The following is a 230,686-nucleotide window of genomic DNA, read 5'->3' as shown; positions in this document are numbered from 1 at the left end:
GGCATCCTGGGGCAGGGCGCTGGTGGGCAGGTCGACACGGGGCAGCCAGTGGGCGCCGAGCAGGATCTGGTTGGTCGCGATGAGCACGGCCTGCCAGTCGGCGCGAACGGGCACGCCGCCCGCCGGTTCGCTGCGGAACTGGGCGTAGGCGGACTCGGCGAGGCGCAGCCGGTGCAGGGCGGGGAACGTCGGCGGGGGAGCGGTCGAGCCCGGTGGTACGGCCGTCAGCGCTGCGACGGTGCCCTGGATCAGGGGGCCGCACTCCCGCAGCAGCCCCGCCATGGTTCTGCGCATCTCCCGCCGCGCGCCGGCCGGCCAAGCGAGCATCGCGCACAGCAGACCGATGGCGCTGCCGGTCACCACATCCACGATCCGCTCCTCGGCCAGTCGCCAGGACACCGGGGCGATCTGGGCGAACGCGGAGGCCACGACGAGGGTGAACAGTCCCTGCGCCCAGGCGATGCCGAGCAGCGGCCCGAGCGCGAAGGCGATCAGCATGGCCGGTGCCAGGATCGCGGCGTACGCCTCGGCGTGCCGGCCGAGGCCGATGAGCAGGGTGCCCGCCATGACGGCGCCCACGAGAGTGCCGGCGACGGCCTGGCGGATGGCCGCCCAGGTCGCACCCACGGTGGTCCGGCTCAGCGTCAGCACCGCCAGCAGCACCCAGAAGCCGTGGGCCAGATCGAGCGAACCGGCGACCAGCCGGGCGGCGGAGAGCGCCAGAGCGATCCGCAGGGCGTTCTGGAACTGGACCGAGCGGAGCGTCATGTTGCCGATGATCCGCCGCAGCCACAGGTGCGGCGTGGAAGCCTCCGTGTACCAGAACAGCTCCCGCGGCTCGATCGGCGGGGTGCGCCGCCCGTCGAGACCGACCCGCACGGAGATCTCCACGATCCGCACCGACTCGGCGACGGCCAGCAGCGCCGCCTGCCGACGCAGCACCGACACCGGCGGAACCTCGGCGGCGGGTCCCGTCGCCTGCCGCACGCGCATCTGCTGAAAGCCGTCGATCACCTGGTCCATCCGCTGCGGGCCGGGGGTGGGCCGGCCCTCCCGCAGGGCCGCGGCGGTCTCGTGGCACAAGGACGCGACGCGCGGCAGCAGCGACCGGGAGGCTGTGTCGGGAGGGGCCCCGCCGCGTTCGCCACCGCGTCCGCCGTTGCGGTCGCTGCCGCGGTCGCTGCCGTGGACGTCGTCCTGGAGGAGTTCGCGGAGTTCGCCGGTCTCGGTCAGATGGGCCAGCTGTTCGAGCAGTCGGCGGGTGGCGGACCCCGCCTGGGAGAGACCGCGGACCGCACGGCCCGGTCCGGCCGGGCGTTCGGCGGGCGGCGTCTCGGACAGCCGCAGCCGCGCGCCGGCGGCCCGCAGGGCCTCGGGGGAAAGGCGGGTACGTCCCGCGACGGTGTCGCCAGCCGTCACCAGGGCCTCCGCGAGCGTCGTCCGGTACGCCGGGCCCGGCGGCTGCGGCAGCAGGAACAGCTCGCACAGCGCCAGCGCCACCACGCCGAAGGCGAGCCCGGCCAGCCGTAGCCACAGGGTCTGGGGTTCGTACGGCGGGAAGCAGGCCAGGATGTAGAAGAGCTGCAGTCCCGGCGCGGCCCCGGCCGGCCGCGGCCCCGCGATCGCCGCGAAGGCGAGGAGAAAGCCCACGACGAGCATCCCGAGCACCGCCGCCCAGGTCGCCACCGCCAGCACGGTCCCCAGCGCCACCAGCACCAGGCCCACCGGCAGCGCCTTCAGCATCACCTCCGCCCGCTGCCGCCCGGACCCGGGGATCGAGGACAGCAGACCGAGGGCGATCGGCGCGAACAGCGCGTACAGCGCGGGCACCGGCGCCTGGAGGCCGTACAGGAAGGGATAGAAGCCCGCGGACGCGGCAAGCGTCACCCGCACCGACCGGTGCAGGATCTCGGTCCGCTGCGCCGCGCCCTTCACGGCACACGCTCGCCACGTGGCACGCGGGAGCCGAGCGGCGGCACCCTGCCGAGGGCCCGGTGGGGTACCGGCATGACGACGTGCCGGTGGCGTACCGCCAAGACGACGAAAGAAGCCGTCAGGATCACCGCCCCGCCGGAACGCAGGATCGCGTCGTACGCCGACTCCGGCACCGGCACCGGTTCCGACTCCGGCTCCGGCGTCATCGTCGTCATCGCGGCCGCGGCACCCGCCGGCGCGACACCGCCCAGAGTGACCGGGAAGGCCCCCCTCCGCGCGGCCGGCGGAGACTCAGCGCGCATGGGCACGTTCCTCTCGGGCGGCGTCGCGGTGTCGTGGGCGCGGCGGACAGGCGACCCACTGCCCATTGTCGGCCGACCCCGAACGGCCCGCAGCCCGGCCGTCCCCGACCGGCGGCGACCCTGGCCTGTTCCGCTTCCGCCTCGCTGGGGACCAGCTGGGCCTCGTTCCGCACAGCTGCGCGCCAGAGGACGAAAGGGCGGTATGCCGTGCACCTGTTCTGCCCTCAGGGCCCTGGCCCAGTCGGCCACGGCGCCGTAGATGTGGCTGGAGCGCTCCCCGGACGTCAAGGAGATTCATGCACGCCCAGCGTCGAGACGACATGCCGAAAAAGCAGCCGATGGAGCCGCGACGTACCCCTCAGTCGTCCAGCACCTCGTCGTCCGCGCGGGCGCTCAGTGCGACCCCGGCAGGGCTTCTCGCCCAGCAGCCCAGAGCCGGGAACGCCGCCGTCGTCCAGATGCTCCGCAGAGCCGGGCACGGGCACGGACACGGGAGCGATGAGGAGCAGCATCAGCACGGTCCGGACCGCAGGCATCAGCCGACCGAGCAGCAGGCCGTGCAGCGGTCCGCCGTACATGACGTACTGCGCAGATCCGGCCGCCCGCTCGACGACACCCTCCGCGGCGAGATGGAGGCCCGCCTCGGCGCCGACTTCTCCGACGTGCGCATCCACAACGACCACGCGGCCCGTGCCTCCGCGAAGGACATCGGGGCCCGCGCGTACACCTCCGGCAGCCACATCGTCGTCGGCCACGGCGGCACGGACAAGCACACCCTCGCCCACGAACTCACGCACGTCATCCAGCAGCGGCAGGGGCCCGTCTCCGGCACCGACAACGGCAACGGGCTCGCCGTCAGCGACCCGGCGGACCAGTTCGAGCGGGCGGCCGAGGCGAACGCGTCCCGGGTGATGGCAGGACCATTACCGGACGTCCAACGGGCACACTCCGAGGGGCCGTTGGCACGTGGCGGAACCGCCGGGCTCCCGGCCGTGCAGCGGTACGCGCCCGGCGCCCTCACCGGTGTGGTGGGCGAGCGCCGGGACGTCGAGGGCGGAGGGCAGGGAGTCGACCACTTCGTGACGCAGGCGCCCGACGCCGTGCTGCGTCCGGGGAAGTCGCCCAACAAGCTGATCGGCCACGAGATCGACCACATGGACGTCCGCCGGCACCATCCCGGTGACGTCTCCCTGATGATCTCGGACGACGGCACGCTCGCCGTCCACGACACCGAGCGCGAGCCCAAGGAGTTCTACGCGTCCTCGGAGGTGTTCACGCAGTCGGTCGCGGACCTGGCGGCCCGCAACAGCGCCTACACCCTGGTGCGTTCCGGGGGAGCGATCCGCACCGCGGGCGGGCCGTTGGAGCGCATCACGCCCGTGCTCAGCGGCGAGGAGGAGCGGGCCAGGGCCGCGGGGTTCGCCGATCTGATCAAGGTGCAGTGCATCGACGTCGCGCGCAAGGTCATCGGCAGTCACGCGATGGAGATCGTGCTGCAGGGCAGCTCCACCACCGAGACCGTGCCCTGGAGCGAACGCCAGGGCGCCGAAATCGCCGAGCGGGTGGCGAAGTCGGTTCGCGAGATGACCGGGGGCGGGGCGGACGGGTCCGGCACCTCCGTGGCCCAGCAGTACGGGACCGCGCTGCGCGAGCATCCCGACGAAGCCGACCGTGCCGCACAGGAGTTGGGCGTCAACAATCACGTACAGCCGGACGTCGGCGAGGCGTTCGCCACCCTGTCGATCGGCAGCGACGCGAAAGTCGACTACGCGACCGCCGCAGCGGGCGAGGCGTCCACGGACCGGGGAGCCGTGGACGTCTGGAACTACCACTTCGCCGGAGTCGTCGCCCGCAGCCGCGACGGCAACGACTGGGTGACGTTGGAGAACTACACGCGCGACCAGCAGGCGCAGAAGGCACTGCACGAGCTGGAGGGCAAACTGCTGGCCGAGTACCGGAAGAAGACCACGGGATGGATCTTCAACCGCGAGGGCAAGACGCCCAAGGGCACGTTCGAGAGCGACCGGATCGTGACGATGATCCAGGAACTCGCGAACGTCACGCGCGCGAAGGCACAGGCGGAGTACATGGCGCTGGGCATGGCCAAGGAGGCCTGGAAGAGCAAGTGGTTCTTCCGGATGTACGGCTCAGGCGCCGGCCAGCGCTTCCACGAGAAGCAGTACAACGCCGGTCAGGGCGACTTCGTCAACCCACTGACGGTACGCACGAGAACGCCGCGCCCCGAGTCCGGCGGCTCCGGCTGACCGGAGCCCTGCCGACTGCTGTCGGCTTCCGCCAACGGACCGGCGGGGCCCGTCACCGTAGGGCAGCCGCGCGCTGTCTCGATCGCCGCATGGAGAGTCATGTGCTGATGGAGAGTCATGTACTGAGCGAAGGCGCCCGGTCCCGTGCCGACGATGCGACGCCCCACCGTTTGACGGGGAGCAGGCCGCCGCCGGATCACGCCGACCGCGTGCCGGTCCGGGCCCGGCCCGGGGCGTGCGGCTCGTCGTCCGGTCGGCGCCCTTCGAGCAGAGCCCGGCCGAGCGGGGACAGGGTGTGCCACACGGTGTTCGTCACCCGCCGGCTGATGATCAGGTTCGCGTCCCGCATGGTCGCGGCGTGTTCGCTCGCCGAGGCGGCCGAGATGCCCAGCCGCCGGGCGAGCTCCCCGCCGGTCGTGCCGTTGGACGACGCGATCTCCTCCAGGACCGCCGCGCGGGTGCGGCCCAGCAGGCGGGCGAGCGCGGTCAGTTGGGGGGTGCCGCGGTCCTCGGTGAGGAGCTGGAGGCCGCGGTTGGCGGGATAGACCAGCACCGGGTCCAGTTCTCCGTCGCGCAGCGTGATGGGGCGGCGCCAGCAGAAGTACGAGGGGATCAGCAGCAGTCCGCGGCCGTTGAGGAAGAGGTCCTGGCGCACCGGGTAGTCCACCCTGAGCACCGGCGGCTCCCAGCGGGCCAGCGGATGGATGTTGCCCAGCAGCCGCTCGACGCCGCCGTCCAGCAGGTCGCGCGCACGCAGGGCCCGTTCGCCGTCGATCACCGCGCGGATGCGGGGCCACGGGCCTGCGAGCACCCGCTGGTGGTAGCGGCGCATGGCCCCGCCGAGCCGGCGCATCGTCTCCGGCTCGCCCAGGGCCAGCCCGCGCATCCACGGATCGGCATGGCGCCGGGCGGGCAGCAGGGCGAGTTCGGCGCGCAGGCGGGCGCGGCCGACGCTCATGACGGCGTCCAGGGCGGACTCGAGGCCGGTGCCCACGCCCGGCGTCAGGAAGTCGGGCGAGTAGCCGCGCGGTGGTGCGAGCCGGCGCAGCAGGGAGATCGACGGATCGAGCGGGTTCAGGGCCGTGGCGCGCCAGGGCCCGAAGACGATGTGGTCCGGTGAGCCGCCGAGCGCGTGCAGGCTCAGCAGCATCTCCCAGGACGGGTCCGGTGCGGTGGCGAGACGGACCCGGCCCAGGTCATCGGAAGAGAAATGAATGTTCAGCACAGGCGAAAACCCCCCGAGGCGACTGGCTGTGAAGTAAGAGGGCCGCACGGGCGCGGCAGTTGCGTCGCTTCTTTCACAACGGCTTTGTGCGCCGGGGCTTTTCGGGTGAGACCGAAAGTGCGTGCGGTGCGTTCGGGCTCCCGGACACCCTGAAGGCGACCGAAGACGTACGGGTGTGGGGGAGACCTGGTGCGCAGATTCGCCGTGTTGTCACTGCTGCTGATCGCAACGCTCGCCGCCTGCGGACCGGGCGACCCGGGAGCGCGCGCCGCGCGCGCCGAGCCGGACGCGGCGCTCCCGCGCCAGGCCACCGCTGAGGAGCTCGCGACCCTGCGCCGGGCCGAGGAGATCCTGGAGCGGCGCTGCATGAACCGCGCCGGGTTCGACCTGCCGGCGGCACCCGAGCCGGTCCGCACCGGCCCCGAGCCGCCACCGATGGCGCTCGTCCTGGCCGACCTGGTCTGGGCCCGCGAGCACGGCTACGGCGCCCGCGTGCGCACCCCGGAGGAGACCGCGCGTCTGCGCGCGGACGACCCGGTAGGTGACCACCTACGGGCATTGACGCCCGAGCGGCGCGCCGAGGCGCTGCGCGCCTGGCAGGGCGGCGGCGTCGACACCGTCGAGGTCACCCTCCCCGGCGGGATGACGACCGGGCGGAGCACCCGCGGCTGCACCAGCGAGGCGCGCGGCGAGCTGTACGGCGACTTCCGCACCTGGTTCGGCGCGGACGCCGTGGACCGCGGGGTCACGGCGCTGGCCATGAGCCGGGCCCAGGCGGACCCCGCGTTCACGAAGGCGCTGCGGGGCTGGTCGGACTGCATGGCCGGGCGCGGACTGCCGCATGAGTCCCCGCAGTGGCTGCGGGCCGCGCTGGGCGACTCGGCGCCCGAGGCCAAGGAGATCGAGTACGCCGTCGCGGAGGCGGCCTGCGCCGTCGGCTCCGGCCTCGCGGAGGTCGCCACGGACGTCGAGGAGCGGCACCTCGCGCAGGTGCGCGAGCAGTACCTCGCCGACGTGATCAACGCCCGCCGGATGCGGCTCGCCGCGCTGCCGAAGGCGGACCGGATCGTCCGCGACGAAGAACCGTCGCGGCTCAACACCCACAAGAAGGGCACGAGATGAAGCAGTACGTACGGAGCATCCTGGCCACGGCGGCCGTGATCGGGCTGGTCGCCACCGCGGGTCCCGCGATGGCCGCCTCGGACGCCGCACCGTCCGCCGCACCGGCGGCGGCCGGTGCCGCGCCCGGCGCGCCGACCCCGGTACGGCCCGGCGCCGACCTCAGCAAACTGGCCGCGGCCGACGGGGCGGACGGCTACCTCTACGCCTACGACCTGCCCAACTTCAGGGGGGACTGGTGCCGGTGGGACCGCGACGACGAGTGGTGGGGCAACGACTGCGGCAACTTCAACGACCGCGCCACCTCGCTGTGGAACAACGGGTTCCCCGGCCTCTTCAGCGAGGTCTCGCTGCGCCGTGACGTGAACCCGAGCACGAACCAGTCGGTGTTCTGCATCGAGGCGGGCAACTACTACGCCGACCTGTCCCTCGGCTACGAGAGGTTCCTCGACGGCGGCTGGGCGGACAACGCGATCAGCGGCCACCGCTGGTTCACCGACGACGCGGACTACATCCACGACCCGCACTACGCCTGCTGACCGGAGCGAGGAAACCGTGGCCATCACCATCAACCGGCGTGCCACCTGGGGGCAGTACGCCCCCTGGTACTTGCAGGCGCACGCCTGCAGCGATCCAGAGGCCAGCAGCAATGACAAGTGGTCCGGAAGCAAAGGGGTGTTCCTGCACCACCTGGGCCCCGGGAGCACCAGCGACCTGCAGACGGAAGAGGACTGCCGCAGGGCGATCGCCGAGGTCTACCTGGACCACAAGACCGGTGGTCAATTCGAAGGAGACATCGCCTACAACTACCTCGTCTGCCCGCACGGCCACGTCTACGAGGGGCGCGGAGAAGAACGCGGCGAGGGGAACGCCGCCGGCTACATCGAGGGCGTGGGGCGCAACGAGGGCTTCTACTCGATCGTGGGCATGATCCGTTCCCAGGACGTCGCGAGCGAGGCCATGCTGCGCGGGATCAGGGGCCTCATCGACCACCTGCGCCACACCGCCACACGCAAGACCGGGAACAAGATCCTCCCGCACTCCTTCGGCTACGACACCGACTGCCCCGGCAACCTGCACATGTACGCGCGGCCGGGATCGACGATCGACCCGTCCGTGCCGTGGCGGGCGCCCGCCGACATCTACGTGTACCGGACGCAGAAATGGGTGAACGAGACCTACGACACGGCACCCGGATACGTGATCTGCTCCGAGACCGGCTACACCGGCTGGAACACCGTGCTCGCGCTCACCCAGGGGCTTCAGCACGAACTCGGCATATCTCCCACCGTCCAGAACTTCGGCCCCGGCACGTTCAACGCGGTGAAGAACCACGAGATCGTGCCGGAGTTCGAGCGGAACGCGAATCTGCTGCGCCTGTACAACGGGGCGCTGTGGTGCAAGGGCTACTGGGCCTCCCAGTCCCTCGGTGGATGGGGCGAGGAGTCCGAGGCCTCCCTCCGGCAGCTCTACGCCGACATGGGCCTGGACCATGCCAACGCCGGGCAGCGTCTGGCCATGTGGCCGCATGTGCTGAAGTCGCTGCTGCGCATGGACCAGTTCCGGCTCGTGCCCGGTGGCGATCCCCACGTCCGGGCGATCCAGCAGCGGCTGAACTCCCGCTACGTCGCGGGCATCGGGATTCCCGCGATGAGTCTGGTGCCCTGCGACGGGATCTACTCCCGCGATGTCCAGCAGGGGCTCATGATGGCCATCCAGTACGAGCTCGGGATCGCCCTGGGTTCGATCAACGGGTACTTCGGACCGGGAACGCAGGCAGCCCTCAAGGGACGGGGCTCGGCGACCCTCACGGGCGATCTGCGCTACCTGTTCCGTGCCGCGTGCTACTTCAACTCACCGACATACACGGCGAACGGGCAGGCGCACTACCTTCCGGCGGACATCGGCACCGACGCCCGGACGGGTACGCACGTGGGGTGGCTCCAGGCCTTCCAGAGGTTCTCCCAGCTCCCCGTCACGGGCCACAACGACTACGCGACCTGGGCGCAGCTCCTCGTGTCGTCCGGTGACACCTCACGGGACGCCACCGGCTGCGACTGCATCACGGAGATCACCCCGCAGCGCGGTCAGTTGCTCAAGGCCAACGGCTACCACATCGTCGGCCGCTATCTGGACGAGCATCTCGCCCCGGGCGACGACGGCTATCTCGGCAAGGCGCTGAAGCCCGGCGAGCCGCAGGCCATTGTGAACGCCGGGCTGAGGTTCTTCCCCATCTTCCAGTACAACGGCACGGAACTCGGCAACTTCACCTACGCCAAGGGCTACGACCAGGGGAAGAAGGCCCACGGTAAGGCCGCCGAACACGGGATCGGCGCCGGTACGTGCATCTACTTCGGGGTCGACTACGACGCGACGGACGAGGAGATCACCAGCCATGTCGTGCCGTACTTCAACGGCGTCAAGGCCGCTCTCGCCGAACTCGGGAGCCGCTACACCTTCGGCGTCTACGGCTCCCGCAACGTGTGCATCCGGGTGTCGAAGGACGCCGGCGCCCGCTGGTCGTTCGTCTCCGGAATGTCCTGGGGGTTCTCGGGGAACCTCGGTTTCCCGCTGCCGGAGAACTGGTCGTTCAACCAGATCCACGAGTACGAGTTCCAGCCGGGCTGGGGCCTGGACCACAACATCTGGCGGGACGGCGGCGATCCCGGTGTCTCCGCCGTCGGCCGAGGGTGAGGGAGGAAGCCGATGATCTCCAGACGCAGTCTCCTGGGGGCCGCCGCCGGCACCGGCGTACTGGCCGTGGCGTCGGGTGCCCTGGCCACCCCCGCACCGGCGGCCGCGCCGCGCACGGGGCCGTGGGCGGGTGACGTGTCCGCCAACGGCTGGCGGATCGATCCCGCCGCCGTCACCGTCCACCACGTCGAGGGGTCCGCCGCGTCGCTCGGCCTGCGGCGTGGTGAAGTCGCGGCGGTGCTTCTGCACGTCGCGCGGCGCTGGCACTACGAGATCGCCGCGCTCGACACGGGTGAGGGCGGCGGCGTCGCCGGTCACACCACGCGGCGTACGGTCGGCGCCGACTTCGAGTCCAACCACCTGTCGGGCACCGCGATCGCGCTCCACCCCACCGCTTATCCGCTGAAGGGGAGCGAGGGGCTGTGGCCTCACCAGGAGGCGATCCTGCGGGACATCCTCGCGGACTGTGACGGGACGGTCGTGTGGGGCGGCGACCTGACCCCGGTGAAGGTCTCGCACTTCCACATCGCCGCCCGTCCCGGGGACAGGGCCCTGGCGCGGGTCGCGGCCCGGCTGGACACCGGCCGGGCCACCGCGTCCCGTACGCAGACGGCCGGCACGGTCGCCGACCCGGCGGCCCCCTCCCGCCGGGCCAAGGCCCGGCGCCTACGCCGGGCTCAGGGCACCTGAGCCCGGGCAGACACCGAGCGGCGGGTCGTTGAGGGCTTCGAGGGCTCTCAGCGCCCCGCCGTCGGGGCGGGGCCCCGGCTCCAGCGAAGGTGCCGAGCCCGGCCAGCGGCCGGCCGATTCGTTCATCAGCCAGACCGCCACGCCCACCCGGCCGCGCCGATCAGTGCCGCCGCCACCGGCAGGGTCGTGCCGCCGAAAAGGAACCGAACGTGTGTGTTCCTTGGTCGGAGCACATGCGCGTCGGCCCCCGCTGGCCCAGCTCCCGGGGAGGGTACGCGAGGCACCTCAGCATTGGCTTTGTGGCGGCGCGACCTTGCTGGAACTCCCGCTGGACCGGGGCTGGTTCATCATCCGGATGCGGGCAGTCAATACACGTCTTTCGCGTTCACCACGCACCTCCTCGAGGCCGGCATCGACGCCTACAGAACGGAGCTGATCAAGCCCCGTCGGCCCTGGCACGGCCTCGCCGACGTCGAACTCGGCACCGCGGAATGGGTCGACTGGTTCAAAAGCCACCGGCTCCACAGCGCGATCGGAGACATCCCGCCCCACGAATACGAGACCAACCACTACGCTCACCACCAGCCCCAACCGGCGGCTGGAGCCAACGCATAGAGCCTCCACCGATCCCGGCGCGGTTCCGTGTCCACGATCGGGCCCACCCGGGCGCGGATCGCGGCACCGGCCGTCTGGCAGCGCTGGAGGAGTCCGCCGACCAGGCGCTGGCCGAGCCCGTGGCGGGCGCGCTCGCCGGGCAGCCGCCCGTGGTCCTTCACGTACTGGTCGGTGATGCCCTCCAGGACGTCCTCGACCCGCTGGCGGCGGGTGGACGACCAGTCGATCAGCTCCTGGTCCACCCCCGCATTCCCCACCACCGGGCGCAGCCCCGGCGTCACCTCCCGCGGCACCGTCGCCAAGCCCAGCTCCTCACACACCTCCGCCGTCACGGTGAGCGTGTACAGCGTCCCGGCCGCGACGGCGCACTGCCGTGGCGTCCGTGCCTACGTTGCGGCGCGGTGAAGTACCGCGCGGTAGCCGCTTGCCGGATGGCCGGAATGTGTTCATCCGGCGGGACCTGATCGACCGGGCGTGACGCTTCTACTCTCCTCCGTGACCAGTCGGCGGTGCTCAACCACACCGGATTTACTCGCCTTTTGACGGAGGAGTAGCAGTGGATCGCCGTACCCTTCTTCGCAGTGCTGTCGTCGGCGCCGGCTCGGTCGCCTTCGGCTTCACCATGACCCGGGAGTCCCTCGCCTATCCCGCCCAGACCGGTCCCAGCCCTTACGGGGCCCTCCAGGCGGCCGACGCCAACGGCATCATGCTTCCGACGGGCTTCACCAGCAGGGTGATCGCCCGCTCCACCCAGACCGTGCCCGGCACCAGCCACATCTGGCACAGCGCCCCGGACGGCGGCGCCTGCTTCGCCGACGGAACGGGCTGGATCTACGTCTCCAACGCCGAACTGGGCAGCGGGGCTGGCGGGGTGAGCGCGATCAAGTTCTCCAGCACCGGCGCGATCACTGCCGCCTACCCCATCCTGTCCGGCACCAACCGCAACTGCGCGGGCGGCGCCACTCCCTGGAACACCTGGCTGTCCTGCGAGGAGACCAGCCGCGGCTTCGTATACGAGACCGACCCGTACGGGGTCAACGCGGCCGTCCGGCGGGACGCGATGGGGCGGTTCAAGCACGAGGCCGCCGCGTGCGACCCGGACCGGCAGGTCATCTACCTGACCGAGGACGAGGGCGACGGCGCCTTCTACCGGTTCATCCCTACGACCTGGGGCGATCTGTCCTCCGGCACCCTGCAGGTGCTGACGGAGAGCAACGGCGTACTGTCCTGGGCGGATGTGCCCGACCCGGACGGACAGCCCAAGGCGACCCGCCAGCAGGTCCCGGGAACCAAGAGGTTCGACGGCGGCGAGGGCTGCCACTACAAGTCCGGCACGTGCTTTTTCACCACCAAGGGCGACAACCGCGTCTGGGCCTACAACGCGGTGAACAACACCCTCGCCATCGCCTACGACGATGACCTCACCTCCAACGCCCCGCTCACCGGCGTGGACAACATCACCGGCGCCACGGTCGGCGACCTCTATGTGGCCGAGGACGGCGGCAACATGGAGATCTGCATCATCACCCCGGACGACATCGTGGCCCCCTTCCTGCGGATCACCGGCCAGAGCTCCTCGGAGATCTGCGGCCCGGCGTTCAACCCGGCCGGGAACCGGCTGTACTTCTCCTCCCAGCGCGGCACCAGCGGTTCCAGCAGCGGCGGCATCACCTACGAGGTGACCGGCCCCTTCCGCACCGCCCTCTGACCAACCCACTGTTGCCGGTGGGGCGCCGGCCGCCGGTGCCCCACCGGCCCCTGCGCGATATTCCCTCACCAGGAAGGTGGACGGACTCCCTTGTACCCTGCCCAGCCCGACCCCTGCTCCGTCGCATGCGCCCCCTGGCCACCGGCAGCGCCCTCATGCTGACCGCCGCATGCCTGAGCCTCTTCTCCGCGCCCCCTACGCAGGCGGCGGACACCTGCGGCTACACGTCGACCCGGATCCGGCAGGTCCAGGGCGCGTCGCACATCTCCCCGCTGGACGGCTCCACCGTCCAGGATGTCCGTGGTGTGGTTACCGCGGTCGGCTGCAACGGCTTCTGGTACCAGGACCCGTGCCCGGACGCCGACCCCGCAACCTCCGAGGGCCTGTTCGTCTACACCTCCCGGACGCCGACCGTGCAGGCCGGTGACGAGGTCGCGGTCAACGGCAAGGTGGCCGAGTACCGGCCCGGCGGCTCCTCCACAGCCAACCTGACCATCAGCGAGCTGACCTCCCCGTCCATCACAGAACTCGGTACCAAGGCGCTGCCCGCTCCGGTGGTGATCGGCACCGGCGGGCGCATCCCGCCGACCACGTTGATCGACGATGACGCCACCGGCAGCGTGGAGTCCTCCGGCACCTTCGACGCGGCCACCGACGGCATCGACTTCTACGAGTCCATGGAGGTTATGCGCGTACAGGTCAACACCCCGGTCGCGGCCGGCCCACCAACAAGTTCGGCGAGATCCCGGTCCTCGGTGACGACGGCGCGAACGCCTCGGCGCGCACCACCCGGGGCGGCATCGTGCTGCGATCCGCCGACCCCAACCCGGAGCGGATCCTCCTCGACGACTGGGTCCTGGCCGGCTCCACCCCGGCTGTCAACACCGGCGACCACTTCTCCGCGGCCGCCGTCGGCGTACTCGACTACTCCTTCGGCAACTTCAAGCTCCAGCTCACCCAGCCGCTGTCCCGCCTCGACAGCGGTCTGGGCAAGGAGACCACCACCCCGCCCGTCTCGGGGTAGCTCGCGGTGGCCACGCTCAACGTGGAGAACCTGGATGCCAAGGACCCGCAAAGCAAGTTCGACGCCCTGGCCCGCCAGATCGTCTCCAACCTCGCCTCGCCCGGCATCGTCGCTCTGCAGGAGATCCAGGACAACAACGGGCCCGAGGGCGGCCAGCCGACGGCCGACCAGACCTGGGCCAAGCTGATCAACGCGATCACCGCCGCCGGCGGCCCCACCTACGCCTACCGGCAGATCGATCCCGTCAACGGCACCGACGGCGGTGAACCGAACGGCAATATCCGCGTCGGCTTCCTCTTCCGCACCGGCACAGTGACCTTCGCCCCCGGCACCCACGGCGACGCCACCACCGCCGTACAGGTCTCCGACAGCGGCACCACCGGCGACCGCGTGGCCCTCTCCCTCAACCCCGGCAACTCCCCCTTCACAGGTAGCCGCAAGCCGCTGGTCGGCAAGTTCTACTTCGCCGGCAAGCCGGTCTTCGTCATCGCCAACCACTTCAACTCCAAGGGCGGCGACGACCCGCTCTTCGGCCGCTACCAGCCGCCGACCCGCTCCAGCGAAACCCAGCGGGGCGCCCAGGCCCAGATCGTGGCCGACTTCTACAAGAAGATCACCGCGATCGACCCGAACGCCCGGGTGATCGTCGCCGGAGACCTCAACGACTTCGAGTTCTCCACCGCCGTCGGCAAACTCACCGCCGCCGGGCTCACCGACCTGCCGGCCACCCTGCCCGACTCCGACCGCTACAGCTACATCTACGAGGGCAACTCCCAAGTCCTCGACCACCTGCTCATCTCACCGGCCCTGGTCACCGCCGGCTACGCCTACGACGCCGTGCACACCAACAGCGAGTTCACCGTCCGGCCCACCGACCACGACCCTCAGATCGCACGCCTGAACATCCCCTGAGCCGCGCTTTGACAGCGGCTTCCGGCGGCCCCGGCCCATGCGCCGGGGCCGCCACAGGCTCCAACCATCCCTGTTCCAGGAGGATCCGGGTCTCGTTCCCGTGCTGCCCTGTCCGGCCGCCGCTGGTTCGGCCTGACGTCGCGGCACTGACCGCCGTCGCACTGCCGATGACGTGACATCGTCGGCCTATGCGACCCCGCCCAACATCCGCAGCAAATCCACCGCACAGTCCGAGCTCAACGCGCTGACGGTGGCGGCCGAAGGGAGCATGACCAGCTACTCGCGGGACAAGTCCCCGCACTGGATCACCATCTCCGGAACCTGCAACACCCGCGAGACGGTGCTCAAGCGGGACGGGGACAACGTGCTGATCGGCAGCGACTGCGACCCGGACTCGGGCAGCTGGTACAGCCCGTATGACAACGACCTCGGCTACCCCCAGCTGATCGCGGTCACCGACAACGTCATCTCCTCCAAGGGCGACAAGGACCCCTCCGCCTGGAAGCCCCAGTCCAACGAGAAGTCCGCGCTGCAGAGCATGATCAACGCCTGCTCATCATGACCGAGCTCAGCTCCACGCTCACCGCTTCGCCGGATGGAGTGTGGACCGAGGAAGTCGGCACGATCACCGGCGAGCTGGAACTGCCGCACCCTGTGCACCGACGACGGCTCGCTCACCGTGCAAGTGCGCTACGCCGGCGCGCTGGAGTGGTACACCGTCCGCGGCGGCCACACCCGGCTGCACGACCCACGCGATCACTCCCCAGTGCACGAGCTGCTGGTGAATGTGCTCCACTACCCAGGTAGCTGAGCAACACCACCGAAGACCCGCCCGCCTGGCCCCATGACCAGCCGGGCGGGTCTTCGCCACGTGCAAGCAACCTCAGGTCCCAGCCATGGGTGATGGCTCTGACAGCGGCCGTGAGATCCACCTGATCACGGACCGGAACGGTCTACCTCTGTCGCTGGGCATCTCCGGCGCCGACATGCACGACAGCCTCGGCCTGAAGCCACTGGTAGGCGGGATCGCGCCCATCCGCTCCCGGCGCGGCCCGCGTCGCCGGCGACCGGCCAAGCTCCATACCGACAAGGGCTACGACTACAACCACCTGCGCCGCTGGCTCCCCAAGAGAGGCATCCGCCACCGCATCGCCCGCAAAGGCATCGAGTCCTCGCAGCGGCTGGGCCGCCACCGCTGGGTCGTGGAGAGGACGGTGCGTCCTGGCTCGCCGGCTGTCGGCGCCTGCACCGCCGCTACGAGCGCAAGGCCGAACATTTCCTGGCCTTCGTCGGCATCGCTGCAGCCCTGATCAGCTACCGCCGACTCACCAACTGAAACGACCTCTGAGAGGTCGTTTTCACCTGTGATATGCGTTTTGCCCTGAGGTTTTCGGTCAGAGGTTGTGTCTCGGTGGGGCTGGTGGAGTGGTTGCGGCAAATGCGCCGGATGGGGTGGCGGCTGGGGCGGGGTGCGGCTTGCGCCTGTCTCATCCCAGGACGTCCGTCGCGCGGTGGTGCTCCCGCTGTTCCCGGTTCACGCCTGGGCGCACGCCCTCGGTCGGCGGTATGTCCAGGTCATGGCCGAACGTCGTGCGTATCCGAGTGATCTGTCCGATGCCCGCTGGGAGTTGATCGAGCCGGTGCTGAGTGCATGGCGGGCCGAGCGGCGCCGGCATGCGCTCAGCATCGGACGCCCACCCCGAGCACGACCTGCGCGAGATCATGAATGCGATCCTGTACGTGGATCGCACCGGGGTGCAGTGGCGCTACCTGCCCCATGACTTCCCGCCCTGGGAAACCGTGTGCGGCTACTTCGCCAAGTGGCAGAAGGACGGCGTGTTCGCGCAGCTCACCGGCGTTTTGCGGCGGCTGTTACGGCAGAGGGAGGGCAAGCGCGCCGAGCCGTCCGCGTGCGTGATCGATGCCCAGAGCGTGAAGACCTCCACCAGCGTCCCGGCCGCCGGCCAGGGCACGGATGCGGCGAAGAAGATCGTGGGCCGCAAGCGGAGCATCGTCACCGACACCCTCGGCCTGCTGCTCGCGGTGCTGGTCACGGCCGCGAGCGTGCAGGACTCCGTCGCCGGAACCCACCTGATCGACCAGGTCGCCGCCGCACATCCCTCGATCCGCAAAGTCTGGGTGGACGGCGGCTACCGCCAGCACCTCGTCGAGCACGCAGCTCGCCTCGGCATCGACATGGAAATCGTCCTACGCACTCCTGGGGCCAGGGGATTCACCCCGCTGCCGAAGCGGTGGACGGTGGAGCGAACGTACGGATGGCTGATGTTCCACCGCCGCCTCACGCGTGACTACGAAACCCTCCCAGCCCGCTCCGAAGCCATGATCCACCTCGCCATGACCGACCTGATGGCCCGCCGCCTCACCGGCGAAGCCACCATCTCCTGGCGCGACCCGGCACCACGGGATCGAACACCAATTCCGGGATGAAACGCCGGGACAAAACGACCTCTTAAGGGCGTGAGTGAGCTCGGAGACTTCCTCAAGGACAAGCGGGCGCAGATCGCCCCCGAGCAGGTCGGGCTACCCGCCGTGGGCAACCCTCTCCGCGTTGATGGGACTTCCTGGATTTGTCCAGAGCTGCTCTTTCTCCTCAGTTGATCCGGTTTTGAGGGGTGTGGGGAGGTTGGGGAGCATGAGTGTGTGAGGGGCGCGGCGTGGGCAGCTTGTGTGTCAGGCGGGAGGGTTCGATCATGTGGCCCAGCCGGTGCGGGTAGCGGATTCTGAGTGCTGCGGCCACCACGGTCGCGGCTGCCAGGATGACGCTTGCCAGCAGCAGGGGTGCCGAGTAGCCGGTTGTCAGCAGGGGCCGGGAGATCACAGGGCCGATGATCTGCCCGATGCCATACCCGGCCGTCAACAGTGCGACGGCTCGCGGGACTTGGAGGTGCTCGCCGAGGGCCAGTGCCAGGGAGGCGATCCCCACGAACGTGCCGCCGAAGGCGGCCGCTGCGACGAGCGCGCTGACGCTGCCGGGAACCAGCCCGGTGAGGGCGATACCGGCGGCCTGGAGCATCAGGGCCGACGCCAGGAGGGTGGGGCGGCTGAACCGCCGGGCCAGGGCCGTCCACAGTGCTGAACCGGGGATCGCGGCCAGTCCGACGACGACCCATGCCCCTGCGCCGACCCAGCCGGGGGCGTCCTGGGTGATCGAGGCGACGAGGAAGGTGCCGGCGATGATGTAGCCGATGCCTTCGAGGGTGTAGCTGAGCGCCAGTGCGGTGAACCAACGGTGTGTACGGGTGCGGGTCTTCGCCGTGCTTGCCGCCTGCGGGGCCGGCGGGTCGAGTTTCCATGAGGCTGCGGTCAGCAGCAGCGTCAGGACGGTCGCGATCCACCACGCCGTACGCCAGGTCGCAACCTCGCCGACGGTCAGGACCAGCACTCCCGAGAGCACGATGCCCGCGCCGATACCGCCGAATCCCCAGCCGATCAGGTGCGGGGCCGGCCGGCGCAGTCCGGACAGAAGGGCCCCGACCGCGTAGACGAAGGCGAGCGCGCTGGTGAACCCGGCGAGGAGGCGCAACCCCGACCAGAGCGTGACGTCCGTCGTGAGCGGCATCAGGGCGAGAGAAGCAGCCATCACGATCATCGAGGCACGCATCACCAGGCGAGAGCGGACCAGCTGGGGCGCGAAACTGCCGGCCAGGGCGCCGGCCAGGTAGCCGACATAGTTGGCTGTCGCCAGGTTCGCCCCGCTCGTGGCCGAGAGGCCGGCCTGGTCGTGCATCAGCGGCAGGATCGGGGTGTAGACGAAGCGGCCGACCCCGGTGCTGGCGGCCAGTGCGGCGGCTGCCTGGGCCGCTGTGACCCAGGGTGCGGTTGCGATAGGTCGGCGTTGAAGCGGGCGTTCGGCCGAAGCTCGTTCGACGGTGAGAGTCACGGAGGGTCCTGCCTTTCTGGAAGTCCTGGCACGGTGCGGCCTAATCGGGCGGCGGCGTCTTCGGCGCCAGGTCCGTGGCGGCATCGCCACGAAGACCCTTCGGGCCCATGGGTGGCCTCAGCGAGGGGGGTGAAAGCTGGATGTCTGACGTTCGGGTCACGGCGTCGCCTGTGCGGTGACGGCTCCGGCGATGAGGTGTCGCCGTCGGTGAGCTTCGACCAACAGGCGGTTGCGGGAGGGCTGGTGCGGCACGGCGGTGATGAACGCGTGCGACGTCGTCACCGGGCACGTCGCCGTACTCGACCGCCGACCCAGCGGTGATGAGGCCGGGTCGGGCGTGTTGAGAAGAGTGCTGTGCCCCACGATCAGCGGGGTGCGGCCGGTGCGGGAGTCGGCGATCAGGTCGCCGCTGACCGGCGTGGCGTCTGCGGCTCGACGGTGCCGGTCTGCGCCGCACTGCGGTGCAGACCGGTCACCTTGTCGCCGCGGGCCCTTGTCGCTGCGGGCAGCGGGGTGCTGGGCGAGCCGGCGACCGACCGCTTCGCCGGCTCCGACCTGGCATACCTTCGGGTGGCCGTCGGCCGAGCAGTTTCAGCGGTCGTGGGTGTGGTCGACTCCTTCGACGATGAAGACGCGGTAGTCGGCACCGGCTTGGCGGTGGGGCAGTGCTGCCTGGTAGGCCGGGCTCTCGTACCAGGCCCGCGCGTCCTCGACGCTCGGGAAGCGGTGGATGAGCACACCGTCGAACGCGGTGCCTTCCAGGGTGTCGATCGCCCCGTATCCGACGACCGGTGTGATCTCGTGGCCTGCCCGGGCCGCCCGGGCCGAGCTGGCGTAGAGGGCCAGCTCGGCCGGGTCGGTCACACGCTCGCGGAGCATGACGACGTAGGCGCTCATCAGCCGGCCTTGGTGACCAGCTCGATCAGGGCGTCGGCTGCGGGAGCCGAGGAGGCCGGGTTCTGCCCGGTGATCAGCAGACCGTCCTTGAGGACGTAGGGCTGCCAGTCGCCGCCCTTGGAGTAGACGCCGCCGAGCTTGATGAGTTCATCCTCGACCAGGAAGGGGACGACCTCGGTGAGGTGGACGGCCTCCTCCTCGGAGTTGGCGAACCCGGTGACCTGCTTGCCCGCGACCAGCGGAGTGCCGTCCTCGTTGACGACGTGCCGCAGCACACCGGGAGCGTGGCACACCAGCCCCACCGGCTTGCCCGAGCGCAGCGTCGTTTCGATCAGCCGCGCGGAGTCGGCGTCCTCGGCCAGGTCCCACAGCGGTCCGTGCCCGCCGGGGTAGAAGACCGTGTCGAAGTCACCGGCCGAGACCGAGTCGAGGCGCACGGTGTTCGCCAGTGCCCCGGTCGCCTCCGCGTCGGCCTCGAAGCGCCGGGTGTCGTCGGTCTGGAAGCCGGGCTCGTTGCTCTTGGGGTCCAGCGGCGGCTGACCACCCTTCGGCGAGGCCAGCGTGATCTCCCAGCCGGCCTCCTTGAAGCGGTAGTACGGCGCCGCCAGCTCCTCCAGCCAGAACCCGGTCTTTCGGCCGGTGTCCCCCAGCTTGTCGTGCGAGGTGAGAACGATCAGAACCTTCATGACACACTCCTTGCGTGCTCAGTAGACCAGTCTACTATTAGTGGGTGAACCAGTCCCCATGACCCGGATCTGGGCCATGGGGCGCCGGTCTTCTACAGGTGCAGAAGCCTGCGGGTTGCCGCTGTGACGGTGTCGAGCGGGGTCAGACTGCGGTGGATCTTGGCCATGACGCTGGCGCCGAGCCACATGTCGTACAGGGCCTGTGCGACGTCGCGGGGCTCACCGTCGACCGAGAGGGAACCGTCCTTAAGGCCGTCGGCGATCGTGCGCTCGATGCGGTCGACGATGGCACTCGTCCCTTCCTTCAGGGCAAGGCGCATCGACTCGGACAGGTCCGCGACCTCGGCGCCGAGTTTCACGGCCAGGCACTTGCCCTGGCACTCCTCGAGGCTCTGCGTGTCCCGCCACTGCTGCCAGTAGGCCATCAGCCGCTCGGCCGCCGTCTGACCGGAGTGGGCGAGAACGCGGTCCATGTCCGTGAGGTAGTCCGCGAAGTAGCTCTTCAGGATCGCTTCACCGAAGGCGTCCTTCGAGGCGAAGTAGTGATAGAAGGACCCCTTCGGCACACCGGCCTCCGCGAGCACCTCATTGATGCCGACAGCTGAGTAACCCTTGCGGGCCATGATCCGCTGGGCAGTGTCGAGGATGACCCGACGAGTGTCTGTGGTGCGCGTGGTTACCGACATGCATGAACCATAGCACCCGAGTAGACCAGTCGTCTAGGAGGTGTGCGGTAGAAGGCGACATGGGCTGGTGACCCTTCACGACGGCTACCGGCTCTACAGCGTCGGCACGATGATCCCGACCGAGCGCGCCTACCGGCTCATCCGCACCGTGATCCACCGCAGCTACCTGCCCGGCGAGCGGTTCATGAACCGCGACGAGATCGCCCGCACGTTCCAGATCGGCACCAAGGAAGCCGCGGCCGCGGTGCGCCAGCTGGTGGCCGAAGGGCTGCTTGTGGGGCCGCGCGGGCAGTACGTCAACGAGTACAGCCCCGAGCAGCAGCGTCGGCGCGTGAAGCAGCTGCGCGAGCGCGCCAAGGATCTGCGCCGCGAGGCCCTCGAGCTGATGAAGACCGCCCGGGAGATTGAGCAGCAGATGGACGCCGACGACGGCCCGAAGGACACGTAGCGCTCCACTCGTGCCGCGGGTGGTTGATTTGCTGATCGGTGCGAGTCAGTCGTGCCCGGGCGGGGGCGGGGAAGCATCGAAGGCGCGGAACATCTCCCGTGTCCACCTGAGTCCTTCGAGGTTTTGGGCAAGCACGGCTTCCTGCGCCTCCAACAAGGCGATCTCGGCGTCCAGTTTGTCGGCCGACAAGCGGTCCGCCCACGCGAGGAACGCCGCCGCCTCTCCTCATCCATGGCGTCAGTGTGTCGCAGCGTGAAGCCCGTGGCAGTCCCTCGATTGGCTGCAGATCGCTGCTGAAACACGGCATTGGCATGCACCCTTGAGCAGCAGATTCTCAGGCCGGCGGCGCGGCGGTGGGCGGGGCCTGCTCGGTGGGCTGGTCCGGGTCTGTCCAGCCAACGGTGTAACTCGGGTTGGTGTGAGTTAGCGGCGGCCGACGGAGAGTCGGCCGTCGAAGGTGATGTCGAAGGCCTGCAGGGCGGGCTTCCAGCGCATGGTCCAGCGTTTGCGTCCCTGGCCGGTGGGGTCCAGGCTCATGACGGCCATGTAGACGCATTTGAGGGCTGCGGCCTCGTTCGGGAAGTGCCCGCGGGCCCGGACGGCTTTTCGTATGCGAGCGTTGACTGACTCGATCGCATTGGTAGTGCAGACGACACGGCGGATCTCGGTGTCGAACTGGAGGAAGGGCACGAACTCGGCCCAGGCGTTCTCCCAAAGCCGCACGATCGCGGATACTTGGCGCCCCACTCCTCCTGGAACTCCAGGAACCGGTCTTCTGCCGCGCTTGCCGTCGGAGCCGTGTAGACAGGCTTGAGCGCGCGGGAGATTTTGTCCCAGTCCTGGCGGCCCGCGTAGCGGAACGACGCCCGGATCAGGTGAACGACGCAGGTCTGGGTGACCGCCTGCGGCCAGACCGCCGAGATGGAGTCGGGCAGGCCCTTGAGCCCGTCACAGACGACCATGCACACGTCCTCGACACCGCGGTTCTTGATCTCGGTCAGGACCTGGAGCCAGTACTTGGCGCCTTCGCCGCCGTCGCCAGCCCACAGGCCGAGGATCTCGCGCGTGCCGTCCACAGTGACCGCGAGTGCGACGTAGATGGGCCGGTTCGCCACCTGTCCGTCGCGGACCTTCATGTGCACGCAGTCGATGAAGATCACCGGATAGACCGAGTCCAGCGGCCGGTTCTGCCACTCGGCCATCCCGTCCACGACCTTGTCGGTGATGGTCGAGATGGTCTGCTTGGACACGCTCGCGCCATAGACCTCGGCCAGGTGGGCAGAGATGTCACCGTGCGTCAAACCGCGCGCGGACAGCGACAGGACCATCTCGTCGACACCGGTCAGCCGCCGCTGCCGCTTCTTGACGATCTGCGGCTCAAAGCTGCCGTCGCGGTCGCGCGGCACCGTGATCTCCACCGGACCCACGTCGGTCAGCACGGTCTTGGACCGGGCCCCATTACGGCTGTTGCCGCTGCCGACACCGGCCGGGTCGTGCTTCTCGTAGCCGAGGTGGTCGGTGATTTCGCCTTCGAGAGCGGACTCCAGCACGCGCTTGGCCAGCTGCTGCAGCAGCCCGCCCTCACCGGTCAGCTGCAGGCCGCTCGCGCGGGCCTGGTCGACCAACTGCCCGATCAACTGCTCGTCCAGCGCGTCCGCCGGCAACTCGGCCGGCCGGACCTCTTCAACCGCCTCGGCAGAGACAGTCACGTCGCTCATCAGGTGCTACTTCCATGATCGGGAGTTACACCGAAGACCGTACAGACCCGGCGGTGGCGCTCTCCAGGTTGGCGTGGACGACGTCGAGACGGTCTGCGAGGCGACCGGGTCGCTCTTGCCAGGGTTGCCGCAGTCGGCAGATCCGCGGCGCTGATGCGGATGCGTGACGAGCCGTCGACTGTGGTCAGTGACGATTGCTGCGGTCAGCCGGCCGACGGCGCTGACAGTTGTCGCACGCCGACCGGCGAGGGTGCAGTGCTGCCCTCGCCGGTCGTGTGTCACGTTCCCGTGACGGGTGTCAGTTCAGGGTCCACTTCTGGTTGTTCTGGCCGTTGCAGGTCCACAGGAGCAGCTTCGTGCCGTTGGCGGTCGCCGCGCCCGATGCGTCCAGGCAGAGGCCGGAGAGGTTGTTGGTGATGGTTCCGTTGGAGTTGACGGTCCACTTCTGGTTGGTGCCGCCTGTGCAGTCCCAGATGATGACCTTGGTGCCGTTGACGGTTCCGTTGTTGTCGGCGTCCAGGCACTTGTTGCCGTAGACGACCAGCTCACCGCGCGATGTCCGGGTGAAGGTCTGGTTGCGCCCCCCGGAGCAGTCCCATATCTGCGCCTGGGTGAGGTTGGTGATGGTGTTCTTGTCGATGTCGACGCAGCGGTTCGAGGCGGAGCCGACGAGGGCGACGCCGTCCGTGCCGGCGATGCTCTGGACCCGGATGGCGTCGACATCGGGGGCTGTGCTGCCGGAGACGGGTGCGAAGCGCACGGTGTTGCTGCCCTTGCCCAGGTGGGCGAGTACGGACACGGTCCGGTACGTGGTCGCCGAGCCGGTCGGCGGGAAGGCGACGACGTGTTTGTACTGCCCGTTGACCTGGACGGTGGCCTTGCGGGCGGTGCCGGCGCCGTTGGCGTACGTGATGTCGACCAGCTTGGTGCCCGCGGCGGCGGTGGTGACGCCGGTGAAGGCCGGTGTGGTGGCGGTGGTGGTGTCCTCGTACGTCGAGCCGGACGCCTCGGTGCCGGAGACCGTCAGCAGCACGGCGTCGTTCGCCGGGACGGTGGTGGTGTAACCGGTGGCGAAGGAACCGGCGTCGGTGCCCGTCCATGCGTTGCGCACGGACGCGGAGGCGGCGGTCAGGCCCAGGTCGGCCCAGCGGACCGTCATGGATGCCGAGGAGCCGGTGCGGTTGAGCAGGAGCACCGCGCGCTTGCCGGTGCCGGAGAGCACCTTGCCGTACACCTGGAGGTTGCGGGTGTCCTCGGCGACCTTGACGCCCTGAAGGCCGCGGGGGTCCTGATTGACGGCGATGACCTCGGAGTTGGTGAGGATGTCACGGGTGGTCGTGCTCATCGTGGCCAGGTTGTTGCCCGCCAGCAAAGGGGCACCGGAGATCGCCCACAGGCTCATGTGCAGCCGGTTCTGCGCGGCGTTGAGACCGTTCATGCCGACCATCAGCATGTCGGGGTCGTTGTAGTACCCGGTGTGCTGGGCCGCGGGGTGCAGCCCCTTGTCGAAGTTGGCGAGCATCTTGCCGGTGTTGGCGGTCTGGCCCCAGAAGATGATGTCGGTGCTCGTGCGCCACAGGTCGCCGTACCCGGTGGCCCAGTTCCACGGAAGTCCGGTGCCCCACTCGCAGAAGGAGAGGACGAGATTGCGGCCGGTGACCGCGGTGGCGGCCTCGTTGGCGGCGGCGATCGCCTTGTAGGTGGCCTCCGGATCGAGGCCCTCCTCCTTTCCGCCGCACCAGTCGATCTTGACGTAGTCGAAGCCCCAGCGCTGGAAGGTCTCCAGGTCCTGCTGGTAGTGGCCTTCCATACCGGTGTTGGGCGCCGCGGGCCGGGTGGTGGGGAAGTAGTAGCCGCAGCCCTGCTTGCCCGCGTCGGTGTAGATGCCTGCCTTCAGGCCCCTGCTGTGGAGGTAGTCGGCGACGGCCTTCATGCCGCTGGGCCACAGGTTCTCGTCGACGACGATGTTGCCGTCCCCGTCCCGTGCCCCCTGCCACCAGCCGTCGTCCAGGTTGACGTACCGGTATCCGGCGGCGGCCATACCGGAGGAGACGAGGGCGTCGGCCTGCCGCTTGATGACGTCGAAGTCGATGCTGCTGGCGAAGCTGTTCCAGGACGCCCAGCCCATCGGCGGCGGGGTCACGTTGATCTGGTTGGTGCTGACGGCGGTCGGCCCGGCGGACAGGGGCGCTGACTGCTTCTGGGTGTCCAGTGCGGCCAGGCCGGTCATGGCGAGCGCCAGGGTGAGGAGTTGGAGGGCGACTCTACGGGTCCATCTTCGTGCGATGGTGTTCGGCATGCGACTCTCCCGGCAGTGGAAAGGAACACTTTCCAACGAAAGGGATCACATGACAGCGTTCCTGTGGGGAGCAAGTCAATAGCTCGCGCAAGGGGGATGGCTTCCGGGAACAGCTTCTGGCCTCGCTCCTGGCGCCGCGTACATCGCGGCGCCTCCGGCCGGCCGGGAGGTTGACCCGGACGTGACCCGCCGCCCGTACGTCGACCGCGGAACTCCCGGGCGGGCACACGGAGCGGTGCGATCAAGGCCTCAAGATATCGTCAACAATTTAGTCGACGCTCTTGTGGCCGGTGAGGCCCAGGACTACGTTCCATGGCTGTATCGCCCCGCGAAGAGGCTGGAGTTGTGGAACGAAGGCCAGCGCCCTTGGAGGCCGCATCGCCATCTCCATCCAGCCACTCGGCTCCCGCCCGACAATCGAACGGAGACTGAGCATGTCCATGCTCTTGAGATGGCGCCGGTGGAAAATCGCGCCTCTCACGGCGGTCCTCGCTGCCTGCCTCGCGGTCGCGACCGGCGCGAGCGTGACGCTCGCCAACGCCGCGACGGACCGCGTGCAGACCTCCACGCCCGCCTCCGCCGCCGCGAGCAGCACATCCTCCGGCATTGCGCCGGCCATGTCCTGTTCCGGCGTCAGTTCCCTGGATCTGGCCGCCGCGGTGCCCGGTGTGCCGTTCCAGATCACCTCGGCCGCAGAGATGGCCGCCGACAAGAACACGCTCGGCGACTGGGCGTACTGCGACGTACGGGGCGTGATCGCTCCGCAGATCCACTTCCAGCTCCGGCTGCCGCAGTCGACCTGGCAGGCGAGCTATCTCCAGCTCGGCTGCGGGGGCCTGTGCGGCAATGTGAACACGGACCGCGTCTCCGCCTCCTACGGTTGCGTGCCGCTGACCGACGGCGCCTTCGCCGTCGCCTCCAGCGACGAAGGTCACTACCAGGGCGGTGGTCTGTTCTCCACCGACCCCACCCTGCGCGCCGACTTCGGCTACCAGGCCGACCACTCACTCGCGCTGGCGGCCAAGGCCCTCATCAAGAAGTACTACGGCCAGGCCCCGACCCACTCCTACTTCGACGGCTGTTCCCAGGGCGGCCACCAGGCCCTGACCGAGGCCCAGCGCTACCCGAAGGACTTCGACGGCATCATCGCCGGTGCCCCGGCCAACAACTTCACCGCCCTGAACACCTTCTCGCACGCCTGGACCGCGCAGTCGGTGTTCCTCAACGGCGGCCCCGCGACCATCACCACGGCCGACCTCGCCCCCATCCACCAGGCCGTGCTCAAGGGCTGCGGCGCGCCCGCCGACGGCATCATCGGCGACCCGCTGGCCTGCGACTGGGACCCGGCGAGCATCCAGTGCGAGGCCGGGCAGACCTCCACTGCCTCGGACTACTGCCTGACCGCGGACCAGGTCACCACCCTGCGGCGCATCTACGCCGGCCCGACCGACGAGCACGGCAAGCTGCTCTACCCGGGCTACCAGCTGCGCGGCTCCGAGCTGAACTGGGCGAACGTCATCGTGCCGACCACGCCCACCGGAACCACCGGTGACATGAACTTCGTCCGCGAGACCATCCGCTACCAGATCTTCGACAGCCCGCAGCCGACGCTGACCTACAAGGACATCAAGTTCACCGCGGCCTACTACAAGAAGATCATGCGGCTGGGCGAGGGCATTTACGACGCCACCAACCCCGACCTGGGGGCGTTCAAGAAGGCCGGCGGCAAGCTGATCCTCTGGCACGGCCTGGGCGACCAGCACATCCCGGCGGTCGGCACCATGGCCTACTACAAGGCCGTGCAGAAGGTCATGGGGGGCGAGAAGGCGACCAACGACTTCGCCCGGCTCTTCCTCCTCCCGGGCGTAGCCCACTGCGGCGGCGGCCAGGGCCCCAACACCCTCGACGCGCTGACCGCCATCGTCGACTGGGTCACCAAGGGCCAAGCCCCGGGCAGCTTGTTGACCAAGTCGGTCGACAGTAGCGGCACGGTCACCTCCTCGCGCCCGGCTTACCCCTTCCCCTACATCGCCAAGAACACGACGGGCGGATCGGCCGACGACCCTTCCAGCTACACCCCCGTCAGGTCCGCGGCGGAGGCGGGTCTGTCCCTGAACTGGCTCGGCTCCTTCCGCCCCGGTTACGAGACCGTCGGCAACTGGGTCGGTGGCAAGTGGGTGGTGACCAGGAGCAAGGCCTGACGGTCTGAGCCGACCGGCAGGAACTGCCCACAGATGCGCGGCGTCGTGGCCCGGGCTCTGCGGGTCACGACGCCGCGCACCGGAGCCTCGGTCCGTCCAGGTACAGCGAGAAGTCGCCGGCTCGGTGCGCGGCACGTCGGCCGTAACTCCTCGGACCTCATCGGCCGTTCGGCCGGCTCGGGCCGCCCTTGAACGCGGACACAGTGATGCGATGGCCTCCGTAAGGGTGAACGCTGTCCGGTCATGGGTGAATGGTTCAAATCACCTGTGCATTTCCTTTGCCCAAGTATGAGTTGACAATGAAGGCGACATAATTGTTGACGATAAATTCCCGAGGGACCTACGTTCGCATGGCAGCCGAAAGAGGCGCCGCGTGGGCGGGCAACTGGTTCGACCAACCATTGGCCGGCCACCGTGAGGTCGTCCCGCGCAGGTGACGTCGGGCGTCCCGCGCAGGCGACATCGCAGAGCAGCGGTTCGAAGCCGCCGCGAACAGGAGTGAACTGAGTGAAGCACAGGGCAGTCAAGCGCAGGAGCGTCGTCATGGGGCTCGGTGTCACCGCCGGCGCCGCGACAGTCGGGGGCGTCGCCCTGACCGCGCAGGCATCGCAGGGCACGGCCGCCTCGAAATCCGCGAAGGCCTCGAATTCCCTGGTCTTCGACAAGGACGCCTACACGGAACTGACGACGACCATCACCGCGGTCGACGGCAGCGAGAAGGAGGTCACATACCACTTCTGGAAGGCCATCACCTACGTGGCCGACCCGGTGGACGTCGAGCACCAGAGCCTGGTCGTCAGCGTCCCGGTGAAAATCGACGGCAAGGCCGTCGACGCCACCGACGCTCCCATCCTCTTCACCAACTCGGTGGGCGGCTACATGCCGGCGAACGTGTCGAGCGCCACCGGGGTGGGCGAGGCCGTGATGGAGATGGGCAACGTCGGCGCGCCCAGCGGTTCGTCCAGTCCCTCGGCTTCCGGCGGTACCGGGCCGGGCGGAGGCGGCGGCACGGGTGGCGGCCCAGGTGGCGGGGTTCCCAATCTCGCCAAGATCGCCCTGGCGGCGGGCTACGTCGTCGTGGAGCCGGGTGCGCGCGGCCGCAGCCTCGTCGATGCGAACGGCGTGTACTACGGCACCGCGCCGGCCGTCATCGTGGACCTGAAGGCCGCCATCCGGTACCTGCGTGCCAACAAGGGCCGCATTCCCGGCAACACCGACCGGATCATCTCCGCCGGAGGCAGCGCGGGCGGCGCGTTGTCCGCTCTGCTCGGCGCGTCCGGCGACAGCCCGCTGTACGCCAAGTACCTCAAGGAACTGGGTGCGGCCGACGCGAGCGACGCCGTCTTCGCCTCCGCGGAGTGGTGCCCCATCACCGACCTCGAACACGCCGACGGGGCGTACGAGTACTGCTGGGGCACCAGCGTCACGCAGAAGACCGGCAGCCAGGTCGACCAGACGGTGTCCAAGGACCTCACGGCCCAGTTCGCCACCTACCAGGCGTCCCTCAAGCTCAAGGGGATCAACGGCTTCGGCCGCCTCACGGCGGGAAACTACGACGAGTACCTGGTGGAGACCTACCTCCAGCCGGCCGCCACCACTTACCTCAAGTCCCTGTCGGACTCCGACCGTTCCGCCTACCTGGCCAAGAACACCTTCATCACCTGGGACGGCGACAGGGCGACCTTCACCTGGGCCGGCTTCGTCGACCACGTGGGGACACGAAAGAAGTCCACCCCGGCATTCGACGCCTTCGACCTGTCCGCCGGCGAGAACAACCTGTTCGGCACGGGCACCACCGCCGCCCGGCACTTCACGCTGTACAGCCTGCGTCATGAGGTCAGCGGCAGCGCACGGCTCGACAGCGACATCCCCGAGCTGCTGAATCTGATGAACCCCATGTACTTCATCAGGAAGCGCAACCCCGGCCGGTCGAAGCACTGGTGGATCCGCGTCGGCACCAAGGACACCGACTCCTCGCCCGTCATCGTCGGCAACCTCGCCGCCGCCCTCGACGGCATCGGCGACAACGTCAACTCCCTGATGTACTGGGACGCCGGGCACGGAGCCAATGACGACCCGGTCGACTTCCTGGAGTGGATCGCCGATGTGTCGGGTCACAAGAAGTAGGAGGGTCGGTCAGGTCGGTACCGTGCAGGCCGACACCAGTTCCTCGGTGACCGGATGTCGCGTCCGGCGATCCTGAGCCGGGGCGGCGACCGTCGTAGGGCAGGGTATGTGGCCTACGACGAAGAGCCTCCTGCCCGCAAAGAACTCGCGGGCAGGAGGCTCGAAGCGTCGAGGTTTGTTCTTCGTGCCCTGGGACAGCAGGTTGTCGCAGGCGTCCTCGCGCGGTGCGGTGACGGTCGCGGTGACGCCCGCCAGCCGCAGGAGCGTGCTGACCATGGTGCTGGACGTTTCACCGCCGGCTCGCAGGATATCTGTGCTACTGGACCACCGCCGCACCGTCGGGGTCGGTGAGACCTGCCGTTCCGAACGCGCTGCTCCAGTACTGCGCCGCCGCATGCGGCCGGGGTTGCCGAAGTAGCTGCTTGAAGCCGTGGAGCCGATCGCCCCGGCCACGGCGTGCCCGTTCTCCGAGGGCAGCTGTCCTGAGAGCGGAGTCACTACCCGGCTTTACGAAATTCCCAGGTTGTTCCCAGGGAACGGTGAAGTAGCACCCATATCGTCCTGGGCATGCACAACGACCATCTTCCCCGCCGTGGCTTCCTTGTCGGAACTCTCGGCCTTGCCCTGTTCGGTGCCACCGCCTGTGGCGGCTCGTCGGACTCGTCGACGAGTTCCGCCAGTAGCGCGTCCGCTTCCGCGTCCGCGTCCGCTTCCGCCGCGAGCGGCAGCGAGGAGACCCCCAGTCTGGAGAGCCTGACGGCGGAGGTCCCGGACAAGTTCAAGCAGTACACGTACAAGGACTCGCAGACCGGCAAGTCGGTGCCGTACAACCTGTACGTCCCCGCGGACTACGACAAGTCCAAGGCGTACCCCCTGGTGCTCTACATCGCCGACTCCAGTCTCGCCGGCAAGGAGGTGACGGCGCCGCTGTCGCAGTACGGCGCGCTGATCTGGGCCAGTGAGAGCGAGCAGACCAAGCACGAGAGCATCGTCCTCGTTCCCACGTACCCGGAAGTGATCATCGACGATCACGACAGCTTCACCACGACCGACTACGTCGAGTTGACGACCCGCCTGCTCGATTCGGTCACCAAGAAGTACAGCGTGGACCCCAGGCGGATCTACGGCACCGGCCAGTCGATGGGGTGCATGACGGTGATGTACCTCGCGGCCGAGCACCCCGACCTGTTCGCGGCCGAGCTGTTCGTCTCCGGTCAGTGGGACATCAACGAGCTCGACAACCTGGCCAAGGAGAAGTTCTTCTACATCGCCGCCGGCGGTGACGAGAAGGCGTCGGGTGGTCAGGCCGAGGTCAAGAAGATGCTCAAGAGTGCCGGTGTCTCCTACCAGGAGGCGACCTGGGACGCGACTTGGTCCGAGGCGCAGTACGCGAGCGCCGCGAAGAAGCTGTTCGCCGCCGGCGACAGCATCAACTTCGCCACGTTCAAGACGGGAACCGTGCTGGAGACGTCCGGGGCGTCGTCCGCTCCGGTGGGCGGGGAGCACATGGCCTCCTTCGAGCCGGCGTACAAGATCACCGCACTGCGCGACTGGTTGTTCGAGCAGAGCGCCTGACATCCCTGGCACGGACGCGGCCGAGGGCCTGGGCCCTCGGCTGCTCGGAGGAGAACACCCCATGAGCAAGAGGATCACGCGATCCGGTCTGGTGAGCACCGCGCTGTGCGCCGCCCTCGCCCTGACCGGCTGTGCCTCGACGGACAGCACGGCGAGCACGGGCACCGGGACGGCCGCCGCCTCGGCGAGTACGAGCGCGTCGCCGTCGACGAGCGCCACGACGTGCGGCACCGCTTCGGCCGTGGACACCGGCGGCGCCTCCGCCGCCGACGCGGGCATGCGTGCCGAGGGGGCCTGGGGCAGCGGCGACTACGCCACCGCCCTGGCGTGGGCCAAGGTGGCCGCGGACGGCGGTGATTCCCGCGGCCAGAGGATCCTCGGCATCCTCTACCTCGAGGGACAGTGCACCGGCAAGGACTACGACCAGGCGCTGACCCTGCTGAAGAAGGCAACTTCCGCCGGTGACATGAAGGCGCCCCGCTATCTCGGGCAGATCTACACCGAGGGCCTGGGTGTGTCGAAGGACGCGGCCGAGGGCGCCGAGTACTACCAGACCGGCGTGGACCGCGGCGACATCAGCAGCATGGTCGCCCTGGGAGACCTCTATGTGGCCGGCTCCGGTGTCACTCAGGACTACGCCAGGGCCCTCAAGCTGTACACCAAGGCCGCGGAGCGTGCCGACCACGTCGGAGCACCCGCGATGACGGCCATCGGCCGCCTGTACGAGAAGGGCCTCGGCGTCACCAAGAACCTCGCCACCGCCGAGGAGTGGTACCGCAAGGCCATCGCGGCCGGAGACACCAGCGCCCAGGCCGACCTCGACCGGGTCCTCGCCGCCGAGCAGTGATGGTCACCCAGGCCGGGGGAGCGGCGGCCCCGGCCGCGGTGCGCCGGGCGGGTGAGTCAGCCGGTGAACGAGGGGCAAGGGGTCTTGCCGCGCACATGCACGGTGACGCCGGCGCCGTGGACGCTGGTGGTGCCGCACATGTGGAAGTAGTGGTCGAGCGTCCGGCGTTTCCAGCGTCCCTCGGGGCTCATGTCCAGCGGCTCGCCCTCGCGGTCGTGTACCACGACGATCCGCGCGAAGGCACGCATCCGGGCGGGGATGTCACGGGCGGGGAGTTCGGTGCCCGACAGGGTGTCGGAGACGACGGGGTCCTGCGCCAGCGCGAGGTCGGTCAGGTTCCGGGTGTCCTGGGGACGGGCCTGGGTCCACACCCGGCGGCGTGCGGGGAGGTACAGCAGTCCGTCGCCGGGCTTGGCCGCTTCCCGTACCGCGCGACCGATGGCGAGGACGTCGTCACCGCGGCTCTCCGGGGTCCGCAGGTGGACGCTCACCGGAACCAGCGCGGCCACCACCGCCGTCACCGCCAGCCATGCCGGCCAGGTGGGTGTCTTCGGGTGCCGGGCTCGGTCGAGCCCGGCGCCCAGCAGCAAGGCGAACCCGATCGTGCTGTACAGGATGTACCGGTCGACGAACAGCGGCTTGACCGGCGAGAACAGGAGCAGCAGCAGGCCGGGCAGGAGCAGCATCGGCAGCGCGAGGGCGGGTAGCGGGAACGCTCCTCGCCCGCCCAGGGGAAGACGCCGGGCACACCACACGCCCACCAGGGCCAGGGCGGCCAGGCCGAGCAACTGCATCGGGTCGGGAAAGCCGATCCAGGCCACCTGCCCCGACTGCCCGGCGCTGAGCGCCACCAGCGGCAGCGTCCCGGCCACGACGCAGCCGGCGGCCCTCGTCCACCCAAGCATCACTTGGCGATCGACGCCGGACACGACCAGAGTGACGCCATGGGCCGGCAGGACCAGGACAGCGAACTCATGGAGCAGGCACGCGGTCAGCGTCACCACGGCATAACCGGCCCACCACCGCCGGGTACGGCGGGAGGCGGCCGCGAGCAGCAGGACCGTGGACCAGGTGACCAGGGCGCAGACCATGGCGTAGGAACGGCCCTCCTGGGTGTACCGCTGCACCTGGGGAATCAGCGGGAAGACCAGCCCGGCCAGCAGGCCCGCCCGGGGGCCCGCCAGGCGGAGCCCCAGCAGACCGACGCCCGCTGCCGCCAGGGACATCGCGAGTACGGACGGCAGCCGCAGGGTGAGCAGTCCGTCGCCGAACACGGCGAAGACCCCCTGCATCAGGGTGTAGTACAGGGCGTGCACCAGGTCTATGTGCTGCGCGGTGCGCCAGATGTGCGGCACGCTGCGCTGCGCGAGTTGCCAGGTGACCGCCTCGTCGCCCCACATGCTGTTCTGCCGGCGTATGCCCCACAGGCCCAGGGCCGTCGTCAGTGCCATCGGCGGCAAGACGGCCGTCAGCACCGGACGGGCGGCGTGCCGGCGGAGTACGGACGAAGGACGGGTGGGCTGCAGGCGTCGGCGCACCTGCGGTTTTGCGGTGGAGATCGCGGCCTCCGGGAGGGAAGAGCCGACGCACGGACGGCCGGACGGACTCGGGGACGGCGGCCGACTTGGTGCCGGCCGCCGTCCCCGACTCTCTCGCCCGAAGGGCGATGACCGCCTCGGACGAATGGCCACTCCTCCCCGGCGAGGGGCGCGTCCGCATCGGCCAATCGGCCATTTCCGTCAGCGGGATCCGCGGACACCCGGTCGGACGAGATCCGCGACAGTCGCGGTGTGCGCCGCGGCCGCGTCACGCCACGGTCGGCAGCACCGCCGTGACCTCCCAGCCCCGGCCGGGGCGGGGGCCGGTACGAAGGTCGCCGCCGAGGGCGGTGACGCGTTCGGTGAGGCCGACGAGGCCGAAGCCGCCGCCCCGGGCGGCGTGGGGTATCCGGGTGCCGCCGCGTCCGTCGTCGCGCACGGTCACCCGCAGAGCGTGGTCCTCGTACGTCAGGTCGACGGCCACCTCGGTGGCGTCGGCGGCGTGACGGCGGACGTTGGTGAGGGCCTCCTGGACCACGCGGTACGCGGCTGCCTGCACCTCGTGCGGCAGGTCGTCGGGCACGGCGGGCTCACGGTGCAGGACGACCTTGGGCCCGGCGGGTCCGCCGAAGCCCTCCACCAGTCCGGCGAGCGCCGACAGATCACCGCTCGGCCGGCGCTCGGCGGGCGCCGGTCCGGTGGTGTCGTCGTTCGGCGTGTCGCGCAGGAGGCCGACGGTGCGGCGCATGGAGGAGAGGGCCTCGGTGGAGGCGCGTTCGATGTCCTTCATGATCGGGGCCAGGCGGTCCGGCTCGGTGGTCGCCAGCATTTGGCCGAGCTGGGCCTGCACCAGGATCCCGGTGACGTGGTGGGCGACGAAGTCGTGCAGGTCGGCGGCCATGGCGAGGCGTTCGGCACGGCGGGTCTCGGCGACCGCGACGGTGCGGCGGTGGTCCAGGGTGCGCAGGTAGCCACCGAGGCCGGCGGCGGCACCGACCAGCACGGCGAATGTCAGGACGAGGTCATCGCTGGTGTCTCGGCCGGGCAGGGCGAGAACCGCCACGCCGTTCAGCACGCCGCACACCGCCGCCCACGGTGCGGGGCAGGTGCGTACGGCGACCAGCAGCAGGCACAGCAGGATGACGACCTCGCCGATGCCGTACGTGACCGTCCAGCCGGACAGGACACCGACCATCGTCAGAGCCAGGGAAAGAACCGCGGGCACGGTGGCGCGCACGGTCGTTCCGAGCCACGCGGGCTCCCCCCGCTGCCTCCAGGACAGGGGAGGGGCGCCGCGCCTCGCGGGCCAGAGGAGCGCCGCCAGACCGGCCGGCAGCACCACGACGGTCTGGAGCCAAGGCGGCCTGCCGTCCAAGCTCGCCACCAGCACGTCCGTGGCGGTCGCCAGGAACAGCAGGACGACGCCGAGCCACCGCAGGCAGCCTTGCCTGCGGTGGCTCGGCGGTGCGGCCGGCTTTTCGATCAAAGGAGCGGGATGCACGGCGTCAGTCTAAGAATGGGGACGGCACGACCGGATCGGCCGGAAGGACGGTCCGGTCGAGAAGATGTCAGGACACCTCGCCCCGCTGACGCGGGGCGAGGTGAGCGGTCGTCGGTGAGCGGTACGGCCGACGGATGGCAGATGGAACGTGGCGGGGAGTGCGTCCGCGTCCCCGGCGGGGTCAGCTCGTCACGCGGAAGGTGGCGTCACTGCGCCCTGTCGCGGTGGTGATGGGGTCGAGCTTCAGTTGGTACGCGTAGTGCCGGATGTACCGGTCCGGGTAGTTGTACGACTGGAACGACGACCATGCCGAGTCGGCGAGCCCGGCGACCTGGCGGAAGCTGGCGTCCTCGGCGAACCGGGTGGTGCCGTCGTTGGAGGCCAGCTGGAAGTCGAAGTTGGCGTGGCGCAGGAAGTGGCCGGGGAAGTTCACCGACTCGAAGGAGACGGTCCCGGAGCCGGCCAGGCCGGGCCTGATCCGGAACTGGGCGTCCTGGGCGGGGCTGACGTTCGGGTCGATGCGCACGTCGTAGTTGGCGTGCCGTACGTACCGGTCCTGGAAGTTGAAGGACTGGAGCCGGTTGACCGCGGTGCTGGGCCAGCGGGCGAGCACGCGGCTCTCCTCGGCGGCCGTGAGGGTCAGGATCGAGCCGTGGCGCTTCTTGGTGCCGCCCAGGTCGTAGCTGCCCGACGCCGGAAGCTTGTAGGTGCCGGAGGCGGACGGGTCGGTCGTCGTGACCGGCATGTAACCGCGGCCCGCGGCGTACTGGTCGAGGTAGAGCGTCCACTCGTTACGGTCTCTGAACTTCATCCACATCGGACCCTCGACCTGGGAGCCGGTCAGGCCGATGCCGGAGAGGTTGCCGAGGTTGGTCCAGGTGCCGAGGATCGAGTTGCTGCCTTCGAGCGTGATCTGGCCGTCACCGGAGGCCCGTACGTAGCGGTAGTCGCCGACGCCGGACGGCAGCTCGACGATCTGGGTGTCGATGATTTCCTGGGTGCCGGGGCGCTCGATGTAGGTCTGCGGGGTGGTGATGGAGCGGAAGTCGCTGGTGCGGGCGTAGTAGATGCGGTGCTTCGTCGCGCCGTTGAGGGGCTTGTTCGTCGCCCAGTACAGGACGTAGTCGTTGGTGGCCGGGTTCCAGATCGCCTCCGGCGCCCACGCGTTGCGCCCGTCGGGGATAGCGCCGGCGACGTTGAGCAGCCACGGCTGCGACCAGGTGACCAGGTCCGTCGACTCCCATACGACGAGGTTGCGGCTGCCGTTGTTGATGGCGGTGTTCCAGTCCTGCCCGCAGCCGATGCACAGGTCGGTCGCGATGATCCAGTACTTGTCGTCGTTCGGGGAACGCACCAGGGCGGGGTCACGCACCCCGCGCGTGCCGACCGTGGAGCGCAGGGCTGCCCCGCCACCATTGAGGTCGGTCCAGTGCAGGCCGTCGGTGCTGTGCGAGAAGTAGATCTGCTGGCCGGTCGACCCCTCGCCGATGAAATGTGTCATCAGGTAGCCCGGGTCGGCGGCGGCGGCCCGCTGAGGCGTAGTCAGGACTTGGGACGTGAAGAGTAGGCAGGCGGCGACCAATACTGCCGCCAGCCGGGCTAGAAGCGCGGACAAGTGCGTCTCCTGTCTTTCTGCGGGTGCCACGTCGGGCCACAGCGGGAGTCCAGCGGGGCTGGAGGGAGGAGGAGGTATGGCGGAGCGCTACTCCAGACCCGCCTGAGGTTCGACATTTCGAACATTGTGCGTAACTTCGACCAGAAGATAGGATGTTGGACATGGGCGCGTCAATGGATCCGGCGATACTGGCTCCGGATCCTGTGATGTCGTCAGTTCCGTGCGCGAGGCCGGCGATCCGCCGTCATGGCGGAGGGCCGCGCGAACCCTTCCGGGGTCGCGCGGCCCTCTGGGCCGGTGCCGGGTGACCGAGGCGCCGGCCCTTCAGATGCCTGATCGGCTGCCTGTCTCGGTCACTTGTGCTGCTTGAAGATCCATTCGCGGATGCCTTCGATGTTGTAGGCGATCTTCCAGGTGTAGAGGTGGTTGTTGAGGGAGTTGTCCGTGACGCCGCTGGGGACGACCGTGCCCTTCTCGAAGGCGACGTAGTTGATGGAGGTCCTCTTGGCGACCATCTTCCTGACCCCGGCGGCGAATTCCTTCTGAGTGGAGGTGCCGTCCCAGACCGCGCGGGTGACCGTGGCTCCCTTCTCCTCCAGGGCGGCGGTGATGGCGTTCTGGCCGGGGTAGGCGCTCTCGTCGCCCTGGGAGACGGTGATCCACAGCTTGTCGTTCGCCATCGGGGCGACCAGGCTGGTGTCCCACTGGCCTGCGACGATGTAGGAGGCGGCGAACAGGTCGGGGTACTCGATGTCCATGACGATCGACATGATGGCGCCCATCGACTGACCGGTGGTGTAGAGGCGATCGGTGTCGATGCTGTAGGTCTCGGTGACGTTGTTGAGCAGGTTGACGGTGGTCTCGAGCCAACTGGTCACGGTGTAGCCGCCGTGGTCGTCGACGACCGCACTGGAGTACTGCGGTGCGAGGACGAAGGCCGGGCGCCTGGCCTGGTCCTGGGGGCTGGCCCAGCAGGTGGCGCCGTTGCCCTGGACGAGCGTGGTCAGGGGGTCGCTGCTGAGCACGGCGGCGTCGTGCATGAACAGCACCAGCGGGTACGACTTCCTCTCGTCGTAGCCCTTGGGCTTGTACAGGTTGTACTTCAGGGTGTTGCCGGTCGCGGGGTCCGTGAAGGACAGCTGCTCGAAGTCGTCGACGATCAGGTTCTTCACGGCGGTCGTAGTGACGCCGGTGGAGCTCGCCGGGTAGACGGTGCCCCGGGCGGTGGTGACGGCGCCCGCCTGAACCACGGTGGCCACCGCCTCCTTGATCTTCGGGCCCTGCTGCCCGCCGCCGGGGCCTCCGCCGCTCGGGGGTCCGCTGGGCGCGCCGCTCGGGGGGCCGCTCGGCGGGGTGCCGCCGCCGCTGGGGCCGCTGCTCTCCAACAGGGAGGCGGCCTCGTCGTCGGGGGACATCTCGACGATGACGTACCGGCCGCCGCGGCCCTTTCTGCTCGGGGTGGGCGAGGTGGTGGCGTACACCTTCGTGATGGTGCGGTCCGCGACCGTGAACGTCGTCGTGGACAACTTCGCGCTCCTGATGGGCGCGTCGTACTCCAGCGCGACGGCGGTGAGCTTCAGGCCGTCGCCGAAGACCTCGGTGATCGCGGTGGCACTCTTGATGTGCCCGCTGTCCGTCGACACCTCGTCGGCCGAGGCGGTCCCGTACGCCGCCACGCCTCCGACGACGGCCAGCGCGGCCCCTGCCGAGGTCGCTATGAATGCCCGCCTGTCCATTGTCCTTTGTCCTCCTGAGTCGATCAGTGATTTCGGTACACAGCCGAGGGAAACGGGCTGTGAGCTTGTTGGGGTGACGCCTTTACCCGCGGCCGCTCTCAGCCGCCGGGCAGGAGGCATTTCGCGGTTCCAGTGGCCACGGGCGCTCGGAGGCACGGCCATGACCTCATACCAGGTCGCCCTCGGTGCGCTCTGCCGCCACCTGTGGTGTCCGTGGTACGACCCGGTGGGCGACGACGGCCGACGCGGCGACCGTGGCGGCGACGAGCAGCGGATGCCCCACCAGCCAGCTCTGCACGCCCTCGAAGGGGTCGAGGGACGTGAGCGTGGCCCGTTCGAGCATCCAGGACACCGAGAACACCAGCCCGACGAGTGCCACGCCGACGCGGAACGCGGGATAGACGGCCGTGCGGGCCAGCGCGACCAGCGACGGCATCATCAGCGCCACGACGAGCAGTTGCGTCAGCTCGATGCCGAGGTTGAAGCCCAGCAGCGTGGTCACCAATGCCCCCCGGGTGAGGCCGAGTTCGCCGATGAGCGAGGCGAACGCCAGCCCGTGGACGAGTCCGAACCCGGCGGCGATGAGCACCTCGCCGCGGGCCACCAGCGGCCGGACGGCATGCACCGCGGACACCGCGATCGAGAAGGCGATCAGCGTTTCGACCGGTCTGGTCGGCAGGCTGATCACTCCGGTTGCCGCGAGTGCGAGCGTGAGCGAGTGGCCGACGGCGAACGCCGTGACGACGTGCACCACGCGGACGACGCTGTGTCGTGCCGACGGGGCCGCGCGCCATCGGCCGCCGACGGCCACCAAGGGGGCGGGGATGAGCAGCATCAGCAGGAACAACAGATGGTCCGCACCCTCGCCGACGTGCTCGACGCCCAGGCCGGCGGTGGTGGCGAAACCGCGCAGCCATGAGCCCTCTCCGCGGGAACCTCAAGGCTCTTGGTCGAGAAGTCGAAGACCCCGAGGGTCTCGGCGTCGTCGGTCCTGAGGATGCCGCGGCCGAAGTCGTACCGGACGGTGGCGATGACCTTGTGGGTGAGGAGTTCCTCGACGATGACGTCGTAGCGCAGGTCGAAGTCGGTGACGGTCCCGTCGGGCGGTCGGATCGTGAGCGGGTAGACGAGGTGTGCCGTCCCGTCGATCGTCCGCACCGTACCCGTACCGAGCGTGACCTGCCAGGGACGGGCGTCCTCGCCCACGGCACCGATGTGCCCGGCCGTGTAGCGCGCGAGAAACGTCCGGTCGGTGCCGAGGACGCTGTCGCGGGTGAGGTCGCGGTGGACGGCGACGGCGAGCCGGTCGACGGGCAGCTGAACCTCCCCTTCGACCCGGTCGTCGCGGATGTCGAGGAGGACGGCCGAGGTGCTCATCGGATGGGCGCCGGCTAAGGGCACGGGACCGCAGACCAGCACGAGTGCCGCGAGAACGAGGGGGAGCAGGAGACGGCGCACCGGAGCAGTTCCCGCCCTGTCATTTCCAGCCGTAGTCGGCGGTCTCGTCGCGGAAGATGGTGTGCTGGTGGACGCCGTCGAGCACAATGCCGCCCTGGTTGGAGAACTCGATCCAGACAGCCGGGCCGTCGACTCGGACGTACGTCTCCTCGTTGTCGATGTCCGTCGCGCCGCTCCAGCCGAGATACGTCTCGTCGTACGCGGAGACGTACTCGGCGACGAGCGCCTCGGCGGCCTCCTCGTCCAGGTCGTCCACCCAGGTGCGGATCATCGCGGTGACCTTGTCCTGCTGCTCCTGACTGAGGTCGCCGACGACGACGCCCTCGGGGTCCGGGAAGGGACCGTCGTTGCCGGGACCGAGCAGCAGGTCGTCGAAGCTGCCGCTGATCTCGGCCTTCGCCAGCTCGCTTTCGCTCAGCGAGGCGATGGCCGCCATGGTGGTGTCCCGCTTGTCGTTCAGCGGGGCGTACGACGTGCCGTTCAGCTCGAACGTCTGCGGCTCGATGGCGGTCAGGGTGGGGGAGAGGCTGACGTCGTCCTTGTAATAGGTGATGTTGTACGCCGCGTGGTGGCCGCCGAACTCGACCATGAACTGCTCGGTCTCGCTGGGCTCGCCGAAGAACGCCAGGTAGTACTTGTCCGAGCTGTACTCGTCGCCGCCACCGGGCCCCCTTCCGCCGCCGGACGCCTGCGCCTGGGCGAGGTAGTCGTCCGCGGCGCGGATGTCCTGGAGCTCCTTGTAGCCCTGGTCGCTGAGGGCGGCCTCCATGACCTTCAGCGCGGCGGCCTTCTGGTCGTCGTCGAGGGCGGCGAACTCGATGCCGTTGCGCTTGACGCCGCCGGTCGGGAAGTTCGACCAGCCCGTCGTCTTGGCGTCGTCGTCGAAGTCGTAGAGCGCGGTGTCCTTCTCGTCGTCGGAGAGTGTCTTCAGGAAGGCGTCGGCGGCGGCCACGACCTCGACGGTGTTCGCCTTTCCGGCGCCGGTGCTCGTGGTCGCGCCCTGGCTGGAGGCAGTCGTCTCCGACGACGAGGACCCGGAGTCGCCGGAGCCGCAGCCGGCGAGGCCGAGGCCCAGGCCGAGGCACGCGACCAGGGCGACGGACCGGCGCGCGCGTGACCGCTCTCCGCCCTCCCGGCGTGCCGGCGATACCGGGGTGGTGGAAGCGGCCGGGAAAGGACGACGGTGGACATGGATCTCCTGGAGCGGTTCAGATGGGAGCCCTCATCGTGGGTGAGGCGCCTGTGACGTCCATAGGAGGACCATGGGAGTTCGGTAAAGTCCGGGCGTCTGTGCTGGCGGGAGCCGAGAGACACAGGGCCCGGTCAAGCCGAACTGATAATCGTTACTCGCAGGTTCGTCTGAGATCACCGCGAGCGGTGGGTCATCATGAGGGCGTGCTGAACCGCGTCCTCATCGCCGACGACGACCGTGCGATCCGTGAATCCCTTGCCCGGGCACTGGAGCTGGAGGGATACGACGTCGTCACCGCCGCCGACGGGGTGGAGGCGCTGAGTCAAGCCCGTCGGGGCTCCTTCAGCGCACTGGTGGTCGACGTCGTGATGCCGCATGTCGACGGCATGGCCGTGTGCCGTGTGCTGCGAGCCGACGGTGACCGCACCCCCGTGTTGCTCCTCACCGCGCGGACCAGGATTCCGGATCGGGTCGCCGGCCTGGACGCGGGCGCCGACGACTATCTGCCCAAGCCCTTCCGGGTTCCGGAGCTGCTGGCCCGGCTGCGGGCCTTGCAGCGCCGGGCCGCGCTGGCACCGGCGGATCAAGAGGCCGAGCCGGCCGGAGCCGCTCTGTGGATCGCGTCCCTGCGCATCGAGCCGGGCGCTCGGCGCGTCTGGTGGGCCGGCAAGGAGGTGGAGCTGTCCAAGACCGAGTTCGACCTGCTGGAGCTGTTGGTGCGCAACGAGGGCATCGTGCTGGACCACTTGACGATCTACCACCGCATATGGGGCTACGACTGCGGGCCGCACGCGAACAATCTGGCCTGCTACGTCAGCTATCTGCGGCGCAAACTCACCGCCGTCGGCGCGCCCGAACTCATCCACACGGTGCGTGGTGTGGGATACGCGGTGCGGTTGCCATGAGTCTGCGCGCGCGGTTCACGCTGTCGTTCGCCGTGGCCGGCACCCTGGTGGCGGCGTTCGTCGGTGTGCTCAACTACTGGGCCGCCTCCGAGCAGGTCATCGCGCAGGCCAATCGGACGCTGAGGCTGGTCACGATGGCGGTGGCCGACGAGCAGAACAGGTCGCACCACCTCAGCGATACGGACACGGGGGGACAGGTGCCCGCCCCCGGCCGTGATCGGCTCGGCGCGGTCGACGACGGGGCGGAACAGGCGATCGTGCAGGTCGTGGCCCAGGACGGCAAGGTCACTCATCTGGGCGGCCCGGACGTGGCACTACCGGTGTCCGACTCCGTACGCGCTCTCGCCGCCTCCGGCGCGCCCGGGCAGGGGGAACAGATCACCGAGATCGTCGTGAACGGCGACACCTACTGTCAGCGGACCGTCGCGCTGGGGGAGGGCCGCGGAGCCCTGCAGGCGGCCGTCCCGATCGGCCCGACACGCGACGTGCTGGAGAGCATGGCCAAGGAGATCGCGGGGGGCGCACTCGCGGTCGTGCTCGCCGCGTCCGTCGTGGGCTGGCTGCTCGCACGATGCATCACGCGGCGCCTGGTGCGGCTGGCGAGGGCTGCGGAGGAAGTCAGCGATGACTGGCGCGTCGCCCGGGATGTCTCGGTGGAGGGTAGGGACGAAGTCGGGCGGCTCGCGGTGTCGTTCAACAAGATGATCGGCCGCCTCGCAGCCTCCCGCGAGGCACAGGAGAGGCTGGTGGAGGATGCCGCCCACGAGCTTCGCACTCCGCTGACCAGTCTGAGTACCAACGCGAGTGTGCTGCGCCGCGTCGACGAGCTCGCCCCGCACGCCCGTGCACGGCTTCTGGACGATGTCGAGGGCGAGATGTGCGAGTTGAGCCACCTGGTCGACGAGCTCGTCGAACTCGCCCTCTCCCGGAACCGCGACGAAGCCGCAGAGCCCGTCGAATTGGCCTCGGTGGCCCGCCGCGCCGCACGCCGTGTGTACCGGCGCACGGGCCGACTGGTGCAGATCGACGCCGACGGCTCGGTCGTCCTCGGGCGCGGCCAAGGTCTCGAACGCGCCGTCGGCAACCTGCTGGAGAACGCCGCCAAGTTCGACAGTGACGGCGCGGAGCCCATCACGGTGCGCATCCACAAGGGCAGGACCACCGTCTCCGATCGCGGCCCGGGTATCGCCGCCGCCGACGCGGCCCGTGTGTTCGACCGCTTCTACCGCGCCGACACCGCTCGCGGCCTGCCCGGGTCCGGACTCGGCCTGGCCATCGTCCGCGACGTCGCCGAGACCCACGGCGGCACCGTCTTCGCTGAGACCCGACCCGGCGGCGGGGCCTCGGTCGGGTTCACCGTGAGCAGCTCCCTGCTGCTGCCGGGCGGTGCTCCGGATGCCGCCGAGGCGCTCCATGCCGTCCCGTCCGGTGGGCCGGCGGCGCCTGCTGTCGTCGAGGTCGGGCAGCAGGAACAGAGCTCCGCGCGTCACGGGCCAGCACTCCTGCCCAGCCCGGTCGGAGGCACGGAACGGTCAGACAACCGTCAGGGAGCAGGCGAAGCCCGCAGCCGGCACGGCGGCCGCCGTGCCGGCTGCTCGACCGATGTCGGGCCAGGCCGCCTTGAACCGGTGGGTCAGGCGGCCGATGCCGGGCAGGGTGACAGCGATGAACGGCAGCTAGGCGATCCGGGCGAGGCGCCGGACGGCGGTGTCCGGGGGTGTGGTGAGCCCGGGGACGCTGAGGAGCGAGCCGGGAACGGCCGGCGTGAGCAGGGCCGTCCGGTGCCAGCAGAAGATCGTCATCGCGGATAGGCTGACGGCCACGACCCGCGCGGTGACCCGCGCCAGGTGTCCGTTCGCACGCGGGCCGCGCAGCCTGGCTCTCTGATCTCGCCCACCTTGCATGGCTGTTTGGTGCCGCGGTGGTGGGCCCCACAGGTTGACGGCCGCGCCGTTGGTGGTAGAGGCAGCCGGCCAGGGTGGTCCAGTTCCAGTTCCAGTTCCAGGTCTGCGGCGCGTTCGCAGCGGCAACGCCGGCCTTCAGCAGCGACCAGGAGCGGTGTCGGACAAGCACAGGTGGTAGGCCCTCAGGCCGATGTTGAAGTCAGGAGGGTCGGGGACTGGGAACGGAGCGTCAGCAACCGCGCCGGTCCCCGACCCTATTCAGCCTCGGCCGGGTTCAGGTGAAGCGAATACGGCCCCTGTTGCTGCGACAGGTCGGTGGACCACACGTGCAGGCTGCCGCCGGGCAAGCGGTTGCGCGCAGATACGGGTGATTGGGGTCACCGGCCGAACAGGAGTACGCCTGCCACCCTGGGTCAAGTGATGTCCAGTGGGGCCTATCAGGCGATCTGCCACTTCTGGTTGGTGCCGCCCCAGCAGGACCAGAGCTGCACCTTGGACGTGGACTGGTTCACGTCCAGGCAGAGGCCGGACTCGACGCCGCGGACCGTGCCGTCGGAGTAGAAGGTCCACTTCTGGTTGTCCTGGCCGTTGCAGTCGTAGATGACGACCTTGGTGCCGTTGGCCGTGCCGTTGCCCAGGGCGTCCAGGCACTTGGCTCCGCCGAAGACGGTGATCTGTCCGGTGGCGGTTCTGGTCCACTGCTGGTGTGTCGCGCCGGTGCAGTTCCAGATCTGGACCTGGGTGGTGTTCTGCTGGGTGCCTCCGGGGATGTCGAGGCAGCCCGGGACGCCGACGCTCTTCAGCGTGGTGAGCGGTGTGCGAGGGGCGAGACCCCAGAGGTACTTGAGCCGGTCCATCTGGGTGGGGTTGCGCACGCTCAGCGTCAGGTCGGTGCCGCTGCCGTGCAGGGCGTAGAGGGAGTACCAGTCGTAGTCGGGCCGCATGGTGTGCTTGCCGCCGAGGGCCGGCCAGTAGGTCGAGCCCATGCCGAGATCGTGGGCCGTGTCGATGACCGCGCGCATGTAGAGGACGAAGTTGTCCGAGCTGCCCGCCTGGTTGTAGTCGCGGCCGTCGTCCATCGGGCCGCCGAACTCGTCCAGGATGGTGCGCGAACCGCAGGAGCCGATCTTGCTCTTGAACAGGGACACCCACTCGGCGTAGGACCTGGGGGTGTGGCTGAACGCGTAGAAGTGGAGCGACACGTAGGTCCCGTCCAGACGGCTGTCGCCGCACACCGTGGTGACGTCCTCGTTGAAGCCGCTGCCGCTGACGACTATCCGGTTCCTGGGGACCGACGGGTAGCGCGCGATCCAGGCGGCGGCGACGTCGGCCCACTGGGCGGCGGTGTAGCCGCGGGGCTCGTTGAACGACTCGAAGAGGACCAGGGGATTGGACGCGTACTTGGCGACGACCGGGTCCCACATCGCGTTGAAGGCGGCGGTGTCGTCGACCTTGCCGTTGGGGGACTCCTCCCAGTAGCCCAGGATCACCTTCATGCCCTTGGCCGTCGCGGCGTCGATGGCTCCGGTGTAGGCGTCGCCCCATGTAGTACCGGGCACGGAGTACTTGTTGATCGGCAGCCGGACGGTGTTGGCGCCGCTGTGCTGGAAGCCGGTGAGGATGGCGTCGGCCTTCGCCCTGACGGTCGCGTAGCTGTCGGACACGCTCAGGCCCTCGGGGACTACGGGGGCGTTGACGAAGCTGTCTCCGGGGCGGGCCCAGTTGACGCCGCCGAACTGGGCGGCGTTCAACGGGTCCGCCGCGCCGGCCGGCGACGCGCCGGACAGCACGCCGGCGGGTATGGCGACCAGCGTGGTCAGTGCGGCCGCCAACACCCGGCGCAGCACACGCCTTTGCCCGGGACGTCTTTCGGAGCGGGCGTCGCGGGCGGTGCGGGTGGGACAGGAGCGGAACATGGTCTTCCTCTCGGGACGGGCTGCCGTGGCAGCCGTTGTTCAGACGGCTCGCTGTGGCCCTCGCCGATGTGGCGAAGGTGGCTGTCGGGCTGTCTGCGGCTCGTGAACGGAGGTGGCCTCAGAGGGGTGCGACGTGGGGGCCGACGCCGCACGGCAGTTGCGTCGGACGAGGCACGGATCGGCGCCGGGTGAGAGCGACGTAGGGCGAACCGCGCAGCGTCGGGGCCGGGGCGGCGGATCGGCGGTCGCCGTCACGAGGGCGGCCGCCAGAACCGAGTGGTCGTGGACCCGACGAGGTCCCACGGCCGGTGGCCGACGTTCGTCGATGTGTGTGCTCGTCGGCGAGCGGTCCGCCGCCCGTCAGCTCTTGCCGAGCAGGCGCCAGATCTGGTTTGCGCTTGTTGGTCGGTTCGCTCACGCTGTCGCGTGTCCACCGGTAGATCTTGGCGCCGGGCGCGGTCGAGATCTCGCCGGCGTCGACGCGCTTGCCGCTGTGGACGGTGGCCGGCCGGCAGTCTTTGACGAAGGCGACCCTGTGGTGGCCCAGGTCCGCGCTGGTGGACACATGCCTCCACCAGCGCGGTGTGGTCCAGGCCGACCGACCGGGTACCTTCCGGCCGCGCGGTGCGTCCGGTGGCGACGAAGGTGAATCCCACCGCGCTCAAAGTTCCACCCGGTCGCCCTCCGGGCGGAGCTCCATCAGGATCGCGCTGGCCACCCGGCGCTCGCCCAGCAGCCGCTGGAACGAGCGGCCTCGACGACGCTGCCGATGAAGGCCGACCACATGCCGGTGCAGTGGTTGCCGGCCGGCGGGAAGACCGGACCCATGGTGCTGGTCAGGCCGTTGGCAAAGGCCCGCGTACGGGCGTTGGGCCGGTGGCCCAGCTCGTCGATGACCCGCTGGATCTTCTGATGGGTGTCCTCCGGCACCGGACGCTCGCCGCTCAACGTGACGGACACTGTGCTGCGGGACACACCTGCCCGCTTGGCGATCTCACCGATGTTCACGGGACTCCTTGCTCGAACTGCTTGAAGCCCTCGAACCGCTTCAAGCAGTCCGACAGCCCTGGGGGAAGGGGCTGAGGCGCACCGACTGTCGAACCGGTTCGCGTGAAGTGAAGTTAGGAGGGCCCTTGGATGGCTGTCAATGCCTGCAACCGAACTCTTTTGACGAACAAGAGACTTGGCGCGGGGCACTGCCGCGCAATGTGCCCGGTGACGCCTTCTCCGGGCCGGTTCGGCCGGACACTGCGTGCGCATCTGGACACTGCGTGCGCATCTCGACGGGCAGGCTCTCCTCCGCGTCGTCATCACGCGGAATTGCGGGTACTGCCACGCCGTCGAAGAGGAACCCGAAGCGGCCAGGGCGAGCCGAGTTCAAGCCGGGATGTCCTGTCCGACCCAGATGATCTTTTCGCCGGCCGTACAGACAGCGCCCTCACCGGTCGGCACATGGCACCTTCAGCGCCGACCGTCGGCAGGCCGGGATGATCGTCGTTCGACACTGTCGTCGGCGTCGTCACTCACCTGCCCGAACCGCGCCCTGGCACGGCGACCACCTTCATCCGGACGAAAGGACGACACCGGGTCGCCGCCCCTCGCACCCGGTCGGCACGAGGTCAGCGCGGGGTGGGCGTGCCAGGCGGCGCCTGCGGACACCACCACCATCGGGTCGGCGGTGCCCCGTCCACCTCCGCGCCCGACCGAGCGCGGCAGGAACGCCGGAGCCGCCTCCGGACCTGGCCGGTGACCCGGCACCGGAAAGCACCTGTGACAGAAGCGTTGACTGGGCCGCGTGAGGAACTTATCTTCTGGCCGAGATCACGAACTCTGTTCGAAATCACGACCAATGTCCTCGGTGCCTCCTCGCCCCTCCATCCAGCTCCAGCCCCAAAGGTTTCCAAGGGAGTAAACCGTGAGGCCTGCACTCACCCGTCGGACGGTTCTCGGCTTGATGGCCGGATCCGCCGCCACCACCTTCACCGGCGTCGCGGCCGGTACCGCCCACGCCGCGGTGCCCGCGTCACCCGGTGTGACCTACACGAACACCATCGCCGAGCAGCGGGCCGACCCGCACATCTGGAAGCACACCGACGGCTTCTACTACTTCACCGCCACGGTGCCGGCGTACGACCGCATCGTGCTGCGCCGTGCCACCACGATCCAGGGACTCTCCTCAGCCGCCGAGACGACCATCTGGACCAAGCACGCCAGCGGCACGATGGGCGCCCACATCTGGGCTCCGGAAATCCACTTCATCGACGGCAAGTGGTACATCTACTTCGCCGCCGGCGACGCCAACAACGTCTGGAAGATCCGGCCGTACGTCCTGGAGTGCACCGCCGCGAACCCGATCACGGGGACCTGGACGGAGAAGGGCCGCATCGCCCTGCCGCTCGACACCTTCTCCCTGGACGCGACGACCTTCGCCGTGAACGGCACCCGCTACCTCGCCTGGGCGCAGAACGACCCGGCCGTCGGATCCGGCACCAACATCTACATGGCGCAGATGTCCAGCCCATGGACCATCACCGGCACCCCGGTCATGCTCAGCCGGCCGACCGCCTCGTGGGAGACCGCCGGAGGCCAGACGGTCAACGAGGGCCCGGCCGTCATCCAGCGCAACGGCAAGGTCTTCATGACCTTCTCGGCCAGCGCCACCGACGCCAACTACTGCATGGGCCTGCTGACCGCCTCTGCGTCGGCCGATCTGCTCAACGCCTCGTCCTGGGCCAAGTCCGCCGGCCCGGTCTTCGCCAGCAACGCCGCCACCAGCCAGTACGGCCCCGGCCACAACCAGTTCACGGTCTCCGAGGACGGCAAGTCCGACATCCTCGTCTACCACGACCGCAGCTACAAGGACATCAGCGGCGACCCGCTGAGCGACCCCAACCGCCGCACCCGCGTCCAGAAGATCTACTGGAAGGCCGACGGCACCCCCGACTTCGGCATCCCGGTCGCCGACGGTCTCACCCCCGTCCGGCTCTCCTCGTACAACTTCCCCGACCGTTTCATCCGGCACTGGGAGTTCCGCGCGAGGATCGAGGCGAACGTCTCCCCTCTGGCCGACTCGCAGTTCCGCGTCGTCACCGGTCTCGCCGGCAGCGGAACCGTCTCCCTGGAGTCGGCCAACTTCCCCGGCTACTTCCTGCGCCACAAGAACTTCGAGGTGTGGGTGGAGAAGAACGACGGGACGGCGCAGTTCGCCGGTGACGCCTCCTTCACCGCCCGGGCCGGCCTCGCGGACTCCGCCGGAATCTCCTACGAGTCCTACAACTTCCCGGGCCGCTACATCCGCCACTACAACTACCTGCTGAACATCCAGGCTCCCAGCACGGCGACCGACCGGGCCGACGCCACCTTCTACACACAGTGAGTCCGACGTGATACCTCCGGGGGCCTGGCTACTGCCCAGCCCCCGGCGGGTACGGGGCAGGTCCGGAGGGGCACCGTGTGCACGCACACGTCTCCGAGACAGCCGTCGGCCACCAGCCCGGTCCAGCACGTGCACGGCACTGGTGCGGCTCGCCGGGGTTCGGTCTCCGACGCCGGGTGTGTCCGGAACCACCTGGTCAGAGTCTGTGCGTCGTGAGTGCCGATCCGGCGCGCGGCGAGTTGTGCCGCACCGTCCGCTCATGCATCGCTCACGCAGAAGATGCCGCTGACCAGAGCGTTTGCTCCTGCTGCCTCCAAGTTTCGCCTGTCCGTTCCCCTTCGAGTAGCCCTCTTCACCGGGCGCTGGGTGTATCGACGGCAGGATTCGAACCCCTGCGACACCCGCTTCAGGCGTGGGATCGAGTTCTTGCCAGGGGGTGCCTGGCACTGCCGCACGGCGCTGTTTCCCCTGGTCAGAACTGCGCGTGGGCACCGGACGGCATCCGGCTGATCGAGTCCGCCCGCCGCCTGCACGAGCAGACCCTCGCACAGCGCGCCGTCGGCCGGTCGGCCGGCCAGACGGCGGAGGCCGCAGCGCCCGCCGCGTGACCGTCGCGGCGAAGCCCGGCCACGGACAGGAACCTTGCGCGATCGGTCACCGCGACCTGGATCCACGTCCTGGTCGACCGCCGCGCTCAGGAGCCACACCGCGAACGCGGAGTCGACGCCCTCGAACCGGAGCACCGCGGTCGATGCCGGGAACCCGTCCGGAACGTCGAACGCGCGGCGGTACTCGCCGGTCGGGTTCTGCCGGGGCACCCGCGGCGGGTCGACCGGGAACGGGTACAGGATGTTGGTGTAGGCCGGGGGCACCGTAGCGCCGCTCGCCGGGCAGGCCGGTCATCTGCCAGCAGGGCGGCACGGCGAGCAGGTCCCAGGCGGTGTCGTCGAAGTCCGGCGCGGCGAAGTCCCCGGTGAGGTCGTCCAGCCCTGACGCCAGCCGCAATCTCCAGTCGCCGTCGAGCGCGATCGTGGGCAGGTCGGAAGCGAACGCGGCGCGCGGCCGCAGCCGTCCGGTGCCCGGCGACCGGTCTTCGACGTAGGCGTTGGGGTCAAGGCCGTTCATCAGTGAAGGAGTTTCCTCTCGGAATGCCCCGTGGCGCGGGAAACGGCTGGGAAGGACTGCGCCGGCGGCTCATGGGGTGTGCCGCGGCAGATCAAGCGGGGCCAGGCGCCGAGCGGTCGCCCCGGACGGGGCCGCTGCTGTCCCTTACGGTCAGGGCCGGGCGCAGCAGCGTCACGACGTTGGTCGGCGGCCGGCCGGAGTCGACGGCTCGCAGCAGTAGTTCCACGGCCTGCTGGGCCATCTCGCGTTTGGGGAAGGTGACCGTGGTCAGCGCGGGTCGGATCCGCCCGACTTGGGCGATGTCGTCGAAGCCGACCACGCTGACGTCTTCGGGGACCCGCCGCCCGGACCGGACCACCGCCTCGACGGCACCGACGGCCAGGATGTCGTGGGTGGCGAAGATCGCCGTCAGCTCCGGATCCGCGTCCAGCGCCGCGCAGGCCGCTGCGAACCCGCCGGCGGCGTCGTCGCTGGTGCAGGCGAACACCTTGCGGTCGTCCAGCCCGTCGGCAGCGAACGCCCGGCGCAACCCCACGACGCGCGGCTCGTGCGCGGGGAGGTCGGCGACCACCGCGACGTTCCGGTGGCCGAGATCCCGCAGGTGGCACCCGGCCAGGAACCCGGCGTGCTGGTAATCGATGGACACCACCGGGAGCGTGGTCGGCGGGTCCCCCTCCCACGCGAACAGCGCGACCGGGAAGCCGGCCGCGGCGAGCATCGGCAGCTGCTGATCGACGCCCTTGTCCCCGGCGGCCAGCAGTGCGTCCACCGAGCGCGCGGCGAGGTTCTCCAAGTGGGCCCGGGTGTAGTCGGGATCGTCGCGCGTCGTGGCGAGCAGCAGGTTGTATCCGTGGCCGACCAGGAGGTTCTCCACCTCCTCGACCATCTCCGAGTAGAACGGGTTGGCCACCGACGGCACGAACAGCCCCACCGTCGACGTGCTGCCGGTGCGCAGCGAGCGCGCCACCAGATTCGGCTTGTAGCCGAGTTCGGCGATCGCCTTGTTCACCTTCGCCAGGGTCTCCGGCCGCACTTTCTTGCCGGACACCACGTTGGAGACGGTCTGCTTGGTGACTCCCGCCCGAGCTGCCACCTCCGCCATTGTCACCACGTACGCCCCCTGAGACGTTTATCGATCCACGAAAGTGGCGTCAGCGTAGGGCGACTGTCGCAACAGAGCAAGGTTTCGCGCGGTGGCCGTGATTCAGCCGTTACGGAGCACGATGAGCGCGTAGCGGGCAGGTCACGGCCTTTTCCGCGACTTGAGAGTGCACGGAGCATTGACGGTTCCGGAAATGCGGCAGTAACCTCCCGGCCACGCCTGGTCCCGTGGATCGGTCAATCCGGTGGAGTCACCCTGGCGACCGCGACGGCCCCGACGGCCGCGGTCCGGCCGCGGCATCGCGAATGCTCCGCGCCGTCTCCAGCAGACGGCGAGCGCCTGAACAGACCTGGAAGGGTCTCGTCCTGAGGAGAGACAGGCATGATCAGACCGGCCGGCGACGACGCCGACCCGAACCCCGCCTTGGCGCGACGCAGCTCGCGCGTGAAGCGCTTCATCGCGGCCGCCGCCGGCGCCACCATCGCGGTGGCGGGCCTCATGCTCACCGGCACCGTCCCCGCACACGCCGCCACCACCGTCCACACGTACGCACCGACGGGGGTGGGAGGCGGCACGACGACGTCCCCGGACGTGGCGTCCACCAAGTACCAGGTGGAAGTCGCCGGCACGCCCGTCCAGGCTGTCAAGTACACCCAGAACGGCCACAACTTCGACATCGCGCGCTTCGCGTCGGACTCCCGGACACCGACGATCACGGTCACACTGCCCAGCACCACGATCGACACGGTGAACATCTACCCGGCGCGCTACTACCCGGCCGGCAGCGTCTCGGTGAGCGCGGACAAGCACACCCTGACGTTCCGGATGTCAGCCGACGCGGGGTTGAACCAAGCGATCGTGATGGTCAACGGCGACTCGACCAACGCCACGGGACAGCCCTACCTGGCGGTCGTCAACGACCCTCTGGAAGACCCGGCGCAGCGCCCCAACACCACGAGCGCACCGGACGGTTCCGGCGTCAACCTGCAGACCGGTGTCCTCAACTTCCAGCAGTTCGCCGCGAAGTACCTCGCGGCGCACCCGAACAGCGTGGCTCAGAAGGCTCCCGCCGCGACGACGAGCTCCATGGCCGGCAAGACCGTCAACGGCACCGCCGTCCCCGCCGGTCAGAAGACCTCGGCCGGGAGCCTGGTGAGCGCGAGCAGCGTCAATGTGCGCTACCCGAATGTGCGGGCGATGGCCGCCGACGACGTCACGTACGCCCTGCGGGCCGCCATCGACACCATCAAAGCCAACCCCACGGCGCTCAACACGCTCTACTTCCCGAACGGCACGTACGTGTGGTCCGGTCTCCTGGTCAACGGTCTGGATGGCAGCAAACTCAAGGGCGGCAAGCTGAAGATCTACACCGACGAAGGGGCCCTGCTGAAGAACCGCATCCAGGCGTACATGGAGGCGTTCGAGCCGGCGGTCGGGATCATCAACTCGAGCGACATCGAAATCGACGGCCGCGGCGTCTTCGACGGCAACGGCGTGGCGAACTACAACGCCCGCAGCACCGGTGACCTGCACGACGCCTACCGCAGCCAGCACCAGGGCGGCGTCATGGTCATGCACTCGTCGGACATCACGTTCGACGACACCTACGTGCGCAACGCGAAGCAGTGGAACTATGAGACCCACAGCGCCAACAGGGTGACGTTCAACAACATCAAGGCCCTCACTCCGTACCGCCAGCCATGGATCGACGGGACGAACTTCGCGAGCGGCCAGGACATCACCGCCAACGGCGTCTTCACCCTCGGCAACGACGACGCGTTCGCCTCCGGCCACTACAACCCCAGCGACGGCTTCACCCCGCTGGCCCCCGGCGTGTGGAACAACTTCCAGCTCGGCACCTCCACCCCCGACCTCCAGGGCTATGTCAACGCGGTGGGCGCCCACGACACCGTCGCCGACGAACTCGGGTTCGACTCCTACCACTGGGACAACCAGGACTCGAAGAACATCTCGGTCAGCAACACGCTGAACTGGTCCGTCAGTGCCGGCAACGCGATCCGGATCGGATGGGCCCCGTACGGATACCGGCTCTACAACTACACGTTCGACAACTTCAACTCCGTGTCGCCGTGGGCCGGTGGCATCTCCATAGGCGGCGGCGGCCCCAACCCGTACCCGGACATGAGCGTCGTGGTGAAGAACAGCTCGATCGACAACTCCCGGTTCACCAAGGGACCGGTCGCGGTCTCCAACGGCAGCGCCACCAAGACCATCACCGCCGAGCAGCAGGCGATCTACGGATACGCCCCCAACCCCGACGGGTCGGGCACCACGTACACGTACACCAGGGCCCCGATCGGCACCTTCAAGCTCGACAACGTGTGGTTCTCGCAGCAGAGGACGAACAGCAGCCCGTTGAGCGGCGTCACGAACGCGACACTGAACGACCTCCACGTCGCAGGCCGGCTCGTCAGATACACCAGCCAGTTCCCGCTGACGACGAGCGGGATCGGCACGCTGACCACCACCTACACGGACGCGAACGGCCAGACCCGGAACGTCAAGGCCGGCGCCCTCGCCGACGGCGACACCTGGGTGGGTGCGTGGTGGGGCGACCAGACCAAGAACAACTCCTCGGACCTGACCCTCATCACCCGCAACACCGGGGTCGGCCTGATGGGCGAGCAGTACACCACAGGATCCGGAGACGGAAAGCTCTCCTACCTCCAGTTCCCCCTCAGCAGCCTCACCAGGGCACCGAGCCAGGCGACACTCCATCTCACCTACGTCGGCCACCGCTATTCGTCGGTTCCGTCGACCGACACCGACCAACTCCTCGTGCAACCCGTCAGCGACACCACGTGCACCGGCGGCGGCACGTCCTGCCCGATCAACACGATGACCTGGCAGAACCGGCCGAGCTTCACCGCCACGACCTCCTCCGTCGCGAAGTCGGCCACCTTCACCCTCGGTTCGACCATCATCCCCGAGGGCGGCGGGACCCACCAGGGCAACGCCATCGACGGCCGCGACATCACCGTCGACATCACCTCCTTCGTCCAGAACGCCTACGCGGCCGGTCAGTCCACGCTCCTGCTCGCCGTCGGCAACGCGGGGGGCACCAACCACGAGCTGCGCTTCGTCAGCTCCGAAGGCGCCACCGGCTCCGGGAAGCTCACCAGGGCGACCGCCGAAGTGGCGCCCGCGCTGACCGTGACCCCGTAGAACCGGGTGGGAGGGCCGGGTCGCCGGGCCCTCCCACCCCACCACCGGACATGCGGGTCTCGCATCCGGCGGTTTACCCAGCCGATCTCAACGCTTGCCAGGTCGGCTTGACGCACACGCTTGCCAGCAAGCGGCCGAGCCGGCGCCGCGGCGCGGGAGGTCAGTCTGAGCGGACACCGCGGGAGGTGTGTGCGGAACGGGAGCGGAACATGGTTCTCCGCTCGGGACGGGCTGCCGTGGCAGCCACTGTTCAGACGGCGTGCCGCGGCCTTGCCGAAGTGGTTACGGCAGTGGCGGGCGCCACCTGCGGCTCTGTGAACTGAGGGAAGGTCGGGGCGAGGGAGCGGGGTGTACCGGGGCGAGCATGGCGTGGCAGTCGCGCCGGACGACGAACAGCACGCGGCCAAGTACCACGGCCGGGCGCCCTCGGTTGTCGCCCTGGCCGGTGATTACTCCGCTGCGGTGCAGCCCGCGCGCGGTCCCGCCGGGCGGCTCGTGCACGGCTGTGTTCCTTGCGCGTCGCGCACACGGCCGCGCGGCTCTCGCGGACCGCGCCCGCCGGTCGGAAACGTGTGCGGGAACACGGTCAATTCCACTGGCCCGGCGAGGGACTTACCCGTATCCCAGGCATCCCTCATGTCTCTCTCAGACGAGAACAGCAAGCTGACGACGGCCCTGCCTCCAGCGGGCGAGACAGCGCCGGACCAACGATCGAGAGGACCTTGGTTTTGACCGCGGACCGTTCCCCCCACATTCGCCGAACTGCGCTCAACAGGCGCGCCTTCCTGGGCGGGTCGATCGTTGTGGCCGCCGCCGCGGTCACCGTCGACCTGACCTCCGCCTACGCCGCCCCCGCGGCCGGGACCGCGAAGGACCCGCTGACCGGTCCGGTCCGGATCGACACCGGGCTGGTTTCCGGCACGCAGGCGCTGCTGTCCGGTGTCGCGGTCTACAAGGGCATTCCCTACGCGGCCTCCACCGCGGGCGCGAACCGCTGGCGCCCGCCCCAGCCGCCCGCGGCCTGGAGCGGCGTACGCAAGGCCGACACCTTCGGCGACATCTGCCCGCAGGGGGGCGCCATGGGCCCGGGCCCGTCGCCGTCCCCGTCGTCCTCCCCGTCCCCCTCGTCCTCCGCCTCGCAGACCGCGATGAGCGAGGACTGCCTCAACCTCAACGTGTGGACCGCGGCCGCCTCCGCCAAGGAGCGCCGCCCCGTCCTGGTGTGGATCTACGGCGGCCGGTTCGTCAGCGGCTCCGGATCCGACCCCGCGTTCGACGGCTCGGGTCTGGCAGCCAAGGGCCTGGTGGTGGTCACGCTCAACTACCGCACCGGCGTCTTCGGCTTCCTCGCCACTCCCGAGCTCAGCGCCGAGTCCGGCCATGGTTCCGGCAATTACGGCCTGCTCGACCAGATCGCGGCGCTGCGCTGGGTGCGGCGCAACATTCACGCCTTCGGCGGCGATCCCAACCGCGTCACGATCGCCGGGCAGTCCGCGGGCGCCGCCTCCGTGCAGCACCTGGTCTACTCGCCGCTCACCCGGGGCCTGTTCCACGGGGCGATCATGGAGAGCGGCGCCTACCACCCACGCGACACCCAGATCCGGACCCTGGCCAGCTCGTACCGTACCCTGGCCACGGCGGAGAGCCAGGGCACCGCCTACGCCACGGCGCACAACGCCGCCACACTGGCGGACCTGCGCGCCCTGACGGTCACCGAGCTGCTGGTCGGCAACAACGCCAACGACACCAGCGTGCCCGGCAACCCGCCGCCCCCGCTGTTCCGCCCCGTCCTCGACGGCTACGTGATGCCGCGGACGTACTGGGAGGCGCTGCGCACCGGCGCCCAGCACGATGTGCCGATCATGAACGGCAACAACCGCAACGAGAACGGCGCCTCCCCGAACCTCTCGGTCACCGTCTCCGGGTACCAGTCCACGGCCGCCTCGACGTACGGCTCGATGGCGGACGAATTCCTGACGCTCTACCCGGCGAGCACCGACTCCGAGGCGAGCGCCCGCACCGGCGACGCCATCCGCGACCGTGACCGTACCTCCGCCCACCTGTGGGCCACCGCCTGGGCGCGCACGGCCAAGAGCCCGGTGTTCAGCTACTTCTGGACCCACGCCCCGCCCGGCCAGTCGTCGGGCGCCTACCACGGCTCGGAGATCCAGTACATGTTCGGCAACCTGTACGCCGGTGGCTCGTCGTGGACGGACACCGACGAGGAGATCGCCGACAGGCTCTCCTCCTACGTCGTCAACTTCGTCACGCACGGTGACCCGAACGGCTCGGGCCTGCCCGTCTGGGCTGCCTCGAAGGCCGACACGCCGACCGTGATGGAGCTCGGCGACGCGTGGAAGCCCGTCAAGGTCGCCGCACCGGCGAAGGCGGACTTCTTCGAGCGCTTCTTCAACACTCAGCAGCCCTGGTAACGCACGAAGCGGCAACCGGCAGGGCCCCGCCACGGCGGCGGGGCCCCTTGGCCGGTCCCGTCATCGACGGCTGCCCTCAGTGTGGCGCCCCGTAGCCGCCCGGGGCGCGGTCACCCGGCGCGCCCCGTACCCGACGACCCGCAGGGCACTCACCCTGCACGGGCGAAGCCACGGGCGAAGTCACGGGGGGAAGCGACGGCGAAAGCCACGGTGGCGACCTGCACGATCCTGGCCGTCCTGTGCACACCATCGGCGACCGGTTCGCCTGGCTTCCCGACCAGCGCGTGCTGTCGTCGGGGACATGTTCGTCCGCCGCGTCACCCCCGCCGATGTCCATCGGTATCTACGTGGACGATCCGGTCGGCGAACGGCCGGACGCCAGGGCGCGAGGGGTGCTCTCCCGGATGCGCACGGTCGTCGGGAGGCGCACCGGGTGGGCCTTCTCGTCGGACAGCGCGAGCCGGACCGCTTCGATCCCGGCTTCTCTGAGCGGCACGGCGACGGTGGTCAGCGCGGGTGCGACATCGATCGCCGAGCTGATGTCGTCGAAACCGGCCACCGCGACATCACGACCGGGCTCCAGGCCCGCGTCGCGCAGCGCGGTCATCACGCCGATCGCCATCGTGTCACTGACCGCGAAGATCAACTCGGTGTCGCCCAGGCCTCGTTCGACCAGTTCGCGAGCCGCGTCGTAGCCACCACTGCGGGTGAACTGGGTGCGTATGAGCACGTGGTCGTCGGTCTCGATCCCGGATGCGCGCAGGCCGGCGGTGAACCCCCTGCGCCGGTCGAGCGAGGTCTTGATGCGATCGGGGCCGCAGATGATCGTGTACTGCCGGTAGCCGGCCTGCGCCATGGTCCGGGCCAGCGCTTCGGCTCCGTGCGCGTTGTCGACGGTGACGGTGGGGAACGGCAGGCCCGGCTGGCTGATCAGCACCACGCGGCCTCCGGTGGCCCGGTACTGCGAGAGTTCGTCGATGAGCTCCTGCTCGGTCTCGCTGTCGTCGATCCGGCTGCCGGCGATGACGATGATCTGCGGACGGTGACCCCGCAGTCCTCTGACGAGTTCCAGTTCGCGCCGGGGGGAACGGTCGGCGACGGTCATGGTGACGACGAGCCCGTGCGCTTCCGCCGCGTCGGTGATCCCGGCGGCGACGGCAGAGTAGTAGGGATCGGCCACGTCGCTGACCACCAGCGCCACGGTCTGGGTCGACCCCCTGGCTGTGGCCTGTGCCGAGGCGTTGGGCACATAGCCGAGCCTGGCCGCGGCGGCGCGCACACGCACGAGGTTTTCCGACCGGACGCCGCGGCTGCCACCGTTGAGGGCTCGGGACGCCGTGGCGAGGGAGACCTGCGCCTCCGTGGCGACATCCTGCAGGGTCACCGAGCCGGGCTCCGGTTGGGAGGCCCGCGTGCGGCGGGGTGTCGCGCCGGATTCGGACCTGCTGTCCAGTGCGGGCATCGTGGGCTCGTCACCGCCAGTAACTATCGACATCAGGAATGGCAATCGCTTTCCAGAGTTTGAACGCGAGGCGGCACACAGTCAAGGGCGCGGCGCTCGCGTGCCCCTCGGCATGGTGCTGTCACGGACGACAAGGTGGCCCTGGACCGTCAGGGTCGTCGGTTCGTGGCGGTCGGCCAGCGCCATCCGGATGGCGGTCGCCCCCATGTCGGTCAGGGGCAGCGCGACCGTGGTCAGCTGAGGCGTCACGTCGACCGCGAGCTGGATGTCGTCGATTCCCGTCACCGACACGTCGTGGGGCACGCTGACGCCGGCGGCGCGGAGTGCCGACATCGCGCCGACGGCGACCGCGTCGTTGACGGCGAGGACGGCGTCGATCGCCGTCATCCCCTGGCCGGCCAGTGCGCGGGCCGCTTCGAAGCCGCCCTGGCGGTCGCCCGTGCAGCTCACCGTGCGGACGGCAGCGGCGGGGACTCCTGCGCTGGTCAGCCCGTCGACGAAGCCGGAGACGCGCGCCGAGAGGTTCGCCGTGCCCTGTTCGGAACCGAGGATCACGACGTTGCGGTGGCCGGACTGCGCGATGTAGTCGCCCACGCAGTATCCGGCGCCGTGATTGTCCAGGTCGATCGAGTCGAACGCTTCCTCCGCGGCACCGACGATCACGACCCTGCCACCCTCGCGCTCATAGGCCTCCAACTCCCTGAGCAGTCGCTCTTCGAGCCGATTGCCCTGCAGTCGCCCGGAGGTGAGAACCAGCGCCTTCGGCCGCAGCCCGCGCAGCAGTCGGACGGTCTGCAGTTGCCTGTCCGGGGTCGCGCGGGTCGAGGACACGGTGACGAACGCGCCCGACTTCCGGGCCTGTCTCTCCATCGCCGCGACCACCATGCCCATGGAAGGTGTGGTCAGGTCGTCCGCGATGAGCGCGACCGCCTCACTGGTCCGTCGCATGGCCCGCGCGGACGCGTTCAGCGTGTAACGCAGCTCTGCGGCGGCCGTGCGCACACGCTCGGCGGTCGCGTGCGACACCGAGTGGGTACTGCCTCCCAGGACGCGGGACGCGGTCGTGATCGAGACGCCTGCCGCAGCAGCGACGTCACGCAATGTGACAGGGGATCTGGCTACTTCGGACATCGGGCTGCCTCCTCCGGTGTCGGACGGCCGACCGCGCAACAGCGCGCAACGGGACGATACTTGATCGAGAACGTCGGCGGGTGTCGCGCCGATGATCCTCCATCCTGTGGCGGCGAGGCGACAGTGATCGCGTTTGGCCAGTTCACAGGCCGCAGAGTCGCTGGCTGATCCACTCCGACGGTGTCGTGACCCGGCGGACGGCCGTGTTCCGATCACGTGACGAGACAGTGTCGACGCGTGCATTGACACACATTCGGGGCTGGCCCTACGGTCCGGAAAGCGATTTCCTTCGCCGCCGCCGGGCGCTGAAGCCCGGTGATTGAGGAAGGCCTGTCCCATGAAGATCAGATCAGCCGTACGTGTCGCTGGTTTGCTGGCCGCAGCCTTGTTCGCTTCGGCCTGTTCGGCGCCTGACACCCAGTCTCTACCCGAAGCACCGGCTTCCGCTCCCGCACTGCCCGATTCCCCGGTCAAGCTGAACATCCTGGATGTGTCGGGCGACCTGGCCCACATGCAGCCGGTGATCGAGAACTACCAGAAGGCGCACCCCGAGCTCGTCTCCAGCATCACCTACGAGACGGGCGCGCCCGCCGACGTGGCCGGCAAACTCGCAGCCCAGCAGGCCGCCGGCCGCGTCTCGATCGACGTGGTGCTGACGGGCATCGAGGGCCTGTCCAACATGCGTGCGCAGAACACGCTGGTGCAGCTCATGCCGGCCTACGAGTCGGCCCTGCCCGAGCTGTCGTCGCAGCTCACCGAGGCGGGTTCGGTGATGCAGAAGGCGGGCGGCGGGTTCGGCATCACCGACTCCGCCGACCCCAACGGCCCGCTGCTGACCTATTCCATGTCCCGGGTCGGCACCCCGCCCACCACGCCGGAGGAGTTGCTGGCCTGGGCCAAGAAGCACCCCGGCAAGTTCAGCTACGCCAACCCGACCGGCGGTTCCGGCCCGGCCAACCAGTTCATCGACGCGCTGCCGCACATGCTCGGCGACACCAACCCGGACGACCCCAAGACCTGGGACAAGACCTGGGCGTACCTGGCCGAGCTCAACAAGTACACCGGGACCTACTACGCGAAGACCTCCGAGTCCTTCGACGCGGTGACCAAGGGCGCCATCGACATGACGCTCACCTCGGGCGGCTGGGACCAGCAGCAGCACGCCAACGGCACCCTGGGCAAGGACATCGAGGTCGCCGCCTTCGATGATCCCAAGCTCGTCATCGAGGGCCGGTACGTCACGGTGCCGCGCGGCGTCGAGGCGGAGAAGCTGGCCGTGGTCCTCGACCTGGCCAAGTGGATGCTCAAGCCGGACCAGCAGGCGCTCACCTACGCCCTGCACGGCAGCGGTTTCCCGGTCAAGGGCGTCACGCCCGACCTGGCGCCGGCGGATATCGCGGCGGTGTTCAAGAAGTACGGCAGGCCCGAGCTGGTCGAGACGCTCCAGAAGGGTACGCCGATCGCCCCGATGGCGGGTACGAACGTGCAGGCCAAGTTCGCGGAGTGGAACGAGAAGATCGGATCGAAGAAGTGAGCCGCGCGGCCACCTTCGGCGAGCTGCGGATCGACGGGCTCGGCCGTCGGTTCCCCAACGGTTTCACCGCCCTGGACGGGCTCGACCTCACCGTGAAGGGGGGCGAGTTCATCGCCCTCCTCGGCCCGTCGGGCTGCGGCAAGTCCACCGCGCTGAACCTGCTGGCCGGGCTGCTGGAGCCGACCAGCGGATCGATCTGGATCGACGAGCACCGAGTGGACACACTGCCGTCGGAGAAGCGGAACTTCGGCATGGTCTTCCAGAACTACGCGCTCTTCCCGCACCTGACGGTGGCCGAGAACGTCGGGTTCGGACTCAGGATGCGCAAGGTCGGCAAGGCCGAGCGGACCGAGCGGGTCCGCAAGGCGCTCGACCTCGTGCAACTGGGCGAGCAGGCGGACAAGCATCCCGGGCAGCTCTCCGGCGGGCAGCAGCAGCGGGTCGCCATCGCCCGCGCGATCGTGGTCGAGCCGCGGCTCGTGCTCATGGACGAGCCGTTGTCCAACCTGGACGCCAAGCTGCGGCTGGACATGCGCACCGAGATCCGGCTGCTGCACCAGGAACTCGGCCTCACCACCGTGTACGTCACCCACGACCAGGCCGAGGCGCTGTCCCTGGCCGACCGGCTGGTGGTCATGCGCAGTGGCGTGGTGCAGCAGACCGGCACCCCGTCGGAGGTGTACGAGAGCCCGGCCAACGCCTTCGTCGCCGCGTTCGTCGGCTACCGCAACGCGCTGCCGGCCCGCATGGCCGGGGGGACCGTCGAGATCGCGGGCCTCGGCTGGGCGTTCCCCAGTGGGCGCGCACAGGAGGCCGACGGCGACGCGGTGGCCATGATCCGCCCGGACGACCTGCTCATCGGTGGTCCGGAAACCAGCAGGCCCATCCCGCTCACGGTGCGGGTGTGCGAGTACCAGGGGCGGACGTTCGCGGTCGAGGGGCGTACCGCCGACGGCACGGTGGTGCATGCCCACTCGCTGGAGCCGCTGTCGCCGGGCAGCGTCGTCGACGCCAACGTGAAGCCGGAGCGGATCCAGGTCTTCCCCTCCGACGCGGAACTCGGCGCGCAGGAACCCGCCCTGGTCGCGAGTGGTGAACAGTCGTGAGCGCCGTCGTCGCGAACACGCGGAGCACCCGCGGCCGGGAGGGTGTCCGCGCCTGGGCCCGGGCACGGGGGATCACGCCGGTACTGTGGCTGGTCGTCCCCGGCGTGCTGTTCATGCTGGTGTTCTTCGTCTACCCGCTGTTCTACGGGGTGGGACTGTCGTTCCAGGGCAAGGACGGTCCGCTCTCGGCCTACCAGGCGTTCTTCGACAACCGGCTGGTCGACAACCAGGGCAGCCGCGAGTCCGTCCTCATCACACTGCAACTCGCGCTGCTGGCCTCGCTGATCAACGTCGGGGCCGCGCTGCCCATCGCGTACCGGATGCGGGGTCCGGTGCGGGGCAAGCGGGTCATCACCGCCGTGGTGCTCATCCCCATGACACTCGGGACGGTGTTCGTCGCCTCGGCGATGAACAACTTCCTCGGCCCGGCCGGCTGGTTCAACAAGGCGCTGCTGACCGTCGGGCTGGTCGACGAGCCGCTCGCGCTGACCGGCAACTTCCTCGGCGTGCTGCTGTCGCTGGTGATCAGCGGCTTCCCGTTCGCGTTCCTGCTGATGCTCGGCTACGCCTCGGGCATCGCCCCGAGCCTGGAGAAGGCCGCCGCCGTACTCGGCGCGGACGCCCGGGCCAGGTTCCGGCTGATCGCGCTGCCGCTCCTGCTGCCGGGACTGACGATCACGTTCTGCCTGTCGTTCGTGCTCGCGTTCGGGGTGTTCCCCTCGGCAACCCTGGTCGGCAACGACGCCGGGCCCACCCGGGTGCTGTCCAAGATCGCCTACACCGAGTACACCAACGCCCAGTACGCCACCGCGTCGGCCACCGCGGTCATCATGGCGGTCATCCAACTGGCGGTGATCGGCCTGGTGTTCGGGCTGCGCAGCAAGCTCTACCGCGGCTCTACCGCAGGGGGTAAAGGATGAGCGCCGAGATCACCGCACGCCGCCGTCACACCTACACCGTCACCGGCGCGGTCACCTGGACCGGCCTGTGGACGTTCATCGGCGGTCTGCTGGCCGCCGTACTGGTGGTCGTCCTGGCGTCGTTCACCCAGCAGCTCAGCAGCGGGTGGCTGCCGGGAGAACTCACCACCAAGTGGTACTCCGGCGCATGGTCCTACTTCGACCTCCCGAGTCTGCTGACCACGACGCTGATCGTCGCGGTCGCCGTGGTGGCCCTGTCGCTGCTGGTGGCGATCCCGACGGCATTCGCCCTGTCCCGGCTGGACTTCCCCGGCAAGCGCCTGGTGCTGATGCTGTTCCTGGTGCCGCAGGTCATCCCGACCATGAGCTACGCGGTGCCGCTGGCCACCTTGGTGTACCAGCTGCGGCTCAACGACACCATCGCCGGACTCGTACTGGTGAACCTGGTGCCGGCGCTCCCCTTCGCCGTCCTGGTCCTCATCCCGTTCGTGGACCAGATCGACCCCCGTGTGGAGGACGCCGCCCGCGTGTTCGGCGCGGGAATGCGCCAGGTGTTCCTGCGGGTGCTGGCCCCGCTGATGGTTCCCGGCCTGCTGGCCGCCGGTGTGCTGGTCCTGGTCCGCGTGGTCGGCCAGTTCGAGCTGACGTTCCTGGTCGCCGGACCCAACAGCCAGACCATCGTCGTGGCCCTGTTCGGGGCATCGCTGCAGGCGGGCCAACTGCCCTCGCAGCAGATCGACGCGATGGCCGTCGTCTACATGCTCACCACGCTCATCCTGCTGATGATCGCGCTGCGGTTCGTCGACCCGACGTCCGTCGCCGCACGCAACCGCCGTTGAGGAAGTGGCTCCATGACGAACAAACCCGTGCGGGTCGCCCTCGTGGGCGCCGGCAGCATTGCGGGGGGCGCGCACCTGCCCGCCCTTGCCGCCCAGGGTGACCGCGTACAGGTCGTCGCGGCATGCGACGTCGACGCCGACCGTGTCAAGTCGTTCTGCGACACCCACGACATCCCCGGTTCTTACACCGATCTGGGGGAGATGCTCGAAAAGGCCCGGCCGGACCTGGTGCACCTGTGCACACCGCCGAGCCTGCACACCGAACAGGCCCGGCAGTGCCTGCTGGCGGGCGCCTGGGTGTGGCTGGAGAAGCCGCCCTGCCTGTCCCTGGCCGAGCACGACGTGATCACCGAGGCCGAGCGGGTCGGCGGCGCCTACGCCAGCGTGGTGTTCCAGCACCGCTTCGGCGCGGCGGGGCGGCACGCGGCCGGCCTGATCGCCACCGGCGGGCTCGGCCGCCCGCTCGTCGCGCACTGCAGCACCACCTGGTACCGCCCGCACGCCTACTACGAGGTGCCGTGGCGCGGCACCTGGGACAGCGAGGGCGGCGGTCCGACCATGGGCCACGGCATCCACCAGATGGATCTGCTGCTGGCACTGCTCGGGGACTGGAGCGAGGTGACCGCCGTGGTGGGCCGGCTGGACCGCGACGTGGAGACCGAGGACGTCTCGATGGCGATCGTCCGGTTCGACAGCGGTGCGATGGCGACCGTGGTCAACAGCGTGCTGTCCCCGCGCGAGGAGAGCTACATCCGCGTGGATCTCACCGACGCCACCGTCGAGGTCAAGCACCTGTACGGCTACGGCAACGACGACTGGACCTACACCCCGGCCCCGCACGTGGACGACCAGGAGCGCGTCATCCACTGGTCGGCTCCCGCGGGCGACGAACCCAGTTCCCACGCCGCCCAGCTGACCGCCCTGCTCGACGCCTACGACCGGGGCGAGCGACCCCCGGTGAGCGGCGCGGACGGGCGGCGCACCCTGGAGCTGGTGACCGCCGTCTACCGCTCGGCGTTCACGCGCAGCACCGTCGCGCGCACGGACCTGGCCCCGGCGGACCCCTTCTACCACCGGTTGCACGGCGACACCGACGGCTGGGCCCCCAGCTCGTCCCGCTCCTCCACCTCCACCGAAAGCGAATGATCTTGTCTCCCTCTTCGGACTCCTCGGACTCCTTGCAACTGAGCCGCGACGAGGCCTCGTTCAGCCTGACCGGGCACGGGGTGGAACTGCTGCGCTACACCTTCCGCTCCGACACGGTTCCCTCCGAATGCCCGGCGCCGTACCTGCACCCGCTGCGCACCCTGGGCGGCCAGGTCGTCTCGGCGAACCGGCCGCACGACCACCGGTGGCACAAGGGGCTGACCATGACCCTGTCGCACGTCTCGGGGCAGAACTTCTGGGGCGGTCCGACCTTCGACGCCTCGGCGCCCGGCCATGGATACGTCCAGCTCGACAACGTCGGGTGCCTGAGGCACGAGGGCTTCGAGGAACTCCAATGCGACGGGCAGGAGTTGCGGCTGACCGAGCGGGTGACGTGGGTGACCGCGCACGGCGAGGAGTGGTTCACGGAGGTGCGCACGCTGCGGGCCCACGACGTGGACACGACCGCGGGGGCGTGGACGCTGCGCTTCGGCTCGGAGCTGACCAACGTGAGCGGCCGCGACCTGGAGATCGGCAGCCCCACCACGGCGGGCAGGCCCGCCGCCGGCTACACGGGCCTGTTCTGGCGCGGCCCGCGGGACATGACCCACGGCACGGTTCTCGCCGACGGGGACCTGGAAGGCGGCGAGGTCATGGGCCGCACCGCGTCGTGGCTCGCGTACTCCTCCCCGCACGACGAGGTCGACGCGGCCTCCACCCTCGTCTTCGAGCAGGACCCCGACGAGGAGGGGACGACCCACTGGTTCGTGCGCAGCGAGCCGTTCCCCGCCGTCGCCCCGTCGCCGGCCTTCCACGAGGAACTCGTTCTGCCCGCCGGAGACGCCCTGCGCCGCCACTCCCGGATCGTCGTCGCCGACGGCCTGTGGGACCGCGCCGCCGTCACCGGATACCTCAAGGAGCACCCGTGGTGACCTTCCCCGGCGGCACCGGGGTCTCGGGGCTGGAGGTCTATCCCTGGGAAGCCGCCGACGGCTGCCACGGCGGGTCACCCCACCTGCACACCGTCTGCACCGAGGGCTATGTCGTCGTGGCGGGCAGCGGTGAGCTGCAGACCCTCACTCCGTCCGGGTACACCTCCGTACCCCTGCGGGCGGGCACCGTCGCCTGGTTCAGCCCGGGCACGGTGCACCGCGCGGTCAACCACGGCGGCCTGCGGGTGATCGTGGTGATGCAGAACGCCGGTCTGCCCGAGGCGGGAGACGCCGTCCTTACCTTCCCGCCCGACGTGCTGGCCGACGCCGACCGCTACCGCGCCGCCGCCACCCTGGACCCGGACGACCCCGAAGGCTCCGCCCGGCGCCGGCGCGATCTGGCCGTCGTCGGGTTCCAGAGGCTGCGCGACCACCTGGCCGACGGCGACCCCGAGCCGCTCCTCACCCTCTACCGCCAGGCCGCGGCGCTCGTACGGCCACGGGCGGCCGCATGGCGTGACATCGTCGCCGCCGGCCCCGCGGCGGCGGTGGAGGCCAGTTCCCGGCACATCGACGCGCTGCTGGAGGCGGACAGCGCCCACCTGAGGGACGCGCAGGTCACGTCGGCGGACGCCCCCGCCCCGCACGATCGCGCCTTCGGCATGTGCGGACGCCTGGACACCTACCGGACGGCCTGACCCCTCCGAACCCCCCACCTCCGTCGCGGTGACGGAGGGCGGGCCAGCACACCCTCCCGCACGACAACCGAAGGGAAATCTCAACGATGAGAATCCTCAAAGTGCTCACCGTGGCCACGGCCGCCACGGTCCTGAGCACGCTGACCGGGGTGGCACCCGCGCAAGCGGACTCGATCACGGTGACGGTGGACTACGGCGCCGATGACGGGCCGTCCAACCAGGTCGCCAGCGGCTATCTGCACGGGATCGACGCCAACTCGCCCGCCCAGTACCTCATCGACGGCGTCACGGTCCGGGCGATCCGCGGCGCGGACCACCACCCGAACCTGCCCAGCCTGTTCGACCGCCCCACCTACGACCGCGTCAAGGACACCGGAGCACGGCTGCAGGTCGGCGTCTACTACTACGTCGCTGACCCCAACCACCCCGACCGCAACTACCGGCCGGGAGACGGCGGCGACCAGGACCGTTGGCGGAACATCGTCAACAGCGTCTACGACGAAGCCCGGACCAACAACTACGACGTCGACTCCTGGATCACCTGGAACGAACCGGACCTGCAGTGGAACACCACCGCGCGGCCCTTCACCAGCTACCTCGCGGCGCACAAGGTCGCCTACGACACTCTGAAGGCCCGTGACTCCGCGCTCAAGGTGCAGGCGCCTGAACTGTCCAGCTACAGCTTCGCGCGGCTCACCCAGTTCCTCACCTACTGCAAGCAGAACAACTGCCTGCCCGAGGTGCTGTCCTGGCACGAGCTCACCGCGGGCGCACCCGACATCCCGGGCCACACGGCCCAGATCAAGCAGTGGATGATCGACAACGGCATCACCCCGATGCCCATCGCGATCACCGAGTACCAGGGCACCGGATACGGCAAGGCGGACGCGTGGGACGCGGGCGTCAACGTCCGCTACCTCGCCCAGTTCGAACGGAGCGTGCCCAACGGCCTGACCGACGGGCTCTATTCCGCCTGGGAGTGGGTCGGGGACAACCCCGACTTCGTGGCGACCCTGGGCAACGCCACGACCCGGGGCGCAAACCTGCCTCGCGGGGTGTGGTGGAACTACAACACCTACAAGGACATGACCGGACGGCTCGCGCGCACCACGTCCTCCGCCGCGACCACGGTGGACGCCTTCACCGCCGTCGACACCACCCAGCGCCGCTCCACCGGTCTGATCGGCAACCAGACCACCGCCACGCACACGGTCACCCTCGACCTGCGCAACATCCCCGCCGCCCTGCAGCGAGGCGGCAAGATCCGGCTTCGCGCCACCCGCTTCGACGACCTGGGGGAGCTGACCAACCCGGTCAAGGTCCTGGAAGGCGACTACACGGTCACCGGCAACACGGCACAGGTGAGCCTGCCCGCGCTCCCTGCCAGCGCCTCGCTGCGCTTCGACGTCAGCCCGGTCATCGCGGGCAGCCCCAAGACGGTCTACGAGGCCGAGTCACTGCCCGTCACCTCGACCTCGGGCGTCGTGCGCCGAAACTTCGCCGAGGAGGGAGCCAGCGCCGGCCAGGCCAGCGTGCTGGAGTCCACCGCCGTCGGCCAGTCCGTGACCTACACGGTCAACGCGCCTGCCACGGGGCGCTATGAGCTCAGCGCCTATCTCAAGAGGCTGACCAACCGCGGCTTCTTCCAGCTCTACGTCGACGGCAAGGCTTTCGGCCCGCCCCAGGACGAGTACGGCACCGCCGCGGAGTACTACCGGACCACCTTCGGGCACCTCCAGCTCTCCGCCGGTCAGCACACCCTGCAGTTCAAGGTCGTCGGGAAGAACGCCTCGTCCAGCAACCACTGGATGGCGTTCGACCGCTTCGAACTGTTCGCCCTGTCCTGACCAGGATCACTTCCCGGACAAGACCGATCTGTCCGGGACCTGTCGGCGGCACTCACCGACCGTTCCACCGAGGCGTTTGCGGTGATCGGAAGGCCGAGGCCGACTGATCACCCTTGTTCCGGACTCCAACGTCGCCCGACACATCGACCGGACATCACTGTCCCGGGGCGGCCTGCCCGCCTCCCCGGGCCGCAGGGCCCGCCGCGATGCGGGCACCGGCGCCATCACCAGCACCGCCGTACGAACGCCCCCTGCGCACCCATCCCAAGGAGGACCTCCCCGTGCGGATTGTCATGAGCCTGCACGACAGGCTCACCAGACGCATCGCGACCGTGGCCGCCCTGCTTCTCGGCCTCGCCCTGCTCACCGGCCCAGTACCGTCCCCGGCCTACGCCGCCACCAACACCGCGATCACCGTGGACGGCACCAGCGGTGGACGCACCTTCGACGGCATCGGCGCGATCAGCGGCGGCGGCGGCAACAGCCGCCTGCTGCTCGACTACCCGGCCACCCAGCGCAACCAGGTCCTGGACTACCTGTTCAAGCCCGGCTACGGCGCGTCCCTGCAGATCCTCAAGGTCGAGATAGGAGGTGACACCAACTCCACCGACGGCGCCGAGATCAGCCACCAGCACACCAGGGGCGACATCGACTGCGACGCCGGCTACGAGTGGTGGATGATGGAGCAGGCCAAGGCCCGCAACCCCGACATCAAGCTCTCCGCCCTGGCCTGGGGCGCCCCCGGCTGGATCGGCAACGGGACGTTCTACTCGCAGGACGGCGTCGACTACCTGATCTCCTGGCTCGACTGTGCCAAGCAGCGCGGCCTGACCATCGACTACATCGGCGGCCGGAACGAGCAGCCCTACAGCGCCTCCTTCTACAAGGACCTCAAGGCGGCGATGATCGCGAAGGGCTACACCTCGACCAAGCTGGTCGGTGGCGACGAGAACAACTGGGACGTCGCCACCGGCATGAAGAACGACAGTGCCCTGAACAGCGCCGTGGACATCGTCGGCTCGCACTACCCGTGCGTGTACCAGTCGGCGATGACCACCTGCACCTCCAGCGCCGACGCCAAGGCGCTCGGCAAGCAGCTGTGGGCCAGCGAGAACGGCTCGGAGAACGCCGAGACCGGCGCGGCGCCGGTCGCCCGCGCCATCAATCGCGGTTACATCGACGCGAAGATGAGCGCGTACATCAACTGGCCGCTGCTCGCCTCCGACTACCAGAGCCTCTTCTTCCACGACCAGGGTCTGATCACCGCGAACCAGCCGTGGTCCGGCCACTACAACGTCTCCCGCACCGTCTGGGCCATGGCGCAGACGACGCAGTTCACCTCACCGGGCTGGAAGTACCTGGACACCGCGACCGGCTACCTCGGCGGCAACCGCTCCAACGGCAGCTTCGTCAGCTACGCGGCGCCCGACAAGAGCGCCTGGAGCACCGTCATCGAGACCCTGGACGCCACCGAGGCGCAGACGGTCACCCTGAACACCACCGGCGGTCTGCCCGGGGGCACCCTGCACGTGTGGTCCACCGACATGTCGGCGCCCGCCGGCAGGGCCACCCCGCGCATGGTGAAGAACGCCGACCTGACGGCGAGCAACGGGACCTACTCGCTCACCCTGGAACCCGGGCGGGTCTACACCGTGACCACCACCACCGGTCAGGGCGCGGGTACCGTCACCTCCCCGTCGCGCACCCGGCTCGCACTGCCGTACTCCGACTCCCTCGGCGGCTACAGCACCGGCAAGGAGGCGAAGTACCTCGCCACCATGAACGGCGCCTACCAGTCCGCGCCCTGCGCCGGCGGCCGTAGCGGCCAGTGCCTGCGCCAGACGGCGCCGATGAAGCCGATCACCTGGTGGTCCCCGACCATGGACAGTATCCAGCCGTACACCCTCATGGGCGACCTGGGCTGGAGCAACTACACGGTCAGTGCCGACGTACTGCTGGAGAAGAGCGGCAGCGGCGCCACGATCCTCGGTCGCGTCGGCACCCAGCCGAAGTTCAACGGCGGTCTGAACGCCTACCACCTGCGCCTGACCGACACCGGTTCCTGGACGGTGTACAAGACCAGCAGCGACAAGTGGGCATGGACCGCCCTCGCCAGGGGCACCGTCACCGCCCCGGGGACGAACACCTGGCACAAGCTGGCCCTGACCTTCCAGGGCAGCACCATCACCGCCAAGATCGACGGCACCACGGTCGCCACGCTCACCGATACAAGCTACGGCGGCGGTCTGGTCGGCCTCGGTGCAGACAACTACAACCCGGTCCAGTACGCCAACCTGTCCGTCACTCCCGAAACCGTGCCCAACCTCTCCGGTAACTACAAGATCATCAGCGCTCGGAGCGGCAAGGCCCTCGACGCCTTCGAAGGCGGCACCGCGAACGGCACGCCCATCCTCCAATGGACCGACCACGGCGGCACCAACCAGCAGTGGAGACTGGCCCTGAACAGCGCGGGCTACTACACGATCACCGGCGTCGCCAGCGGCAAGGCACTGGACATCCCCAACGTCAGCACCTGGCCCGGAACCCAGCTGGCCCTGTGGACCCCCAACACCGGCACCAACCAGCAGTGGGTGATCACCCCGGCTGACAACGGCAACTACACCATCGAGTCACGCTCGAACGGCTACAAACTCAACGTCGCCGGAGACTCGACCGCCGACGGCGCGGCCATCGAGCAGTGGTTCACCACCGGCGGCACCAGCCAGCAGTGGAAGCTGGTGAAGATCTCCTGACCCCGACCCGCTGAGCCCCAGGGCGGGGCAGGACCGGACGTTCGGCCTGCCCCGCCCTGTTCGCGGTGTCAACCGAGGCCAAGGCCCACCTCGTACATGCGTCCGGCCACCCGCACGGTGGCCGGGCATCCCGTACACCCGTGATGGGCATGAGGAACAGATGAGTGCCTTCCATCCCGATCTTGCCTGGGGACGCTTCATCCCCAGGGTGTCCTACGGGCCCTTGTCGTCACGCGCCATGCGGAGCCTGAAGACGCGCCCGGCCGGTCCCGGGACGGGTGTCAGGGTTCGGGAACTCGTCGTGCCCGGGCCGAAGGGCGCACCGCCTGTCTCGCTTCGGGTCTTTCAGCCGACCGGCTTGCAGACGGCCGTTCCGGCTCTGCTCTGGGTACACGGAGGCGGCCTCGTCTTCGGCGCCCCGGAGCAGGACGACCGGACGAACGCCGCCTTCGTCCGCGAACTCGGCATCACCGTCGCCGCGGTCCGCTATCGACTGGCGCCGGACCATCCCGCGCCCGCCGCGGTCGAGGACGCCTACGCCGCGCTGCATGGCCTGGTCGAGCGCGCGAGCGACCTGCACGTCGACATCGATCGCATCGCGATCGGCGGCGCCAGCGCCGGCGGCGGAATCGCCGCGGCCCTCGCGCTGCTCGCCCATGACCGCCGCGAGTTCCGGCCCGTGCTCCAGCTGCTGGTCTACCCCATGCTGGACGACCGCACGACGACGAGAACCGACCTGGACGACCTCGACGTCCGCCTCTGGACGCCCAAGAGCAACCGATACGGCTGGTCGGCATACCTCGGCGACACGGTCGGTGGCCCGGACGTCTCCCCGTACGCGGCCGCCGCTCGCCGTGAGGATCTCACCGGCCTTCCTCCGGCGTGGATCGGTGTCGGCACCCTCGATCTCTTCCACGACGAAGACATCGAGTACGCGCGTCGACTGTGCGACAGCGGCGTCTCCTGCGAACTCCACATCGTTCCCGGCGCTTTCCACGGGTTCGACCAGGCGTTCCCCAAGGCCGGGGTCTCGCGGGAGTTCTGGCGTCGGCAGGCGCGGGCGCTGGAGAGCGGGCTGTAGCGCGGCGGGGTCGACGCAGTGCACGGCCGGGTCGATGGCGATCTCGCCCGTGCTCCTCGAACGCGCCGGAGCGGGCCTGGTGAACGGTCAGTTCCTGATAGGCGACGCTCGGCCCGGCCTGCCGCCCGAGTTCTCGTCGCAGCGCAGGTGCGCCATTACCGGCAGCGCTGGTCGGCCGGACGGCGGCATTCGCCGACGACACCGCGTCAGTGGGGCCGGGGACCGGAAACGGAGCACCGGTCCCCGACCCTGATCAGGTGCGGGGGGACTCCAGGAACCGGTGGAGAGAGGCCGCCATGCTGGTGACGAAGGCGTCGCGCGTGGATGCGTCGACGTGGTCCAGCGACAGGTACGGGTTGAGGTCTTCCAGCTCGACCAGGAGGAGGTCTCCGTCCTGGGTACGGCAGGCGTCCACACGCTGGATCCCGTGATGGAGGGTGTTCCAGTCGATGAAGCGCCGGGCGAAGGCGAGGTCGCTTTCGGTGGGCTGGTAGGGCTCGAGAGCCCAGCGGCGGTCGGGGTCGGGGGCGTTGAGGGCGTACTGGAAGGTGTCGTCGACGTAGTAGAACGACACCTCGTAGCGGAAGTCGATGCGGGGCTGGACCAGGACGTCGCCGTAGGTGAGGTCGTCCAGTTCGTCCCGTGACACGAAGCCGAGGCCGATGGAGTCCGCTCCGGCCTTCGGCTTGACCGCGTACTGGTCGCTCTCCGGGAGCAGTCCGAGGTCCTGGGGCCGTTCGATGGTGGGGATGACGGGGTATCCGGCCGCGGTCAGATCCAGCAGGTACTGCTTGCCCGCCATGTCGGCCCGGCCGGTGAGCGGGTTGTAGATCCGTGTCCCACGCGCTGCCGCCCGGTCCCGGAAGGCGTCGTACTCCTTCTGGTAGTGCAGGACGGGGCCGCTGTTGCGGACCACGACCGCGTCGAAGCCGTCCATCAGCGCGGCGGCGTCGAGCGGGTGGCACAGGGCTATGTCGAAGTCGTTCCGCAACCGGGACGACAGGAAGATGTCCTCGTCGCAGTAGCGCCGTCCGCGGGCCTGATAGGCGAGATCGGTGACGTAGAGGATGCGGGGACGGACGGGCATGGGGCGTGCTCCTGGGTCGTGGAACGAGTTCACTCATCTTCCCACTCCGCGTCGGGCCACGGTCACTCCCCGCGGCCCCGCTCGGCCGCCAACGCCGCGAGGTCGCGCGCGATGGACCTGAGGGCGGGCACCGGCAGCTTGCCGACGGCGTACGAGGCGATATCGATCAGGATGAGGTCACCCGCCGTCTGCGGCATTCCCCCCGTCGACGACGGCGGGGGCATGGCGGCGCAGGACCTCCCGGGTCCCGGGATCGTCGACCAGGGTCCGCAGGGTGGCGTGCACGCTCGGTTCGGTCCGCGGGCAGTCGTCGGGGCGCACCAGGTCGAGCGATGCCTCCACCTGCGGCCACTGCCGACGGACCGCCAGGTGCTCGTCGCCGATGTCGCCGGTCTCCGGCAGGCCGAGCCGTTCGTACTGCGAGGGCGGGGCGTCGTCCGCCTGCATGAGCGTGGAAGGGGACGGCCAGGTCGATCACGATCCCCCGCAGTCCCGCAGCCAGTTCCCTGAGGCCCGCCCGTACGGACCGGTGATCACGTTCGGCGGGGGTCGTACCGGGCCAGGCGCGATCGATGAACTGGTGATCCTCGCCTGGGATCTGGCCTGCGCAACCGGCCCGGCGTACAAGTCCTGCCCGGCCGTACCGCAAGCCCGCCGCGCTTGCTCGTAGTGGCCGTCTGCGACCCCGACCGCGGCGGCGGTACCTTCGGCCCCGTCGCAGGCGTCGACGCCGACGCGGTACTGCTGGACCGCACGGTGGGGCTGAGCGGCCGGGATCCGGCTGCACGGGCAAGCCGTAAAGGTGTGCGGGGCGTCGGCCGTCTCCAGCGTGGCAGTGGGGCCGAAGCGTGGGTGAACGCGGGCCCGATACCTTTGCGTGTTGCAATGGCACAGCGATCCGCGCTGTGCTAGTCATGTCGCACCGTCCCGCACGACTTCGAGTCGTGCGGCCTGGGGGCGTACTCAGGGACGGTTCCTGCCTGCTCAAGTGCTCCGGTGGCTGCGGAGCCGGTGTCCGCCCGACAGGACTCGCCCGCTTTGCCGAACTGTTCCTGAGGCTTGGCATCGCGAAGGCGAACCGATCCTCCTAAGGTCCGAGGGCGCCGGTGGTATGGGCCGTGCGGCCCGCCGTCCTCGGCGGTTCCACGTCCACCGCGCGTCAAAGCCTCACTAAGAACGTGTAAACGGCAGGCGCAAGTTACTTGGTCGAAAGGATTGACGAAACCCGGGGTCGTTCCTACCGTCATCGCGTCGTACTTCGTACGTCATATATGAGACGCGATACGTGAGATCACAGATCTCGCAAGGATCCGAGAGGCGCGCATGACCTCTGTGCCCACGCCGATCCCCTCGCGCACGCAGTTCGTGCTGGAGGAGATCAAACGCCGCATCCTCACCGGGCAGTTGATGCCGGGTCAGGCCCTGGTGGAGACCGAGCTCGCCGCGCAGTTCGGGGTGTCGAAGACCCCGGTGCGCGAGGCGCTCAAGACGCTTGCCGGGACCGGGCTGGTCGTGATGAGCCAGTACAAGGGCGTCACGGTGCGCATGGTGGACGCGGACATGGCGCGCGAGGTGTACGACGTGCGGCTGCTCCTCGAACCCGAGGCCCTGAAGCGTGCCGTGCGGCGCGGTGCCTCCTTGGACGCCGCCCGCGATGCGCTGGCCAGAGCGGCCGACGCCACTGACACCGCCGAACGCTCCCTCGCGAACCGGGAGTTCCACCGCGCCCTGTACCTGCCGTGCGGCAACCCGCTGCTCGGCCGGATGCTCGACGAGGTCCGCGACCAGGCCGCCCTTGTCTCGGCTGTCGCCTGGGCCGCCTCGCCCTCCTGGGAGCGGGAGGCCACCGAGCACCGGGAGATCCTCCGCCTCGCCCTGAACGGTGACGCGGACGGCGCGGCGCGGGCTCTCCACGCCCACATCGCGTCCTTCGTGCAGCGTGCGTTCCCCCAGGCAGCACTGGAACAGGAAGGTCAGGAATGAGCAGCATGGCGTTCGAGACCCAGCGGGCGGCCCTGGCCGACGTGGTGGCGATCCCGGTGACCCCGTTCGCCGAGGACGGCTCCGTCGACCCGGGTGCCTACCGGGCCCTGCTGCGTCGTCTGCTCGACGGGGGCATCACCACCCTCACCCCCAACGGCAACACCGGCGAGTTCTACGCCCTCACCCCAGAAGAGCGCCGTCTGGTCACCGAGATGACCGTCGACGAGGCAGGGAAGGGGGCCGCCGTCCTGGTCGGTGTCGGACACGACGTCCCGGCTGCCGTCGCCTCCGCGTGGCACGCCCGCGAGCTGGGCGCGCAGATGGTGATGGTCCATCAGCCGGTCCATCCTTATGTCTCACAGGGCGGCTGGGTCGACTATCACCGGGCGATCGCCGAGGCGGTGCCCGAGCTGGGCGTCGTGCCGTACATCCGCAACGCGCAGCTCGCCGGGGCCCGCCTCGCGGAACTCGCCGACAGCTGCCCGAACGTCATCGGCGTGAAGTATGCGGTCCCGGACGCCGCCAGGTTCGCCGCCTTCGCCCGCGACGCCGGGCTGGAACGGTTCGTCTGGGTGGCCGGACTCGCCGAGCCGTACGCGCCCTCGTACTTCTCCGCGGGCGCCACCGGCTTCACCTCCGGGCTGGTGAACGTCGCCCCGTCCGTTTCGCTGAACATGATCGAGGCTCTCCGATCAGGGGACTATCCGGGTGCCATGAAGGTCTGGGAGCAGATCCGCCGCTTCGAGGAGCTGCGGGCCGCGAACGGCTCCGCCAACAACGTCACCGTCGTCAAGGAGGCACTCGCCTCCCTCGGGCTGTGCCGCCGTGAGGTCCGCGCGCCGAGCAGACCGCTGCCCGAGAGCGAGCGGGCCGAGGTCGCCGCCATTGCCGCCGGGTGGTCCCTGTGAAGAAGCCGGAAGAGCTCAGAAGCCACCAGTGGTACGGCACCGACGGACTGCGCTCCTTCAGTCACCGCGCCCGCACGCGTCAGCTCGGCTACCTGCCCGAGGAGCACCTGGGCAAGCCGGTCATCGCGATCCTCAACACCTGGTCCGACATCAATCCCTGCCATGTGCATCTCCGAGACCGCGCTCAGGCTGTGAAGCGCGGGGTGTGGCAGGCCGGGGGCTTCCCGCTGGAGTTCCCGGTCTCCACGCTCAGCGAGACCTTCCAGAAGCCGACCCCGATGCTCTACCGCAACATGCTCGCGATGGAGACCGAGGAGCTGCTGCGCTCGTATCCGGTGGACGGGGCCGTCTTGATGGGCGGCTGCGACAAGTCCACGCCCGCCCTCCTCATGGGCGCCGCTTCCGTCGACCTACCCACCGTGTTCGTGCCCGCCGGGCCCATGCTGCCGGGGCACTGGCGAGGCGAGGTCCTCGGCTCCGGCACCGACATGTGGAAGTACTGGGACGACAAGCGCGCTGGCCTCATCGGCGACTGCGAGATGACCGAGCTGGAGTCCGGACTCGCCCGCTCGCCGGGCCACTGCATGACGATGGGCACGGCGTCCACGCTCACCGCCGCCGCCGAGGCCCTCGGCGTCACGGTCCCGGGTGCGTCCAGCATTCCGGCCGTCGACTCGGGCCACGACCGCATGGCGGCCGCCGCCGGCCTCCGGATCGTCGAACTGGTCTACAAGGACCGGAAGCTGAGTGACATCCTCACCGCCGACGCCTTCGAGGACGCCGTCACCACCGTCCTCGGACTCGGCGGCTCCACCAACGCGGTCATCCACCTCATCGCGATGGCGGGCCGCGTGGGCGTCGAGCTCACCCTGGACGACTTCGACCGCATCGCCCGCACGGTCCCGGTGCTCGCCAACGTCCGGCCGGGCGGACAGACGTACCTGATGGAGGACTTCCACTTCGCGGGCGGCCTGCCCGGATTCCTGTCCCGGATCACCGACCTGCTGCACCTGGACCGGCCCACCGTCTCGTACGACACGATGCGCGAGCAGCTCGACGGCGCGCTCGTCCACAACGACGACGTGATCCGCACCCGCGAGAACCCGGTCGCCCACGAGGGCGGGGTCGCGGTCCTGCGTGGCAACCTCTGCCCGAACGGCGCGGTCATCAAGCACATCGCCGCCGAGCAGCACCTGCTCAAGCACACCGGCCCCGCGGTCGTCTTCGACGACTACAAGACGATGCAGCGGACGATCAACGACCCGTCGCTCGGCATCACCGCCGACAGCGTCCTCGTCCTGCGGGGCGCCGGACCCAAGGGCGGTCCGGGCATGCCCGAGTACGGGATGCTGCCCATCCCCGACCACCTGCTGAAGCAGGGCGTACGGGACATGGTGCGGATCTCCGACGCCCGCATGAGCGGGACGAGCTACGGCGCCTGTGTGCTGCACGTCGCGCCCGAGTCGTACGTCGGCGGGCCCCTCGCCCTGGTGCGGACCGGGGACTCGATCACGCTCGACGTGGCGAACAGGACGCTCCATCTCCACGTGGACGACGAGGAGTTGGCGCGCCGGCGGGCCGAGTGGACGCCGCCGCCCGCACGGTACGAGCGCGGTTACGGCGCGCTCTACAACGAACAGATCACCCAGGCCGACACCGGCTGCGACTTCGAGTTCCTCGCCCGCCCCGGCAAGGTGCAGGACCCGTACGCGGGCTGAACCGGCGGGATCACACAGCCGTGACCACCGGGAAAGCGCTTCACCTCAACAAGATCTCAAGACCCCCGCACGACCCCCGCACGACGTACCGAGAACGGAGACCAGTCATGGCCCAAGCCGCAGCCGTGGCGAAACCGCCCGCGCCACCCCGGCGGCGCCGTGCCTCCGCCACCCCGCGCAGGCTCCCGTACCTGCTGATCGCCCCGGCCGCCCTGCTCATGCTGGGGTTCATCGCCTACCCGGTCATCAGTGTCTTCTACTACAGCCTGCAGAACTACAACCCCACCAAGCCGTGGCGGAACGGCTTCGCGGGCGTCGACAACTTCGTCCACGCCTTCACCGAGGACCCGCTCTTCTGGGACTCGCTCGTCTTCAGCGCCAAGTGGGTCGTCGTCGAGGTCGGGCTGCAGCTGATGTTCGGTCTGGCGCTCGCGCTGATCGTCAACCAGACCTTCGTGGGCCGGGCGCTCGGCCGAGCCATGGTCTTCTCCCCGTGGGCCGTCTCCGGCGTGCTGACCTCCGCGATCTGGGTGCTGCTGTACAACTCCCAGACCGGCATCACCCGTTACCTCGCCGACATGGGCATCGGTTCCTATGGCACCAGCTGGCTGTCGGACACCGGGACGGTGTTCTGGGCCGCGGTCGTCGCCGACCTGTGGCGGGGCGTGCCGTTCTTCGCGATCCTCATCCTCGCCGACCTGCAGTCCGTCTCGAAGGATCTGTACGAGGCCGCCGAGGTCGACGGGGCCAGCCGGATCAAGCAGTTCTGGCACATCACGCTGCCCCATCTGAAGGACGCGATCGTCCTGTCCACGCTGCTGCGCGCGGTGTGGGAGTTCAACAACGTCGACCTGCTCTACACGCTGACCGGCGGCGGACCCGCGGGTGTGACGACGACGCTTCCGTTGTACGTCGCGCACACCAGCGTCGAGTCCCACAACTTCGGCTATGCGTCGGCCTTGACCACGGTCGCGTTCGTGATCCTGCTCTTCTGCTCGATCGTCTATCTGCGGCTGAGCAAGTTCGGAGGCGACAACAAGTGAGCACCAAGCTGGCCACCAAGGCCGTGCCCGCCCCCGCGCCCGCCGCCCCGGAACCGCCGCGGCCGGTGCACACGTCCCGCCGTGCCTGGGACGAGGCCCCCCGCTGGCAGATCTACCTCCCCATGGGCATCTACCTCGTCTTCACCCTGATCCCGTTCTACTGGATCCTGCTGTTCTCGCTGCGCCCGGCCGGCTCCACTTCGCTCGTGCCCTGGCCGATGACCTTCGACCACTTCGAGAAGGTGTGGACGGAGCGCAGCTTCGGCGTCTACTTCCAGAACAGCGTGCTGGTCGGCGTCGTCACCCTGCTGCTGACGACCCTCGTCGCCCTGGCCGGCGGCTACGCCCTCGCACGCTTCAACTTCAAGATCAAGCAGGCCTTCATGCTGGCCCTCCTCTGCTCCCAGTTCGTGCCCGGCGCGCTGCTCCTCGTCCCGCTGTTCGAGATCTTCGCCGAGCTGAAGATGATCAACTCCCTCGGCAGCGTCATCATCGCCGAGACGGTCTTCCAGCTGCCGCTGTCGATCATCCTGATCAGCAACTTCATCAAGAACGTGCCGTACTCCCTGGAGGAGGCGGCCTGGGTCGACGGCTGCGGTCGGATGAAGGCGTTCCGGATCGTCGTCCTGCCGCTGCTGCGGCCCGGTCTGATCGCCGTCGGGTCCTTCGCCTTCGTGCACTCCTGGAACCACTTCCTGTTCGCCCTGATGTTCCTCAACAACCAGGAGAAGCAGACCATCCCGGTCGGCCTCAACACCCTGATGGGCGCGGACAGCGTCGACCTGGGTGCGCTCGCCGCGGGCGGCATCATCGCGGCCGTACCGGTCGTGATCGTGTTCGCCTTCATCCAGAAGTGGTTGATCACGGGCTTCAGCGCGGGGGCGGTGAAGGGATGAGAGCACGTCACCACGCCGCGGCCGTCGGCCTGCTGGGACCGCTCTGTGGCCCCGCGCACGCCGAGGCCCGGGACGTCAGCCGGGACACCCTGCCTGCGAACGACGGCTGGGCTGCGTACGGCACATGCATGGGCGGCACCGCCACCGGCGGCGCCGCGGCCGACGACGACCACGTGGACACAGCGACCGACAGCACCGAGTCGGCCTGCCGAGCGGTGGCCCGCGGCACGGGAGCGGTGAGGATGCCATGAGCACACCTCTGCCCGTCGTCCTCGCCGGCGCGCGCGGCCACGGCCGCTGGCATGTCGAGAACATCCGCCGCCTGCAGCGCAAGGGCCTGGTGCGGCTGGTCGGCATCTGCGAGCTGGCCCCGCTGACCGAGGAGGAGTTCGGCGGCCGGCTCCCCGAGCAGTCCGCCGACTTCGGTGCCCTGCTGCAGTCCACCGGCGCCCGGATCGCTGTGATCTGCACGCCGATCCCGACCCACACCGACCTGGCGCTCACGGCGGCCGAACAGGGCGTGCACATCCTGTTGGAGAAGCCGCCTGCTCCCTCGTACGCCGAGTTCCGGCGCATGGCCGACGGGGTCGCCGAGGCCGGTGTCGCCTGCCAGATCGGGTTCCAGTCGCTGGGCTCGCACGCCCTGCCCGCGATCCGCGAGCTGGTCGCCCTGGGCGCGATCGGCCAGGTCGTGGGGCTTGGCGGGGCCGGGGCCTGGGTGCGTGACGAGGCATACTTCCGCCGGGCGCCGTGGGCGGGCAAGCGGCGGCTGAACGGCGCCGACGTCCTCGACGGGGCGCTGACCAACCCCCTCGCGCACGCCGTCGCCACCGGCCTCGCGCTCGGCGGGAGCAGCCGCGCCGAGGACGTCACCGGCATCGAGACCGAGCTGCTGCGGGCCAACGACATCGAGTCCGACGACACCTCCTGCGTCCGGATCGCCACTGCCCAGGGCCACCCGGTCACGGTCGCCGTGACCCTGTGCGCCGAGCGCGCCGACGAGCCGTACGTCCTGGTGCACGGCAGCAGCGGCCGGATCACCTTCTGGTACAGGCAGGACCGTTTCCTGCTGCAGCGCGCGAACCACGGCCCCGAGGAGTTCGAGTACGGCCGCACGGACCTGCTGGAGAACCTCGTCGCGCACCTCACCACCGGTTCCGACCTGCTGGTCACCCCTGACGAGACGGGCGCCTTCATGAGGGTCGTCGAGGCGATCCGGCAGGCCCCCGACCCGACTCCGTTGCCCGACACCGCCTGGCACCGGATCCCCGGCGAGTGCCGCAGGGTGGTGCCCGGCATCGACGGACTGGTCGCGGCCACCGCCGACACCCTCACCTTGTACTCCGAGCTGGGCGCCCCCTGGGCGTTCCCGCTCGCGCGTCAGAAGGAGGTGAGCACCCGATGACCAGCGACGGCGACGACACCGCGGTGCTGCGCGTCGCGGGCCGGCCGGTCGGCCGGTACGTCACCCGGCCCGAACTGCCGGCCCGGCTCTCCCCACGCCCGTACCTGCACCCGGTCACCACCCTGGCCGGCACGGCGGTCACCGAGCTCGGCCCGGCCGACCACGCACACCACCTCGGCGTCGGTGTCGCCGTTCCCGACGTCGCGGGGCACAACTTCTGGGGCGGACGCACCTACGTCCGCGACCAGGGCCCGACCGAGCTGGACAACCACGGCGCCCAGCGGCACACCGCCTTCCAGCTGCGCGACCCCGACGGCTTTGTGGAGGAGCTGCGCTGGGTGGCGGATGGGGCCGAGTTGCTGCGCGAGCGCCGTACGGTCGCCGCCACCGAACTCACCGGCACCGCCTGGGCGCTGGACTTCACCTTCTCGCTGACCAACGTCACCTCCGGCCCGCTGTCGATCGGCAGCCCGGCGACGAACGGCCGCCCCGGCGCGGCCTACGGCGGCTTCTTCTGGCGCGCCCGCAAGGAGGCCGAGGCACCGCAGGTGTTCACCGTCGACCGCGAGGGCGAGCGGGAGATCCACGGCAGCCGTGCCTCCTGGGTGGCCCTCACGGGCTCCACTTGGACGCTGGTCTTCGCCGGCGCCACCGAGGAGACCCTTCGCGACCCGTGGTTCGTGCGCGCGGAGGAGTACCCCGGCATCGGCTCCTCTCTGGCCTCCCAGGACCGGCTGCCGATCCAGTCGGGGGAGACCGTCGTACGGCGGATCGTCACCGTCGTCGCCGACGGCCGCCTCGACCGTGACGCGGCAGCGTCCCTGGTCCGCAAGGCGGTGAGCCCGTGACCGCCGAGACTGTTGGGACGTACACCACCTCGATCCTGAACGCCGACTGGTCCGACCCGGACGCCGTCCGCGTCGGCGAGGACTTCTACCTCACCACCTCCGGCTTCGGCCGCGCCCCCGGTCGGCCCCTCCTGCACTCCCGGGACCTGGTCAACTGGACGCGCGTTCGGCTGGATGAGGCTCCAGCGGGGCGCGGACGGGACCGTGCATCCGGTGCACCGGTTCGCCTGAGCGGAAGCGACGAGGCACCTCTCACGCCTTCAGGGCGGCGGGGGAGGGAACGGCACGCCAAGCACCGCCGAGAGGCGCCCGCGGGCCGGGCCCGGCTGCGCATCGAGATCGGCGCCGGGGCGCGCTGTCGCCTCACCTGCGACGTCGGGGACGGATTACGCCCCTCCGGCCAGGTCTTCGCCGCCACCCCGTGACGCCGGGTCGGTGCCCTGCCCGGCTGTTCGCCCTCGCGCCCGCCGGCCAAGGACACGCCGGCGCGGCCACCTTCATGTAGTTCCGGATCACACCTCTGTAACCCATCACCCCGCCTGTTGGGAGCCGCAATGACGCACCTCCGTAGCAAGCGCTTGCCGGGATCCGGCAGAACCATGGCCGCCGTGCTCGGCCTGGTCGCCGCCCTGGCCCTGGGGACGGTGGGGGAGGCGAACGCCGCCGCCCCCACCGTGGACACGGCGCCGACCACGCCGGCCACCACGACCGCCGACCGCTTCACCGACCGGCCGCACGGGTTCGCCTCCCTCGCCGGCGGCACCACCGGAGGCGCGGGCGGCAAGGTCGTCACCGTCACCGACCAGGCTTCGCTGGCCCGATACGCGGCGGCCGAGGAACCGTACGTCATCCGTGTCAAGGGCTCGATCGCCGTCGAACCCTTCGGCTCGGACATCGTGGTGGCGTCCGACAAGACCATCATCGGCGTGGGCGACACCGGCGAGATCGTGCACGGCGAGCTGCACCTCAAACCCGGCACCCACAACGTCATCATCCGCAATCTGACGATCCGGGACTCCTACGTCGAGGGCGACTGGGACGGCAAGACGACCGACTTCGACGCCATCCAGATGGACTCCGTCCACCACGTCTGGATCGACCACAACCGCTTCACGCACATGGGCGACGGGCTGCTCGACGTGCGCAAGGACAGCGAGTACATCACCGTCTCCTACAACCAGTTCGCCGACCACAACAAGGCCTTCGGCATCGGCTGGACGGACAACGTCACCACCCAGATCACCATCGACCACAACTGGTTCACGGGAACGAAACAGCGCAATCCGTCCGCCGACAACTGCGCCTACGCGCATCTGTACAACAACTACTTCTCCCATCAGGTGGCCGACGGCGATCCGCAGTGGACGTACGGCAGCTGGGCGCGCGGCCGGACCGAGATGGTCATCGAGAACAGCTACTACGACGGTGTCCAGCATCCCTATCAGGCCGATGCGACGGCCGAGTTGGTGCAGCGTGGCTCGATCCTGAGGAACACCACGGGGCGGCACGACGCCTGGGGCGACGCCTTCGATCCGCGGGCGTTCTACGACTACCGCCTCGACCCGGCCGCGGCCGTCCCCGCGTTGGTCAAGCGGTTCTCCGGCCCGCAGCGGCGGATCGGCGACGCGGTGACGCTGCACGTCCCCGGTGCGTACCCGACCGTGCAGTCGGCCGTGGACGCCGTGCCGGCCGGCAACGACGTGCCCGTGACCATCGCGGTCGCGCCCGGCACGTACCGCGAGAAGGTGGTCGTTCCCGCGGACAAGCCGAAGATCCTGCTGCAGGGGACTGGACAGGACCGCTCAGACACGGTCATCGTCTACGACACACCCGCCGAGTACGGCGGCTCCACCGGGAGCGCGACCGTACGGATCGCCGCGAGCGACGTCACCGCGCGCCACCTCACCTTCAGCAACGACTTCGACGAGGCGGCGCACGAGCTGAGGGGCGAGCAGGCGCTGGCGGTGAAGACGACCGGCGACCGGATCGTCTTCGAGGACACCGCCTTCCTGGGCAACCAGGACACCCTGATGACCGACAGCCCCAGGCTGACCACCGTCAGCCGGGTCTACATCCGCGACTCGTACATCGAGGGCGACGTCGACTTCGTCTACGGGCGGGCCACCACGGTCATCGAGCAGTCGGTGATCCGGGCGCTGAGCCGGGGATCGACGACGAACAACGGCTACATCACCGCTGCCTCGACCTGGAAGGACAACCCGTACGGGTTCCTGATCACCCGGTCGAGGATCGTGAGCGACGCACCCGCCGGATCGTTCCACCTGGGGCGGCCCTGGCACCCGGGCGGCCAGCCGGACGCGATCGCCCAGGTGCTGATCCGGGACACGGAGCTGCCGGCCGCGATCAAGGCCGCGCCGTGGACCGACATGAGCGGCTTCTCCTGGCGGGACGCACGGTTCGCCGAGTACCGCAACTACGGTCCGGGCGCCGCCGTGACGGCGGACCGGCCGCAGCTGAGTGACGCCGAGGCACGGTCGTACACCGTCGCCCACTACCTGAACGGGTCGGACGGCTGGGCGCCGTACGACCGGCACTGACCCCCACACCCGCACCTCTCCGTTGGATCCAGAAGAAGAGAGCCGACCAATGAAGATCAGCAATCGCAGCACCAGCACAGGAAGGCGCCGGACGTCGGCTGCCGTCGCCCTGGGGGCCGTGCTCGCCCTGACCGCCACCGCCTGCGGCGACGACGGCAGCGGCGGGGGTGGTGAGGGGGCCGAGGGCAGCGGCACCGGGAAGATCGTCTTCTGGGACAACAACGGCGGTGTCCGCACCGACATCTGGAAGGAGATCATCGCCGACTTCGAGAAGGCGAACCCGGACATCCAGGTCGAGTACGTCGGGATCCCCTCCACCGAGGTGCAGTCGAAGTACGACACCGCCATCCAGGGCGGCGGCCTGCCCGACGTCGGCGGCGTCGGCGCCGCCATGCTCGCGGGCATCGCGGCGCAGGACGCGCTGGAGCCGCTGGAGGGCCGTCTGGCCAAGTCCTCCCTCAACGGCAAGCTCAACGAGGACATGGTCGAGTCGGTCAAGGTGGCCGGCGGCTCCGACGAGCACACGTTCACGATCCCGACCTCAGCGAACAACGGCACCCTCTACTACCGCACCGACCTGTTCGAGAAGGCGGGCCTGGACGCGCCCGCCACGTGGGACAAGTTCTACGAGGCCGCCGAGAAGCTGACCAACGTCAAGAAGAACGAGTTCGGCTACACCATCCGCGGCGGCGCGGGCTCCATCGCGCAGGCGCTGGACGCGATGTACGGGCAGTCCGGCATCACGTCCTTCTGGGACGCGAGCGGTGAGAGGACCACGCTCAACGACCCGAAGAACGTCGAGGGCCTGGAGAAGTACGCCAAGCTCTACAAGAAGGTCACGCCGGCCGCCGACCTCAACAATGACTTCACCAAGATGGTCGCCCAGTGGGACTCCGGCACGATCGGGATGCTGAACCACAACCTGGGCTCCTATCAGGACCACGTGAAGGCGCTCGGCACCGACAAGTTCCGCGGCATTCCGCAGCCCACCGGTCCCGGCGGCAAGCGCGTCCAGGTCTCCAACCCCGTCGACGGTCTCGGCCTGTTCAAGACCTCCAAGAACAAGGAGGCCGCCTGGAAGTTCATCGAGTTCGCCGCCTCGCACGAGTCCAACTCCAAGTGGAACGAGTCGGCCGGCGCCATCCCGTCCAACACGGAAGCCGCCAAGGACGCCTGGATCTCCAAGGCCGAGCCGACCAAGCTCGCCGCCGAGGCCCTCAACGACGGTTCCACCACCATCGTCCAGCTGCCGTACTACCTGCCGGACTGGAACACCATCTCCAAGGCCGACAACGAGCCCGGCTTCCAGAAGGTCCTGCTCGGCGACATGAGCGCCAAGGACTTCCTGGACACGATGGCCGAGCAGCTCAACGAGGCCCAGAAGGAATGGAACGAGCAGAAGGGCTGACCCCGGCCCGCCGATCCCCCTTCCCCCACCGGACCGGGCCGGCGGCGGACACCGATCGCGCCCCGCCGCCGGCCCCCAACCCCCCACACCCCGAAGCAAGAGGTCGGAACGCAAGAACCCGAACCACCGCTCCGAAAGGTCACCTTCGTGTCCTCACCCGCAGACAGGTCGCCGCCGCGCTCATCGCCGCCGCCCCGTCGCCGCCGCGTCCCCGCGCACGCCACCGCCCTCCTATGGCGGCCCCCGCGCCCCGCACCTCTACATCGCCGGCGACTCCACCGCGGCCCAGAAGTACGCCGACGCCGCCCCCGAGACCGGCTGGGGCATGGCACTGCCGTTCTTCCTCCACCACGACCTGAAGGTCGCCAACCACGCCGTGAACGGCCGGAGTTCGAAGAGCTTCGTCGACGAGGGCCGCCTCGACGCCATTTTCGCGGCCATCCGCCCCGGCGACTTCCTGCTGATCCAGTTCGGCCACAACGACGCCAAGCGCGATGACCCCACCCGCTACACCGAGCCCTGGACGACGTACCAGGACCACCTGCGGCTGTACATCGCCGGCGCCCGCGCACGCGGCGCGCCCCGTGCTGGCCACGTCCGTGGAACGCCGCAGGTTCGACGCGAACGGCAACGCCCGGCCGTCCCACGGCGAGTACCCCGCGGCGATGCGGGCGCTCGCCGCGGAGGAGGGCGTGGCGCTGCTCGACATCCAGGCCCTGTCCATCGCGTTGTGGCAGGAGCTCGGCGTCGAGGAGACGAAGAAGTACTTCAACTGGACCGAGACCGAGCAGGACAACACGCACTTCAACCCGCCCGGCGCGATCGCCGTGGCGCGGCTGGTGGTGCGGGAACTGCTGCGCACCCGGGTGCTGGCGCCGCGAGACGTGCGCCGCCTGGACGACGACATCCCGGAGTCCTGGATCACCTGGCCCCAGGCCACCGCCTGACCCCCCGTCCCGTACAAGGAGAGCCGCACCATGAACGTACAAAGACGGCATGGCCATGCCGCAGTGAGGGCCGCCGCACTCGTCGGATGCACCACGCTGGTGCTGTCCCTGACCGGTACCACCGCGCAGGCGGAGGCCCGGGACCTCGGCCGTGAAGTGCTCGCGGCAGGCGACGGCTGGGCCTCCGAGGGCGCGGGCACGACCGGCGGTTCGGCAGCCGACGCCGAGCACGTCTACACCGTCACCACCTGGGAGGAGTTCAAGGCCGCCCTGAAGGCCGGCGGCGACGCCCCGAAGATCATCAAGATCAAGGGCATGATCGACGCCGTGGCCCAGGGCTGCGAGGCCTTCGAGGCCGAGGGCTACGACTTCCAGCAGTACCTCGCCGACTACGACCCCGCCGTCTGGGGCCACGACACCCCGGTCAGCGGGGAGCAGGAGGACCTGCGGGACGCGTCCGCGGACAACCAGGACAAGGCCATCAAGGCGAGCGTCCCGTCCAACACCACCATCGTCGGCGTCGGGGAGAACTCCGGGATCCTCGGCGGCAGCCTCCAGATCAAGGCCGTCCACAATGTCATCCTGCGCAACCTCCACATCGAGGCACCGATCGACTGCTTCCCGCAGTGGGACCCGACCGACGGCGCCCGCGGAGCCTGGAACTCCAAGTACGACGGCGTCGTCGTCTACGGCTCCACCCATGTGTGGATCGACCACAACACCCTCACCGACGGCCGCTACCCCGACAGCTCCCTGCCGAAGTACTTCGGCGAGATCTACCAGCAGCACGACGGGCTGCTCGACATCGTGCGCGGCGCCAACTACGTCACCGTGTCCTGGAACTCGCTGGAGAACCACGACAAGACCATGCTGATCGGCAACAGCGACAGCACCGCCGCGGACGACACCGGCAAGCTCAAGGTCACCCTGCACCACAACCGCTTCAAGGGCCTCGTGGAGCGGGCACCGCGCGTGCGCTTCGGGCAGGTCGACTCGTACAACAACCACTTCGTGGTGACCAAGGACCAGTCGTACGGCTACACCTTCGGCATCGGCATCGAGTCACGGCTGTACGCCACCGACAACGCCTTCACGCTGGCCCCCGGCGTCAGCGTCGGCAAGGTGCTGAAGAAGTGGAAGGAGGCGCCGCTGACCGCCGAGAACAACTACGTCAACGGCAGGCTCACCGACCTGATCGCCGTGCACAACGCGGAGATCCCCGGAGAGACGCTGCAGTCCGGCGCCGGCTGGAAGCCGACCCTGCGCACTCACGTCCACCCGCCGCAGGCGATCCCGTGGCTCGTCGACCACCGCGCCGGCTCCGGCCGCCTGAGCTGACCCAAGCGCCCCGGGGAAGCGCGGGCACGCACCCGTACTTCCCCGGCGCCGCTTGCCGCACCGTCGGGCCGGGGCGCACCCGCCGCCCCGGTCCCGCACCCCCACGGCGAGGAAAAGAAACCGACGTCCCCAGCACGACCCGCACTGCGAAGGAACACCCACATGGCCTCACCCAGCCGCCTCCGACTCCCCCTGTCCAGAAGAGGTTTCCTGCTGGCGACCGCCGGCGCCGGTGTCGGCGCCGCACTCGGACTCGCGCAGGTCCCCGCGGCAGCATCCACAGCCGCCGCGGCATCCCGCCCGTTCGGCGCCTACGGCTCCCCGTCCGAGCGCCTGAACGCGCAAACCCTGTACGTCGACCCGTCCGGCCGGGGCGACTTCACCTCCGTCCAGGCCGCCGTGACCGCCACGAGCGGCAGCGGCTGGACCCTCGTCATCGCGCCGGGCACCTACCGGGAGACAGTCTCGGTCGACCGCGCCCGCACGGAGATGACGTGGATCGGCGCCGGCGAGGGCCCGCGCGACGTCGTCATCGTCTTCGACAACGCGGCCGGCACCCCGAAGCCGGACGGCTCGGGCACCTACGGCACCACCGGCTCGGCCACCACCACCGTCCGGGCCGACGGCTTCACCGCCCACCGGATCACCTTCGCCAACGACTTCCTGCGCGCCGACCACCCCGAGATCGCCGGCACCCAGGCCGTCGCCATCAAGGTGCAGGGCGATCGCTCGGCCTTCCGCCACTGCCGTTTCCTCGGCGGCCAGGACACCCTGTACGCCGACTCCAACTCGGCGAGCCTCTATGCCCGCCAGTTCTTCTCGCACTGCTACGTCGAGGGCGACGTCGACTTCGTCTTCGGCCGGGCCACGGCCGTCTTCGAGCACTGCCACTTCCGCACCCTGAACCGCACCGACCTGTCCGGCCGCCCGTACGGCTTCGTCTTCGCCCCCTCCACGGAGGCCGCCAACCCGCACGGCTACCTCGTGACCCGCAGCCACATCAGCAGCGAGGCCCCGGACGGCTACTACAAGCTGGCCCGTCCCTGGGTGCCCAGCTCAAGCACCAGCGTCCGCCCGATGCTCACGGTGCGCGACACCTGGATGGGCGCGGGCATCGACGCGGTCGCGCCCTACGCCAACATGCGGGCCGAGCACCCCTGGCAGAACCAGCGCTTCGCCGAGTACGACAACTTCGGCCCGGGCTCCGTCGTCACCGTCCCCGAGAACCGGCCCCAGCTCACCGACGAGCAGGCCGAGTCGGCGACCCGAGCCGCCTGGCTCGGCGACTGGCGGCCACCGGCGGCGTTCTGAGACGCGCCGACGGGCTCTCCTCACCGGCGACGCCGGCGGGTTCTCCCGCTCGCCGGCGTCGCCGCGGCCTGATCCCCGCGCAACGTCTGCACCTCAAGACCTGGCCCGACCTCGGCCATGTCTTCGTCGATCGCAAGCGGGACGAGGTCCTCACATGGCTGGACCGCGTCCGCTGACCCCTGCCCGACCGCACGAATCCCCATCCGCAGGACTCCCCGACCGCACGACGAAAGGACCGCACTCCATGTCTCGTCGTACCGCTCTCACAGCCGTCGCGGCGCTCTCGCTGGGCCTCGGCATCGCCGTCCTCCCCACCCAGGCCCAGGCCGCGACCGTGGTCGTCAGCAACTCGACCGACCTGTCCAACGCCCTCAAGAACGCCACGCCCGGCACCGTCATCCAGGTCCGCGGCGGCACCTACTACCCGTCGGCCACCCTCCAGTCCACGGCCAACGGCACGTCCTCGTCGCCGATCACGCTCACCGCGTACGGCTCCGAGACCGTGAAGATCGACGGCTCGAACCTGCCCGCCGGCGCCTGGATCTTCAAGCTGAACGCCGACTACTGGGACGTCTCCGACATCACCTTCCAGAACGCCCCGGACAGCGCGGTCGTCTGCAGTTCGTGCACCGGCACGAACTGGAACAACATCAAGACCATCAACGGCGGTGACTCCGGCTTCACGCTCACCGGCGACGGCACGGTCGACAACACCGTGAGGAACATCGACTCCTACGGCCACTACGACGCGGCCAACCACGGCGAGAACGCCGACGGCATAGCCGTGAAGTACGGCTCGGGCACCGGCAACCTGATCACCGGAGCTCGCCTCTTCAACAACTCCGACGACGGCATCGACCTCTGGTCCTTCTCCTCCCCGGTCACCATCGAGCACACCTGGGCCTTCGGCAACGGCAAGAACCGCTGGTCGGACTCGGCCTTCACGGGCGACGGCAACGGCTACAAGCTGGGCGGTGACGGAGAGGTCGTCGCGCACGTCGTCAACAACTCGGCCGCCTGGGACAACGCCGGTAACGGCTTCACCGAGAACTCCAACGCCGGCGCCATCGTCATCAACCGCACCACCGCCTACGCCAACGCCAAGGTGGGCTACTACTTCGCCACCGGCTCTGCCAGGCTCGGCAAGAACCTCGCCGTCAGCAACGGCGGTGGGCAGGTCAACAAGGGCTCGTCGGTCATCTCGCAGGGCAACAACTGGGACCCCGGGATCGCCACCCCGAGCTTCCGCTCCACGGACGCCTCGACCACGTACAACGCCCGCCAGTCCGACGGCTCCCTGCCGGCCACGACGTTCCTGACCACGGGCAGCACGACCATCGGCGCCACCATGGACTGAGGGCCCGGGGGCACGGGTCCGCAGTCGACCATCTGAAGAAGGCCGGCGCCGAGGTGAACCTCGGCGCCGGCCACATTTGTTCCGTACTCGGTCCCGCATGGCATGAGCCGAACCCGACGTACTTCGTTTGGCCGGGCCGGGCCGGGTCTGGCCCGTCGGTCCGGCCCGGGGAGCGAGCCGGGGTTCGCGTCAACCGTCTGCCGTGGTCCGGCCACGCCGGGAGACGAAGCGCCGTGGAGAGAAGGGGCGAGCCGCGCGCGCCACCTCGGCTCGCCGCCGGTCTCCGGCGACCTCCGCCGCGATGATGTCCGCGGTCACCGGCGCCAGGGTCACCCCGAGCATGCTGTGCCCGCTCGCGACGAGAACGTTCTCCCTGCCCGGCAGCGGCCCGATGACCGGCAGCCCGTCGGGCGTCATCGGGCGCAGCCCCGTCCAGCCCCGTGGCTGTGACTCCAGGGGGAAGTCCGGCAGGTAGGCGCGGGCGGAGTGGGCGATGCCCCGCAGCCGGTGCGGATCGATGGTCGCGTCGGAGCTGCCGAACTCCATCGTTCCGGCGAACCGGAGCCGGTCCGACAGGGGAGTGACGGCGACCTTCGCCTCGCCGAGGTACACCGAGTGCCGCAGGGTCACCGAGCCGCTGGTGTCGTCGAACCCGTACCCCTTGCCCGGCTGGATGGGCAGGGGGTGTCCGGCCAGCCGCGACAGGCGGCCGGTGTGCACTCCGGCCGCGAGGACGAACAGGTCGCCGTGGACCTCCTCGCCGCCGGCGAGCACCGAGGTCACGGTGCGGCCCCGGGACCGGATGCCGGTGACCCGGCTGTCGCGGAGGAACCGGACCCCGAGTTCCCGGCAGCGGCCTTCCAGACTCCTGACCAGACTCGCGGGGTCCACGTGCCGTTCCTGCGGGCAGTGCAGGCCGGTCAGCACCTGCCTGCCGAGGGCCGGTTCCAGGTCCCGGAGTTCGTCGCCGGAGAGGGGGACGGCGGTGTGGCCGATCCGCTCCATGGGCGCCGTCGCCGCCCGGTACTCGTCCATGGTGTGCCGGGTGGTGAAGACCAAAAGCTGGCCCGTGCGGTGCTGCTCGAAAGGTATGCCGTCCTTCTCGTACTCGTCGAAGAGCCGAAGTGTGCGCTTGTTGAGGCAGGTGAGCGCCTCGACGCCGTACGCGAAGTCCCGGGGATTGCAGTGGCGCAGCATGCCGAGCATGAAGCGCACGTGCTCGGGACGAGGAGAGGGGCGCACGTACAGGGGGCTGTCCCTGCGGGCCATCCACCGCAGGGCCTTTCCGAGCATTCCGGGCGCGGGCACGGGAGTCGACATGATCGGAACGATCCACCCGGCGTTGTGCACGGAGGCTCCGGCCGCCCCGTCGTGAGCAGCGTCCACCACGGTGACGGCGAGGCCGTCCTGGGCGAGCCGGTGGGCGGTGGCGAGCCCGATCACGCCCGCACCGACGATCACTGCGTTGTCTGTCATCGTTGTCCTTCCCGCGGAGCGCGGATCGGGCTCCGGGTCAGACGAGGAACTTGTCGGCCAGGAGGCGAGCGAGGGCCCAGTCCTGTACGGCGACCCCGACGGACTTGAACACCGTCCGCTTACCGTGCTCGATGCCGGGGGTGGTCAGCGCGGTGCCGAGCTCCGTGAGGGCGTCCTTGGTGATGGCCCCGGCCTCGAGGGCGTGGATGACCTCGCCGGACTCCTCCAGGATCGCATCCAGTTCGTCGACGACGACCGTGCTGCCGGCGAGCAGTTCGTCGGGCAGTTCCCGCATGGTGGGACGGTACGCGCCGATGGCGTTGACGTGCACCTGCGCGGGAAGCGCCGACTCGGGGAAGAGCGGGCTGGTCGCGTTGGTCGCGCAGCAGACGATGTCGGCCCCCCGGACCGCCGACACCGCGTCGGTCGCGGTGAGCAGTTCCACCCCGGCCAGTTCCGGCGCCAGTCGCCCGACCAGGTCCTGCGCGCGGCTCAGATCGGCGTCCACCACGGTCAGCCGGCTCAGGGGCCGGACCGTGTGGACGGCGCGGACCTGGTCGGGTGCCTGTCCGCCGGCGCCGATCAGGGTGAGCCGCCCGGCCTCGGGCGGGGCGAGGAGGTCGGTGGCGACGCCGACGACCGCACCGGTGCGCAGGGCCGTCACCGCTCCCGCGTCGGCGACCAGGTGGTCCAGGCGGCCGGTCTCGCTCCAGACCACGGTGCCCGTGATGGCGGGCTTGCGCTCGAAGTTCACGCTGAGCGTCTTGAACATGGCGGAGGCGGTCGGCCGGTGATGAGCCGACATCACCAGGAACTGCCCGGCCCGCAGCGCGGTACGGGTGGGCATCTCGAACTCCCCGCCGGCCAGATCGACGAAGGCCTGCCGTACGGCGTCGATCGCCTCCTTCATCGTCACGGCCTCGCGGATCTCAGGCTCACCGACGGTCATCGCCTTCATGGCACTCCACTTCTTCGTTGGGCGACTCCTCGACTGCTTCTCGGCAGGAGGAGCGCGCCAGTAAGGTATTACACCTTACGCATCACGGCAAGCGGAGGAGTCGTAGCCACCTGAGGTTCTGTGTTATGCATTGGGCATGACTACTTCTCGTCCGACAGGGGCGTCCGCGAGCGGTGCGCAACTCAAGTCGGTCAGCCTCCGCCAGCAGGCGCGGGAGGCGCTGCGCACCCGGATCGTGCTCGGACAGATCGAGCCCGGTCAGGTCGAGAGTGTCATCAACGTCGCAGCAGAGCTGGGGGTCTCGGTCACGCCGGTCCGCGAGGCCATCATGGACCTGGCCAACGTGGGCATGGTGGAGGTCATCCGCAACCGGGGCTTCAGGGTTCCGGTGCTCACCGACCACGATCTCGAAGAGATCTTCCGGGTGCGTACGATGCTGGAGGTCCCCGCGATGGTCGAGCTCGCCGAGCGTGCCGACCGGGCGCCTGTGACGCGGTTCCGGGAACTCGCCGAGCAGATCACCGACGCCGCCCGTGAGGGGGACCTCGTCGCCTTCCTCGACCGGGATCGGCAGTTCCACCTCGGGCTGCTGGAGCTGCTGGGCAACCGTCGCCTCGTGGCCATGGTCGGTCAACTGCGCGACCAGGCGCGCATGGAGGGCCTGCAAAAGCTCGCGGACCAGGGGGAGCTGACCCAGTCCGGCGAGGAGCACATCGCCATCGTGGACGCCATCGCCTCGGGTGACGCGGAGCTGACCGCGGAACTCATGCGCAAGCACCTCACCCACAGTCGCGGCATCTGGGCCGGCCGGGTGGAAGACGGAGCCTGACCCTTTCGGGAACCGGTTCGACGTCCCCGGTCGCCCGCTGCGCCGCGGGCGAGCTTCCATGCGCCTGCCCGTTGTACGTGTACCCGCCCGCTATGGGGTGCCCGTGCGATCGCAACACGATGGTGATCCGAGCGCCGGATTCGGGCCCTTGACAGCCACCGGCCCGCCCCCGATGCTCAGTGAGGTATTACACCTCAGGCCTGAGCGGTTCGGCCTGTCCGCCAAGCCCGTGCCTGTGCCGGGCCCGGCCACCGGTCAACGGATGGCCCAAATCGGAGACAAGAACCTTGGCAAGCAAGAAGAAGGCCATCGAGCTCGAAAACGTCGTGAAGCGATTCGGTGACCACACCGTCGTCGACAACGTGTCGCTGTCCGTGGCCCAAGGCGAGGTCGCCGCCATCATCGGTCCGAGCGGCGCCGGGAAGAGCACGCTGCTGCGCTGCGTCAATCTGCTCGAACGGCCTGAAAGCGGCACCATCGTCGTCGTCGGCACGAGCATCGACGCAGGCAGTCAGATCAAGTCCAAGGACCTCGCGAAGCTGCGCAGTGTCGTCGGCATGGTGTTCCAGTCGTTCAACCTCTTCCCGCACCTGACCGTGCTGCGCAACATCACGCTTCCCCAGGAGCAGGTGCTCGGCCGCAGCCCTACGGAGGCCCGCGGGCGCGGTCTCGCCCTGCTGGAGCGCGTGGGGCTGGCGGACAAGGCCGACCAGTATCCGAACCGCTGTTCAGGAGGCCAGCAGCAGCGCATCGCCATCGCGCGCGCCCTGGCCCTCGACCCCGAGGTGATGCTCTTCGACGAGCCCACCTCCGCCCTCGACCCCGAGCTGGGCCTCGAGGTACTGAACGTGATGCGGGAACTCGCCGACGAGGGCATGACGATGGTGGTGGTCACCCACGAGATGGAGTTCGCGCGGGACGTCTCCGACCACCTCGTCGTCATGGCCGACGGGGCGATCATCGAAGAGGGCAAGCCCGCCGACATCTTCGCGGAGCCTACGCACGCTCGGACCAGGCAGTTCCTCAGGGCGGTGGACCGCGATGGGGTCTGATCTGGTTCTCACCGTACTCAAGGGTGTGCCGACGACGCTGCTGCTGACGGGCGTGAGTCTCGGGATCGGGATCGTGGGCGGCCTGCCGTTCGTCGTGGCGCGCGTCTCGGACCGGCGGCTGCTCCGCGTCCTGTCCCGCTCCCTGATCGAGGTCCTGAGGGGCATCCCGCCACTGGTGTGGCTGTTCATCATCTACTTCGGTCTGGGTAACTCGCTGCCCGGCATCGAGCCCCTTCAGGCGGCGATCGTCGGCATGGGCCTCATCTCCTGCGCCTACATGGCCGAGATATACCGCGGCGGGCTCGCCGCGGTGCACCACGGGCAGTGGGAGGCCGGAAGGGCCCTGGGCATGAGCAGCGTGGCGATCGTCCGCAAGATCATCGCCCCGCAGGTCTTCCGTATCTCGGTGCCGGCGACGGCCAACTACGGCATCGGCCTTTTCAAGGACTCGTCGGTCGCCTTCACCCTCGGCGTCACCGAGGTCCTCTACTGGGCGAACGAGCGGTCGCGTACGACCGGTGACGCGATCAAGCCGTTCCTGGTCGCGGCCGTCGTCTACATCGTCCTGTCGGCGGTCTGTGCGGCGCTGTCCCGCTCCCTCGACAAGCGCCTGCAGCGAAGGGTGGCCCGATGAGCTTCCTCACCGACTGGACGGATGCCTTCCCCCAGCTCTGGGACGGCCTCAAGGTCAGCGCCCAGCTGGTCGCGGGCAGCCTCGCCCTCGGTATGCCCCTGGGGCTCCTGCTGGCACTGGGCTCGGCATCACGCGTCGTACCGGTCCGCTACGTCGTCATCGCCCTCGTCGAGATCGGGCGCGGCACCCCGGCCCTGGTGATGCTGCAGATCGTCTACTTCGGTCTGCCGGAACAGGGGCTCTCGCTGGAGGCCTTCGTCTCCGCGACGCTGGCCCTGGCTCTGACCACCGGCGCCTATGCGAGCGAGATCATCCGTGGCGGCCTGCAGTCCGTACCGCAGGGACAGTTGGAAGCGGCGGACGCCCTCGGCATGAGCCGTTTGTCCGTGCTGCGCTTCATCGTGATACCCCAAGGGCTGCGAGTCGCCATCCCCGCCCTCATGGGTCTGTCCATCCTGATCTTCCAGGCCACCTCACTCGCCTACTCGATCGCCGTGCCCGAACTGCTGGGCGCCGCGTACTCGTACGGCTCCTCCACGTTCAAGTACCTGAGCGTCCTCTCCCTCGCGGGCCTCATGTACCTGGCCATCACCATCCCCGCCAGCTGGCTGTCCGAGCGCGTCGAGCACCGTCTCGCCCGGCACGTCTGACACCCCGGACGCCCTGGCTGCCACGGATCCGGCCCGTGGCACAGCACCGACCGACAGAGCCGGAACCCATAGACCCCGGGACAGGAACGCGCACCCGTTCACCCGGTCACGGAAACACCAGGGAGAAACATGAACAGCAAGTTCCCCGCAGCGATGGCCGCCGTCACCCTCCTGGCCGTGGCCACTCTCTCGGGCTGTGGCGGCGAATCGGCCACGACCAGTGTCAGCGCCGACTGCAAGCCCAAGCACGAGTTCAAGACCATGAAGGACGGCACTCTCACCGTGGTGAGCTTCGACATCCCGCCGTTCACCAAGGTGGAGGGGAACGACCTCATCGGCGTCGAGGGGGACATCCTCAAGGCCATCGCGAAGATGGAGTGCCTCACCCTGTCGGTCAAGGCCGCCGGCGCCGCCGCCGTCATCCCGACCGCGCAGGCCGGACGGGCCGATCTCGCGGCGGGAGACTGGTACCGCACCGCCGAGCGAGCGAAGGTGCTCGACCTGTCCGACCCGCTCTACCTCGACGACATGGCGCTGGTGTCGGAGGAGGGCGTGTCGGCCATCCCGGACCTCAAGTCCAAGGGACGCACGGTCGGGACGGTCGAGGGCTACCTGTGGGTCGCCGACCTCAAGGACTACCTCGGCGGCAAGCTGAAGACGTACCCCTCGGGCGTGAACTGCTACCAGGACCTTGAGGCCGGCCGCGTCGACGTGTGCGTCGACGCCTATGGCGCCGCCGTGTACACGACCAAGGGAAAGAATCTGAAGGTCGAGAAGGCCAAGCCTTTCGACAAGGTCGCCGCTTCCGTCGAGGCTGCCCAGTCCACCTTCCCGATGCCCAAGGGCCACGAGGACATGCTGAAGGCCATCAACGAGGACATCGCTGAACTGCGGAGCAGTGGTGAACTCGCCAAGATCTTGACCAAGAACGGTCTGGATGCCTCCGCGGCCGAGGTCGGAGAGCCGCGCCTGATCGGCTGACCAGGATCTTCGGACGCGAGTCCACGCCAAGGCCGCCATCGACGTCGCGTGCTGGGACCTTGCTCGGCAAGGTCTGAGGGAAGCCGGTCGCCGCTCTGCTCGGCAGGTGTGCTGCAGGAGGACTTCCCGCTCTGTGAGGCGGTTCCCCTGACGTCTCCGGAGGAGTGGCCGACTTCGTGCCGTCGAGGCCATGACCGACCTTCCGGTGTTCATAGAGCAGCCCTGCCGTGAGACCGACGACTGCGTCTTCGCATCGGCGCATTTGTACAGCGTCCTACGCCGAGCGCTCGGGCTCGGGACGAGCGGGAGCCTCCACATCGGTCGCGGGGCGGCGTTTGCGCTGGCTGCTGAGTCCACGCAGCGTCGCCCCCGCTCAGGTGATCCTCCTGCAGCTTGCGGTTGGTGGCGGTGCTCGTTGCCCCGAGGCTTGTGGCGTTGGTGTTGCAGGCCCGGCGACAAGGGACGGAGACTGCACGCGAGGAGGTTCTCGCCGTCGGCGAGGCGTTCGCGAACTCTCCGGTGATCGTAGAGGCGCAGGACGGCCCCGATCCGTCCGCCGTCCTGCGGCCGCGCGCCAAGGCAGCCAGTCGCGGGCGGGCCTCGACGGCATCGTGTGTCGATGACGGAGGGGATTCGGATCGCCCACCCCGATCCGAAGCCGCTGTCGTCGGCGATCTAGGTGGTGACGCCGTATGAGGCCCACGCCCATCGGGTGACGATCGCGGGCGTGCCCCGTGTGTTGTATTCCGATCGGCGTGTCGGCGCTCCCTACCGTCGTGAGCATGTGGACATCGAACCCGGACGGCGGGCGCAAGCGGTTGGTGGCGCTCACGAGGGTGTCTTCGCCATCGCCATCACGCTGCTCATGCTGGATCTGGGCGTCCCGCGGGGGCTGACCGGGCGGAGAAACACGAGGCGCTGCGGGAGCTGCTTTTCGGACCTCGGCGCCTACGCTCTCAGCGTGGCGGCGCTGGGCAGCGTCTCGGGCGACCACCGCAGGATCTTCCGCACCGTGCGGGAGATCGACGGCCAGGTCATCTCGGTGTCCCCGCTCGACCTGGATGCCGTGGCGCAGCTGCCCTTCCACACCGGGCTGGCCTCGACCAGTGGGACGAACCCGCCTCGATCGCGATCTACGACGCGGCGGTCACGGCTCTCGGCGCCGCCCACGTAACGCGCTGGTCGCCTTCCTGGCCGAACGCCGTGGCTGCGCGGGGACGTCACGCCCGTGGGCGGCTTCCGGCCCTATGCCGTCGATCTGGGCGCGACGGTGGCGGTGTTCCTCCTCACCGTCCCGCTGACGCCGGTGGGGCAGCCGCCGCGTGGTGGTGGCTCGTCCTGGCCCCGCTCAAGGTCTTCCTGGGCCGACGCGCCCGCAGGCGCGCCGGCCGCTGACCGCCCCGCTCACGCGTCCACGGTCACCGTGTTCCTGTCGAGGGTTCCGACGGCATCACTGTGGAGCTTGTCGGGGGCCGGAACCAGTGCGACGTCATGCCCCGCGATCCGGCCGAGCGGCCCGGTGCTTGACGCGCGTTCCACTCTCCGAGATCTGGCCGACAAAATTGTTGACAATTCTGTTTGGCTAGATTTATTTTCGACAAGCACTCGTTCAGGGAGGGCACATGCCGAAGGAAGCCGGTCCGAGCACCGGGGAGCAGGCCAAGCAGCACGCGCTCGCGCAGCTGCGGCAGGCGATCCTGCACGGCGAGATGGCACCGGCGCAGCGGCTGGTCGAGAACGAACTCGCCGAGCAGTTCGGTGTGACACGGGCCAGCATCCGTGCGGCACTCATCGACCTGGAGGCCCAGGGCCTGGTCGAGCGGATCCGCAACCGCGGCTCGCGGGTGCGGGTGGTGAGTGTGGAGGAAGCGGTCGCCATCACCGAGTGCCGCATGGTGCTGGAAGGGCTGTGCGCGGCGAAGGCGGCCGTCGCGGCGAGCGACGAGCAGCTGACCGAACTGGCGGACCTCGGGGCGGCGATGACCAAGGCCGTGGCCGACGGCGAGCCGATGACGTACTCCGAGCTGAACCAGGAACTGCATGCCAGGATCCGGGACTTCTCGGGTCAGCGCACGGCCGTGGAGCTGCTGGAGCGGCTCAACGCACAACTGGTGCGCCACCGCTTCCAGCTGGCGCTGCGGCCGGGTCGACCGCAGCACTCCCTGAGCGAGCATCTGGCGATGATCGAGGCGATCAGGGCCAGGGATCCGCAGGCGGCCGAGGCGGCCGTCCGCGCCCACCTCACCAGCGTGATCGAGGCGCTGCGCGACTGACACATGGGGCTGTCGGTACATGGGGGGCGGGCGTACACCTGTCCATCAAGGAGTTTTCAGCAATGACCCAGGCCAACGCGCCCTCCCTCACTGTCGGCTTCGCTCAAGCGGGGGGACCCCCACCCCCACCGCGTTCCACGCTCGTAGTGACCGCACATGCCGGGGACTTCGTGTGGCGGGCGGGCGGCGCTATCGCCCTGGCCGCGTCCCGGGGGGAGAAGGTTACGATCGCCTGTCTGACCTTCGGGGAGCGCGGCGAGTCCGCCAAGGCCTGGCGCGAGGGCAGGAAGCTGGAGGAGATCAAGGCGATACGCCGCGACGAGGCCGAGCGTGCCGCCGCCGTCCTCGGCGCCGAGGTCCGCTTCTTCGACGCCGGCGACTACCCGCTGACCGCCACCGCCGAGCTGACCGACCAGCTCGTCACGGTCTACCGCGAGACCCAGCCCGACGTCGTGCTCACCCACCCCACCGAGGACCCGTACAACGGCGACCACCCGGCCGCCAACCGCATGGCCCTGGAAGCCCGGATTCTCGCGCAGGCCATCGGCTACCCCGGCGACGGCGACATCATCGGCGCCCCGCCGGTCTTCTACTTCGAGCCGCACCAGCCCGAGATGAGCGGTTTCAGGCCCGAGGTCCTGCTCGACATCACCGAGGTGTGGGACACCAAGCGGGGGGCCATGGAGTGCCTCGGCGCCCAGCAGCACCTGTGGGACTACTACACCGACCTCGCCGTACGCCGCGGAGTCCAGCTCAGGCGCAACGCCGGACCCAACCTGGGCCTGGCCCACAAGACCATGGCCGAGGCCTACATGCGTCCCTTCCCGCAGATCGCGAAGGAGCTGGCATGAGCGGCGTGATCGTCACCGACCCGCCGAAGGCGGAACTGAAGGACGTCGACGCGCTGGCCCGCTTCGGCGTGGCGACGGTGAGCGAGGCCATGGGCCGAGCGGGTCTGCTGGGCCCGGGGATCCGCCCCATTCAGCAGGGCGTACGGGTCGCCGGTACCGCCGTCACCGTGCTGAGCTGGCCCGGCGACAACCTCATGATTCACGCCGCCGTGGAGCAGTGCGGCGAGGGCGACCTGCTGGTCGTCACCACCACCTCGCCGTGCACGGACGGCCTGTTCGGCGAACTGTTCGCCACCGCCCTGCACCGGCGCGGGGTACGCGGTGTCGTCACCAACACCGGCATCCGCGACACCCAGGAGCTGCGCGACATGGGCTTCGCCGCCTGGTCGCGGGCGGTCTCCGCGCAGGGCACCGTCAAGGCCACCGGCGGCTCGGTCAATGTGCCGGTCGCCGTCGACGGGCAGGTCGTCCGCCCGGGTGACGTGATCCTCGCCGACGACGACGGTGTCGTGGTCGTACCGCGCGAACACGCCCGCGCGACGGTCGAGAAGGCCGAGGCCCGCGAGGCGAAGGAGGCCGCCACCCGCGCCGCCTTCCTGGAGGGCCAACTCGGCCTGGACCGCTACGGGTTGCGCGAGACCCTCGTACGCCTGGGCGTGGTGTACAAGTCGTACGACGACTACGCACGCGACGGAGAACCCTCGTGACCGGGTCCGCGGAGGTCCGCTGCACGCTGATGCGCGGCGGCACCTCCAAGGGCGCCTACTTCCTGGCCACGGACCTCCCCGCCGACCCCGCCGCACGCGACGAGCTCCTTCTGCGCGTCATGGGCAGCCCGGACGAGCGGCAGATCGACGGCCTGGGCGGCGCTCACCCGCTCACCAGCAAGGTGGCCGTGGTGTCGCCGTCGGCCGACCCATGCGCCGACGTCGACTACCTCTTCCTCCAAGTCGCCGTCGACCGCCCGGAAGTGAGTGCACGTCAGAACTGCGGGAACATCCTCGCCGGGATCGGCCCGTTCGCCGTGGAGCGCGGGCTCGTCCCGGCGGGGGAGCAGGAGACCTCCGTACGGATCCGCATGGTTAACACCGGCGACCTCGCCACCGCGACCTTCCCGACCCCGGGCGGCCGCGTCGACTACACGGGCGACGCCGAGATCTCGGGTGTGCCCGGCACGGCGGCCCCCGTGGTGATCGAGTTCCCGCCCGGCACCGGAAAGCTGCTGCCTACCGGCAACGTCCGCGACGTGCTCGACGGCATCCCCGTGACCTGTGTGGACAACGGCATGCCGACCGTCCTCGTCCAGGCCGCCGACCTCGAGGTCACCGGCTACGAGGCGCCCAAGGACCTGGAGGAGGACGCAGCACTGGCCGACCGGCTCCATGAACTCCGTCTGAAAGCGGGCCACTTGATGGGCCTCGGTGACTTCTGGGACACCACCGTCCCCAAGCTCACCCTCCTGGCCCCACCCCGCCACGGCGGCGCGGTCACCACACGCACCTTCATCCCGGTGCGCTGCCATACGTCCATCGGCGTGCTCGGCGCGGCGAGCGTCGCCGCCGGCCTGCGCATCGAGGGCGGCGTCGGCGCGGAACTCGCGCAGCTGCCCGCCGACGGCGACCGCGTCCGTATCGAGCACCCCACGGGATTCCTGGACATCGACAGCAGCCTCACCACCGACTCGGCGGGCCTCCCCACCGCCCGCCGCACCGCCGTCGTTCGTACCGCCCGCAAGATTTTCGACGGCACCGTCTTCCCCAGGTCCGCCGAGACGGCCCCACTGCCCGCACGCACCCCCGGAGGCCCCCGATGACCCCGCCGCTCGGCGACATCGCCCACATCGGCCACGCCCAGCTGTTCACCCCGGACCTGGACGGCAGCGTCGCCTTCTTCACCGACTACCTCGGCCTGACGGTCAACCAACAGGACGGTCGCACCGTCTACTTGAGGACGTTTGACGACTACGAGCACCACAGCCTCGTCCTCACCGCGCGCGAGCAGCCGGGCCTCGGCCGGCTCGCCCTGCGCACCTCCAGCGAGGAGGCACTGCACCGCCGTGTCAAAGCGATCGAGGAGGCGGGCGGCTCGGGCACGTGGGTCGAGGACGAGCCCGGCGTCGGCAGGTTGTACCTCACCACCGATCCCGACGGACACGAGCACGCCCTGTACTGGGAGAGCGAGTACTACCAGGCACCGGACGAGCTGAAGCCGGCGCTGAAGAACCAGCCGCAGGCCAAGCCCAACAGGGGAGTCGGCGTACGACGGCTCGACCACATCAACTTCCTGGCCGCCGACGTGCTCGCCAACGCCGAGTTCCAGGAACAGGTGCTGGGGGCCCGGCCCACCGAGCAGATCCAGCTCGACTCCGGGAAGATCGCGGCCCGTTGGCTGACCTTCACCAACAAGTCGTACGACGTCGTCTACACCTCCGACTGGACCGGCTCCACCGGCAGGCTGCACCACATCGCCTTCGCGACCGACACCCGCGAGGAGATCCTGCGCGCCGCCGATCTCGCCATCGACACGGGCGTGTTCATCGAGACGGGCCCGCACAAGCACGCCATCCAGCAGACGTTCTTCCTGTACGTCTACGAGCCCGGCGGCAACCGCATCGAGCTGTGCAACCCGCTCACGCGGCTGGTGCTGGCCCCGGACTGGCCGCTGATCACCTGGACCGAGGCCGAGCGGGCCAAGGGGCAGGCGTGGGGCCTGAAGACGATCGAGTCCTTCCACACCCACGGGACACCACCGGTTGCCTGACCGGCCGTCTGGGCTGGACGCAAGAGCCGCCCGCTGAACTGTCGATGAGATTGTTGACAAAAACGTTGACCATTAGCGGGCGCCTCCTTAACGTCTGGCGCACTACGCACGAGAGGTAACCAACGATGTCTCCCTCACCCTCCCTGACCGCCCGCGTCGGAAGACTGGCCGCGCTGGTCGTCGGCCTGTGCTGGCTGGCCGTCCTCTTCGACGGCCTCGACATGTTCATCTACGGCTCGGTGCTGCCGCACATGCTGGAGCAGAAGGCCCTCGGCCTCACGCCGGACCAGGCCGGTGACCTCGGCAGCTACGCCACCTTCGGCATGCTGGTCGGGGCGCTGACCGCGGGCACGGTCGCCGACCGGATCGGCCGCAAGAAGCTCATGGTCGCCTGCGTCGCGCTCTTCTCACTGGCCTCCGGCGTGTGCGCCCTCGCGGGCGGCGTCGGCGTCTTTGGCCTCGGCCGCACCCTCGCCGGTATCGGCCTCGGCGGTCTGCTGCCGACCGCGATCAGCATGGTCTCCGACTACGCCCCCCGCGGCCGCGGCGCTCTCACCATCGGCATGCTGATGACCGCCCACCACGCCGGCGGCATCCTCTCCGCCTACGTCGCCCTGTGGGTCGTCGAGCCGCTCGGCTGGCGGGCCGCCTTCTGGATCTGTGTGCTGCCGCTGCTCTTCGTGCCGGTGCTCGCCGCGTTCCTGCCCGAATCGCTGAGCTTCCTGGTCGCCAAGGGCCGTACCGAGGAGGCCACCAAGCTGGCGAGCCGCTACGACGTCGAGCTGCCCGCCGCCAAGTCCGACCGCCCGGCCGCCGCCGACCGCTGGAACAGCCTGCTCAACCTGTTCCGCGGCGGCGAGTGGACCCAGACCCTGCTGTACTGGCTGGCCTCTTTCGGCGGTCTGCTCCTGGTCTACGGTGTCGCCACCTGGCTGCCCACGCTGATGCGCAGCGAGGGCTACAACCTCGGCTCGGCGCTGACCTTCGTGGTCCTGTTCAACCTCGGCGGCATCGTGGGCATGCTGGTTGCCGGCCGGGCCGCCGACCGGTTCGGCGCCCCGCGCATCTCGGCGATCTGGTTCGCGCTGACTGCCGCCGGGGTCTTCCTGCTCAGCGTCCACATGCCGCTGGCGCTGACCTTCACGGTCGTCTTCCTGACCGGCGTGTTCCTCAACAGCGCCCAGACCATGATCTACGCGACCGTCTCCATCCGCTCCCATCCGGACAGCCGTGCGACCGCCGTGGGCTGGACTTCCGGCATGGGCCGCTTCGGCGCCGTCTTCGGCCCGTGGCTCGGCGGTCAGCTCCTCGCCGCGAACAAGGGCGACTGGGGCTTCACCGCCTTCGCTCTCGCAGGCCTGTCCTCCATGGTGCTCATCGGCGTCGCCGCGCTGCGGGGCTCGCGGCCGATCGCGCGCAGTGATACCGACCAGAAGCTGATCGGCGCCCACTGATCGGCCGCCGGCGAGAACGGATGCGGCCCACCGCAGGGGATGCGGTGGGCCGCATCAGGCATATGGACTGATGACGGCGTCACACGTATCGGCTGATGAGCTGAGGTGCTCCCTACGGAGACGGTCTCACGTACTGTGACGGCAGATGCCCACTGCGTTCGCCGTGGGTGCGCGCTTGCGGGCACCACCGAGACGCCCACGCGCCCGGGAGCACGCCGCCGAGGACGAGAGCGCGGCCATCACAGGCGCCGCCTGTCTGTACGGGATCTACGCCCCGGGCACCGGCCGCTGCACTGTGCCCTTGGCCGATCACGTCACGCCAGCCCCGCCCTCGTCCATCCGGGCGAAGTCGTCACCTTCCCCACCGTTCCCGTCTTCCCACCCCTGGGCCTCGCTTCCGGCGTACCGAACGAGACCGCTGATCTGCACGTGCTCGCCGGCAGTCGGCTCGCCCTCCATGCCGACGGACTCGTCGAGAACCGCGAGCGCGCTCTCGACACCGGCCTCGAACACCACTCCCGTTCCGCGGGCAGGTAGACGACCTGCGGAGGCTGTCCATCCTGTCCGGCCCTGGCGACCTGTTTCGCTGCGTCCAGGGGGCGTTCTCCTTCGGTCCGCGAGCTCGCACCACCACCAACTCCTTGTCGGCCCCGACGTTATCGGTCAGGACAGACTCGACCTGGGGAACCGCGGGTCCTGAAGGAGCACCCCACCCACGGCCGTTCGTGATCGCGGTTGTGGTGGCCAGGACTGGGCTGAGAGCTGGCAGCCCCGCCCTGCGGAAGGACGACTGGACCGATGTACTCGTCGCCGGGCGACCGGCGCGCTTCCGGCACCGACGGGGCGCGGCGTCAGCCGGTGATAACCGTCGCTGATAGGCGGAGTAGGAACCGTGGACTTCTCGGGGTGTTCGGCGCCGACCTAACCTGACGAAAACCCGATGCCAGAGGGTGTCGCCGCGTGGCCGTGTGGCCGCGCGCGGCTGCGTCCAGCATTTCGGAAGGAAGTGCAGGTCTTATGTCCCAAACCGCCGAATGGTCGGTCGCGATTGCCGGCGAGTGCATGGTGACCAGGCCGTTCTCGATGCACTCCGAGAAGGAATTCCTGGGTATTCGCGAGCTGTTCACCGGAGCCGATGTCGCTTATGCGCATCTGGAGATGAACTTCGGGCGCTTTTCGGAAGTCTACCCGGCCCGCGGTGACTGGTATGGCAGTTATATGCTGGCCGATCCCGGCATCGCGCAGGAATTGCGCTGGCTCGGTGTGGACGTGATGTCGACGGCGAACAACCACAGCCTGGATTTCGGTGCGAAAGGCGTGTTCTCCACGGCCGAGGCCCTGCGGGGCGCGTACCTGGCGTTCGCGGGCACCGGCCGGGACCTGGACGAGGCACGGACCCCTTCCTTCGTCGAGACGCCCCGGGGCCGCATGGCGTTGATCTCGACGACCTCCGGCAACCGCCCGCACGAGTGGGCGGGCCGTCCCAAGGAGACCATGGCGGGCCGCCCGGGGATCAACCCACTGCGGGTCACCACGACGTACGTGGTGCCGCCGGAGGCCGCGCGGCACCTGAGGTCCGCGGCGGACCGGTTGGACCTCCTGCGCACGAGCAAGGACTGCAAGCCGGGCAAGACCGGTCGCAGGCTCTCGGCGGACGAGTTCCAGTACAACCTGCCGGGAGGCCAGTCGGCCGCCGGCGAGATGGTCTTCCGCGAGGGCGACACGTACGAGATCCTCACCGAATGCCACCCGGGCGATCTGGAGGGGAACCTGCGCTCGATCCGGTCGGCGGCCGCCATGGCCGACCTGGTCATGGTCGCCCACCACTTCAACATCTCCGAGGGCCCGCGCGGCGACCGGCCGCCGCGCTTCGTGAGGGAGTTCGCCCACCGCGCCATCGAGGCCGGCGCGGACATCTTCGTCGGGCACGGGTGGCACAAGACACTCGGCATCGAGATCTACCAGGGCAAGCCCATCTTCTACGGACTGGGCAACTTCTTCGCCCAGTCGGAGTTCCTGGAGCGCGTTCCGTACGACAGTTACGAGACCTGGGGTCACGACGTCGATGCCCTGCCGACGCTCACCCCCGACCTGCACCCCCTGCACCCGGGGCTCGACACGCCCTCCAGCACGTGGTGGAGTTCGGCCGTGATCGACGTGCGCTTCACCGACGGCCGGCTCGCCGAAGTCACCCTGCACCCCGTCGAGCTCGGCCGCGAAGTCTCCAAGGAGGCGAAGATCACCCGTGGCACCGGCAAGGCGGCGCAGCACCCGTTGACCGAAGGGCGGCCGCTGATCGCGGACCAGGTCAACGGCGCCCGAGTGCTGGAGCGTTACCAGCAGCTGTCCGCCGAGTACGACACGTCGGTCGAGATCGACGGGAACGTGGGCCGGGTACGGCTCGGAGAGTGACAGGGCACGGCCACGGATCAGGAGGTTGCGCGACGCATGGTGACGCTGACTCAGCAGGAGACCTCCCGGCCCGGCGAGGGCAGGATGCCGGTCAGGGGGCAGTGGGCCCCCCGGGTCCTGGTGGCCCTCGTGGTCCTGCTCCTCGCCGTCCTGGTCTTCCTCCCGACCGCTCTGGTGTTCGTCCGCGCCGTCTCGGAGGACCCCCGCAACCCGCTGTCCACGTTCACCCTCGAAGCACTGGTCGACTCGTACGGCTCGGCCCGGATCTGGCGCGTACTGGCCGAGACCATGGCCATGTCGTTGACGTGCGGAATCCTGGCCACGGCTCTGGGCGGGGCCCTGGCCTGGATCCTGGCCCGCACCGACGTACCCGCGAGGCGCACCTTCGAACTCGTCGTGATCGCACCGCTGTTCCTGTCGCCGTTCATCGGCGCGCTGGCGTTCCTGGAGCTGGGCGCACCGCGCACCGGTCTGCTGAACCAGCTCGCCCGGGACATCGGGCTGCCCGGATGGGTGTCGATCAACGTCATGACGTTCGAGTGGCTGATCGTCATCCTGGCCCTGCACTACGTGCCGTACGGCTATCTCCTGGTCTCCGGAAGCCTCCAGAACATGGACGCGAGCCTGGAGGAGGCCTCGCACATGAACGGGCGGGGGACCCTCCAGACGGCACTGCGCGTCTCCCTTCCGGCCATCCGGCACGCGACGCTCTCGTCCGTCATGTTCGTCACCATCAGCGCGACCGGCATGTTCTCCGTGCCGGCGCTGCTGGGCGCCAAGATGTCCTTCCACCCGCTGGCCGTGACGGTCTACCGCGCCACGAACGGCTACCCGAGCGACTACGCCCTCGCCGCCGCCCTGGGCACGATGATGGTGCTGCTCAGCGTGGTCGGCCTGTGGCTGTACCAGCGGGGGCTCAGGCAGGCGTCGAGGTTCGTCACCGTCACGGGCAAGTCCCAGAGCAGGAAGCGGATACGCCTCGGCAGAGCCAAATACGCGGTGATCCTGCTCCTCGTCGGTTACGCCCTCGTCACCACCGTGCTGCCCTACGCCGCGCTGTGCCTGCGCGCCTTCAGCACCTCCACCAACCTCGACGACATCCACCCCACCACCCGGATCGTCAGGGACGTCCTGGCCACACCCGAGCTGAAGAACGCACTGGCCAACACGGTGATGGTGTCCGTGGCCACGGCCCTGTGCGCGGTGGCCGTGGGCATCCTGACCGCGTACGTCACGGAGCGGATGCGGCACCGCGGTTCCGGCTTGCTGAACGCCGTGGCGATGTCGCCGCTGGCCGTTCCGGGCATCGTCTTCGCCACCGGGGTGTTCGCCCTGTACCTCGGCACGCCGCTCTACGGCTCGCTCACCATCATGGTGGTGGCCTATGTGGCGTCGTACCTGCCGCACGCGACCCGCGTCATGGGCAACGGCTTCGCGCAGATCGACAAGTCCCTGGAGGAGGCGTCCCGGATGTGCGGTGCCGGCCAGGCGCGCATGATGTCCACCATCCTGCTGCCGCTGCTCCGACCGTCGATGGCCGCCGGCGTGATCATGGTGTTCCTGTTCACGGTCCGCGAGATCAACACCGCGATCCTGCTCTACACGCCGGACACCATGCTGCTGTCCATCCTGTCCTTCAACTACGCCCAGCAGGCCTCGCTGCCGGCGGCGGCCGTCGTGGGGCTCCTGGAGACGGTGCTCATGATCGCGTGGATCGTCGTGATGCGGGCCCTGCTCCGGCCCGGCAAGCTGCACCAGCGCGCTTGACCCGCACGGACAACGCCGTAGACACACGAACGAGGTGAACAGATCGATGAACGAGCCGCACCGCAACCCGGCGCCGGACCAAGGCCTGGTGGTGAGGGGACTCTTCGCCGACTACGGCCGTACGACGGCGGTTTCGGACCTCGGTCTGGAGATCGGCCGGTCCGAGTTCGTCACGCTCCTGGGCCCCAGCGGCTGCGGGAAGACGACGACACTGCGCTGTGTCGCCGGGCTGCACACCCCGCGCTCGGGGGAGATCACCCTGGGCGGTCAACGGCTGTACTCCCGGGGCGTCAACGTCCCGCCGCACAAGCGGGACATCAACATGGTGTTCCAGTCCTACGCCGTGTGGCCGCACATGACGACCCTGCAGAACGTCATGTACGGCCTGAGGGCGCAGAAACTGCCGAAGGCGCAGGCGCGGGCCAAGGCCCAGCAGATGCTGGAGCTGGTCGGCCTCGCGGAGTTCACCGGCCGCAACGCGACCGACCTGAGCGGCGGACAGCAGCAACGCGTCGCCCTCGCACGGGCGTTGGCCACCGAGCCCGGCCTGGTCCTCATGGACGAGCCGCTGAGCAACCTCGACGCCCAACTGCGGGCCAGGATGCGTGACGAGATACGGCAGATCCAGCGCCGTACCGGGATCACGGTGCTCTATGTGACGCACGACCAGTCCGAGGCCCTGTCGATGTCCGACCGGGTGGTCGTGATGAACCGCGGCGTCATCCAGCAGGTCGGCGACCCCTGGGCGCTGTACCACCGGCCCGCCAACGGATTCGTGGCGACGTTCGTCGGCGAGGCCAACGTCGTTCCGGGCGTCGTCGCCGGGATCGGGACCCGGACCTTCTCCGTGCGGGTCCCGACGCTCGGACCGGACACGGTGCTCGACGTCGCCCGCGCCACGGCGGACGACTGCCCGGCCGTGGGCGAGGCGGTCTCCCTCGTCTTCCGCCCGGAATGGGCGCGGGTGTCGAGGGAGACGGAGCCCCTTCCGACCGCTCTCGACGGCAACGAGTTCCGGGCCCGCCTGGTGGCCAGCGAGTTCCTCGGCGACCACTTCGAGCGCACCTACGAGGCCGGGGAGCACCGGCTGCGCGTCCAGGCCGTCACCGGACCCACCTCCCGGCCCCCGCGGATCGGGACCGAACAGGCCCTGACGGTGACACCGGAGAACCTGACCTGGTTCCCCGCGGACGACGCCGGGCCGCGCGAGGCCGGTGACGGTGAGGCGGCCGCGGACGAGGACTCCCCCTCCGCGGTGCCGACCGAGGTCATCGGCGGCTGACCCCGGCTCAGGCGGGTACCGGCGTCGCGGCGCGGGGTGACGGGCTCAGCGAGGACTCGACCTTGGCCGGCAGCATGCCGAGGAAAACCCGCGCCGCCTGGGCGACCGCGCGATCGGGCGGGGCCAGGATGACCGCACCCCGCAGGAGGGGAAGCCCCGGCGCGGACACCACCCGCAGGAGTCCGGCGCGCAGGTCCTCCCGCACGCAGAACTCCGGCAGCACGGCCAGGGCCAACCCCCGGGTGACGTACGTGCGCATCGCCTCAAGGCCACGTGATTCGAGTACGACGTGCAGTGAGGCGCCGACCTTCTCGGCCCAGCGTTCCACCAGCTCGCGGCTGCGCATCCCGTCCGCGAAGGTCGCGAAGTCCGTGTGCGCGAGGTGGGCGATCCGGTCGATCCGGGGGAGGGCGTGGATGCGGTCCTCAGGACGGGCGTAGAGGTACATCCGCTCCTCGATCGTGCCGAGTGCGGGGAACTCGCTCGGTGCCGGATAGCGGCAGATGCCGAGGTCCGCGCGTCCCTCGGACAGGGCTTGTGTGCACGCCTGCCGCGACGGCTCGTGCTTGATGACGACGCGGACGGACGGCGCCGTCTCCTTCATGGCCATGACGGCCTCGACGAGCAGATGCTTGATGTGGTCGGAGTCGCTGACGACCGTGAGGGTCGAGTTCTCCGGCAGGTCCTTCATCTGCTCCAGCCGCTGGTGGAACAGGTCGGTGCGCGTCAGCACCTCCTCCGCGAACGCCAGGAACTCCCGCCCGGCGGCGGTCAGTTCGGACCGGGCTCCCTGGCGGCGTTCGAGCAGGGTGCAGCCCAGCAGGCGTTCGAGGTGGCGGATCCGCTGGGAGACGGCGGGCTGGGTGAGCGCCAGTTCGGCGGCCGCGGCCCGGAAGGACCCGGCCCGGGCGAGGGTCTGAAAGGTGAACAAATGGTCGAACGTCAGGCCCGAGACGAGCCTTTGACGGCTGGTGTGACGCCAGTCGCCGCTGGGGAACGCCATCTTCTCCTCCTGTCGCCGGGAATGGCGCGAACCCGGAAGTGGGCGGCTCCCGCAGGGCCCACTCCCGGGTTCGCGGATCTCCGGAAGGTGAGTTGGTGGTCACTTGCCGAGAGTGGCGTTGACCTTGCTGACGAAGTCGGCGAACCCGTCTCCCTGCAGCTCGGGTTGGGTGGCCATGCCGTACCAGACCTCGGGCTCGGCGTACCACGGCTCCTTGGCTATGGCGCGCTCGTCCGCCCAACCAGTCCGGGTGCCGGTACCCGTGCCGTAGCCGGCCATGAGGTCGTGCCCCTCGTCGGACGTCGCCCACTCCATGAACAGACGGGCGGCGTACGGGTGGGGGGTCGCCGTCGGCAGCCCGATCATCCAGAGGGCGGCGTTGGTGGGCTTGGGATACGCGTACTCGATGGAAGCACCGTCGGCGATGTAGTCGTTGTACAGGGTGTCCGTGCCGAACGTCACCGCGTACTCGCCCTTCACCAGCTGCTCGGCGATGGGGATCTGACTCTCGAAGAGGGCCGGATCGTTGTCGGCGACTCCTTGCAGCCACTTCCACCCGTACTTGTCGGACTGGTGAAGGATCACGTTGGCGTAGTTCCCCGCCGTGGTCGCGCCGCCGGTGTCGCCCAGCGCGATCTGGCCCTTGAACGAGGGATCGGTCATGGCCGCCAAAGGATCTTCGCGCAGCAGCTCCTCCTGCTCGGGTGTGGTGACCTTCGTGTTCCACACCACGGCTCCGATGCTCTGGTGCAGCGGGTAGACGAGCCCCGTGAGCCCGGTGCCCGGCAGGACCTTGGCGAAGTCGTAACCGCCGTAGTTCGCCGTCCTGTAGTCCGTGATCCAGCCCTTGTCCTCGGCGTCCTGCCAGAGTTGGTACACGTTCTGGATGACGATGTCGGCGTTGTCGACGCCGCCGCTCACTTCCTGGGCCCACTTCTGGAAGAGGGTCGTGCTGCCATCCCGGTAGAGCTTGACCTGGATGCCGTACTTCTTCTCGAAATGCTCCACCCAGGCCGTGGTCGACTTCTCCGTGGTGGCGGCGTAGAGACTGACTTCGCCCTCCTCCTTCGCCTTTGCCACCAGGGCGTCCATTCCGCCCGCGTCGGCGGCGTTCTTCGGCAGGTTCTCGGAGCTGCCGCTGCCCGAGCTGCCGCAGCCCGCCGACAGCAGGGAGAGCGCGGCCGCGATCCCGACGAGCACACTTCTGAATTTCATGCTGACCAGCCTCCAACTCCGGGCCATGACCAGGGGAAAAGCCGCAGATGCCCGTAACCCGCCAGAAACAGTAGGGGGGTCGTTTCAGGGCTGGTAAGCGTCGGGTTTCTACTCGACCGATAAGGCCGGTCTTATCGCCGGGGCGGGTGCGGGACGTTCCGTGTCCTATGGTCGGCCTCCAGGGATCGTCGACAATATTGTCTGCAGTTGTCGATGTGGGGGACAGTACACGGCCGTACCGCGCGTGCGGAACGGTGCGGACGCGACGACCTGGATCCCCACCCCCTCCGCAGAGGAGTCCGATGGACGCGTCACGGCCGACCGTTCCCTGGCGAGACCTGCTGCCGACCGCGCTGATCCCCAACGTTCTCCACGGCTCCGGTCAGGGTGCCGCCGTGCCGGTCACCCTGCTGGCCGCGATGAAGCTGACCGAGTCCTCGGCTGCCGCGGCCGTGGTCGCCGCCATGCTCACCGTCGGGCAATTGCTGCTGGCGCTGCCGGCCGGATGGCTGGTCTCCCGGTTCGGGGAGCGGTCCGTCATGCTCGGGTCGACGGCGGTCACGGGCCTGGGTGGCCTGGCGGCCCACCTCGCCTCGTCCGTGTGGGCCCTCGCGGCCGGTGCGCTGCTGATCGGGAGCGGGGTGGCCGTCTTCGTCACGGCCCGCCACACGTGGGTCACCGTGGCCGTACCCGTCGGGGTGCGCGGGCGCTCCCTCTCGGCCCTGGCCGGTGCCACCCGGCTGGGGCTGTTCACCGGTCCGATCCTCGCGGGCGGTGCCATACGGCTCGCGGGCGATGTCCGGGGCGGCTTCCTGGTGGTCGTGGGGACGTCCGCCCTCCTGGCGATGGTCGTCGCCCTGGCGCCCTTTCCCGAGGGCGAGACCGGTGAGGACGACCTCGGAGCGCGTCCGAGGGTCCTGCGCACCATTTGGGAGCGCCGGGACGTCCTGCTGACGCTCGGCCTGACCGTCTCGGTCGTCAGCACCATGCGCACGACCAGGCGCATCCTCGTCCCGCTCGTCGGCGCCGGCGTGGGCCTGGACGACGTGACCGTCACGCTCGTCGTGGGTCTCGCCTCCGGGCTCGACTTCTCCCTGTTCTACCTGGGCGGAGTCGTGACCGATCGCTGGGGACGGCTCGCGGTCGCCGTACCGGCCCTCGTGGCCTTCGCCGTGTCCCATCTGGGCCTCGCGCTGGCACCCCGACTGTCCGTCGGCACAGGGTGGTTCCTGGCCTGCACGGCGCTGATGGCCATGGCCAACGGCTGGAGCGGCGGTGTCGTCGCCACCATGGGGTCGGACCTCGCCGACCCGCGATCACCCGCCCCCTTCCTCGGCTCGTGGCGCCTGACGACGGAACTGGGGCCCTCCGTCGCGCCGTTCGTCATCGCCGCGCTGGTCGGCGCGCTCTCACTGTCCGCGGCATGCGTGGCACTCGCCTTCCTCGCCGGGGCCGCCGCCGCCCTGCTGCCGCCTCATGTCCGCAGACATCTCCCACGCGCACAGCGCTAGCCTTATCGGCCTATCACGAACGCTTTCGTGCGCGGCATTGCACTTCTTCCCGCGGACTTCCGACCATGGCGGGGAGTCGGAAGGAGCGCAATCGATGAGAGTGACAGGACCGAGAAACGCCGTCAGGGAACGGGCCGTCGCGGCATCACTGGCAGGAATTCTCGTCGTGATGTCCCTGGGTGCGGCGTCTTCGCCGGACACAAGCCCTGGACGGGATACGACGGTTGTCCGGACCGCTTCGAATTCGAAGGGTGCCGTGCTCCGGCTTCGAGTGCACGCGAAGTCGCTGGAGGGAAATCTGGGAGGGGACTCGGCGGACCGAGATGTCTCGGTCTATCTACCTCCTTCCTACAAGACGAACCCGCATCGGCGATACCCGGTCCTGTACATGCTGCACGGGTTCACGAACACGGATCTGAACTACTTCGGTGAAGGGGCGTCGACACACATTCCCACCATCGCCGATCGTACGGTCGGCTCCGGCACCGCACGAGAGATGATCATCGTCACTCCGAACGCGATGACCGTCTACGGCGGCAGCAACTACTCCAGCGGGGCGACCACCGGCGACTGGGAGACCTTCATCTCGCGTGAGCTGGTGTCCTATGTCGACCGGCGTTTCCGCACCATCCCGAAGGCGAAGGCGCGCGGGTTGGCGGGCCATTCCATGGGCGGCTACGGCGCGATGCGGATCGGGATGCGGCATCCCGAGACCTTCTCGTCCCTGTACATCCTCAGTTCGTGCTGTATTTCCCCCATGAGCAACATCCCCGACACTCCTGAGGAGATGGCGGCGTTCGAAGCCTTCACGGAGCGTCCCGACGACTACACCCAGGTCCCCGCCAACATCAGGACCGCGGTCGCCGCGGCGGCGTCCTGGGCACCCAACCCCGCCAACCCGCCCCTGTACTACGACTCTCCGGTCAAGAACGGCGAGCTCCAGGCGTCGGTGTTCGCGCGGATGACCGCCAACCGGCCCCTGGCCATGGTCGACCAGTACATCAACAACCTGCGGAAGCAGCACATCGCCTTCGACGTCGGCAACGAGGACACGAACATCGCCGCCAACCTCACCGAGTTCGACCGCATCCTGACCTCGTACGACGTGCCGCACACCTTCGAGGTGTACCAGGGGAACCACGGCAACCGCATCCCCGAGCGGTTCGAGCAGGAGGTGCTCCCCTTCTTCTCCGAGCACTTGCTGCGGGCCTCCGGTTCGTCGAAGGAGTCTTCTTGAACAGGGCGAAAGAGGTGAACGGGGCGAACGAGGCCGCCGGAGCCGGAACCGAAGTCCGCACCCACGCCCAGGAGTTCGCGGAGGCCGTCTCGCGGACCGGGTGCACCCATGTCTTCGGGCTCATGGGCGACGGCAACATGCACCTGTGCCTCGCGCTCGAAGCCCGGGGCGTGCGGGTGGTCGAAGTCCGGCACGAGAGCGCCGCGGTGGCGATGGCCGAGGGATACGGCTGGTCCTCGGGCCGCACCGGGATCTGCTCGGTCACCCATGGCCCGGGGCTCAGTCATGTGGCGACCTCGCTGCTGGTGGCGGCCCGCAACCGGTCCCCGCTCGTCGTCATCGCGGCCGAGACCCCGACCGGTTACCAGGGAGCCCAGACCTTCGACCAGGCCGCCTTCGTCGCCTCCTGCGAGGCCGTGTACCGAAGCATGACCCCGGTGGAGAGCCCGGCGGACGTGCTCGCCGAGGTCATCGCCCTGGCGCAGGCAGAGTCGAGGCCGGTCGTCCTCGGCGTCGCGGCCGATCTTTTCACCGCTCCCGTCACCGGGCGGGCCGAGACCGGCCCGCTGTACCGGCTGCGCTCGGCGCCCACGGACGGTGACGACATCGCCGCGGCCGAACGGCTCGCCCGGCTCCTGACGGATGCGCGACGGCCCGTGCTGATCGCCGGCCGGGGCGCAGCGGACGGCGCAGCGGCGGATCTCATGCGGGCCCTCGCTGACCACTCCGGAGCCGGGCTGGCGACGACACTGCCCGCCAAAGGGCTGTTCGACGGGCACCCGCTGGACCTCGGCATCGCCGGAGGACTGTCCCATCCGGCGGCCGAGCGCGTCCTCGGTTCCGCGGACCTGGTCGTGGCGATGGGCGCCTCCATGGGCAAGAGCACCACGCAGTCGGGCCGCCTGTTCGCCCAGGCGCACGTCGTCAAAGTCGTCCACGACGAACCCGGCGCGGGGAAGACGGAGACGCTCCGGGGCGACGTGGCGGGCACGCTGAAGCACGCGGTGCCCCTCACCCGCACCACCACCGCCACCCGTCGGCCCTGGTTCACCCCGGTCGGTCCGCCCGCCGACTGCTGGCAGGAAGACCTGAGGGACTTCTCCCCACCCGTCCCCGACGGCACCGTCGATCCGCGGCGCGCGGTCGCGGAGATCAGCGAGCACCTTCCCGAGGACGCGACCGTGGTCATCAGCAACGGGCACTGCTCGGGCTTCGCCGCGGCCTTCGTCACCGTTCCCGCGCGGGGGCGCTTCTACGCTGCCCAGGGCTTCGGATCCATCGGACAGGCGCTCACGACGGCCATCGGCGTGGCGCTGGGCGCATCGGGCCGCAAGACCGTCGTCTTCGAAGGCGACGCCGCGTTCATGATGCACGTGCAGGAACTGGACACCGCGGCCCGGGCCGGTGCGGATCTGACCGTGTTCGTCCTCAACGACCAGGCACTCGGCACCGAGTACCAGCGACTCAGGAGAGACGGCAGCGACGCCGGGGCAGCCCTCGTGCCGTCACCCGATCTGGCCCCGCTCGCGGCCGCGTTCGGCGCTCGCTCCTCGACCGTCGACACCCCCGGCGCGCACGCGCTCGCCGAGGCGGCACTGCGCCCCGGCCTCGCGGTCGTCGACGTACGCACCGCCCGTTCGGTGCTCAGCCGACACATGAGGCTGCCGCACACCCAGCCCACGCCGGAAGGAGGAGTCCGGCGGTGACGGACGAAGCGACGGCGGACGTCTACGACAGGCTGGAGGGCACGGCCCGCACCTGCACCGCGCAACTGCGCGTCTACGGCGGCCGGGTCCGGTTCGGCGGAGTGATCGACACCGTGCGCTGCCGCGAGGACAACGTCCTCGTGCGCACGGCACTGTCGCGGCCCGGACACGGCCGGGTGCTGGTGGTCGACGGAGCGGGCTCGCTGCGCACGGCTCTCCTCGGCGATGCCCTGGCACTCCAGTCGTGTTCACTCCCGGGGACACGGTCCACGTGGACGAGGACGGCGTGGTGCTGGTGCCCCGTGGAGCGGACTGAGGGTGGGCGGAGGGTGGCCGGAACACTGGAGTTCGCGATGCAGTTCACCATCGTCGAACCCGTTTTCACCCGTCAGCATGCCCGGAGACTGACCGAACTGGCCCGGATGGCGGACGACTTCGGCCTGCACTCGATCGGTGTCGGTGACACCGGCTTCCGGCTGAACGAGGCGGCGGCCCGGGTCACCCTCCTGGCCCTCGGCACGACCCGGACGTACGTCGGGATGCGCCCGACGAATCCCTGGACCCGCGACCCGCAGATCACTGCCGCGTTCCTCGCGACGATCGACTCCATTACCGGGGGCCGCGCCTTCATGGAGATCGCCACGGGGGACTCCGCCGTGCGCAGCGTCGGCCGCAGGCCGGCGACCCGAGCGAGACTGGAGGAGTACGTCACCTGCGTCCGCGACGTCCTGGCGACCGGGCACGGACACTTCGCGGGGCGCGACATCCGCACCTTCGCGGACAGCCGCGGACCGGTCCGCATTTCGGTCGGCGCCGAGGGCCCGCGCATGCTGGAACTCGCCGGAGCGATCGGTGACGCGGTCTCCATCGGCACCGGGCTCACGCCCGACGTCGTGGCATGGTCGCTGGAGCAGGTCGAGCACGGCGCACGTCAGCGGGGGAGGGATCCCGCCCGGGTCGAGCCCTGGTTCACCGTCCGCAGCGTCCTGGACGACGACGGGCAGGCCGCGCGGAACCAGGTGCTCCCCTCACTGGCCTCGATCCTGCACCACAGCATGCGCAACGGCGTCGAGGGCCGTCTGGTGCCCGAGCACCATCACGACGCCGTCCGGGAGTACGTACGGCGGTACAGCCTGGCGGATCACCAGCGGTCCGGCGGAAGCAACGAACTCCTCATGGAACGCCTCGGCCTCACCGAGTTCGCCATGTCCCGATGGGGAATGGCGGGAAACCCGGCGGACTGGGCCCGGCGCATCTCGGATCTCGCGGCCTCGGGTGTCCGCCGGATGTGGCTGGCCAACCGCGGGGACCTTCCCCGACTCGAATGGGCACTGCGCACCTTCGGAGAACAGGTGCTGCCCCATTTCCGTTGAGCACCCACCGGTGGGTGGTGACACGGAGTGGTCAGGACAACAGGCCCTCCCAGAAGTCGAGGTTGTGCTCCTCGGCGAAGTCCCCGCTCACCTTGGAGCAGGGGGCCGGCATCGCGCCGCTCGCCGGTGAGGTGTCGCAGGCGGACAGGGACATCAACTTGCCCGTCTGCGCACGATACTTGGGCCACGACGGCGTACCGGGGCCGTTCGGGTCGCCGAACGCGGCGAACCGGTTCCAGTAGGTGATCATCTGCCGGGACAGTTCCAGTTGGTCGTCGTCGTACGGCAGGGTCTGGCCGAGGTAGTCCCAGAGGTAGCCGAGGTCGTCGACGTGGATGGCGCCGCCGAAGGGGAAGTCGCGGGCGACCTGGCTCTGTTGCTGGATGAGGTGGATGGACGTGAAGTGCGGGGTGTCGCTTTCGGCGAACTCGTACGCATAAGTGGGCACCCACCGCGAGAACGTGGCCATCAGCTGCTGACGGGTGTACGACGTCGAGCCGTTCTGGGCGTCGGTCCATGCTTCGCCCGGCGTCCTGTAGGCGCTGAGCGGGTACTCGGCGAGGACCTTGTCGGCGTTCGCGCCGTAGGCCGAGCGGACGGCGGCCTCGTACTGGGCGGCCGTCATCGGGGTTCCAAGATAGTCGTAGTTCTGGAAAGTGGACAGGCCCCGCTCGCTGTTCGTCTGGCCGAGCATCACCGGGACCCGGTTGAATTCACCGGTCCGGACGGCGGTCGCCGGGTTGACCGGGAAGGCCCGGCCGCCGACGGAGAGGGAGACGCCCGCCTTCTTCTGGGCGGCGAGCAGTTCGGCCGCCGGTTTGGCGCGCAGACAAGCGAGGACCGAGGACGCGGTCTCGCAGCCGACGGCCTTGACGAAGGCGGCGCTCTGCGCCTGGCCGGAGGCCGCGGACTGGAGGTTGCAGCCGCCGCTCATGATGACCGCGCGCGCGAACAGGCCCCTGGCGGTGGGCGAGGCGAGGTGGTCGCAGACCGAACCGGCGCCGGCGGACTGCCCCGCGATGGTCACGTTCTTCGGGTCGCCGCCGAAGCGGGAGATGTTGGACTGGATCCAGCGCAGGGCCGCCTGCTGGTCGAGGAGGCCGTAGTTGCCGGGGCCGTCCTCGCTCTCGGCCTGCAGTTCGGGGAGGTTGAGGGTGCCGAGCACGCCGAGGCGGTAGTTGATCGTGACGACGACCGCGTCGGTCTGTGTGACGAACTTGCGCGGGTTGGTGTCCTGGCCCGCGCCGCCGGTGAAGCCGCCGCCGTGGATCCACACGAGCACCGGCGACTTGGCGCGGGCGGAGTCGGGGACGTAGACGTTGAGGTCGAGGCAGTCTTCGGTGGTGATGGTCTTCTCGTAGCCGGGGTCCCATCCGGTGTTCTGCGCGCACCGGTCGCCGAAGGAGGTGGCGTCGCGGACCCCCGGCCACTTCTTGACGGGCCGCGGCGCCTTCCACCGGCCCGCGCCGGAGGCGTCGGCGGCGTACGGGATGCCGAGCCAGGCGGCGTAACCGGTCCGGTGGGTGCCCCGGATCTTGCCGTCCGTGGTCTGTACGACGTCGGAGACGGGACGGGATCCGGCTGTCGTGGACGGCTGGGCCTGCGCGGCGACGATCGGGGTGAGCCCCAGGGCGAGGAGGGAAAGGGCGGTGAGTCCGGCGCGGCCTCTGCCGCGCGGTCTGATGGCGGGTCTCATGGCTCCCTGCTTTCTGCGTGCGGGTATGCCGGAACGGGGCGGACCGGTGTCAGCCGAGCCAGACGTCGCAGTGGTGGTCGGCGGCGTAGCTGGTGATCACCTTGCTGGCGCCCGCGGTGCGCAACTGCATGACCTGCCAGTCGGAACCCGACTGGTAGCGGGGCCACGACGGCTCGCCCTTGGTGTTCGGGTTGCCGCTGTGCGCGAACGCGCCCCAGTAGTGGATCACCTGGTCGGCCAGCTTCTCCTGCCGCGCGGTCAGCGGCTTCTCGCCGAGCGTGAAGTCGAAGAGGTAGGCGAGCTCGGCGCTGTGCGCGTTCGACATGTCCTTGCCGGGGATGGTGAAGCCGTAGAGCGTCGGTGAGGTCGGGTCGTCGAACTCGTAGCGGTAGACGGTGGTCTTGGCCGACAGGCCTTGTGCACTCTGCTGGTGGGTGCAGGCCCGCTGGGCGTCCGTCCGCACCTGGGTGATGGCATCCCACGGGCTCGTGTAGTTCCGCAGTGGATACGCCTTGAGGACCGCGTCGGCCTTGTCGCCGTAGTCCGCCCGGACCCTCTGCTCGTAGCCCTCCGGGGTGAGGTCGGCGAACGCCTCGGAGGCGAGGCGGTTCTCGGAGCGGGTGTTGCCGGTCAGGATGGGAGCCTTGTTCCAACTCCCGCCGTCGAAGGCCTGCCTGAGGCTCTTCGGCATGAACGAGCCGCCGATCTTGGAGCCGCCGAGGTACTCACCCTGGTGCGCGATCAGTGTGTTCGGCCACGCCTTGCGCAGGCAGGAAGCGGCGGTGGCGTCGTCGGTGCAGCCGACGGCCTTGGCGTAGTCGACGCCGCTCTTCTCGCCTGCGGCGAGGGTCGCGGGCGACGAGCCCAGGCACTGGGAGCTCTGCACGATCGCCTTGTCGAACAGGCCCTTGGCGGACGGGATGGCCATCAGGTCGCAGACGGCGCCGCCGCCCGCCGACTGGCCGGCGATGGTGACGTTGCGGGTGTCGCCGCCGAAGCGGGCGATGTTGTCCCGGACCCACTCCAGGGAGGCGACCTGGTCCATGCGGGCGTAGTTGCCGGAGCCGCCCGGGGTGTCGGCGCTGAGGGCGGGGTGGGCGAGGAAACCGAGTGCGCCGAGGCGGTAGTTGACGGTGACGACGATGACGCCGGTCTTGGCGGCCATGGAGCCGCCGCCGTAGATGACGCCGGTGCCCTGGGTGTTGGCCCCGCCGTGGAACCACACCACCACGGGGAGACGGGCGCCGGGCCGGGTGCCGCTCGGGCGGTAGACGTCGAGGTAGAGACAGTCCTCGCTGACCGCCTGCTCCTCCCGGATCCCGGAGGGCTGGAACTGCAGACAGGCCGGTGACTGGCGGTCCGCCTGCCGGACGCCCTTCCAGGACGCGGGGGCGGCGGGCGGCGCGAACCTCAACTCCTTCACGGGCGGCGCCGCGTAGGGCAGTCCCAGGAACCGGTCGGCCCGGTCCGCGGTGACCCCGCGGACCGCACCGCTGTCCGTCCGCACGACGGACGTCGCGCGGCTCGGGCCGGACTCACCGGCGGAGCCCGCCGTGGTGATGGTGGCTCCCAGGGTCAGAGCGGGAACGAGTACGGCCGCCGCCAGGGCGGCCAGGCGCTGTTGCAGGGCACGTCTGAGCACACGAACCTCCAGAGGATGGGTCACGCCGAGGGCCGGGGTCAGGGGCCGGGGAGGGGAGGAGCCGTCGTGGTGGGGGTGGGCTCTACCGTCTGCGAACGTAACCGCCCCCAAAATTGTCAGCAATATGTGAGACACAACTTTCTTCGCTTCTTGAAGCCGCTCCCGTTGTCGTCGACCAGGGCGTGACCTGCACGTACAAATGCATTTCAGGAACTGAAAACCATCGGTGATACCGGGGTAAGCGTCACTTGAAGTGTTGACCGCGAGTCCTCCCGCATCCACACTCAGTCCGCATCCGCCCGACGCCTGAGCCGATGTGACCCCGTGTCAGTTCGGCTCACGTCAGGGGGCGTCGGGCGGTGCGTCATGACGTGCACCGCAGGGAAGGGACGCCCGCATGCACCAGCCCCGCAACGCCACCCCGCCCGCGCACAGCCGCCGCGAGGTACTGAGAATCCTGGGTCGCACGGCGTCCGCCGTCACTCTGCTCGCCCTGCTGGAGCCGGTGGCGACAGCGAGACCCGCCACCGCGGCGCCTGCCGCGGGCAGCGTCCGGGTCCGCGCCCTGCTGGCCCGGCTCACCCTCGACGAGAAGATCTCCCTGGTCCACGGGGCCACCGATCCCGAACGGCTTGGCCAGGCCGGATACCTGCCCGGCGTACCCCGTCTCGGCATACCGGAGCTGAGACTGAGCGACGGCCCGGCCGGCATCAATGTCGCCGCGTCGGCCACCGGCCTGCCCCCGGTCTCCACGTTGGCCGCCTCCTTCAACCGCCAACTGGCCCGCGAGTACGGCGAGGTGATGGGCCGTGAGGGCCGTACCCTGCGCATGGACGTGCTGCTGGCCCCGCAGGTCGAGCTGTGCCGGGCCCCCTACTTCAGCCGCAACAAGGACCAGACCGGCGAGGACCCCTACCTCAACGCCCAGTTGGCCGCCGCCCAGATCGAGGGAGTCCAGGCGCAGGGCATGCTCGCCATGGCCAAGCACTACCTGGCCAACAACCAGCGCAACGGCGAGTTCAACCGGGCGAACCCCGACGACCCGGCGACCAACTTCGACTTCCGCGTCGACGACCGCACCCTGCACGAGATCTACCTGCCGGGCTGGGAGGCGGCGGTACGTGCCGGGGTGGCCGCGGTGATGGCGGCGTACAACCACCTCAACGGTGAGTGGAACGCCGAGAACCGCACCACCCTGACCGACATCCTCCGCGGCGAACTCGGGTTCACCGGGTTCGTCACCTCCGACTGGGGCGCCACCCACAGCGTCTGTGTCGAGGACGGCCTCGACATGGAGATGCCGGGCGGCTCGTACTTCGGCGACCCGCTCAAGCAGGCCGTCCAGGACGGCACCATCCCCGAATCCGCTCTCGACACGGCGGTTTCGCGCATCCTCGGTCAGTACGACCGCTTCGGCATCCTCGACGGCAGCCGGCCACCGGCCCGCCGGTCCGTCGACATCGCCGCGGGCGCCCGCACCGCCCGCAGGGTCGCCACCCAGGGCGCGGTCCTGCTCGCCAACGACGGCGGGCTGCCGCTCGACCGTGCCGCGCTGCGCTCGCTGTCCCTGATCGGCCCGACGGCCGCCCAGGTGGCGGTGTCCGTCTGGGGGGGGGAGCGGGCGTACGGCTTCGAGGACCGCATGGTCTCACCGCTGGACGCGCTGCGGCGCACCGCGCACGTCGAACCTCGCTACGCCGTGGGCGTGGACCTCACCGGCCACGCCGTACCGTCGGAGGTCCTCACCCCGGCCGACGGCACCGGGCACGGACTGACCCGCACCCCCGCCGCGGGCGGTGCCCAAGTGACCGACGCCACCGTGGACTTCACGGGTGACCGGTCCTTCCCCGTCGGCTCGTCGTACGTATGGACCGGCACCCTGACCCCGCCGAGCAGCGGTGAGTACCGGCTGATGATCCAGGCGTGGCGCGGGACCGCCGACCTCTACCTCGACGACACCCGCATCGCCCGCGCCGCGTCCCCCCGGGACAACTTCGCCCGCAAGTGGTCCAGCATCGTCCCGACCACCGACGGCCTCGACAACGCCCTGGCCACGGCGACGCTCACCGGCGGCAAGACCTACAAGGTGCGGATCGCCCTCACCGGCTGGGCGGCCACCGTCCACGACCGCGGCCCGGTGCAGGTGCGCTTCGCCTGGGTCACCCCCGAGCAGCGCACGGCCGACATCCGGGCGGCGGCCCGCCTGGCCCGGCAGGTGCACACACCCGTCGTGTTCGCCTTCAACGGCTCAGGCGGCTCCACGGGCGGAGGCGGCGACCGCACCAGCCTCGCGCTGCCCGTCCACCAGGACGAACTGATCGACGCGGTGGCCACGGCCAACCACCGTACGATCGTCGTGCTCAACGTCGGCGACCCGGTCACCATGCCCTGGCGGGACAAGGTCGGCACCATCCTGCTCGCCGGATACTCCGGCCAGGAGGGCGGCTGGGCCACCGCTGACCTCCTGCTCGGCCGCGCCAACCCGAGCGGCAAGCTCACCATGACCTACCCGAAACGGGAGGCCGACCACCCGGTGCTCGACCCCGCCCACCCCGAGCGCTACCACGGCGTGAACGGCGTCGTCACCTACAGCGAAGGCATCTTCACCGGCTACCGGCACTTCGACCGGGCGGACGTCGAGCCGCTCTTCTGCTTCGGCCACGGCCTGTCCTACACCTGGTTCGCCTACGAGCGGCTGTCGGTGCGCGCGGCCCGCGGCGGCGGACTCGACGTCAGCTTCACCCTCACCAACCGCGGCCGTCGCAGCGGGGCGGAGGTCCCGCAGGTGTACGTCGGCCCGGCGCCGGACGCGCCCGTCGAGATGCCGGTGAAGACCCTGGCAACCTTCGACCGTGTGGAACTGCGCCCCGGCGAGTCACGCCGTATCACCCTGCGCGTCGACGAACGCCGGCTCTCCTACTGGTCCACCGGCGACCGGCGGTGGGTCCTGCCCGCCGGTCGCCGCACCGTGCAGGTCGGCTCCTCGTCCCGTGACATCCGCCTCACCGCGACCGGCCGACCACGCTGACGCCGGCCGGTCCCGATTTCTGAGGAGTTCCTCAGGACGGGCTGAATTTCAGTCAGCGGCGCAGGGAATCGAGCATGTCGTCGATTTTCGCCGCGACCTTTTCCGCCGAACCCTGCGCGTAGGTGGAATTCACCGCTTCATAGGTGATCCGGGCGTAACTGATGGAATCCGCCATGTTCTTCGCGCCGCCGTCGAGCATCGACAGCACGGCGGTGTGCGGGAAGGGGGAGCGCTTCTTGATGCTCAGGCCGGTGGAGGCGGACAGTTCCGGTGCCACCCCGGCGAACACTCCGTCCCCGATCCGGAGCACCCAGATGGGCACGTCGGCCGTGCCGTTGGGGGTGAAGGTGTAGTCCTTCACGGGGCCCGTCGGGTGCCCCATGGTGACGGCGTCGACCGTGATGGAGTCGGTGACCAGGTCCAGCGTCGCCGCGGAGGTGGTCTCGACGGTCTGGCTGACCCGGACGGCCTCGGTGCCCAGCCGCTCGCCCTGCACGGTGAGCAGCAGCCACCCGGCGTCAGCGGCGTCGGTCTGGGACCACTTCTTGTCCTTGCCGATGGTGTATCGCTTGGACCGGAACGTGGGGGACTGGTCGCCGCACGCACCGACCAGGAAGAAGCCCACGGTGTCGCCGCCGTATTGCTTCTCCACGTGCGCCACCGCCGCGCCCGCGAGGTCGGCCGTGACCGGGTGGTCGCCGTTCGCCATGACCGAGTCGAGCATCACCGAGGACTGCACGGCGTAGTTGACGAGGACGGCGATGGGGTTGCCGTCGGCGTCGTCGAAGCGGGTGACACCGACGCTTTTGTCGGACGTGCCCGACTCGCCGGTGCCCAGCCACCAGCCGTCGGCGGTGAGGACGTCACGGTTGACGTTGACGTCGCACTTGCCGGTACCGAAGCCGACCCGGGCGGGCTGCAGTGCCTCGACCGCCGCCGCGACCGCCGTCGAGGCGGCCTGTGAGACCTGCCTCATGAACGGGGACGTGGCCGCGCTGCCGGGGTTGACGTGCGGGGCGGAGAAGGTGTGGGTGACTGTCACGACGATGTCGGCGGTCTCGACACCGGCCGCCTCGGAGACGATCTTCCGCAGCGCGGCGACCCCGTCGGGGCCGATCGAGGTCATGTCCAGTACCACCAGGGCGACGCGTCGCGAGCCGCTCTCCAGCAGCAGGATCCGGACGTACAGGTCGTCGTGGACCGTGGTGAAGCCGTCGAGCGGCAGCAGCGAGGACGGTAACTCGATCACGGCCTTGCCGGCCCCCGCCTTCAGCCCCGATGCCGAGGTGCCCGCGCCGGACGCCGCCGCTGCCGGCACGGCGTCTGAGGCCGCTGCCCGGGTGCCGCCCATGACGGAGGCTGCCGCCACCGCCGTGGCGACAGAGCCGCCCAGGAATGAGCGTCTGTGCAGCAGCCCACTCTCCGGCCGGCCCTTCTCGCCCTCGTTCTTCGCCGTCACAGAAGTTTCCTCCATTGTAATTCCGGGCCTGATGAGCCGTTTTTGGGTATACGGTTCCCGCCCTCCGTTCCGGAATGGAGGGAGTCGGAAAATACAGCACGTGGATCTTCGCAGCAGACTGCATGGGACGTCTACGGGTGAGTTCATCAGATGAGATTGCGCGCTGCGTCATCGTGAGCATTGCGCGAAATCCTATGAGTGGGCTGTGGATATGCATTGAATGCGCTCGGGCGCCACCTTCAAGGACACGATGGCCCGCCCGACCAGCCCTCCGGGAAGGCGGCGCTCACTCTGTCAGAACTTTGACGACGAGCGACAGCAGGGGGCTGGTCGGCCAGGCCGAATCCGACGGGGCCGGTTGCCACGAAGACACCGGCCCCGCCGCCGAACTGGCGGATGAGCTGGGGCTGGAGCAGTTCGCCGGGGATGCCGGACATGAACGCGGTGAAGATCAGCACCGCGAAGGGGACGGCCAGGGTGGAGTCGGCGACGATCAGGCCGGGGACGGACTGGAGCAGGCCCAGCTGGAGGTAGATGGCGTAGAAGCCCATCGCCATGATGATGCCGGGGATCATCTGGGCGACCAGGAACAGGAAGCTGAGCAGCCCCCGCCGCGCGGGCGCAGCTTGGCCAGTGCGTAACCGGCCGGTGCGGCCAGCGCCACGGTCAGGACGACGGTGCCCAGACCGACGACGAGACTCGTGCCGAGGTAGGGCAACTGCTGGTCGAACACGGCCCGGTAGCCGTCCAGTGTGCCCTGGACGGGGAACAGGTCGGGCGGGCTCTTGCGCATGTCCTGGTCGCGCGTGAAGGACACGTTCAGCATCCAGTAGTTCTCCGAACCGGTTCGACGGCGTGCCGGGCCTTCTGAAGTAGCCCTTGTAAAGCAGTCGCCACCGCATGGAGGTGCATCCTCCCTCAGCGTCCGAACCGGTTCGACTGCTGGACCGGCCGCGTACGCGTCTCGACGGGCAGGTCTCCTCTGCTCCGGCATCGCACCTGCGGGCATGCCCCAGCCCCGGGCGGTGCTGCGGAGCGTCGTCGGTGAGCCGAAGGCCGTGCCGCGGTGCGTCCGGAGGTCAGAGCAGCGGCAGCCTTCGCTCATGCCCACTGCGCAGTGCGGGGCGGACGTTGCCGACCACCCACGCGAAGCCACCGGTACAGAAGGCGAGGAGAACCCACCAGAAGCAGTCCGGGAGTCGGACACAGCGCGGCGTGCGTGCGTGGAGGGAACCGATCAGCGGTCGGCGCACCCGGTCCCCTGCGGCAGGCGCAGCGTGAAGGTCGCTCCCTTGCCCACTCCCGGCGACTGTGCGGTGATCTCGCCCCCGTGGGCGCGGGCGATGCCCCGGGCGATGGTCAGGCCGATGCCGCTGCCGCTCGCCGGTGCGGGGCGCCCGGGGTGTTCCACCCGCTCGAACCGGCCGAAGATGCGGTGCAGGTCGCTCTGCGCGATGCCGATCCCGTCGTCGGCGACGCGGACGACGATCTGGGGTGACGGGTCAGGGCCGGCACTGTGCACGGCGAGCGAGACCCGTCCGCCCCGATCGCATGCGGTGAGCGCGTTGCCGAGCAGGTTGATCAGTATCTGGGTGATCCGGTCGGGGTCGCAGTGGGCGGTGGCGGGCGTGTCCGCGGTGACGGTGAGGGCCACCTTCTCATCGTCGTACTGCGGGCGGAGCCGCTCGGCGGTGGCGCGTGCCAGCGCGGCCACGTCGGTGGGTTCCCGGTGCAGGGTGAAGGCGCCCTCCTCCAGCCGGGACAGGCTGGAGAGGTCCCCGGCCAGGCGCCGCAGCCGGTCCAGGTCGTCGGTGAGCGAGGCGAACATCGCGTCGTCGGGGGTGAAGATTCCGTCGGCCATGCCTTCGATCTGGCCGTGCAGGATGGTGATCGGAGTGCGCATCTCGTGGGCGATCTCGGAAACCAGCCGGGCCCGGCGGCGTTCCGTGTCGGCGAGTGCCGCCGCCAGGCGGTTCACGTCCTCGACCAGTGCGGCGAGTCCGGGCTCGTTCGGCAGGTCGAGGACGTCGTCGTAGTGCCCGTCGGCGAGCCGGTGGGTGGCGGCGCGCACATCGTCCAACGGCCGCACGAGAAACCGGGACATGGCGACGGCCGCCAGGACGGCCGCGGCCACCCCCGTCCACAGGGCCGCGTGGAAGGTCACGTCGGGGTCGACATACCTGCGTCTGGCGCCACGCGTGCCTTCGAGCGCTTCCCGGACCGCCTCCATGGCGCCCAGCGCCATCAGCAGGACCATGACGTGGGAGAGCACCAGGCGGTGGCGCAGCGTCAGGCGGGCTTCGAGCCGCCGCAGCCACGGGCGCCACGCCCGTCGGTCGCGCCATGCCCCCTTCACACGCCGCACGTGCCACGCACGCCTGGTGGTCGTACGGGAGAGCCGGGCGGGCAGCCGCATATCGTGTATGTCCTTTCCGGGCGTTGCCATCGGACGGGCAGCCTCTTAGGGCCACGCCCGCCCGGCACTTACCGTCGTACGGCCTGCTATGACCCTGGTATGGCTGTTACGGCGTCTGATCCATCACGGGGGACTACGACGTGTTACGTCCTGTTGCCCCGGCGGCCGCTGCGCGGGGCGCCCGGTGAACCGGTAGCCGACGGTGCGGACGGTGCCGACGAACCGTGGCGCGCTCGCCTCGTCGCCGAGGGCGCGACGCAGGGTGCGGATGTGCACGTCCACGACGCGTTCGTCGCCGAAGAAGTCCTCGCCCCAGACCTGGGCGAGCAGGCCGCGCCGGGTGAACACCCGCCCGGGGAGCCGGGCCATGGCGAGCAGCAGGTCGAAGTCGAGGGCGGTCAGCTCCACGGGCCGGTCGCCGTCGACCACGACGGTCCGGGTGTCCGGGGAGATGGTCAGGCCCTCGAAGCGGAGGGTCTCGTCCTCCTCCCCGGGACCGGACGCCCCCGACCTGCCCGACCCGCCGCCGGTGCGGCGCAGGACCGCCTGGACCCGCAGGGCCAGTTCACGGGGGCTGAACGGCTTGGTGACGTAGTCGTCGCTGCCCGCCGTGAAGCCGATCAGCCGGTCGACCTCCTCGTCCCGGGCGGTGAGCAGGATCACCGGGACCCGGCTGCTCTCCCGGATGCGGCGCAGCACCTGGAAGCCGTCGAGGCCGGGCAGCATCACGTCCAGGACCACCAGGTCGGGCCGGTCCCGGACGACGGCCCTGAGCCCGGCCGGGCCGTCGGCCGCCTCGACCACCTGCAGGCCGTCCGCCTCAAGATAGCCGCGCACGGTCATGCGGATCTTGGGCTCGTCATCGACGACCAGAACGCGCTGCGTACTCATCGTGCTCGCTTTCGATCACCGGGGTGAGGTGCGGTTGGGGCGCCGCGGCCGCAGGGCGGCCCGCGGCCTGGAGGTAGAGATCCTCGAAGGCGCTCAGCGTACGGCGGATGTCGTGTCCGGCGACGATCTCCCTGCCCGCCTCTCCCATCCGGCGCCGGGCCGCGGGATCGGCGATCAGGTCTCCGAGAGCGGCGGCCAGGGCGGGGATGTCCCCGGGCGGGAAGAGCCATCCGTTGTGGCCGGGGCGCACGAGGTGGGGAAGGGCCATCGCGTCGGCCGCGACGACGGGCTTGCCGGCGGCCATGGCCTCCATGGTGGCCAGGCTCTGCAGTTCGGCGGTGCCGGGCATGCAGAAGACGTCACAGCGGGCGTAGGCGTTCAGGACCTCCTGGTCGCTCACCAGGCCGTGGAAGGTGACGCGGTCCCGGATGCCGAGTTCACGAGCCAGCCGTTCCAGGGCCCGACGGCACGAACCGTCCCCGACGATCTCCGCCCGGACGTCCGGTGTGCCGGGGAGCCGAGCCAGCGCGCGCAGCAACTCGTGGACGTTCTTCTCCTCGTCGAGCCGCCCCACGAACAGCACCCGCGCATGAGCCCCACCGTGGTCCATGCCGGGCTGGGCGAAGCGGGCCAGGTCGAGCCCGCAGGACACGGGCCGGGCGGGCACGTCCAGTCCGTTGTCGTGCAGAAGCCGTACGGCGCGGGGCGTGGGCGCGGTGACGACGTGGGCGCGGCGGAAGACCCGTACGAGGTCGCGCCAGGCGAACCGGCAGGCCGCATCGCCCAGCCGGGCGGGCAGCCGGGTGTACCCGAGGAGGTTCTCCGGCATGAAGTGGTTGGTGGCCACCACCGGCACCCCGCGCCGGTGCGCGGCGTTCGCCACCGCCCGGCAGACGGGGAAGTGGGACTGGATGTGGACCACGTCGGGGGAGATGTCCGCCACCAGCCGGGCGGCGGGTCCGCTCACCTGCCAGGGCAGGCACACGCGGAACGTGGCGTGGAACGGCGTGCGGTGGGACGGCAGCCGGTGCACGGTCGTCCCGCCCAGCACCGTGCTGCCGGGACCGGCCTCGGCCGCCGGACACATGACGTGGACCTCGTGGCCCCGCCCGGTGAGTCCCTCGGCGAGCCGGTGGGCGAAGTTCGCCGCCCCGTTCACGTCCGGGGGAAAGGTGTCGGCGGCGATCAGTATGCGCTGGGGACGGGGAAGGTCACCGGGCAATGCGTACTCCTGGGACGACCCGGGCATGGCGTACTCCTGGGATGAAAGGGGCCGGTCGCGGTCGTACGGCGACCGGCCCGGGGTGGGACGGGGGACATCAACGGTGAGCGGGGTGGGACGGGGGACGTCCGGGGCGACGTGGGGAGGGACAGGCGTGGCGCGGGTGATGTGGACCACGCCCGTGAAGGAGAGGGCCCAACAGACCAGGCCGGTGAGGGCGGTGGCCGGAGAGAGCCCGGCGGCCTCGCCCAGCAGACCGACGCCGATCGCGACCGCCACGAACGGGTCGACCACGGTCAGACACGCGACGGTGACCTCCGGCGGCCCGGCCGCGTGGGCTCGCTGGACGAGCAGGAAGCCGACCAGGCCCGCCGCCGCCAGTCCGCCGAGTGTGCCGAGCAGTGCCAGGCCCACACCGTGCGACCCGAATTCCGCACCGCCGGCCCGGACCAGCACGGGCATGCAGCCGTACGCGCTTCCGGCGCCCACGCCCAGCGCCAGACACCGCGCCGGGCCGCGCAGCGGCCGGGCGGCAGCGCAGCATCCGGCGACGACCAGCAGCGCCAGCGCCCCGGTCGCCCACTGGGCCGCCACGGTGACGGGGGCGACGACGGTGACCCGCGCGGCGAGCACCGTGAACGTCCCCGTCCCGGCGAGAACCACCGCCAGCGTGAGCACGGTGGCCCGGGGCAGCCGCGCCCCGCGCTTCCGCCGCCCCCACACCACGCCCAGGACGACGGAGCACACACCCAGCGGCTGCACGACCGTCACGGGAGCCAGCTGGAGCGCCCAGATGTGCAGGGCGCCACCGGCGCCCAGCAGGACGAGACCGACGAGCCAGCGCGGATGACGTACGAGGAACCGCAGCGGCAGCGCACTCGGGGGTGCGCCGGGGACGCCCTGCCGACCCCGGTGCACGGCCTGGTGCTGGAGCCGGGTGCCCGCCACGTACGCGCAGGCGTTCGCGAGGGCCAGGGCCACGGCGAGTGCGGTGCTCACGGGTTCCGGCCTCCGCGCAGTGCGTCGGCCATCGCGAACAGCAGCGCGATCTCCAGCCCCAGCGTCAGTCGCTCGGCCAGCCCGAGCAGCCCGGCCGCCTCGGCGGTCATCGGCGTGTCCGGGCGGACCGCGCTCAGATGCGCACCCAGGAAGCACAGCGCGGCCCCCGTGCTCGCCCACGACAGACGGCCCACCCGTCGCGCCAGCGCGGGCGCGTGGCCGAGCAGTCGGCGGGACAGCAGCAGACCCGTGGCGGGCAGTGCGGCCACGGCGGCACCCGCCGCGTAGCGGTGTACCAGGCCGTCCGCGGACGGGACACCACCCGCCGGGTCGGTGGGGAAGACGGCGCTGAGCACGAGCCCCGCGCACGCCACCCCGAGCGCCGCCGGGACGAGCGGCCCGACCGCTAGCCGGCTGTGGAGCAGCCCCGCGAGCAGCGCGGCCGCCCCCGTCGCCACCGCGCCCACCGAGGCCGTGAACAGCGCGGCGGCGCCGTCGTGCAGCGCGTAGTCGCTGAGCGTCTGCCCGACCGGGTCCACCTGCCCGGACCACCGCAGGTGCAGCAGGACCGCCAGAGCGACGGAACCGGCCAGCGCGGTTCGGGCGGTGGTGGTCAGGAGCCGGACGTCAGGCCCGTCGCCGACGGCGGTCGATCGCGACGAGAGAAATGCGTGCATGACCGCCAGGCAACAGCCGCTTCATAAGGCTCGTACGACTCGGTGCATGAAGCTTCGATGAAGCCGCATGACGCCGGGTGCGCCGTGGTGACGGCGGGCGCGGTCGCCCGGAGGAGGTGACACCGACGGGATCCGCATTCTCGACCGACGGGACTTCCGCACCGAACGACCGTCGGGCCGCCACACATGTTCGGGTATCGCCGGACGACTTGCCGTTCTGACGCGAGCAGACCCCGTCTCGAAGTCGCGGCCGTGCGCTCGGGGGGCTTCGACGCAGGGAACGGCGGCACGAGCCGACAGCCGGCCCAGAAGCCGACCCGTTCGCACCGCCTTCGCTCAGGAGCCCCGGATCACCCGTCGGATCCGGGCGTGTTCGCGCCGCGCCCGCGACGGCGGAGCAGGAGCAGACCCCCTGCGAGGGCGGAGGCCCCGGCGGCGGACCAGGCCAGGACGCTGCCCGCCCCGGTGGCGGCCAGATTGTCGGTGGCGGTGGCGGTGGCGGTGGCGGTGGAGCCGCTCTGCGGGCGCGTCCCGCCGTTTGTCGCGCTCCCCGGGGCCTTGTCCGCCGTCTTGGTCTCGCGTGCGGCGCCCGGCACGGCGGCGCCCACGTCCTGCGGGTCCCGGGTGTAGGTCAGGGTGCCGTAGCCGAGATGGTCGTAGCTCCAGCCGGCCCCGCCGCGGAGCCCGCCGCCCTTCTCCGGTGCGACCTTGTCCTTGTAGGCCGTGATGTCGGGGACGTCCAGCCCGCGGCGCACCGCGTAGTGGTTGTGGATCAGGGCCCAGATGGGGCGGGTGGCGCCCCGGCCCTGGTCGCTGATCTCCGCTTCGGTGTGCAGGCCTGCGGCCCGACCCGCCACACGCCGGCCGATGCGGCGCGAGTATGTGGTGTACGGAACGTCCTTGCCGAGGTTGTAGCGGGCGACGTACTCAGCGCCCTTCATGAACCGGTTGTCGTCGTACCCGTACAGGTCCTCGCCCAGGTTCCAGGCCATCTCGCAGAGCGCGCCCATCCAGCCGACGCCCGCCATGGTGTGCTCCTGGTCCCTGCCGCTCTCCTCCCACTGCCCGAGGACGACGCCGTCCGCCTCCTCGTGCAGGATGGGGACGGCCCGCTTGACGCAGCCGTTGCCGTCGCCGTTCTTGAAGTAGTCCACCGCCCGGTCGATCTTGGCCTGGTCCTCGGTGAGCCCGCCGATGGCGATGATCGACGCCAGGGTGCACAGCTCCCAGTTGGCGCGGTAGTTGGTGGGGACGGCGTCGTTGTGGTTGACCAGGAAGTAGTCGTTCATCGGGTAGAAGATGTCGACCATCATGGACTGGAACCGGCCGAGGTCGAATCCGTCGTAGTCGCGCATGATCTCGCCGGCGTTGGCCAGCTGGTATCCCTGGATGCCCGCCATCAGGTACCGGTCGGCGTTCCCGCGGAGCTCCTTGAGAGTGCCCGACCAGCCGTTGAGGATGTCCCGCGCCGTGTCGGCGTGCCGGCTGTCCCCGGTGATCTTCCAGCGCAGGGCGTTCTGGTAGGCCGCGGCGGCGTCCCGGAAGAGCAGGTGGACGTTCGCGCCCTCGCCACCGCGGATGACGGTCGCGACGGGCCGCGGCCGGTAGTCGGACGCCGAGTCCCGGCTGCTCAGCAGCCGCTTCCAGCCGTCCGTCCAGGGTTGCGCACCTGCCTTGACCTTCTCGGCCATCCGGTCGAAGTCGGCCTGTGTGTGCAGCAGCGCCGGGTGGGTGAACCCGGCCTTCGGCGCCGCCGGCGCGGCTGAGGCGGTTCCTGCGGCCGCCCCGATCGCACTGGCGCCGGCACCGGCCGCACCGGCGAGCTTGAGCATTCCGCGACGGCTGAGTGAACGGTCGGCGGTGGCTCGTTGCATCGATCTGTCTCCTGATTTTCCAGCGGTCCTGTACCAAGGAGACGCGCGCTCCACCGGCGGATAACAAGAACCGTGCCGATTCGCACGGGAGCGGCCGTCCCGCGCGGCTCTCCGCTCCCGTCACCGTGGGGTCTGTTGGATCGTGTGCCAGTGATTTGCCGTTTCGACGGGTCTACGGCGAGCTCCCGGGTCGGCATCCTGCCGTCGCCAGATCGAACCCCTTCGGCCCGGCTGCTGTCCGGGCGACGGGGTGTGCAGGCCGAGCCGGTCGGCGCGCCGACGGCCGTTGTGGAGGTGAGCGGGGCGCCGGTGAGCCGCGGCAGGGGCTGACCCGCAGCGGGGTTCGGGTCGAGGCTCAGGAGGCTGGTCTCTGTCATGTGCGACGCGAACGCAGGGAATCCCCCGGGGCACCTGCCTGGCCCGGGCGGCGGAGCTGTTCCCCGACCACGGACACGACCACTCCCTGACCGTGCCGGCAGTGAGTCCCTCATCGCCGCGCTGACGGCCCGCGAGGCGCAACGCCCAGCCGCCGCCCGCTCCACGCGCGGGGCGCGTTCTCGGCCGTACTCGCGGTGGCGCTGGTCGCCGGGTTGGTGGATCAGATCTTCTTCCAGTGCCATGAGGTCGGCGGTGGGCTCGGGGAAGATGGTGTGGATCGACGTGGCCACCATCTCGTGATGGCCTCGAACTCGTTTGTGCCGCCGCCGACATCGTTCCCGCTCAGGCGTCCCGCTTGCTGAACAGGGCCCCCCACAGGGCGAGCAGGGCGGCGCCGTAGGCGGTGAAGACCAGACCGCCCGTGAGGGGCCGGAGCGGTGCCGGGCCGCCGTCGAGGGGAGTCTCCGAGGTCACGGCCATCATCCGCTCGCCCGCTGTGAACGGCAGGTAGGCGGACAGTGATCGGGCCGACCCGAAGGTGTTCATCCCGAGGATCAGCGAGATCAGGCCTTCAATGATCACAGGGAAGGTGATGAGCAGGACGATGGCCGCCGGGACGTTGCGGGCGATGCCGGCGAGAGCGAGCCCGAGCAGCGCGCAGACGACGAGGAACACCACGTAGCCGGCGGCCACCCGGCCCATCGGGGGCGAGGTGAACACGGCCTGGGCGCTCGGTCCGCCCGCCAGCAGGCCGATCACCAGGCTCTCGGCGGCCAGGAGCCCCCCGATCACCGCGGCCACCGTGCTCACAACCAGGGCCTTGGCGGCCCACAGGTGCATGCGGCGCGGGAACGCCGTCAGCGAGGCGCGGATCGTCCCGTACCGATACTCGTGCCCCGTGGCGAAAACGCCGATCAACCCCATGAAGACAAAGATCAGCGGGATCATTTCGGTACCTCCGCTGAGCGCCAGCGCGGCCGAGTCGACGGCGATCGGCCCACCGTGGCTCTTGCCATCAAGGGTGAGCATGAGCGCCAACAGCCCCTGGGCGACAGCGGACAGCCCGATCAGCCACCACGTGGAGCGCACGGTGGTGAGCCGAACCCATTCGTAGCGCAGCGCGCTGGTCATCGCGTTCCCAGGGTGTCCGGGTGGCTCGCCGCGGCGGCCGCCCTCATCGATCGGGGTGTTGCGGGGGTGGCGACGAACTGCTCGGCGTCGGCGGTCGCTTCGAGGAACGCCTCCTCCAGCGTGGCCGCGCGGTCCGTCAGCTCATGCAGCATGATCCGGTGGGCGTACGCGAGCTCCCCGATGCTCGCCCGGTCCGCGCCGCTGACCGCGATCGCGGTGCTGTCCACACGCTCGACGCCGGCGCCTTCGGCCAGAAGCAGGGCGGCCAGCTTCTCGATGTGCGGGCTTTGGACCACGACGGCACTGCGAGAGCTCTTGGTCACGAAGTCGGCGACCGATTCGTTGGCGATCGTCCGGCCCTTGCCGATCACCACGAGGTGATCGGCCATCAGGGCCATCTCGGCGAGCAGGTGACTGCTGACGAAAACGGACCGGCCGGACGCGGCGAAGTTCTTGAGGAAGCCGCGTAGCCAGTTGATTCCCTGCGGGTCGAGTCCGTTGGCCGGTTCGTCGAGGATCAGTGTGTGGGGGTCGCCGAGCAACGCGGCCGCCAGACCCAGCCGTTGGCCCATGCCGAGGGAGAAACCCTGCGGCTGCTTCTTCGCCACCGCCTCCAGCCCGACCATGTGGAGTACTTCGTCGACCCGCGTGGTGGGCACGCCCGCGGCCGCCGCGAGCATGCGAAGGTGGCTGCGCGCCTTGCGGGTCGGGTGGAACGCCTTCGCGTCCAGCAGGGTGCCCACCTCGCGCATCGGATGGCGAAGCTCCCGATACGGCTTGCCGCTGAACAACGTGCGCCCGCCCCCGGCGTCCAGCCCGAGCATGAGCCGGATCGTGGTCGACTTGCCGGCCCCGTTCGGGCCGAGGAACCCTGTCACCCGGCCCGGGTGGACCTCGAACGATAGGTCGTGAACGGCGACGGTGGCGCCGTAGCGCTTGTGCAGGCCGGTAGCTTCGATCATGCTCGCTCTCCCGCGGTCGTGCTGTCGTCGGTTCGGGCCGTGTCGGGCCAGGTCAGATGGGCGCGCATGTCAGCGCTCGAACTTCCAGGTGACGCGCGGAGCCGTGTCTCCGGCGACCTCGACCACGCTCACCGGGACCGTGACCGGGGTGCTGCCGGACTTCGCCGAGCAGGTGATCTTCGTGTTCCGTACCGCCGCGAGGTCCGGGCACTTCACGCCGCCGATCTCCTTTCCGATCCATGGCAGCGGGTGGTACCAGGTCTCGATGTGCGACGCCACGAGATCGCCACTGAGGCCCGGGTGACCCTGCACCTTCGCGTAGGCGCCGCTGGCGGGATCGGCGGTGTTCTTCTGCACGTTCATGCCCGCGAGGGCGAAGGTGCCTGCCGCGACAGCGCCGACGAGGGCCACCGGTACCGCGACGGCGACAATTACCTTGGCTTTCATGTTTGACCTCCAGGCCGGGACGGGGCGGGAACGGACACAACCCTCGCCGCCCGCACCCCCCGACCGCCTCGACCAAATGGCCACGATCCCCGTAGGCCGCGACGCCCGGATCATCCTTTCGGCCGACCCGTCCTGGTTCACCCACAGGGACGCGGACAGCCCGTTTCCGAGGCCGTGGCCGCGAAAGTCTCTGTCGGTGCCGTCGGCGGTCTTGACGCTTTGTCCGGGACCCCTGGCCTGCGCAGTCGTGGCAACATCGGCGACGTGCGCATCAGTGGCGTGTGCGGCGACGATGTCGCCCCCTTGGTAACGGCGCCGTGTTCCTGCCCGCATCGGAAACTTTGGGCACGCACTGGGCGGCGTCGAGAATTATCCGTCGGGTCGGATCTCGTCGACGAGGTGTTTGAGGTTCGCCTCGTAGGGCCGGGCCCGCGTCCGGTCCGCAGGTTTCCCAGACCTGGGCTGGTGGCTGTCGTTGTCGACGATCGTCGAGAAGTCCTTATTACGGGGATCCGCCGGCGTCGTATAGCCGGGGCCCGTTGGAGCCGTGGATGTCGACGCTGCCGCTCGCCCCGCTGCCACTGGCTGGAGACGTCGTGCGTCCGCTTCCAGTTGGCGTAGCCCTTGGCCTGACGGTTCGCGAGATCGAGGGCGCTTTGGACGCCGCCGATGTCGGTGCTCGTCCCGTCCGCGTGCTCGGTGTTGTTGACGCGGTCGTCGGTGTAGCCGAAGGAGGCGGTTCCCTCGCTGTACCAGACTTCCTTGTCCGGGCGAGGCCGAGGGCTCACCGTGTGCCCGCGTCAGGTCTCGGGGCCGACCACGAGGAAGGAGCGGCTGGCCCGGAAGGCGGCGGAGTTCTCGGAAGGGTCGAGCCAGAGCTGGAGGTTGTCCCGGTGGCGGAGATAGCGGCCGGGGTAGTTGTACGACTCCAGGGAGACCGACCCGGTGACGGAGCCGGAGCGGGCGCAGAAGGTGGCGTCCTTCCGGAAGAGGGCCGATCCGTCGTCGCTGTCCAGCCGGATGCGGAAGGCGTAGTGCCGCAGATAGCGACCCGTGGCGTCCCTGAGCGAGTAGCAGTCCGGGTCGGCGAGGCCGGGGACGAACGTGAACGTGGCGGACTGTCGGGTGACTGCGGGGGCGGCACTGTCGACCGGAGCAAGGACACCGAGGTCGGCGGACTGGCTCATGTAGTGGTCGGGGATGTCGACCGACCGCAGGGCATGGCGTCCGGAGAACCGTGCCGCGGCCGTCGGGGTCTGGGACGAGGCCCGGGCCGGTGAAGCCGACGCCGTAGGTGGGGGTGAGGGGGAAACGATCGGGGCCGGCGATGCAGACGGGACAGCAGAGGACAGCGGGGCTGCTGCGGAGGGCCGCTGGGTCGGTTCGTGTGACCGCGCGCCTGCGTACCAGGCCACCCCGGCGGCCGTGAACGTCACGGCTCCCACGACCGCCGCGGCCACCGGCTTGGCGGCCAGCTTGCCGAGCACGCGCGTCACCTGTGCCGCACTGCTCGCCGTCTGCGCGTCCGTACCGGCGGTACCCGCGGTGCCCGCCGTACCCGCTGTCGAGCCTGCCTCCAGTGCCTTGCCCAGCACCAGCCCGGCCAGGCCGACCGGCACGGGCACCAGCGCGAAGCCGCCCAACAGTCCCTCCGCCGGTATCAGGTCGGAGCCATTGAACAAGCACCGCGGACAGTCACGGACGTGGCGTGCCAGCCGCTTGCGCCACAGTGCGGACGGCCGGCCGTCCCACGCCGTGAGCACGGCGGCCAGTTCCGAGCAGCGTGGCGTGGAGGCCACGGCCCGTACCACCGCGCGGGCGGCCTCCAGCCGTTCCTTGACCCGTTGGACGCGCACCGCGGCATGCTGGGGTGTGAGGCCGCAGGCCGCCGCCAGCTCGCTGCGGGTCAGTTCACCGGCGGCCTCCATCCACCACAGCGCGAGCACCTCGCGCTCGGTGTCCTCCAGCCAGCGGGTCGCCTCCACCGCTTCGCGCCGTTGGCCCGACAGCGCCAGTCGCAGAACGGCCAGATCGGCGAAGTCGGCCTGAGGATCCGCCTCGTGGACGGTCTCCTCCAAAGGTGCGGCGATCGGCCGGGTCTGCTGGCTGCGCCACCGGTCGCGGACCTGCCGTACGGTGATGGCGATCAGCCAGGAGCGGAATCTGTCCGGCTGCTCCAGCCCGGGCAGCCCGTCCAGGACCCGCAGCATCGTCTCCTGGACCACGTCGTCGACGTCGCTGTGTCCGTCCAGCGCTCGCCCGACGATGTTGTAGACGAGCGGCAGACAGTCCCGTATCAGTTCCTCCGACGCCTGCCGGTCCCCGGCCCGAGCAGCCGAGACGACGGCGATGTCCGGCCGTTCCTGCACGTCCTGCGAGCGCACCCGCCCCACCTGTCCCGTCGCCGTGTCGATGTGCCGAGGGGCGACAGTGTGCCAGGAGCGAAGGCGGAGGCCTTTCGCGGGTCGCACGTGCGGGTGGACACGGCGGTTGATTTCGGTAACTGCGATCGGAGGCACGACAGTTCGGCCAACGCATCCTGCGGGACGCCCCGCTGCAGCAGACACATCGCTACGCTTTCGTGCTGGTCATGTACGCATCTGTGCCGGAGCACAGAGTCGGGCGAAGGCCGCTGTCACGTCAGGCACTCGGCCAAAAACCTCAGCAAGTTGGAGGCCATGTTCGACCGCGCGCGACAAAATACCAAGAGACCCCCAGGCCGTAGCAGTCGCCCTGGCCGATCGGCTCGGCCTCGACCGTCATACCGTGCAGAGTCGGCTGAAGCGACTTCAGGAAAGTGGTCGGCTGAGTGGTCGCACCGCTCGTGACCACCGGCGACGCCGACCTGCTCGCTCGTGTCGCTGCCCGGGACACCGAGCACCTTCACCGCATCACGAACAGTTTGTTGGACGTGCCCGGTGTGTCCGGTCCAACACCAGCCTTGTCCTGCAGACGCCGACGGTCTGCTGGTGGAGACCGCTCGCAGCTCCGCCCGCGGCCCGGCGGAGGACGCTTTCGGCCGAATGGCCGCGCAAGAACCCCGGCTTCCCACACGGCATCCTGCTGAACCGGCACTCCTGACCTCTGGGGCGCTAGGTGTATTGCCCTGTGAGGTTGGGGACGCGGCTGGCGGGTGGTTGGCCCTTGAGCGCGGTGTGTCCGCGGTGGTGATTGTAGGTGTGCAGCCACTCGTCGAACGCCTGCCGTCGTTCGGCCTCGGACCGGTAGGGGCGGGCGTAGGCCCACTCGTCCAGCAGGGTGCGGTTGAAGCGTTCGACCTTGCCGTTCGTCTGTGGCCGGTAGGGCCGGGTTCGTTTGTGGGTGATCCCGGCCGCTGCCAGCAGGTCGCGCCAGTTGCGGGAGCGGTAGCAGGAGCCGTTGTCGGTCAGTACCCGTTCCACGGTGATGCCGGCCTGGATGAAGAAGGCGTGGGCGCGGGTCCAGAAGGCGGTGGCGGTCTCCTTCTTCTCGTCGGCGTGGATCTCGCTGTAGGCCAGGCGGGAGTGGTCGTCGACGGCGGTGTGCAGGTAGCTGTAGCCGGCGTTCGTGCGGTTCTTGCGGCCTGCGGCGCGGCCGAGGACTTTGTGGCCGCCGCCGTCGGGATGTTGCCGAGCTTCTTGATGTCGACATGGACCAGTTCGCCGGGCCGGTCGCGTTCGTAGCGGCGTATGACACGGCCGGTGGCCCGGTCCAGGTGGGCAAGGCGGGCCAGGCCGTAGCGGGCCAGGACGCGGTGCACCGTTGAGGGCACCAGGTGCAGCAGGTGCGCGATGCGGGCCGGTCCCCACCGGCGCAGGATGCGGACCTTGATGATCCGGCGCTCGGTGCGGGTCGGGGTGCGGCGCGGGCTGGTGCGCGGACGGCTGGAGCGGTCGGCCATGCCGGCCTCGCCGAGCCGACGGTAACGGTCGACCCACCGCTGGGCCGTGGTCGGCGAGACCTGGAAGCGTTCTGCGGCCCGTCGCAGGCTCCAGTTGTCGTCTACGACGCAGCGGGCCAGGCGCAGGCGGCCGGTCTCGGTCAGGGGTGCATTACGGTGGGGCACGAGGGCCTTTCTGTTGCTGGTGCAGATGTCGCAATCCACACCAGGCCAGAAGGCCCTCACCCATTTCAAGATCACACGGCAGTGATCGCTGTCACCAACCTCCGTGGGCAGAACAGCTAGGGCGTGTTTCGAAAGTAGCGTCGTCCGCCCGGAGGGCGAGGCCCGCGGCGTCTGGTGCGGTGCATCGCAAGGCGGAGGGTCGCCCGCGTACTGGGCGTACGCGGGCGACCCCGACAACGCAGCGAGGCGCCGTGCCAGGCGTCGCGGGCCAGACGGGACTTTCGAAACACGCCCTAGGTAGCCGTCGGGCTGCGGCTGCGCATCCACCCACGAGGGTCGAGAGGCGAGGGTGGTGCGCCTGGAACACCCGGGCGGCGCGGCGGGACATCGGCCGGGCCGCTCAGTGCTGCGGCTCGCCGGGCTCGTCGAGACCCGCGACGGGGCCGTCCACCGGCACCAGGTCACAGTAACGGAACGGCCGTGCGGGCCTCAGCCCATCTGGTCCTCGGCCGAGAGGTGTTCCACCGTCTTGCCGGTCTCGGTGAAGGTGCGGGTCACATGGCCCGAGGAGTACACCCACAGAATGCGCAGCGGACCGTCACCGAAGTTCCGGAACAGATGGGGGATCGGCGACGGGATGTACGTGGTGTCGAACCGCTCCAGCCTCGTCACCTCACCGTTGACCCACACCTCCGCCTCGCCCTCCAGCACCGTCACGTGCTCATCGCAGTTGTGCGAGTGAAGCGGCGCTCCCGAGCCGACCGGGTACACGCTCATCCCGCTGGTGATCCGGTTCTCCCCGCCGGCCGACGGTGTGGTGATCAGCGGTGTCGTGACGACCGCTCCGCCGCGGTCGAGCAGGGGTACCGATGCGACCTTGATGATCGTGGTCATCCGGGAGTTCCTCTCCACTTCACGGTGATGCGCCGACTGACGATAGGTCGCGCGCCCGCGTATGGCTGCCCTCCGGCGTGCAGGTTTACCTTGCGTTCCGAGAAGGGTGAGCTTCCCGGGCCCGGCTGTACGGTCGGCTGGCGTCGCACGGCGATCCGTTCCGTGCCCGCAACGTGCCGGAAAGAAAAGGCAGGTATCGGCCACATGAGGCTCCCCGTTCTCAGCCAAGACGAAATGAACCCGCGGCAGCAGGAGCTGGCCGCCCGGATCGCCGGCCGGCGCGGCGCCGTCCGCGGTCCGTTCCGGGTCTGGCTGCACAGCCCGGAGATGTGCGAACGGGCCGAGTCCCTCGGGGCCTTCGCCCGCTTCGACTGCTCCCTGCCGAAGCATCTGCGCGAGCTGAGCCTGCTGATGGCCGCCCGGAACTGGGACGCGCAGTACTCCTGGAACGCCCATGTGCACCAGGCGATCGAGGCCGGCATCCCGGAGGCCGCGGTCAAGGCCATCGCCGAGCGCCGGGAGGCCGTCTTCGCCAGCGAGGCGGACCAGGCGTTCTACCAGTTCTGCCGGGAGATCCTGGAGGACCACTTCGTCTGTGACGAGACCTTCGCCCGCGCGCTCACCCACTTCGGCCCCAAGGGCCTGGTCGACACCATCGGCGCGCTCGGCAACTTCACCATGCTCGGCATGTGCCTGAACGCCTTCCAGGTGGACCTCCAGGCCGACAGGGAACCGCCGTTCCCGGACATCCGCGGCTACGGGCGGGTCGGCGCCGACGAGGACACCGATCCGTCCTGAGGTCCCTCACCGCCGGCACCGGCGGTGTCCCCGAGTCACGTCGGTCCCGGCCCTGTACCATCCGCGATCTTCCCCGCAGTGCTCGGCGCAAGGAGGCGCTCAGCCCATGAGAAGCAGCAAGAACAGCAGCAGGTCCACAGCTTTCGCCATCGCCTCGGTAGCGGCCGTCATGGTCCTCGCGGGATGCTCCGGCAACGCCGCCGGCTCGGACAAGTCCACCTCCGGCACCCTGGCCGTCAACTGGGGAGGTTTCCCGGAGAGCTGGGCGCCGGGCGCCGAGATGGAAGCCGGCTATATGCGCGTCCCGTACGAGAACCTCGTGGCGCTCGACGAACGGGGCGAGATAACGCCCGTGCTCGCCACCGAGTGGGAGCAGACGGACGAGGCACTGACCCTCACCCTGCGCCAGGGCGTCACCTTCCACGACGGCACCCCGTTCGACGCCGAGGCCGTCAAGGTGAACCTGGAGTCGATCCGCGACGGCAAGACCGCCTACGCCGGTCCGCTCAAGGTCATCGAGTCGGTCGACGTCGTCGACGACCACACCGTCCGTATCAACCTCTCCGAGCCGACCCCGTCGCTGCTCACCCAGCTCTCCACCCGCGGCGCCCCGATGGGCAGCCCGAAGGCGATCAAGGCCGGGACCATCGCCCAGACCCCCGTGGGCACCGGCCCCTGGGCCTACGACGCGAAGTCCTCCACCAAGGGCACCCGGATGTCGTTCACGTACTACGACGGCTACTGGGACGGCGAGGACAGCGTCGGCTTCCGGACCGTCGAGCTGTATGCCATCCCCGAGGACAACGCGGCCACCGGCGCGCTCGCCACCGGCGAGATCTCCCTTACCGACACCGAGGCAAGCCAGCTCAGCCGTATTGAGAGCAACCCGAGCCTGAAGCACCTCGCCTACCCCGCGCTCCGCAACAACCCGATGTTCTTCGACCGCGGGCAGGGCGGCGTGTTCGAGGACGTCAGGGTCCGTCAGGCGGCCTGCTACGCCCTCAACACCGAGGAGATCGCCAAACTGGAGCCGGACTTCAAGGTCCGCAGCCAGCACTTCAGCGAGGGCGAACCCGGTCACAACCCGGACGTCACGGGCTACACCCACGACCTTCAGAAGGCCGAGCAGCTGATGGCCGAGGCCGGGAACCCCGAGATCGAGGTCGAGATGCTCGCGGCCCCGTTCAACGAGAAGCAGATGCAGGTGTACGCCGAGCAGCTCGGCAAGATCGGGATCAAGGTCTCCGTGCAGCCCGCTGCCCCGCCGCAGTACTTCTCGCAGTGGAACAGCGGGCGCTACGCCCTGGGCCTCGGCTCCAACGACGAGCTGACCCCCTACGACTGGTACCAGGCGTGGTTCGCCGAGGAGGCCCCGGGCAATCCCGCGCACGTGGAGAGCGAGGAGCTGAAGAAGGCCGCCGACGCGGCCATCGCCGCGGGAGCCTCCCACGAGGCCGACGCGCTCTGGCAGAACGTCACCAAGATCATTTCCGGCGAGGCGCTGACCTGCGCCCACCTGGCGGGCGAGGAGCTGATCGCCTGGAACACCAAGGCCGTCACCGACGTCAAGCCTTCCACCCAGCCCTGGGAGACCAACGCCGTCGATTACAAGGCCCTGCGGCCGGCCGGGAAGTGACCTGACATGACCCACGCCCGTACAGCCGACGGGCGCGGGGCCCGCGCGGGGCGGAGTCGATGATGGGAAAGCTCATCGCCTACCGCCTCGCCCTGGCCCTGCCCCAGTTGGCCCTGGTCTCCCTGCTGGTGTTCTTCCTGACCTACCTGGTGCCCGGCAGCCCCGCCGCGGCCATCCTCGGCGCGAGCGCCACCCCGGAAGGCCTCGCCGCGGTCGAGGCCCAGCTCGGCCTGGACCAGCCGTTCTTCCAGCGCCTCACCGACTGGTTCGGCGCCGCGCTCACCGGCGACCTCGGTGTGTCCTACGCCAGCAGCCTGCCGGTGAGCGACCTGATCGCCGAGCGGCTGCCGGCGACGCTCTCCCTGGTCGGCGGCGGCCTGGTCTTCGCCGCGCTCTTCGGCATCCTCCTCGGCGTCCTCGCCGCGCTGCGACCGGGCCCTGTCGACCGGGTCATCAACGGTGTGACCTCCCTGGGGCTGGCCATCCCGGAGTTCTGGTTCGGCCTGATCCTCTCGCTGGTCTTCGCCGTCCAGCTGGGCTGGGTCCCGGTGGTGGCCTACACGCCGCTCGCCGAGGACCCCGCCGCCTGGTTCACCGGCATGATCCTGCCGTCGGTCGCGCTCGGCGCCCCCGCCGCCGCGATCGTCGCCCGGCAGACCCGCGGCGCCATGGCAAAGTGCCTCAGAGCCCCGTATATCGACAGCCTCACCGCGGTGGGCGTGCCGCGCACCCGCATCGTCCTGCGCTACGCCCTGAAGAACGCCATGATCCCCGTGCTCGCCTCCACCGGGCTCACCCTGCGCATCCTGATCGGCGCGAGCTTCGTCGTGGAGACGGTCTTCGCCATCCCCGGCCTGGGCGAGCTGCTGCTGCACAGCGTGATCGGCAAGGACTTCCCGGTCGTCCAGGGCGCCGTCCTCGTGGTGGCCGTCCTCGTCATCGGCGTCAATCTCGTTCTGGACGTGGGCTATGGCCTGCTCGACCCGAAGGTTCGTCCGCAATGACCGTGACCGAAAAGACAGCGGCACCAGGCACAACCGAGTCCGCACAGCCGCGAAGGCGCAGCCGCCACGGTCTTCTGCATCGGCTGCTGCGTCAGCCCGGGACCGTCATCGGCATCGGTGTGCTGCTCCTGGCGATCCTGATCGCCGTGGCAGCCCCGTTGCTCGCCCCGCACGACCCGACCGCGCACAACTACGACGCTGTCCTCGCCGGTCCCGGCGGCGAGCACTGGCTCGGCACCGACGACCTCGGCCGCGACACCCTCAGCCGCCTGCTGTACGGCGCCCGCATCGCCCTGCTGGTCTCGGCCGGCGCGGTCGGCATCGCCATGGTCATCGGCGTGCCCATCGGACTGCTGCTCGGCTACCGCGGCGGATGGACCGACCGCCTGGGCTCCCGGCTCCTCGACGTGTCGGACGCGCTGCCCGGCATCATGGTCGGCTTCGCCGTCATCGCGATCCTGGGCCGCGGCCTGATGTCCCTCATGCTCGCGGTCGGCCTCATCTTCTGTATGAGCTTCGCCCGGCTGACCCGCGCGGTGACCCTCGCCGAACGCGAACGCCAGTACGTGGAGTCCGCCCAGGTCGCTGGGTTGCGCACCCCGGAGATCCTGTTCCGGCACGTCCTGCCGAACCTCACCGGGCCACTCGCCGTACAGGCCGCGGGCTTCCTCGGCCATGCCGTCGTCATCGAGTCCGTCCTGAGCTTCCTGGGACTCGGCCTGGAGTCCGACACCGCCTCCTGGGGCGCGATGCTCTCCCTCGCCGCCGAGCACCAGGCGGAACAGCCGTTCCTGGCCTTCCCGCCCGGTGTCGCCATCGTGGTGACGGTGCTCGCGTTCAACGTGATCAGCGACGGCATCAACGATGCCCTCATGGGCGTCGGCCGTGCCTCGGTGAGTCGCCGCTTCCGCGGCAGCCTGAAGCCCGCGCCCGCCCCGGCCACCGACGGCGATCCGCCCGCCGACGGCACGGCAGACGACGACGCCGTGCTGGCCGTCCGGAACGTCACCGTCGCCCTCGACGGCCGGGACGGGCCCGTGCCGCTGGTGAAGGACGCCTCCCTCACCCTGCGCGACGGCGAGGTTCTCGGCCTGCTGGGCGAGTCGGGGTCCGGCAAGTCGATCCTGTCCCGCTCCGTCCTCGGCCTGCTGCCCCGTGGCATCCATCTGACCGAGGGATCGGTACGGCTGGGCGGCGAGGAGATCTCCAGGCTCGGCGAGAAGGACCTGCGCAAGTACCGCGGTTCCGGAATCTCCGTAGTCCTCCAGGACCCCATGACCGCCCTGTCCCCGGTGCACACCGTGGGCCGCCAGCTCTGCGAGCCGCTGCGCCTGCACTTCGGCATGTCGAAGGAGCAGGCCCGCACCCGTGCCGTCGAACTGCTCACCAGGGTCGGGGTGCGCGACGCCGAGGGGCGCCTCGACGACTACCCGCACCAGTTCTCCGGCGGCATGGCCCAGCGCGTCGCCATCGCCATGGCGCTGGCGGCAGGGCCCAAGGTGCTCATCGCCGATGAGGCCACCAGCGCCCTAGACGTCACCACCCAGAGCCAGGTCCTCGACCTGCTCCTGGAACTGCGCGACGAGTTCCACATGTCCATCGTCCTGATCACCCATGACCTCGGAGTGGTGGCCGAGACCTGCGACCGCGTCGCCGTCATGTACGCCGGGCAGATCGTGGAGGTCAGCGAGGTCTCCGACGTGCTCCACCGGCCCCGCCACCCGTACACCGCCGCACTGATGGCCTCCAGCCCCTCCGGCGAGGTCACCGGGGGACGGCTGGCGACGATCCCCGGCCAGGTACCGCCGGCCGGATCCTGGCCCGTCGGCTGTCACTTCGCCGACCGCTGCTCCTTCGCCGAGGACGGCTGCCGGCACCAGCCGGTGCGTCTTGAGGAAGACGTGCGCTGCACCCGCGCCGAACAGCTCGTCCTGGAGGTGTCCAAGCCGTGACGACCGCACCCCGCACCGAACCCGCCGCCCCCGAGGCGGACCCGAGCCCTCTGCTGCAGGTCCGTGACCTCTGCGTCGGCTACCGCACCGGCCGCGCCACCTCCTGGCGGCACACCGCCAAGAACGTGGTCGACCACGTCAGCTTCGACATCCGGCCCGGCGAAACCCTGGGCCTGGTCGGCGAGTCGGGCTCCGGCAAGTCGACCATCGGCCGTGCCGTCCTGCGGCTCGTCGACCCCGCCTCCGGCACGATCACCTTCGACGGCCGCGAGGTCACCGGCTTCGGACGGTCCACCCCGCTGTCGTACCGGCGGGACGTCCAGGCCGTCTTCCAGGACCCCGCCTCCTCGCTCAACCCCCGCCACATCGCCCGCGACGCCATCACCGGGCCGCTGCGCCGCCACGGCCGGGGCTCGCGCAAGGAGCGGGAGGAGGCCGCCGCCGAGGCCTTCCGCCTGGTCGGCCTCAATCCGGCCCTGCTCACCCGCTACCCCATGGAGCTGTCCGGCGGCCAGCGACAGCGGGTGGCCATCGCCCGCGCCATCGCGCTCCGGCCCCGACTGGTGATCTGCGACGAGGCGGTCAGCGCGCTGGACGTCTCCACCCAGAGCCAGATCGTCAACCTCCTGGCCGACCTCCAGGAGTCCACCGGGGTCAGCTTCCTGTTCATCACACACGACCTGCGCCTGGTGCGCCACATCTCGCAGCGCATCGCCGTTCTGCAACACGGCCGGCTCGTCGAATGCGCGGACACCGAGCAGCTCTTCCGCACCACCCAGCAGCCCTACACGCGCAGGCTGCTCGCGGCGATCCCGGCCACTGACCCGGAGGGCCGCGAACACCGCCGGGCCCGCCGAGCCGCCCACCGCAAGGCTCCTCCTATCACATGAAACTGTGAGGTCAGACCCCCTTTACTCAGCTGAGAGATCTCTTAGTCTGAACTGCCCGCAACGAGGAGCCGCCGTCGGCCGCTCCGGCCGGGCACACCCTTCCCAGCACGTCGCGCAGCCGGCGACAGCGTCGTCTGCCGCTGATGGCCCAGGAGGAACCATGGACCGCCTTCTCCTCATGCACAGCTTCGTCACCGTCGCGCAGGTCGGCAGTTTCAGCGGTGCCGCCAAGAAGCTGGGTTCCTCGGGCTCCCTGGTCTCCCGCCATGTGGCGGAGCTGGAGCGCCAGATCGGCGTCCGGCTCGTCAACCGCACGGCCCGTTCGGTGAGTCTCACCGAACCGGGCCAGCGATATGCCGAATTCGCCGCACGGATCCTCCAGGAGATCGAGGCGGAGGACGCCGGAATCGCCCAGCTCCACGACCGGCCCGAGGGAACGCTCAGCATCATCTGCCCGAAATGGATAGGCAGCCTGGACCTCGGGGACGCCATCGCCGCCTTTTCCGTGGCGCACCCCAAAATCCAGGTCCGCTTCGAACTCGGCGGCATATCGGACCGTACCTACGATTTCCTCGACAGCGGCTTCGACATCGCCTTCCACACCCGGGACCTGCGCGACTCCAGCGTCCGGCTCAAGAAGATCGCCTCACTGCCGTTCGTGCTGTGCGCGTCCAAGGAGTACCTGGACCGCAACGGCCCGCTGACCGCGCCGAACGGCATCGCCCACCACGACTGCCTCGTGCACGTCAACGACCCGGTGTGGCGGATCGGCCACGGCCACGCCTCCACCCTGCACAAGATCCGCAACGTGGCGTTCTCGTCCAACTCCTACCTCGCCCTGCAGAAGGCGGCCGTGCACGGCCGCGGCCTCGCCCTGATCCCGCAGCGGCCGGCCTACGACGACCTCGTCTCCGGCGCGCTGCAGGTCCTGCTCCCGGAACTCGCCGTACCCGACCGCCCGCTGTACGCCATCTACGGACCCGGACAGGCCGCCCCGCGCAAGATCAGCGTCTTCCTGGAATTCCTCACCGAGTGGTTCTCCCTCAATCCCATCCCGGCGATCCAGCCATAGCCGACTGCGCAAGAAACGATTGCACATCCCGTAGAGCAGGGCCGTTGAGCCCCTGCGTTCCCTGAACCTAGGCTCACTGGCGACCCGCGAAACGAGGAATCCATGGGAATCCAGAGAATCGAATCGGTCACCTACAGCGTCGACGACCTCGACGAATGCGTCCGGTTCTACGACGACTTCGGACTGTTCCTGGTCGAACGGACCGACGAACACGCCGTGTTCGAGACGCTGACCGGTCAGACCCTCCACCTCGACACCCGCCCGGGACCGCTGCTCCCCCCGCCGGTGGAGAACGGCCCCACGCTGCGCGAGGTGGTGTGGGGCGTGGACAGCGAGGAGGAGCTGGCGCGGCTGGTGACCGCCGTGGGCAGGGCCCGCGAGAGCGCCGACGGGGTGCACCGCACCGTGGACGAGACCGGCTTCGGGGTCGGCCTCACCCTGGCCCGCCCCAAGCCCGCACCCGTCACCCCCCGCCCGGCCAACTCGCCGGGCAGCGTGAACCGCTGGAACACCGCCCTGGAAGCGATCACCCGGGTCCGCCCGCTGCGCATGTGCCATGTCGCCCTCAACATTCCCAAGGCGGGCAAGGAGGAAGCCGTCGCCTTCTACACCGAGCGCCTCGGCTTCCGGCCCACCGACGCCGTCGAGCCCATGGGCGTCTTCCTGCAGGCACCCGGCGACGACGACCAGCACACCATGCTGCTGTGCCACCGCCCCGACCGGGCCGGCGTCAACCACATCGCCTATGAGGTCCCCGGCTTCGACGACGTCGTCGAGGGCGGCAACTACATGATCGAGCGTGGCTGGCGGGAGGCACGCCGGCTCGGCCGCCACACCATCGGTTCCAACGTCTTCCGCTTCCTGCACGCCCCGTGCGGCGGCCGCGTGGAGTACGCCGCCGACATGGACCGCGTCGACGACAGCTATGAGACACGCGTCCACGAGACGACTCCGCCCCATCACATCTGGGCCCTGCGCACCAATCGGGACCAGGACGCCCCTGCCTCCTGAACACCCCTGCCCAGACTCCCGGCCGGGGGACATCCGTCTCGCCCCACTTGCCCGAGAGCCAGCCTGAGAGGCGCCCACCCATGACCACCGACCACGGCTACCCCGCCGTCCGCATGTACATCGCGGGCGAGTGGTGCCACGGCGGCACCGGCAGCACCGCCCCGATCGTGAACCCGGCCACCGAGGAGGTGATCGGAGCGGTACCGCTGGCGACCACCGCCGACCTGGACCGCGCGCTCGACGCCGCCGCCGAGGGCTTTCGCGTCTGGCGGGAGACGCCCGTCGCCCGGCGCACCTCGATTCTGCACGCCGCCGCCGACCTGATCCGCGAGCGCGCCGCCGAGATCGGCCGCGTGATGACCCTGGAGCAGGGCAAGCCGCTGAAGGAGAGCACCGGCGAAGCCCTCCGCACCGCCGACACCCTGCGCTGGCACGCCGACGACGCCCGCCGTGCGTACGGCCGCATCATCCCCTCCGCTCCAGGTACGGTCCTGACAGTCCGGCGGGAGCCCATCGGCCCCGTCGCCGCGTTCGTGCCGTGGAACTTCCCGGTGGGCGGCCCCAACCGGAAGATCTCCTCGGCGCTGTCGGCGGGCTGCTCGATCGTCGTCAAGGGCTCGGAGGAGACCCCCGCCACCGCCGCCGCCCTGGTCCGCTGCTACGCCGACGCCGGACTCCCGGCCGGGGTACTCAATCTCGTCTTCGGTGAGCCCGCCGAGGTCTCCGCCCGCCTCATCGCCTCGCCCATCACCCGCATCGTCGCCTTCACCGGCTCGGTCCCGGTCGGCAAGCTGCTCGCCGCCGAGGCCGGCAAGGTCATGAAGCCCTCCCTGATGGAACTGGGCGGACACGCCCCGGCGATCGTCTGCGCCGACGCCGACCCCGCACAGGCGGCCCGCAAGGCCGCGCAGGCCAAGTTCGCCAACGCAGGGCAGGTGTGCACCTCGCCGAGCCGCTTCCTGGTGCACGAGAGCCTGATCGAGGACTTCACCGCCGAGTTCGTGAAGACCGCCGAGGCGGTCGTCGTCGGGGACGGTCTGACCGAGGGCACCACCATGGGGCCGCTCGCCAACGAGCGCCGCCTGAAGGCGATGGAGCGCCTGACCGCCGACGCCGTCGCCCGCGGCGCCAAGGTGCTCACCGGCGGCGAACGGCTGGAGCGCGCGGGGTACTTCTTCGCACCGACCGTCCTCACCGACGTACCGGCGGACGCGGAGCTGATGCACGAGGAGCCCTTCGGACCGCTCGCCCCGATCGTCCCCTTTACCGACCTCGACAAGGCGCTCTCGACCGCGAACGGACTGCCGTACGGCCTGGCCGCCTACGGCTTCACACGGTCCGCGGCGACCGCCGAGCGCCTCTCCGCCGGGCTGGAAGCCGGGATCCTGTCGATCAACCACTGCGGCGGCTCGGTTCACGAAGCACCCTCGGGCGGGGTGAAGGACAGCGGTTACGGCCGGGAGGGCGGGCCCGAAGCCCTGGACGCCTACCTGATCACCAAGCGCGTCTCCCACCTGCTGGCGCCATGAAGTACACCCGAGTCTCGTGTCGAGGCCGGGCGATGTGGGCTCGCGTGGGGGAGGGGGACATCGAACTGCTGTCGGGCTCCCCGATCGACGGCAGCCCGGACGTCATCGCCACGGTGGCGCGCGCCGGAGTCGGCTGGCTGCCACCTGTCGTCCCACCCGTCTTCTACGCGGTCGGCTACAACTACCCGCGGCACATCGAGCACGCCGGAGCCGCGACTCCGCACCGCCCCGAGGTCGGATATCGTGCCAACAACGCGCTGACCGGGCACGGTTCGCCCATCGTCAAGCCGGCCGAGGTCGAGGGTCGCTTCGAGGCCGAGCCGGAACTCGTCGCCGTCATCGGCCGCACCCTCCGCCACGCCACCCACGAGGAGGCACGCGAGTCCGTCTTCGGCTGGACCATCGGCAACGACGTCAGCGCCCGCACCTGGCAGCACCAGGACCGCACCTTCTGGCGCAGCAAGAACAGTGACACCTTCAAGCCGATGGGCCCGTGGATCGAGACCGACGTCGACGCCCTCGCCCAGACCACGACCCTCCGCGTGAACGGCGAGGTCCAGGTGGAGTTCCCCACCGGCGACATGGTCTTCGACCCCTTCGACTACATCGTCGAGATCACCAGGCACATCACCATGCACCCCGGCGACGTGCTGTGGATGGGCGCCGAGTCGACGTGCCAACTCCAACCCGGTGACACCGTGGAGGTCGAGATCAGCGGCATCGGCGTGCTGTCCAACCCCGTACAGAGCGAAGGGAATCGAGCATGAGCAAGGAACCGCGCTACATCCACCACGTCAACTTCCCCACCACCGACCCGGACCGGACCGCCGAGTGGTACACGAAGGTCTTCGGGATGAAGCGGATCATGCCCAAGTCCAACACCCGCGTGGTGCTGATGACCCGGGGCAACTTCGACCTCCACTTCACCCCGGTCGAGGAGATGGAGCGCATGGCGCCCTATCACTTCGCCGTCGAGGTCGACGACTGGGACGACTTCCTGGAGCACCTCAAGGAGCTGGGCATCCGCCACACCCGGCCGATTCAGCGGCCCGAGAACCAGTCGAAGTTCTGCTACATCCACGACCCCGACCACACCATGATCGAACTCGTGTACCACGCCAAGCGCCCCAACTGACCGAGCCTGTACAGGAGTTCAGGAGTACATCCCCATGCCCACAGCCGACTCCGACGGCACCTCCATCTACTACGAGCGCCACGGCAGCGGCCCGGCGATCCTGTTCGTACACGGCAGCGGCGGCCACCACGCCGCCTGGTGGCAACAAGTGGCCGCGCTGCGCGAGGAGTTCACCGTCGTCACCGTGGACCTGCGCGGCTTCGGCAAGTCGGACTCGTCCATGGCCGAGTTCGACGGCCAGGACTTCCCCGGTGACGTGGTCGCCGTACTCGACGCCGAGGACCTGACCGACGTCATGCTCGTCGGCCAGTCCATCGGTTCCGTCGCCGCGCTGCGCGCCGGGCTGCTCCGGCCCGAGCGAGTCGCTTCCGTCGTCCTCGGCCACTCCCTCGGCGGCATCAGCCACACGGAGCTGAAGGAGCTGGCCGCCGCCGACCGCGCCGAGGCCGTCAAGCTGCCCGTCATCGACCGCCTGCTGACCAAGCCGTTCCAGCGGGAGCGCCCCGACCTCACCTTCCTGTTCCAGCAGATGGGCACCTTCAACGTCGCCAGGATGCAGGACCTGCGCAACCTCGACACCAACGGTCCGTCCCTGACGGACATCCAGGACTCGGGCGTCAAGGTCGCCTTCCTCGCGGGCGAGAAGGACGCCGTGCTCAGCGTGAAGACCGTCACCCGCGCCCACGAACTGCTGCCCGGCTCGCACCTGGAGATCGTGCCGGGCGCCCCGCACTCCATGTACTGGGAGACACCGGTCCCGTACAACGCGGCCGTCGCCCGTCTGCGCCGCACCCTCACCGAACCGAAGGACACCGCAGCATGAGCAGCCTGACTCTCGACGCCGCCGAGGAGATCGTCGCCGCCGCCCACAAGCGGGCCCAGGCGGTCGGCAAGGCGGTGAGCGTGGCCGTGGTGGACGCCGGCGGCTTCCCCGTCGCGATCCGCCGGGCCGACGGGGCGCGACCCCTCACCCCCGACATCGCCCGCGCCAAGGCGTACACCGCGGCCGTGATGCAGCGGCCCGGCAAGATGCTGAAGAAATGGCAGGAGAGCCAGCCCGTCTTCTTCTCCCAGCTCTCCCAGCTGCCCGGCGCCGCCCTGCCGATCATGGCCACCGAGGGCAGCGTCACCATCAAGAAGGACGGCGAGATCATTGGCGGCCTCGGCATCGCCGGCGGCACCGCCGACGAGGATCAGCAAATCGCCGACGAGGTCCTCCAATCCCTCGGCTACGAGCTGGAGTTCGCCGCCTGGGGCGTCGCGGGAAAGCCCGCAGGAAAGGACGTGTGAGTCATGGCGGACACGTTCAACTACCGCATCGACCACCACGGCAGCCTGGTCCGCCCCGCCGAACTCCTCGCCGCCCGCGCCGCCGACGATCCGGAGGCCCTGCGCGAGGCCGAGGCCACCGCGGTCAAGGAGGCGGTGGCGCAACAGCGCAGGCTGCGCTCCACCGTCGTCACCGACGGCGACTTCCCCCGCGAGGACTTCCGCAGCGCGGTCCTCGACGCGGTGTCGGGCTTCCGCCGCACGGACGAGACCGACGCCGACGGCCTGACCAGCTGGGTGGCGGAGTCCCTGCCGAAGGCTCACGGCCCGCTGCTCGCCCACTGGGCCGCACGGCTCACCGACCTGACGGTGATCGCCCCGAAGGCTTCGCTGGCCTCCCCGGCGTACCTTGCCGCCACCACGTTCCAGCCCGGCCTCGGCCTGTCCTCCGCGCGTGAACTCGGTGAGGCCCTCGCGGAGATCATCCAGGCGGAGATCGAGTTGCTGGTCTCCAAGGGCGTACGCCTCATCCAGCTCAACAACCCGCTCCTGCTGGGCCAGTTGGCCTCCGACCCGGCCGACCCGGGCGCGCTGTCGTTCGCGGACGCACTCGCCGTCGAGGCGTTGGCGGTACGGCTCGACGAGCGCCCCGAGGGTGTCCGTATCGGCCTCTGCCCCGGCTGGACGGCCCCCGCCGCCGTGGACCGGGCACGGACCGAACGGTTGTACGGGGCTGTCCCCGTGGATCGCTGGGTTCTGCCCTTCTACCAGGGCACCGAGGCCGAACTCGATCTGGTACGGGCGCTGCCGGAGGGCCGGGACGTGTGCCTCGGCGTGGTGGACGCGACCGTGCCCGAGTTGGAGGACATCGACACGGTGATGGCTCGTATCGACGCCGTCGACGAGTTCAAGGACATCGAGGATGCGGCGCTGTCACCGTCGCGCGGCTTCGCCGACGTGGCGAGCCGGCCGCTGCTGAACGCCGAGGAGCAGCGTAAGAAGATCGTGCTGGTGGAGATGCTCGCCCGGTACGTCTGGGGCAATGAGTTCTGATTCGACGACCAAGGGCCGGGCAGCGATTGCCCGGCCCTTGGCCGCACGGTCCCTCGTCTCACGACACGGAATGCGTCCAGCCGTCGCGGCTTGAACCTCGAAGGCCGTCGAGTGCGTTGAGCGATGGGGGCGTTCCGCGCGTCTCTCAGGCCCAGATGTCCCCGACGGTGAAGCCGTCGACGAACGGGTCGTCGGGGTCGAGTACGTGGGTGCTGTAACCGGAGATCCACGCCTGGCCGCCGATGGTGGGGACCACCGCCCTGTGGGGCCCGACCTGAACCTCCCGGATCAGTTCGCCGGTGTAGACAGTGCCGAGGACCCCCTCGTGGCGGAAGGGTTCATTGAGCTTGAGGGCGCCCTTGGCGTGCAGGGTGGCCATCCGCGCGCACGTACCGGTGCCGCACGGGCAACGGTCGACCGAGCCGGTCCACGTCGCGGGGTTGGAGAAGTCCACGGGGCCGCTCGCCACCGTCACCGCGTTCTTCATGTCGGCGGCCGGATTGTCGGTGGGGCCGGACAGCTGAGAGATGGTGATTCCGATCCCCGGGTAGTCGGGGTGCTCGACGGGCAGTTGATCCTGGGCGGCCCGGAGGATGAGGGAGGAGACACGGGTGATCTCCCGTCCGTGGGCGGGGACCAGTTCCAGCCCGGGGAACTGCCGCACGTCCGCGATCACGTAGAACATGCCGCCCCACCCGACGTCGACGGTCACCCGGCCGAGTTCGGGGACGTCGATCAGGGCGTCGAGGTGGGCGGCGAAGGCGGGGACGTTCTCGAAGGTCACTTGCCTGACCTTGCCGTCGCGGCACTCGGCCCTGATGCCGATGAGGCCGGCCGGGGCCTCCAGCTTGAACTCGGTGAAGGGCTCCCGCATGGGGATCATGCCGGTTTCGAGCAGGACGGTCGCGACGGCGATGGTGTTGCCACCACTCATCACGGGGTACTCGACCTGTTCCATGATGATGTAGCCGGCCGCGGCGTCCGGGTGCTTGGGCGGAACGATCAGGTTGCAGCACAGGGGCGGATAGCCACGGGGCTCACGCAGCATGAGCGACCGGAGCCGGTCGTCATTCTGCTCAAGCCACTTCATCTGCTCGTAGACAGACCCACCGGGGATGTTCGGGACTCCCCCGGTGATGACGCGCATCGGCTCGCCCGAGTGGGTCTCCACTGCGTGGATCATTCGCTTGAAAGACACGGTGACTGATTTCCTTTGCTGTCTCTCGCTGGGCCACACAGCGGGGCGAGGGTTTGGCTTCAGCGTGCGTGGGCGTCCTGGGTGGCTTCTGGTTGACCAAGTCCCTTGCTCTACAGGGCCTCGGTGTCCGGACGTGCTGGATCAGCTCGATCGAGCAGCGCTCTCAGATCGATCGGCACAGGCGGGCCGCGTCCAGCATCGCGGCGTGGACGTTTCTGCTGGCCACCGCGTCCCCTATGCGGAACAGCTGGAACATGCCGTCTTCGTTGCGGACCAGCGATTGGGGCTTCCGAGCCAGCAGGTCCGTCAGGTCGACGGCTCCCAGGTTGGTGGAGGAGTCGAGCAGTTCGTCGTAGAGCTCCTGGACGGGATCGGTGCCCATCTCGGCCACGACGGCATCGAAGGTGCGGTGTTCACGGAAGTCGAAGCCGTCCACGCCGAGTTCTGCTTGCAAGCCTTCCGGAGTCTTGGTGACGCCGTGCAGTCGGCGCAGGACGGTGACCGTGACACCGTTCTCCGCCAGCGCGCTGAAGTAGTAGGACGCCGTGAGTGAGCCGACGTCGGGGGAGAGCGTTCGTTCAGGCGTGACGATCTCGACGGTGGCGCCTCCTTGGAGGAGGGCCTCCACCGCGTCCAGTGCCTGGTTGCCGCCGTGGTCGTCGTAGACCATCACACGCCCCCGCAGCCGCTTGGCCCCCGAGAGGACGTCCCAGGTGTCGTGAACCAGTCGGGCCCCCGGAACATGAGGGGTGCCCGGGGCGCCGCCGGTCGCGACGATCACGACGTCCCAGGACTGCTCAAGAAGCGTCGGGCCGTCGACGTAGGTGTTCAGCGAGACCGGAACGCCCAGGCGGGCGAGTTCCTCGGTGCGCCAGTCGATGATTCCGCGCAGGTCGCGGCGGCGCTGGGACTTCGAGGCCAGCAGGAGCTGTCCGCCCACCCTGTCGGCGGCTTCGAAGAGGTGCACGTCGTGACCGCGCTCGGCGAGGACCCGGGCCGCTTCCAGGCCGGCGGGTCCGGCTCCGACCACCGCCACGCGCTTCGGCGTGCCCGAACGGTCGATGCGCTGGGGTACGTCGAGTTCGCGGCCGGTGGACGGGTTGTGCATGCAGTACGCCGCGCCGGAGGCGTAGATGCCGTCGATGCACATGTTGGCGCCGACGCACGGACGGATCCGGTCCGTGTGGCCGTCGCGGACCTTGTTGGGCAGTTCCGGGTCGGCCATCAGCGCCCGGGTCATGCCGACCAGGTCGAGCAGGCCCTCGGCGACGGCGTACCGCGCGGTGGCGACATCGCTGATCCGGGCGGCGTGCATGACCGGGACGGAGAGCTTCTGCTTGATCCGCCCGGCGAACTCCAGGTGGGGGGAGGCCGGTGTGGACATCGGTGGAATGGTGCGGGCCAGGTGGGCGTCGGTGCCGATCGACCCCTTGATCAGACTGATGAAGTCGATGCCGGCTTCGGTGATGTCCTCGGCGATGCGCAGCGCCTCGTGGGTCTCGAGGCCGCCCTCGCGCTCTTCGTCGAAGGTCATGCGCGCGCCGATGACGAAGTCCGGGCCGACCGCCTCGCGGACAGCGCGGATGACCTGGAGCGGGTAGCGCATCCGGTTCTCGTAGGAGCCGCCGTACTCGTCGTCGCGGTGGTTCCAGAAGGGTGTCCAGAACGAGTCCAGGAAGTGGCCCCAGGTCATGAGCTCGATGCCGTCGAGCCCGGCGGCCTGGCAGCGTTGTGCGACGTCGACGAAGTCCTGCAGCACCCGGTCGAGGTCCCATTGCTCGGCCGCCTTGGCGAACGCGCGGTGGGCGGGCTCGCGGACATTGCTCGCCGAGATCGCCGGGAGCCAGGTGTCGGTGTAGTTGCTGGTGCGGTGACCGAGATGCGTGAGCTGCGTCATCACGGCCGCGCCCTGCTCGTGGACCTCGTCGGCGAGTCGGCGCAGCCAAGGCTCCGACTCGTCCTTCCAGAGCTGCAGGTTTCCGAAGGCGGGGGCGCTGTCCCTGCTGACCAGGGCGCTGCCGCCGATCATGGTCAGCCCGACGCCGCCCCGGGCCTTCTCCACGTGGTAGGCGCGGTAGCGGTCCTTGGGCAGGCCGTCCTCGCTGTAGGCCGGCTCATGGGACGTACTGACGATGCGGTTGCGCAGCGTCAGGTTCTTCAGGACGAACGGGCTCATCAAGGGGTCGTTGACGGTCACGGCAGACCTCCGGGAGGGGACGGGCGTACGGAATCAGCGCCCGTGGTTGTGCATGACATGCTTGGTGCGCGAGTAGTCGTCCAGGGCGTAGATCGACAGGTCCCGTCCGTAGCCGGAGCCCTTGAAGCCGCCCCAGGGGACTTCGCCGGCCAGCACGAGATGGGAGTTGACCCAGACGGTTCCGAAGTCGAGACGTGCGGCGATGTCGTGGCTGCGGCGGGCGCTCTCGGTCCACACGGACGCCGACAGACCGAGCGGGACGTCGTTGGCGCGCCGTACCGCCTCCTCCTCGTCGCTGAAGGTCTCCACTGTGACGACCGGGCCGAAGATCTCCTCGCGGGCGACCTCGGCGCCTTCGGGGACGTCGACCAGCACGGTCGGAGCCACGAAGTAGCCGGGTCCGTCGAGGGCTCCGCCGCCGGTCGCCACCCGGACGCCTTCGGCCTTCGCACGCTCCAGATAGCCCGTGACCCGCTCGAAGTGCGCCTTCGAGACCATGGGGCCGACCTCGACGTCCTCGCCGGAGGTCGGGTCACCGACGACCAGTGACCGGACCTCGCCGACGAGCTGCTCGACGAACCGCTCGGCGATCGACTCATGGACAAGGACGCGACAGGCGGCCCCGCACTCCTGGCCCGAGTTCCAGAAGCTGCCGGTGCGCAGTGACGACGCGGTGGCCGCCAGGTCGGCGTCCTCGAAGACCACGACGGGGGCCTTGCCGCCCAGTTCGAGGTGCACCCGCTTGAGGGTGTCGGCGGCGGCCCGGGCGACGGCCCGACCGCTGGCGACCGAACCGGTCAGGGTGATCATGTCCACGTCCGGGTGCTCGGCGAGGCGGGCCCCGGCGACCGCGCCGTAGCCGTTGACGACGTTCACCACGCCGGGCGGCAAGAGATCGGCGACGATTTCGGCGAACTTCAGGGTCGTCAGCGGGGTCTGCTCGGACGGCTTGATGACCAGCGTGTTGCCGGCGGCGAGAATCGGCGCGATCTTCCAGGCCGCCATGAGCAGCGGGTAGTTCCACGGGGTGATCACGCCGATCACCCCGAGCGGCTCGCGCAGGATAACCGAGAGATGGTCCTCGGCGTAGTCACCGGCCGCCATCGAGGTGGTCGCGCGCACCGCGCCGGCCATGAAACGGAAGGTGTCGATCGTCATGGCCACGTCGTCCCGGGACACCGCGAGCGGCTTTCCGGTGTTCGCCGACTCCAGCCGGACGAGGAGGTCCGTGTGCTCGGCCAGCCGGTCGGCGACGGCGTGCAGCACCTCCGAGCGGTCCTTGGGGACCCGCCGCGCCCACTGCTCCTTGGCCGCGACCGCGGCGGCGACCGCGCTGTCGATGTCCTCGGGGGTTCCCTCGGGAATGCGCGCGATGACGCTCTCCGTGCTCGGGTCGACCACGTCGATCGCGTGCTGCGTCGATCCGTCGACGAACTTCCCGTCGATGAAATGGCGGGCCGGGGGCAGGTCCGCCTCGGTGATCAGGGGCGGCGCGTCCGCGGCGCGTCGAACCGTGGCGGTGGGGCCGGTGGTGGTGGTCATGGTCGGTGACTCCTTGAGTGTGGTCGAGCGGGGGTGGGCCGAGGTCGGGTGGTGCGGGGGCCGGTCAGCCGACGCTCCGGCCGACGCCGTGCAGTTCGGCCTGCTGGTAGACGCTCCAGGCCGCTGCCGCGTCCTGCACGCCGAGGCCGGCGCTGAGATACGTCACGATGTCGCCGTCGCCGCTGCGGCCGGTCACGGCACCGGTCAGCACATGGCCGAGTTCGAGGACCTCCAGCTCCGCCGAGTCGCTCTGCGCCCGGTCGGCGACGAGCGGACCGCAGTTCTCTCGCGCCGTCGGTTCGTGATCGACGACGACGTGGCGACTGGCGCGCAGGACGTCGGGACCGATCTCGCAACGGTGCCGGTCGAAGGAACCGACCGCGACGACCGTGGTACCGGGTCGGAGCTGACGCGCGGTGAACAGCGGCTCGGTGGCCAGCGTGGCGCAGACGATGACGTCCGCCTCGGAGATCGCGTCGCTCAGGGACCGCACCGGTTCGACGTCGAATCCCTGCTCGCGCAGACGTCCGACGGCGGCGTCGAGCGGGGACCCGGGCGGTGACCACATCCCGGTCCAGGCATAGCCCTTGTCGCGCTGCAGAGCGGCGACGTGCGCCTGCCCCTGTACACCGGACCCCAGTACGAGGAGGCGGGCCGCGTCCTTCCTGGCCAGCGCCTCGACCGCGACCGCGCTCGCGGCGGAGGTGCGAAGCGTGGTGATCGCCGTACCGTCCATGAAGGCCAGCGGGACGCCGGTGCGGGGGTCGAGCACGGCGACCACCGCATGGATGGTGGGCAGGCCGGTTGCCGCGTTCCCGGGATTGATGCTCCCGAACTTGCAGACCGGGCCGCTCGCCGGGTCGAGGCGGGAGGCGTAGCAGAAGACACTGTCGGGATCGTCGGCGTAACCGCCCAGGATCTTCTCCGGCTGCCACGCCTCTCCCCGCGCGAGAGCGAGGAACGCCGCCCGTTGCGAGGCGATCGCGGTGTCGATGCCGAACACGGAACGGACGTCGTGCTCGTCGAGGAATCTCATGACTGCGGCCCTTCCTCAGCGTGCCGTCGAGAGCTGCGGCATCGTCTCGATCAGGGAGGAGATCCTGGCGGCGCTGGCGTCGTCGAGGCCGAGCAGCGGCTCGCGGGGCGCTCCGACGGGGAGTCCGACCGCGTTCAGGGCGGCCTTGACCGCCGGGATGAACGGGGCGGACATGATCGCGTCCATCAGCGGGTAGATCCGTGCCCATTCGGCCTGCGCGCGGGCGAGGTCGCTGTCGCGCAGCGCCCGGTGGATCGAGACGAGTTCGGCCGGCATCACGTTCGCGGTCCCGGCCATGACACCGGCGGCGCCCTCGGAGATCGCCTGCAGCAGGAGGCTGTCCCAGCCGATGAAGGTGGAGATGACGTCGCCGTAGCGGTGGATCAGCTGCCCGGCCTGGGCCATGTCGGCGCTGGTGTCCTTGATGTACTGGATGTTCTCGACCTCGCGGGCGAGCTGTCCGACGGTCTCCGGCGAAAGGTTGACGCCGGTCGCCCCCGGCAGGTTGTAGAGCATGATCGGGATGTTCACGGCGTCGGCGACGGTGCGCAGGTAGTGCAGCGTCTCGTCGAGCGTCAGTGGCTCGTAGTAGGGGGCGACCACCATCAGGATCGAGGCGCCGGCGGCCTCGGCATGGCGGGAGAGTTCGATCGCTTCCCTGGTGCTCACCGCACCGGTCTGGGCGATGACCGGCACGCGTCCAGCCACCTGGTCGACGACGGTCTCGACCACCTGGCGCCGTTCCGCAGCGCTCATCGCCGCGAACTCACCCGTGGATCCACAGGCGACGACACCGTCGACCCCGCCGTCGATGCTGCGGTCGACCAGGCGGCGCAGTGTCTTCTCGTCGAGTTCCCCGTCCGACGCGAACGGTGAGGCGAGTGCGGTGAGGACACCGCTCAGCTGTGACGACATTTTCAAGTCTCCTCAGGTGAGGCTGTGGGCGGGCGACTGCCGGCGTGTGGATGCCGGGTTCGTGGAGGGGCGCCGGAGCCGTCGGGCTCCGGACGGGACGGTCGGCTCAGGACACGGCGCCCACCGGCGCCAGGCCGTGCGGGTCGGTCGGCCGGTCGGTGGCCAGCAGGCTCTGCGCCTCCTGAGCGGCGGAGAGCCCGGACGATATCGCGGTCTCGGTGTAGAGGGTGCCGAGGTAGTCACCAGCCAGGAGGACGCGTCCGCTGCGGCGGGTGAGCGTCTGCTGGAGCTTTCCGCGGCCCGGGAAGCAGTACGGCGCACCCGTGGGCCAGCGCTGGACCTCGGCCTCGACGACCTTGTCGGCGAAGCCGGGCAGTACCTGGTCGAGATCGTCGAGGTAGATCCGGCGGATCTTGTCGTCGTCGTGCTCCAGCAGTTCGCGGGCCAGGCTGCCTGGCGAGAAGGTCATGATGCTGCTGCCGGGCCGACGTTCCGACTCGTAGCCGTGCACGACGTTCGACATGTTCAGCGCGACGTTGAAGGACCGTTTCGGCGTCGCGATGCCGTAGGCGTCGTCCCAGACCTGACGCCCCGTCTCATTGCTGAGGAACGCAGCGCTCACGTAGGGGCCGTAGACGATCTTCGACAGGGCTTCGCGTACGTCACGGTCAAGGTTGACGGCGATCCGGTGGCTGACGGTCGCGGGCGTGGCCAGGACCACGCAGCGGGCCTCGACCTCCTTCTCCACGCCGCCCTCCCGGTAACGGACCACGACGGAGCCGTTCTTCTGGACCACCTCGTCGACGGTCGCGTTCAGCCGCACCCGGTCCGCCAGGGCCGCGGCGATGGACTCGGTGAGGGTGGACGGGCCGCCGATGATGCTCTGCGAGAGGCCCGCGCCGATGTTCCACACCAGACTGAAGTAGCCGACGCCCGCGCCCGCGGAGAGCTGGTCGATGTCGGCGGCGGAGCGGGTCACCGTGGGCTTGAACAGGGCCTCGGCGTCCTCGGGAAGGTCGCCGATGAAGTCCTTGAAGGAGCGGTCGTTCATGAAGTCGTAGACACGCTGCTGGCGTTGGGCCTCGGTCTCGCCCTTGCGCCGCTGCACGATCCGGGCGTAGCGGGCCACCGACAGGGCGACCTTGGCACCCGCCCTGACCATGCCGACCCGCGCCGACATCGGCATCGGAATACGGAACGGGTAGCTCTCCACGCGGCCCTTGAGCAGCAGTTTGCCGTTCATCGACAGCCCGGCCAGCGAGCCGGGCACCGCCACCGAGTCGACGCCCGTGCTCTTCAGCAGCCATGACGTGGCCGAGTCGCCACCGGCGTAGACGTGACCACCCCAGTTGAGCCAGTACGGTCCGCGCCGTTCCGAGCGGATGCGTCCGCCGATCCGGCCCTCGGATTCGAGCAGGAGCGTGTCCCAGTGCCGCAGTCGCCAGCCGGCAGCGAGACCGGCGATGCCGCCTCCCACGATCACTACGTCTTTCATCGACCCTCCTGCGCAGTTGCGGGTGAATGTTTCGGCCGCTCGAAGAGCCTCGCCGTGCGATGTTCCGTGGATGTGCCGACCGATACGGCAACCAGGGGGTGTGGGGGATCCGTCCGGGCCCCGCCGAACGGTGGGCCCGGTCCGGTTGGTCAGACGCTCGCGGGGCGGCCGACGGGTTCGTCGCTCCGAGGCGTCAGCGCCGCGGCCTCATGCAGGGCCAGGCCGCGGGTCTCCGGTGCCCACAGGACGGAGACGACGGCGCCGACGAGGCTGATGGCGGCGGCCGCGAGCATGGTGCCGCCGACGCCCCAGCCGGTCAGGGCCATGGGGACGAGATAGGTGCCGACCGCGGCGCCGATCCGGCTGGCCGAGGAGGCCAGGCCCACGGCGGAGCCGCGCACCTCGGTCGGGAACAGTTCGTTGGGGTAGATCCACTGGAGGATCTGGGTGCCGCCGATGATGACCGCGTACAGGGCGAACAGGGTCATGATCACGCCCGAGGGGGCGTCGGGGAAGATGCCGAGCACCAGCAGGGCCAGGCCCGACCAGAGGAAGCTGTGGATGACCAGGGGACGCCGGCCCATCTTGTTCACGCCGAGCAGGGCGACCACACAGCCGATCAGGAACATCACGGTGATCATGGCCTCGCCGATGTTGGCCAGGCCGCCCTCCAGCTTCAGCGCGTCCAGGATCTTCGGGCCGAAGGCGTAGATGGCGAAGAGCGGAACGATGGAACAGGTCCAGAAGACGGTGATGTAGAGCATCCGGCCGCCGTAGCCGGAGCGCAGGATCGCCTTGATGTCGACGTTCTCGCGCTCCTCGGCTTCGTCCGGCAGGTCGGCGACCGTCACGTCAGGGCCGTAGACCTTCCGCAGAACCGCGTTGGCCTCGTCGACGCGGCCCTTGTTGGCCAGCCAGCGCGGGGACTCGGGGGTGCCGTGGCGCAGCAGCACGATGACCGTGGCGGGCAGGGTGGCGCTGGCGAGCATCCACCGCCAGGCGTCGTCGCCCATGGTCGACAGCATGATCTCGCCGACGATGTACGCCACGGCGGCACCGACGAACCACATCACGACCAGCCCGCCGAGCAGCGGTCCCCGGTAGCGGCGCGGGGTGAACTCGGCGAGCAGCGAGGTGGCGATGGGGTAGTCCGCGCCGACCGCGGCGCCGATCAGCAGCCGCAGGATGAAGAGCCACACCGGGTCGGTGGCCCAGAACTGGGCGACGGAGCAGACGATGATGGCGATCAGGTCGATGGTGTAGAGGAGCTGCCGGCCGAACTTGTCGGTGAGCCAGCCGCCGATGAACGCGCCGAGGAAGATGCCGATGAGCGCGGACGCGCCGATCAGGCCCTCGGCGGAGTCGGACAGGTTCAGCTGCGGCGTGATCTGCACCATGGCGACGCCGATGATGCTCAGGACGTACCCGTCGAGGAACGGCCCTCCGGAGGAGTACAGCGCGAGCTTCTTGTGGAACCGGGACAGAGGTGCGTCATCCAGCCTGTTTCCTGCGTTCACTGTCATCACAGCCTCCTGGAGCGAATCCCGGGCTCACCCGTCGAAGGGTGGGTCCAAGGCAGGTGGGGGTTGATGTCTTGTCGTAGGTGCCGGACGTCCGGTCCCGACACGTCCCATGCGCTGGTGTCTGGGGCAGCGGCTTGGTCACGCGATGCAAGGGGGAGCTACGGGCTCACCGCGGTTGCCCGCCACCCTAAGATGTGATCACAGATCACACAATGGGTTGGAGTGGAGTTGGGGTGGAGTTTTCGAAGGCGGTTCCCCCTGGGGCGGCGCGGCCCGGAGACGGGGCGGGCGCGAGCGTTCGTCGAACTCCTGCCACCGACCAGGCCCTTTATGATTCAGTCGTGCGTATGTCCAAACGTGTCGAGCCGTCGCCCTCTCTGACCGACCAGGTGTACGCGGTACTGCACGAGGCGATCACGAGCGGCGAGTATCCAGCCGGCTACCGCTTGCGCATCCGCGATCTCGCCGCCGAGGTCGGAACCAGCGTGATGCCGGTACGCGAAGCCATCCGACGCCTTGAGGAGGCCGGCTTCGCCGAGCGGGTCCCGCACAAGGGCTCGGTGGTGAAGGGGCAGCACCTCGCCGAGCTGCTCCACATCTACGACACACGGCAGGTCCTGGAGGTCGAGGCCGCGCGCCGCGGTGCCGCACGGATCGACGAGGGGGACGCCGCCCGGATGCGTGAGGAGTTCGAGTTGATGCGGCGCGCGATAGCCGAGGGCGCTGTCGCTCCTTACCTCGACCACGACGAGGCTCTGCTCACGATTCTCTACGAGGCGGCCGGCAACCCCGTGCTGGTGAACACCATCCGTACGCTGTGGCAGCACTGCCGCGCCTACAAGATCGTCGGCGCCCGGGCGGCCCTCGGCACGCCCGGCGACGACACGCTGTGGCGCTACCAGGAGCAGCTGCTGAAGGCCGCCCGTGCGCGCGACGCCGAGGCGGCGGCCGCGATCACCAACGAGTCGCTGGCCAACGCCACCGACCGGATCAAGGAACAGCTGGTCTCGCGATAGACGGCACGGCGGCCGAGTATCGGCCCCGGTCGCCGAGCCGCGTTCGGCCGGGACTGCGCTTCGGTGGCATCCGCCTCCGTTCCTTCCTTCCATCCATCCATCCCTCTGCGGGTGACCGACGCACCGTGCCCGTCGGCGGTGGCCACAGCCGCGACGGGCGGCGTCAGGTCGAGGTTCCGGCCCGAGCGTGGCACCCAGTTACGTGCCGATCGTCGCGCCGACCCCGCTGGGCAGGGCGACGGGACCGTCTGGCTTCGGGAGACCCGCCGAGGTCGCTACGGGCGCGTGACTGGCCATATTCCGCCCCATCGGTTACCAATGGGTTGCCGATTTGCTACGAATTGCACTGATTAGTGCGTGCCGGACGGGGGCTGCGGCCGAGGCAGGTCGCCATCCCCTCGCGCGCCCGGTTCGCCGTCCCGTCAGGGGGCGTGATCGCCCTCGCGCTCGCTCGTCAAAATTCCTGACGGGCGCTTTCCCCAGGTCAGAGCAAGCATCGCGGGCAACGAGACGAAAAAGATCTGTGATCACATCTTGTCAGACCTCGGTGAAGGTGCGAAGTTACCTGCCATCACCCGGTCCCGAGACATCCGAAACAGGGACTATTTCGGGATTAATCCGCTCAGGCATTTCAGCCACAGGCAGGGAGAGTCATGAAGCGTCTTCGCGATTCACGTCTTGTTCGCTTCGGGGCGATCTTCGGATCCGTAGCACTGATCGGGTCGACGGCCGCGTGCGGTTCGTCCGGCACCGGTTCCTCCGCCGCCGCGGCGGACAGCGGGTCGAAGAAGGTCGACTCGATCGCCGCCATGGTTCCCAAGTCGATCGCCGAGAAGGGCACGTTGACGATCGCCGCCGCCACCTACCCGCCCGCGGTGATCGAGCCGGCCAACGGCGGGACCCCCACCGGCTGGGACATCGAGAACGTGCGTCAGATCGCCGCGGTCCTGGGTCTGAAGGTCCAGATCAAGATCGCCCCGTTCGACGGCATCATCGCCGGACTGCAGGCGGGCCGTTACGACGCGGCGACCGGGGAGATCTACGCGACCCCCGAGCGCACGGAGACCGTCACGTTCGTGACCAACCACGCATCGGCCGACGCCCTCATGGTCCCCGTCGGCAGCAAGATCACCAGTGCCGCCACCGAAACAGACCTGTGCGGTCACACCCTGGCCGCATCGCTCGGTTCCGCCGAGGCCGCGCTGGCCGAGAAGCTCGCGGGCAAGTGCAAGAGCGAGGGCAAGAGCGCGATCACGGTCAAGACCTTCAAGTCACAGGCCGAGGTCAACCTCGCGCTGAGCGGAGGCCGGGTCGACGCGGCGGTGAGCAGCGCGAGCCAGGTCGCCTATGTGATGAGCCAGACCAAGAACCAGTTCAAGCTGGTCGAGCTGCCCTGGGCCCCCCAGTACAAGACCGGCATGGTGCTGGGCCGCAACAGTGACACCGAGAAGTTCGCCGAGGCGGTTCAGGCGGCCACCGACCACCTGATCGAGAACGGTGAACTGCAGAAGATACTCGACGAGTTCAACGCCGGCCAGGGGCTGATCGAGAAGGCCGAGATCCTGCCGTCCACGGGGAGCAACTGATGAAGGCAGCCGCCGTCACGGACTCCACACGCGTGGCCCCGTCAGCCACCCCGCCATCGGAACTCGTGCCGATGCGGTATCTCGGTCGGCGCCTCGCCGCCCTTCTCGTTCTCCTCGGCGCGGCGAGTCTGGGCTACTCCGTGATGACCAACGACAACTTCGAGTGGCCGGTCGTCTGGGAGTACCTGTTCCACCCCGAGATCATGGCGGGCCTGCGCACCACGCTGGTCCTCACCGGGGTGTCCATGACCCTGGGCATCATCCTCGGCATCGTTCTGGCTGCCTGCCGGATGTCGGAGAACCGGGTGCTCTCCTCGCTTTCGGGCGCCTACCTGTGGTTCTTCCGAGGTACACCGCTCCTGGTCCAGCTGATCTTCTGGTTCAACCTGTCGGCCCTCTACCCCCGGTTGTCACTCAGCGTGCCGTTCGGCGGTCCTGAGCTCGCCGGCGCGGCCACCAACGGGGTGCTGAACCTGTGGGCCGTCGCCATCATCGGCCTGACCCTGAACGAATCGGCCTACATGGCCGAGATCGTGCGCGGCGGCCTTCTCTCGGTGCCCAAGCACCAGAGCGAGGCGGCCATCGCGCTCGGGATGAACCGGTGGCTGACCTTCCGGAGGGTGGTCCTGCCCCAGGCTCTGCGGGTGATCGTCCCGCCCACCGGCAATCAGGTCATCGGCATGCTGAAGCACTCCTCGCTGGTGAGCATCATCGCTCTCGCCGACCTGCTGTACTCGGCGCAGCTGATCTACTCGCAGAACTTCCGCACCATTCCGCTGCTCGTCGTGATCTCGATCTGGTACCTGGTGTGCACCACGGTGCTGTCCTACGCCCAGGGTCACATCGAGCGCCACTACGGGCGCGGCGTCCACGTCGGCGCGCAACGGCCCGGCGGACTGGCGAAGCTCCGCTCGCTCGGCTCCCGGTTCTCGCGACCGTCCCAGTCCAACGACAGCCCCAATCCGGCGTAACGAAAGGACCGGTGAAGATCCGATGAGCGCAACGACATCCGCCCCCGGCGGCACTGACACCTCGACGGCCGATCCCATCGTCCGGATCATCGACCTCCACAAGAGCTTCGGAGCGGTCGAGGTCCTCAAGGGCGTCGACCTGGAGGTGCACCGCGGCCAGGTGGTCGTCATCCTGGGGCGGTCCGGCTCGGGCAAGAGCACCATGCTGCGGTGTGTCAATCACCTCGAGCGTCCCTCCAGAGGCACCGTCATCGTGGACGGCGAGGTGGTCGGTTACCGCATCAAGGGGAACAAGCTGCACGAACTGCCGCCGTCGGCCGTCGCGAAGCAGCGCACCAAGACCGGCATGGTCTTCCAGGCCTACAACCTCTTTCCGCACATGACGGTGCTGGAGAACCTCATCGAGGCGCCGCGCCGCGTCAAGGGCGTGGACAAGGTCGAGGCCGTGGCGGACGCGATGCAGGCGCTGGAGGAGGTGGGTATGGCCCACAAGGCCGGCGTGTACCCCAGCACCCTGTCCGGCGGCCAGCAGCAGCGCGTGGCGATCGCGCGTGCCCTGGTCATGAAGCCCAGCGTCATGCTTTTCGACGAGCCGACCTCAGCCCTGGACCCCGAACTGGTCGGTGAGGTACTGAGTGTCATGAAGCGGCTGGCGACCAGCGGGATGACGATGATGGTGGTCACCCATGAGATCGGCTTCGCTCGTGGCGTCGCCGACGAAGTGGTCTTCATGTCCGAAGGCCGGCTCGTCGAGAAGGGCCCGCCGTCCCAGGTCATCGACGCACCCGTCCACGAGTCCACGCGCACCTTCATCGACAGCATCCTTTGAATCCCCGACGGCGCGGCGTACGGGCTCGGCTTCTCGCAACGCGCGGCGGCCGGATACCCGACCGCGCGGGCGGCTCTTCGCCCTGCCGAGGGCATCGCCCTGCCCTTGATGCCCTCCAGCTCCGAGGTCAGCGCCCCCGGAGTCCCGGGGTAGATGGCATCGCGGACGGCCTGCGGTTGTGCAGGGCGGTCTAGAGATCTTTAACGGCTGAGGTTACGGCGGTTGGAAGTCGAGCCCGGTCTTGGCGATGAGCCCCTCCATGAGGCGAGGGCGGTACTGCATCCGTTTCAGTCGCGTCTTCACCAACACGGTGAGTTGGTCGAGGCTGTGTTTGGTGAGGTTGGCCAGTGACCTCTTCAGGTGCGACCACACGCCCTCGACGGGGTTGAGCTCGGGAGCGTACGGAGGCAGTTGGTAGACGGTCAGCCATAATCGGGCGGCGATCAGCTCCTGCATGGTGCGGCTGACGTGCGTGTTCAGGTTGTCCCAGACCAGCACGATGGGGCCGCCGAGCTGCTGATGCGCGGCATCCAGCAGGCGGGCGTAGTCGGTCTCGGTGAAGCCCTTGCGTCGGCCCTTGGCGGGGCCGCGGTCGAGGTGGATGCGGTAGATCAGCCGTGGCCGGTGGCCGGCTTTGGTGCAGATCAGCGCCGCCATTGAGACGCGTTTGGTGCCCGCGGCGGTGACCCGCACCACTGGGGTGTGGCCCCGGCGGCCCCAGGTGCGGCCCTTGGGCGGCCTCAGGCCCTGGTCGGCTTCGTCCTCGAAGCAGAGCCAGGCGCCCAAGTCCGCCGCCCTCTTTTTGTGACGGGCCACTGATCGTCCTTCCAGGCGGCGATCTTCGCCTCGTCCCGCTCGGTGGCCTTGCGGGAGGGGACCTGCACGCTCCAGCCGATGCGGTGCAGCAGCAGGTCCAGCCCGGCCAGGGTGTACTCGACGCCGAACCGGCGGCGCACGATCTCGGCGATCCTCGCCAGAGTCCAGCACTGGTCACTCCAGCCGGAGGCGGCCGGGCCGGCATCCAACACCGCCTCCAGCACGCGAAGTTGTGCCGCACCGAGCTTGCAGCGGGCGCCGCCGGGTCCCTTGGAGGCCAGCGCCTGCCGACCGCCCGAAGCCAACGCCCGCCGCCAGCGGTTCGCCGACATCCGGGTCACCCTAAACCGCCGGGCCACCTCCCGGTCACTGGCCCCGGCCTCGATCAAGTCAGCAGCCGCGAGCCGGACTTGCTCACGCCGAGCCCGTTCCTCGGCCGTCAATCCACCGCCATCGGGATACCTCATTCTCCCGGCATAGCGCGGCCCACGACAGCCGTCACGACCCGACGTAACCCGCACCGTTAAAGATCTCTAGACGGTGCGGTGGGCCTGGAGGTCCGGGTGCATGAGCCCGGTGGAGTCGTACACGGGGGAGAGCTTCAGTTCCTGGCGCACCTCGCAGATGTGGGCCAGGCCGGTGATGTTGACCTGAGCGGCGCGAAGGTGCCGCGCCGGCGGTAGGCCATGCTCAGCTGCTCGTACTGGAGCCGCTTGAGCGCCTCGGGCACCGGCGCCCGCCCCACCCCGAAGGACTGCGCCGGCTGCTTCCTCGTTGATCGGCGCGTCAGGACGGAGATCCAGCATCACGAGCCGGTCACGGATGGCGCGACAGGCGCGCGCCTCGCGCCCGGTCTCCCCGCCGCCCCTGAGCCCGAGAGTTTCTCTGTGCCGTGTCAGACGTGAGCGGCGAAGCGCGCCTGGTCCGTTGGCGCAGATGTGCAGAGTCGGCAGCGAACCAGGGCGTGCCCCGCCGGGTGCGACACATGTCGTGGGCTGCGAAAACGAACTTCCCTCACAACACCTGGGCGAACGTCACCGACCGTTCGGTCAGCAGCGGCCACACACTCTCCACGATCAGCTCCCTGAAATGGTCCGCTGCCTTGTGCGCCTCGAAGCCGGCCTGATCGGCGTACTGCTCGTACAGCACGAAGACGCCCGGCTTGTCGGCCTCCGAGTGCACCTCGTACGCCAGGTTCGCGGGCTCGGCACGCGTGCGCTCACGCACCTTCAGCAACGCGGCGCGCACCGTGGCCTCTTCGCCGGGGGAGCAGTGGTAGCGGGCGATGACTGCGTAGGCCATGTCTGTCTCTCCTCAGCGGGTGTTCTGACTCGGGGCGGCACCTCGCGCATGCCCTCCGGCCTGCTGATTCCAGCACGGATCAACCGTCCTCCGACCTGCGCGCGGCGCAAGCAATGACTGCCCTCGCGGGGCTGGTGGACCGTCCTGCCTTGGTGTGTTGTCGCATCCGGCCCGCACGGCCGTTCAGAAGCGCAGCCCGCGGAACCGCGGCGGAGGAAGGAAGTGATCTTCATGCGTACTGTGGAAGTCCTTTCCGGCGGGGAGTGGGTGACGACCGGGGAGTGGATCGACGTACGCGACCCGGCCGACGTCCGTGCCCCGATCGCCCGCGTCCCCGCCCTGACAGCCAAGGACGTCACCCGCGCCTACGACCACGCCGAGCGCGCCTTCACGGTGTGGAAGCGCACCAGCCCCTTCGAGCGGGCCCGGATCCTCACGGACGCGGCCCGGCTGATCCGCGAGCGGGTCGACGAGATCGCCGCCGACGTCACCGCCGAGAACGGCAAGACGCTCACCGAGGCGACCGGAGAGACCCTCAAGGCGGCCGACTTCCTGGAGTACTACGCGGGTCTCGCCCGCCAGGGCTACGGCACGCTCCTGCACGACGTACGGCCGCACCACCGCGTCCACACCCAGCGTGAGCCCATCGGCGTGATCCTCGTGATCAGCCCCTGGAACGACCCGCTGATCACCCCTGCCCGCAAGCTCGCCCCGCTGCTCGCGGCCGGCAACGCGGCCGTGGTCAAGCCCGCCACCGAGACCCCGCTGTCGGGCCTGCACTTCGCCCGCGCCCTGCACGACGCCGGGCTGCCGGCCGGTGTCCTGAACGTGGTGACCGGCCGTACCGCGGAGATCGAGGGGACTCTCCTTGACGATCCCCGGATCGCCGGCATCACCTTCACCGGCTCCAACGCCGTCGGGGGCCGCATCCGGCGCCGTCTCGCCGACCGCAACGTCCGCTTCCAGGGCGAGCTCGGCGGCAAGAACGCCTCCGTCGTCCTCGCCGACGCCGATTTGCCGTCCGCCGCGAAGGCCGTCGTCGCGGCCGCCTTCGGCCAGGCGGGACAGCGCTGCACCGCCACCAGCCGGGTGATCGTCGAGCGGCCGGTGTACGAGGAGTTCGCGCGGCTCCTGGTCGTCGAGGTCGAGGCGCTGCGGACCGGCCCGGGCAGGGACCCGGCGACCACCTTGTGCCCGCTGTCGAGCCCCAAGCACCGCGACAGCGTCCTCGCCGACCTGGACAAGGCGGTCGAGCAGGGCGCCACCGTCCTGACCGGCGGCGAGGCGGACACCGGGGGCGAGCGTGTCCACGGCTGCTACGTGCAGCCGACCGTCCTCGCCGACGTCACCTCCGACACGGCGATCTGGCGGGACGAGGTCTTCGGCCCGGTCCTCGCCCTCCGCGCGGTCGACGACTTCGCAGCGGCCGTCGAGGCGGTCAACGACTCCGACTTCGGCCTCGCCGCGGCCGTCTTCACCCGCGACCTGGCCGACGCCCACCGCTTCGCCGACGAGGCCGAGTGCGGACAGGTCGCCGTCAACACCACGACCACCGGCTGGGACGTCCACCTGCCGTTCGGCGGCTTCCGCGACTCCGGCACCGCGTACAAGGAGCAGGGCGACGAGGTCCTCCGCTTCTCCACCCGGGTCAAGACCGTCGCCGTCAACTTCGGTACCTGACACCGAGCCTGAGGCGAGGAGCAACGAGACAGGAGGACGCGTATGGCCGACGAGACGATCGGCATAGTCGGCGCCGGCATCGTGGGCCTGGCCACGGGCCGCGAGATTGCCCTGAGCCGCCCCGGCACCCGGGTCGTGGTCTTCGAGAAGGAGCAGGAGGTCTCGCTCCACCAGACCGGTCACAACTCGGGCGTCGTGCACGCCGGCATCTACTACACGCCCGGCAGCCTGAAGGCCGACCTCACGGTGCGGGGCGTGTCCCTGCTGCGCGAGTACTGCCAGGACCGTGAGTTGCCGTACCGGGAGATCGGCAAACTGGTCGTGGCGGTTCGCGAGGACGAGCTGGACCGGATGAACGACCTCTACGAGCGGGCCAGGAACAACCACGTGCCCGACCTGAGGAAGATCTCCAGGGAGGAGATCCGGGACCTCGAACCGCACGTCGCCGGTGTGGCGGCGCTGCACTCCCCCCGCACCGCCATCACCGACTACCCGGCGATAGCCCGCGCCTTCGCCGAGGACGTCATCGACTCCGGTGGCGAGGTCAAACTCGGTTTTCCGGTCACGGGCATCACCGAGGTGCCCGGCGGCATCACGGTGGCCTCCGGGCAGGAACGCGTCCGCGTGGACCGGCTCGTTCTGTGCGCGGGCCTCCAGTCCGACGCCGTGGCCAAGTTGGCCCAGGACAGGCAGGAGCCGAAGATCGTCCCGTTCCGGGGCGAGTACATGCTGCTCAAGCCGGAGAAGACGGACCTGGTGCGCGGCCTGATCTACCCGGTGCCGGACCCGCGCTACCCGTTCCTCGGCGTCCACTTCACGCCCCGCGTCGACGGCTCCGTGGAGGTGGGGCCCAACGCGGTCCTGGCGCTCGCCCGGGAGGGCTACACCCGCACCCGGATCTCACCCAAGGACCTGCTCGGCCTCGTCGGCTACCCCGGCGCCTGGAAGATGGCGGCCCGGCACTGGCGTACCGGAATCAGGGAGTACCGCGGCTCGTTCTCGACGGCGGCCTTCATGAAGGCCGCCGGGCTGTACGTGCCCGAGATCTCGGCCAGGGATGTCGTACGTGGCGGTGCGGGTGTACGCGCCCAGGCCCTGGACCGGGACGGCACCCTCGTGGACGACTTCCGCATCCATCGGGTCGGCCGGGTCACGGCCGTCCGCAACGCGCCCTCCCCGGCTGCCACAGCCTCCATGGCGATCGCCGAACACATTGTCTCGGCGGTTTTCGAGGACCGTTCCGCTATCGGGCCCCACTGAGTTCAGCGGCAGAGAACGCCCTGCGTACAGCGCACTTCCGCGCAACAAGTGCTTGCGCTCTCAGGGACTCCGCAACGCCTCGCCTCCCGCCTAGCGTTCCTTCCGCACCGCACCCGCCACCTTGTTCGAGAGAACTTCGAGAGGAAGAGCTGAAGACATGTTCGTCGTCGACACGCAGATCCACATCTGGCTGGAAGAGACCCCGGACCGCCCCTGGGTCCCGGGCGCGCGGGAGCGGATCCGCCTCAACGGCCACCGGGAGGACCCCTTCTCGTACGAGGAGGCCCTGGAGCTGATGGACGAGGCCGGCGTCAACCGGGCGCTGATCCTGCCCCCGTCCTGGGAGGGCGACCGCATCGACTATGCCTTGCAGGCCTGCGAGGCGCACTCGGACCGTTTCGGCATCATGGCCCGCATCCCGCAGAACAAGCCCGAAGAGGGCAAGGCCATGCTCAAGGACTTCGCCCAGAACCCGCATGTGAAGGGCACGCGCCTGACCTTCCACCGGCCGATCGACCGCAACTGGATGATCGACGGCACCAACGACTGGTACTGGCCGATCGCCGAGGAGCTGCGCATCCCGACGATGGTCCACGCCCCGATCTGGAAGCGGGAGCTCGGCGAGATCGCTGCCAAGCACCCCGAGCTGAAGATCATCATCGACCACATGGGCATCATGGCCCGCTGCGTGGACGACGCGATCGGCTACTGGGTCTCGGAGACCGCCGACCTGCACGTCCACCCCAACATCTACGTCAAGGTCTCGGCTCTGCCGGGTTACTCGACGCACCCCTTCCCGAACAACAACATCCAGAAGTACGTGCGAGAGATGGTCGACAGGATGGGCCCGCAGCGCTGCTTCTACGGCACCGACATCACACGCCTCCTCGGCCACGGCATCACCTACACCGACACCATCGAGCAGTTCACCAAGCACTGGGACTTCACGCCCGAAGAACTCGAATGGATCATGGGCCGCGGCATCTGCGAGGTCCTGAACTGGCCGATCGAGGGCTGAGGACACACACGCGATGACGGACACCATGAACGCCCCGGGCTCCGGCGACCGTGACGGCGGTGACGCCTTCGTCTCCGCCTTCGAGGCGGCCGGCGCCGACTACCTCTTCTGCTCGTCGGGATCCGAGTGGGCCCCGGTGTGGGAGTCCCTCGCCCGCCGCCACCGCGACGGCGAGCCGGCCCCCGGGTACCTGGACCTGACCCACGAGACCGTCGCCGTCGGCATGGCCACCGGCTACGGACTCCTCAAGCGCCGGCCGCAGGGCGTGCTCCTGCACGCCGCCCCCGGCCTGCTGCAGGGCTCCATGGCCGTGCACGGCGCCCTGCTCGCCGGTGTGCCCATGGTGGTCGCCTCCTCCGAGTCCGCCACCTACGGCGACGGGCCAGGCAAGGATCCGGGCGGCCAGTGGTACCGGAACCTGTCCGTCGTCGGCGGCCCGCACGGCGTGGCCGGCCCGTTCAGCAAGTGGGCCAACGAGGCCGCCAGCGTCCACACGCTGCCCACGATGATCACGCGGGCGGCGGAGATTTCCTGGCGGGCCCCGGCGGGACCGGCGTACCTCAACATCCCCCTGGAGATCCTCCTTCAGGAGTGGGACGGCCGCGAGGCCAAGCCGATCGTCCCGCCGGGTTCCACGCACAGCTCGCCCGAAGAGGTCGACCCCGTCGCACAGATGATCCGCGAGGCGGAAATCCCCGTCATCGTCACCGAGACGGCGGGCCGGGAGGCAGGCGGTTTCGAGGCCCTGCTGGCCTTCGCCGAGGCGTGGAACATCCCGGTTGTGGAACCGGACTCGGCGGTGTGCGGCAACTTCCCGCGCACCCATCCGCTGCACGCGGGCTCCGACGTCGGCCCATGGCTGGACGAGGCAGACCTGATCCTCCTGGTCAACTGCCGCGCCCCCTTCTACCCGCCGTCCCGCCGCCCGGCCAAGGCCCAGGTCGTCGTCATCGACGAGGTGCCGCAACGACCCCACGTCGTCTACCAAGTCCTGTACGCGGACCGGTACTTGGAGGGCAACGTCGCCAACACCCTGCGTCAGCTCACCAAACGCGCGAACAACCTCGATGTGGCCACCGTCACCGCACGCCGTGCGGCGCAGGAGCGGCAGCACACCGACGAACAGGCGGCGATGGCCGCCGCGGAAGCCAAGGCGGAAGGAGCCGAGGGCATCGACCCGGTGCTCGTCACCGCGACCCTGCGCAGGCTCCTCGACGGACGGGACGCGATCGTCGTCGACGAGACCATCACCCACAGCCGAGTCGTCAAGCGCCACATGCGGATATCGGACCCCGACTCGTACTTCTACGTCCAGGGCGGCCTCGGCCAGGGCATCGCGGTCGCCCTCGGGGTCAAACTCGCCGCCCGGGAGCGCCCGGTGGTGCTCACCATCGGCGACGGTGCCTTCACCTACAACCCCGTCATCCCCTCGTACGACGCCTCGAAGGCATACGAACTGCCCCTGCTGATCGTGGTGTTCAACAACCGCGTCTACAAGTCGATGAACCTCAACCACCGCCGCTTCTACCCCGAAGGCGCGGCCGCCGAGACGGGGGAGTGGCTCGGCACCGATCTGCACCGGCTGCCCCGACTGGCCGCCTTCGCCGAGCCGTTCGGCATGCACACCGAGACCGTGGACGCTCCCGACGCCCTCGCGCCCGCCCTGGAGCGCGCCCTCAAGGCCGTTGCGGACGGCACGACCGCCGTCGTCGACGTCCTTCTCACCCGCTGACCCAGGAGAAACCCGCCACCATGACCGACACACCGACCGCCAAGCCGGGCAGGGTCCTGGTCCCCGCCGAGGACCTGCGCACCTTCGCCGCCGCTCTCCTGGAGAAGGGCGGCCTCGGCTCCGAGCACGCCCGCACTACCGCCGACGTGTTCGTCTGGGCCGCGCTGCGCGGCGTCGACTCGCACGGCATCGCCCGCGTCCCCGCCTACCTCGAACTACTCGCCAAGGGCGTTGCCAACGCCCGGGCCGACATCAGGATCGAGTCCACCACCCCGGCCGCAGCCGTCCTGGACGCCGACCGCGCTCCGGGCCCGGTCGCCCTCACGGCCGCGGCCGAAGAGGTCGTTCGACGTGCCAAAACGACCGGCATCGCCTCCGTGGGGGTGCGCCGCACCGTCCACACCGGCGCCATCGGCTATTACGTGTCCAAGATCGCCGAAGAGGGCCTGATCGGCATCGGCTTCGTCGCCGGCATGCCCAACATGGGCTACACCGGCGTCAAGGGCGCCGCTGTCGCCACCAGCCCGCTCGCCGTCGCCGTACCGGCCGAAGACCATGCCCCGCTGTTGCTCGACATGGCCACCGCCACCATCGCCCTCGGCAAGATCCGCCAGGCCAAGGCTTCCGGCACTCCGCTGCCCGAGGGGGCGGCGGCCACCGAGGACGGCACCCCCACCACCGATCCCGAGAAGGCGGTCATGCCCCTGCCGCTGGGCGGCGCCAAGGGCTCGGGCATGTCGCTCGCCTTCGAACTGCTCACCAGTGTGCTCGTCGGCGCCCCGATCCTCTCCGCGTTCCACTCCGACGACCCGCAGGGCCGCAGGCACCGCCAGAACGCCCTGCTCATCGCCGTCGATCCGGCGGCCTATGGTGATCCGGACGTTTTCACGGCGGCCGTCGACGCCACGCTGAGCACCCTGAAGGAGTTGCCGGTGGCGGACGGTGCCGCGGGTGTCTTCTACCCCGGAGAGCGCAGCGCCGCACTGGCCGAGGGCCGGGTCGGCAAGGGGGTGCCCGTGGCGCCGAAGGTGTGGCGCGAACTGACGGATGCCGCCAGTAAGTGGGGCATTACTGAGCCCGGAACCACCACGGCGGAATGAAAGGCCGGTGGCGGAAACTTGACTCGGCGCGGCGCGAAACTGCCTGCGAGGATGCGGGCCACCACATCGGCTTCGCCGCGCCCGGAGCGCCGCGTCGGCCTGTGTGGCGGTGGCGAAAGCATTCACAGGGTGAAGACCTCTCGCTCTGTCCGGGCGGTCGGACGTATCAAGGAGCGTGCGGGGGTGGCGAGTTACCGAGCCCGAAGGGCAATGTCCGACCTGTCGGACGTTGTTCGAAAACTATTGACGTTGATCGCGCCCCAATTCACACTCACCAACGCGACGTCAGCGGGCTGAGATCCCCAGTACCTCAGCCGAGGCCTCGTGCATTCTGCCTCTGGCATGTCTTCTTCAGGGATGTGAACCCATGCACAGCGTGAGACTTCAGGGCCGCCGAAGACTCCGGGCGGGCGCTCTGGCCGCCGTGGCCACCACCTCGCTCCTCATGGGCGTCGTCGGCCCGGCCGCCCCCGCCCGGGCGGCGGAGGTCACCGACGGCCTGGCTCTCTGGTACAAACTCGACGCCACCTCGGGCACCGTGGCGGCGGACGCCTCGGGCAACGGCCGAAACGGCACCGTCAATGGCACCGCGATCTGGTCGGGTGCCGGGGAAGGGCTCACGTTCGACGGGTCCAGCACTTACATCAAGGTGCCGGACAACATCATGAGCGGCATGAACTCGATCACCGTCTCGATGGACGTGCAGATCGACGCCGCCCAGGCCACGCCGTACTTCCTCTACGGCTTCGGCAACACTGCCAACGGCGCCGGAAACGGGTACCTGTTCACCACCGGCAACTCGTTCCGGACCGCCATCACCTCCGGGAGCTGGTCCAGCGAGCAGAACACCCAGGTCTCCACCGCGTTGCAGCGCTCGGTCTGGAAGCACGTCACCTACACCCAGACCGGCAGCACGGGCGTGCTCTACGAGGACGGCAGGGAGGTGGCCCGCAACACGTCGGTCACCGTCACTCCCGGTTCCATCGGGTCCGGCATCACCACGGCCAACTACATCGGCAAGTCGCTCTTCTCCGGTGACAAGCTCCTCAAGGGCAAGATGCGCGACTTCCGGGTCTACAACCGCGCGCTGGCGCCCGGCGAGGTCCTCGAAATCAGTGGCAACACCACGGGCGTCGCGAAGGTCACCCATCCCGCCCTGAAGATCGACGCCATAGTCGACGACGCCAACAGCAAAATCACCCTCCCGCTGACCGAGGGCACCGACCTCACCACGCTCGCCCCGCAGTTCACCCTCGCCCAGGGTGCGACCATCAGCCCGGCCTCCGGCACCCCGCGCGACTTCAGCGAGCCCGTGACGTACGAAGTGACCGGCTCCGACGGCAAGAAGCGCACCTGGACGGTCTCGGCGCTGATCATGAGGAGCCCGGTCCTGCCGGGGCTCAACGCCGACCCGAACATCGTCCGGTTCGGCGACACCTTCTACATGTACCCGACCACCGACGGCTTCGAGGGCTGGAGCGGCACGCAGTTCAAGGCGTACTCCTCCAAGGACCTGGTCCACTGGACTGATCACGGCGTCATCCTGGACCTCGGACCCGACGTCAGCTGGTCCGACACCCGGGCCTGGGCCCCGACGATGGCCGAGAAGAACGGGAAGTACTACTTCTACTACTCCGCCGACACGAACATCGGCGTAGCGGTCTCCGACTCGCCCACCGGCCCGTTCAAGGACCCCCTGGGCAAGCCGCTGATCGCCCGCGGTGCCTTCAGCGGACAGATGATCGACCCGGCGGTGTTCACCGACGACGACGGCCAGTCGTACCTCTACTGGGGCAACGGCTGGGCGTATGCCGTCCCGCTGAACGACGACATGGTCTCCTTCGACGCCTCGAAGGTCACCGACATGACCCCCAGCGGCTACAGAGAGGGCACCTTCGTCATCAAGCGCAAGGGCGTCTACTACTTCATGTGGTCGGAGAACGACACCCGGGACGAGAACTACCGTGTCGCCTACGCAACCGGGTCCTCGCCCACAGGTCCCTGGACCAAGCGGGGCGTGATCCTGGAGAAGCGCCTCGACCTGGGCATCAAGGGCCCCGGCCACCACTCCGTGGTGCAGCTGCCGGGCACCGACGACTGGTACATCGCCTACCACCGTTTCGCCATCCCCGGCGGTGACGGCACCCACCGGGAAACCACCATCGACAGGATGGAGTTCGACTCCGCCGGGCTGATCAAGAAGGTTGTCCCCACCCTGAGCAGCATCGACCCGGTCTCGGTCGGCGCCACCCTGCCGACGCACACCACCCGCTCGCTCCAGTCGGTCAACTTCCCCGGCCGCTACGCCGCCGTCCGCTCCGACAGCCTCGGCCACCTCGACCCGGTGACCTCCTCCAGCACCGCGGCGGTCAAGCAGAACGCCACCTTCACCGTCGTCCCCGGCCTGGCCGACTCCACCTGCTACTCGCTCCGTGACTCGTCCGGCCGCTACCTGCGCCACATGGACTTCCGGGTCCGCTTCGACGCGAGCAACGGCACGGCGCTCTTCAGGCAGGACGCCACCTACTGCGCCCGGCCGGGTTCGGCCACCGGCTCGGTCAGCCTGGAGTCGTACAACTACCCCGGCCGCTACCTCCGCCACTACTACTACGAGCTGCGCGTCGACCCCTACCAGGACAACGCCACCTTCCGCGCCGACAGTTCCTTCACGGCGGTCAGCCCCTGGGCCTGATCACATTCCCTCACGAGCAGGTGGCCCGCACGGTTCTGCCGCGCGGGCCGGCCGTCTGCCAGGCGGCGCCTACGGACGTGGGGCCGAGGGAGACAGCTGTGCCACACGACCGGGACGGCTCCTTCGAACCGAAGATCGAGGTCTCGACGGGCAGGCGCCGCTAGTGGGCCGGGCCGCCCGCATCGGCCTCACCGAGAGGGAGGGGGAAGGGGCCGATGCCGACGGAGGCGACTCGAACGCGCTCAACGCCATCAGGGCAGCGCCGGGGCACGGTACTCGCTCATTGCGTCGATGAGCCAGCGGGCCAGATAGTCGGCGAACGAGGAGCGCGGGAACAGCCGGTACGTCGGCACGTCGCCGACCTGCCAGAGCAGTACGGCGACGGGGCCCACCGTGGTCGACACCGCCCGGCCGGGACCGAAGGCGCGGGGATGCAGGTCCAGCGGGCAGCCCTTCTCCAGTACCTGCCGGGCGGCCGGGCCGCTCAGCTCCAGGGTGGTGCGGTTCGCGGAGACGTCCACCACCGAGCCGGGGTCTGTTCCGAGTGCCTCCCGCAACTCGGCGGTCACGGTGGTCGGGTCGGCCTGGGACAGCACGAGCCACTCGTCGGGGCCGAGCCAGAGGATCGTGCGGGGGCCGGACGTGGCGGTGTGGCCGCACTGGCGCGGGAGCGGTGTCCCCAGGGCCTTCTCGATGCGGTCGGCCGCTTCGGAGGCGGGATCGACGCGCAGGTTCACCATGGCGAGGAACGGCCACTCGGTGAGCGTGACACCGCGGGTGCCGGTGACGGCGGCGGCGCGCATCCGCTCCTCCAGATGTGCCAGGGGGCTGGTGCGCAGTGCCACCGGGCCTGCGTCCGCGCCTGTGGCGATGGTCGGCTCAGCCATCTCGCTTGGTCCCTTCGGGGTCGTAGAGGACGAAGTCGGTCACCTCGACGGGCACCAGGTCCTCGCCCACCGGGGCGAGCAGCGTCTGGCCCTTCCGCGCCTGCCCGTCGGCGACGAGGGCTAGGGCGAAGGGTCGGCCGAGGGCCGGGCTGTGGTAGCTGGAGGTGACGTGGCCGAGCATCGGCACCGGCCCGGCCTCCGGGGTGATCGGCACGTCCGGCGCGACGAGCTGGGTGCCCTCGGGCAGCCGGGTCGTGCGGTCGCTCGGCAGCAGGCCGACCAGTTGCTTGCGGTCGGTGCGGGCGGTGTCGGCGCGGGCGAAGGACCGCTTGCCGATGAAGTCCTTCTGCTTGGAGACCACCCAACTCATGCCCGCGTCCTGCGGAGTGACGGTGCCGTCGGTGTCCTGGCCGACGATGATGTAGCCCTTCTCGGCCCGCAGGACGTGCATGGTCTCGGTGCCGTACGGGGTGATGTCGTACGGTCGGCCGATCGCGTACACCTCCTCCCAGACCTCAAGCCCGTACCAGGCGGAGACGTTGATCTCGTAGGCGAGTTCGCCGGAGAAGGAGATCCGGCAGATACGGGCCGGAATGCCGGAGGCAAGGGTCGTCTCGCGGAAGGCCATGAAGGGGAACGCCTCGGCGGACAGGTCGACTTCGGGGGCCAGATGGGCGACGACCTCGCGGGACCGCGGGCCGACGACGGCGATCGTCGCCCACTGCTCGGTCACCGAGGTGCAGTGCACGTCGAGTTCGGGCCACTCGGTCTGCAGCCACTCCTCCAGCCAGTCCAGGACGCCTGCGGCGCCGCCGGTCGTGGTGGTCATGAAGTAGCGGTTGTCGTCGAGGCGCAGTGTCACGCCGTCGTCGAAGATCATACCGTCGGACTTGCACATGACCCCGTAGCGGGCCATGCCGGGCTTGAGCTTCTTGAAGGCGTTCGTGTAGACGCGGTTGAGGAACTCGCCGGCGTCCGCGCCCCAGATCTCGATCTTGCCGAGCGTGGAGGCGTCCATGAACGCCACTCCCTCGCGGGCCGCACGGCACTCGCGCGCCACGGCCGTGTCCATGTCCTCACCGGGCTGGGGGTAGTACCAGGGGCGCTTCCACTGCCCGACGTCCTCGAACTTCGCGCCGTGCGCCACGTGCCAGCCGTGGATGGAGGTGGTGCGCTCCGGATCGAACAACTCGCCGCGCTCGCGCCCGGCCAGGGCGGCGAAGGCGATCGGCGTGTAGGGCGCCCGGTAGGCCGTGGTGCCGATCTCGCCCGGGGACGCGCCCGCGCCGAGGGCCTCGGCGATGACACCGATCGCGTTGACGCCGGACGTCTTGCCCTGGTCGCCCGCCGTACCGAGCGAGGTGTAGCGCTTGACGTGCTCGACGCCGCGCATGCCGGCGCCGGTGGAGCGCCAGACGTCGGCGACGGTGACATCGCGCTGGAGGTCGACGAAGTGGGTGTCCCAGGTGCCGGGTTCGCCGTCGGGGGCGGGCACCAGCCACAGTGCGCGCACCGGGCCGGCGGCGAGCCGCGCGACCGCGGACGGTACCGCCACCGGGAACCCGGCGTCCGTCGCGGCGCGTGCACCGGCGCGCGCTCCTTCGGCCAGGCAGCCGTCGAGGTCGTACGTCCCACGGGCCGCTCCGACGACCTGCTGGTCCCGTACGGTGCCGTCGGGGACGAACGCGACCAGCTCCTCGTCCCAGCGCAGCCGTCCCTGGCGCTGGCTGTGCAGGTGCACCACCGGGCTCCAGCCGCCCGACACGGCGAGCAGGTCGCAGTCGAACGACTGCGACTGACCGGTGAGTCGACCGTCCGCGTCGAGGGCCTGGACGGTGACGCCGGTGATGCGGCCATCGCCCCTGGTGCCGACCACCGCGCTGCCCGTCAGCACCCGCAGCCCGGTCGCCACGGCGACCTCGGCCGCCCGGTCGGACAGCTCGGGGCGCGCGTCCACGACGGCGGCGATGTCGACGCCGGCGGCATGGAGGTCGGCGACCGTGTCGTAGGCGCTGTCGTTGGTCGTGCTCACCACGGCCCGCGAACCCGGGGCCGCGGCATAGCGGTTGAGGTACGTGCGCACGGCCCCGGCCAGCATCACCCCGGGCCGGTCGTTGCCGGCGAAGACCAGCGGGCGCTCGTGGGCGCCGGTCGCCAGGACCACCTGGCGGGCCCGTATGTGCCACAGCCGCTGGCGCGAGACGCCTTCTGGGGCGGCGGCCCCGAGGTGGTCGGTGCGCCGCTGGAGGGCCAGCACGTAGTTGTCGTCGTACGAGCCGAAGGCCGTGGTGCGTGGCAGTACGACGACCTCGGGGGCGGCGTCGAGTGCGGCGCGGACGTCGGTGACCCACTTGAGGTCGGTGTGCGCGTCGGAGAGCAGCGACCCCCCGGGCTCGGGCTGGTCGTCGAGGAGGATCACACGTGCACCGGATCCGGCGGCAGCGGCGGCGGCCGCCAGGCCGGCCGGTCCGGCGCCGACGACCAGGACGTCCGTGTGCGCGTACTTCTTGTCGTAGACGGCAGGGTCGCAGGTCGGGTCGAGCCGGCCCATCCCGGAGAGCGTGCGCGCGGACAGGCCGTCGTACAGCTCGAGGGTCGTCGCCGGGAGCATGCCCTCCGAACACGCACCCTCGATCTGCAGCAGGGCGTTGGGCTCCTCGACACCGGCGGAGACGATGCCGCGCGGGCGGCCGCGGTAGAGCGACGGGGCGACCTCGACGAGGCCGTTCGCCAGCATCGCCGACGCGACGGTGTCTCCGGGATGTCCGGTCATCTCCCGGCCGTCCACGGTGAACCGCAGCACGGCGCCTCGGTCGATGCGGCCGCCTTCCCGGAGCCGGAAGTGCTGGTCGGTCATCGGTTCCCTCCGGCCTGGGGCAGTTCGGGGCGGGGCTCGTCGAGCCGGTAGGAGGTCAGTACCTCGTGGGTTGCGGTGTCGCGCAGGACGTTGAACCAGCGGCGGCAGCCGGAGCTGTGCACCCAGCGCTCGGCGAAGGGGCCCTTGGGGTTGTCGCGGTAGAAGACGTACTCGGCCCACTGCTCGTCGGTGAGGTCCGCGGGGGTCTCGGGGTAGGGGACGTGGGCCTGTCCGCCGTAGTGGTACTCGGTCTCGTCGCGCGGACCGCACCACGGGCAGGTGATGAGAAGCACGGGGTCCTCCTCAGTGCGCCACGGCTGCTGCGCCGTGTTCGTCGATCAGTGCGCCCGTCCGGAAGCGGTCCAGGGCGAAGGGGGCGTTCAGCGGATGCGGCTCGCCGGTCGCGATGGTGTGCGCGAAGGTCCAGCCGGCGGCCGGGGTGGCCTTGAAGCCGCCGGTGCCCCAACCGCAGTTGACGTAGAGGTTCTCGACGGGCGTCGAGCCGATGATCGGGGAGGCGTCCGGGGTGACGTCGACGATGCCGCCCCAGGTCCGCAGCACATGGGCCCGCGCGAAGACGGGGAACAGCTCGATGGCGGCGGCCATCTGCTGCTCGATGACGTGGAAGGAGCCGCGCTGCCCGTATCCGTTGTAGGAGTCGACGCCCGCGCCCATCACCAGCTCGCCCTTGTGGGCCTGGGAGACGTAGACGTGCACGTGGTTGGACATCACGACCGTCGGGTGCACCGGCTCGTGCAGTTCGGAGACCAGTGCCTGCAGGGGGTGCGACTGCACGGGCAGCCGTACGCCCGCCCGCTCGGCCAGCACGCTGCTGTGTCCGGCGGCCGCGAGGCCGACCCGGCCGGAGTGGATGCGGCCCCGGTTGGTGTCGACGCCCACGACCCGGTCGCCGTCCTTGAGGAAGCCGGTGACCTCGCAGCCCTGGATCAGGTCGACGCCCAGCTCGTCGGCCCGGCGGGCCAGCGCCCAGGCCACGTGGTCGTGCTTGGCGATGCCGGCCCGCGGCTGGAAGGTGGCGCCCAGAACCGGGTACCGGGTGCGGGGGGAGACGTTGAGGATGGGGCAGACCTTGGCGACCTCGTCCGGCTCCAGCCACTGGGCGTCGACCCCGTTGAGGCGGTTGGCGTTGACCCGGCGGGTGCTCTCGCGGACGTCCTGGAGGGTGTGCGCGAGGTTGAGGACGCCGCGCTGGCTGAACAGGAAGTCGTAGTCCAGCTCCTCGGGGAGCCCTTCCCACAGCTTCAGGGCGTGCTCGTAGATCGCCGCGCTCTCGTCCCAGAGGTAGTTGGAGCGGATGATCGTGGTGTTGCGCGCCATGTTGCCGCCGGCCAGCCAGCCCTTCTCCAGGACGGCGACATTCGTGATGCCGTGGTTCTTGGCGAGGTAGTAGGCGGTCGCGAGGCCGTGGCCGCCCGCGCCGACGATGACGACGTCGTACGAGGAGCGCGGCTCGGGGTTGCGCCAGAGGAAGTCCGGGTGCTCCGGCAGCGGCTCGGCGGTCATGCCGCGTCTCCGTTCAGGTGGGGGTAGAGGGGGAAGGCGGAGGCCAGCTTCGCGACCCGGCCGCGCAGTTCGTCGTCGGGCCGTTCGCCCTTGAGGGCCTCGGCGATGATGTCGGCGACCTCCCGGAACTCCGCCTCGCCGAAGCCTCGGGTGGCCAGGGCCGGGGTGCCGATCCGCAGCCCGGACGACACCATCGGCGGACGCGGGTCGAAGGGCACCGCGTTGCGGTTGACGGTGATGCCGATGCGGTGCAGCCGGTCCTCGGCCTGTTGCCCGTCGAGCGCGGAGTCGCGCAGGTCGACGAGGACCAGGTGGACCTCGGTGCCGCCGGTCAGCACGGTGATCCCGGCCTCCGCCACGTCGTCGGCCAGCAGCCGCCCGGCGAGGATGCGGGCGCCGTCCAGGGTGCGCTGCTGGCGCTCCCGGAACTCCTCACCCGCCGCCACCTTGAAGGCGACCGCTTTGGCCGCGATGACATGCTCCAGCGGCCCGCCCTGCTGGCCCGGGAAGACCGCGGAGTTGATCTTCTTGGCCAGCTCGGCCCGGCTGAGGATCACTCCGCCGCGCGGGCCGCCGAGGGTCTTGTGGGTGGTGGTCGTGACCACGTCGGCGTACGGCACCGGGCTCGGGTGGAGCCCCGCGGCCACCAGGCCGGCGAAGTGCGCCATGTCCACCATCAGGTACGCGCCCACCGCGTCGGCGATCCTCCGGAACGCGGCGAAGTCCAGCCGCCGGGGGTAGGCCGACCAGCCGGCGACGATCATCCTGGTCCGGTGTGCGAGGGCGAGCTGCTCGACCTCGTCCATGTCGACGCGCAGGTCGGATTCGCGCACGTGGTACGGCACGACGTTGTACAGCTTGCCGGAGAAGTTGATGCGCATGCCGTGGGTCAGATGACCGCCGTGCGCCAGGTCGAGGCCGAGGATCGTGTCGCCGGGCTTCAGCAGCGCGAACATGGCGGCCGCGTTGGCCTGGGCGCCCGAGTGCGGCTGTACGTTCGCGGCCTCGGCGCCGAACAGTTCCTTCACCCGGTCGATGGCCAACCGCTCGACGACGTCGACGTGCTCGCAGCCGCCGTAGTAGCGGCGGCCCGGGTAGCCCTCGGCGTACTTGTTGGTCAGCACCGAGCCCTGGGCCTCCATGACGGCGGCCGGAGCGAAGTTCTCCGAGGCGATCATCTCGAGCGTGGACTGCTGACGGTGCAGCTCGGCGTCCACGGCGGCGGCGATGTCCGGGTCGAGCCTGCTGAGCGGGAGGGTGAGCGGGGAGGTGAGTGTGTTGGTCGACGAGCTGGTTGCCATCGGTGCACCATCCTGAGAGCCAACTAAAGCGCAACTGATATATCAGACTGTTGCGGTACGGTATGGGAGCTCGCCGGACAGGTCAAGGGGGCAGTTCATGCAGCAGGCGGCTACCGACCCGAGAGGCGGGGAGACCGAGGCGGGTCTGTCCCTCGCCGAGCGCGCCTACCGTGCCATCCGCGACCGGCTCGTGATGCTGGAGATCCGCCCGGGCGCGCCGATCAACGAGGAGCATCTGGCCCAGTCCCTCGGCGTCGGACGGACGCCGGTGCGCGAGGCACTCAAGCGGCTCCAGTACGAGCGGCTGATCACGACCTACCCCCGGCGCGGCACCTTCGCCACCGAGGTCAACATCACCGACCTGGCCCACATCTCCGAGGTGCGCCAGGAACTGGAGCCCCTGGCCGCCGCCCAGGCCGCACGGCGCGCGACGGCCGCGGACCGGGCGACCCTGACGGCCCTACGGCAGGAGCTGGAGCGCGCGCGCTCCGGTCGGCAGGACGCCGCCGAACTCATGCACCTCGACCTTCAGGTCCACCGCGCCGTCTACGCCGCCGCGCACAACCCGTACCTGGAGGACACCCTCGTCCGCCACGACAACCTCGCCACCCGCATCTGGTGCCTGTTCATCGACCGGCTGTCCGACATGGCCGGCCACGTCGAGGAGCACGGACCGTTGATCGAGGCCATCGTCGCCGGTGAACCCGAGAAGGCGGCACAGCTGGCCCGCAGCCACGTCAAGGACTTCGAACAGGCCATCCGGGACGCCATCTGAGGCGGGCGCCTGTGTCCGGCCGTGAAACACATGTCGTCTTAGGGCCCGTGCCCCAGTCCGGACCTGCTGTTCTGCCATGTCCTCGCAGGTGCCGTCGGACCTTGTGGGGGGCGCGGAGACCGAGTCCGCCAGTCTTCAAAGTCCCGCAGGTCATCTGCGGTTGCTTCGTTCCAGTTCTTGCCCCGGCGCCACGGGAAATCGAAGAGCACGCAGTAGTCACCGGTGCAATTCCGCTTCGTCTCGTGTTCAAGCCGTGAGAAGGACGAGCGGCACAGGTGCAGGCTCAGAACCCCGTCGACCTGGTAGCCCGGCGACAGTAGAAGCGCATCTCCAGTGCGAATCCCGAACCGCTCCTCCCGATCCGCCGTCGACGTCACCGGCTGTGAAGTTCGAGGTCTTGTGTACGACGATGCGCGCGCTGGTGGCCGGTGGTAGTGCGGTACTCGGCCAGGGCATCCAGCAGCAGTGCCGGGCATAGGAGTGCGTCAGGTGGGGCGGGCGGTCGCTCTTGGAGATCTGCACGGTGCCGCCGCGGACGACGACGCCGTCGCCCCGTTCGTTGAACACCTGGGCGACGGCGGTGTGCATTCGGCACCCACTTCCTCGACAGCACTCACCGACACATCACCCCTCTCCCCAACCCGTTCAGCGCCCCCGGCCTCGCCGGCTACCGCCTCGTCGGCACGGCCACGCGTCTGAGGTTCGAACTGCCGCCAGGGTGAACGGAACGGTGCCCGGTTGGCGAAACGACGTCGAGCTGGGCCCGTGCCGGCACATGCCTGTCGGCAACGGGCAGGGACCGCGAGCCCTTGGGACAGAGCAACTGCATGGGCCGACGTGGCGCCGTCGCACTCTGATGCACGCGATTGCGCATGACTGGTGTGTCGGTCACGCCGGACCAGGGCACTCCCACAAGATCGTGTCACGAGCTCTTGCCACTGTTGATTAGGGTCGGGGAGTGAGAACGCAGCGTCAGCCGTCCGTCGGCCTGACTCTCATCAGAGGGCCGTTGCTCCTGCTTGCTACAGCGCTTGGTCGTACTGATAGAGCGTCCACAACTCGTTTTTGGGTTTGGGTCAGCTGGGCCGGGTTGTCCGTCGCGCTGGTAACGGCCAGTGCGCTGAGCAGGTCCTTGATGCGGCGGGCCACGGAGCGCCGTCTCACTGCCACCAGCACGCTTCCTGCGTAGCTTTCGTCGACGGTTCTGGACATGATGGCCTCGGTGCAGAGTTCGTTAACAAGAGCGCGGGCTGTTTGGTCTGGGGCGGCTGGCCGGTACCCCGCTGGAGGTGCTGGACCGGGCCCGGATCCGCGAGACTGTCATCCCGCTGGCCTACCTGGCAGGCGGCACCACCGCGATGGGCGCCTTCGGCGCCATGCAACTCAACAAGGCGGCCGGCACCACCATCAACACCTCCGGTGCCGTGCAACCGGTGATCTGCGTGGTGGTCGGCGCGCTGACCATGCTCGCCGCGATCGCCGGCAGCAAGCCGCTCCTGCGGAAGGTGACGGCGGGCCCGGTGCAGACGGCGGACTGACATCGTCCCGACGGGGCCCCGCACCCCAGGCCCCCCTTCCACTGAGGGATGATCGAGCCATGACCACCCCAGCTCCGTCCGGGGCGCCCATCCGCGTCCTCATCGCCGACGACCAGGAGATGGTCCGCACCGGCTTCCGCTTCTTCCTCGACGCCCAGCCCGACATCACCGTGGTCGCCGAGGCCGCCGACGGCGAGGAGGCGGTGGCACTGGCCCGCCGGGAGCGGCCCGACGTCTGCCTGCTGGACATCCGCATGCCGAAGCTGGACGGGCTGGAGGCCACCCGGCTGCTGGCGGGACCCGACGTGGCCAACCCGATGCGGGTCGTCGTGGTGACCACCTTCGACCTCGACGAGTACGTGTACGGGGCACTGCGCGGTGGCGCCTGTGGATTCCTGCTCAAGGACTCCGGACCCACCCTCCTCGCGGAGGCGGTCCGCGCCGCCGCGGCCGGCGACTCGCTGGTTTCGCCGTCGATCACGGTCCGCCTGCTCAAGCAGGTCACCGCACCGCAGGCCGCCGCCGCTGCCCCGGTGAAGCCGGCGCCGCCCACGGAGCCCCTCACCGACCGCGAACTGGACGTCGTCCGCTTGGTCGCCCTCGGCCGAACGAACGCCGAGATCGCCGCCGAGCTGTACGTCTCCCTGTCTACAGTCAAGACGCACCTGTCCAGTGTCCAGCTCAAACTCGCGGCCCGGAACCGCGTCGAGATCGCGGCCTGGGCCTGGCAGCACGGGCACGCACAGCCCGGTGCGTGAGCAGACGCTGCCGTACAGCGCCGTGCGCCGCCACGCCGGCCAGTGCCCCATTGGGCTCGTTCGCCCCGTCACGGCGCCCGCGCTCCCTGGGCTCCCGGTTATCGTCAGCCGGGGTAGTCCACGGCGAGCTGGTTGGCCGCTGCCTGCATGGTCCGCAGGGCGAGGGTGCCGCCGACCACGAAGTTGAAGGCGCGACTGTCATTGATGCGGTCGCGGACATAGCGGGACAGCTGCGCCCAGACATTCTCCCAGTCGATGGCCCTCACGGGCTCGTGGGGCGAGCTCGTTCGCGTTGCCGCCGTCGCCGCGCACCTGGACATACGTGCCGACGGTGAAGGTCGTTCCGGCCAAAGCATTGGAACCGATGTTCGCGGAGATGAAGTCGAACCGGGCGCCCTCGGCGAACATCTGGATCATCGTTGTGCTGGCGGACGCCTGCTCGGCCGTCTGGGTAGCGTGAACTGACCCGAGAGGCCTGGCGGCGCGCAGCACGCTCATCGCCGAGAAGAAGGTACCTATCCCGAGACGCTGGTCGGAGCGGTCGAAACCGCCGACGCGTTCCAGGTAGCCGTAATCGCCCTGACGCAGGAAGTCGCTCCTGACGTGGGCCGCGTTGACGGGGTTGGCAGGGCCGGCACCCATGCGGACGTAGGTGTTGGTCGCGTGGTTGAAGTAGCCGACGACATACAGGTTGGCGGTGTTGAACACGAGACTGGCCTGCGGGGTGCCCACACCGGCCTGGAAGTTGACGGCGAAGTAGTCGTTCACGTCGGCGGGCCGCTGGCGCAGGATGCCCTCGCGCAGGGTGCCGTTGCTGACCCTCTCACGGATCTGGCTGATCACCGAGTTGTAGGTGTTCATCCAGCTGCGGCGGTCGTTACTGTTGAAGTTGGCATCAATGTTGCCGCTGACCCTGTCCGCGGCGGCCAACTGGACATGGGCGAGGCCGTGGGAGTCGGGGCTGTGTCCGGGCCGGCCAGGTAGACCGCGCCGGCGAGAGCGGCAGGGACCGCCAGCGACACACCGAGCCGACGGAGAACGTGATTGCTCATGGTGGGTTCCGTCCTTCACGGATGGGGCGTGAGACAGGAGCCGGCCCGCTGCAGAGCGTCGCGAGCACGGCTGCCGCCTCTTCGTAGTGGTGAGGGCCGCGGAGACGAGCGCGGTCAGGCCCGCAGGACTGATGAGGTTCCTGCTCATTGGCCTGCCGGTTTTTTTCGGCCCTCGTATCAGGCCGGGCTGCGCGCCGACGGCAGATACCACGTTCAAAAGCCGCGGAGTTGTTCGCCAGGCCAGTCCAGGGAGCCAATCAACCAGATCTCTGAGCTGCCCCGAGTTCCGTAGAGTCCGGTGATCTTGTTTCAGGCGGACTGCGGGATTTGCTTCTGGCTCCGCCAGAAGGCTTGCTCGTACTCGGCCGGTGGCACGTAGTCGAGTGCGGAATGGAGGCGTTCTTCGTTGTACCACGTGACCCACTGGAAGATCGCCCGCTCGACCTGGTCGACGTCCCGCCACGGCCCTTGCATCTCGATCAGTTCGGCCTTGAAGGTGCCGTTCAGGGCCTCGGCCATCGCGTTGTCATAGCTGTCCGCGACGGAGCCGACCGAGGCGTCGGCGCCGATCTCGGCGAGCCGGTCGGTGTACCGAATGGATACGTATTGCGAGCCGCGGTCGCTGTGATGGATCAGGCCGGAATCCTTCTTGATCCGGCGTCTCCACAACGCGATCTCCAGGGCAACCAGCGGGAGTTCGATGCGCATGTGGTTCGCGACCTGCCGGCCGACGATCATCCGCGAGTACACGTCCAGGACGAACGCCACGTATGCCCACCCCGACCACGTGCGGACATACGTCATGTCCCAACGCCGGTAAGTTAGCCGCTCTTTCGGGGGATTGACGGCATACAGGAGCCCCAGCGGGACTGGTTTTCGACCAAGAAGACCGCGTCCGTGCCGAGGCTCCCGTGTCTGCTCATCCTGCCACCGTTCCCGCTGCCCGAGTGAGGCTGAAGCCATCGGGCTCTCCTCATCCTTTAGATGATCTCGGTCTGGGAGCCCTGCCACAGTTGCTGTCTCCCGACCTCGTGGATCAAGTGATCGCCGACTGCGGGCGCCGGGAACGGCGGGTGCGTGCCCTGCCGGCCCGTGTGACGTTGTACTTCGTCCTCGCTCTGTGGCTGTGCCCGGCCGCCGGCCCCGAGGTGCTGCGGATGCTGTTCCAGCAGCTCAAGGAGCAGCTGCGGGCAGGAGCACTGCGGATCCCTTCGACCGCGGCCGCGGTCCAGGCCCGCCGCCGGCTCGGCCCTGCCCCGCTCAGGGCGCTGTTTCGGCGTCTGCGCGGCCCTCATGGCGATCCCGGCGCTCCGGGGATGTCGGCCTTCGGATGCGACCTGGCACTGCTGAAGGTGTCGGTGGACGGCACTCGCCTGGACGTGGCCGACACCCCGGCCAACCGGAAGGCGTTCGGCGCCCCGCCGCGCGGCCGCTTCGGCTCCGGCCGCTATCCGCAGATACGAGTGCTCATGCTGATCGCCAGCGGGACGCGGGCGGTGCTGGAGGCGGTCTGGGGACCGTGGTCGGTCGGCGAACTGCCGCTGCTGGACAAGCTCATGCAGACCGGGGCCGTGCGCCGGGGCATGCTGGTGCTGGCAGACCGGTACTTCACCGGCTTTCCGCAGGTGTCGCAGATCGTCCGCACCGGCGCCCACCTGATCTTCCGTACTCCCTCCCGGCGCAAGCTTCCGGTGTTCACCGAACTCCCCGACGGCTCCTACCTGTCGGTCCTGCCCGGCCCGGTCTACTCGGTCAAGGGCGACTGGCGCCGCAGTGCCCGCGAACGCGGCCGCCGCCTGGGACTGCGGGCCCGCCAGGAGCAGGGCATCCGGATCCGCGTCATCGAGGCCGAAGTCACCGTCATCCCCGAGCACGGCGAGCCCCGCACCGAGTCCTAACGGCTGATCACGACCCTGCTCGATCCCAAGCAGGCCTCCGCCGAGCAGATCGCCCGGCTCTATGCGGAACGCTGGGAGGCCGAGATCGCCTTCGCCGACCTCAAAACGTACCTGCGCAGCCACCAGAAGGTCCTGCGCTCGAAGGACCCCCAGGGCGTGGCCCAGGAACTGTATGCCCTGCTCATCGTCTATCAGCTGGTGCAGATCACCCGTGCCCGGGCGGCGCGGACATACCCGCACGCCGAGGCACTCGACCCCGACCGCCTATCCTTCACCGTCACCCTGCGGGCCCTGGTCCGCACCATCGGCCGGACAGCACCGCCGGCACGGCTTCTGCACGACGCGCTGCGCGAGATCCACGCTCACCCTCTCCTGACGCGCCGCCCCCGCGCCAAACCGAGAGAGCGCAAAGGCACTGTCGCCCTGGCCAAGGCGATCACGACTCGTCCGCCGAGCAAGGTCGATAACAAGATCACTACTGAAGTTTCCCCGTGATCTCGGACACGTGATCGTTACGCCGCAAGGGCGTGCTGGTGTCGTTGCCTGGTCTCGGCCGGGGTGAGGTAGCCGAAGATTTTGTGCTTGCGCAGACGGCGGCGGTTGTAGAAGGTCTCGATGAAGGTGAAGACCTCGGCGCGGGCGGTCGCCCGGTCGGGCCAGGTCCGGGTGCCGATCTCCTCCTTCAGGAGGGCCCAGAAGCTCTCCGCGGCGGCATTGTCGAAACATGACCCAGTCCGCCCGCAACTCTGCCGGAGTCCCAACTCCTCTATCCGGTAACGGAATTGGGACGAGGTATACTCGCTGCCGCGATCGCTGTGGATCACACATCCCGGCTCCAGGTTCCCGGCCATGTGCCATGTCCAGGGCGTCGACGACGAGGTCGGCTCGGTGGTGATCGGCCATGGCATAGCCGACGACCTCGCGGGTGGCCAGGTCCAGCCAGCAGGCGAGGTAGAGCCAGCCCTCGGCGGTGGGCAGGTAGGTGATGTCGCCGACCAGCTTGATCCCGGGACGCTCGGCGTGGAAGTCACGGCCGATCAGGTCCGGGGCCGGCTTCGCCTTCGCATCCGGCCGGGTCAGCGAGCGGCGCTTGCGCCGTGTGACGCCGCGTATGTCGCGCTCGCGCATCACGCGGGCGACACGCTTGCGGTTCACCCGCTGCCCCAGGCGTCGCAGTTCAGCGTGAATGCGCGGGACACCGTAGGTATGGCGGGAGGCGATGTGCAGCACCGTGATCTCATGCCCGAGCGCGTCGTTCGCGGCCTCCCGGGCGCGGCGGGCCGCCTCGCCATCACACCACGCGTAGTACGACGAGCGGGCGACCTTCAGCACCCGGCACAGCAGAACGACCGGGTAGTTCGCCTTCTCCGTGTGGATGAACCGGTACAGCTCGCTCACCGGTCGTTCTCCTTCACGAAGAAGGCGGTCGCTTTTTCAGGATCTCGATCGTCTGCTGTTGTTCGCGGACCTCCTTGCGCAGCCGCTTGAGTTCCTCGCGCTCGGCGCTGGTCAGCTCACCGGGCTCGCCCTCGCCCCGGTCCGCCTTGGCCCGGCGGTACCAGCCACGCAGGGACTCCGAGCTGATGCCGAGTTCCCGGGCCACCGCAGTGACCGTCTTGCCCGAGGAGTCGACGAGCGCGATCGCGTCCCGCTTGAACTCCTCGGTGTACCGCTTCGTGTACTTGCTTCCCACCTGGTGCTACTTCCTCTGGAACCTCAGGTCCCAGTCTCCAGGTGTCCACGATCAAGGGGAAGCTTCACTACTCGTGCCCCAAGGGGCAATTGACTTACCGGCGTTGCGTCATGTCCGCCACCCACAGTTGGGCGGGGCGGGAGGCGGTGAAGTCACGGTCGACCAGGTCCGGCGGGCGGGGCGCCGACGGCTCCGGCACGGTAGTCCTGCGACGTTGACCACGGATTACGCCCTCCAGGCCCAGCTCACCCTCACCCATCAGCCGTTCGACGGTGCAACGGGCCACGTCGACGCCCTTGCGCCGCAGCGCGCGGGTGATCCGGCGGACACCACAGGTGCCGCCGGACTCGGCATGGACCTGTTCGATCAGCGGCATGAGCTGCTCGTCCCGCAGCCGGCGGGCCGATTCCGGCCGCTTCTTGCGGGCGTAGTACGCCGACTCGGACAGCCCCAGCACCCAGCAGGCGAACCCGACTCCGAGGCCCTTGTCTCTGAGGTGCTCGATCACCTGGTCGGCCTCGTCCGGGGACGGTCGAGTTCCGCCGCAAAAAACGCGCTGGCAGCTTTGAGGATCTCGTTCATCCGCCTCAACTCCGCGTTCTCCCGTCGGAGTTGCCTCAGCTCTTCCCCCTCGGCGGTGGTCAGCCGATCGTCGCGCTCACCGGTGTCCGCCTCGGCTTGGCGGACCCAGCCGCGCAGGGCCTCCTTGTGGATGCCCAGGTCCTTCGCGACATGCGCGATCGGACGGCCGGAGGTGCGGACCTCGCGCACGGCCCGCTCGCGGAGCTCGTCAGGGTACTTACGTGGTGCCGGCACTGCTCGTGGTTCTCCTTCGGGCCAGGATCATAAGCCTGGCTTCAGGGACTCCACGAAACCGGGGTCAGCTCAGGTTATCGCTGGTCAGGGAGGTGGCAGGCAGGATCAATCCGCGCGGGGAGAAGCGGACGGCTGCACGGCACAGCTGCTGGTGTCCCTGCAGGAGTGGGTTGGGGTAGCGGGACGGGGCAAGTTGAGGTGGTCAGGGCCGCCGTGAACGGGAGGGCTCCCCCCTGTCTGGGCCTCTTGTTGGAGGAGGGAGAGGCGAGGTTCGTCAGTTGTCCAGCGGCGGAAGAGCTCGCGCTGCTGGTCCAGGGTGAGAGTGCGGCCGCGGAAGCCGTTCGGCTCCTTCACCATCAGGGTGCGGGTCGGATCGAACAGCACGATGTGCTTGGAGCGGGCGAAGCGGAAGAACTGCCGGAGTACCACGAATCGGCGTTTGCGGGCCCCTGGGCACGGTGGCGAGGAAGGCTTCGACATCGTGCACGTCGACCAGGGCAGTTGGAGTGCTCATCGTTCAGGAGCCGGCCCAGGTCGGTGACCAGGCCGCAGGCCCGGGCGACGCAGAAGCGGGCCGCGACGTGCGCGACGAAGTCCTCGAGCCAGGCGGGCGGGTCGGCGAGTTGGTCGCGGAGGTGTTCGCCGCGGATGAAGGGGCGGCCGGGGTGCCGTTGTCAGCAGGCGGAGCACAGGCCCAGTCCGGCATGCCGCCGCAGCTGGCCGCACTCGCGGCAGATCCGGGGTGGCTGCTTGGGCGGCCCCGGGCGTGAGCACGAGCCGCACCAGCCGGTGTCCTCGCGCAGATAGCCAGGCTTGCCGCAGCGCGGGCAGGGCTGCTGGGCGGCGAACCGCTCGGCCTTGCGGCGGCAGTCCCGGCACAGCCGGTTGCCGGCCGCGCGGACCGGATGGCCGCACTGTTCGCAGACGCGCGAGCAGGTGATGCACCTGTCGGCGTACACATGAACGTGCATAGCCGCGTACGGATGAACGTGCAGAGTTCTTGATGTGTTGAGGGACGTTGCTCGGCACTCTGCTGCCTGTTGTTGAGGTTGCAGAGAGGGGTGGGCCGTGGTCCTGGATCCGCAACGCTGGCTGGAATTGCGGCGCTTTCGCGGCCTGGTCGAGTCCGGTGCCATGAGCCTGTCGGAGGTCGCCAAGGAGACCGGACTCAACTGGCGGACGGTCAGCAAGTACCTGTCTGCCGACGGGCCCGTGTCACCGCCACGCCGGTCACCGAGCGGGCGGTCCAGGGCGAGGGTGATCGACGAGTTCGCGCCGCTGGTCGACTCCATGCTGCGGGCGGAGATCCTGATAAAGGCTGCGGTCATCCACGAGCGGCTGGCCACGGAGTACGGATTCACCGGCAACTACCAGCGGACCAAGCTCTACGTCCAGGAAGCCCGCCCCAGGATCGCCGAGGAACTCGGCATCACACCAAGGGAGCTGGCGGGCATGCACCGCCGCTTCGAGGTGATCCCCGGAGCCCAGGCCCAGGTCGACTGGGGCGACGAGGGCAAGATCCTCGCCCACGTGGGCATCGCGAAGGTCTACTCGTTCCACATGACGCTGGCGTACTCACGCGACCCGTTCTGCTGCTTCACCACCAGCCAAGACCTGCAGACCTTCTTCGACTGCCACCGCCGGGCGTTTGCCCACTTCGGCGGGGTGCCGATGACGATCGTCTATGACCGCACCAAGACCGTCGTCCGCCGCCACGTCGCCCCCGGCGAGGCCGTCCCGCTGCACCCGGAGGCGGTCGGCTTCGCCGGCCACTACGACTTCGATATCGACGTGCTGGCCGCCTATCGGCCCACCGGTAAGGGCCGCGTCGAACGGCAGGTGCTGATCGTCCGCGACCACGTCCTGTCCGGGCGGGCCTTCTCCTCCATCGAGGAGATGGACGCCGCCTTCCTGTCCTGGGTGCCGCAGCGCAGGGCCCAGATCCACAAGACCCACCGGGAGGTCATCGGCGAGCGGGCGGCCCGTGACCACGCGGCCCTCAAGCCGCTGCCGCCGACTCCGTATCTGGTGACCGAGCGGCACCTGCGGCCGGTCGGCAAGGACTGTCTGGTCGCCTTCGGCGGCAACCTCTACTCGGTGCCCGCCCGCCGCGTCCGCCCCCGTCAGCTGGTCGAGGTCCGGGCCACGAAGTCGCAGGTCATGCTCCATTCGACCGCTCCCGACGGCAGCGGCGAGACGCTGCTGGCGATGCACCCGAGGGCGGTCGGCCGCGGGACGCGTGTCGTCGAGGAGAGCCACTGGGACGGTCTGCCCACCGGAAACGGCCGGCGGACCACCACGGGTGACGTCCCGCCGCGGCGCCGGCACGAACCGGCCCCGGGCGAGGCGGCCGGGGCGCTGCAGGCCCTGCTGAACCGGGCCGCCGCCACTCAGATCGAGGTCGGCCGCCGACCGCTGTCGGTCTATGACGAGCTGACCGGGACCCGGCCCTTCACCACCAACTCCCCGACGAAGGAGTCCTCTTGAGCGAGCTGACCGGCAACCGCATCCGCACCACGGCCGGCAAGCTCGGCCTGCCCCACCTGGCCGAGACCATCAACGAGTACACCCGCCGGGCCGACGAGGCCAAGCTGGGCTACCTCGACTTCCTCGACCTGGTGCTGTCCGAGGAGTTGGCCGTCCGCGACGACCGACGCTTCCGCTAGGGCGTGTTTCGAAAGTCCCGTCTGGCCCGCGACGCCTGGCACGGCGCCTCGCTGCGTTGTCGGGGTCGCCCGCGTACGCCCAGTACGCGGGCGACCCTCCGCCTTGCGATGCACCGCACCAGACGCCGCGGGCCTCGCCCTCCGGGCGGACGACGCTACTTTCGAAACACGCCCTAGGGCCTGCGGCTGTCCCGGCTGCCGCACCACAAGACACTGGATGAGTACGACTTCTCCTTCCAGCCCGATCTCGACCCGCGCAAGGTCAAGGACCTCGCCACCCTCTCCTTCGTCGAAGCCAAGGCGAACGCCGCCCTGCTGGGGCCGCCTGGAGTCGGCAAGACACACATCGCCGTCGCCCTCGCCGTCGCGGCCTGCCGGGCCGGCTACTCGATCTACTTCACCAGCCTCGACGACATGGTCCGCAACCTCAAAGCCGCCGAGGAGACCGGCCGGTTGACCAGGAAACTCGGCACCTACCTGCGGCCCAGCGTTCTCGTGGTCGACGAGGTCGGCTACCAGCCCCTCGAGCGAGCCGAGGCGAACCTGGTCTTCCAGGTGATCTCCAAGCGCTACGAGAAGGGCTCCATCATCCTGACCTCGAACAAGACCTTCAGCGAATGGGGCCAGGTCTTCGGCGACGAGGTCCTCGCCACCGCCATCCTCGACCGCCTCCTGCACCACTGCGAAGTGATCTCCATCAACGGCCCGAGCTACCGCCTGAAGAACCGCCTCAAAGCCATCGAGCGCGAGACCGAAGTCGCCTGATACCTCTGCACGTTCATCCGTACGCGACTCTGCACTTCAGCTCGTACGCCGACAGCACCGGCCGGTGTCCTCCCGGAGGACACGGTCCTTGCCGCAGACCGGGCACGTTGCCTTCGCGGCCTGTTCCTGCATCCGACGCCGGCACCGGCAGCAGTGCTCACGGTCGAGATAGCCGACTGGTGCCCCGCAGGTGACGCAGTCGCGTTGCCTCTTGCCCACCGCTGTCTCCGCCGGTCACAGCGGCGGCATTGACCGGCCGCGTCCGGAGACGGCCTTGGGAAGTTCGGTGACGGGCCGGGGCGGAGCCACGGGCTGCTCGACGGGGGTGGTGTCGACTTCGATCAGGTCGTTCGGGGTGCACTCCAGCGCGGTGCACAACGCTGCCAGGGTGGTCATCTTCACCTGCGAGGGTTCCTTGGTGAACAGCGCGGACACCGAGGCGGAGGACAGCTCCAGGCCGGCCTTCTCGGCCAGCAGTCGCCGCAGCTCGGTGCCCGTCCAGATCTCGCGCTGGGCGGCGGCCATCCGCAGCCGCCATCGGATCTTCATGCGGTGGTGTCCTTCTCGGTCAGCTCGGCCAGAGTGCCGGCGACGGCCCGCTGATAGGCGTCCTCGATGAACGTCGCGGAGGGCCGGACATAACGCATGGTCGAGCTGACCGTCCAGTGCCCGAGCATTTGCTGGATCGCCACCAGGTCGACGCCGCGTTCGTAGTTGTGGGTCGCGCAGGCCCTCCGCAGGGCATGCGGGCTGAACCGGTCTGCGGGCGGGCGCCCTTCGAGCTGAGATAGCGAAGCCGGTTGCGGATCGTTCCGCGATGCAGGCTGCTGCCGGACTCGTCGGCGAACAGCACCGGTGAGTCCGGGAACTTGGGCCGTACGTCTTCCAGGAACCAGCGCAGCACCAGGTCCAGGCCGTCGAGCATGGGCACCCAGCGCGGCCTGGGCCCGGAGGTGTGGGCACCCTTGCCGAAACGGACGTGGAGCTTGCCGAACGGGCCGCGGCTGAAGTGCACATCCGGCTTGTCCAGCAGCGATGCCTCCTCCGAGCGGAGCCCGGCGTGATACAGCGTCCGGAACATCGCATAGTCGCGGGCGGCAGGTCCGTACTTCCGGGCGGTGGCGATCCGCTGCTTCAGGAAGTGGAAGAACTCCGCCATCCTATCCGGTGTCGGCGGCGGGGTCAGCATGTCGAGAGGCGTTGAACTCGTCGACTGGGCAGACCAGTCTCACGCCGAACGCGGCCTCGATGTCGGCCGCTTTGCGGGCCTGCAGGAACCGGTGGAACCCCTTGAAGATCTGGACGTACTCGCGTCGGGTCGACGTCGCACGGCCCTTCACGGCCAGGTCACGAACGACTCGGTCGATGTCCTCGGCGTCACCTCCCACGCGGGGCGGCCCAGGGCCGCGAGGGTTCGCTCCAGCAGGCCGACGTCGTTGTCGATGGTCACCGGACTGAACCCGCGGGCCCGCCAGGAGGCGACGAACGCGTCGACACACGCGGCCTGGAACTGCCACGGGTCCCTCGCCAGGGGCTCCTGCGGGACGGCCCCGCCCGCGATGACCTGGAGTCTCGCCTCCGCCACCGACACACCTACCTCGCACCTGAACCGTCAAGGCAACACCTGGAAAACCGGAGTGCTACCGCGAGAGCCAACGAGGACTCCCGGAACGGGATACGGCCAGGTGGCAGCCACAACCCTTGTGAGGGAACAAGTGCCAGCCCCAGATGGGTGGACGAAGACGTTCACCGATCCCCGCCTCTGCGCGGCCATCGTCGACCGCCTGACGTTCAACGGCGCGATCATCGAGACCGGCACCGACTCCTTCCGGCTCGCCTCTATCCGGGCCCGGGTAGAGGAGCCCGCCAAGGTCGGCTGACCGCCCGAGGCACGACTCGACGGCCCGCCTCAGGGCAGCCCCGGGAGGCAAAACAGCCAGCCGGGGCCAGCCCTGAGATCCGGTCACTTTCGCCAGAACAGGTGGTGCGTCACGCCACTCGGGCTGGGCACGACCTCCAGGTGGAACCGGTCGAGCAGCTCATCGGGTGACTCCCAGAGCCGTAGTCCGGACCCGAGCTTCACCGGCGAGACGGCCACATGCATGGTGTCGACGAGGTCGGCGTCGAGGAACTGCCGGATGGTGGTAACCCCGCCGCCGAGCCGGATGTCCTTGCCCTGCGCCGCCTGCCGCGCCTGCTCCAGGACCGTGGCCGGGTCGCCGTCGACGAAGTGGAACGTGGTGTCGGAGAGCGTGAACGAAGGACGCTTGTGGTGAGTCATGACGAACACTGGGGTGCGGAACGGGGGCTCGTCACCCCACCAGCCGCGCCACTCATGGTCATTCCAGGGCCCACGCTGGGGCCCGAACTTGTTGCGGCCCATGATCTCGGCACCGATGTTGCGCGTGTAGTCCCGCGTGAAGTAGTCGTCGAGGCCCCGGCTCCCCCCGGGATCGGTGCGCATGGGCCAGCTCGCCGTGGCACCGGCCCAGGCGAACAGCCTCGCCGGGTCGACGGCGTGGCCGAACGGACTCTCAAGGCTCTGGTCCTCACCGGCACCGATCCCGTCACTTGAGACGTTGAAGTTCTGGACTCTCAGCAGCTGAGCCACGTGCTCCTCCTGTGTTGTCGACAACGGTGGTGAGACTCTCCGGGCCGCGAGAACTCATCGCTGCATCTGTGACCGGTAAGACGCTGTTGTCTTTCCGATCCTGAAAGTGGTGTTTAGCTGGTCGTGTGTCACGAACGCTGAAGGAGGCGTCGATGTAGGAGCTTCCGGAAGCGGTGCTGTGTGAGGTCATGTCCGCTGGAGTGGTGTATCGACGGCCATTCGGTGATCTCGTTTTGAGGCTATGCGGTGAGTTCGGTGGGCAGGACGGTCTCGTCGGTTTCTGACTCGATCGGGTGGAGGCGGGCCTTGGCCAGCAGGTCGAGTCCCATGTAGCGGCGGGCCTCGGTCCACTCGTCGTTCTGCTCGGCCAGCACCGCGCCGACCAGGCGGATCACGGCGGCGCGGTCGGGGAAGATCCCGACCACGTCGGTGCGGCGGCGGATCTCCTTGTTCAGCCGTTCTTGCGGGTTGTTCGACCAGATCTGCCGCCAGATCTCGCGGGGGAAGGCGGTGAAGGCCAGCAGTTCGTGCTGGGCGGCGTCGAGGTGTTCGGCGGCCTTGGGGAACTTGGCTTCCAGGGCGTCGAGGACGTGTCGCATCTGGGCCTGGACCGCCTCGGAGTCGGGTTGTTCGAAGACGGTCCGCAGCAGCGTGGCCACCCAGGGCTGGGCGGACTTGGGGACCTGACTCAGCAGGTTGCGGGCGTAATGAAGCCGTAAGGATTCAACATGGTGTTTCGCTGTCTCTTGTGACGGATGCGAGTACGTCGGCGGCCGTGGTGAAACGTCGTTCGGCGAGCGTTGGGATGTACGGGTCCTGTTCGAGGAGGGGACGGACATCCTCGATGGCGTTGCGGATGGTGCCGCGGCTGACACCGAACAAGTCGGCCAGGGTCTGCTGGTCACATAGGTTTCGCTGGGAAAGGACCGTCGCCAGGATCCGGTCAGCGTCAGTGATCTTTTGACGGAAGACGCCGCCACGGGTTCCTGGGCGCCGGCCGCCGCCGCGTTTGCGATGCCGACGTTGTTCGATCGTGGCCTGGTAGGGCACGGTGATCCGGTCGATCAGCGCCTGGAAGTCCGGGCGGGGCATGCCGGTGAGTGCGGGGTGGGACAGGGTCTGTGAGAGATCCATTCGGCTGGTGGTCGCACCACCTTCTGCCCAGTCGCGTAGTTCCTGGGCGGAGGAGAAGTAGTGTGCGGTCTGCGAGACGGTGATCTTCTGCGCGTCTATGAGTGTGCGGGTCTCGCCGATGACCTGGCCGATCGTGACCGGGTTGATGGCGAGCAGGTCGACCAGAACCTTCTGGGAGCAGACACGGCGCAGATAGATCACGGTGACCAGGATGCGGTCGGCGTTCGAGAGCAGGGGCCTGCCGTGTGCTCCGGGGGCCTTCAGACGGCGGCCGCCGCGCTGCTGGAATTTGCGCTGTTCGGCCTGGGCGGCTTGCGCAGGGGCCAGCCGGGCGCATAGTGCCTCCAGCTCTGATGAGGTCATGCCGCTCAGGCGCGGGTCGGCGAGCATCGCCAGGACCCGCAACCTGCTCTGGTCCCGATCGCTCGTGTTGACCGCGCAGTTGCTGGCGGCGCCAGCCGGGGTGATCGTGTAGTTCCAGGATCCGTGCTGGTCATGGGGTGTGATCGGGAGTGAGCGCAGGTGCTCGCGGCTGACGGAGATTCCCACCGGGTAGGTCCCGGTGTCCAGCTCGGCGTGAACGCGCAGGCCGGTGCGGGTGCGGGTCGCGGCGATGCTGTTGACCACGACTTCGTGGCTGGTCAGGGGCCTGCCACGCCAGTTCATGGTGATGTGGGAGAACAGCCGATGCTCGACCTTGTTCCATTTCGAGGTGCCCGGCGGAAAGTGGCAGACGGTCACCGTGAGACCCATCTGGGCGGCGAACGCGGCGAGTTCGGCCTTCCATAGCCGGTAGCGGTAGCTGTTGGAGCCTCCGCAGTCCGCGGTGATCAACAGTCTGTCGGCATCCGGGTGGTCCATCCGCCCGCGGGCCCGCCACCAGCGGCGGATCGACTCGACGGCGAACACCGAGGTGTCGTGATCGGTGCCGACGTTCACCCAGCCGCTGTCGTGGGCCAGATCGTAGATGCCGAAGGGTATCGCCACGTCGACGTCGGGGCCGATGAAGTAGAAGCTGTGGTCCTCCACCTGCACCGGATCGCCGGCAGGGCGCCATTGCCGCCCGGGGTTCGGCAGCTGGCCCAGCTGCTCCTTCTTCTTGGCATCGATGCTGATCACCGGCTGGCCGCTGGACTGGTGCTCCTTGACCTGCTCGTTGATATAGCGGAACTGCGCGTCCCGGTCGGGGTGCTGCTTGCCCTCCAGCGTCTTGGCGCTGGCCTGCAGGCTGAAGCCCTGCACTTTCAGAAGCCGCCCGACGGTCGGAGCGGAGACCGGGTGACCCTGCCGGGTCAGCTCCTCTGCGAGGTTGCGCAGGGACTTGGTGGTCCAGCGCAGCGGCGACATCGGATCACCCCGCTCGTCCGGCTCCACCAGCTTCAGCAACGCAGGAACCAGGGAAGGATCTTGTTCCTCGGCGGGCTTGCGGCCGCCCCCGGGACGTCGGACGGCGCCGTCCGGTAGCGGATCCCCACCGGCCTCCAGCTCGAACACGCCGTTACGGACCGTGCTCTCGCTCACCCCGGCCACCCGCGCAACGGCCCGTACCCCACCGTGTCCGAGCAGTCGAGCCTCCTGGGCCAGCATCAGACGCCGCTGACGCTCGTTCAGATGCGGCAAGACGACCTGGAACCGCAGCGCAAGCTGATCCAGAACGTCGGCGGCGAAGCTCATACCAGAGCAACGATCTTGTCCTATGAAAGCAACGGGTTGATTCTTTACGGCTTCAATGAACCCGGCAGCGCTGGTAGGCCGCGCCGATCATGACCTTGCGGATCGCCTTGACCAGGCCCGAGTGGTGATCGCCCAGTACGAGTCGGACACCGCCCAGACCGCGTTCGCGCAGGTGACGCAGGAACTGGGTCCAGAACACCTCGGTCTCGCTGTCGCCGACCATCACTCCCAGCACCTCGCGGCCGCCGTCCTCGGTGATGCCGGTGGCGATCACCACGGCCCGCGAGACGATCTGGTGCGCGACCCGTGCCTTGCAGTAGGTCGCATCGAGGTAGGTAGGGAAGCGGGTGTGGTCCAGGGGCCGGCCGCGGAACGCGGTCAGCTGGGTGTCCAGGTCCGCGCAGATCCGTGAGACCTCGCTCTTGGAGATCCCGCTGTCCGCACCCAGCGCCTTGACCAGGTCGTCGACCGAACGGGTGGACACTCCGTGCACGTACGCCTCCATGATGACGGCGAACAGAGCCTGGTCGATGCGGCGGCGACGCTCCAGCAGGCTCGGGAAGAAGCTGCCCGAGCGCAGCTTGGGTATGGCCAGGTCCAGGTCACCGGCCTGCGTAGTCAGCGTCTTGTCGCGGTGCCCTTGCGCAGCGCGGTGCGTGTCTCGGTGTGCTCGTTCCACTCCGCACCGATCCTCGACGTCGCCTCGGCCTCGATCAGCTCCTGCAGCATCCGCTCGGCCACGAAACGGACGAGTTCGAGTCCGTCCGCCGAACGCAGTGACTCCAGCAGCCGAAGTAAGTCATGCTGGGACAGGGCCATCATGCACCTCCTGGTTGAACTGGCCGTTTACCAGGGAGAGTTGCATGGTGGCCCGCCTGCCGGGCAGAGCGGAATCCCTATCGACACACGCCCCGGGGCGTACGCCCGTTGATCGGCTACACCACGAAGCGGGACGCCATCCCATGGGCCCGCCCCGTCCGCCGGGACGGCACGGCGCGGTGATGCGCGTGCCCTGGCGCTCGCGGTTCGCCGTCCGCGTCCTGACGGTGGCCGGTGCCTTGCCTCTGGCTCAGGGCCGAGCATCCGGTGCCGGTGCTCGCGGTGCTGGGACGTCGGCCCAGCCGCATTCCCCCCTGCTGCTCTTGGTCAGAGGTTCAGCAGGTGTGCCGCGTTGCGGTGTGCGATGCGCGTGAGGTCGGCGCGGGAGAACGGCGCTGTGCGGAGGAACTCGACTGCCTCGGCCGTCGATTCGTAGGGTAGTCGACGGCGAACAGCAACCGGTCGGCGCCGATGGCGTGGACGGCTCCGAGGAGGGCCGCGTGGGAGAAGACGCCGCTGGTGGTCGCGTAGAGGTTGTGCCGCAGGTAGTGGGAGGGCAGGTGTCGTGGCCTGCTCCTGGGGTCGGCCTGGTGGTAGCGGCTGTCGAGCCGGGCCAGCTGGAAAGGCAGCAGTTCTCCCATGTGCCCCAGCGTCACCGAGGCCCGAGGAACTCGTCGAACACTCCGCCGTAGATCAGGCGCAGTGCGTGGGCGCCGACCTGCGCTGTCCATCCCCAGGACGGCCCGCTCAGCACGGGGTACCCCTGGAACACCCGCCACTGATCGGCGGGGAAGAGCGCGGGATGGATGTAGAGCGTCACGCCGAGCCGTTCAAGCTCGGCCCACACCGGCCGGAACTGCGGCTCGTCGAGGTAGTGGCCCTGAACGTGGTCGTTGTGCAGGACTCCCTTGAGGCCGAGTTGCTCCACCGCCCGGCGCAGTTCGGCCACGGCGGCCTGCGGGTCCTGCAACGGCAGGGTGGCGAAGCCGGCGAACCGTGTCGGGTGGGCGGCGACCACGTCGGCCAGGTGGTCGTTGACCTGGCGGGCCGTGGCCACGGCCTCCGAGGGGTCCTCGATGGCCTCCACGCCGGGTGAGGTGAGCGACAGGATCTGCATGTCCACCCCGTGCTCGTCCATGTCCGCCAGCCGCAGCTCCGTGAAGTCGGCGAGCCGGCGCCCCCACTCTTCCCCCCAGCCGGGAGGCATCCTGGCTTCGCCGGGCCACGGGATCAGCTCCGGAACGGAGAACGCCTCTTCGACCGCGATCACCTTCATGCCGCGCCCCGGGCGGCCGGCGGCGGTCCCGGCCGAGGTGGAGGTGGCGGCCTGGGCGGCGGCGGGCGGGGCCGCGAGGGCTGCTGTGCCGGCGGTGGCGCCGGCCGCGGCGGCCAGCAGACGCCGCCGCGAGGTGTGCGCGGCGAGGGGGGATGCAGACGATCCTGTCGTCATCGTCCTGCCTTTCCATCGGTTTGACGGGAATCGAGGGGCATGGGTCGGAGGGGCGGGATCGATTTGAGCTCACAATTAAGAAACCTAATCGTAGGCAACCTAATCGTAGGCTACCTAATGAATGCGGATCTCGGAAGCTCCCGGTGGTGTTGGGCGCCAGGTCTGACCGGCCTACGATCGGCAGACCGCGCCGGACCGACCGCCTCACCGTGAAAGCAGAACCCCATGGCCTCCTCCCCGCCTGAATCCGAGCCGCTCATCCGGCTGCTGTGGCGCGCACACAACTGGTTCCGAGCCGCCCTGACCACCGCGTTCGAGGCCGAGGGAGACGGGGCGACCATCAGCGCGGCACACGTGACCCTGCTCAGTCAGCTCCCGTCAGAGGGAGTGAGCATCGCCGAGCTGGCTCGACGTCTGGGCGTCAGCGCCCCGACTGCGCACCAGTGGGTCCATGAACTTGTCGCCCTGGACGTGGTGACCGTGGAGAGCGATCCGCACTCCGCCCGGTCGAAGCGCGTACTCCTCACGACGGCCGGCGTCCGGCGCCGCGAGGAGACGATGCAGATCCTGGCCGGGCTCGAAGCCACGCTCGCCGAGCGCGTCGGCGCGGATACCGTCACCGCGCTCCGGGCCGCACTGGAGGAACCATGGGGATCTCCGGAATCGGCGGTAGCGGACCCCCCCGACCTTTCCACCCGATAACGCTGTTTGCTCCCGGGACAGTGGCCGAGTTCCACGCCGACAAGGGCGACGACTACGACCACCTGCGTCGTCGGCTCAGCAAACGCGGCCTGCGGCTGTCCGCCCGCCGCGGATTGGATCAGTGGCTCCAGCAGATCTCGGAGGTGGGGCGGTTCCACACTGGGTGTCGGTGAAGCCCGCATCGACGGTGTCTCCAGCCGGTCGTCCAGCATCGGAATCCCCAGGTACTGGAAGCAGAGCGTCGGGCCGCCGCGGTCCCGGGCCGGCAGGGCCACGGCCGTGGCGACGCCGCCGACGGCGCTGTCGCCGCCGACGGCCAGCCGTGCCGGGTCGATGCCCAGCTCCGCTGAGTGTCCGGCCGTCCAGAGCAGCGCGACGTAGGAGTCCTCCAGTCCGGTCGGGAAGGGGGTCGGCAGTCCGAACCGCGCGGGCGGCGGCGATGTCGGTGAACGGCAGATCGTTGATCATCGGGACAACATGGGCCAGCGCGGCATCGAAGGCGTAGGACATGGTGCCCTGCTCCTCGGATGCCTCTCGCTCGCGCGATCTTCGGGACTGCAGACAGCATTCCGCGCCATACGTGACATACCGCGTCAGGGCTCTCACGGCGTTTCCGTAAAGCCGGCCGGCCGTAAAGCCGGCCGCCGCTTCGCTCCCGGGCGCGTCAGGACGGCCGGGTGGGCCAGAGCGCGGTGACGTCGTCGGCCGGGGGTTCGGTGATCATCCGGTCGGCATCGGCCGGGGAGCCGCCGATGGCCCGGGAGTTGCCCGCGGCTTCCGGGGCGTACGGCGGCCACCCCGGGTCGCCGGTGGCGGCGAAGGCGGCCCAGGCGCCGACGAGGGTGTCGCGGGCGGTGAGGTGTTCGGGGTGTCGGCGCCGACGGCGGGCACTCCCACAACGGCGGCTGGCTCCGCTTCGACGGCTCGCGTCTCGCCGAGGAACGAGGGCCTGCTACCTCAACTGGGCCGTCCCGACCTTGCGGAGGAGGCGCTCACCGCGGCGGCCAGCCCTTGTCGCTGCGTCGCCGCGCCGCCGTTCTGAGCGACCTCGCCGCCCTCGGGGCGTACCGGCGGGACCCCGAATTTCGGATCTTCCGCGAGGCGTGGATCGCCGGTGTGCACAAGCACTATCCCGGCGAACCGAAGCCCGGCTACATCACGCCGTGGGACGAGACGCCCGAGTGGGAGCGCGAGGCGGCCGCCGCCGTGTGCGGACAGGTACGCGACTTCATCGAGGTCAGCGGGGGGGGGCATGCGGCTCGGCTCACCCGCGAGCAGAAGGGACACTTCGTCGCGATCTGCTGGACCGCCCAGATGTACCGGATTTTCGAGGACCCGAAGCCCGGATACGTCGCCGACTGGACGGACCTGCCGACCTGGCAGCGGGAGACGGACGCGGACATCTTCGAATGCATCGAGCGGACCGTCTGACCTCAGGAGCGACGACGTCCCCGTCCAGGCCGCTCTGGACGGTGACGCCTTGTTACGTAGCCATCAAAGTTGCCACGGAAGCGCAATCTCTGCATGTTTGTGCAGGTCATAGCGATGTGGTGATTCTCCCCCGGCGTACAGCCCGACTCGTCTGCGTGCCGCGCGCAGGTTGTCGGGGCTGTCGAGGAGCTGGTCCTCGACCTCGGCCGGGTGGACGTTCTCGCCGCCGGAGATGATCAGGTCCTCCTTGCGGTCGACGCCGTCGCCGTCGCCGTCGCCGTCGAGGCGGGCCACGTCCCCGCTGCGGTGCCAGCCGTTCATGAGCGGCGGCTGTCTCTTTGGGAGTCCCCAGTGTCCGGCCATGACGTTGGGGCCGCTGACCAGGATCTCGCCGGGCTCTCCGGGGCCGACGGGGAGAGGTCGGGGCGGGCTCGCCGATGGCAGTTTTGTCGCGGCCGTTGCCCTTCAGCCGAACTGGTCGCCGGCCGTCCGACGGCCACCGGACTTCGTCCACACCCGCGCCGGCACCCTGTTCGCGGGCACCACCGAGATCATGAAGGAGATCATCGGCAAGTCGCTGCTCCGTTGACACGCACCGCGCGGTCATCCACTATCAGGAAACCTGTTAATTGAAGATTATAGGAGCGGCCGACGTCATGTCATTCAGCTCAAGCGTCAAGGCCAGAGGGGTCCAGCTGCTGCTCGGCGGCATGATGGCCCGCGTGCAGGACCTGCGCTTCACCGACATCCCCAAGCGCACCGAATCCCTCCGGGTCGATACCGGCGCAGGCCCGGTGAACTGCACCGTCTACCGCCCGCAGGCCACGGCCGGATCCCTCGCCCCCGTGTACGTCAACTTCCACGGTGGCGGTTTCGTGGTCGGCCGCCCGGAGCAGGACGACCACATCTGCCGCTACATAGCCGCCACGGCCGGTTGCGTTGTGATCAACGTGGACTACGCCGTCGCCCCGCAGAGGCAGTTCCCCGTACCTGTCACCCAGGCCTACGACGTCACCGCGTGGGTCGCCGAGAACGGCCCCGCCCACGACTGGGACGGTTCCCGACTCGCCGTGGGCGGACACAGCGCCGGAGCCAACCTGACCGCAGCGGTCTGCCGCCTGGCCCGGGACCGCGGCACCTTCTCGCCCCGCCTCCAGATCATCGACTCCGCACCGCTCGACCAGCTCGCCGACCCCGCCACCAAGCAGTCCCTCATCGCCAAGCCGCTGCTCAGCCCTCAGCTCATGCGGATCTTCACCGACGCCTACGTCCCGGACCCGGCCGACCGCGCGCATCCCCTCGTCTCGCCCGCCCTGGCCGACGACCTCGCCGGACTGCCGCCCGCTCTGGTCATCACCGCGGAGAACGACCGCCTGCGCGACGAGGGCGACGCCTACGCCAAGGCCCTGGACGTCGCCGGCGTCCCAGTGACCCACCGCGTCTTCGAGGGCGTCGACCACTACTTCACCCACACCGGTCCGGTGCCTGCAGGGAAAGAAGCCATCGATCTGATGGCCACCACCCTGCACAGCGCACTCAGCGGCTGACACTGCCGGCGTGCCGGCGTGGCGTCAGGCTCAGGGTCGACGATGACGGATCAGCCGTCCATCGCTGGCGACCCGCCGGTCAGGAGCGGCGCGACCGGTGACGGGAAGCCTTCACCGGTGCGGGCAGCGGCCGTCGCAGCAGGCATTCCTCCAGCTCGGTCCGGTCGTCCAGGGTGCAGCTCGGGGCAGTGTGCCGGCCGCGCCGGCCACTGGGCCAACACCCACTTCTTCAACGCCTACGAGCAGGACGGCGAGCTGATCATCGACGGCCACCGCAGGCCGGCGGACCGGCTCGTGGCGGACGAAGCCCGGGCCCTGCTGCGAGCGGGCCGCACCGCCCGCGTCACGGTCGGCGGCAACGGCGACGGCTGCCCCGAACCGCTCACCCTCCTGATCCACGTCCACGCCTCCCGCCCCCGCATGATGGCCCAGGGCACGGGGCCGATTCATCGATGATCTCGGGGGTCACAGGTGATGAGGATCAGTCGACCGGTCGGCGTTCCCCGTGCGCACGGTCAGCACTCTGTTGTCGGCGAGCGCGGCCAGGGACAGCGTCCGGTACCCCATCGCGTCGAACAGGACAGTGATCCGGTCGCCCTCCTCGCTCATCACCGTGCCGTCGCCCCACTCGCTGTGCCGTACCGGCGTGCCCGCGGGGTAGGACGCGGCGGACGGATGGGGCGGCGGGGGCTCGCCCGTGTCGTCCGCTCCCTCGACGACCGTGCCGTCGGCCGAGGTGGGGGAGCGGTCGTCGCGGCAGACGTCGCAGGTGCCGCAGGGGGCCTCGTACGGCTCGCCGAAGTAGCCGAGCAGGAAGCGGCGGCGGCAGCCCGTCGTCTCGGCGTACGCCAGCACCATCTCCAGCCTCGACCGCTCCAGCCTCCGGCGGACGTCCGCCGCCTCGGTCGCCTGCGCGGTGGCCTCCTCGGCCGTCACGCCGGGGACGGCGCGCACCTCCCCGGCGGCGTCGGTGCGCACCGCTCCCGCCTGCTCCAGGAGGTTGGCCGCGGCCGTCACACGCCGATGGGAGAGGTTCGTGCGCTCACCGACGTCGTCCAGGGCGACGGGGCCGGTGTGGTCGTGGATCTGTTGCGCGACCTCGCCGAGGGTCTCCCCGTCGGGTGCGCGCGTGGCGAAGAGACGTTGCAGGCCGCTGTCCTCCGGCCGGTAGTGGAGGACCGCCACCGCGGGGGCGCCGTCGCGGCCCGCACGGCCGATCTCCTGGTAGTAGGCGTCGAGGGAGCCGGGCACGGAAGCGTGCAGCACGAACCGTACGTCCTCCTTGTCGATGCCCATGCCGAAGGCCGAGGTGGCGACCACCACGTCGGCCGCGCCGGACAGGAAGGCGTCGTGCACCCGGGAGCGCTCACCCGCGGCCAGTCCGGCGTGGTAGGCCGCCGCCGACAGGCCCAGCCCGGCCAGCGCGGCCGCGTACTCCTCGGTGTCCCTGCGGGTGGCGGCGTACACGATGCCCGGCTTGGGCTCCGTCGCGGCTCGTTCCACCACCGCCCGGCGCTTGTCCGCGTCGTCCTGGAAGCGGCGTACCTCCAAGGCGATGTTCGGGCGGTCGAAACCGGCCACGACCAGTGCGGGTCCGCCATGCCCAGCCGCCGTACGATCTCCTCGCGCACCGGGGGCGCGGCCGTGGCCGTCAGGGCCAGGACCGTGGGCCTGCCCACCCGCTGGACCGCCTGGGCCAGGCGCAGGTAGTCGGGACGGAAGTCGTGGCCCCAGGCGACCACGCACTGCGCCTCGTCCACGACGAACAGCGAGGGCCCGGCGCGGGCGAGGCGCTCGACCACCTCGCCCTTCGTCAGCTGCTCGGGGGAGAGGAACAGATACGCGGCGTCGCCGTGCCGCACCGCATCCCAGGCGGCCGCCGTCTTCCCGGCCGGCTGCGCGGAGTTGACCGCGACGGCGTCGGGGGCGCGGTGGCTCAGCAGGCCGGCGATCTGGTCCCGTTGCAGGGCGATGAGCGGGGAGACCACCACGGTCGGTCCGGGCAGCGACAGCCCCGCCACCTGGTACACCGCCGACTTTCCCGCGCCGGTCGGCATGACCACCAGCGTGTCGCGGCCCGCCATGACCGCTTCCATCGCGGTCAGCTGTCCCGGCCGCAGCTCCCGCCAGCCGAACACGTCGGCGGCGGTCCGCCGCAGACGGTCCGGAACGCCGGGGTCACTCGCCATGAGGTCCGACTACCCGCGTTCCACGTCCGTCTCCCGGTGTGGACGGCCTTCCGGCTCACGTGCGCGGGCTGATACGCCGGCACCCCGGCTCAAGGGCGAGGGTTGATACGGCGCCACCCCGGGCGTGCGGCACTGTCGCGGCGTCCGGCGACGGAGGCGCACCGTGGGCACTGCCGCCGCACCTCGTCGGCGGCGCCGCCGGATTCCGGGAAGGTGTCCGGCCAGCTGACGTGCGGAAGCGGACCAGGTGGGAGCGGCTCAGGGACAGCCCGCAGACGGTCTGGTTCAGGCCCGGCTCCCAGGCGTGCACCTCGCCCGCGGGCAGTCGGCGGCGCCCCTCCTCCTCGTCGGTCCACTGCCCGGAGGCGGCGACGGCGTACGACTTGGCGCGTGCCATGGCGCTTCGTGGCCGCCGGTCAGCCCGCCGCGTGCTCGACCCGCAGCCGCACCTGCTCCTCAAGGCGCCGCAGGCTGGTGTCCAGGGCGTCGCGCACGGCCTCCTCGCCCGGGTCGTGGCTGTCGTCGAAGAACGAGAGGTGGACCGTCACCTCACTGGCTCCGGCGCCGATTCCGGCGACCTGGAGCCAGCCCGCATAGCTGCCCTGCTCGCGGGTGCCCCATTCGAGCCGCATCTGGTCGCGCTGAGCGCGCAGCAGGGCGGCGGTGTCCTCCGTACGGTCCTCGTGCACGGTGACGGCGGGCAGATCCACGGACTCCACATGCAGCGCCTCCGGCAGCCAGGTCTCCAGCCGGCCGACATTCGCGGCCTCGTCGAAGACCTGCTCGGGCTGGGCGGGCATCGTGCGGGAACGCTCGTACTCGGTCATGGCGGTACCGTCCTCGGCTTCCTCGGCTCCGTGTCGTACGGCGGAACGCGACCCCGAGCCGGGTACCCAGCCGCTCGGATCCTGAATCGGTCACGCCGCCGTTCGCGGTGACCGGACGCGACGGATCGGGGACCGTACGTGATGGTGTCGTCCGATATGCGAATGCGGGTGGTTCACCTGTCCCCTCCCTCGCTTCCATGAGGCGCACGACCTGACGGGACCTGATGGGAGAGGGGATGGTTCCCGCGATGAGCGAGCACGTTCATGTCCGGCTGCGGCTCGGTCTCGGCGTCACGGAGGACGGGGCGCTGACCGAGGAGACGTACTGCCGGTGCGGTGCCACCTGGACCAAGGTCTTCGTGCTGGACGAGGACCCGGGGGCCGGGGCGGCCGACGCCGGATGACGGCGTCGGCCGCCCCGGCCTCCCGCCGCCCTTTCTCCTCACCACCGATTCGTCCACTGCCACAGCAGGTCCCAGATCGTGGACGGCTCCGGGGTCCGGTGGACGCGCTGCGCGGCGTACGGCGGACTGGCCCGCAGGTCGGATGTCCGGGGCGCCGTCGTTCTCGTGACCCGCACGGGGATGGGGCGGCCTTGCGGTTTCTGCGGTTCTAGCGGCGTGCGGCGGGTGCGATGTGCGTCGTACGCCGCCCTGAGGGCCGGGTCGTGGAGGGTGCCGTAGGCGTCCATGACCTCGGTGAGCCGGCCGTCCGCCGTGGTCCGGTCCGGGTTGGTGTCGGGGTGCAGCGCGCGGACGAGCCTGCGGAAGGCGGAGGTGATCTGCCGGGCCGAGGCGGTCGGCTCCACGCCGAGAACCGCGTAGTGGTCGCGCGCGGGCTCTGCCATCCGGATCACCTCCCCGGCCCGTCACCTGCGGGCATGGAGAAACGCTCCCTGACATCGTGGATAGAGAGGGAGCCCGCGGCTTGTCAAGGGCGGGCTGCCGGGGGCAGGTCGCCGTCATGCAGCGCCGACGTCGGTGACTGATCCGCACCGACGTCAGTGACTGATCCCGTCCCGCCGACCGAGTGCCGACTCCAGCTCGGACGCCGTCTCCGCGGCATGCCGGGAACTGACCGCGATCCGCGTGAACGGCGCCGGGGGTCGCAGGTCCACGCAGACGACCGCCGGGTCCTCGGGGCGCAGGGCCAGGAAGTCCTCACCCTCGCCGTGCCGCCACGTCCCCAGGCTGAGACGGCCGGGCACCACCAGGCACCGGCCCCGGGTCCCGCGCAGCAGTCGCCACCAGTCCGGCTGTACGGTCACCCGCTCCACCGCGGACAACGCGACCCGTACGTTCCGGCGGCGCAACGCCGCCTTCTCCCACCACGCCAGCCGGACCACCAGACGCTCGCCGTCCGCCCTCAGCCGCGCCATGTCGTCCCACGTCGTCCCACGTCGCCCTACGTCGCCCTATGTCGTCCTTCAATCAATCCGCTTCGCCGCGGCCTGCCGAAGGAGGGCCCGGCCCGGACCCCTCCTCCGCAGCGGTCAGCCGGTGATCTCCTTCTGCTCACCGCGGGCGACCTCGATCTTGCGGGCCTGGGCCTTCTCGACCATCGGCACCTTCACCGTCAGCACACCCGCGTCGTAGCCGGCCTCGATCCTGTCGGTGTCCAGGGTGTCGCCGAGTGGCGGCTGAAGACGCCGCTGGGCCGCTCGGCGACCACCATCTCCACATCCTTCGGGGCGGTGCGTTCCGCCCGCACCGTCAGCACGTTCTGCTCGACGTTCACGTCGATGCTGTCGGGGTCGATGCCCGGCAGGTCGAAGTGGATCCAGAACGCGCCCTCGTGCTCGTACGCGTCGATCGGCATCGCGGCAGGCCGGGCCATCGTGCCGAACATCTGCTGGGCGAGCCGGTCCAGTTCGCGGAAGGGGTCAGTACGCATCAGCACCATGGTCACTCTCCTCTCCAGCACCGTCTGTCGCACTGCACCTTCGCATGTCATATACCCCCAAATGGGGTATATGACCCAGCGTGGGCGGCTACCGGACCCGCCCCTCCACCGTCTCCTCCCCCTCCTCCTCTTCGTCGGGGAGGTGGACGTCGTCAACCGCGATGTTGACCTCGACGACCTCCAGTCCGGTCATCCGCTCGACCGCCCCGATGACGTTCTCGCGCACGTCGGCGGCGAGGTCGGGGATGGCCACCCCGTACTCCACGACGACATCGAGATCGACGGCGCTCTGCCGTTCACCGACCTCGACCTTGACGCCGGTGGTGACGCCGGCCCGCCGGCCGGGAACCCTTTCGCGCATCGCGCCCATGGTGCGGGCGAGGCCACCACCCAGGGCGTGGATGCCCGGCACCTCACGCGCGGCCATCCCGGCGATCTTCGCCACGACGTCGTCCGCGATGGTGGTCCTGCCACGGCCTCCGGGCCCGCTCGCCTCCGCGCGCGCTCGCGCCGGGTTCGGTGGCGCGTACCGCCGCACCGGTCGTCTCCGTCATGTCCAACCCGCCTCCTCCGGGCGCGCAGACCCCCGGCGTACAGGAGGCCCGTCGCGCCGCTCATGCCTCTCTTCCAGCCTGCCCCGCCCCTACCGAGCCCGCCACCGCTGGCCTGGCGCGGTGTCAGGTCACTCCGGCCGCGGGTCCCACCGGAACCGCCGCACCGCCACCACCGCCCCGGCCGCACCCCACAGCAGCAGCACCAGGAAGTCCCGCCAGGGCAGGCCCGCGTCGGCCGTGGTGAACGCCGCGAGCAGGGCGTCGTTGAACGGCTTCACCGGCAGCACGTCGGCGATGGCGTTCAGCAGCCCGGAGTGGATCGGCAGATACGTGCCGGAGATGAACACCAGCGGGAACAGCACGAACTGCACGACGGACGGCGCGGCCTCCGCGTTGCGGATCAGCGAGGCCACCGCGACCCCCAGCGTGCAGAACGCGGCCGCGCCCAGCACGAGCACCAGCACGATCGCCGGCCACTGCGAGGAGACGGGCAGCGAGACGCCGTACAGTCGGCCGACCGCGCAGATCAGCAGGACGTCGACCACGCTCACCAGGACGCAGTGGGCCAGCAGCCCGACGAAGTACACGCCCGCCGGCAGCGGGGTGGCGCGGACCCGTTTGAGGATGCCGTTCTGCCGCCGGGTCGCCAGCACGATCGCCAACTGGCTGTAGCAGGAGCCCAGGACGGACAGCGCGGCGATGGTGGACACGTAGTACTGCAGGGCCGAGCGGCCGTAGTAGAACTCGCTCGCCGATGCCGCCGAACAGCCCGCCGAAGATCGCGACCACCACGACCGGGAAGACGAACGTGAAGAACGCGCTCTGCGGATTGCGCCAGAACGTCAGCTGCTCGTAGCGGACCTGATGCCACAACAGGGCGATCGGACGGCGCCGCGCCCCCTGCCGGGCCGTGCTGCTCCGGACGGCGACGCTCACCGCGTGCTCCCCTGCGGCGCGCCGTCACTGTGGTCGGTCAGGCGCAGGTAGACGTCCTCCAGGCTGGGCCGGTCGACGGTCAGCCCGGCGAGCACGCCGGTGCGGCGCAGCGCCCAGTCGGTCAGCTGGTGCAGCGTCCCGGTCGGCTCCGCGGACTCCACGGTGACCAGGCCGTCCTCGGCCGCCGTGGCGACCACCGGCAGATCGGCGGGCGTGCAGCCGGGCGGCAGCGCGAAGCGGATCCTGGTTCGCGCGGTGTCACGGCCACCGAGGGTCGTGGGCGTGCCCTCGGCGACGATCCGCCCGTCGGCGATCACCGCGACCCGGTCGGCCAGTTCCTGCGCCTCCTCCATGTAGTGCGTGGTGAGCAGAACGGTCACCCCGGCGTCCCGCAGGTCCCGGACCAACTGCCAGGCGCCCCGGCGGTTCGGGTCGAAACCGGTCGTCGGCTCGTCCAGGAACAGCACGCTCGGGTTGCCGATCACGCCGAGCGCCAGGTCCAGGCGCCGCTTCTGACCGCCGGAGAGGCTGCGGACCTTCTTCCGCTCCAGCCCGGTGAGGTCGACCAGGCCGATCACCTCGTCGATGTCCCGCGGGTCCGGGTAGTAGCCGGCGTTGCGGGCGATCGTCTCGCGGACCGTGAGTACGGCTCCACCGCGATGTCCTGCAGCACCAGCCCGATCCGCTCCCGCAGCGCCCGCCCGGTGGACCTCTCGCCCGGGTCGATGCCGAGCACGTCCACCCGGCCGGCGTCGCGGGCGCGGAACCCTTCGAGGATCTCCATGGTGGTGCTCTTCCCGGCGCCGTTGCGGCCCAGCAGCGCGAAGATCTCGCCGTGCTCGACGGTGAAGCTCACCCCGCGCACGGCGTGTACCTCGCCGTAGCTCTTGCTCAGGTCCTCGACCACAACCGCGGGCGTCAGATGCGCACGCACGACGTCCAGCGTCAGGTCGACGTGGCGTCGGGCCAGTAGCCCGGACCTGGTGATCCCGAACTCGGTGCGATCGACCGAGGTGGTGGCGCGCACGGTGAAGGAGCCGCCGAGGACCTCGGAGCGTACGACCGACAGCCGTACGGGCCTCGTCACCGCGCGCACGGTGAGCTGCCCGGAGATGACGGCCGGGTCCACGTGGTCGGAGACGAACGTGATCACGGGGTGGCGCTCGGCGTCGAGGAACCGCTCCGACCGTACGGCGGTGTCCCGCTGGTCGTTGCCGGTGCGGAAGCCCGTCGCATCGATCTCGGCCCGCACGCTCGACTCGGCGAGCGGCTCGGCGACGTCGATCGTGCCGCCGCGGACCGCGAAGGTGCCGCGCACCGGCAGCAGGCCGAAGCGGTGCCTGGTGCCGAAGGTCAGGGACGAACGGCCGGTGTCGATCGTGTACCGACCGAGCCGGGGAATCGAGATGACGTCGTTGCCTGTCGCGTCCATAACGCCATTACACGGCGGCGGACTTGGTGCTCGGTAGGGCGAGCGGTCGGTCCCGGGAGCGACGAACGGCGGGTCGTACGGGGCCCGCACGCGACTTTCGTAGGGTCCCCGGGGGAAGGACGTTTGCTCTGTTCCGGGCGCGGGGAGGGAGCCGCGGTGGATTGTCCTACCGTGAGCGGCATGGCTGACGGACCCTGGCACCGACGGCACTGGGTGGCCGTGGACGTGGCGATCGCGGTCGCCTTCGTGCTGCTCGACACGGGCGCGACGCTGGCCGGGGCCAGTTGGTGGACCGCCCGGACACGCTCGCCTGGGTCGTGCTGGGGGTGCAGGCGCTCGCCTGCGCCTCGCTCGCGGTCCGCCGGGCCGCCCCGCTCACCGTCGTCGCCGTACTCGGCGTGTTCACGCTGGCGGTGACGCTGCTGATCGCCCCGGCCGGCGCGCTGACACCGGCCAACGACGGCAACGTGTGGGCGCCCTACTCGACGGTGGTGGCCGCCTACGGTCCGCTCTTCTACCGACGGAACCGCAGGACGGCGTACGTCGCCCTCGCCGCCCTGACGTTCGTCGTGATGCGGCCTTGGGAGCCGTCCGTCACCGTCATGACGATCGGGCTGCTGCGCACCGCGCTCGGGCCGCTGCTCGCGCTGTACTTCGACGCCCGCCGGCGCATGGTCCTGGCGCTGGTCGAACGCGCCGAGCGGGCCGAGCGGGAACGCCATCTGCTGGCCGAGCGGGCCCGCGCCGAGGAACGCGCCCGGCTCGCCGCCGAGATGCACGACGTGGTCACCCACCGGGTGAGCCTGATGGTGCTGCAGGCCGGGGCGCTGCGGGTGACCGCGCAGGACGAGTCGACCCGGCAGGCGGCGGAGGAGCTGCGCGCCGCGGGCTGCCAGGCGCTGGACGAACTGCGCGACCTGGTCGGCATCCTGCGCACCGCGCCCGAGGGCGACCGGACGCCGTCGGTGGCGGGCTTCCCCGACCTGGTCGCCGAGTCGATCGCGGTGGGTGTACGGACCGAGCTGATCGAGTCGGGCGACCCGGCGCTCGCCTCCCCAATGGTCGGCCGCACCGCCTACCGGGTGCTGCGGGGCGTTGACCAACGTGCGCAAGCACGCGCCCGGCGCCGAGGTGACCGTGCGGGTGGAGTACCACGACACGCAGGTGCGGCTCACCGTCCACAACACGCCGCCCACCGGCGAACCCAGCCGCGCCCTCACCGGCACCGGCTCCGGTCTGGGCATCGCCCATCTGCGGCAGCGCATCGAGCTGCTGCACGGTACGTTGCGTGCCGGACCCCGTCCCGACGGCGGGTTCGGCGTCGAGGCGACGCTGCCCTCGTACGTCCCGACCGCGGAATCGGCGGTGTGAGCGTGGCCCGAGTAGTGGTGGTCGACGACGAGCCCCTGGTGTGCGTCTTCCTGCGCACCATCCTCGGCTCCGCCCCGGACATCGAGGTCGTCGACGAGGCGCACGACGGCGCGGCGGGCATCGAGGCGGTCCGCCGCAGCGGCCCGGACGTCGTGCTGATGGACCTGCGGATGCCCGGCATGGACGGCCTCACCGCGATCGGGCACATCAACGAGCTTCCGGACCCGCCGAACATCGTCGTGCTGACGACCTTCGACGCCGACCAGTACGTGCTGCGCGCCCTGCGGGCCGGCGCGACCGGCTTCCTGGTCAAGTCCACCCCGCCGGAGGACCTGATCGGCCTGGTCCGCACGGCCGCGCAGACACGGTCCTCTCGCCCTCCGCCGCCCGCCGTCTGATCGCCGCCTCCACGGACAGCCTGTCGGCCCGCGACCGCGCCCGCGAACTGGTCGCCTCCCTCACCGAACGCGAGACGCAGGTCCTGGCGGGCCTGGGCGAGGGCCTGTCCAACGCCCGGATCGCGGCCCGCCTTCATCTGTCGGAGGCCACGATCAAGGGCCATGTCTCCCGCATGCTGGACAAACTGGGCTGCGTCAACCGCACCCAGGCGGGGCTGCTGGCCCATGACGCGGGGATTGTGGACTGACGCGGCATCCCCACGACCACCGCCGTACCGGCCACCGCCATGCCGAGGGCCGCCGGGAGCATCCAGCCGCCGTCCATCGTCGATTCCGGTGTCCGACAGCCCCGGCGAGAACCCGCGATGGGGCAGCGGAGTCGCCACGTCCTGCGCTCACACCCCCCGCACCGCCCACGCCACCCGCGACCCCGCCCGTGCCCGCGGTCGGCTGTCCGGGGTCCGGCGTCGGGGGTGGACCGTGTTCCCCAGCAGCACCAGGAACGTGTCCGTCGCCCGGTCCACGACCAGGGACGTTCCCGTGAAGCCCGTATGGCCCGCCGCTCCCCGCCCCGCCAGCGCCCCCATGAACCACCGCTGGTCCAGCGCGAAGCCCAGCCCGGGTGGCGTCAGCATCAGGTCCACGAAGTCCGGGCCCAGGATGCGCGCCGGGCCGTACGCACCCCCCGCCAGCAGCGCGCGGCAGAACACCGCCAGGTCCCGGGCCGTCGAGAACAGGCCCGCGTGACCGGCCACCGCCCAGCGCCCACGCGTTCTCGTCGTGGACCTCGCCCCGCAGCATCCCCCGGTCCGCCTTCGCCCACGGGCGGCGCTGGTCCTCCGTCGCCGCCGCGTCCGGGCACGGGCCGAAGCGGGTCGACGTCATGCCCAGGGGCCGGGTGATGCCGTCGTGGATCAGGACGTCCAGGGGGCGGCCGGTGACGCGTTCGAGGACGTACTGGAGGAGGAGCAGGTTGAGGTCGGAGTAGCGGTAGGCGCCCGGCGGGCCGGTCGGGGCCTCCGCGCGGAGCAGGGCCAGGCGGTCCGCGTCCGTCGCGCAGTCGTACAGCGGCAGCTCGGGGCGCAGGCCCGAGGTGTGCGTGAGGAGCCCGCGCACCGTGGTGCCGTGGCGGGCGGCGGCCCGGAAGTCGGGGAGGTACGCGCCGACCTGCCCGTCGATGCCGAGCGTGCCGCGTTCGATCTGCTGCATGGCGGCGACGGCGGTGAAGAGTTTGGTGAGCGAGGCCAGGTCGAAGGGGGTGTCGACGGTCATCGGCACGCGTGCGGACTCCGGCAGCTCCACGCCCGCGTCCGCCTCCGCGTCGTAGGCCGCGTACCGCACCGCGTACCCGGCCGCCTCGTGCACCGCGAGCACCGGCCCCCGCCCGGCGGCCACGACGACGCCCGGTGCCCACGGGCGGTCCCCGGTCGTCAGCTGCCGTACCTCGCGGACCAGGTGGCGGATTTCGCCGGGGTCGAGGCCGGCGCGCTCCGGGGTGCCGGTGCGCAGTCTCGGTGCGCTCAGCTCTCCGCTCCCTCCGCACGGCTGTTCCAGGGACGGCACATTCCCACGAAGCAGGCGGTCGCCACCAGCGCCGCGGCCAGTTGGACGACGGCCATCGGGACGGCGGTGTGCTCACCGGCGATCCCGACGAGCGGGGAGGCGATCGCGCCGATGAGGAAGGACGACGTACCGAGCAGGGCGGACGCGGACCCGGCCGCGTGCCGCACCCGCATCAGGGCCAGCGCCTGCGTGTTGGGCAGGGTGATGCCCATCGCGCTCATCAGCACGAACAGCGCGGCGGCCACGGGCGCGAGCCCGACCTCGCCGAACACGCCCAGCGACATCAGCAGCAGCGCGGTCGCGGCCAGCACGACGATGCCCAGGCCGACGGCCAGCACCCGGTCCAGGCGGACCCGCCCGACCAGCACCTTGCCGTTGATCTGCCCGGCGGCGACGAGGCCGATCGAGTTCAGGCCGAACAGCAGGCTGAACGTCTGCGGGGAGGCCCCGTAGATCTCCTGGACGACGAAGGGCGACGCCGAGATGTACGCGAACAGCGCGGCGAAGGCGAAGCCGCCCGCGAGCATGTAGCCGGTGAAGGGCAGGTCGGCGAGCAAGCGGCGCATCGAGCCCAGGGCCTCGCCGACGCCGCCGCTGTGCCGCTCCTTCGCGGGGAGGGTCTCCGGGAGGCGGAACCACACGACCCCCGCGAGCAGCACCCCGAGCACGGTGAGCACGACGAACACGCCACGCCAGTCCGTCACCCGCAGGATCTGCCCGCCGATCAGCGGCGCCACGATCGGCGCGACGCCGGAGATCAGCATCAGGGTGGAGAAGAAGCGGGCCATCGCCATGCCGTCGTACAGGTCGCGGACGACCGCCCGGGCGATCACGATCCCGGCCGCGCCCGCAGCCCTGCACCAGCCGGAACGCGACCAGCGTCTCGACGGTGGGCGCCAGCGCGCACAGCGCGGTGGCGACGACGTACACGGCGAGCCCGGCGAGCAGCGGGCGGCGGCGGCCCCAGCGGTCGCTCATCGGGCCGACCACCAGCTGGCCGAACGCCATGCCGGCCAGGCAGGCGGTGAGCGTGAGCTGCACGGTCGCCGCGGGCGCGTGCAGCGACCGGGTGACCTCCGGCAGTGCCGGAAGGTACATGTCCATGGCCAGCGGCGGGGTCGCGGTCAGTCCGCCGAGGACGAGCGTGACGAGCAGGCCGGCGCGGCGCTGCGCACGAACGGGCGGCCGCGTGTCCGCCGCGGCCGCCTGTGACAGGTCCGGTATCGGTGCCCCTTCGGGCATGGGCCCTCCTCTGCGAGCAGTGCGGTCCCTATGCTCTCAGTTCGAACACGGTGCCTGATGACATCGAACGAGAACGCACGAGATCGAACGAGAACGAGGGCGGGGCGGCATGGGCGCGGACAGCGTGCGGTGGGGGATCCTGGCGACGGGCGGGATCGCGGCGGCGTTCACGGCGGATCTGGTGGATCTGCCGGACGCCGAGGTGGTGGCGGTGGCCTCGCGGTCCTCGGACTCGGCGAAGGCGTTCGCGGAGAGGTTCGGGATTCCCCGGGCGTACGGCGACTGGGACGGGCTCGCGCGGGACGAGGACGTGGATGTGGTGTACGTCGCCACTCCGCACTCGGCGCACCGGGCGGCCGCCGGTCTGTGTCTGACGGCGGGGCGGAACGTGCTGCTGGAGAAGCCGTTCACGCTGAATGTGCGCGAGGCCGAGGAGCTGGTCGCGCTGGCGCGCGAGCGGGGGCGCTTCCTGATGGAGGCGATGTGGATGTACTGCAGTCCGCTGATGCGGCGGTTGAAGGCGCTGGTGGACGACGGCGCGGTCGGTGAGGTGCGCAGTGTGCAGGCGGACTTCGGGCTGTCCGGGCCCTTCCCGCCCTCGCATCGGCTGCGGGACCCGCAGCAGGGCGGGGGTGCGCTGCTGGACCTCGGGGTGTATCCGGTGTCGTTCGCGCAGCTGCTGCTCGGGGAGCCGTCGGACATCGTGGCGAGGGCGGTGCTCTCGGACGAGGGCGTCGATCTCCAGACGGGAGCGCTGCTCTCCTGGGAGAGCGGCGCCCTCGCCTCGGTGCACTGCTCCATCGTCGGCGGTACGCCCGTGGCGGCCTCCGTCACCGGCAGCCACGGCCGGATCGACATCCCGTCCGGCTTCTTCCACCCCGACCGTTTCGTCCTGCACCGCGACGGCCGCGACCCCGAGGAGTTCGTCCACGACTCGGCCGCCGGCGCCGCGCACAACAGCCTCAAGCACGAGGCCCGCGAGGTGATGCGCGCCCTGCGCGCCGGCGAGACCGAGTCCCCGCTGGTCCCGCTCGACGGCACCCTCGCCGTGATGCGGACGCTCGACGCGATCCGGGACCGCATCGGCGTCCGCTACCCGGGCGAGGCCCCCGAGGCGGACCCCACGGCGGAACTCACACCTGCCTGAGCCCCTGCTCCCCGACCTGAGTCACGAAGGACGCGGCCGTCGTGACCGGCGCCCCGGGCGTGGTCACGTACGGCACCGTCCTGAAGTCGGCCCGGGCCTGCTGCCGGTCCAGCGCGACCGTCACACGCCGCGCCGGCCGTTGTAGAACTTCATGTGCGGGTTGGCGGTCATGTACGTGTCCCAGTTGGCGGGCCTGTCCGAGCCGTCCCGGCCGCTGGCGATCGACGTGGCGACGATCTCGGTGCCCAGCGTCCGTGACGCCGGGTCGTCGAAGTCGTCCTTGATGTCGAAGGCGTAGCCGACGTGCACATCACCGGTGAGCACCATCAGGTTCTCGATACCGGCCGCCTGCGCGCCGTCCAGCACCCGGCGGCGTGAGGGCCGGTAGCCGTCCCAGGCGTCCATCGACACCCGCGACGGCTCGGTCAGGTCGAACTCGCGCTGCGAGACGACCTGCTGCGGTACGACGTTCCACAGCGCCTCGGACCGCCGCCACCCGTCGAGCAGCCAGCGCTCCTGTGTCTCGCCGGTCATGGTGCGCGTCGGGTCGTCGACCTCGGGGCCGGGCACGTCGGCGCCGTCGCCGTAGGCCTGGTTGGAGCGGTACTGCCGGGTGTCGAGCACGTCGAACTGGGCGAGCCGGCCCCAGTGCAGCCGCCGGTAGAGCTGCATGTCCGGGCCCTCGGGCCGTTGCGGGCGGCGCAGCGGCTGGTTCTCCCAGTAGGCGCGGTAGGCGGAGGCGCGGCGCAGCAGGAACTCCTCCGGCGGGACGGAGTTCTCGGGGATGTCGTCGGCGTAGTTGTTCTCGGTCTCGTGGTCGTCCCAGGTGACGACGAAGGGGTGCGCGGCGTGCGCGGCGCGCAGGTCGGGGTCGGACTTGTAGAGGGCGTACCGCAGCCGGTAGTCCTCCAGCGTCACGGTCTCGCGGTTGAACAGGTCGGGCAGGGTCCGGTCGGTGTACTTGCGGTGGCCGCCCACCGAGTTGACGGCGTACTCGTAGAGGTAGTCCCCGAGGTGGAAGACCACGTCGACGTCGTCCTGGGCGAGATGGCCGTACGCCGTGAAGTAGCCGTCGTGGTACGCCTGGCAGGAGACGGCGGCGAGGGTGAGCGCCGAGGCCCGGTCGAAGGGGGCGGGCGCGGTGCGGGTGCGGCCGGCCGGGCTGACCCAGCGGCCGACGCGGAAGCGGTAGTGGTAGACGCGGCCGGGCTCCAGGTGGCCCACCTCGACGTGCACGGTGTGGTGGAACTCGGGGTGCGCGGTGGCGGTGCCGCGTCGGACGGGGCGGCGGAAGTTCTCGTCGCGGGCCAGTTCCCAGTGCACGGTGACGCGCTCGGCCGGCAGGCCGCTGTCCGGCTGGTAGGGGGCGGGGGCGAGGCGGCTCCACAGCAGGACCGAGGTGGGCCCCGGGTCGCCGGAGGCGACGCCGAGGGTGAAGGGGTCGTCGGTGATCCGCGCGGCGTCGAGTTCGGCGGCGCCGGCGACGCCCGCGGTGGGCAGGTTGACCGCGAAGGCGAGGGCGGCGGCCGCGCCGGTGGCGGTGAGGAAGCGGCGGCGGCCGATGTGCCGGGCGGCGGCGCGTAGTTCGGGGGCGTGCTGGGGCTGGGGGCGTGCTGCGAGTGTCATCCGGTTCTCCCCTGGCTGATGGATGCACGAGGCATTGGAGTGGCCGGGGACGACATGCGCTTGGCGCGTACACAACACCCGAATGGCGGACTCATGAGTTCCGGATGGCGGGCCCTCCCGTACGCTGCGGCCCCATGAACGACAGGCAAACGGACACGAGGATCGCCGTGGTGACCGGCGCGGGCTCCGGCATCGGCCGCGCGGTCGCCGTGGAACTGCTGCGCGCGGGCTGGTCGGTGGCGCTTGCCGGGCGCCGCGTGGAGGCCCTGGAGGAGACGGGGCGCTGGTGCCCGAGGGTGCCTGGATCCCCGTACGCACGGACGTGTCACAGCCGCGGGACGTGGGCGCACTGTTCGCGGCGGCCGTCGAGCGGTTCGGGCGGGTGGACCTGCTGTTCAACAACGCGGGGACGTTCGGGCCGGGCGGGGTGCCGGTCGAGGAGCTGCCGTACGACGCCTGGCGGCACGTGGTGGACACCAACCTCAACGGGGCGTTCCTGTGCGCTCAGGCGGCGTACCGGCAGATGAAGGAGCAGGACCCGCAGGGCGGCCGGATCATCAACAACGGCTCGATCTCCGCGCACGCGCCCCGCCCGCACTCCGTCGCCTACACCGCCACCAAGCACGCGCTGACCGGCCTGACCAAGTCGCTGTCGCTGGACGGGCGGCCGTACAACATCGCCGTCGGCCAGATCGACATCGGCAACGCGGCGACCGACATGACCGCGCGGATGCAGACGGGCGCCCTGCAGGCCAACGGCTCGGTGGCGCCGGAGCCGGTGATGGACGTCGCCGACGTGGCCCGCACGGTGCGGCACATGGCCGAGCTGCCGCTGGAGGCGAACGTGCAGTTCGCGACGGTGCTGGCGACGACGATGCCGTACATCGGGCGCGGCTGAAAGGTCAACCTGCACAAGCGGAATACGAACTTCCGCCCCATCGCCGCCGGTCGGGAGCTTATGCTCGACTCTCCTTCACAGGAACTCCGCACCCCGGCTTCACGCGGAGTGTCGAGCTCCCCGCCCGCCACACCCCGGGGAGGGCGGCAGCCGTTCCACGGCGACCGGAGGGGGGACCTCGCGCGGGACCGCGAGGTACGAACCGGTCGGTCGTGGAACGGCTGCCGCGTTCACGTCGCCCGCACGGCCGCCGCTCACCGCCCCAGGATGTCGTCGACCTCGGCCAACTGCTCCGCGGTGAGCGGCCCTTGGCGAGCGCTCCGCGTTCTCCTCGGCCTGGGCGACGGTACGGAAGCCGGGGATCGGCACCGTGTGCGGGCTGCGTGCCCAGATCCAGGCGAGGGCGCCCTGCGCGAGCGTACGGCCGTCGCCGGTCAGGACGTCCCGCAGCGCCTCGACCCGCCGCGTCCACTCCGGGTCGGCACCCACGCCCGGGGCGAATCCCGGCAGCCAGGCGGGCGGCGTACTGCGGATGTCACCCGCGTCGAGGGGCTGCCCGGCGGCCCGCTTCCCGGTCAGCAGGCCCATCGCCAGCGGGCTGCGGTTGATGCTGGCGAGCCCCGACCTCGCACACAGCGCGAGCATCTCGGGCGCGTCCTGGAGGACGTTGAGGCGGTGCTGCACGGCGGCGCAGTGCGCGCCCTCGGCGAAGACGGCGGCGCGGGCGGGGTCGTCGGTGCTCCAGGCGTACGCCCGGATCAGCCCCTCCCGCACGAACTCCTCGCAGGCATCGCGGAGTTCGGCCGCCCGGTCCGGGTCGGCGTCGGACAGGTGCAGCTGGTACAGGTCGATGTGGTCCGTGTCGAGACGGCGCAGGGAGGCGGTCAGCGCGCGCCGGGCGTACGCCGAGTCGTCGCCGCCGGTGAGGGTGCGGGTGTCCTCGTCGAAGAGGTTGCCCCACTTGGTGGCGACGACGACATCGGCGCGGCGCTTGCCGAGGGCGCGGCCGAGGACGCGTTCGCTGTGGCCCGCGCCGTAGGTGTCGGCGGTGTCGAAGAAGGTGACGCCGAGGTCGAGGGCGCGCCGGATCGCCCGTACGGACTCCTCGTCGTCGACCTTGCCCCAGCCCAGCGGCTGTCCCTCGGCGTCGCTCCACTCACCGCCAATGGCCCAGCAGCCGAAGCCGAGAGCACTGATGCCGATGCCGCTGCGCCCGAGTGTTCTGGTGGTCTCCATGCCTGGTGAGGCTAGGAGTTGGAGCGCACTTCAGCACAAGGGGCACAGCGCACGGCACACGTCACGGGGTCTCGCTCACGCCTGCCCGGTCTCGAAGCGGGTGATCCTGCCGTCGTCGTCGACGGTGAAGGTCCACCGGGTGCGCATCTCGCCCCAGGTGTCGTTGCGGTAGCGGGCGATGAGGGAGCGGCCGCCGTTGGACTCGTTGTCGACCTCCATGTGGCCGTTGGAGGAGAAGATCTCCCGGTCGATCCAGTCCGCGAGGTCACGGTCCGTGCCGTCGTCGGCCATGGTGGCGCCGGGTGCGAGGAGGGTCATGCCCTCCCGGTCGTGGGAGTTGACAGCGGTGACGAAGGCGCGGACCGCCGGGTCACTCAGCTTGGCCGTCTGAATCGTCATGCCAGTCACCCTCACATCGCGCCCGTAGCGCGCCAACGGCTGCCCGGGAGGGCGGGTGGGTGGCGGGCTGCGACGGTGGAGTGGAGTCCACTTCTGCACCGTTCTGCACCGTTCTGCACCGGGAGACATCGTGACGTGCTACGACCGACGTGATCTGGGTCTGCTGCTGCTCCGGCTGGGCACCGGCGGGGTGCTGGCCGCGCACGGCGCGCAGAAGCTGTTCGGCTGGTTCGGCGGGGCCGGGATCGAGGGACCGGGCAGTTCATGGAGTCCGTCGGATACCGGCCCGGCAAACTGAGCGCCACGGCGTCGGGGCTCGCGGAGTGGGGCGGCGGGACCCTGCTGGCGCTCGGTCTGGCCACCCCGGCGGCGGGCGCGGCGGCGGCCGGCGGGATGGCGGGCGCGGCCACGGTGCACGCCCCGAACGGCTTCTTCGCCCAGGAGGGCGGTTACGAGTACGCCGCCACCCTGGGCCTCGCCGCGACCGGCATCGCCATCGCCGGCCCGGCCGCCTCTCCTCGACCACGCCCTCGGGCACGTCCTGGACCGCGGCTGGATGGTCCCGGCGGCCCTCGGCGTGGCGGCGGCCGGTACGGCGGTGGTCGTGGGGATGCGGAACAGGCGAGTGCGGCAGGAGGCGGGGCCGGGTGGGCGGGACGCGCAACTGGCCGGTCAGGAGGCGTTGTTCGAGGTAGCCAGTGCTTGGGCCGGCTGTCCGGGCGGCTGAGTCCTTGCGCTCCGCGAGCAGGAACATGACCGCAGCGCCGGCGATGCAGCCGAAACCGACGTACATGCAGGTCATGACCGTATCGATGGAGGCGTCGGCGATCCGGGGGATGCCGTTGACGAGCATGAGGCCGTAGATGCACAGAAGGCCGTAGGCGCGAAACCGTATCCCGGCCTGCCGCTTCCGCATCCACGGCGGTGTCCAGCCCGCCAGTATCGCCACCGACACCGGCAGCACAAGCGCCGTGGACACCGCCAGCGCTGTCCAGTGGTACAGCGGATTGCCGTTCACCCCGCCCCCTTCGTAGGTGATCACCAGCCTACGGAGGGCTGACACGGCGTGTCCATGCAGAACACCGTGATCGGGCGACGACGGAACCAGCCGAAGACCTGGGGACCGCCCTCTGCGAGAATCACAAGGTGCACGCCCCCCTGCCCCCCGCCGAAACCCTCCGCACCGCCCTCGCCGGTCTCCTCGACGGGCTGCCGCCCAGACAGGCCGCGCAGGCCGTGGAGCGGCTGATCGGAAACTACCGAGGGGCCACTCCGACCGACGCGCCGATTCTGCGGGACCGGGCGGACGTGGTCGCGTACGCCGCGTACCGGATGCCGGCCACCTTCGAGGCGGTGTCGGCGGCGCTGGGCGCGTTCGCGGACGCCGTGCCGGGATGGGTGCCCGGCGGGCACGTCGACGTCGGGGGCGGTACGGGCGCCGCCACCTGGGCCGTCGCCGCCACCTGGGACGGGTCCGCCCGGTCACCGTGCTCGACTGGGCCGAGCCCGCG

At 69.8% G+C, this 230,686-nt stretch carries 179 protein-coding genes and 33 pseudogenes (1 of these 212 cut by a window edge); 118 read left to right on the top strand and 94 right to left on the bottom strand.

All coding sequences use genetic code 11. From position 1 onward, the window contains the following. Together HJD23_RS01045 and HJD23_RS01040 are read right to left on the bottom strand one after the other, a co-directional pair. Window positions 1-1,935, bottom strand: partial view of an FUSC family protein gene (locus HJD23_RS01045; protein WP_171110230.1) — the 5' portion only. It extends 300 nt beyond the left edge of the window; the window shows 1,935 of its 2,235 coding nt (coding positions 1-1,935); the start codon lies at window positions 1,933-1,935; the stop codon falls past the left edge of the window. Further along, entirely contained in the window at window positions 1,932-2,237 is a 306-nt protein-coding gene (locus tag HJD23_RS01040; protein ID WP_171110229.1) for a hypothetical protein, read from the bottom strand. The genes HJD23_RS01045 and HJD23_RS01040 overlap by 4 nt, the downstream gene beginning before the upstream one ends. A gap of 296 nt (window positions 2,238-2,533) precedes the next feature. Between HJD23_RS01040 and HJD23_RS01035 the strand changes: the two genes are divergently transcribed. Beyond that, window positions 2,534-4,501 carry a DUF4157 domain-containing protein gene (locus HJD23_RS01035; protein WP_240980585.1) on the top strand — a complete coding sequence of 656 codons (1,968 nt, stop codon included), beginning with the start codon at window positions 2,534-2,536 and terminating at the stop codon, window positions 4,499-4,501. Window positions 4,502-4,697: 196 nt separating this feature from the next. Here the strand turns inward: HJD23_RS01035 and HJD23_RS01030 are convergent, their stop codons facing one another. Next, window positions 4,698-5,726, bottom strand: coding sequence for a MarR family transcriptional regulator (locus HJD23_RS01030; protein WP_171110228.1), 1,029 nt, complete (start codon window positions 5,724-5,726; stop codon window positions 4,698-4,700). A 189-nt stretch (window positions 5,727-5,915) separates the two neighbouring features. Here HJD23_RS01030 and HJD23_RS01025 point away from each other — a divergent pair, with 189 nt between their 5' ends. From HJD23_RS01025 to HJD23_RS01005, 5 genes and pseudogenes are all read left to right on the top strand, one after another. Beyond that, a complete protein-coding gene (locus HJD23_RS01025) occupies window positions 5,916-6,848 on the top strand; it encodes a hypothetical protein (protein ID WP_171110227.1) in 933 nt (310 codons plus the stop codon). Then, entirely contained in the window at window positions 6,845-7,384 is a 540-nt protein-coding gene (locus tag HJD23_RS01020; RefSeq protein WP_171133969.1) for a peptidase inhibitor family I36 protein, read from the top strand. The genes HJD23_RS01025 and HJD23_RS01020 overlap by 4 nt, the downstream gene beginning before the upstream one ends. A 16-nt stretch (window positions 7,385-7,400) precedes the next feature. Next, a complete protein-coding gene (locus HJD23_RS01015; protein ID WP_171110225.1) occupies window positions 7,401-9,539 on the top strand; it encodes a glycoside hydrolase domain-containing protein in 2,139 nt (712 codons plus the stop codon). A gap of 12 nt (window positions 9,540-9,551) precedes the next feature. Next, complete coding sequence (locus tag HJD23_RS01010) at window positions 9,552-10,229, top strand: hypothetical protein (protein ID WP_171110224.1); 678 nt, start codon at window positions 9,552-9,554, stop codon at window positions 10,227-10,229. Between the two features lie 336 nt (window positions 10,230-10,565). Next, window positions 10,566-10,844, top strand: a pseudogene (locus HJD23_RS01005) (integrase core domain-containing protein); the annotation flags it as partial. Here the strand turns inward: HJD23_RS01005 and HJD23_RS01000 are convergent. Then, complete coding sequence (locus tag HJD23_RS01000; RefSeq protein ID WP_232108125.1) at window positions 10,805-11,146, bottom strand: hypothetical protein; 342 nt, start codon at window positions 11,144-11,146, stop codon at window positions 10,805-10,807. The pseudogene HJD23_RS01005 and the gene HJD23_RS01000 overlap by 40 nt on opposite strands. Window positions 11,147-11,400: 254 nt before the next feature. Between HJD23_RS01000 and HJD23_RS00995 the strand changes: the two genes are divergently transcribed. Continuing rightward, entirely contained in the window at window positions 11,401-12,552 is a 1,152-nt protein-coding gene (locus HJD23_RS00995) for an alkaline phosphatase PhoX (protein WP_171110222.1), read from the top strand. Between the two features lie 391 nt (window positions 12,553-12,943). Here the strand turns inward: HJD23_RS00995 and HJD23_RS00990 are convergent, their stop codons facing one another. Further along, window positions 12,944-13,213 carry a hypothetical protein gene (locus HJD23_RS00990; RefSeq protein WP_171133968.1) on the bottom strand — a complete coding sequence of 90 codons (270 nt, stop codon included), beginning with the start codon at window positions 13,211-13,213 and terminating at the stop codon, window positions 12,944-12,946. Between the two features lie 141 nt (window positions 13,214-13,354). On the opposite strand from HJD23_RS00990, the gene HJD23_RS00985 reads away from it, so the two are divergent. The 6 genes and pseudogenes from HJD23_RS00985 (at window position 13,355) to HJD23_RS00960 (ending at window position 16,936) form a co-directional block, all read left to right on the top strand. Further along, window positions 13,355-13,576 carry a hypothetical protein gene (locus HJD23_RS00985; RefSeq protein ID WP_171110220.1) on the top strand — a complete coding sequence of 74 codons (222 nt, stop codon included), beginning with the start codon at window positions 13,355-13,357 and terminating at the stop codon, window positions 13,574-13,576. A gap of 6 nt (window positions 13,577-13,582) precedes the next feature. Further along, window positions 13,583-14,488 carry an endonuclease/exonuclease/phosphatase family protein gene (locus tag HJD23_RS00980; RefSeq protein WP_171110219.1) on the top strand — a complete coding sequence of 302 codons (906 nt, stop codon included), beginning with the start codon at window positions 13,583-13,585 and terminating at the stop codon, window positions 14,486-14,488. A gap of 172 nt (window positions 14,489-14,660) precedes the next feature. Next, window positions 14,661-15,050 (top strand): hypothetical protein, encoded by a 390-nt coding sequence (locus tag HJD23_RS00975; protein ID WP_171110218.1) that lies wholly within the window; start codon window positions 14,661-14,663, stop codon window positions 15,048-15,050. A gap of 33 nt (window positions 15,051-15,083) precedes the next feature. After that, window positions 15,084-15,299 (top strand): hypothetical protein, encoded by a 216-nt coding sequence (locus HJD23_RS00970; protein ID WP_197973388.1) that lies wholly within the window; start codon window positions 15,084-15,086, stop codon window positions 15,297-15,299. 106 nt (window positions 15,300-15,405) lie between these two features. After that, window positions 15,406-15,824 (top strand): annotated as a pseudogene (locus HJD23_RS00965) (IS5 family transposase); the annotation flags it as partial. A 241-nt stretch (window positions 15,825-16,065) separates the two neighbouring features. Continuing rightward, a pseudogene (locus HJD23_RS00960) lies at window positions 16,066-16,936 on the top strand (IS5 family transposase). 163 nt (window positions 16,937-17,099) lie between these two features. On the opposite strand, the gene HJD23_RS00955 reads toward HJD23_RS00960, so the two are convergent. The 4 genes from HJD23_RS00955 to HJD23_RS00940 all read right to left on the bottom strand — a co-directional run bounded on the left by HJD23_RS00955 (window position 17,100) and on the right by HJD23_RS00940 (window position 20,658). Beyond that, window positions 17,100-18,389, bottom strand: coding sequence for a YbfB/YjiJ family MFS transporter (locus HJD23_RS00955; protein ID WP_240980584.1), 1,290 nt, complete (start codon window positions 18,387-18,389; stop codon window positions 17,100-17,102). Window positions 18,390-18,980: 591 nt separating this feature from the next. Then, window positions 18,981-19,286: a DUF1330 domain-containing protein gene (locus HJD23_RS00950; protein ID WP_171110216.1), complete on the bottom strand. Its 306-nt coding sequence runs from the start codon at window positions 19,284-19,286 to the stop codon at window positions 18,981-18,983. Beyond that, window positions 19,286-19,972 carry a type 1 glutamine amidotransferase domain-containing protein gene (locus HJD23_RS00945; RefSeq protein ID WP_171110215.1) on the bottom strand — a complete coding sequence of 229 codons (687 nt, stop codon included), beginning with the start codon at window positions 19,970-19,972 and terminating at the stop codon, window positions 19,286-19,288. The genes HJD23_RS00950 and HJD23_RS00945 overlap by 1 nt, the downstream gene beginning before the upstream one ends. A gap of 92 nt (window positions 19,973-20,064) precedes the next feature. Then, window positions 20,065-20,658: a TetR/AcrR family transcriptional regulator gene (locus HJD23_RS00940; RefSeq protein WP_171110214.1), complete on the bottom strand. Its 594-nt coding sequence runs from the start codon at window positions 20,656-20,658 to the stop codon at window positions 20,065-20,067. Window positions 20,659-20,725: 67 nt separating this feature from the next. Between HJD23_RS00940 and HJD23_RS00935 the strand changes: the two genes are divergently transcribed. Further along, a complete protein-coding gene (locus tag HJD23_RS00935; RefSeq protein ID WP_171110213.1) occupies window positions 20,726-21,106 on the top strand; it encodes a hypothetical protein in 381 nt (126 codons plus the stop codon). 423 nt (window positions 21,107-21,529) lie between these two features. Here HJD23_RS00935 and HJD23_RS00930 read toward each other — a convergent pair. Next, window positions 21,530-22,824 (bottom strand): annotated as a pseudogene (locus HJD23_RS00930) (IS256 family transposase). Between the two features lie 298 nt (window positions 22,825-23,122). Beyond that, window positions 23,123-25,123, bottom strand: coding sequence for a ricin-type beta-trefoil lectin domain protein (locus HJD23_RS00925; RefSeq protein WP_171110212.1), 2,001 nt, complete (start codon window positions 25,121-25,123; stop codon window positions 23,123-23,125). 434 nt (window positions 25,124-25,557) lie between these two features. Between HJD23_RS00925 and HJD23_RS00920 the strand changes: the two genes are divergently transcribed. Both HJD23_RS00920 and HJD23_RS00915 read left to right on the top strand, forming a co-directional pair. After that, the gene (locus tag HJD23_RS00920) at window positions 25,558-27,324 is read left to right on the top strand and encodes a tannase/feruloyl esterase family alpha/beta hydrolase (RefSeq protein ID WP_171110211.1); all 1,767 of its coding nucleotides are present in this window, start codon (window positions 25,558-25,560) and stop codon (window positions 27,322-27,324) included. A gap of 543 nt (window positions 27,325-27,867) precedes the next feature. Beyond that, on the top strand, window positions 27,868-29,451 hold the full coding sequence (locus HJD23_RS00915) for a subtype B tannase (RefSeq protein WP_171111712.1): 1,584 nt from the start codon (window positions 27,868-27,870) through the stop codon (window positions 29,449-29,451). A gap of 9 nt (window positions 29,452-29,460) precedes the next feature. Here the strand turns inward: HJD23_RS00915 and HJD23_RS00910 are convergent, their stop codons facing one another. After that, entirely contained in the window at window positions 29,461-29,727 is a 267-nt protein-coding gene (locus HJD23_RS00910) for a hypothetical protein (RefSeq protein ID WP_171110210.1), read from the bottom strand. 291 nt (window positions 29,728-30,018) lie between these two features. Between HJD23_RS00910 and HJD23_RS00905 the strand changes: the two genes are divergently transcribed. Together HJD23_RS00905 and HJD23_RS00900 are read left to right on the top strand one after the other, a co-directional pair. Beyond that, complete coding sequence (locus HJD23_RS00905) at window positions 30,019-31,026, top strand: alpha/beta hydrolase-fold protein (RefSeq protein WP_171110209.1); 1,008 nt, start codon at window positions 30,019-30,021, stop codon at window positions 31,024-31,026. Between the two features lie 61 nt (window positions 31,027-31,087). Next, window positions 31,088-31,873, top strand: a complete 786-nt coding sequence (locus HJD23_RS00900) for a tetratricopeptide repeat protein (RefSeq protein WP_171110208.1) — start codon at window positions 31,088-31,090, stop codon at window positions 31,871-31,873. 56 nt (window positions 31,874-31,929) lie between these two features. Here the strand turns inward: HJD23_RS00900 and HJD23_RS00895 are convergent, their stop codons facing one another. From HJD23_RS00895 to HJD23_RS00870, 7 genes are all read right to left on the bottom strand, one after another. Continuing rightward, complete coding sequence (locus HJD23_RS00895) at window positions 31,930-33,324, bottom strand: glycosyltransferase family 39 protein (protein ID WP_171110207.1); 1,395 nt, start codon at window positions 33,322-33,324, stop codon at window positions 31,930-31,932. Between the two features lie 355 nt (window positions 33,325-33,679). Beyond that, window positions 33,680-34,912 carry a sensor histidine kinase gene (locus HJD23_RS00890; protein ID WP_171133967.1) on the bottom strand — a complete coding sequence of 411 codons (1,233 nt, stop codon included), beginning with the start codon at window positions 34,910-34,912 and terminating at the stop codon, window positions 33,680-33,682. A 181-nt stretch (window positions 34,913-35,093) separates the two neighbouring features. Further along, complete coding sequence (locus HJD23_RS00885; protein WP_171110206.1) at window positions 35,094-36,527, bottom strand: glycoside hydrolase family 43 protein; 1,434 nt, start codon at window positions 36,525-36,527, stop codon at window positions 35,094-35,096. A 353-nt stretch (window positions 36,528-36,880) separates the two neighbouring features. Continuing rightward, window positions 36,881-38,263, bottom strand: a complete 1,383-nt coding sequence (locus tag HJD23_RS00880) for an alpha/beta hydrolase-fold protein (RefSeq protein ID WP_171110205.1) — start codon at window positions 38,261-38,263, stop codon at window positions 36,881-36,883. A gap of 166 nt (window positions 38,264-38,429) precedes the next feature. Further along, window positions 38,430-39,110 (bottom strand): HupE/UreJ family protein, encoded by a 681-nt coding sequence (locus HJD23_RS43265; RefSeq protein WP_240980583.1) that lies wholly within the window; start codon window positions 39,108-39,110, stop codon window positions 38,430-38,432. Further along, the gene (locus HJD23_RS43260) at window positions 39,098-39,640 is read right to left on the bottom strand and encodes a hypothetical protein (protein WP_240980582.1); all 543 of its coding nucleotides are present in this window, start codon (window positions 39,638-39,640) and stop codon (window positions 39,098-39,100) included. The genes HJD23_RS43265 and HJD23_RS43260 overlap by 13 nt, the downstream gene beginning before the upstream one ends. A gap of 100 nt (window positions 39,641-39,740) precedes the next feature. Next, on the bottom strand, window positions 39,741-40,796 hold the full coding sequence (locus tag HJD23_RS00870; protein ID WP_277347796.1) for a DUF3500 domain-containing protein: 1,056 nt from the start codon (window positions 40,794-40,796) through the stop codon (window positions 39,741-39,743). A 320-nt stretch (window positions 40,797-41,116) separates the two neighbouring features. Here HJD23_RS00870 and HJD23_RS00865 point away from each other — a divergent pair, with 320 nt between their 5' ends. Together HJD23_RS00865 and HJD23_RS44630 are read left to right on the top strand one after the other, a co-directional pair. Further along, complete coding sequence (locus tag HJD23_RS00865) at window positions 41,117-41,818, top strand: response regulator transcription factor (RefSeq protein WP_171110202.1); 702 nt, start codon at window positions 41,117-41,119, stop codon at window positions 41,816-41,818. Further along, entirely contained in the window at window positions 41,815-43,629 is a 1,815-nt protein-coding gene (locus HJD23_RS44630) for an ATP-binding protein (protein ID WP_269475840.1), read from the top strand. The genes HJD23_RS00865 and HJD23_RS44630 overlap by 4 nt, the downstream gene beginning before the upstream one ends. 530 nt (window positions 43,630-44,159) lie before the next feature. On the opposite strand, the gene HJD23_RS00855 is transcribed toward HJD23_RS44630, so the two are convergent. Together HJD23_RS00855 and HJD23_RS43245 are read right to left on the bottom strand one after the other, a co-directional pair. Next, entirely contained in the window at window positions 44,160-45,638 is a 1,479-nt protein-coding gene (locus tag HJD23_RS00855; protein WP_171110201.1) for a ricin-type beta-trefoil lectin domain protein, read from the bottom strand. Between the two features lie 520 nt (window positions 45,639-46,158). Further along, window positions 46,159-46,646 (bottom strand): annotated as a pseudogene (locus tag HJD23_RS43245) (LacI family DNA-binding transcriptional regulator); the annotation flags it as partial. Window positions 46,647-47,592: 946 nt separating this feature from the next. Between HJD23_RS43245 and HJD23_RS00845 the strand changes: the two are divergent. After that, window positions 47,593-49,014 carry a family 43 glycosylhydrolase gene (locus HJD23_RS00845; RefSeq protein ID WP_171111708.1) on the top strand — a complete coding sequence of 474 codons (1,422 nt, stop codon included), beginning with the start codon at window positions 47,593-47,595 and terminating at the stop codon, window positions 49,012-49,014. A 257-nt stretch (window positions 49,015-49,271) separates the two neighbouring features. Here HJD23_RS00845 and HJD23_RS43240 read toward each other — a convergent pair whose 3' ends face one another. Both HJD23_RS43240 and HJD23_RS00835 read right to left on the bottom strand, forming a co-directional pair. Beyond that, complete coding sequence (locus HJD23_RS43240) at window positions 49,272-49,832, bottom strand: hypothetical protein (RefSeq protein ID WP_240980960.1); 561 nt, start codon at window positions 49,830-49,832, stop codon at window positions 49,272-49,274. A 398-nt stretch (window positions 49,833-50,230) separates the two neighbouring features. Beyond that, window positions 50,231-51,241: a LacI family DNA-binding transcriptional regulator gene (locus tag HJD23_RS00835; protein WP_206326187.1), complete on the bottom strand. Its 1,011-nt coding sequence runs from the start codon at window positions 51,239-51,241 to the stop codon at window positions 50,231-50,233. Between the two features lie 381 nt (window positions 51,242-51,622). Between HJD23_RS00835 and HJD23_RS00830 the strand changes: the two genes are divergently transcribed. After that, window positions 51,623-54,427, top strand: a complete 2,805-nt coding sequence (locus tag HJD23_RS00830; RefSeq protein WP_171110199.1) for a DNRLRE domain-containing protein — start codon at window positions 51,623-51,625, stop codon at window positions 54,425-54,427. A gap of 728 nt (window positions 54,428-55,155) precedes the next feature. Further along, window positions 55,156-56,859, top strand: coding sequence for a carboxylesterase family protein (locus HJD23_RS00825; protein WP_206326036.1), 1,704 nt, complete (start codon window positions 55,156-55,158; stop codon window positions 56,857-56,859). Window positions 56,860-57,202: 343 nt separating this feature from the next. On the opposite strand, the gene HJD23_RS00820 is transcribed toward HJD23_RS00825, so the two are convergent. Both HJD23_RS00820 and HJD23_RS00815 read right to left on the bottom strand, forming a co-directional pair. Beyond that, on the bottom strand, window positions 57,203-58,243 hold the full coding sequence (locus tag HJD23_RS00820) for a LacI family DNA-binding transcriptional regulator (RefSeq protein ID WP_206352689.1): 1,041 nt from the start codon (window positions 58,241-58,243) through the stop codon (window positions 57,203-57,205). Between the two features lie 159 nt (window positions 58,244-58,402). After that, the gene (locus HJD23_RS00815; RefSeq protein WP_171110197.1) at window positions 58,403-59,452 is read right to left on the bottom strand and encodes a LacI family DNA-binding transcriptional regulator; all 1,050 of its coding nucleotides are present in this window, start codon (window positions 59,450-59,452) and stop codon (window positions 58,403-58,405) included. Window positions 59,453-59,942: 490 nt separating this feature from the next. Here HJD23_RS00815 and HJD23_RS00810 point away from each other — a divergent pair, with 490 nt between their 5' ends. The 10 genes from HJD23_RS00810 (at window position 59,943) to HJD23_RS00765 (ending at window position 72,308) form a co-directional block, all read left to right on the top strand. After that, window positions 59,943-60,986 carry an extracellular solute-binding protein gene (locus HJD23_RS00810; protein WP_171110196.1) on the top strand — a complete coding sequence of 348 codons (1,044 nt, stop codon included), beginning with the start codon at window positions 59,943-59,945 and terminating at the stop codon, window positions 60,984-60,986. Further along, window positions 60,983-62,092, top strand: a complete 1,110-nt coding sequence (locus HJD23_RS00805; RefSeq protein WP_171110195.1) for an ABC transporter ATP-binding protein — start codon at window positions 60,983-60,985, stop codon at window positions 62,090-62,092. Before HJD23_RS00810 ends, HJD23_RS00805 begins: the two co-directional genes overlap by 4 nt. Next, window positions 62,089-63,012: a sugar ABC transporter permease gene (locus HJD23_RS00800; protein ID WP_240980580.1), complete on the top strand. Its 924-nt coding sequence runs from the start codon at window positions 62,089-62,091 to the stop codon at window positions 63,010-63,012. Before HJD23_RS00805 ends, HJD23_RS00800 begins: the two co-directional genes overlap by 4 nt. Then, window positions 63,009-63,851 (top strand): ABC transporter permease subunit, encoded by an 843-nt coding sequence (locus tag HJD23_RS00795; RefSeq protein ID WP_171110194.1) that lies wholly within the window; start codon window positions 63,009-63,011, stop codon window positions 63,849-63,851. The genes HJD23_RS00800 and HJD23_RS00795 overlap by 4 nt, the downstream gene beginning before the upstream one ends. Before the next feature lie 12 nt (window positions 63,852-63,863). Further along, the gene (locus HJD23_RS00790) at window positions 63,864-64,997 is read left to right on the top strand and encodes a Gfo/Idh/MocA family oxidoreductase (RefSeq protein ID WP_171110193.1); all 1,134 of its coding nucleotides are present in this window, start codon (window positions 63,864-63,866) and stop codon (window positions 64,995-64,997) included. Next, window positions 64,994-65,929: a PmoA family protein gene (locus HJD23_RS00785; protein WP_171110192.1), complete on the top strand. Its 936-nt coding sequence runs from the start codon at window positions 64,994-64,996 to the stop codon at window positions 65,927-65,929. The genes HJD23_RS00790 and HJD23_RS00785 overlap by 4 nt, the downstream gene beginning before the upstream one ends. After that, window positions 65,923-66,627 (top strand): cupin domain-containing protein, encoded by a 705-nt coding sequence (locus HJD23_RS00780; RefSeq protein ID WP_171110191.1) that lies wholly within the window; start codon window positions 65,923-65,925, stop codon window positions 66,625-66,627. Before HJD23_RS00785 ends, HJD23_RS00780 begins: the two co-directional genes overlap by 7 nt. An 86-nt stretch (window positions 66,628-66,713) precedes the next feature. Then, window positions 66,714-68,474 carry a hypothetical protein gene (locus HJD23_RS00775; RefSeq protein ID WP_171110190.1) on the top strand — a complete coding sequence of 587 codons (1,761 nt, stop codon included), beginning with the start codon at window positions 66,714-66,716 and terminating at the stop codon, window positions 68,472-68,474. 281 nt (window positions 68,475-68,755) lie between these two features. Next, the gene (locus HJD23_RS00770) at window positions 68,756-71,227 is read left to right on the top strand and encodes an RICIN domain-containing protein (protein ID WP_346770298.1); all 2,472 of its coding nucleotides are present in this window, start codon (window positions 68,756-68,758) and stop codon (window positions 71,225-71,227) included. Between the two features lie 160 nt (window positions 71,228-71,387). Beyond that, window positions 71,388-72,308, top strand: a complete 921-nt coding sequence (locus HJD23_RS00765; RefSeq protein WP_171110189.1) for an alpha/beta hydrolase — start codon at window positions 71,388-71,390, stop codon at window positions 72,306-72,308. Between the two features lie 253 nt (window positions 72,309-72,561). Here the strand turns inward: HJD23_RS00765 and HJD23_RS00760 are convergent, their stop codons facing one another. The 3 genes from HJD23_RS00760 to HJD23_RS00755 form a co-directional block, all read right to left on the bottom strand. Next, a complete protein-coding gene (locus tag HJD23_RS00760; protein ID WP_171110188.1) occupies window positions 72,562-73,395 on the bottom strand; it encodes a hypothetical protein in 834 nt (277 codons plus the stop codon). 62 nt (window positions 73,396-73,457) lie between these two features. Continuing rightward, window positions 73,458-73,592, bottom strand: a complete 135-nt coding sequence (locus HJD23_RS44625) for a hypothetical protein (protein ID WP_269475839.1) — start codon at window positions 73,590-73,592, stop codon at window positions 73,458-73,460. Further along, a complete protein-coding gene (locus HJD23_RS00755; protein WP_171110187.1) occupies window positions 73,573-73,842 on the bottom strand; it encodes a hypothetical protein in 270 nt (89 codons plus the stop codon). Before HJD23_RS00755 ends, HJD23_RS44625 begins: the two co-directional genes overlap by 20 nt. Between HJD23_RS00755 and HJD23_RS00750 the strand changes: the two genes are divergently transcribed. From HJD23_RS00750 to HJD23_RS00675, 17 genes and pseudogenes are all read left to right on the top strand, one after another. Next, entirely contained in the window at window positions 73,841-74,065 is a 225-nt protein-coding gene (locus tag HJD23_RS00750) for a hypothetical protein (RefSeq protein WP_171110186.1), read from the top strand. The two genes, HJD23_RS00755 and HJD23_RS00750, sit on opposite strands and share 2 nt — an antisense overlap. Before the next feature lie 653 nt (window positions 74,066-74,718). Next, window positions 74,719-75,378, top strand: coding sequence for a GntR family transcriptional regulator (locus tag HJD23_RS00745; RefSeq protein ID WP_171110185.1), 660 nt, complete (start codon window positions 74,719-74,721; stop codon window positions 75,376-75,378). Next, complete coding sequence (locus HJD23_RS00740; protein WP_171110184.1) at window positions 75,375-76,286, top strand: dihydrodipicolinate synthase family protein; 912 nt, start codon at window positions 75,375-75,377, stop codon at window positions 76,284-76,286. Before HJD23_RS00745 ends, HJD23_RS00740 begins: the two co-directional genes overlap by 4 nt. Continuing rightward, the gene (araD, locus tag HJD23_RS00735; RefSeq protein WP_171110183.1) at window positions 76,274-78,004 is read left to right on the top strand and encodes an L-arabinonate dehydratase; all 1,731 of its coding nucleotides are present in this window, start codon (window positions 76,274-76,276) and stop codon (window positions 78,002-78,004) included. The genes HJD23_RS00740 and araD overlap by 13 nt, the downstream gene beginning before the upstream one ends. Window positions 78,005-78,111: 107 nt before the next feature. Further along, window positions 78,112-79,047 (top strand): sugar ABC transporter permease, encoded by a 936-nt coding sequence (locus tag HJD23_RS00730; RefSeq protein WP_171133966.1) that lies wholly within the window; start codon window positions 78,112-78,114, stop codon window positions 79,045-79,047. Continuing rightward, complete coding sequence (locus tag HJD23_RS00725) at window positions 79,044-79,943, top strand: carbohydrate ABC transporter permease (RefSeq protein ID WP_171133965.1); 900 nt, start codon at window positions 79,044-79,046, stop codon at window positions 79,941-79,943. Before HJD23_RS00730 ends, HJD23_RS00725 begins: the two co-directional genes overlap by 4 nt. Further along, a pseudogene (locus tag HJD23_RS00720) lies at window positions 79,940-80,134 on the top strand (pectate lyase); the annotation flags it as partial. The gene HJD23_RS00725 and the pseudogene HJD23_RS00720, both read left to right, overlap by 4 nt. A 56-nt stretch (window positions 80,135-80,190) precedes the next feature. Continuing rightward, the gene (locus HJD23_RS00715; RefSeq protein ID WP_171133964.1) at window positions 80,191-81,348 is read left to right on the top strand and encodes a Gfo/Idh/MocA family oxidoreductase; all 1,158 of its coding nucleotides are present in this window, start codon (window positions 80,191-80,193) and stop codon (window positions 81,346-81,348) included. Next, entirely contained in the window at window positions 81,345-82,196 is an 852-nt protein-coding gene (locus tag HJD23_RS00710) for a PmoA family protein (protein WP_171110104.1), read from the top strand. The genes HJD23_RS00715 and HJD23_RS00710 overlap by 4 nt, the downstream gene beginning before the upstream one ends. Beyond that, window positions 82,193-82,306: pseudogene (locus tag HJD23_RS43235) on the top strand (hypothetical protein); the annotation flags it as partial. The gene HJD23_RS00710 and the pseudogene HJD23_RS43235, both read left to right, overlap by 4 nt. 46 nt (window positions 82,307-82,352) lie before the next feature. Next, window positions 82,353-82,701, top strand: a pseudogene (locus tag HJD23_RS43230) (glycoside hydrolase); the annotation flags it as partial. 94 nt (window positions 82,702-82,795) lie between these two features. Next, a complete protein-coding gene (locus HJD23_RS00700) occupies window positions 82,796-84,754 on the top strand; it encodes a pectinesterase family protein (RefSeq protein WP_240980579.1) in 1,959 nt (652 codons plus the stop codon). 49 nt (window positions 84,755-84,803) lie between these two features. Further along, a complete protein-coding gene (locus tag HJD23_RS00695) occupies window positions 84,804-86,162 on the top strand; it encodes a sugar ABC transporter substrate-binding protein (protein WP_171133962.1) in 1,359 nt (452 codons plus the stop codon). 182 nt (window positions 86,163-86,344) lie between these two features. Continuing rightward, window positions 86,345-87,109, top strand: a pseudogene (locus HJD23_RS00690) (rhamnogalacturonan acetylesterase). Between the two features lie 30 nt (window positions 87,110-87,139). Further along, window positions 87,140-88,447: a pectate lyase gene (locus HJD23_RS00685; RefSeq protein WP_171133961.1), complete on the top strand. Its 1,308-nt coding sequence runs from the start codon at window positions 87,140-87,142 to the stop codon at window positions 88,445-88,447. A 162-nt stretch (window positions 88,448-88,609) separates the two neighbouring features. Continuing rightward, window positions 88,610-89,758, top strand: a complete 1,149-nt coding sequence (locus HJD23_RS00680) for a pectinesterase family protein (RefSeq protein WP_171133960.1) — start codon at window positions 88,610-88,612, stop codon at window positions 89,756-89,758. 244 nt (window positions 89,759-90,002) lie between these two features. Further along, window positions 90,003-91,115 carry a chondroitinase-B domain-containing protein gene (locus HJD23_RS00675; protein ID WP_171110101.1) on the top strand — a complete coding sequence of 371 codons (1,113 nt, stop codon included), beginning with the start codon at window positions 90,003-90,005 and terminating at the stop codon, window positions 91,113-91,115. A 189-nt stretch (window positions 91,116-91,304) separates the two neighbouring features. Here the strand turns inward: HJD23_RS00675 and HJD23_RS00670 are convergent, their stop codons facing one another. Beyond that, window positions 91,305-92,591, bottom strand: a complete 1,287-nt coding sequence (locus HJD23_RS00670) for an FAD-dependent oxidoreductase (protein ID WP_171110100.1) — start codon at window positions 92,589-92,591, stop codon at window positions 91,305-91,307. A 37-nt stretch (window positions 92,592-92,628) separates the two neighbouring features. Then, complete coding sequence (locus tag HJD23_RS00665) at window positions 92,629-93,549, bottom strand: ornithine cyclodeaminase family protein (protein WP_171110099.1); 921 nt, start codon at window positions 93,547-93,549, stop codon at window positions 92,629-92,631. 136 nt (window positions 93,550-93,685) lie between these two features. Here HJD23_RS00665 and HJD23_RS00660 point away from each other — a divergent pair, with 136 nt between their 5' ends. From HJD23_RS00660 to HJD23_RS00585, 16 genes are all read left to right on the top strand, one after another. Next, window positions 93,686-94,378 (top strand): GntR family transcriptional regulator, encoded by a 693-nt coding sequence (locus tag HJD23_RS00660; RefSeq protein ID WP_171110098.1) that lies wholly within the window; start codon window positions 93,686-93,688, stop codon window positions 94,376-94,378. Between the two features lie 287 nt (window positions 94,379-94,665). Then, window positions 94,666-95,430 (top strand): amino acid ABC transporter ATP-binding protein, encoded by a 765-nt coding sequence (locus HJD23_RS00655; RefSeq protein WP_197973370.1) that lies wholly within the window; start codon window positions 94,666-94,668, stop codon window positions 95,428-95,430. Beyond that, window positions 95,420-96,064 carry an amino acid ABC transporter permease gene (locus tag HJD23_RS00650; RefSeq protein ID WP_171110097.1) on the top strand — a complete coding sequence of 215 codons (645 nt, stop codon included), beginning with the start codon at window positions 95,420-95,422 and terminating at the stop codon, window positions 96,062-96,064. The genes HJD23_RS00655 and HJD23_RS00650 overlap by 11 nt, the downstream gene beginning before the upstream one ends. Next, the gene (locus HJD23_RS00645; protein ID WP_171110096.1) at window positions 96,061-96,714 is read left to right on the top strand and encodes an amino acid ABC transporter permease; all 654 of its coding nucleotides are present in this window, start codon (window positions 96,061-96,063) and stop codon (window positions 96,712-96,714) included. Before HJD23_RS00650 ends, HJD23_RS00645 begins: the two co-directional genes overlap by 4 nt. Before the next feature lie 129 nt (window positions 96,715-96,843). Then, window positions 96,844-97,695, top strand: coding sequence for a transporter substrate-binding domain-containing protein (locus tag HJD23_RS00640; RefSeq protein ID WP_171110095.1), 852 nt, complete (start codon window positions 96,844-96,846; stop codon window positions 97,693-97,695). Between the two features lie 784 nt (window positions 97,696-98,479). After that, window positions 98,480-98,869: a TMEM175 family protein gene (locus tag HJD23_RS43225; protein WP_240980578.1), complete on the top strand. Its 390-nt coding sequence runs from the start codon at window positions 98,480-98,482 to the stop codon at window positions 98,867-98,869. Window positions 98,870-99,317: 448 nt separating this feature from the next. Beyond that, on the top strand, window positions 99,318-99,968 hold the full coding sequence (locus HJD23_RS00630; RefSeq protein ID WP_171110094.1) for a GntR family transcriptional regulator: 651 nt from the start codon (window positions 99,318-99,320) through the stop codon (window positions 99,966-99,968). 62 nt (window positions 99,969-100,030) lie between these two features. Then, entirely contained in the window at window positions 100,031-100,819 is a 789-nt protein-coding gene (locus HJD23_RS00625; RefSeq protein WP_232108114.1) for a PIG-L deacetylase family protein, read from the top strand. Next, on the top strand, window positions 100,816-101,526 hold the full coding sequence (locus tag HJD23_RS00620) for a 4-carboxy-4-hydroxy-2-oxoadipate aldolase/oxaloacetate decarboxylase (RefSeq protein ID WP_171110093.1): 711 nt from the start codon (window positions 100,816-100,818) through the stop codon (window positions 101,524-101,526). The genes HJD23_RS00625 and HJD23_RS00620 overlap by 4 nt, the downstream gene beginning before the upstream one ends. Continuing rightward, complete coding sequence (locus HJD23_RS00615; RefSeq protein WP_171110092.1) at window positions 101,523-102,632, top strand: 4-oxalomesaconate tautomerase; 1,110 nt, start codon at window positions 101,523-101,525, stop codon at window positions 102,630-102,632. Before HJD23_RS00620 ends, HJD23_RS00615 begins: the two co-directional genes overlap by 4 nt. Beyond that, entirely contained in the window at window positions 102,629-103,579 is a 951-nt protein-coding gene (locus tag HJD23_RS00610) for a catechol 2,3-dioxygenase (RefSeq protein ID WP_171110091.1), read from the top strand. The genes HJD23_RS00615 and HJD23_RS00610 overlap by 4 nt, the downstream gene beginning before the upstream one ends. Before the next feature lie 125 nt (window positions 103,580-103,704). Further along, window positions 103,705-105,033: an aromatic acid/H+ symport family MFS transporter gene (locus HJD23_RS00605; protein WP_171110090.1), complete on the top strand. Its 1,329-nt coding sequence runs from the start codon at window positions 103,705-103,707 to the stop codon at window positions 105,031-105,033. Window positions 105,034-105,138: 105 nt separating this feature from the next. Next, complete coding sequence (locus HJD23_RS00600) at window positions 105,139-105,570, top strand: SpoIIE family protein phosphatase (protein WP_346770297.1); 432 nt, start codon at window positions 105,139-105,141, stop codon at window positions 105,568-105,570. 480 nt (window positions 105,571-106,050) lie between these two features. Beyond that, window positions 106,051-107,445, top strand: a complete 1,395-nt coding sequence (locus HJD23_RS00595) for a CapA family protein (protein ID WP_171110089.1) — start codon at window positions 106,051-106,053, stop codon at window positions 107,443-107,445. Between the two features lie 36 nt (window positions 107,446-107,481). Then, a complete protein-coding gene (locus tag HJD23_RS00590; RefSeq protein ID WP_171110088.1) occupies window positions 107,482-109,212 on the top strand; it encodes an iron ABC transporter permease in 1,731 nt (576 codons plus the stop codon). Window positions 109,213-109,258: 46 nt separating this feature from the next. Continuing rightward, entirely contained in the window at window positions 109,259-110,494 is a 1,236-nt protein-coding gene (locus tag HJD23_RS00585; protein ID WP_171110087.1) for an ABC transporter ATP-binding protein, read from the top strand. A 7-nt stretch (window positions 110,495-110,501) separates the two neighbouring features. Here the strand turns inward: HJD23_RS00585 and HJD23_RS00580 are convergent, their stop codons facing one another. Together HJD23_RS00580 and HJD23_RS00575 are read right to left on the bottom strand one after the other, a co-directional pair. Beyond that, window positions 110,502-111,497 carry a LysR family transcriptional regulator gene (locus HJD23_RS00580; protein ID WP_171110086.1) on the bottom strand — a complete coding sequence of 332 codons (996 nt, stop codon included), beginning with the start codon at window positions 111,495-111,497 and terminating at the stop codon, window positions 110,502-110,504. Between the two features lie 99 nt (window positions 111,498-111,596). After that, entirely contained in the window at window positions 111,597-112,712 is a 1,116-nt protein-coding gene (locus tag HJD23_RS00575) for an extracellular solute-binding protein (RefSeq protein WP_171110085.1), read from the bottom strand. Between the two features lie 302 nt (window positions 112,713-113,014). On the opposite strand from HJD23_RS00575, the gene HJD23_RS00570 reads away from it, so the two are divergent. From HJD23_RS00570 to HJD23_RS00550, 4 genes are read left to right on the top strand one after another with little or no spacing between them, the layout of a single operon-like run. Then, a complete protein-coding gene (locus HJD23_RS00570; RefSeq protein ID WP_171110084.1) occupies window positions 113,015-114,223 on the top strand; it encodes an MFS transporter in 1,209 nt (402 codons plus the stop codon). Then, entirely contained in the window at window positions 114,189-115,460 is a 1,272-nt protein-coding gene (locus tag HJD23_RS00565) for an alpha/beta hydrolase-fold protein (protein WP_346770296.1), read from the top strand. The genes HJD23_RS00570 and HJD23_RS00565 overlap by 35 nt, the downstream gene beginning before the upstream one ends. Beyond that, entirely contained in the window at window positions 115,457-117,166 is a 1,710-nt protein-coding gene (locus HJD23_RS00560) for a thiamine pyrophosphate-binding protein (RefSeq protein WP_171110083.1), read from the top strand. The genes HJD23_RS00565 and HJD23_RS00560 overlap by 4 nt, the downstream gene beginning before the upstream one ends. Continuing rightward, a complete protein-coding gene (locus HJD23_RS00550; RefSeq protein ID WP_206326033.1) occupies window positions 117,163-118,539 on the top strand; it encodes an LLM class flavin-dependent oxidoreductase in 1,377 nt (458 codons plus the stop codon). The genes HJD23_RS00560 and HJD23_RS00550 overlap by 4 nt, the downstream gene beginning before the upstream one ends. A 31-nt stretch (window positions 118,540-118,570) precedes the next feature. Here the strand turns inward: HJD23_RS00550 and HJD23_RS00545 are convergent, their stop codons facing one another. Next, on the bottom strand, window positions 118,571-120,235 hold the full coding sequence (locus tag HJD23_RS00545; RefSeq protein ID WP_171110081.1) for a carboxylesterase family protein: 1,665 nt from the start codon (window positions 120,233-120,235) through the stop codon (window positions 118,571-118,573). Between the two features lie 49 nt (window positions 120,236-120,284). Next, window positions 120,285-121,877 (bottom strand): carboxylesterase family protein, encoded by a 1,593-nt coding sequence (locus HJD23_RS00540; RefSeq protein WP_171110080.1) that lies wholly within the window; start codon window positions 121,875-121,877, stop codon window positions 120,285-120,287. Window positions 121,878-122,274: 397 nt separating this feature from the next. On the opposite strand from HJD23_RS00540, the gene HJD23_RS00535 reads away from it, so the two are divergent. Continuing rightward, on the top strand, window positions 122,275-124,905 hold the full coding sequence (locus HJD23_RS00535) for a glycoside hydrolase family 3 C-terminal domain-containing protein (protein WP_171110079.1): 2,631 nt from the start codon (window positions 122,275-122,277) through the stop codon (window positions 124,903-124,905). A gap of 52 nt (window positions 124,906-124,957) precedes the next feature. Here the strand turns inward: HJD23_RS00535 and HJD23_RS00530 are convergent, their stop codons facing one another. The 11 genes and pseudogenes from HJD23_RS00530 to HJD23_RS00480 all read right to left on the bottom strand — a co-directional run bounded on the left by HJD23_RS00530 (window position 124,958) and on the right by HJD23_RS00480 (window position 139,745). Continuing rightward, on the bottom strand, window positions 124,958-126,364 hold the full coding sequence (locus tag HJD23_RS00530; RefSeq protein ID WP_240980576.1) for a hypothetical protein: 1,407 nt from the start codon (window positions 126,362-126,364) through the stop codon (window positions 124,958-124,960). 407 nt (window positions 126,365-126,771) lie between these two features. Continuing rightward, window positions 126,772-127,190: pseudogene (locus HJD23_RS00525) on the bottom strand (carbohydrate ABC transporter permease); the annotation flags it as partial. Between the two features lie 411 nt (window positions 127,191-127,601). Then, the gene (locus HJD23_RS00520) at window positions 127,602-128,780 is read right to left on the bottom strand and encodes a HAMP domain-containing sensor histidine kinase (RefSeq protein ID WP_232108115.1); all 1,179 of its coding nucleotides are present in this window, start codon (window positions 128,778-128,780) and stop codon (window positions 127,602-127,604) included. A 123-nt stretch (window positions 128,781-128,903) separates the two neighbouring features. After that, a complete protein-coding gene (locus tag HJD23_RS00515) occupies window positions 128,904-129,671 on the bottom strand; it encodes a response regulator transcription factor (protein ID WP_171110077.1) in 768 nt (255 codons plus the stop codon). Next, a complete protein-coding gene (locus HJD23_RS00510; RefSeq protein WP_240980575.1) occupies window positions 129,640-131,892 on the bottom strand; it encodes a glycosyltransferase in 2,253 nt (750 codons plus the stop codon). The genes HJD23_RS00515 and HJD23_RS00510 overlap by 32 nt, the downstream gene beginning before the upstream one ends. Next, window positions 131,889-132,569 carry a DUF998 domain-containing protein gene (locus HJD23_RS00505; protein WP_171110076.1) on the bottom strand — a complete coding sequence of 227 codons (681 nt, stop codon included), beginning with the start codon at window positions 132,567-132,569 and terminating at the stop codon, window positions 131,889-131,891. Before HJD23_RS00505 ends, HJD23_RS00510 begins: the two co-directional genes overlap by 4 nt. Window positions 132,570-132,919: 350 nt before the next feature. Then, window positions 132,920-134,443 (bottom strand): alginate lyase family protein, encoded by a 1,524-nt coding sequence (locus HJD23_RS00500; protein ID WP_240980574.1) that lies wholly within the window; start codon window positions 134,441-134,443, stop codon window positions 132,920-132,922. Window positions 134,444-135,163: 720 nt separating this feature from the next. Next, window positions 135,164-135,952 carry an ABC transporter permease gene (locus HJD23_RS00495; protein WP_171110075.1) on the bottom strand — a complete coding sequence of 263 codons (789 nt, stop codon included), beginning with the start codon at window positions 135,950-135,952 and terminating at the stop codon, window positions 135,164-135,166. Continuing rightward, window positions 135,949-136,914, bottom strand: coding sequence for an ATP-binding cassette domain-containing protein (locus HJD23_RS00490; protein WP_171110074.1), 966 nt, complete (start codon window positions 136,912-136,914; stop codon window positions 135,949-135,951). Before HJD23_RS00490 ends, HJD23_RS00495 begins: the two co-directional genes overlap by 4 nt. 69 nt (window positions 136,915-136,983) lie before the next feature. Further along, on the bottom strand, window positions 136,984-137,361 hold the full coding sequence (locus tag HJD23_RS00485) for a hypothetical protein (RefSeq protein WP_171110073.1): 378 nt from the start codon (window positions 137,359-137,361) through the stop codon (window positions 136,984-136,986). 800 nt (window positions 137,362-138,161) lie between these two features. Continuing rightward, entirely contained in the window at window positions 138,162-139,745 is a 1,584-nt protein-coding gene (locus tag HJD23_RS00480) for a sigma-70 family RNA polymerase sigma factor (RefSeq protein WP_171110072.1), read from the bottom strand. A gap of 425 nt (window positions 139,746-140,170) precedes the next feature. Here HJD23_RS00480 and HJD23_RS43220 point away from each other — a divergent pair, with 425 nt between their 5' ends. Next, a complete protein-coding gene (locus HJD23_RS43220) occupies window positions 140,171-140,428 on the top strand; it encodes an Lrp/AsnC ligand binding domain-containing protein (RefSeq protein WP_346770295.1) in 258 nt (85 codons plus the stop codon). A gap of 25 nt (window positions 140,429-140,453) precedes the next feature. Here the strand turns inward: HJD23_RS43220 and HJD23_RS00470 are convergent. Both HJD23_RS00470 and HJD23_RS00465 read right to left on the bottom strand, forming a co-directional pair. Continuing rightward, window positions 140,454-141,406 (bottom strand): annotated as a pseudogene (locus HJD23_RS00470) (IS481 family transposase). Between the two features lie 489 nt (window positions 141,407-141,895). Then, on the bottom strand, window positions 141,896-142,300 hold the full coding sequence (locus HJD23_RS00465; protein WP_171109147.1) for a cupin domain-containing protein: 405 nt from the start codon (window positions 142,298-142,300) through the stop codon (window positions 141,896-141,898). Window positions 142,301-142,534: 234 nt separating this feature from the next. Between HJD23_RS00465 and HJD23_RS00460 the strand changes: the two genes are divergently transcribed. The 13 genes from HJD23_RS00460 to HJD23_RS00400 all read left to right on the top strand — a co-directional run bounded on the left by HJD23_RS00460 (window position 142,535) and on the right by HJD23_RS00400 (window position 155,649). Then, window positions 142,535-143,098, top strand: a complete 564-nt coding sequence (locus HJD23_RS00460; protein WP_171109148.1) for a carboxymuconolactone decarboxylase family protein — start codon at window positions 142,535-142,537, stop codon at window positions 143,096-143,098. Window positions 143,099-143,204: 106 nt separating this feature from the next. Beyond that, window positions 143,205-144,734, top strand: a complete 1,530-nt coding sequence (locus tag HJD23_RS00455; RefSeq protein WP_171109151.1) for an ABC transporter substrate-binding protein — start codon at window positions 143,205-143,207, stop codon at window positions 144,732-144,734. A gap of 59 nt (window positions 144,735-144,793) precedes the next feature. Then, entirely contained in the window at window positions 144,794-145,738 is a 945-nt protein-coding gene (locus HJD23_RS00450) for an ABC transporter permease (RefSeq protein ID WP_171109153.1), read from the top strand. Beyond that, a complete protein-coding gene (locus tag HJD23_RS00445) occupies window positions 145,735-147,690 on the top strand; it encodes a dipeptide/oligopeptide/nickel ABC transporter permease/ATP-binding protein (RefSeq protein ID WP_171109155.1) in 1,956 nt (651 codons plus the stop codon). Before HJD23_RS00450 ends, HJD23_RS00445 begins: the two co-directional genes overlap by 4 nt. Then, window positions 147,687-148,580, top strand: a complete 894-nt coding sequence (locus HJD23_RS00440; protein WP_197972943.1) for an ATP-binding cassette domain-containing protein — start codon at window positions 147,687-147,689, stop codon at window positions 148,578-148,580. The genes HJD23_RS00445 and HJD23_RS00440 overlap by 4 nt, the downstream gene beginning before the upstream one ends. A gap of 160 nt (window positions 148,581-148,740) precedes the next feature. Beyond that, on the top strand, window positions 148,741-149,652 hold the full coding sequence (locus tag HJD23_RS00435; protein ID WP_171109157.1) for a LysR family transcriptional regulator: 912 nt from the start codon (window positions 148,741-148,743) through the stop codon (window positions 149,650-149,652). A 102-nt stretch (window positions 149,653-149,754) separates the two neighbouring features. Continuing rightward, window positions 149,755-150,663, top strand: coding sequence for a VOC family protein (locus HJD23_RS00430; RefSeq protein WP_171109159.1), 909 nt, complete (start codon window positions 149,755-149,757; stop codon window positions 150,661-150,663). An 80-nt stretch (window positions 150,664-150,743) separates the two neighbouring features. Continuing rightward, on the top strand, window positions 150,744-152,192 hold the full coding sequence (locus HJD23_RS00425) for an NAD-dependent succinate-semialdehyde dehydrogenase (protein WP_171109161.1): 1,449 nt from the start codon (window positions 150,744-150,746) through the stop codon (window positions 152,190-152,192). After that, complete coding sequence (locus HJD23_RS00420; RefSeq protein ID WP_171109163.1) at window positions 152,189-152,959, top strand: fumarylacetoacetate hydrolase family protein; 771 nt, start codon at window positions 152,189-152,191, stop codon at window positions 152,957-152,959. The genes HJD23_RS00425 and HJD23_RS00420 overlap by 4 nt, the downstream gene beginning before the upstream one ends. Beyond that, entirely contained in the window at window positions 152,956-153,327 is a 372-nt protein-coding gene (locus tag HJD23_RS00415; RefSeq protein ID WP_171109165.1) for a VOC family protein, read from the top strand. The genes HJD23_RS00420 and HJD23_RS00415 overlap by 4 nt, the downstream gene beginning before the upstream one ends. 34 nt (window positions 153,328-153,361) lie before the next feature. Continuing rightward, a complete protein-coding gene (locus HJD23_RS00410; RefSeq protein ID WP_171109167.1) occupies window positions 153,362-154,150 on the top strand; it encodes an alpha/beta hydrolase in 789 nt (262 codons plus the stop codon). Next, window positions 154,147-154,617 carry a heme-binding protein gene (locus HJD23_RS00405; protein WP_171109170.1) on the top strand — a complete coding sequence of 157 codons (471 nt, stop codon included), beginning with the start codon at window positions 154,147-154,149 and terminating at the stop codon, window positions 154,615-154,617. The genes HJD23_RS00410 and HJD23_RS00405 overlap by 4 nt, the downstream gene beginning before the upstream one ends. 3 nt (window positions 154,618-154,620) lie before the next feature. Continuing rightward, the gene (locus HJD23_RS00400; RefSeq protein ID WP_171109172.1) at window positions 154,621-155,649 is read left to right on the top strand and encodes a methionine synthase II (cobalamin-independent)-like protein; all 1,029 of its coding nucleotides are present in this window, start codon (window positions 154,621-154,623) and stop codon (window positions 155,647-155,649) included. Window positions 155,650-155,794: 145 nt separating this feature from the next. Here HJD23_RS00400 and HJD23_RS00395 read toward each other — a convergent pair whose 3' ends face one another. From HJD23_RS00395 to HJD23_RS00365, 7 genes are all read right to left on the bottom strand, one after another. Then, complete coding sequence (locus HJD23_RS00395) at window positions 155,795-156,847, bottom strand: proline racemase family protein (protein ID WP_171109174.1); 1,053 nt, start codon at window positions 156,845-156,847, stop codon at window positions 155,795-155,797. A gap of 163 nt (window positions 156,848-157,010) precedes the next feature. After that, window positions 157,011-159,044, bottom strand: a complete 2,034-nt coding sequence (locus HJD23_RS00390; protein WP_240980572.1) for an FAD-dependent oxidoreductase — start codon at window positions 159,042-159,044, stop codon at window positions 157,011-157,013. A gap of 33 nt (window positions 159,045-159,077) precedes the next feature. Further along, entirely contained in the window at window positions 159,078-160,586 is a 1,509-nt protein-coding gene (locus HJD23_RS00385) for an aminobutyraldehyde dehydrogenase (RefSeq protein ID WP_171109176.1), read from the bottom strand. Window positions 160,587-160,650: 64 nt separating this feature from the next. Then, a complete protein-coding gene (locus HJD23_RS00380) occupies window positions 160,651-161,622 on the bottom strand; it encodes an ornithine cyclodeaminase family protein (RefSeq protein WP_171109178.1) in 972 nt (323 codons plus the stop codon). Between the two features lie 15 nt (window positions 161,623-161,637). Then, complete coding sequence (gene dapA, locus HJD23_RS00375) at window positions 161,638-162,537, bottom strand: 4-hydroxy-tetrahydrodipicolinate synthase (RefSeq protein ID WP_171109181.1); 900 nt, start codon at window positions 162,535-162,537, stop codon at window positions 161,638-161,640. Window positions 162,538-162,643: 106 nt separating this feature from the next. Next, a complete protein-coding gene (locus HJD23_RS00370; RefSeq protein ID WP_171109183.1) occupies window positions 162,644-164,032 on the bottom strand; it encodes an NAD(P)/FAD-dependent oxidoreductase in 1,389 nt (462 codons plus the stop codon). A gap of 149 nt (window positions 164,033-164,181) precedes the next feature. After that, on the bottom strand, window positions 164,182-165,555 hold the full coding sequence (locus HJD23_RS00365; protein ID WP_171109185.1) for an MFS transporter: 1,374 nt from the start codon (window positions 165,553-165,555) through the stop codon (window positions 164,182-164,184). A gap of 347 nt (window positions 165,556-165,902) precedes the next feature. On the opposite strand from HJD23_RS00365, the gene HJD23_RS00360 reads away from it, so the two are divergent. The 4 genes from HJD23_RS00360 (at window position 165,903) to HJD23_RS00345 (ending at window position 169,957) form a co-directional block, all read left to right on the top strand. After that, a complete protein-coding gene (locus HJD23_RS00360; protein ID WP_171109187.1) occupies window positions 165,903-166,571 on the top strand; it encodes a GntR family transcriptional regulator in 669 nt (222 codons plus the stop codon). A 653-nt stretch (window positions 166,572-167,224) separates the two neighbouring features. Then, window positions 167,225-168,157, top strand: coding sequence for a transporter substrate-binding domain-containing protein (locus HJD23_RS00355; protein ID WP_171109189.1), 933 nt, complete (start codon window positions 167,225-167,227; stop codon window positions 168,155-168,157). Then, window positions 168,157-169,128 carry an amino acid ABC transporter permease gene (locus HJD23_RS00350; RefSeq protein ID WP_171109191.1) on the top strand — a complete coding sequence of 324 codons (972 nt, stop codon included), beginning with the start codon at window positions 168,157-168,159 and terminating at the stop codon, window positions 169,126-169,128. Before HJD23_RS00355 ends, HJD23_RS00350 begins: the two co-directional genes overlap by 1 nt. 22 nt (window positions 169,129-169,150) lie before the next feature. After that, window positions 169,151-169,957, top strand: a complete 807-nt coding sequence (locus tag HJD23_RS00345; RefSeq protein ID WP_197972944.1) for an amino acid ABC transporter ATP-binding protein — start codon at window positions 169,151-169,153, stop codon at window positions 169,955-169,957. A 213-nt stretch (window positions 169,958-170,170) separates the two neighbouring features. On the opposite strand, the gene HJD23_RS00340 is transcribed toward HJD23_RS00345, so the two are convergent. The 3 genes from HJD23_RS00340 to HJD23_RS00325 form a co-directional block, all read right to left on the bottom strand. Then, window positions 170,171-170,701 carry a transposase gene (locus HJD23_RS00340; protein ID WP_346770332.1) on the bottom strand — a complete coding sequence of 177 codons (531 nt, stop codon included), beginning with the start codon at window positions 170,699-170,701 and terminating at the stop codon, window positions 170,171-170,173. After that, window positions 170,698-171,240, bottom strand: a complete 543-nt coding sequence (locus tag HJD23_RS00335; protein WP_171133958.1) for a winged helix-turn-helix domain-containing protein — start codon at window positions 171,238-171,240, stop codon at window positions 170,698-170,700. Before HJD23_RS00335 ends, HJD23_RS00340 begins: the two co-directional genes overlap by 4 nt. A 547-nt stretch (window positions 171,241-171,787) precedes the next feature. Next, window positions 171,788-172,075 carry a putative quinol monooxygenase gene (locus HJD23_RS00325; protein ID WP_171112866.1) on the bottom strand — a complete coding sequence of 96 codons (288 nt, stop codon included), beginning with the start codon at window positions 172,073-172,075 and terminating at the stop codon, window positions 171,788-171,790. Between the two features lie 231 nt (window positions 172,076-172,306). Between HJD23_RS00325 and HJD23_RS00320 the strand changes: the two genes are divergently transcribed. The 6 genes from HJD23_RS00320 (at window position 172,307) to HJD23_RS00295 (ending at window position 181,557) form a co-directional block, all read left to right on the top strand. Then, window positions 172,307-173,755, top strand: a complete 1,449-nt coding sequence (locus HJD23_RS00320) for an aldehyde dehydrogenase family protein (protein WP_171112864.1) — start codon at window positions 172,307-172,309, stop codon at window positions 173,753-173,755. Between the two features lie 42 nt (window positions 173,756-173,797). Then, window positions 173,798-175,015: an L-2-hydroxyglutarate oxidase gene (gene lhgO, locus HJD23_RS00315; protein ID WP_171112862.1), complete on the top strand. Its 1,218-nt coding sequence runs from the start codon at window positions 173,798-173,800 to the stop codon at window positions 175,013-175,015. A gap of 157 nt (window positions 175,016-175,172) precedes the next feature. Next, window positions 175,173-176,033: an amidohydrolase family protein gene (locus HJD23_RS00310; protein WP_171112860.1), complete on the top strand. Its 861-nt coding sequence runs from the start codon at window positions 175,173-175,175 to the stop codon at window positions 176,031-176,033. Window positions 176,034-176,046: 13 nt separating this feature from the next. Continuing rightward, window positions 176,047-177,765: a thiamine pyrophosphate-dependent enzyme gene (locus HJD23_RS00305; RefSeq protein WP_171112858.1), complete on the top strand. Its 1,719-nt coding sequence runs from the start codon at window positions 176,047-176,049 to the stop codon at window positions 177,763-177,765. Between the two features lie 20 nt (window positions 177,766-177,785). Beyond that, window positions 177,786-178,865: an Ldh family oxidoreductase gene (locus tag HJD23_RS00300; RefSeq protein WP_171112856.1), complete on the top strand. Its 1,080-nt coding sequence runs from the start codon at window positions 177,786-177,788 to the stop codon at window positions 178,863-178,865. 367 nt (window positions 178,866-179,232) lie between these two features. Further along, complete coding sequence (locus HJD23_RS00295; protein WP_171112854.1) at window positions 179,233-181,557, top strand: family 43 glycosylhydrolase; 2,325 nt, start codon at window positions 179,233-179,235, stop codon at window positions 181,555-181,557. A 251-nt stretch (window positions 181,558-181,808) separates the two neighbouring features. Here HJD23_RS00295 and soxG read toward each other — a convergent pair whose 3' ends face one another. Genes soxG through glyA form a run of 5 tightly spaced genes read right to left on the bottom strand, consistent with a single transcriptional unit; the run spans window position 181,809 to window position 188,126 of the window. Beyond that, a complete protein-coding gene (gene soxG, locus HJD23_RS00290; protein WP_171112852.1) occupies window positions 181,809-182,444 on the bottom strand; it encodes a sarcosine oxidase subunit gamma family protein in 636 nt (211 codons plus the stop codon). After that, a complete protein-coding gene (locus tag HJD23_RS00285) occupies window positions 182,437-185,301 on the bottom strand; it encodes a sarcosine oxidase subunit alpha family protein (protein ID WP_171112850.1) in 2,865 nt (954 codons plus the stop codon). Before HJD23_RS00285 ends, soxG begins: the two co-directional genes overlap by 8 nt. Then, window positions 185,298-185,594 (bottom strand): sarcosine oxidase subunit delta, encoded by a 297-nt coding sequence (locus tag HJD23_RS00280; protein WP_171112848.1) that lies wholly within the window; start codon window positions 185,592-185,594, stop codon window positions 185,298-185,300. The genes HJD23_RS00285 and HJD23_RS00280 overlap by 4 nt, the downstream gene beginning before the upstream one ends. Before the next feature lie 10 nt (window positions 185,595-185,604). Beyond that, entirely contained in the window at window positions 185,605-186,825 is a 1,221-nt protein-coding gene (locus tag HJD23_RS00275; protein ID WP_171112846.1) for a sarcosine oxidase subunit beta family protein, read from the bottom strand. Then, a complete protein-coding gene (gene glyA, locus HJD23_RS00270) occupies window positions 186,822-188,126 on the bottom strand; it encodes a serine hydroxymethyltransferase (RefSeq protein WP_171112844.1) in 1,305 nt (434 codons plus the stop codon). The genes HJD23_RS00275 and glyA overlap by 4 nt, the downstream gene beginning before the upstream one ends. 97 nt (window positions 188,127-188,223) lie before the next feature. Between glyA and HJD23_RS00265 the strand changes: the two genes are divergently transcribed. The 3 genes from HJD23_RS00265 to HJD23_RS00255 all read left to right on the top strand — a co-directional run bounded on the left by HJD23_RS00265 (window position 188,224) and on the right by HJD23_RS00255 (window position 191,197). Then, window positions 188,224-188,901, top strand: a complete 678-nt coding sequence (locus tag HJD23_RS00265; protein WP_171112842.1) for a GntR family transcriptional regulator — start codon at window positions 188,224-188,226, stop codon at window positions 188,899-188,901. A gap of 1,289 nt (window positions 188,902-190,190) precedes the next feature. Next, window positions 190,191-190,439 carry a hypothetical protein gene (locus tag HJD23_RS00260; protein ID WP_232107673.1) on the top strand — a complete coding sequence of 83 codons (249 nt, stop codon included), beginning with the start codon at window positions 190,191-190,193 and terminating at the stop codon, window positions 190,437-190,439. A gap of 59 nt (window positions 190,440-190,498) precedes the next feature. Further along, window positions 190,499-191,197 (top strand): response regulator transcription factor, encoded by a 699-nt coding sequence (locus HJD23_RS00255; RefSeq protein ID WP_171112841.1) that lies wholly within the window; start codon window positions 190,499-190,501, stop codon window positions 191,195-191,197. 198 nt (window positions 191,198-191,395) lie between these two features. On the opposite strand, the gene HJD23_RS00250 is transcribed toward HJD23_RS00255, so the two are convergent. After that, window positions 191,396-192,127, bottom strand: coding sequence for a ribosome-inactivating family protein (locus HJD23_RS00250; protein WP_171112839.1), 732 nt, complete (start codon window positions 192,125-192,127; stop codon window positions 191,396-191,398). Between the two features lie 431 nt (window positions 192,128-192,558). After that, window positions 192,559-193,053, bottom strand: a complete 495-nt coding sequence (locus HJD23_RS00245) for an IS3 family transposase (RefSeq protein WP_171112837.1) — start codon at window positions 193,051-193,053, stop codon at window positions 192,559-192,561. A gap of 107 nt (window positions 193,054-193,160) precedes the next feature. Here HJD23_RS00245 and HJD23_RS00240 point away from each other — a divergent pair, with 107 nt between their 5' ends. Both HJD23_RS00240 and HJD23_RS00235 read left to right on the top strand, forming a co-directional pair. Next, window positions 193,161-194,147 carry a transposase domain-containing protein gene (locus HJD23_RS00240; protein ID WP_346770294.1) on the top strand — a complete coding sequence of 329 codons (987 nt, stop codon included), beginning with the start codon at window positions 193,161-193,163 and terminating at the stop codon, window positions 194,145-194,147. A 3-nt stretch (window positions 194,148-194,150) separates the two neighbouring features. After that, window positions 194,151-194,642, top strand: a complete 492-nt coding sequence (locus HJD23_RS00235) for a transposase (RefSeq protein ID WP_171118606.1) — start codon at window positions 194,151-194,153, stop codon at window positions 194,640-194,642. 17 nt (window positions 194,643-194,659) lie between these two features. Here HJD23_RS00235 and HJD23_RS00230 read toward each other — a convergent pair whose 3' ends face one another. The 5 genes from HJD23_RS00230 to HJD23_RS42925 all read right to left on the bottom strand — a co-directional run bounded on the left by HJD23_RS00230 (window position 194,660) and on the right by HJD23_RS42925 (window position 197,615). After that, window positions 194,660-195,055 carry an integrase core domain-containing protein gene (locus HJD23_RS00230; protein ID WP_171133947.1) on the bottom strand — a complete coding sequence of 132 codons (396 nt, stop codon included), beginning with the start codon at window positions 195,053-195,055 and terminating at the stop codon, window positions 194,660-194,662. A gap of 503 nt (window positions 195,056-195,558) precedes the next feature. Next, entirely contained in the window at window positions 195,559-195,840 is a 282-nt protein-coding gene (locus HJD23_RS00225) for a transposase (RefSeq protein WP_171133957.1), read from the bottom strand. 94 nt (window positions 195,841-195,934) lie between these two features. Continuing rightward, window positions 195,935-196,348, bottom strand: a complete 414-nt coding sequence (locus HJD23_RS00220) for an IS3 family transposase (RefSeq protein WP_171117732.1) — start codon at window positions 196,346-196,348, stop codon at window positions 195,935-195,937. Further along, complete coding sequence (locus HJD23_RS00215) at window positions 196,345-196,656, bottom strand: transposase (RefSeq protein WP_171117730.1); 312 nt, start codon at window positions 196,654-196,656, stop codon at window positions 196,345-196,347. Before HJD23_RS00215 ends, HJD23_RS00220 begins: the two co-directional genes overlap by 4 nt. A gap of 674 nt (window positions 196,657-197,330) precedes the next feature. Beyond that, the gene (locus HJD23_RS42925; RefSeq protein ID WP_206326325.1) at window positions 197,331-197,615 is read right to left on the bottom strand and encodes a hypothetical protein; all 285 of its coding nucleotides are present in this window, start codon (window positions 197,613-197,615) and stop codon (window positions 197,331-197,333) included. A gap of 109 nt (window positions 197,616-197,724) precedes the next feature. Between HJD23_RS42925 and istA the strand changes: the two genes are divergently transcribed. The 3 genes and pseudogenes from istA to istB all read left to right on the top strand — a co-directional run. After that, the gene (istA, locus tag HJD23_RS00205) at window positions 197,725-199,143 is read left to right on the top strand and encodes an IS21 family transposase (protein ID WP_171117728.1); all 1,419 of its coding nucleotides are present in this window, start codon (window positions 197,725-197,727) and stop codon (window positions 199,141-199,143) included. Then, a pseudogene (locus HJD23_RS00200) lies at window positions 199,140-199,319 on the top strand (ATP-binding protein); the annotation flags it as partial. The gene istA and the pseudogene HJD23_RS00200, both read left to right, overlap by 4 nt. 180 nt (window positions 199,320-199,499) lie before the next feature. Next, window positions 199,500-200,087: pseudogene (gene istB / locus HJD23_RS00195) on the top strand (IS21-like element helper ATPase IstB); the annotation flags it as partial. A 234-nt stretch (window positions 200,088-200,321) separates the two neighbouring features. Here istB and HJD23_RS00190 read toward each other — a convergent pair. The 3 genes from HJD23_RS00190 to HJD23_RS42915 all read right to left on the bottom strand — a co-directional run bounded on the left by HJD23_RS00190 (window position 200,322) and on the right by HJD23_RS42915 (window position 201,672). Then, window positions 200,322-200,636 carry a helix-turn-helix transcriptional regulator gene (locus HJD23_RS00190; RefSeq protein WP_171117725.1) on the bottom strand — a complete coding sequence of 105 codons (315 nt, stop codon included), beginning with the start codon at window positions 200,634-200,636 and terminating at the stop codon, window positions 200,322-200,324. Beyond that, window positions 200,633-200,983 (bottom strand): tyrosine-type recombinase/integrase, encoded by a 351-nt coding sequence (locus HJD23_RS42920; protein ID WP_240980958.1) that lies wholly within the window; start codon window positions 200,981-200,983, stop codon window positions 200,633-200,635. Before HJD23_RS42920 ends, HJD23_RS00190 begins: the two co-directional genes overlap by 4 nt. Before the next feature lie 440 nt (window positions 200,984-201,423). After that, on the bottom strand, window positions 201,424-201,672 hold the full coding sequence (locus tag HJD23_RS42915; protein WP_197972429.1) for a hypothetical protein: 249 nt from the start codon (window positions 201,670-201,672) through the stop codon (window positions 201,424-201,426). Between the two features lie 145 nt (window positions 201,673-201,817). Here HJD23_RS42915 and HJD23_RS00180 point away from each other — a divergent pair. Beyond that, a pseudogene (locus tag HJD23_RS00180) lies at window positions 201,818-201,967 on the top strand (ATP-binding protein); the annotation flags it as partial. An 83-nt stretch (window positions 201,968-202,050) separates the two neighbouring features. Here HJD23_RS00180 and HJD23_RS00175 read toward each other — a convergent pair. From HJD23_RS00175 to HJD23_RS00155, 5 genes and pseudogenes are all read right to left on the bottom strand, one after another. Beyond that, a complete protein-coding gene (locus HJD23_RS00175; protein WP_171110551.1) occupies window positions 202,051-202,698 on the bottom strand; it encodes a dihydrofolate reductase family protein in 648 nt (215 codons plus the stop codon). Between the two features lie 239 nt (window positions 202,699-202,937). After that, window positions 202,938-203,414 (bottom strand): annotated as a pseudogene (locus tag HJD23_RS00170) (transposase); the annotation flags it as partial. 7 nt (window positions 203,415-203,421) lie between these two features. Then, a complete protein-coding gene (locus HJD23_RS00165) occupies window positions 203,422-205,506 on the bottom strand; it encodes an ISAzo13 family transposase (protein ID WP_171116290.1) in 2,085 nt (694 codons plus the stop codon). A gap of 55 nt (window positions 205,507-205,561) precedes the next feature. Further along, window positions 205,562-206,325, bottom strand: a pseudogene (locus HJD23_RS00160) (IS256 family transposase); the annotation flags it as partial. Window positions 206,326-206,660: 335 nt separating this feature from the next. Continuing rightward, a pseudogene (locus HJD23_RS00155) lies at window positions 206,661-207,532 on the bottom strand (amidohydrolase family protein). Between the two features lie 468 nt (window positions 207,533-208,000). Here HJD23_RS00155 and HJD23_RS00150 point away from each other — a divergent pair. Together HJD23_RS00150 and HJD23_RS00145 are read left to right on the top strand one after the other, a co-directional pair. Further along, window positions 208,001-208,477 carry a MarR family winged helix-turn-helix transcriptional regulator gene (locus tag HJD23_RS00150; protein ID WP_171115750.1) on the top strand — a complete coding sequence of 159 codons (477 nt, stop codon included), beginning with the start codon at window positions 208,001-208,003 and terminating at the stop codon, window positions 208,475-208,477. Window positions 208,478-208,497: 20 nt separating this feature from the next. Beyond that, window positions 208,498-208,650, top strand: coding sequence for a hypothetical protein (locus tag HJD23_RS00145; RefSeq protein ID WP_171133956.1), 153 nt, complete (start codon window positions 208,498-208,500; stop codon window positions 208,648-208,650). 30 nt (window positions 208,651-208,680) lie between these two features. Here the strand turns inward: HJD23_RS00145 and HJD23_RS00140 are convergent. Beyond that, window positions 208,681-208,848, bottom strand: a pseudogene (locus HJD23_RS00140) (alpha/beta hydrolase fold domain-containing protein); the annotation flags it as partial. Window positions 208,849-209,515: 667 nt separating this feature from the next. Between HJD23_RS00140 and HJD23_RS00135 the strand changes: the two are divergent. Then, on the top strand, window positions 209,516-209,908 hold the full coding sequence (locus HJD23_RS00135) for a hypothetical protein (RefSeq protein WP_171118931.1): 393 nt from the start codon (window positions 209,516-209,518) through the stop codon (window positions 209,906-209,908). Window positions 209,909-209,971: 63 nt separating this feature from the next. Here the strand turns inward: HJD23_RS00135 and HJD23_RS00130 are convergent, their stop codons facing one another. Next, window positions 209,972-210,229, bottom strand: coding sequence for a hypothetical protein (locus HJD23_RS00130; protein ID WP_346770293.1), 258 nt, complete (start codon window positions 210,227-210,229; stop codon window positions 209,972-209,974). 40 nt (window positions 210,230-210,269) lie between these two features. On the opposite strand from HJD23_RS00130, the gene HJD23_RS00125 reads away from it, so the two are divergent. The 3 genes from HJD23_RS00125 to HJD23_RS44910 all read left to right on the top strand — a co-directional run bounded on the left by HJD23_RS00125 (window position 210,270) and on the right by HJD23_RS44910 (window position 211,911). Then, on the top strand, window positions 210,270-210,497 hold the full coding sequence (locus tag HJD23_RS00125) for a hypothetical protein (protein WP_171133955.1): 228 nt from the start codon (window positions 210,270-210,272) through the stop codon (window positions 210,495-210,497). A gap of 67 nt (window positions 210,498-210,564) precedes the next feature. Next, entirely contained in the window at window positions 210,565-211,455 is an 891-nt protein-coding gene (locus HJD23_RS00120) for an alpha/beta hydrolase (RefSeq protein ID WP_171133954.1), read from the top strand. A 117-nt stretch (window positions 211,456-211,572) separates the two neighbouring features. After that, a complete protein-coding gene (locus HJD23_RS44910) occupies window positions 211,573-211,911 on the top strand; it encodes a hypothetical protein (RefSeq protein ID WP_180686635.1) in 339 nt (112 codons plus the stop codon). Between the two features lie 9 nt (window positions 211,912-211,920). Here HJD23_RS44910 and HJD23_RS00110 read toward each other — a convergent pair. The 3 genes and pseudogenes from HJD23_RS00110 to HJD23_RS00100 all read right to left on the bottom strand — a co-directional run bounded on the left by HJD23_RS00110 (window position 211,921) and on the right by HJD23_RS00100 (window position 214,471). After that, window positions 211,921-213,644, bottom strand: a pseudogene (locus HJD23_RS00110) (RecQ family ATP-dependent DNA helicase). Between the two features lie 89 nt (window positions 213,645-213,733). Beyond that, window positions 213,734-214,041, bottom strand: a pseudogene (locus HJD23_RS00105) (hypothetical protein). A gap of 19 nt (window positions 214,042-214,060) precedes the next feature. Next, complete coding sequence (locus tag HJD23_RS00100; RefSeq protein WP_171133953.1) at window positions 214,061-214,471, bottom strand: SRPBCC family protein; 411 nt, start codon at window positions 214,469-214,471, stop codon at window positions 214,061-214,063. A 248-nt stretch (window positions 214,472-214,719) separates the two neighbouring features. Here HJD23_RS00100 and HJD23_RS00095 point away from each other — a divergent pair, with 248 nt between their 5' ends. Beyond that, complete coding sequence (locus HJD23_RS00095; RefSeq protein WP_171133952.1) at window positions 214,720-214,875, top strand: hypothetical protein; 156 nt, start codon at window positions 214,720-214,722, stop codon at window positions 214,873-214,875. 38 nt (window positions 214,876-214,913) lie between these two features. Here the strand turns inward: HJD23_RS00095 and HJD23_RS00090 are convergent, their stop codons facing one another. The 7 genes and pseudogenes from HJD23_RS00090 to HJD23_RS00060 form a co-directional block, all read right to left on the bottom strand. Continuing rightward, window positions 214,914-215,318: a J domain-containing protein gene (locus HJD23_RS00090; RefSeq protein WP_171115740.1), complete on the bottom strand. Its 405-nt coding sequence runs from the start codon at window positions 215,316-215,318 to the stop codon at window positions 214,914-214,916. Between the two features lie 153 nt (window positions 215,319-215,471). Continuing rightward, the gene (locus HJD23_RS00085) at window positions 215,472-215,849 is read right to left on the bottom strand and encodes a hypothetical protein (RefSeq protein ID WP_171115738.1); all 378 of its coding nucleotides are present in this window, start codon (window positions 215,847-215,849) and stop codon (window positions 215,472-215,474) included. A gap of 114 nt (window positions 215,850-215,963) precedes the next feature. Beyond that, window positions 215,964-216,370: pseudogene (locus HJD23_RS00080) on the bottom strand (Hsp20/alpha crystallin family protein). A gap of 91 nt (window positions 216,371-216,461) precedes the next feature. Beyond that, window positions 216,462-216,911 carry an Asp23/Gls24 family envelope stress response protein gene (locus HJD23_RS00075; protein WP_171133951.1) on the bottom strand — a complete coding sequence of 150 codons (450 nt, stop codon included), beginning with the start codon at window positions 216,909-216,911 and terminating at the stop codon, window positions 216,462-216,464. 144 nt (window positions 216,912-217,055) lie between these two features. Then, window positions 217,056-217,863, bottom strand: a pseudogene (locus HJD23_RS00070) (ABC transporter permease). After that, window positions 217,860-218,785 (bottom strand): annotated as a pseudogene (locus tag HJD23_RS00065) (ABC transporter ATP-binding protein). Before HJD23_RS00065 ends, HJD23_RS00070 begins: the two co-directional pseudogenes overlap by 4 nt. Before the next feature lie 24 nt (window positions 218,786-218,809). Then, a pseudogene (locus HJD23_RS00060) lies at window positions 218,810-219,295 on the bottom strand (YceI family protein); the annotation flags it as partial. A 572-nt stretch (window positions 219,296-219,867) separates the two neighbouring features. Between HJD23_RS00060 and HJD23_RS44905 the strand changes: the two are divergent. The 3 genes and pseudogenes from HJD23_RS44905 to HJD23_RS00050 form a co-directional block, all read left to right on the top strand. Next, window positions 219,868-220,176 (top strand): annotated as a pseudogene (locus HJD23_RS44905) (histidine kinase); the annotation flags it as partial. Window positions 220,177-220,399: 223 nt separating this feature from the next. Further along, entirely contained in the window at window positions 220,400-220,666 is a 267-nt protein-coding gene (locus HJD23_RS44900; RefSeq protein WP_346770331.1) for an ATP-binding protein, read from the top strand. Between the two features lie 2 nt (window positions 220,667-220,668). Then, window positions 220,669-221,312 (top strand): annotated as a pseudogene (locus tag HJD23_RS00050) (response regulator transcription factor). Between the two features lie 147 nt (window positions 221,313-221,459). Here HJD23_RS00050 and HJD23_RS00045 read toward each other — a convergent pair. Together HJD23_RS00045 and HJD23_RS00040 are read right to left on the bottom strand one after the other, a co-directional pair. After that, window positions 221,460-222,627, bottom strand: a pseudogene (locus HJD23_RS00045) (serine hydrolase domain-containing protein). Continuing rightward, window positions 222,585-223,869 (bottom strand): annotated as a pseudogene (locus tag HJD23_RS00040) (multidrug effflux MFS transporter). Before HJD23_RS00040 ends, HJD23_RS00045 begins: the two co-directional pseudogenes overlap by 43 nt. A 109-nt stretch (window positions 223,870-223,978) precedes the next feature. On the opposite strand from HJD23_RS00040, the gene HJD23_RS00035 reads away from it, so the two are divergent. After that, on the top strand, window positions 223,979-225,016 hold the full coding sequence (locus HJD23_RS00035; RefSeq protein WP_171115720.1) for a Gfo/Idh/MocA family oxidoreductase: 1,038 nt from the start codon (window positions 223,979-223,981) through the stop codon (window positions 225,014-225,016). On the opposite strand, the pseudogene HJD23_RS00030 reads toward HJD23_RS00035, so the two are convergent. Further along, window positions 225,003-226,642, bottom strand: a pseudogene (locus tag HJD23_RS00030) (alkaline phosphatase D family protein). The gene HJD23_RS00035 and the pseudogene HJD23_RS00030 overlap by 14 nt on opposite strands. 134 nt (window positions 226,643-226,776) lie before the next feature. On the opposite strand from HJD23_RS00030, the pseudogene HJD23_RS00025 reads away from it, so the two are divergent. Next, a pseudogene (locus tag HJD23_RS00025) lies at window positions 226,777-227,540 on the top strand (SDR family oxidoreductase). 254 nt (window positions 227,541-227,794) lie between these two features. Here the strand turns inward: HJD23_RS00025 and HJD23_RS00020 are convergent. Together HJD23_RS00020 and HJD23_RS00015 are read right to left on the bottom strand one after the other, a co-directional pair. After that, window positions 227,795-228,776 (bottom strand): annotated as a pseudogene (locus HJD23_RS00020) (aldo/keto reductase). A 75-nt stretch (window positions 228,777-228,851) separates the two neighbouring features. Beyond that, window positions 228,852-229,175 carry a nuclear transport factor 2 family protein gene (locus HJD23_RS00015; protein ID WP_171133949.1) on the bottom strand — a complete coding sequence of 108 codons (324 nt, stop codon included), beginning with the start codon at window positions 229,173-229,175 and terminating at the stop codon, window positions 228,852-228,854. Window positions 229,176-229,305: 130 nt separating this feature from the next. Here HJD23_RS00015 and HJD23_RS00010 point away from each other — a divergent pair. Further along, window positions 229,306-229,902: pseudogene (locus HJD23_RS00010) on the top strand (DoxX family membrane protein). Window positions 229,903-230,321: 419 nt separating this feature from the next. Continuing rightward, window positions 230,322-230,686: pseudogene (locus tag HJD23_RS00005) on the top strand (small ribosomal subunit Rsm22 family protein); the annotation flags it as partial.

It is taken from the genome of Streptomyces sp. Z423-1 (genome assembly GCF_013009255.1).
GTDB classification, from domain to species: domain Bacteria; phylum Actinomycetota; class Actinomycetes; order Streptomycetales; family Streptomycetaceae; genus Streptomyces; species Streptomyces gossypiisoli.
Note: the sequence above shows the minus strand (reverse complement) of the source record. Positions and strands in the feature narration are given on the sequence as shown.

Excerpts from the sequence above, each read along its gene's own strand:
- HJD23_RS01040 (WP_171110229.1), bottom strand. The coding sequence starts at position 2,237 with ATGCGCGCTGAGTCTCCGCCGGCCGCGCGGAGGGGGGCCTTCCCGGTC.
- HJD23_RS01035 (WP_240980585.1), top strand. The coding sequence starts at position 2,534 with ATGCACGCCCAGCGTCGAGACGACATGCCGAAAAAGCAGCCGATGGAG.
- HJD23_RS01020 (WP_171133969.1), top strand. The coding sequence starts at position 6,845 with ATGAAGCAGTACGTACGGAGCATCCTGGCCACGGCGGCCGTGATCGGG.
- HJD23_RS01010 (WP_171110224.1), top strand. The coding sequence starts at position 9,552 with ATGATCTCCAGACGCAGTCTCCTGGGGGCCGCCGCCGGCACCGGCGTA.
- HJD23_RS00990 (WP_171133968.1), bottom strand. The coding sequence starts at position 13,213 with ATGCCGTCGGTGGCCGCGTCGAAGGTGCCGGAGGACTCCACGCTGCCG.
- HJD23_RS00970 (WP_197973388.1), top strand. The coding sequence starts at position 15,084 with ATGGAGTGTGGACCGAGGAAGTCGGCACGATCACCGGCGAGCTGGAAC.
- HJD23_RS00950 (WP_171110216.1), bottom strand. The coding sequence starts at position 19,286 with ATGAGCGCCTACGTCGTCATGCTCCGCGAGCGTGTGACCGACCCGGCC.
- HJD23_RS00945 (WP_171110215.1), bottom strand. The coding sequence starts at position 19,972 with ATGAAGGTTCTGATCGTTCTCACCTCGCACGACAAGCTGGGGGACACC.
- HJD23_RS00940 (WP_171110214.1), bottom strand. The coding sequence starts at position 20,658 with ATGTCGGTAACCACGCGCACCACAGACACTCGTCGGGTCATCCTCGAC.
- HJD23_RS00925 (WP_171110212.1), bottom strand. The coding sequence starts at position 25,123 with ATGCCGAACACCATCGCACGAAGATGGACCCGTAGAGTCGCCCTCCAA.
- HJD23_RS00920 (WP_171110211.1), top strand. The coding sequence starts at position 25,558 with ATGTCCATGCTCTTGAGATGGCGCCGGTGGAAAATCGCGCCTCTCACG.
- HJD23_RS00915 (WP_171111712.1), top strand. The coding sequence starts at position 27,868 with ATGGGGCTCGGTGTCACCGCCGGCGCCGCGACAGTCGGGGGCGTCGCC.
- HJD23_RS00910 (WP_171110210.1), bottom strand. The coding sequence starts at position 29,727 with ATGGTCAGCACGCTCCTGCGGCTGGCGGGCGTCACCGCGACCGTCACC.
- HJD23_RS00905 (WP_171110209.1), top strand. The coding sequence starts at position 30,019 with ATGCACAACGACCATCTTCCCCGCCGTGGCTTCCTTGTCGGAACTCTC.
- HJD23_RS00900 (WP_171110208.1), top strand. The coding sequence starts at position 31,088 with ATGAGCAAGAGGATCACGCGATCCGGTCTGGTGAGCACCGCGCTGTGC.
- HJD23_RS00895 (WP_171110207.1), bottom strand. The coding sequence starts at position 33,324 with ATGGCACTGACGACGGCCCTGGGCCTGTGGGGCATACGCCGGCAGAAC.
- HJD23_RS00880 (WP_171110205.1), bottom strand. The coding sequence starts at position 38,263 with ATGGACAGGCGGGCATTCATAGCGACCTCGGCAGGGGCCGCGCTGGCC.
- HJD23_RS43260 (WP_240980582.1), bottom strand. The coding sequence starts at position 39,640 with ATGAGCACCTCGGCCGTCCTCCTCGACATCCGCGACGACCGGGTCGAA.
- HJD23_RS44630 (WP_269475840.1), top strand. The coding sequence starts at position 41,815 with ATGAGTCTGCGCGCGCGGTTCACGCTGTCGTTCGCCGTGGCCGGCACC.
- HJD23_RS00855 (WP_171110201.1), bottom strand. The coding sequence starts at position 45,638 with ATGTTCCGCTCCTGTCCCACCCGCACCGCCCGCGACGCCCGCTCCGAA.
- HJD23_RS00845 (WP_171111708.1), top strand. The coding sequence starts at position 47,593 with ATGGCCGGATCCGCCGCCACCACCTTCACCGGCGTCGCGGCCGGTACC.
- HJD23_RS00835 (WP_206326187.1), bottom strand. The coding sequence starts at position 51,241 with ATGGCGGAGGTGGCAGCTCGGGCGGGAGTCACCAAGCAGACCGTCTCC.
- HJD23_RS00830 (WP_171110199.1), top strand. The coding sequence starts at position 51,623 with ATGATCAGACCGGCCGGCGACGACGCCGACCCGAACCCCGCCTTGGCG.
- HJD23_RS00815 (WP_171110197.1), bottom strand. The coding sequence starts at position 59,452 with ATGTCCGAAGTAGCCAGATCCCCTGTCACATTGCGTGACGTCGCTGCT.
- HJD23_RS00795 (WP_171110194.1), top strand. The coding sequence starts at position 63,009 with ATGAGCGCCGAGATCACCGCACGCCGCCGTCACACCTACACCGTCACC.
- HJD23_RS00790 (WP_171110193.1), top strand. The coding sequence starts at position 63,864 with ATGACGAACAAACCCGTGCGGGTCGCCCTCGTGGGCGCCGGCAGCATT.
- HJD23_RS00785 (WP_171110192.1), top strand. The coding sequence starts at position 64,994 with ATGATCTTGTCTCCCTCTTCGGACTCCTCGGACTCCTTGCAACTGAGC.
- HJD23_RS00775 (WP_171110190.1), top strand. The coding sequence starts at position 66,714 with ATGAGAATCCTCAAAGTGCTCACCGTGGCCACGGCCGCCACGGTCCTG.
- HJD23_RS00765 (WP_171110189.1), top strand. The coding sequence starts at position 71,388 with ATGAGTGCCTTCCATCCCGATCTTGCCTGGGGACGCTTCATCCCCAGG.
- HJD23_RS00760 (WP_171110188.1), bottom strand. The coding sequence starts at position 73,395 with ATGCCCGTCCGTCCCCGCATCCTCTACGTCACCGATCTCGCCTATCAG.
- HJD23_RS44625 (WP_269475839.1), bottom strand. The coding sequence starts at position 73,592 with ATGCCGCAGACGGCGGGTGACCTCATCCTGATCGATATCGCCTCGTAC.
- HJD23_RS00750 (WP_171110186.1), top strand. The coding sequence starts at position 73,841 with ATGAGCGTGGAAGGGGACGGCCAGGTCGATCACGATCCCCCGCAGTCC.
- HJD23_RS00755 (WP_171110187.1), bottom strand. The coding sequence starts at position 73,842 with ATGCAGGCGGACGACGCCCCGCCCTCGCAGTACGAACGGCTCGGCCTG.
- HJD23_RS00745 (WP_171110185.1), top strand. The coding sequence starts at position 74,719 with ATGACCTCTGTGCCCACGCCGATCCCCTCGCGCACGCAGTTCGTGCTG.
- HJD23_RS00740 (WP_171110184.1), top strand. The coding sequence starts at position 75,375 with ATGAGCAGCATGGCGTTCGAGACCCAGCGGGCGGCCCTGGCCGACGTG.
- HJD23_RS00730 (WP_171133966.1), top strand. The coding sequence starts at position 78,112 with ATGGCCCAAGCCGCAGCCGTGGCGAAACCGCCCGCGCCACCCCGGCGG.
- HJD23_RS00715 (WP_171133964.1), top strand. The coding sequence starts at position 80,191 with ATGAGCACACCTCTGCCCGTCGTCCTCGCCGGCGCGCGCGGCCACGGC.
- HJD23_RS00710 (WP_171110104.1), top strand. The coding sequence starts at position 81,345 with ATGACCAGCGACGGCGACGACACCGCGGTGCTGCGCGTCGCGGGCCGG.
- HJD23_RS00700 (WP_240980579.1), top strand. The coding sequence starts at position 82,796 with ATGGCCGCCGTGCTCGGCCTGGTCGCCGCCCTGGCCCTGGGGACGGTG.
- HJD23_RS00695 (WP_171133962.1), top strand. The coding sequence starts at position 84,804 with ATGAAGATCAGCAATCGCAGCACCAGCACAGGAAGGCGCCGGACGTCG.
- HJD23_RS00685 (WP_171133961.1), top strand. The coding sequence starts at position 87,140 with ATGAACGTACAAAGACGGCATGGCCATGCCGCAGTGAGGGCCGCCGCA.
- HJD23_RS00680 (WP_171133960.1), top strand. The coding sequence starts at position 88,610 with ATGGCCTCACCCAGCCGCCTCCGACTCCCCCTGTCCAGAAGAGGTTTC.
- HJD23_RS00675 (WP_171110101.1), top strand. The coding sequence starts at position 90,003 with ATGTCTCGTCGTACCGCTCTCACAGCCGTCGCGGCGCTCTCGCTGGGC.
- HJD23_RS00670 (WP_171110100.1), bottom strand. The coding sequence starts at position 92,591 with ATGACAGACAACGCAGTGATCGTCGGTGCGGGCGTGATCGGGCTCGCC.
- HJD23_RS00665 (WP_171110099.1), bottom strand. The coding sequence starts at position 93,549 with ATGAAGGCGATGACCGTCGGTGAGCCTGAGATCCGCGAGGCCGTGACG.
- HJD23_RS00660 (WP_171110098.1), top strand. The coding sequence starts at position 93,686 with ATGACTACTTCTCGTCCGACAGGGGCGTCCGCGAGCGGTGCGCAACTC.
- HJD23_RS00650 (WP_171110097.1), top strand. The coding sequence starts at position 95,420 with ATGGGGTCTGATCTGGTTCTCACCGTACTCAAGGGTGTGCCGACGACG.
- HJD23_RS00645 (WP_171110096.1), top strand. The coding sequence starts at position 96,061 with ATGAGCTTCCTCACCGACTGGACGGATGCCTTCCCCCAGCTCTGGGAC.
- HJD23_RS00640 (WP_171110095.1), top strand. The coding sequence starts at position 96,844 with ATGAACAGCAAGTTCCCCGCAGCGATGGCCGCCGTCACCCTCCTGGCC.
- HJD23_RS00630 (WP_171110094.1), top strand. The coding sequence starts at position 99,318 with ATGCCGAAGGAAGCCGGTCCGAGCACCGGGGAGCAGGCCAAGCAGCAC.
- HJD23_RS00625 (WP_232108114.1), top strand. The coding sequence starts at position 100,031 with ATGACCCAGGCCAACGCGCCCTCCCTCACTGTCGGCTTCGCTCAAGCG.
- HJD23_RS00620 (WP_171110093.1), top strand. The coding sequence starts at position 100,816 with ATGAGCGGCGTGATCGTCACCGACCCGCCGAAGGCGGAACTGAAGGAC.
- HJD23_RS00610 (WP_171110091.1), top strand. The coding sequence starts at position 102,629 with ATGACCCCGCCGCTCGGCGACATCGCCCACATCGGCCACGCCCAGCTG.
- HJD23_RS00605 (WP_171110090.1), top strand. The coding sequence starts at position 103,705 with ATGTCTCCCTCACCCTCCCTGACCGCCCGCGTCGGAAGACTGGCCGCG.
- HJD23_RS00595 (WP_171110089.1), top strand. The coding sequence starts at position 106,051 with ATGTCCCAAACCGCCGAATGGTCGGTCGCGATTGCCGGCGAGTGCATG.
- HJD23_RS00590 (WP_171110088.1), top strand. The coding sequence starts at position 107,482 with ATGGTGACGCTGACTCAGCAGGAGACCTCCCGGCCCGGCGAGGGCAGG.
- HJD23_RS00585 (WP_171110087.1), top strand. The coding sequence starts at position 109,259 with ATGAACGAGCCGCACCGCAACCCGGCGCCGGACCAAGGCCTGGTGGTG.
- HJD23_RS00580 (WP_171110086.1), bottom strand. The coding sequence starts at position 111,497 with ATGGCGTTCCCCAGCGGCGACTGGCGTCACACCAGCCGTCAAAGGCTC.
- HJD23_RS00575 (WP_171110085.1), bottom strand. The coding sequence starts at position 112,712 with ATGAAATTCAGAAGTGTGCTCGTCGGGATCGCGGCCGCGCTCTCCCTG.
- HJD23_RS00570 (WP_171110084.1), top strand. The coding sequence starts at position 113,015 with ATGGACGCGTCACGGCCGACCGTTCCCTGGCGAGACCTGCTGCCGACC.
- HJD23_RS00565 (WP_346770296.1), top strand. The coding sequence starts at position 114,189 with ATGTCCGCAGACATCTCCCACGCGCACAGCGCTAGCCTTATCGGCCTA.
- HJD23_RS00545 (WP_171110081.1), bottom strand. The coding sequence starts at position 120,235 with ATGAGACCCGCCATCAGACCGCGCGGCAGAGGCCGCGCCGGACTCACC.
- HJD23_RS00535 (WP_171110079.1), top strand. The coding sequence starts at position 122,275 with ATGCACCAGCCCCGCAACGCCACCCCGCCCGCGCACAGCCGCCGCGAG.
- HJD23_RS00520 (WP_232108115.1), bottom strand. The coding sequence starts at position 128,780 with ATGCGGCTGCCCGCCCGGCTCTCCCGTACGACCACCAGGCGTGCGTGG.
- HJD23_RS00515 (WP_171110077.1), bottom strand. The coding sequence starts at position 129,671 with ATGAGTACGCAGCGCGTTCTGGTCGTCGATGACGAGCCCAAGATCCGC.
- HJD23_RS00505 (WP_171110076.1), bottom strand. The coding sequence starts at position 132,569 with ATGCACGCATTTCTCTCGTCGCGATCGACCGCCGTCGGCGACGGGCCT.
- HJD23_RS00500 (WP_240980574.1), bottom strand. The coding sequence starts at position 134,443 with ATGCAACGAGCCACCGCCGACCGTTCACTCAGCCGTCGCGGAATGCTC.
- HJD23_RS00495 (WP_171110075.1), bottom strand. The coding sequence starts at position 135,952 with ATGACCAGCGCGCTGCGCTACGAATGGGTTCGGCTCACCACCGTGCGC.
- HJD23_RS00490 (WP_171110074.1), bottom strand. The coding sequence starts at position 136,914 with ATGATCGAAGCTACCGGCCTGCACAAGCGCTACGGCGCCACCGTCGCC.
- HJD23_RS00485 (WP_171110073.1), bottom strand. The coding sequence starts at position 137,361 with ATGAAAGCCAAGGTAATTGTCGCCGTCGCGGTACCGGTGGCCCTCGTC.
- HJD23_RS00465 (WP_171109147.1), bottom strand. The coding sequence starts at position 142,300 with ATGACCACGATCATCAAGGTCGCATCGGTACCCCTGCTCGACCGCGGC.
- HJD23_RS00460 (WP_171109148.1), top strand. The coding sequence starts at position 142,535 with ATGAACCCGCGGCAGCAGGAGCTGGCCGCCCGGATCGCCGGCCGGCGC.
- HJD23_RS00455 (WP_171109151.1), top strand. The coding sequence starts at position 143,205 with ATGAGAAGCAGCAAGAACAGCAGCAGGTCCACAGCTTTCGCCATCGCC.
- HJD23_RS00450 (WP_171109153.1), top strand. The coding sequence starts at position 144,794 with ATGATGGGAAAGCTCATCGCCTACCGCCTCGCCCTGGCCCTGCCCCAG.
- HJD23_RS00445 (WP_171109155.1), top strand. The coding sequence starts at position 145,735 with ATGACCGTGACCGAAAAGACAGCGGCACCAGGCACAACCGAGTCCGCA.
- HJD23_RS00435 (WP_171109157.1), top strand. The coding sequence starts at position 148,741 with ATGGACCGCCTTCTCCTCATGCACAGCTTCGTCACCGTCGCGCAGGTC.
- HJD23_RS00430 (WP_171109159.1), top strand. The coding sequence starts at position 149,755 with ATGGGAATCCAGAGAATCGAATCGGTCACCTACAGCGTCGACGACCTC.
- HJD23_RS00425 (WP_171109161.1), top strand. The coding sequence starts at position 150,744 with ATGACCACCGACCACGGCTACCCCGCCGTCCGCATGTACATCGCGGGC.
- HJD23_RS00420 (WP_171109163.1), top strand. The coding sequence starts at position 152,189 with ATGAAGTACACCCGAGTCTCGTGTCGAGGCCGGGCGATGTGGGCTCGC.
- HJD23_RS00415 (WP_171109165.1), top strand. The coding sequence starts at position 152,956 with ATGAGCAAGGAACCGCGCTACATCCACCACGTCAACTTCCCCACCACC.
- HJD23_RS00410 (WP_171109167.1), top strand. The coding sequence starts at position 153,362 with ATGCCCACAGCCGACTCCGACGGCACCTCCATCTACTACGAGCGCCAC.
- HJD23_RS00405 (WP_171109170.1), top strand. The coding sequence starts at position 154,147 with ATGAGCAGCCTGACTCTCGACGCCGCCGAGGAGATCGTCGCCGCCGCC.
- HJD23_RS00400 (WP_171109172.1), top strand. The coding sequence starts at position 154,621 with ATGGCGGACACGTTCAACTACCGCATCGACCACCACGGCAGCCTGGTC.
- HJD23_RS00385 (WP_171109176.1), bottom strand. The coding sequence starts at position 160,586 with ATGACCACCACCACCGGCCCCACCGCCACGGTTCGACGCGCCGCGGAC.
- HJD23_RS00380 (WP_171109178.1), bottom strand. The coding sequence starts at position 161,622 with ATGAGATTCCTCGACGAGCACGACGTCCGTTCCGTGTTCGGCATCGAC.
- dapA (WP_171109181.1), bottom strand. The coding sequence starts at position 162,537 with ATGTCGTCACAGCTGAGCGGTGTCCTCACCGCACTCGCCTCACCGTTC.
- HJD23_RS00370 (WP_171109183.1), bottom strand. The coding sequence starts at position 164,032 with ATGAAAGACGTAGTGATCGTGGGAGGCGGCATCGCCGGTCTCGCTGCC.
- HJD23_RS00365 (WP_171109185.1), bottom strand. The coding sequence starts at position 165,555 with ATGACAGTGAACGCAGGAAACAGGCTGGATGACGCACCTCTGTCCCGG.
- HJD23_RS00360 (WP_171109187.1), top strand. The coding sequence starts at position 165,903 with ATGTCCAAACGTGTCGAGCCGTCGCCCTCTCTGACCGACCAGGTGTAC.
- HJD23_RS00355 (WP_171109189.1), top strand. The coding sequence starts at position 167,225 with ATGAAGCGTCTTCGCGATTCACGTCTTGTTCGCTTCGGGGCGATCTTC.
- HJD23_RS00350 (WP_171109191.1), top strand. The coding sequence starts at position 168,157 with ATGAAGGCAGCCGCCGTCACGGACTCCACACGCGTGGCCCCGTCAGCC.
- HJD23_RS00345 (WP_197972944.1), top strand. The coding sequence starts at position 169,151 with ATGAGCGCAACGACATCCGCCCCCGGCGGCACTGACACCTCGACGGCC.
- HJD23_RS00335 (WP_171133958.1), bottom strand. The coding sequence starts at position 171,240 with ATGAGGTATCCCGATGGCGGTGGATTGACGGCCGAGGAACGGGCTCGG.
- HJD23_RS00325 (WP_171112866.1), bottom strand. The coding sequence starts at position 172,075 with ATGGCCTACGCAGTCATCGCCCGCTACCACTGCTCCCCCGGCGAAGAG.
- HJD23_RS00320 (WP_171112864.1), top strand. The coding sequence starts at position 172,307 with ATGCGTACTGTGGAAGTCCTTTCCGGCGGGGAGTGGGTGACGACCGGG.
- lhgO (WP_171112862.1), top strand. The coding sequence starts at position 173,798 with ATGGCCGACGAGACGATCGGCATAGTCGGCGCCGGCATCGTGGGCCTG.
- HJD23_RS00310 (WP_171112860.1), top strand. The coding sequence starts at position 175,173 with ATGTTCGTCGTCGACACGCAGATCCACATCTGGCTGGAAGAGACCCCG.
- HJD23_RS00305 (WP_171112858.1), top strand. The coding sequence starts at position 176,047 with ATGACGGACACCATGAACGCCCCGGGCTCCGGCGACCGTGACGGCGGT.
- HJD23_RS00300 (WP_171112856.1), top strand. The coding sequence starts at position 177,786 with ATGACCGACACACCGACCGCCAAGCCGGGCAGGGTCCTGGTCCCCGCC.
- HJD23_RS00295 (WP_171112854.1), top strand. The coding sequence starts at position 179,233 with ATGCACAGCGTGAGACTTCAGGGCCGCCGAAGACTCCGGGCGGGCGCT.
- soxG (WP_171112852.1), bottom strand. The coding sequence starts at position 182,444 with ATGGCTGAGCCGACCATCGCCACAGGCGCGGACGCAGGCCCGGTGGCA.
- HJD23_RS00285 (WP_171112850.1), bottom strand. The coding sequence starts at position 185,301 with ATGACCGACCAGCACTTCCGGCTCCGGGAAGGCGGCCGCATCGACCGA.
- HJD23_RS00275 (WP_171112846.1), bottom strand. The coding sequence starts at position 186,825 with ATGACCGCCGAGCCGCTGCCGGAGCACCCGGACTTCCTCTGGCGCAAC.
- glyA (WP_171112844.1), bottom strand. The coding sequence starts at position 188,126 with ATGGCAACCAGCTCGTCGACCAACACACTCACCTCCCCGCTCACCCTC.
- HJD23_RS00265 (WP_171112842.1), top strand. The coding sequence starts at position 188,224 with ATGCAGCAGGCGGCTACCGACCCGAGAGGCGGGGAGACCGAGGCGGGT.
- HJD23_RS00255 (WP_171112841.1), top strand. The coding sequence starts at position 190,499 with ATGACCACCCCAGCTCCGTCCGGGGCGCCCATCCGCGTCCTCATCGCC.
- HJD23_RS00245 (WP_171112837.1), bottom strand. The coding sequence starts at position 193,053 with ATGACGTATGTCCGCACGTGGTCGGGGTGGGCATACGTGGCGTTCGTC.
- HJD23_RS00230 (WP_171133947.1), bottom strand. The coding sequence starts at position 195,055 with ATGCCATGGCCGATCACCACCGAGCCGACCTCGTCGTCGACGCCCTGG.
- HJD23_RS00190 (WP_171117725.1), bottom strand. The coding sequence starts at position 200,636 with ATGAAGATCCGATGGCGGCTGCGGATGGCCGCCGCCCAGCGCGAGATC.
- HJD23_RS00165 (WP_171116290.1), bottom strand. The coding sequence starts at position 205,506 with ATGAGCTTCGCCGCCGACGTTCTGGATCAGCTTGCGCTGCGGTTCCAG.
- HJD23_RS00150 (WP_171115750.1), top strand. The coding sequence starts at position 208,001 with ATGGCCTCCTCCCCGCCTGAATCCGAGCCGCTCATCCGGCTGCTGTGG.
- HJD23_RS00130 (WP_346770293.1), bottom strand. The coding sequence starts at position 210,229 with ATGAACGGCTGGCACCGCAGCGGGGACGTGGCCCGCCTCGACGGCGAC.
- HJD23_RS00125 (WP_171133955.1), top strand. The coding sequence starts at position 210,270 with ATGACGTTGGGGCCGCTGACCAGGATCTCGCCGGGCTCTCCGGGGCCG.
- HJD23_RS00120 (WP_171133954.1), top strand. The coding sequence starts at position 210,565 with ATGTCATTCAGCTCAAGCGTCAAGGCCAGAGGGGTCCAGCTGCTGCTC.
- HJD23_RS00100 (WP_171133953.1), bottom strand. The coding sequence starts at position 214,471 with ATGACCGAGTACGAGCGTTCCCGCACGATGCCCGCCCAGCCCGAGCAG.
- HJD23_RS00095 (WP_171133952.1), top strand. The coding sequence starts at position 214,720 with ATGAGCGAGCACGTTCATGTCCGGCTGCGGCTCGGTCTCGGCGTCACG.
- HJD23_RS00090 (WP_171115740.1), bottom strand. The coding sequence starts at position 215,318 with ATGGCAGAGCCCGCGCGCGACCACTACGCGGTTCTCGGCGTGGAGCCG.
- HJD23_RS00085 (WP_171115738.1), bottom strand. The coding sequence starts at position 215,849 with ATGGCGCGGCTGAGGGCGGACGGCGAGCGTCTGGTGGTCCGGCTGGCG.
- HJD23_RS00035 (WP_171115720.1), top strand. The coding sequence starts at position 223,979 with ATGGGCGCGGACAGCGTGCGGTGGGGGATCCTGGCGACGGGCGGGATC.
- HJD23_RS00015 (WP_171133949.1), bottom strand. The coding sequence starts at position 229,175 with ATGACGATTCAGACGGCCAAGCTGAGTGACCCGGCGGTCCGCGCCTTC.